The 169,177-nt window shown below is 49.5% G+C and carries 159 protein-coding genes and 1 pseudogene; 62 read left to right on the forward strand and 98 right to left on the reverse strand.

Annotation, left to right across the window (positions count from 1 at the left end):
- Positions 1 to 475 precede the first annotated feature (475 nt).
- A complete protein-coding gene (locus DFR47_RS16030; RefSeq protein WP_113945432.1) occupies positions 476 to 1,135 on the reverse strand; it encodes an ArsR/SmtB family transcription factor in 660 nt (219 codons plus the stop codon).
- 81 nt (positions 1,136 to 1,216) lie between these two features.
- Here DFR47_RS16030 and DFR47_RS16035 point away from each other — a divergent pair, with 81 nt between their 5' ends.
- Positions 1,217 to 2,416 carry an MFS transporter gene (locus DFR47_RS16035; RefSeq protein WP_113945433.1) on the forward strand — a complete coding sequence of 400 codons (1,200 nt, stop codon included), beginning with the start codon at positions 1,217 to 1,219 and terminating at the stop codon, positions 2,414 to 2,416.
- 54 nt (positions 2,417 to 2,470) lie between these two features.
- Here the strand turns inward: DFR47_RS16035 and DFR47_RS16040 are convergent, their stop codons facing one another.
- The 6 genes from DFR47_RS16040 to DFR47_RS16065 are packed head-to-tail and all read right to left on the reverse strand — an operon-like array spanning position 2,471 to position 9,863.
- A complete protein-coding gene (locus DFR47_RS16040) occupies positions 2,471 to 4,345 on the reverse strand; it encodes a CocE/NonD family hydrolase (protein ID WP_245416602.1) in 1,875 nt (624 codons plus the stop codon).
- Positions 4,342 to 5,925, reverse strand: coding sequence for an ABC transporter substrate-binding protein (locus tag DFR47_RS16045; RefSeq protein ID WP_113945434.1), 1,584 nt, complete (start codon positions 5,923 to 5,925; stop codon positions 4,342 to 4,344). The genes DFR47_RS16040 and DFR47_RS16045 overlap by 4 nt, the downstream gene beginning before the upstream one ends.
- Complete coding sequence (locus tag DFR47_RS16050; RefSeq protein ID WP_113945435.1) at positions 5,922 to 6,968, reverse strand: ABC transporter ATP-binding protein; 1,047 nt, start codon at positions 6,966 to 6,968, stop codon at positions 5,922 to 5,924. Before DFR47_RS16050 ends, DFR47_RS16045 begins: the two co-directional genes overlap by 4 nt.
- Entirely contained in the window at positions 6,968 to 7,999 is a 1,032-nt protein-coding gene (locus DFR47_RS16055; RefSeq protein ID WP_113945436.1) for an ABC transporter ATP-binding protein, read from the reverse strand. Before DFR47_RS16055 ends, DFR47_RS16050 begins: the two co-directional genes overlap by 1 nt.
- Positions 7,996 to 8,895 carry an ABC transporter permease gene (locus DFR47_RS16060; protein WP_113945437.1) on the reverse strand — a complete coding sequence of 300 codons (900 nt, stop codon included), beginning with the start codon at positions 8,893 to 8,895 and terminating at the stop codon, positions 7,996 to 7,998. The genes DFR47_RS16055 and DFR47_RS16060 overlap by 4 nt, the downstream gene beginning before the upstream one ends.
- Positions 8,895 to 9,863, reverse strand: a complete 969-nt coding sequence (locus DFR47_RS16065) for an ABC transporter permease (protein WP_113945438.1) — start codon at positions 9,861 to 9,863, stop codon at positions 8,895 to 8,897. The genes DFR47_RS16060 and DFR47_RS16065 overlap by 1 nt, the downstream gene beginning before the upstream one ends.
- A 200-nt stretch (positions 9,864 to 10,063) precedes the next feature.
- On the opposite strand from DFR47_RS16065, the gene DFR47_RS16070 reads away from it, so the two are divergent.
- On the forward strand, positions 10,064 to 10,972 hold the full coding sequence (locus DFR47_RS16070; protein WP_113945439.1) for a LysR family transcriptional regulator: 909 nt from the start codon (positions 10,064 to 10,066) through the stop codon (positions 10,970 to 10,972).
- A 200-nt stretch (positions 10,973 to 11,172) separates the two neighbouring features.
- Positions 11,173 to 12,342 (forward strand): porin, encoded by a 1,170-nt coding sequence (locus DFR47_RS16075; protein ID WP_113945440.1) that lies wholly within the window; start codon positions 11,173 to 11,175, stop codon positions 12,340 to 12,342.
- A gap of 160 nt (positions 12,343 to 12,502) precedes the next feature.
- On the opposite strand, the gene hutC is transcribed toward DFR47_RS16075, so the two are convergent.
- Both hutC and DFR47_RS16085 read right to left on the reverse strand, forming a co-directional pair.
- Positions 12,503 to 13,243 (reverse strand): histidine utilization transcriptional repressor HutC, encoded by a 741-nt coding sequence (gene hutC, locus DFR47_RS16080; RefSeq protein ID WP_113945441.1) that lies wholly within the window; start codon positions 13,241 to 13,243, stop codon positions 12,503 to 12,505.
- 33 nt (positions 13,244 to 13,276) lie between these two features.
- Positions 13,277 to 14,650 (reverse strand): formimidoylglutamate deiminase, encoded by a 1,374-nt coding sequence (locus DFR47_RS16085; protein WP_245416603.1) that lies wholly within the window; start codon positions 14,648 to 14,650, stop codon positions 13,277 to 13,279.
- Between the two features lie 98 nt (positions 14,651 to 14,748).
- Between DFR47_RS16085 and hutI the strand changes: the two genes are divergently transcribed.
- The 6 genes from hutI (at position 14,749) to DFR47_RS16115 (ending at position 22,193) form a co-directional block, all read left to right on the forward strand.
- A complete protein-coding gene (hutI, locus tag DFR47_RS16090) occupies positions 14,749 to 15,975 on the forward strand; it encodes an imidazolonepropionase (protein WP_113945443.1) in 1,227 nt (408 codons plus the stop codon).
- Positions 15,976 to 16,030: 55 nt separating this feature from the next.
- The gene (gene hutH / locus DFR47_RS16095; RefSeq protein ID WP_113945444.1) at positions 16,031 to 17,569 is read left to right on the forward strand and encodes a histidine ammonia-lyase; all 1,539 of its coding nucleotides are present in this window, start codon (positions 16,031 to 16,033) and stop codon (positions 17,567 to 17,569) included.
- Positions 17,570 to 17,667: 98 nt separating this feature from the next.
- The gene (hutG, locus tag DFR47_RS16100) at positions 17,668 to 18,468 is read left to right on the forward strand and encodes an N-formylglutamate deformylase (protein ID WP_113945445.1); all 801 of its coding nucleotides are present in this window, start codon (positions 17,668 to 17,670) and stop codon (positions 18,466 to 18,468) included.
- 11 nt (positions 18,469 to 18,479) lie between these two features.
- On the forward strand, positions 18,480 to 20,153 hold the full coding sequence (gene hutU, locus DFR47_RS16105) for a urocanate hydratase (protein ID WP_113945446.1): 1,674 nt from the start codon (positions 18,480 to 18,482) through the stop codon (positions 20,151 to 20,153).
- 147 nt (positions 20,154 to 20,300) lie between these two features.
- On the forward strand, positions 20,301 to 21,629 hold the full coding sequence (locus DFR47_RS16110; protein ID WP_113945447.1) for a YjiH family protein: 1,329 nt from the start codon (positions 20,301 to 20,303) through the stop codon (positions 21,627 to 21,629).
- Positions 21,630 to 22,193 (forward strand): HutD/Ves family protein, encoded by a 564-nt coding sequence (locus DFR47_RS16115; RefSeq protein ID WP_245416604.1) that lies wholly within the window; start codon positions 21,630 to 21,632, stop codon positions 22,191 to 22,193.
- On the opposite strand, the gene DFR47_RS16120 is transcribed toward DFR47_RS16115, so the two are convergent.
- From DFR47_RS16120 to DFR47_RS16140, 5 genes are all read right to left on the reverse strand, one after another.
- Positions 22,142 to 22,678, reverse strand: coding sequence for a gluconokinase (locus DFR47_RS16120; RefSeq protein WP_245416605.1), 537 nt, complete (start codon positions 22,676 to 22,678; stop codon positions 22,142 to 22,144). The genes DFR47_RS16115 and DFR47_RS16120 overlap by 52 nt on opposite strands.
- A gap of 30 nt (positions 22,679 to 22,708) precedes the next feature.
- Positions 22,709 to 23,725: an ABC transporter substrate-binding protein gene (locus DFR47_RS16125; protein WP_113945449.1), complete on the reverse strand. Its 1,017-nt coding sequence runs from the start codon at positions 23,723 to 23,725 to the stop codon at positions 22,709 to 22,711.
- A gap of 10 nt (positions 23,726 to 23,735) precedes the next feature.
- Complete coding sequence (locus DFR47_RS16130) at positions 23,736 to 24,485, reverse strand: ABC transporter ATP-binding protein (protein WP_113945450.1); 750 nt, start codon at positions 24,483 to 24,485, stop codon at positions 23,736 to 23,738.
- The gene (locus DFR47_RS16135; RefSeq protein WP_113945451.1) at positions 24,485 to 25,303 is read right to left on the reverse strand and encodes an ABC transporter permease; all 819 of its coding nucleotides are present in this window, start codon (positions 25,301 to 25,303) and stop codon (positions 24,485 to 24,487) included. The genes DFR47_RS16130 and DFR47_RS16135 overlap by 1 nt, the downstream gene beginning before the upstream one ends.
- A gap of 322 nt (positions 25,304 to 25,625) precedes the next feature.
- Positions 25,626 to 26,996 carry an aspartate aminotransferase family protein gene (locus DFR47_RS16140; RefSeq protein WP_113945452.1) on the reverse strand — a complete coding sequence of 457 codons (1,371 nt, stop codon included), beginning with the start codon at positions 26,994 to 26,996 and terminating at the stop codon, positions 25,626 to 25,628.
- A gap of 400 nt (positions 26,997 to 27,396) precedes the next feature.
- Here DFR47_RS16140 and DFR47_RS16150 point away from each other — a divergent pair, with 400 nt between their 5' ends.
- The 6 genes from DFR47_RS16150 to DFR47_RS16170 all read left to right on the forward strand — a co-directional run bounded on the left by DFR47_RS16150 (position 27,397) and on the right by DFR47_RS16170 (position 33,897).
- A complete protein-coding gene (locus tag DFR47_RS16150; RefSeq protein ID WP_170137530.1) occupies positions 27,397 to 28,065 on the forward strand; it encodes a GntR family transcriptional regulator in 669 nt (222 codons plus the stop codon).
- Between the two features lie 199 nt (positions 28,066 to 28,264).
- Complete coding sequence (locus tag DFR47_RS16155; protein ID WP_113945577.1) at positions 28,265 to 29,728, forward strand: efflux transporter outer membrane subunit; 1,464 nt, start codon at positions 28,265 to 28,267, stop codon at positions 29,726 to 29,728.
- A 124-nt stretch (positions 29,729 to 29,852) separates the two neighbouring features.
- On the forward strand, positions 29,853 to 31,082 hold the full coding sequence (locus DFR47_RS16160) for an efflux RND transporter periplasmic adaptor subunit (RefSeq protein WP_113945455.1): 1,230 nt from the start codon (positions 29,853 to 29,855) through the stop codon (positions 31,080 to 31,082).
- Positions 31,083 to 31,084: 2 nt separating this feature from the next.
- Entirely contained in the window at positions 31,085 to 33,061 is a 1,977-nt protein-coding gene (locus DFR47_RS16165) for a MacB family efflux pump subunit (protein ID WP_210207331.1), read from the forward strand.
- A 161-nt stretch (positions 33,062 to 33,222) separates the two neighbouring features.
- On the forward strand, positions 33,223 to 33,378 hold the full coding sequence (locus tag DFR47_RS21820) for a hypothetical protein (protein WP_170137521.1): 156 nt from the start codon (positions 33,223 to 33,225) through the stop codon (positions 33,376 to 33,378).
- A gap of 18 nt (positions 33,379 to 33,396) precedes the next feature.
- Positions 33,397 to 33,897, forward strand: a complete 501-nt coding sequence (locus DFR47_RS16170) for a hypothetical protein (protein ID WP_113945457.1) — start codon at positions 33,397 to 33,399, stop codon at positions 33,895 to 33,897.
- Between the two features lie 79 nt (positions 33,898 to 33,976).
- On the opposite strand, the gene DFR47_RS16175 is transcribed toward DFR47_RS16170, so the two are convergent.
- The 3 genes from DFR47_RS16175 to chrA form a co-directional block, all read right to left on the reverse strand.
- On the reverse strand, positions 33,977 to 34,342 hold the full coding sequence (locus DFR47_RS16175) for a hypothetical protein (protein WP_113945458.1): 366 nt from the start codon (positions 34,340 to 34,342) through the stop codon (positions 33,977 to 33,979).
- Positions 34,343 to 34,400: 58 nt separating this feature from the next.
- On the reverse strand, positions 34,401 to 34,802 hold the full coding sequence (locus tag DFR47_RS16180) for a hypothetical protein (RefSeq protein ID WP_245416606.1): 402 nt from the start codon (positions 34,800 to 34,802) through the stop codon (positions 34,401 to 34,403).
- Between the two features lie 174 nt (positions 34,803 to 34,976).
- Positions 34,977 to 36,203 carry a chromate efflux transporter gene (chrA, locus tag DFR47_RS16185; protein WP_113945459.1) on the reverse strand — a complete coding sequence of 409 codons (1,227 nt, stop codon included), beginning with the start codon at positions 36,201 to 36,203 and terminating at the stop codon, positions 34,977 to 34,979.
- A gap of 305 nt (positions 36,204 to 36,508) precedes the next feature.
- Here chrA and DFR47_RS16190 point away from each other — a divergent pair, with 305 nt between their 5' ends.
- Both DFR47_RS16190 and DFR47_RS16195 read left to right on the forward strand, forming a co-directional pair.
- Positions 36,509 to 37,234 (forward strand): GNAT family N-acetyltransferase, encoded by a 726-nt coding sequence (locus DFR47_RS16190; RefSeq protein ID WP_113945460.1) that lies wholly within the window; start codon positions 36,509 to 36,511, stop codon positions 37,232 to 37,234.
- Positions 37,234 to 38,046 (forward strand): APH(3') family aminoglycoside O-phosphotransferase, encoded by an 813-nt coding sequence (locus tag DFR47_RS16195; protein WP_245416607.1) that lies wholly within the window; start codon positions 37,234 to 37,236, stop codon positions 38,044 to 38,046. Before DFR47_RS16190 ends, DFR47_RS16195 begins: the two co-directional genes overlap by 1 nt.
- A gap of 62 nt (positions 38,047 to 38,108) precedes the next feature.
- Here DFR47_RS16195 and DFR47_RS16200 read toward each other — a convergent pair whose 3' ends face one another.
- Positions 38,109 to 38,963: a GntR family transcriptional regulator gene (locus DFR47_RS16200; protein ID WP_147245586.1), complete on the reverse strand. Its 855-nt coding sequence runs from the start codon at positions 38,961 to 38,963 to the stop codon at positions 38,109 to 38,111.
- Between the two features lie 326 nt (positions 38,964 to 39,289).
- Between DFR47_RS16200 and DFR47_RS16205 the strand changes: the two genes are divergently transcribed.
- Positions 39,290 to 40,147, forward strand: coding sequence for an EamA family transporter (locus tag DFR47_RS16205; protein WP_113945462.1), 858 nt, complete (start codon positions 39,290 to 39,292; stop codon positions 40,145 to 40,147).
- A 457-nt stretch (positions 40,148 to 40,604) separates the two neighbouring features.
- Positions 40,605 to 41,198: a hypothetical protein gene (locus tag DFR47_RS16210; protein WP_147245588.1), complete on the forward strand. Its 594-nt coding sequence runs from the start codon at positions 40,605 to 40,607 to the stop codon at positions 41,196 to 41,198.
- A gap of 105 nt (positions 41,199 to 41,303) precedes the next feature.
- Here the strand turns inward: DFR47_RS16210 and DFR47_RS16215 are convergent, their stop codons facing one another.
- The 12 genes from DFR47_RS16215 to DFR47_RS16270 all read right to left on the reverse strand — a co-directional run bounded on the left by DFR47_RS16215 (position 41,304) and on the right by DFR47_RS16270 (position 55,421).
- Positions 41,304 to 41,825, reverse strand: a complete 522-nt coding sequence (locus DFR47_RS16215) for a GNAT family N-acetyltransferase (protein WP_113945464.1) — start codon at positions 41,823 to 41,825, stop codon at positions 41,304 to 41,306.
- A gap of 68 nt (positions 41,826 to 41,893) precedes the next feature.
- On the reverse strand, positions 41,894 to 42,724 hold the full coding sequence (locus DFR47_RS16220; protein WP_113945465.1) for a PhzF family phenazine biosynthesis protein: 831 nt from the start codon (positions 42,722 to 42,724) through the stop codon (positions 41,894 to 41,896).
- Between the two features lie 114 nt (positions 42,725 to 42,838).
- Positions 42,839 to 43,456, reverse strand: coding sequence for a GrpB family protein (locus DFR47_RS16225; protein WP_113945466.1), 618 nt, complete (start codon positions 43,454 to 43,456; stop codon positions 42,839 to 42,841).
- On the reverse strand, positions 43,453 to 44,208 hold the full coding sequence (locus tag DFR47_RS16230; RefSeq protein ID WP_113945467.1) for a class I SAM-dependent methyltransferase: 756 nt from the start codon (positions 44,206 to 44,208) through the stop codon (positions 43,453 to 43,455). Before DFR47_RS16230 ends, DFR47_RS16225 begins: the two co-directional genes overlap by 4 nt.
- An 18-nt stretch (positions 44,209 to 44,226) precedes the next feature.
- Positions 44,227 to 47,337 (reverse strand): efflux RND transporter permease subunit, encoded by a 3,111-nt coding sequence (locus tag DFR47_RS16235; RefSeq protein ID WP_113945468.1) that lies wholly within the window; start codon positions 47,335 to 47,337, stop codon positions 44,227 to 44,229.
- 10 nt (positions 47,338 to 47,347) lie between these two features.
- A complete protein-coding gene (locus DFR47_RS16240; RefSeq protein WP_113945469.1) occupies positions 47,348 to 48,460 on the reverse strand; it encodes an efflux RND transporter periplasmic adaptor subunit in 1,113 nt (370 codons plus the stop codon).
- 186 nt (positions 48,461 to 48,646) lie between these two features.
- Positions 48,647 to 49,405 (reverse strand): SURF1 family protein, encoded by a 759-nt coding sequence (locus DFR47_RS16245; RefSeq protein WP_113945470.1) that lies wholly within the window; start codon positions 49,403 to 49,405, stop codon positions 48,647 to 48,649.
- A 116-nt stretch (positions 49,406 to 49,521) separates the two neighbouring features.
- The gene (repC, locus tag DFR47_RS16250; RefSeq protein ID WP_113945471.1) at positions 49,522 to 50,760 is read right to left on the reverse strand and encodes a plasmid replication protein RepC; all 1,239 of its coding nucleotides are present in this window, start codon (positions 50,758 to 50,760) and stop codon (positions 49,522 to 49,524) included.
- A 316-nt stretch (positions 50,761 to 51,076) separates the two neighbouring features.
- Positions 51,077 to 52,162, reverse strand: coding sequence for a plasmid partitioning protein RepB (repB, locus tag DFR47_RS16255; protein WP_113945472.1), 1,086 nt, complete (start codon positions 52,160 to 52,162; stop codon positions 51,077 to 51,079).
- Positions 52,159 to 53,394, reverse strand: a complete 1,236-nt coding sequence (repA, locus tag DFR47_RS16260; protein ID WP_113945580.1) for a plasmid partitioning protein RepA — start codon at positions 53,392 to 53,394, stop codon at positions 52,159 to 52,161. The genes repB and repA overlap by 4 nt, the downstream gene beginning before the upstream one ends.
- A 616-nt stretch (positions 53,395 to 54,010) precedes the next feature.
- A complete protein-coding gene (locus tag DFR47_RS16265) occupies positions 54,011 to 54,613 on the reverse strand; it encodes an IMPACT family protein (RefSeq protein WP_113945473.1) in 603 nt (200 codons plus the stop codon).
- A gap of 172 nt (positions 54,614 to 54,785) precedes the next feature.
- The gene (locus DFR47_RS16270; RefSeq protein ID WP_113945474.1) at positions 54,786 to 55,421 is read right to left on the reverse strand and encodes a TetR/AcrR family transcriptional regulator; all 636 of its coding nucleotides are present in this window, start codon (positions 55,419 to 55,421) and stop codon (positions 54,786 to 54,788) included.
- A gap of 156 nt (positions 55,422 to 55,577) precedes the next feature.
- Between DFR47_RS16270 and DFR47_RS16275 the strand changes: the two genes are divergently transcribed.
- Positions 55,578 to 57,614, forward strand: coding sequence for an NADH:flavin oxidoreductase (locus tag DFR47_RS16275; RefSeq protein WP_113945475.1), 2,037 nt, complete (start codon positions 55,578 to 55,580; stop codon positions 57,612 to 57,614).
- 201 nt (positions 57,615 to 57,815) lie between these two features.
- Here the strand turns inward: DFR47_RS16275 and DFR47_RS16280 are convergent, their stop codons facing one another.
- The 6 genes from DFR47_RS16280 to DFR47_RS16305 form a co-directional block, all read right to left on the reverse strand.
- Entirely contained in the window at positions 57,816 to 59,504 is a 1,689-nt protein-coding gene (locus DFR47_RS16280) for a thiamine pyrophosphate-binding protein (protein WP_113945476.1), read from the reverse strand.
- Between the two features lie 271 nt (positions 59,505 to 59,775).
- Entirely contained in the window at positions 59,776 to 61,023 is a 1,248-nt protein-coding gene (locus tag DFR47_RS16285; RefSeq protein WP_113945477.1) for an O-antigen ligase family protein, read from the reverse strand.
- Between the two features lie 210 nt (positions 61,024 to 61,233).
- Positions 61,234 to 61,722, reverse strand: a complete 489-nt coding sequence (locus DFR47_RS16290; RefSeq protein ID WP_113945478.1) for a hypothetical protein — start codon at positions 61,720 to 61,722, stop codon at positions 61,234 to 61,236.
- Positions 61,723 to 61,767: 45 nt separating this feature from the next.
- Positions 61,768 to 62,508, reverse strand: a complete 741-nt coding sequence (locus DFR47_RS16295) for a hypothetical protein (RefSeq protein WP_113945479.1) — start codon at positions 62,506 to 62,508, stop codon at positions 61,768 to 61,770.
- A 151-nt stretch (positions 62,509 to 62,659) separates the two neighbouring features.
- The gene (locus tag DFR47_RS16300; protein ID WP_113945480.1) at positions 62,660 to 63,985 is read right to left on the reverse strand and encodes an ATP-binding protein; all 1,326 of its coding nucleotides are present in this window, start codon (positions 63,983 to 63,985) and stop codon (positions 62,660 to 62,662) included.
- Entirely contained in the window at positions 63,985 to 64,644 is a 660-nt protein-coding gene (locus DFR47_RS16305; RefSeq protein ID WP_113945481.1) for a response regulator, read from the reverse strand. The genes DFR47_RS16300 and DFR47_RS16305 overlap by 1 nt, the downstream gene beginning before the upstream one ends.
- A 242-nt stretch (positions 64,645 to 64,886) precedes the next feature.
- Here DFR47_RS16305 and dsbD point away from each other — a divergent pair, with 242 nt between their 5' ends.
- From dsbD to DFR47_RS16320, 3 genes are all read left to right on the forward strand, one after another.
- Entirely contained in the window at positions 64,887 to 66,809 is a 1,923-nt protein-coding gene (dsbD, locus tag DFR47_RS16310; RefSeq protein ID WP_113945482.1) for a protein-disulfide reductase DsbD, read from the forward strand.
- Positions 66,810 to 66,946: 137 nt separating this feature from the next.
- Positions 66,947 to 67,579 (forward strand): DsbA family protein, encoded by a 633-nt coding sequence (locus DFR47_RS16315; protein ID WP_113945483.1) that lies wholly within the window; start codon positions 66,947 to 66,949, stop codon positions 67,577 to 67,579.
- A 124-nt stretch (positions 67,580 to 67,703) separates the two neighbouring features.
- Positions 67,704 to 68,138 (forward strand): DsrE family protein, encoded by a 435-nt coding sequence (locus DFR47_RS16320; RefSeq protein WP_113945484.1) that lies wholly within the window; start codon positions 67,704 to 67,706, stop codon positions 68,136 to 68,138.
- Positions 68,139 to 68,316: 178 nt separating this feature from the next.
- Here the strand turns inward: DFR47_RS16320 and DFR47_RS16325 are convergent, their stop codons facing one another.
- Entirely contained in the window at positions 68,317 to 68,463 is a 147-nt protein-coding gene (locus tag DFR47_RS16325; RefSeq protein WP_075656864.1) for a DUF1127 domain-containing protein, read from the reverse strand.
- Between the two features lie 642 nt (positions 68,464 to 69,105).
- A complete protein-coding gene (locus tag DFR47_RS16330; protein WP_113945485.1) occupies positions 69,106 to 69,531 on the reverse strand; it encodes a Ros/MucR family transcriptional regulator in 426 nt (141 codons plus the stop codon).
- 793 nt (positions 69,532 to 70,324) lie between these two features.
- On the opposite strand from DFR47_RS16330, the gene DFR47_RS16335 reads away from it, so the two are divergent.
- A complete protein-coding gene (locus DFR47_RS16335; RefSeq protein WP_113945486.1) occupies positions 70,325 to 71,056 on the forward strand; it encodes a GntR family transcriptional regulator in 732 nt (243 codons plus the stop codon).
- Between the two features lie 62 nt (positions 71,057 to 71,118).
- On the opposite strand, the gene DFR47_RS16340 is transcribed toward DFR47_RS16335, so the two are convergent.
- From DFR47_RS16340 to paaN, 7 genes are all read right to left on the reverse strand, one after another.
- Entirely contained in the window at positions 71,119 to 73,056 is a 1,938-nt protein-coding gene (locus tag DFR47_RS16340) for a 3-hydroxyacyl-CoA dehydrogenase NAD-binding domain-containing protein (RefSeq protein WP_113945487.1), read from the reverse strand.
- A gap of 1 nt (position 73,057) precedes the next feature.
- Positions 73,058 to 73,759: an ABC transporter ATP-binding protein gene (locus DFR47_RS16345; protein ID WP_113945488.1), complete on the reverse strand. Its 702-nt coding sequence runs from the start codon at positions 73,757 to 73,759 to the stop codon at positions 73,058 to 73,060.
- Complete coding sequence (locus DFR47_RS16350; RefSeq protein ID WP_113945489.1) at positions 73,746 to 74,534, reverse strand: ABC transporter ATP-binding protein; 789 nt, start codon at positions 74,532 to 74,534, stop codon at positions 73,746 to 73,748. Before DFR47_RS16350 ends, DFR47_RS16345 begins: the two co-directional genes overlap by 14 nt.
- Entirely contained in the window at positions 74,531 to 75,490 is a 960-nt protein-coding gene (locus DFR47_RS16355) for a branched-chain amino acid ABC transporter permease (protein ID WP_113945490.1), read from the reverse strand. Before DFR47_RS16355 ends, DFR47_RS16350 begins: the two co-directional genes overlap by 4 nt.
- Complete coding sequence (locus DFR47_RS16360) at positions 75,490 to 76,362, reverse strand: branched-chain amino acid ABC transporter permease (protein WP_113945491.1); 873 nt, start codon at positions 76,360 to 76,362, stop codon at positions 75,490 to 75,492. The genes DFR47_RS16355 and DFR47_RS16360 overlap by 1 nt, the downstream gene beginning before the upstream one ends.
- Before the next feature lie 182 nt (positions 76,363 to 76,544).
- A complete protein-coding gene (locus tag DFR47_RS16365) occupies positions 76,545 to 77,696 on the reverse strand; it encodes an ABC transporter substrate-binding protein (protein ID WP_374788418.1) in 1,152 nt (383 codons plus the stop codon).
- 26 nt (positions 77,697 to 77,722) lie between these two features.
- Positions 77,723 to 79,366 carry a phenylacetic acid degradation protein PaaN gene (gene paaN / locus DFR47_RS16370; protein WP_245416608.1) on the reverse strand — a complete coding sequence of 548 codons (1,644 nt, stop codon included), beginning with the start codon at positions 79,364 to 79,366 and terminating at the stop codon, positions 77,723 to 77,725.
- 109 nt (positions 79,367 to 79,475) lie between these two features.
- Between paaN and paaG the strand changes: the two genes are divergently transcribed.
- The 4 genes from paaG (at position 79,476) to DFR47_RS16390 (ending at position 82,758) form a co-directional block, all read left to right on the forward strand.
- Positions 79,476 to 80,264 (forward strand): 2-(1,2-epoxy-1,2-dihydrophenyl)acetyl-CoA isomerase PaaG, encoded by a 789-nt coding sequence (gene paaG / locus DFR47_RS16375; RefSeq protein ID WP_113945494.1) that lies wholly within the window; start codon positions 79,476 to 79,478, stop codon positions 80,262 to 80,264.
- On the forward strand, positions 80,261 to 80,704 hold the full coding sequence (paaI, locus tag DFR47_RS16380; protein WP_113945495.1) for a hydroxyphenylacetyl-CoA thioesterase PaaI: 444 nt from the start codon (positions 80,261 to 80,263) through the stop codon (positions 80,702 to 80,704). Before paaG ends, paaI begins: the two co-directional genes overlap by 4 nt.
- A gap of 30 nt (positions 80,705 to 80,734) precedes the next feature.
- Complete coding sequence (paaK, locus tag DFR47_RS16385; RefSeq protein WP_113945496.1) at positions 80,735 to 82,045, forward strand: phenylacetate--CoA ligase PaaK; 1,311 nt, start codon at positions 80,735 to 80,737, stop codon at positions 82,043 to 82,045.
- A gap of 113 nt (positions 82,046 to 82,158) precedes the next feature.
- The gene (locus DFR47_RS16390) at positions 82,159 to 82,758 is read left to right on the forward strand and encodes a TetR/AcrR family transcriptional regulator (protein WP_113945497.1); all 600 of its coding nucleotides are present in this window, start codon (positions 82,159 to 82,161) and stop codon (positions 82,756 to 82,758) included.
- A gap of 187 nt (positions 82,759 to 82,945) precedes the next feature.
- Here DFR47_RS16390 and paaZ read toward each other — a convergent pair whose 3' ends face one another.
- The 11 genes from paaZ to DFR47_RS16445 form a co-directional block, all read right to left on the reverse strand.
- Positions 82,946 to 85,018, reverse strand: a complete 2,073-nt coding sequence (gene paaZ / locus DFR47_RS16395) for a phenylacetic acid degradation bifunctional protein PaaZ (RefSeq protein WP_113945498.1) — start codon at positions 85,016 to 85,018, stop codon at positions 82,946 to 82,948.
- A 49-nt stretch (positions 85,019 to 85,067) separates the two neighbouring features.
- Positions 85,068 to 85,820 (reverse strand): Phenylacetic acid catabolic protein, encoded by a 753-nt coding sequence (locus DFR47_RS16400; RefSeq protein ID WP_113945499.1) that lies wholly within the window; start codon positions 85,818 to 85,820, stop codon positions 85,068 to 85,070.
- A gap of 11 nt (positions 85,821 to 85,831) precedes the next feature.
- Complete coding sequence (locus DFR47_RS16405; protein WP_113945500.1) at positions 85,832 to 86,908, reverse strand: 2Fe-2S iron-sulfur cluster-binding protein; 1,077 nt, start codon at positions 86,906 to 86,908, stop codon at positions 85,832 to 85,834.
- Positions 86,909 to 87,052: 144 nt separating this feature from the next.
- On the reverse strand, positions 87,053 to 87,574 hold the full coding sequence (gene paaD, locus DFR47_RS16410; protein WP_113945501.1) for a 1,2-phenylacetyl-CoA epoxidase subunit PaaD: 522 nt from the start codon (positions 87,572 to 87,574) through the stop codon (positions 87,053 to 87,055).
- Between the two features lie 5 nt (positions 87,575 to 87,579).
- Positions 87,580 to 88,428 (reverse strand): 1,2-phenylacetyl-CoA epoxidase subunit PaaC, encoded by an 849-nt coding sequence (gene paaC / locus DFR47_RS16415; RefSeq protein ID WP_113945502.1) that lies wholly within the window; start codon positions 88,426 to 88,428, stop codon positions 87,580 to 87,582.
- Positions 88,428 to 88,712 (reverse strand): 1,2-phenylacetyl-CoA epoxidase subunit PaaB, encoded by a 285-nt coding sequence (gene paaB, locus DFR47_RS16420; RefSeq protein WP_113945503.1) that lies wholly within the window; start codon positions 88,710 to 88,712, stop codon positions 88,428 to 88,430. The genes paaC and paaB overlap by 1 nt, the downstream gene beginning before the upstream one ends.
- A 26-nt stretch (positions 88,713 to 88,738) precedes the next feature.
- Positions 88,739 to 89,731 (reverse strand): 1,2-phenylacetyl-CoA epoxidase subunit PaaA, encoded by a 993-nt coding sequence (gene paaA, locus DFR47_RS16425; RefSeq protein ID WP_113945504.1) that lies wholly within the window; start codon positions 89,729 to 89,731, stop codon positions 88,739 to 88,741.
- Positions 89,732 to 89,750: 19 nt separating this feature from the next.
- Positions 89,751 to 90,956, reverse strand: a complete 1,206-nt coding sequence (gene pcaF / locus DFR47_RS16430) for a 3-oxoadipyl-CoA thiolase (RefSeq protein ID WP_113945505.1) — start codon at positions 90,954 to 90,956, stop codon at positions 89,751 to 89,753.
- A 138-nt stretch (positions 90,957 to 91,094) separates the two neighbouring features.
- Entirely contained in the window at positions 91,095 to 91,937 is an 843-nt protein-coding gene (locus DFR47_RS16435) for a PaaX family transcriptional regulator C-terminal domain-containing protein (protein WP_113945506.1), read from the reverse strand.
- Between the two features lie 126 nt (positions 91,938 to 92,063).
- A complete protein-coding gene (locus DFR47_RS16440) occupies positions 92,064 to 92,900 on the reverse strand; it encodes an alpha/beta fold hydrolase (protein ID WP_113945507.1) in 837 nt (278 codons plus the stop codon).
- 598 nt (positions 92,901 to 93,498) lie between these two features.
- Positions 93,499 to 93,921, reverse strand: a complete 423-nt coding sequence (locus DFR47_RS16445) for a group III truncated hemoglobin (RefSeq protein WP_113945508.1) — start codon at positions 93,919 to 93,921, stop codon at positions 93,499 to 93,501.
- A gap of 361 nt (positions 93,922 to 94,282) precedes the next feature.
- Between DFR47_RS16445 and DFR47_RS16455 the strand changes: the two genes are divergently transcribed.
- Both DFR47_RS16455 and DFR47_RS16460 read left to right on the forward strand, forming a co-directional pair.
- Positions 94,283 to 94,789, forward strand: a complete 507-nt coding sequence (locus tag DFR47_RS16455; protein ID WP_113945510.1) for a 2-thiouracil desulfurase family protein — start codon at positions 94,283 to 94,285, stop codon at positions 94,787 to 94,789.
- 114 nt (positions 94,790 to 94,903) lie between these two features.
- Positions 94,904 to 95,227: an SH3 domain-containing protein gene (locus DFR47_RS16460; protein ID WP_147245590.1), complete on the forward strand. Its 324-nt coding sequence runs from the start codon at positions 94,904 to 94,906 to the stop codon at positions 95,225 to 95,227.
- A 57-nt stretch (positions 95,228 to 95,284) separates the two neighbouring features.
- On the opposite strand, the gene DFR47_RS16465 is transcribed toward DFR47_RS16460, so the two are convergent.
- A complete protein-coding gene (locus tag DFR47_RS16465) occupies positions 95,285 to 95,632 on the reverse strand; it encodes a hypothetical protein (protein WP_113945512.1) in 348 nt (115 codons plus the stop codon).
- A gap of 536 nt (positions 95,633 to 96,168) precedes the next feature.
- Between DFR47_RS16465 and DFR47_RS16470 the strand changes: the two genes are divergently transcribed.
- Positions 96,169 to 96,861 (forward strand): nucleotidyltransferase domain-containing protein, encoded by a 693-nt coding sequence (locus DFR47_RS16470; RefSeq protein WP_113945513.1) that lies wholly within the window; start codon positions 96,169 to 96,171, stop codon positions 96,859 to 96,861.
- Between the two features lie 79 nt (positions 96,862 to 96,940).
- Here DFR47_RS16470 and DFR47_RS16475 read toward each other — a convergent pair whose 3' ends face one another.
- Positions 96,941 to 97,285, reverse strand: coding sequence for a cupin domain-containing protein (locus DFR47_RS16475; RefSeq protein ID WP_113945514.1), 345 nt, complete (start codon positions 97,283 to 97,285; stop codon positions 96,941 to 96,943).
- Positions 97,286 to 97,447: 162 nt separating this feature from the next.
- On the opposite strand from DFR47_RS16475, the gene DFR47_RS16480 reads away from it, so the two are divergent.
- Complete coding sequence (locus tag DFR47_RS16480) at positions 97,448 to 97,933, forward strand: nucleoside deaminase (protein WP_113945515.1); 486 nt, start codon at positions 97,448 to 97,450, stop codon at positions 97,931 to 97,933.
- 63 nt (positions 97,934 to 97,996) lie between these two features.
- On the opposite strand, the gene DFR47_RS16485 is transcribed toward DFR47_RS16480, so the two are convergent.
- Entirely contained in the window at positions 97,997 to 98,491 is a 495-nt protein-coding gene (locus DFR47_RS16485) for a DUF2165 family protein (RefSeq protein WP_113945516.1), read from the reverse strand.
- Positions 98,492 to 99,637: 1,146 nt separating this feature from the next.
- Here DFR47_RS16485 and DFR47_RS16490 point away from each other — a divergent pair.
- Positions 99,638 to 100,639 carry an AraC-like ligand-binding domain-containing protein gene (locus tag DFR47_RS16490; protein WP_210207328.1) on the forward strand — a complete coding sequence of 334 codons (1,002 nt, stop codon included), beginning with the start codon at positions 99,638 to 99,640 and terminating at the stop codon, positions 100,637 to 100,639.
- Positions 100,640 to 100,994: 355 nt separating this feature from the next.
- Here the strand turns inward: DFR47_RS16490 and DFR47_RS21995 are convergent, their stop codons facing one another.
- The 3 genes from DFR47_RS21995 to DFR47_RS16505 form a co-directional block, all read right to left on the reverse strand.
- Positions 100,995 to 101,162, reverse strand: a complete 168-nt coding sequence (locus DFR47_RS21995) for a hypothetical protein (protein ID WP_342633979.1) — start codon at positions 101,160 to 101,162, stop codon at positions 100,995 to 100,997.
- Between the two features lie 256 nt (positions 101,163 to 101,418).
- A complete protein-coding gene (locus DFR47_RS16500; protein ID WP_113945519.1) occupies positions 101,419 to 104,565 on the reverse strand; it encodes an efflux RND transporter permease subunit in 3,147 nt (1,048 codons plus the stop codon).
- A gap of 9 nt (positions 104,566 to 104,574) precedes the next feature.
- Entirely contained in the window at positions 104,575 to 105,768 is a 1,194-nt protein-coding gene (locus DFR47_RS16505) for an efflux RND transporter periplasmic adaptor subunit (RefSeq protein ID WP_170137524.1), read from the reverse strand.
- A gap of 480 nt (positions 105,769 to 106,248) precedes the next feature.
- Here DFR47_RS16505 and DFR47_RS16510 point away from each other — a divergent pair, with 480 nt between their 5' ends.
- The 6 genes from DFR47_RS16510 to DFR47_RS16535 all read left to right on the forward strand — a co-directional run bounded on the left by DFR47_RS16510 (position 106,249) and on the right by DFR47_RS16535 (position 115,365).
- Positions 106,249 to 106,743, forward strand: coding sequence for an RNA polymerase sigma factor (locus DFR47_RS16510; protein WP_162994542.1), 495 nt, complete (start codon positions 106,249 to 106,251; stop codon positions 106,741 to 106,743).
- A 61-nt stretch (positions 106,744 to 106,804) separates the two neighbouring features.
- The gene (locus tag DFR47_RS16515) at positions 106,805 to 107,785 is read left to right on the forward strand and encodes a FecR family protein (RefSeq protein WP_170137525.1); all 981 of its coding nucleotides are present in this window, start codon (positions 106,805 to 106,807) and stop codon (positions 107,783 to 107,785) included.
- Positions 107,786 to 107,869: 84 nt separating this feature from the next.
- Positions 107,870 to 110,785, forward strand: coding sequence for a TonB-dependent receptor (locus DFR47_RS16520; protein WP_210207329.1), 2,916 nt, complete (start codon positions 107,870 to 107,872; stop codon positions 110,783 to 110,785).
- A 192-nt stretch (positions 110,786 to 110,977) separates the two neighbouring features.
- The gene (locus DFR47_RS16525) at positions 110,978 to 111,481 is read left to right on the forward strand and encodes an RNA polymerase sigma factor (protein ID WP_113945523.1); all 504 of its coding nucleotides are present in this window, start codon (positions 110,978 to 110,980) and stop codon (positions 111,479 to 111,481) included.
- 72 nt (positions 111,482 to 111,553) lie between these two features.
- Positions 111,554 to 112,516: a FecR family protein gene (locus tag DFR47_RS16530; RefSeq protein ID WP_113945524.1), complete on the forward strand. Its 963-nt coding sequence runs from the start codon at positions 111,554 to 111,556 to the stop codon at positions 112,514 to 112,516.
- A gap of 131 nt (positions 112,517 to 112,647) precedes the next feature.
- Positions 112,648 to 115,365 (forward strand): TonB-dependent receptor, encoded by a 2,718-nt coding sequence (locus DFR47_RS16535; protein ID WP_113945525.1) that lies wholly within the window; start codon positions 112,648 to 112,650, stop codon positions 115,363 to 115,365.
- A 57-nt stretch (positions 115,366 to 115,422) separates the two neighbouring features.
- Here the strand turns inward: DFR47_RS16535 and DFR47_RS16540 are convergent, their stop codons facing one another.
- The 4 genes from DFR47_RS16540 to DFR47_RS16555 all read right to left on the reverse strand — a co-directional run bounded on the left by DFR47_RS16540 (position 115,423) and on the right by DFR47_RS16555 (position 119,769).
- Positions 115,423 to 117,102 (reverse strand): dipeptide ABC transporter ATP-binding protein, encoded by a 1,680-nt coding sequence (locus DFR47_RS16540; RefSeq protein ID WP_113945526.1) that lies wholly within the window; start codon positions 117,100 to 117,102, stop codon positions 115,423 to 115,425.
- The gene (locus DFR47_RS16545) at positions 117,099 to 117,980 is read right to left on the reverse strand and encodes an ABC transporter permease (protein WP_113945527.1); all 882 of its coding nucleotides are present in this window, start codon (positions 117,978 to 117,980) and stop codon (positions 117,099 to 117,101) included. Before DFR47_RS16545 ends, DFR47_RS16540 begins: the two co-directional genes overlap by 4 nt.
- On the reverse strand, positions 117,980 to 118,954 hold the full coding sequence (locus DFR47_RS16550; RefSeq protein WP_022711035.1) for an ABC transporter permease: 975 nt from the start codon (positions 118,952 to 118,954) through the stop codon (positions 117,980 to 117,982). Before DFR47_RS16550 ends, DFR47_RS16545 begins: the two co-directional genes overlap by 1 nt.
- 107 nt (positions 118,955 to 119,061) lie before the next feature.
- Complete coding sequence (locus tag DFR47_RS16555; protein ID WP_113945528.1) at positions 119,062 to 119,769, reverse strand: creatininase family protein; 708 nt, start codon at positions 119,767 to 119,769, stop codon at positions 119,062 to 119,064.
- Between the two features lie 185 nt (positions 119,770 to 119,954).
- Here DFR47_RS16555 and DFR47_RS16560 point away from each other — a divergent pair, with 185 nt between their 5' ends.
- A complete protein-coding gene (locus tag DFR47_RS16560) occupies positions 119,955 to 120,539 on the forward strand; it encodes a MarR family winged helix-turn-helix transcriptional regulator (protein ID WP_113945529.1) in 585 nt (194 codons plus the stop codon).
- Between the two features lie 22 nt (positions 120,540 to 120,561).
- The gene (locus tag DFR47_RS16565) at positions 120,562 to 122,139 is read left to right on the forward strand and encodes an ABC transporter substrate-binding protein (protein ID WP_113945530.1); all 1,578 of its coding nucleotides are present in this window, start codon (positions 120,562 to 120,564) and stop codon (positions 122,137 to 122,139) included.
- Between the two features lie 42 nt (positions 122,140 to 122,181).
- Here DFR47_RS16565 and DFR47_RS16570 read toward each other — a convergent pair whose 3' ends face one another.
- Positions 122,182 to 123,102, reverse strand: a complete 921-nt coding sequence (locus tag DFR47_RS16570; RefSeq protein ID WP_113945531.1) for a LysR family transcriptional regulator — start codon at positions 123,100 to 123,102, stop codon at positions 122,182 to 122,184.
- A 92-nt stretch (positions 123,103 to 123,194) separates the two neighbouring features.
- Here DFR47_RS16570 and DFR47_RS16575 point away from each other — a divergent pair, with 92 nt between their 5' ends.
- The 3 genes from DFR47_RS16575 to DFR47_RS16585 are packed head-to-tail and all read left to right on the forward strand — an operon-like array spanning position 123,195 to position 127,167.
- Positions 123,195 to 124,376 carry a MalY/PatB family protein gene (locus tag DFR47_RS16575; RefSeq protein WP_113945532.1) on the forward strand — a complete coding sequence of 394 codons (1,182 nt, stop codon included), beginning with the start codon at positions 123,195 to 123,197 and terminating at the stop codon, positions 124,374 to 124,376.
- A gap of 56 nt (positions 124,377 to 124,432) precedes the next feature.
- Complete coding sequence (locus DFR47_RS16580; protein WP_245416609.1) at positions 124,433 to 125,638, forward strand: amidohydrolase; 1,206 nt, start codon at positions 124,433 to 124,435, stop codon at positions 125,636 to 125,638.
- A complete protein-coding gene (locus tag DFR47_RS16585; RefSeq protein WP_113945533.1) occupies positions 125,635 to 127,167 on the forward strand; it encodes an AbgT family transporter in 1,533 nt (510 codons plus the stop codon). Before DFR47_RS16580 ends, DFR47_RS16585 begins: the two co-directional genes overlap by 4 nt.
- 477 nt (positions 127,168 to 127,644) lie before the next feature.
- Here the strand turns inward: DFR47_RS16585 and DFR47_RS16590 are convergent, their stop codons facing one another.
- The 7 genes from DFR47_RS16590 to DFR47_RS16620 all read right to left on the reverse strand — a co-directional run bounded on the left by DFR47_RS16590 (position 127,645) and on the right by DFR47_RS16620 (position 134,046).
- Entirely contained in the window at positions 127,645 to 129,138 is a 1,494-nt protein-coding gene (locus DFR47_RS16590) for an MFS transporter (protein ID WP_113945534.1), read from the reverse strand.
- A 60-nt stretch (positions 129,139 to 129,198) separates the two neighbouring features.
- A complete protein-coding gene (locus DFR47_RS16595) occupies positions 129,199 to 129,831 on the reverse strand; it encodes a hypothetical protein (protein WP_113945535.1) in 633 nt (210 codons plus the stop codon).
- A 122-nt stretch (positions 129,832 to 129,953) separates the two neighbouring features.
- Positions 129,954 to 131,003 (reverse strand): TauD/TfdA family dioxygenase, encoded by a 1,050-nt coding sequence (locus DFR47_RS16600; protein ID WP_170137526.1) that lies wholly within the window; start codon positions 131,001 to 131,003, stop codon positions 129,954 to 129,956.
- 117 nt (positions 131,004 to 131,120) lie between these two features.
- Positions 131,121 to 131,795, reverse strand: coding sequence for a hypothetical protein (locus DFR47_RS16605; protein WP_210207330.1), 675 nt, complete (start codon positions 131,793 to 131,795; stop codon positions 131,121 to 131,123).
- Between the two features lie 81 nt (positions 131,796 to 131,876).
- Complete coding sequence (locus DFR47_RS16610) at positions 131,877 to 132,401, reverse strand: DUF2165 family protein (RefSeq protein ID WP_113945537.1); 525 nt, start codon at positions 132,399 to 132,401, stop codon at positions 131,877 to 131,879.
- A gap of 224 nt (positions 132,402 to 132,625) precedes the next feature.
- Positions 132,626 to 133,300, reverse strand: coding sequence for an HAD-IB family hydrolase (locus DFR47_RS16615; protein ID WP_113945538.1), 675 nt, complete (start codon positions 133,298 to 133,300; stop codon positions 132,626 to 132,628).
- A complete protein-coding gene (locus tag DFR47_RS16620; protein WP_147245594.1) occupies positions 133,297 to 134,046 on the reverse strand; it encodes an AfsA-related hotdog domain-containing protein in 750 nt (249 codons plus the stop codon). Before DFR47_RS16620 ends, DFR47_RS16615 begins: the two co-directional genes overlap by 4 nt.
- Positions 134,047 to 134,265: 219 nt before the next feature.
- On the opposite strand from DFR47_RS16620, the gene DFR47_RS16625 reads away from it, so the two are divergent.
- On the forward strand, positions 134,266 to 134,679 hold the full coding sequence (locus tag DFR47_RS16625; RefSeq protein WP_113945540.1) for a helix-turn-helix domain-containing protein: 414 nt from the start codon (positions 134,266 to 134,268) through the stop codon (positions 134,677 to 134,679).
- A 268-nt stretch (positions 134,680 to 134,947) separates the two neighbouring features.
- Here the strand turns inward: DFR47_RS16625 and DFR47_RS16630 are convergent, their stop codons facing one another.
- The 5 genes from DFR47_RS16630 to DFR47_RS16650 all read right to left on the reverse strand — a co-directional run bounded on the left by DFR47_RS16630 (position 134,948) and on the right by DFR47_RS16650 (position 139,826).
- Positions 134,948 to 136,423 carry a M81 family metallopeptidase gene (locus DFR47_RS16630; RefSeq protein ID WP_113945541.1) on the reverse strand — a complete coding sequence of 492 codons (1,476 nt, stop codon included), beginning with the start codon at positions 136,421 to 136,423 and terminating at the stop codon, positions 134,948 to 134,950.
- 11 nt (positions 136,424 to 136,434) lie between these two features.
- A complete protein-coding gene (locus tag DFR47_RS16635; RefSeq protein WP_113945542.1) occupies positions 136,435 to 136,806 on the reverse strand; it encodes a RidA family protein in 372 nt (123 codons plus the stop codon).
- A 12-nt stretch (positions 136,807 to 136,818) separates the two neighbouring features.
- Positions 136,819 to 137,646 (reverse strand): carbohydrate ABC transporter permease, encoded by an 828-nt coding sequence (locus DFR47_RS16640; RefSeq protein WP_113945543.1) that lies wholly within the window; start codon positions 137,644 to 137,646, stop codon positions 136,819 to 136,821.
- Positions 137,643 to 138,512: a carbohydrate ABC transporter permease gene (locus tag DFR47_RS16645; RefSeq protein WP_113945544.1), complete on the reverse strand. Its 870-nt coding sequence runs from the start codon at positions 138,510 to 138,512 to the stop codon at positions 137,643 to 137,645. The genes DFR47_RS16640 and DFR47_RS16645 overlap by 4 nt, the downstream gene beginning before the upstream one ends.
- 78 nt (positions 138,513 to 138,590) lie before the next feature.
- Positions 138,591 to 139,826 carry an ABC transporter substrate-binding protein gene (locus tag DFR47_RS16650; RefSeq protein ID WP_113945545.1) on the reverse strand — a complete coding sequence of 412 codons (1,236 nt, stop codon included), beginning with the start codon at positions 139,824 to 139,826 and terminating at the stop codon, positions 138,591 to 138,593.
- A 171-nt stretch (positions 139,827 to 139,997) separates the two neighbouring features.
- On the opposite strand from DFR47_RS16650, the gene DFR47_RS16655 reads away from it, so the two are divergent.
- From DFR47_RS16655 to DFR47_RS16670, 4 genes are read left to right on the forward strand one after another with little or no spacing between them, the layout of a single operon-like run.
- On the forward strand, positions 139,998 to 140,771 hold the full coding sequence (locus tag DFR47_RS16655; protein WP_113945546.1) for an SDR family oxidoreductase: 774 nt from the start codon (positions 139,998 to 140,000) through the stop codon (positions 140,769 to 140,771).
- A 2-nt stretch (positions 140,772 to 140,773) separates the two neighbouring features.
- On the forward strand, positions 140,774 to 141,838 hold the full coding sequence (locus DFR47_RS16660) for an ABC transporter ATP-binding protein (RefSeq protein ID WP_113945584.1): 1,065 nt from the start codon (positions 140,774 to 140,776) through the stop codon (positions 141,836 to 141,838).
- Positions 141,839 to 141,859: 21 nt separating this feature from the next.
- A complete protein-coding gene (locus DFR47_RS16665; protein WP_113945547.1) occupies positions 141,860 to 142,741 on the forward strand; it encodes a MurR/RpiR family transcriptional regulator in 882 nt (293 codons plus the stop codon).
- Between the two features lie 47 nt (positions 142,742 to 142,788).
- Complete coding sequence (locus tag DFR47_RS16670) at positions 142,789 to 143,256, forward strand: hypothetical protein (protein ID WP_113945548.1); 468 nt, start codon at positions 142,789 to 142,791, stop codon at positions 143,254 to 143,256.
- A 16-nt stretch (positions 143,257 to 143,272) separates the two neighbouring features.
- Here the strand turns inward: DFR47_RS16670 and DFR47_RS16675 are convergent, their stop codons facing one another.
- A complete protein-coding gene (locus DFR47_RS16675) occupies positions 143,273 to 143,503 on the reverse strand; it encodes a tryptophan 2,3-dioxygenase family protein (RefSeq protein WP_281011658.1) in 231 nt (76 codons plus the stop codon).
- Positions 143,504 to 143,813: 310 nt separating this feature from the next.
- Positions 143,814 to 144,716 carry a LysR family transcriptional regulator gene (locus DFR47_RS16680; protein ID WP_113945549.1) on the reverse strand — a complete coding sequence of 301 codons (903 nt, stop codon included), beginning with the start codon at positions 144,714 to 144,716 and terminating at the stop codon, positions 143,814 to 143,816.
- A gap of 135 nt (positions 144,717 to 144,851) precedes the next feature.
- Here DFR47_RS16680 and DFR47_RS16685 point away from each other — a divergent pair, with 135 nt between their 5' ends.
- Positions 144,852 to 145,205, forward strand: a complete 354-nt coding sequence (locus tag DFR47_RS16685) for an antibiotic biosynthesis monooxygenase (protein WP_113945550.1) — start codon at positions 144,852 to 144,854, stop codon at positions 145,203 to 145,205.
- A 5-nt stretch (positions 145,206 to 145,210) separates the two neighbouring features.
- The gene (locus DFR47_RS16690) at positions 145,211 to 146,413 is read left to right on the forward strand and encodes an MFS transporter (protein ID WP_113945551.1); all 1,203 of its coding nucleotides are present in this window, start codon (positions 145,211 to 145,213) and stop codon (positions 146,411 to 146,413) included.
- 139 nt (positions 146,414 to 146,552) lie between these two features.
- Here the strand turns inward: DFR47_RS16690 and DFR47_RS16695 are convergent, their stop codons facing one another.
- Positions 146,553 to 146,891 carry a hypothetical protein gene (locus DFR47_RS16695; protein WP_245416610.1) on the reverse strand — a complete coding sequence of 113 codons (339 nt, stop codon included), beginning with the start codon at positions 146,889 to 146,891 and terminating at the stop codon, positions 146,553 to 146,555.
- Positions 146,892 to 146,949: 58 nt separating this feature from the next.
- On the opposite strand from DFR47_RS16695, the gene DFR47_RS16700 reads away from it, so the two are divergent.
- Positions 146,950 to 147,240 carry a hypothetical protein gene (locus DFR47_RS16700; protein WP_113945552.1) on the forward strand — a complete coding sequence of 97 codons (291 nt, stop codon included), beginning with the start codon at positions 146,950 to 146,952 and terminating at the stop codon, positions 147,238 to 147,240.
- Positions 147,241 to 147,434: 194 nt separating this feature from the next.
- Here DFR47_RS16700 and DFR47_RS16705 read toward each other — a convergent pair whose 3' ends face one another.
- The 4 genes from DFR47_RS16705 to DFR47_RS16720 are packed head-to-tail and all read right to left on the reverse strand — an operon-like array spanning position 147,435 to position 152,155.
- The gene (locus tag DFR47_RS16705) at positions 147,435 to 149,000 is read right to left on the reverse strand and encodes a TolC family protein (protein ID WP_113945553.1); all 1,566 of its coding nucleotides are present in this window, start codon (positions 148,998 to 149,000) and stop codon (positions 147,435 to 147,437) included.
- Positions 148,997 to 150,907, reverse strand: a complete 1,911-nt coding sequence (locus DFR47_RS16710) for an FUSC family protein (RefSeq protein WP_113945554.1) — start codon at positions 150,905 to 150,907, stop codon at positions 148,997 to 148,999. The genes DFR47_RS16705 and DFR47_RS16710 overlap by 4 nt, the downstream gene beginning before the upstream one ends.
- A complete protein-coding gene (gene mdtN / locus DFR47_RS16715; RefSeq protein WP_113945555.1) occupies positions 150,891 to 151,943 on the reverse strand; it encodes a multidrug transporter subunit MdtN in 1,053 nt (350 codons plus the stop codon). Before mdtN ends, DFR47_RS16710 begins: the two co-directional genes overlap by 17 nt.
- 2 nt (positions 151,944 to 151,945) lie before the next feature.
- The gene (locus tag DFR47_RS16720; RefSeq protein ID WP_245416611.1) at positions 151,946 to 152,155 is read right to left on the reverse strand and encodes a YtcA family lipoprotein; all 210 of its coding nucleotides are present in this window, start codon (positions 152,153 to 152,155) and stop codon (positions 151,946 to 151,948) included.
- A 467-nt stretch (positions 152,156 to 152,622) separates the two neighbouring features.
- On the opposite strand from DFR47_RS16720, the gene DFR47_RS16725 reads away from it, so the two are divergent.
- Complete coding sequence (locus tag DFR47_RS16725; protein ID WP_113945556.1) at positions 152,623 to 153,060, forward strand: YqaA family protein; 438 nt, start codon at positions 152,623 to 152,625, stop codon at positions 153,058 to 153,060.
- Positions 153,061 to 153,999: 939 nt separating this feature from the next.
- On the opposite strand, the gene DFR47_RS16735 is transcribed toward DFR47_RS16725, so the two are convergent.
- Genes DFR47_RS16735 through DFR47_RS16745 form a run of 3 tightly spaced genes read right to left on the reverse strand, consistent with a single transcriptional unit; the run spans position 154,000 to position 157,232 of the window.
- A complete protein-coding gene (locus DFR47_RS16735; RefSeq protein ID WP_147245598.1) occupies positions 154,000 to 155,034 on the reverse strand; it encodes an amino acid ABC transporter permease in 1,035 nt (344 codons plus the stop codon).
- Positions 155,035 to 155,039: 5 nt separating this feature from the next.
- Entirely contained in the window at positions 155,040 to 156,167 is a 1,128-nt protein-coding gene (locus DFR47_RS16740) for an amino acid ABC transporter permease (protein WP_170137527.1), read from the reverse strand.
- Positions 156,168 to 156,203: 36 nt separating this feature from the next.
- Positions 156,204 to 157,232 (reverse strand): amino acid ABC transporter substrate-binding protein, encoded by a 1,029-nt coding sequence (locus DFR47_RS16745; RefSeq protein ID WP_113945560.1) that lies wholly within the window; start codon positions 157,230 to 157,232, stop codon positions 156,204 to 156,206.
- A gap of 133 nt (positions 157,233 to 157,365) precedes the next feature.
- On the opposite strand from DFR47_RS16745, the gene DFR47_RS16750 reads away from it, so the two are divergent.
- Together DFR47_RS16750 and DFR47_RS22000 are read left to right on the forward strand one after the other, a co-directional pair.
- Positions 157,366 to 158,067 carry a GntR family transcriptional regulator gene (locus DFR47_RS16750; RefSeq protein WP_170137528.1) on the forward strand — a complete coding sequence of 234 codons (702 nt, stop codon included), beginning with the start codon at positions 157,366 to 157,368 and terminating at the stop codon, positions 158,065 to 158,067.
- Positions 158,068 to 158,761: 694 nt separating this feature from the next.
- Positions 158,762 to 158,986, forward strand: a complete 225-nt coding sequence (locus tag DFR47_RS22000; protein ID WP_245416612.1) for a hypothetical protein — start codon at positions 158,762 to 158,764, stop codon at positions 158,984 to 158,986.
- 40 nt (positions 158,987 to 159,026) lie between these two features.
- On the opposite strand, the gene DFR47_RS16760 is transcribed toward DFR47_RS22000, so the two are convergent.
- Both DFR47_RS16760 and DFR47_RS16765 read right to left on the reverse strand, forming a co-directional pair.
- Positions 159,027 to 159,230 (reverse strand): CsbD family protein, encoded by a 204-nt coding sequence (locus DFR47_RS16760; RefSeq protein WP_113945563.1) that lies wholly within the window; start codon positions 159,228 to 159,230, stop codon positions 159,027 to 159,029.
- Positions 159,231 to 159,349: 119 nt separating this feature from the next.
- The gene (locus tag DFR47_RS16765) at positions 159,350 to 160,000 is read right to left on the reverse strand and encodes an imm11 family protein (RefSeq protein ID WP_245416613.1); all 651 of its coding nucleotides are present in this window, start codon (positions 159,998 to 160,000) and stop codon (positions 159,350 to 159,352) included.
- A 470-nt stretch (positions 160,001 to 160,470) separates the two neighbouring features.
- Between DFR47_RS16765 and DFR47_RS16770 the strand changes: the two genes are divergently transcribed.
- The gene (locus DFR47_RS16770; RefSeq protein WP_245416614.1) at positions 160,471 to 160,785 is read left to right on the forward strand and encodes a GNAT family N-acetyltransferase; all 315 of its coding nucleotides are present in this window, start codon (positions 160,471 to 160,473) and stop codon (positions 160,783 to 160,785) included.
- A gap of 412 nt (positions 160,786 to 161,197) precedes the next feature.
- Here the strand turns inward: DFR47_RS16770 and DFR47_RS16775 are convergent, their stop codons facing one another.
- Complete coding sequence (locus tag DFR47_RS16775; RefSeq protein ID WP_113945565.1) at positions 161,198 to 161,776, reverse strand: invasion associated locus B family protein; 579 nt, start codon at positions 161,774 to 161,776, stop codon at positions 161,198 to 161,200.
- A 170-nt stretch (positions 161,777 to 161,946) separates the two neighbouring features.
- On the opposite strand from DFR47_RS16775, the gene DFR47_RS16785 reads away from it, so the two are divergent.
- Positions 161,947 to 162,279 carry a hypothetical protein gene (locus DFR47_RS16785; RefSeq protein WP_113945566.1) on the forward strand — a complete coding sequence of 111 codons (333 nt, stop codon included), beginning with the start codon at positions 161,947 to 161,949 and terminating at the stop codon, positions 162,277 to 162,279.
- 231 nt (positions 162,280 to 162,510) lie between these two features.
- Here the strand turns inward: DFR47_RS16785 and DFR47_RS16790 are convergent, their stop codons facing one another.
- Both DFR47_RS16790 and DFR47_RS22350 read right to left on the reverse strand, forming a co-directional pair.
- Positions 162,511 to 163,374, reverse strand: coding sequence for a glycosyltransferase family A protein (locus DFR47_RS16790; protein WP_113945567.1), 864 nt, complete (start codon positions 163,372 to 163,374; stop codon positions 162,511 to 162,513).
- Positions 163,375 to 163,560: 186 nt separating this feature from the next.
- On the reverse strand, positions 163,561 to 163,794 hold the full coding sequence (locus DFR47_RS22350; RefSeq protein WP_374788416.1) for an LbetaH domain-containing protein: 234 nt from the start codon (positions 163,792 to 163,794) through the stop codon (positions 163,561 to 163,563).
- A gap of 465 nt (positions 163,795 to 164,259) precedes the next feature.
- On the opposite strand from DFR47_RS22350, the gene DFR47_RS16800 reads away from it, so the two are divergent.
- Entirely contained in the window at positions 164,260 to 164,739 is a 480-nt protein-coding gene (locus DFR47_RS16800) for a hypothetical protein (RefSeq protein WP_147245600.1), read from the forward strand.
- Positions 164,740 to 164,752: 13 nt separating this feature from the next.
- Positions 164,753 to 165,049, forward strand: coding sequence for a hypothetical protein (locus DFR47_RS16805; RefSeq protein ID WP_113945569.1), 297 nt, complete (start codon positions 164,753 to 164,755; stop codon positions 165,047 to 165,049).
- Between the two features lie 1,134 nt (positions 165,050 to 166,183).
- On the opposite strand, the gene DFR47_RS16815 is transcribed toward DFR47_RS16805, so the two are convergent.
- From DFR47_RS16815 to DFR47_RS22360, 4 genes and pseudogenes are all read right to left on the reverse strand, one after another.
- Positions 166,184 to 166,654: an HNH endonuclease gene (locus DFR47_RS16815; protein WP_113945571.1), complete on the reverse strand. Its 471-nt coding sequence runs from the start codon at positions 166,652 to 166,654 to the stop codon at positions 166,184 to 166,186.
- Complete coding sequence (locus tag DFR47_RS16820; protein WP_113945572.1) at positions 166,651 to 166,863, reverse strand: hypothetical protein; 213 nt, start codon at positions 166,861 to 166,863, stop codon at positions 166,651 to 166,653. The genes DFR47_RS16815 and DFR47_RS16820 overlap by 4 nt, the downstream gene beginning before the upstream one ends.
- A complete protein-coding gene (locus DFR47_RS22355) occupies positions 166,860 to 167,216 on the reverse strand; it encodes a hypothetical protein (RefSeq protein ID WP_374788417.1) in 357 nt (118 codons plus the stop codon). The genes DFR47_RS16820 and DFR47_RS22355 overlap by 4 nt, the downstream gene beginning before the upstream one ends.
- 18 nt (positions 167,217 to 167,234) lie before the next feature.
- Positions 167,235 to 167,441: pseudogene (locus DFR47_RS22360) on the reverse strand (RecT family recombinase); the annotation flags it as partial.
- Positions 167,442 to 167,522: 81 nt separating this feature from the next.
- Here DFR47_RS22360 and DFR47_RS16830 point away from each other — a divergent pair.
- From DFR47_RS16830 to DFR47_RS16835, 3 genes are all read left to right on the forward strand, one after another.
- Positions 167,523 to 167,759, forward strand: a complete 237-nt coding sequence (locus DFR47_RS16830) for a hypothetical protein (protein ID WP_113945573.1) — start codon at positions 167,523 to 167,525, stop codon at positions 167,757 to 167,759.
- A complete protein-coding gene (locus DFR47_RS21595) occupies positions 167,732 to 167,971 on the forward strand; it encodes a hypothetical protein (RefSeq protein WP_147245602.1) in 240 nt (79 codons plus the stop codon). Before DFR47_RS16830 ends, DFR47_RS21595 begins: the two co-directional genes overlap by 28 nt.
- A 288-nt stretch (positions 167,972 to 168,259) precedes the next feature.
- Positions 168,260 to 168,784, forward strand: coding sequence for a hypothetical protein (locus DFR47_RS16835; protein WP_147245604.1), 525 nt, complete (start codon positions 168,260 to 168,262; stop codon positions 168,782 to 168,784).
- The last annotated feature ends 393 nt before the right edge of the window (positions 168,785 to 169,177 follow it).

Consider the following 169,177-nt stretch of genomic DNA (forward strand, 5'->3'; position numbering starts at 1 on the left):
AACCTTAAAATCTCGTAAACACTAAATCAATCTCTCAATCTTTTCAGTGCTTTAGCGATTAGCCAATCTCTCAATCAACCAATCTCAAGGGCGAAACTCTCTGCCGCTAGCAGCGCCGCCGCCCTCGTTGTTGAGCTCATATAGACCCCACCAAGCCAAACTGTCAACACGCACAAACACCTTTTATGGAATTTTTATAACAAAAAACACAAATCCACAGCCCCAGACCCGTTTTCACACCAATCACAATACATCCACACACCCAATTACAACCAAAACACCACAAAACCACCCCTCATATATCAAAAACACAACCTCAAACCGCCGTTTCGACTCGCAAAACCAGAATCGTAAAGCCGATTTCCAAGAATCGGCACTAATTTTGAATCAAACAGATACTGACAGGCACCTCTTTGAGAGTGTCCACTCAATGCTCAATCGCACCATATATATAGAGAGAGTGTGTGTGCTTCGATCAAGCTGCAGCTTCGACAGCCAATCCGGCGGCTTTCCATTCCGGAAATCCGTCCTGTAAACGACGAATGCGATAACCCTTGCTGCGCAGTACTGCCACGGCCTCAAAAGACAGAACACAATAGGCACCACGGCAATAGGCAACAATCTCTGTGTCTTTCGGTAATTCACTCAGGCGCTTTTCCAGCGCATCCAACGGAATATTGAGCGCACCCGGCAAATGCCCCAGCGCAAATTCCTCATCCGGCCGCACGTCAAGCAAAGTCACGTCGCCATCACGCATAGCGCTGATCAGTTCCTGACGGGATACCGGCTCCAGCCTGTCCAGATTATCGAAATAGTCGGAAACAACTTCACGAACTTCAGCTTTATTCCGTTCAGCAAAATAGCGCAGAGCCGAGAGCAATGGCAAAACGGGCCCGTCGCCCAGACGATATAAGACCCGCTTGCCGTCGCGGCGCGTATTTACAAAGCCACCACGACGCAATTGCTGCAAATGCGCGGATGTATTGGCAACGGACAGGCCAGTGAGCTCTGCCAGCCTTTCGACCGCACGCTCGCCCTGCGAAATATGCTCAAGCAAATCCAGACGGTGTGCATGCCCAAGCACCCGTGCCAGTTCAGCCAGTTGTTCCAGTAAATATGTTTTCGCCTTAGTCATTGACCGTCTCTCTACCATGCTTTAAACGATCAAACAAATCTTTGAATGTTTGAAGTATGCCAACATCATGAGGGGAAATTCATGGCGGCTGCAACAGTAAAAGGGCAGGTTTTTCTGCTGGCAACAGCACAGGCGCTGTTTCAGACAGCATCCGTCATGGTCATGACCATTGGCGGCCTTGCTGGCGGTCAGATTGCCTCGCGACCGGAACTGGCCACCATGCCGGTTGCCGCCATGTTTCTGGGTACGGCTATCACTATGCTGCCTGCCTCGCTGTGGATGGCACGCATTGGCCGGAAAACCGGTTTCATCGCCGGAGCCTTGCTTGGTACCAGCGGCGGCTTACTTGCAGCATTCGGACTATGGCAATCATCATTACTATTGCTGTCGTTCGGTACGTTTCTGGTCGGCTCTTATCAGGCATTTGCGCAATTCTATCGCTTTGCAGCAGGTGAGATTGCAGATGATGCCTATCGCTCCAGAGCAATTTCTCTGGTTCTGGGCGGCGGTGTTGTAGCAGCTCTCGCAGGCCCCCTCCTTGCCCAAGCCGGTGGCAAACTCATGGTTCCGCCTTATATGGCTTCGTTCCTGTTGCTTGCTTTGGTGTCGCTGATCGCTGCCGGTATACTCAGCCGCTTACACAGTCCTGCTCGATCTGCAGCGACGACCACGGTTCAAAGCGGGCGAACATGGCGTGAGATTGTAACGCAACCCGCCTATCTGGTTGCACTCTTTGCTGCGGCCACCGGTTACGGTATTATGATTTTGGCGATGACTGCCACGCCGATAGCCATGGGGCATCATCAGCATGAGCCATCCGCGTCGACAATGGTTATCCAGCTGCATGTGCTGGGTATGTTTCTGCCTTCATTCTTTACCGGTTCACTCATCGCCCGTTTTGGCGTCATGCGTATTATGATGACAGGTCTGGCGCTGTTCGGTGCTCATGTGGCACTGGCGCTGACCGGTACCGGCTTTGTCTCTTTCGCCAGTGCCTTGATCATGCTCGGTATCGGCTGGAATTTTCTGTATATCGGCGGCACAACCCTGCTGACAACAACCTATACATCCGCAGAAAAAGGACGCGCGCAGGCTACCAATGATCTGACGATTTTTATTGTCGGCCTGACCTGTTCATTCAGTGCCGGTGGTCTGTTGCAATATTTCGGCTGGCAGAAACTGAATATGCTGCTGATCCCGTGGATTATTATCGCAGTCTTTGTGTTGCTGCGTTTTTCCAGCCATTATAAAAGAACTGTAACATCTCATTCCATCAGCTAACTGCTTATAAGAATTGTCCCGCAGGGTCTGCGGGACAATTCATTTCTATCTCAATCAAACCGGAATTTTGCTCAGTTTCAGCACTGATGGCCGGTCATGTTCAACAAAGACCGTATTCACAGCGATCTGCTTACGATGACTGGTGCCTTCCGGCTCGCCGGTATTCGGATTCACATCATATTTCGGGAAATTGGACGATGAAATATCCAGCCGGATGCAATGTCCTTGTTTGAACATATTCGCGGTCGCGAAAGGTGAGATCGTAATCTTAAAGACCTCACCATCTGCAACCGGCTCCGGCTTGTCAAAGCCCTTGCGATAACGCACGCGGAAAATGCCGTCAGTTATATTCAGCGCATAACCACGCGGATAATCCGCAGAAGGCGGATAGACATCAACCAGCTTGGCAGTGAAATCCGTATCCGGTGCATCCGTGCTGACCCAAAGCTCAATTTCAACCGGCCCTGCAATTGCGGTATCCTGCTCCAGAGGTGCAGTCTCGAAACTCAAGACATCATGACGCGCCGTCAACGGCAGACCCGGACGAGTGCAGCCGTAAAACTGCTCGGCTTCGACTTGATTGAAGCCGCCGCCGGTGAAAATCGGCTCACCGGATGTGAGAGAACCGCCGATAGTCGGCACCGGATTGGCCGGATTAAAATCATAGCTGATGCTGGCCGTAGCCTGTTCCGGCAGTTTCTCACTCAAGGACATATCTTTTTGCAGATAAAGATTGAGCGGTTTAGCATCCGGCAGCGGCCAGTCGGCGCCTTCAATCCAGCGACCGCCATGATTGAGATGTCCGGCCTCGGTTTTATTGCCCTGTCCCGTTCCCATCAGGAAAATATGCACACGACCGGCCTGCTGATGCGTAAGCTCATCTTTAAGATACCGTGCGAACCATTTCTCACGATAGGCCAGCCAGTCTTCATCAACCTGCCCGTCAAAGACCGCATCAGCACCGAAATCCACATCGCCAAAGATCGTGCGGGAGCGGTTGCCATGCGTCCATGGCCCCATAATCAGGCTCAGCGGACGTTCAGCATCACCTTTCAGCGCCGTGAAATTCTCAAGTGTGGTCGTGACATAGGCATCATACCAGCTCGACATGAAAATCGTCGGTACTTTCGGAAAGGTTTCATAATATCCGGCAGCATAAATGCCGACCTTTTTCCAGAAATCATTGAAGGTGCCGCTCTGCCACTGTTCAAGCAGATAGTCTTCATATTCCGCATTCCAGCGTACCGGCGAGCGCCCTTTCGTCCACGGCATTTGCGCGAACCAATAGGCCAGATCCTCATCAGCCACGGCAGCCGCCGTGCGCTCATCCGTGCCTTCCTGCGCACGGTGATAGGCCCATGTTGCCTGTTTCAGCTCAAAAGCACCGCCCTGACGGATACCGCAGGTGAATGCATTGGAAAAACCGCCGGAATCCACGGCCATTGCGCTCAAGCCCGGAGGATTGAGGCAGGCCAACGCCATCTGGGTATGGGCATCATAAGACAGCCCCATCGTCCCGATGCGGCTGTTATTCCACGGCTGCGCTTCAACCCACACCATTGTGTCATAACCATCCTCCCCTTCGGAGAGGTATTTGGTAAAATGACCTTCGCTGTCATAGCGCCCGCGGCAATCCTGCCAGATCACAATGTAACCCTTGCGCACCAGATGAATGGCAAGCTCGGGGCGTGACATGGAAACAGGGTTCTTCAGCGACAATTCTGTGCGCGGTGTGCCTGCTTTATTATATGGAGTGCGCTCCAGAATAACCGGCAATGCCGTTTCAACCGGAACACCATCCACTGCGGGACGATAAATATCTGTCGCCAGATGGATACCGTCGCGCATGGCAATCATCACATTACGATGAACGATCACATCACCGGCTACCTCGGTCGCCGGCGTCAATTTATTGGCAATAAAATTCATTTTGCTTTCCGGACATCCTGACCGATGGTGCGTTCTGCAAGGTTTGGCGTGAAATCGATGCCGTCACGCGAAGCCCAGTAAATTTTCTGGAAATAGAGCGGAACAATCGCCTGGTCTTTCATGGCGATACGGGTGGCTTCCTGCAGTTTTTTCATGCGTTCAGCCTGATCGAATTCTTCCATCGCGGATTTAAGCGCGGTATCAAATTCCGGATTGGCATAGCGCATCCGGTTAAAACCGCCGGTGCCTGCATCTTTATTATAGCTCTGCAACAGTGAGCGCAGATTGGCTTCCGAATTTGGTGTGGACGCACCCAGCGAGAAAATAAACGCGCCGAATTCACCCTTTGTCGCAGCCGCCGCATAGACGTTATAAGGCTGGGTTTTAACACCGTTTACTTTCAGGCCGCCACGCGCCAGCATCTGCCCCATGGCCTGTGCAATATCGCCATCACCAGGGAAACGGTTGTTTGAAGAATAGAGCGTAATGCCGAAACCCTCAGGGAATCCGGCATCAGCAAGCAGTTTCTTGGCGCCTGCAACATCTGCAGGCTGCGGCTGCAAATCCTCCGCATAACCACCCAGTACCGAAGGTACGACCTGTGCTGACGGCACACCGGAACCATTGAGTATACGATCAACCATGAGTTTGCGATCAACCATCATGGAAACTGCCTGACGCACACGTGCATCACGGAAAGGGTTCGGGTTCAATGGCTTACCGGACAAATCATCCACGCCCGGCGCTGTATCATCACGCATGCTCAGAGCCAGATAGACCAGACGACCGGAATCAATCGGGAAAACCTTGAAGCCTTTTTGCCCCTCAAGACGCACGATATCCGACGGCGATACCGCATCAATCAGATCAACCGAGCCTGACAACAGTGCAGCCGTACGCGCGGCATCATTGGCGATGAAGCGATATTCCACCGTGTCATAATCCGGCTTTTCGCCCCAATAGCCTTCATAGGCTTTCAGTTTCAGAGATTCCGCCGGTTTCCATTCGACAAACTGATAAGCACCGGTGCCGATCGCCGCTTTACCGGAATTGAAATCTTCCAGCGTGGCATTTTCAGCAGCCGCTTTCGAGATAATGAAAACGCGGCCGATCTGCTCCATCAGCGCCGGATTAGGTGCTTTGGTAGTGACGCGGATTTTGTGGTCGTCGATCTTCTCAATCTTAGCAACCGAGCTCACCACATCGGTGAAAGGTGCAGGGCTGTTCGGCACCTTATCCGTACGGTTGAGGGAAAAGATCACATCTTCAGCGGTAAACGGCGTGCCATTATGGAATGTCACACCTTCACGCAGCGTAATTTCCCATGTCAGCGGATCAATATTCTTCCACTCTGTCGCCAGACTCGGATGCATCTGCAGATTGGCATCGGTCGACAGCATTGTGTCGAACATATTATCCGCAGTCATCTGATTATTGCCGGTACGCGAAAATTGCGGATCAATCGCCGACGGCTCATTCGCACGGCCAATGACGATATTATCGGCGAAAGCAGTCAAAGCTGAACTGGCCAGAAGTGCGGTAACGATTACGGCTTTGCTTAAATTTTTGACGAGTTTCATGACAATTTCTCCCCTTTGTCATCGGTATTTGCAAAATCAGGACGGTTTTCGAGATCGTTGAGGTGGCAGGCGCTTTCATGCTGACCATCCACAACGCGCAATTGCGGGCGCTCCAGCTTGCATCGCTCAAAAGCGTGCGGGCAGCGCGGATGAAAATGACAGCCGGAAGGCGGGCTCATCGGTGAAGGAATTTCGCCTTTGATCGGATTATAAGCACGATGGCGGCGATCAATACGCGGCACTTCCGAGAGCAGCGCAGCGGTATAAGGATGGTTAGGCCGGTCGAAAATCTCTGCAGCCGAGCCGCTTTCAACAATACGCCCCAGATACATAACCACAACACGATCGGCGATATGGCTGACCACACTCAGATCATGGCTGATAAACAGGTAAGTCAGATCAAGGCTTTTACGCAGATCCATGAACAGGTTGATAACCTGCGCCTGAATTGAAATATCCAGCGCTGCTATACTCTCGTCACAGATCAGAAATTCCGGTTTTACCGCCAATGCGCGTGCAATGCCGATACGCTGGCGCTGCCCACCGGAAAACTGGTGCGGATAGCGATTGGCCATCGACGGATCAAGACCAACTGTTTCCAGCAGTTTTTCAACCAGAGCCTGTTTTTCACTGCGTTTGATCAGACCATGAGCAACCGGCGCTTCGCCGATAATATCCACAACACGCTTACGCGGATTGAGGGAGGACATCGGGTCCTGAAAAATGATCTGTGTATTGAGACGCGCCTGTTTGGCAGCTTTGCCGCGTAGCTGATTGCGCGGCTGATCTTCAATCAGCACTTCGCCTTCTGTTGCAGGCAGCATTCCGGCAATCACACGACCGAGTGTGGATTTTCCGCAACCGGATTCACCGACCAGACCAACCACTTCACCCTTGCGGATTTTCAGATCAACGCCGTCAAGCGCATGCACAACACGCCGGACCGATTTAGCACCCAGCATCGAGGCGAGTTTTTCAGCAAAATCCGGCTCGGTTGAAAAGCGTTTGGAAACATTCCGTGCTTCAGCAATATATTCAGACATCAATGTCCCTCCGCGCTGATTGCAGATGCGGCGGCACCGGCAAGCGGGTTGAAACAACGCCAGCGATGACCGGCAGTACCGGACGTTTCCGCCGGTTCTTCGAGACAGCGATCCGTGGCAAAATCACAGCGCGTGCGGAATGCGCACCCTTCCGGCCGTTTCAGCGGATGCGGTGCCGCCCCACGAATTTGCGTCAGGCGTGCTCCGCGCGCATTGGCGGCTGGTGCGGAACCAATCAGACCTGCGGTATAAGGATGTTGCGGGCGATCCAGCACATCATCGACTTTGCCCTGCTCAACAATACGTCCGGCATACATCACTGCCACATTATCCGCGAGACCGGCCACAACGCCCAGATCATGACTGATCCAGATCAGCCCCATGCCCAGTTCACGGCACAGGGTCTGCACCTCCGCAAGAATCTGGCTTTGAATCGTCACATCCAGTGCGGTTGTCGGTTCATCGGCAATAATCAGATCGGGCTTGTGCAGAAGTGCAATGGCAATTGCCACGCGCTGACGCATACCGCCGGAAAACTCATGCGGATAGCTCTGAATACGCAGTTCCGGCTGTGAGATGCCCACCATGCTTAACGCTTCAATCGAACGGCGCAAGGCTTCCGCCTCACTGACATTTTCATGGGCGCGCACGGTCTCAACCATATGGGTTTTGACAGACAACACCGGATTGAGCGTCATCATCGGATCCTGAAAGATCATCGCGATGCGATTACCGCGCAGACTGCGCAAACGCTTTTCCGATGCATTGAGCAGTTCTTCACCTTTGAAAGTGATCGACCCGCCGACATTGCGCCCCGGTTTATCCACCAGACCAATGATCGAAAAACCGGTAATGGATTTACCCGAACCGGACTCGCCGACCAGACCTAAAATCTCACCGCGTTTTACCGTCAGGCTCACGCCGTCAACCGACTTGATTGTGCCTGCCGGTGTGAAGAAATGCGTTTGCAAATCGCGCACATCCAGCACGGTTTCAGGCTTATTGGTTTCAGTTTTCTGTTGTGAACTCATTTGGCCAACCTCGGATTCAGGACTTCACGCAGGCGGTCGCCGACAATATTGATCGAGAAAACCAGTGTCAGCAGCAGCAATCCCGGAAACACGCTGATCCAGTACAGCCCCGCGAGCAGCACTTGATAACCATTGGAAATCAGCAGCCCCAGCGACGGCTCGGTAATCGGCAAACCGATCCCCAGAAAGCTCAGTGTCGCTTCTGCCGCGATTGCGCTGGCAATCTGGATTGTGCCGATTACGATCAGCGGTGGCAGACAATTCGGCAGCAAATGGCCGAACAGAATACGGATACGGCTCAGACCAAGACAGCGTGCCGCTTCCACATAATCTTTATTCACCTCGACCAGCGCGGCGGCGCGGGCAGCACGGGCAAAATAAGCCCATTGCACGAAAACCAGCGCCATAATCACTTTCCATGTGCCCTGCCCCAGCACTGCCAGAATGAGCAGCGCCACCAGAATGGTCGGGAAACCCAGCATCAGATCAACAAGGCGCATCAGAAACGCATCAAGACGACCACCGCTATAGGCCGCGAGCAAGCCAAGTGCGGAACCGATAAACATGGCGAGGAAACCGGCCGTCAGACCGACACCGAGACTGGTCCGCAAACCGTAGAGCATCGCCGAGAGCATATCGCGACCCTGCGCATCGGTACCCAGCCAATAGGTCATGCCGTTCATGCTTTCCGACAAAGGCGGCAGCTTGGCATCGAACATATCGATCTGCATCAGATCATAAGGATTTTGCGGCGCAAGCAATGGTGCGAAAATTGCAGCCAGCACCAGCAAGACACAGAAAATCAGGCCGATTGTCGCTTTCGGGCTGTGTAGAATTCCGGACACAGCCGTTGAGACCATGCCTTCACCAAAGAGACGTTGTGTGAGAGTGGTCATCAGCGTTTGCTCCGGATACGTGGATCAAGAAGCGAATAGAGGACATCAACCACGAGATTGATGACGATAAACATCGAGACGACCACGAGAATATAGGCCACGACAATCGGGCGATCGAGAATATTGATACTGTCGATAATCAGCTTGCCGACACCCGGCCAGGCAAAGATCGTTTCGGTCACCACGGCAAAAGCAATCAGCGAGCCGAATTCAATGCCGATTACTGTGATGATCGGGATGAGAATATTCTTCAAAACATGCACGAAAATAACGCGCGATGGTGCCAGTCCTCTGGCGCGCGCGAATTTCACGAAATCCAGCGGCATGGTTTCCTGAACACCGGTACGAGTCAGGCGGATCACCAGCGAAATTTTAGCCAGCGACAGATTAATCGCAGGCAGGATCAGATGCTGAATACCGTTCCAGGTCGCCAGACTGGTTTCAATACCGAGAATTGTGCCGGTCTGACCGCGCCCTGTCGAAGGCAGCCAGCCAAGATAGACCGAGAAAATCATGATCAACATCATGCCCTGCCAGAAATTCGGCAGGCTGAACCCGAGGATAGAGCCGGTCATGATGGTTTCATCCGTAGCGCTTCCGGCTTTCAGACCGGAGAGCAGGCCGAGCGGAATACCAATGACAATGGCAAGAACCAGCGCACAGAAAGCCAGTTCCAGCGTGGCAGGCAGGCGCTGCAAAATAACGCTGATGGATGGCTGGTTATAGACAAAAGACGTACCCAGATCGCCTTGCAACGCATTGGCGAGAAAATGCCAGTATTGCACGATCAGCGGCTTATCCAGACCAAGAGCCTGTGTCACCTGTAAACGTTCTGCCATCGTGGCATCGGCAGGCAGCAGGATTTCCAGCGGATCACCGATCGCATAAACACCGGCAAAAACGATAACGGAAGTTACAAACAGGACAAGCAGCGCCTGAAACAACCGGCGGATAATAAACGCTGTCATCTCTTATGGACCCGAACATACATAATTTAGAACTCCTCCATCACGCTTCCCCGCGCATATGTTTATTTGGAAACATTCCAAACTTGCCATAGCAGGAAAATACTTGCAATATTATGAGATATAGTGCCAAATCTATGCGTTAAACGCATAGACAAAATCTCCTCTCAAAACCGCCTTTTCCAGCGAAAATGTGAGACAGCATGATCAAAATCATAGACTTAGAAGCCTATCGCGCGGTTATGAGTACCGGCTCGACCCAAGGGGCAGCGGAGCTTTTAGGCATCTCACAATCGGCCGTCAGCCGGCGGATAAACCAGCTTGAAGAAGAATTGGGTATCCAGCTTTTCATCCGTGAAGGCGCGAGAATCGTCCCGTCCCGCTTAAATGAACTGTTGGAAACCCATGTGGCGGATGTTCTGGAGCGCGTGCATATTCTTGACGATGCCGCGAATAAAATCCGTTCAGGCCGCTATGAAAATGCTTTGCTGCGCATTGCCGTGCCGCCGGGCATTTGCCGTAAGATCATGCCGAAGATCATTGCGGGTTTTCTCGATAAATACCCGCAGACCCGATTTGAAATCCTGCACGGCACCTATGATGTTATCAGTCGTATGCTGGATGAAAAACAGGCAGAAATCGGCTTTCTCCGCCTGCCGTTCCGTGACAGCAATTTCATGTATTCGGATGTGATTATTGCACGCTCCGTTTGCGTAATGGCCAAAGACCATCCGCTGACGAAACATAAAATTATCCGCCCTGAAAATCTCCGCGATGAACCACTGGTACTGCTTGGGCGCAGACGCTCACCGCGCCATGATCTCGATCTGGTCTTTTCATCCCACGGTGTCCGGCCGAAAATCCGGCTTGAAGCTCATTCGGTCAGTTCAGCCTGTGGGTTTTCTGCGGAAGGGATCGGCGTCTCTATCGTCAATTCCCTGCTGGTGCAGGACTGTATGGATCTGGATACGGAGGTCCGGCTGTTTCTTCCCGATGTGCCGCATCATTTTGCATTTGTTTATCCGGATAAGCCACGGCTCCCTGAGCTTGGCGCGGAATTCATCACTTATGCTACCGGATATTTGCAGGCACTGGAGCCGTTTCCGGCATAATCGTAAGTAATGCAGCTATAGCGATAAATTTTTATCACTACCCTCATGAGCCATCAGTAAAAAATTCAAAATATCCAGCAATTTCTTGCCATGATACAATTATACAACATATTGATTTTTATGAATTAAACTCCCTATTTTTGCGTTTTTATTGCGGACTGCATCGCTAACTGTCTTCAGGTGAAATTCTGGAGAAAACAATGTCACTCAAAACTATTTTAATCAGTTCCTCTGCAACTTTTCTTATTAGTTCCGGTGCGTATGCGGCCGATGCGGTTGTTTCACCCGAACCTGAAGCCGTTGAATATGTCCGCGTTTGCGATGCCTATGGTGCAGGCTATTTTTATATTCCGGGCACAGAAACCTGCCTGAAAATCGGTGGTTATGTGCGCTATGATCTGACCGGCGGCAATGATGTCTATGGCCGTGGTTTTGATGCGAGTAGTGGTAAAGCTCTTGCAAAGAGCAACAAGCGCGACACCTATGAAGGCCTCGCGCGTTTCAGCCTGAAATTCAGCACTACCTCTGAAACCGAGCTTGGTACACTGAAAACCTATTCCGACCTTCGTTTCCAATGGAAAGACGGCGCTGATGCCAAATCCACCGGCACATTGCGCGCTGGCTATATCCAACTTGGCGGTCTGAAGGTTGGTCTGGATGACTCTGCATTTATCACTTTCCCTGGTTACCTCGGCAATGTCATGAATGATGACGTGATCCTCGCCGGTAGCGGCCGCACCGGTCAGATCAGCTATACTTTCACAGGGGATAACGGTCTGTCCGCAATCCTGTCACTGGAACAGGGCGGCAAAGACGATGTTGACGACGTACCGGCTGGCTGGACAGGCAAACAATGGGGCGCGGTCATCAAAGATTACACGCCGCATGTCGTTGGTGGCCTGCGTTACGCACAGGGTTGGGGTTCTCTGACTGCCGTTGCCGCCTATGATGCCTATAACAAGGAATGGGCCGGTAAAATCCGCGGTGATCTGAATGTAACCGACAGCTTCTCCGTCTGGGCAATGGGTGGTTACAAGTCTAACAAAGACAATTACATCGACGTATTAGGCGATGATAATCAGGTTATCGGTCAGGTTCGTGCCATCAGCAGCTTCTACGGCACATGGGGCGGTGACTGGGCCGTTTGGGGTGGTGCAGCCTATAAGCTCAACCCGCAGACTGTCATAAATGCTCAGATGGCCTATGATGCTTCCAAAACCTTCGCAGCAACCGCAAATATTGCTTATGAGCTGGTGCCGGGCTTCACAATCACACCGGAAGTTTCTTACACCAAATGGAAGGATACAAAATCCATCCAGAACGGCAAAGATGCTGTTCAGGGTATGATCCGCTTCCAGCGCAGCTTCTGATAAGCAACAAATAGCCGGTCTGTTTCGAGGAGTTGCAGATCATTGATACTGATGCTTCAATGATCTGCCTTACATAACGTAGAAGGACTGCGTTATTATAAAATGACACTCTGACTTCCGGTCATTAAAAGGCAGACGGCGGGCGCAATCCCGCCGTTTTTTACCCTTGAGACGGCGCAAAACGGGCGACCAGCGCATGGCTGTCGCCGCTATAGGTCAGCCGCACATAGGTGACAGGCTGTCCGGCATTCCAAGTCTGGCGCTCAATCACCAGACAGGCTGCTCCTGCCGGAATACCCAGAATTGCCGCCACATTGTCATCCGCAGCCACCGCGCGGATTGCGTGTTGCGCATTGCTCCACGGTACGCAGGCCACCAGCCAAGGACTTGGTGATTGTTTGGAAAAATCCGTTTGAGCGGCATCCGGCACAGCCAGCAGATTGATGATGCGCTCTTCCAGTGCAAAGACCCGTTTGCCGGCATAGTGACGACAGGTCAGTTCAATCAGTGGTGTATTGCGCTCAATCTCGAGTTTCTTACCATCTGCCGCTGTACTTTTGCGGCTCACGGATTTCTGCAATTCGTAGCGATAAGGCAAGCCCAACTGCTCAACTTCATCACGGATATCATGAATTTCCAGCACCGCTGCCTGTGACTGCGGCTTGGAAACAAAACTGCCGGAACGGCGTTTACGCTCGATCATTCCGGCTTTTGCCAATTGTGTCAGCGCTTTATTGACGGTCATACGCGAGCAGGAATATTGCTCCGTCAGCTCGTGCTCAAACGGGATGCGATAACCGGGCTGCCATTCGCCGGAGAGAATCCGGCTTTCAATATCATCCAGAATCCGCTGATGCAGAGATGACGCCTGTTCGCTGTCTCCGGATGATAATGTCTGCATTACCCGCTTAAGCCCGTTCTTTAATTCAACCCGTCAGTCTTCCAAAAGTGCACCTAAAACCGCACGGAATCCTGCTTCTGCTTGTTCATGCAGGTGATGACGGCCATTTTCAACCTGTTTTATGCCTCGTACCCAGACATGTGCCGGTTTGGCGCGGTTGGCAAAAATCAAACCATCCAGCATCATATCCCCTTTGGCATGAGGAAGACGGCTCACATCCAGCGCCACAAAATCAGCCGATGCACCGGTTTTAAGCCCCTGCCCGCGCACGCCCATCGCGATATGGCCACCTTCAAGCGCACCGTCAAACAGCGCACGACCGGTTGAACCTTCCGCAACCGCCATCACATTACGGGCGCGATGTTGCAAACGCTGCGAATATTCGAGCTGGCGCAATTCATCACCCAAGCCGATCAGCACATTGGAATCTGAACCGATACCGAATTTGCCGCCTGCCTGCGTGAACACTCCGGCATTGAACGTGCCATCACCGAGATTGGCCTCAGTCACAGGGCACAGACCGGCGATTGCACCGGCTTTTGCCATGCCTGTGGTCTCGTCATCGGTCATGTGGGTGGCATGGATCAGGCACCAGCGATCACTCAGATTGGCATTGTCCAACAGCCATTCAACAGGTCGCTTGCCGGACCATGTAATGCAGTCTTCAACTTCTTTAACCTGCTCGGCCACATGAATATGCACCGGTGTTTCCGGCAGCATCTGCGTGACGATTTTCAACTCATCCGGCGTCACCGCCCGCAAGCTGTGTGGCGCAACACCCAGAACCGCGCCATCCATAGCTTTGAGCGCAGAGCTACAACCATCCAACAGGCGCTGATATTGATCTATACTATTGATAAACCGGCGCTGACCTTCATTCGGGGCAGCACCGCCAAATGTGGAGTGAGCGTAGAAAACCGGCAATAAAGTCAGGCCGATACCGCTTTTATTGGCCGCTGATGCAATACGTTTGCCCATCTCGGCCACATCCGCATAAGGCGTACCGTTACGGTCGTGATGCAAATAATGGAACTCACCTACGCGGGTGAAGCCATTTTCCAGCATGTCCACATAGAGCCGCAGAGCTACGGCTTCCGCCTGTTCCGGCGACATGGTCAGGGCAAAGCGATACATCACATCGCGCCAGCTCCAGAAACTATCTGCCGAAGGCCCGCGCTTTTCTGCCAGTCCGGCCATACCATATTGGAACGCATGGCTGTGCAGATTTGGCATCCCCGCGATGATCACCGCATGGCACTCATCACCCGATTGCGCCTGCACGCCGCTTTCAATGGTTGTGAATTTTCCGGCTTCAACCGTCAGGCGGACATTCTCAGCCCAGCCGCTTTCCAGCTCTGTATTCAATAGAGCCTGTTGCGCATGGATAACATGTTTTTGCTGAAGCACGGTTCTCTCCTCCTGAAAATATCCGGCTAAAAATTTCCTTTGCCATTTTTTAATATGTATATACATTATAGCCGGAGAGGGGAAGCGGGAAAACACTCATGACAAAAGATACACGCCACCAGAGCGGCCATATTTTCACCCATGCACGCGTTGCTACACTGCGTGAAAATACGGATGGACTCGGCCTGATTGATGATGCGGCAATCGTGGTTGAGCAGGGCAGAATTGCCTATGTCGGCCCGCAGGCTGAAATGCCTGCGCTCTATGCGGACTATCCGGCAACCAATTGCGAAAACCGTCTGATCACCCCCGGTCTGATCGACTGCCATACGCATCTGATTCACGCGGGCAACCGCGCCCATGAATTTGAGCTGCGCCTCGAAGGCGCATCCTATGAAGAAGTCGCCAAAGCTGGTGGCGGCATTGTTTCTTCCGTAAAGGCACTGCGTGCGGCCAGTGAGGATGATCTGGTACGCGAAAGCCTGCCGCGCCTCGATGCCCTGATTGCTGAAGGCGCAACGACCGTTGAGGTTAAATCCGGTTACGGTCTCGATACGGAAAATGAAATCAAATCGCTGAAAGCAGCCAGACGTCTGGCACAGGAACGTGATGTTGCAATACGCACCACTTTCCTCGGTGCTCATGCGCTGCCGCCGGAAATGAACGGCGACAAGTCAGCCTATATTGATGTGATTATCAATGAGATGCTGCCTGCAATTGCCGCTGAAAAACTCGCCGATGCCGTCGATGGTTTCTGTGAAGGGATCGCCTTCCTGCCGGATGAAATTGCCCGTGTTTTTGATGCTGCAAAGACGCATGACCTGCCGGTCAAACTCCATGCCGATCAGCTGTCTAATCTGCATGGTGCCAAATTAGCCGCCTCTTATAATGCGCTTTCCGCTGATCATGTGGAATATACTGACGCGCAAGGTGCGCAGGCGATGGCCAAATCCGGTACCGTCGCAGTGCTGTTGCCCGGAGCCTATTATTTCATCCGCGAAACCCAAAAACCGCCGGTTGAAGCCTTCCGTCAGGCGGGCACAAAAATGGCATTGGCTACCGATAATAATCCCGGTACATCCCCGCTGACCTCCCTGCTTTTGACCATGAATATGGGCGCAACCCTGTTCCGCCTCACTGTCGATGAATGCATCGCCGGTGTGACCCGTGAAGCTGCCCGTGCCCTCGGCATTCTGGCTGAAACCGGCACGATTGAAGTCGGCAAACATGCCGATCTGGCGATCTGGGATGTGCAGCGCCCTGCAGAGCTTGTCTATCGCATTGGCTTTAACCCGCTCTGGAAGCGGGTTTTCCGCGGCAACTGAAAATTTATCCGAACACTCACACGTCATTCACATACACCTGAAGAAAGTATCCTCCATGAGCATTATTCTTAAACCAGGTTCCGTCCCGCTTGCCACGCTCGAAGATATTTACCGCAACGGCACCATTGCCCGTCTTGATCCGTCTTTTCATGCGGGCATTGCCAAATCCGCCGCCCGCATTGCGGAAATCGCCGCCGGTGATGCGCCGGTCTATGGCATCAATACCGGCTTCGGCAAACTGGCTTCCATCCGTATCGCCCCTGAAGATGTGGCCACACTCCAGCGCAATCTGATCCTGTCCCATTGCTGCGGTGTAGGCGCGCCTCTGGCTGAAAACATTGTGCGCCTCGTCATGTCGCTCAAGCTGATTTCGCTTGGTCGCGGTGCATCCGGCGTACGTCCTGAGATCATTGCGCTCATCGAAGCCATGCTTGAAAAAGGTGTCATTCCGGTTATTCCGGAAAAAGGTTCCGTCGGTGCGTCCGGTGATCTGGCACCGCTGGCACATATGGCTGCGGCCATGATCGGCGAAGGTGAGGTTTTCTATCAGGGTGCACGCGTTTCCGCTGCTTCCGCATTGAGCAAAGCCGGTCTGACACCGGTTGTTCTGGCCGCCAAAGAAGGGCTCGCCCTGATCAACGGCACGCAGACCTCCACCGCACTGGCACTGGCCGGCTTGTTCCGTGCTCATACAGCCTTGCAGGCAGCTCTGATTACCGGCGCTCTGTCTACCGATGCTGCCATGGGCTCCACCGCACCGTTCCACGCAGATATTCATAGCTTGCGCGGTCATAAAGGCCAGATCGATACCGGTGCAGCTCTGCGCAAACTGCTTGAAGGCTCGATTATCCGCAACAGCCATCTGGAAGGCGACCAGCGCGTGCAGGATCCGTATTGCATCCGCTGCCAGCCACAGGTCGATGGTGCCTGTCTTGATCTGCTGCGTCAGGTCGCAGTTACGCTTGAAATTGAAGCCAATGCGGTTACCGATAATCCGCTGGTGCTTTCCGATGATACAGTGGTCTCCGGCGGTAACTTCCATGCAGAACCGGTTGCTTTTGCAGCTGACCAGATTGCGCTGGCAATTTGTGAAATCGGTGCCATTGCCCAGCGCCGCATTGCACTGCTGGTTGACCCTGCCCTCTCCTTCGGTCTGCCAGCGTTTCTGGCGAAAAAGCCGGGTCTCAATTCCGGCCTGATGATTGCCGAAGTCACTTCCGCCGCTCTGATGTCGGAAAACAAGCAGATGTCCCATCCGGCCTCGGTCGATTCAACCCCGACTTCTGCCAATCAGGAAGACCATGTTTCGATGGCCTGCCACGGCGCCCGCCGTCTGCTGCAAATGACCGACAATCTCAATGCAATTATCGGCATTGAAGCCCTGACCGGTGCCCTCGGCGTGGAACTGCGTGGCCCTCTGGAAACCAGCCCTGAGCTGAAAGCGGCAATCGCCGTGCTGCGCACCAAAGTGCCGACCCTCGAAGTTGACCGTTATATGGCTGATGATCTGGCTGCCGCTGCAGAAATCGTTGCTGACGGCTCGCTGAACGCAGCGATCACAAGCGGTATTCTCCCTGAAGTATTCCCGTCATGATGACTAATATTAGAAATACTTCAGTTTTTTTAGCCGCATTGTCCTTACGCAAAACCGGTTCCCACTTTTGCGGGAAATGCTCGGGTCTGGAGGCATAAATGGTCGTTGACGTTCATCAGGGAACCTCGCCGGTCATTCTCGGCCTGCCCCATACCGGCACGGAAGTGCCGGAGGATATTTGGGCACGCCTTAATGACAATGGCCGGATTCTTGCCGATACGGACTGGCATATTCACAAGCTCTATGACGGGCTGCTGGATAATGTGACGACAGTGCGCGCCACTTTCCACCGCTATTGCATTGATGCCAATCGTGATCCGGCGGGTGTGAGCCTCTATCCGGGGCAGAACACAACGACACTGATACCGGAAACGGATTTTGATGGTCTGGCAATCTGGAAAGACGGTGAGCAACCGGCTGAGGCTGATATTGCAGATCGCATCAGCCGGTTTCACAAGCCTTATCATGAAGCGCTGGCGGCTGAAATCGAGCGTGTGAAGGTCATTCACGGCATAGCCATTCTCTATGACTGCCACTCGATCCGCTCCCATATTCCGTTTCTGTTTGAAGGCACTCTGCCGGATTTCAACATCGGAACGGATAATGGCAAGACCTGTTCGCCCGTCATTGAAGCAGCAGTCTTCGGCGTAGCGAAACAGGCTGAAGGTTACACGTCCATCCTCAACGGCCGTTTCAAAGGCGGCTGGACAACGCGCCATTACGGCCAGCCGGAAACCGGTGTGCATGCCATTCAGATGGAACTCGCGCAATCAACGCATTTGGCAACAGAAGCCGTGCCATTTGCCTATGACGAAGCCAAGGCGGCCGGATTGCGCAGCCATCTCAAAAACATTTTGCAGCAGCTTGAAGCCGCCGCTGCCAATCTCAAATCTAAATAAGGGAACATTCAATGAATAATCCGCGTCACAATGAACGTGAAATCCGTCCTGCAACCGGCACGGAAATCACCGCCAAAAGCTGGCTCACCGAAGCGCCGATGCGCATGTTGATGAACAATCTGCATCCCGATGTTGCCGAGCGCCCGCATGAGCTGGTGGTCTATGGCGGTATCGGTCGTGCTGCCCGTACATGGGCAGATTTTGACAAGATTGTTGCCAGCCTGAAAGATCTGGAAGGCGATGAAACATTGCTGGTACAGTCCGGCAAGCCGGTCGGTATTTTCCGCACGCATAAAGATGCGCCGCGCGTTCTGATCGCCAATTCCAATCTGGTGCCACATTGGGCAAACTGGGATCATTTCAACGAACTGGATAAAAAGGGACTGGCGATGTATGGCCAGATGACCGCCGGTTCGTGGATTTATATCGGTGCACAAGGCATCGTGCAGGGTACCTATGAAACCTTTGTCGAAGCGGGTCGTCAGCATTTCGGCGGCAATCTCAAAGGCAAATGGATTCTCACCGGCGGCTTAGGCGGTATGGGCGGCGCACAGCCGCTGGCGGCTGTGATGGCCGGTGCCTGCTGTCTTGCAGTTGAGTGCGATGAAACCCGCGCGGATTTCCGCCTGCGTACCCGCTACGTCGATGAAAAAACCCACAGCCTTGATGAAGCGCTGGCACGTATTGATGCATGGACAAAAGCCGGTGAAGCCAAATCGATTGCGCTGATCGGCAATGCGGCAGACATTTTCCCTGAGCTGGTGAAGCGCGGCGTCAAGCCGGATATCGTTACCGACCAGACTTCCGCGCATGATCCGGTACACGGCTATCTGCCGATTGGCTGGAGCGTTGCTGAATGGCGTGCAAAACAGGAAAGCGACCCGAAAGGCGTTGCAAAGGCAGCGCGTGCCTCGATGAAAATTCAGGTCGCCGCGATGGTTGATTTCTTGAATATGGGCATTCCGACCCTCGATTACGGCAATAATATCCGCCAAATGGCGCTGGAAGAAGGTCTGGAAGACGCATTTGCCTTCCCGGGCTTTGTGCCTGCCTATATCCGTCCGCTGTTCTGCCGTGGTATCGGCCCGTTCCGCTGGGCAGCACTCTCCGGTGATCCTGAAGATATTTACAAGACTGATGCCAAGGTCAAGGAGCTGCTGCCGGATAATAAGCACCTGCACAACTGGCTGGATATGGCACGTGAACGCATCGAGTTTCAGGGGCTGCCTGCCCGTATTTGCTGGGTTGGCCTTGGTGACCGCCACCGTCTCGGCCTCGCCTTCAACGAAATGGTCAAAAACGGCGAGCTGAAAGCACCGGTTGTGATCGGCCGCGACCATCTGGATTCCGGTTCTGTGGCTTCGCCAAACCGTGAAACAGAAGCGATGCAGGACGGCTCTGATGCCGTATCCGACTGGCCGCTGCTCAATGCTCTGCTCAACACCGCATCCGGTGCCACATGGGTATCGCTGCATCACGGCGGCGGCGTTGGCATGGGCTTCAGCCAGCATGCAGGCATGGTGATCTGTGCTGACGGCACCGATGATGCCGCCCGTCGTCTTGAGCGCGTGTTGTGGAATGACCCTGCCACCGGTGTGATGCGTCATGCCGATGCCGGTTATGACATTGCCGTCAATTGCGCCAAGGAACAGGGGCTGCGTCTGCCGGGCATTCTCGGCAACTAATGATCTGAATACAAAGGCAGCCCGTGAGGAGGCTGCCTTTATCTTTCACATTTCCGGCTTTGGGAGAGGCCGTAACAGACAAGGGCAAAACAGCATCTGAGATTACGGAATCTCCTTCTGCATGAACAACAATAATCAGGGGTCATCATGTCAGATATAACTGTTGGCAGCAGCGGCGGTTCCCGCGGCTCAGCCGCATTCAAACTGATCTTTTTCAGTTTTCTCGGTATCTTTTTCTTCTTTGTTCCGGTCACGATCGGTGGCAAATCCACTATCCTGCTCGACCATGCAGCGACAGCCATTGCTGTGCAATTGCGCCCTGTAGCGCTCACCTTTGTCTGCCTGCTGATTGCCTATGGCGCACTCAGCCCGTTTGTCCGCGGCACATGGAACAAAAACCTGACCGAAAGCATTTTCTCCGTGCTGCGCGTGCTGGGTCTGGTACTCACCGGCATGTATCTCGCCGGTGTCGGGCCGGAACTGCTTTTCACACCGGATATGCTGCCGTTTCTCTTTGATAAGCTTGTCCTCTCCGTCGGTCTGATCGTGCCGATCGGCGCTTTGGCGCTGGCGTTCCTGATCGGTTATGGCTTATTGGAATTTACCGGTGTCATCGTACAGCCGGTAATGCGTCCGATCTGGCGTACACCAGGCTGGTCTGCCATTGATGCGGTGGCTTCTTTTGTCGGTAGCTACTCGCTGGCGCTGCTGATTACCGACCGCGTATATCGTGAAGGCAAATATACCGCACGCGAAGCAGCAATTATTGCCACCGGTTTCTCGACTGTTTCAGCAACTTTCATGATTATCGTCGCCAAAACGCTTAATCTGATGGAAGCGTGGAATCTGTATTTTTGGACCACGCTTGTTATTACTTTCATTGTCTCCGCAATTGCTGCCCGCCTTTGGCCTCTGGCACAAATGGATCATCCGGAAACTCGTGACACGCCACTGCCGGAAGGTAAATCCCGCTTGGCAACCGCGATCAATGTCGGCCTTGAACAGGCTGAAAAAGCGCCGCATATTCTGCCGATGCTGCGTGCAACCTTTATTGATGGTCTGCGCATGGCTTCCATGATCCTGCCAAGCATTATGGCCGTTGGTCTGCTGGGCCTGCTCGCCTCGAAATATACCCCCCTCTTCGACGTGCTGGGGCTGGCGCTTTATCCTTTCACATGGCTGGCACAATTGTCAGAACCAATGCTGGCAGCGAAATCCATGGCCTCGGGACTGGCTGAAATGTTCCTGCCTGCCATCCTGCTGAAAGATGCCGATGTGGCGCTCAAATTCGTGGCCGCAGTGGTTTCCGTCTCGCAGGTACTGTTTCTCTCGGCATCCATTCCTTGTGTGCTGGCAACTTCAATCCCGCTCAAATTCCGTGATTTGATTGTGATCTGGTATATCCGCACCGCGCTCAGCATTCTGCTGACAGCGCCGGTGGCGCTCTGGGCGGTTTCAAACGGCTGGTTACAATAAATGCAGCTTCTCAAAAATCATCAGCACCGCCGGATGCCGTGGAAAAACGGCGGCGGTGTTACCGTGGAAATAGCGATCTTTCCAGAAAATGCGTCAGTCGATAATTTCGACTGGCGTATCAGCACCGCCACTGTGGCCAGTGACGGGCCGTTTTCGGTTTTTACCGGCATTGACCGCACTTTATCCGTACTGGAAGGCGACGGGATTATCCTGTCCGTTGAAGGTCTGGCAGATCAGGAACTGAAAGGTGAAACATCACCCTTCTCCTTCCCTGCCGACAGCCCGACCAGTGCGAAACTGCTCGGCTCCGCAATCACAGATCTGAATGTGATGACACGGCGCGGGCGCTTTGTGCATCAGGTCAGCCGTTATGAGGTGACAGAGCCTGTCAGCCTGTCCCTGAACGGAGCAACTGTGCTGGTCTTCTGCAGCAAAGGTACTGTGCAAGCCGGAGATACACAGCTTGAGGCCAATGATTGTCTGCGGTTTGAACGGTGCAGTAATACAGAGCTTCAGCTTTCCGGCAATGGCACAGTCTTTGTGATTGTTCTCAATCCGGCCTGATCTTCCAGCCATGCTTTGCAAGCCGCAAGCATGGCGCTCACCGGTTGATCGCAGGACAATAGCAATGTTGCCGGTTCGCCTTGCGGGTTTTCAAAACTAGCCAGTTGCGAAGTGAGTAAAGATGCGGGCATGAAATGCCCGTGTCTTGCCTGCATTCTCGCAGCAATAATGTCAGGATCGCAGTTCAGACAGATGAAATATAACGGCTCGCCGGTCTGCTCACGTAACAAATCCCGATAGGATTTTTTGAGCGCTGAGCAGCTCGCCACCGCGCCCTCTGTCCTGCTTGAAAGAGCCGCTGCAATAGCTTGCAGCCAAGGCAGGCGATCAGCATCATTCAGCGGCTGACCGGCCTGCATTTTCGCAATATTGCTTTGCAGATGCAGATCATCCCCCTCAATAAAGGCCAATGTCAGAGCCTGCGCCAGAGCTGAAGCCAGTGTTGATTTGCCGGAACCGGAAACGCCCATCACTATAATCCGCACCGGTTCCGCCTCTCTGCTCAAATACTTATATTAAGGCAGGAAATCATTGGTAAAATAACTCGAAAAGTCCGGTTTTTCCTGCAACACCGCACCTTCTTTATCATAGAGAATGCCTGCCTTAAACAGGAACTCTCCCAAAGCCAGCATGGTTTCCGGCCGCAATTTACCGATTGTACCATCGCTATCGCGCAGGAAATGCCCGTCATTCAGAGCTTTCAGCGAGGCGTGAATGAGCTTGTCATCGGTCAGCACATCCTGATTGCCGCGAATGAGAATATCGGCTGCCTCATCGGCATGATCGGCTGCAAAAGCAAATCCGCGCTGGGTGGCACTCAAAAATGCCTTTGCTGTTTCCGGATTGTCTTTGAGGTATTTACCCGAAGAAACCAGCAGCGTGGTATGCTGATCCGGTATACCGTAATCCGAGTAGCGGAATGCCCGCTGCTTCACACCTTCCAGCTCGTTTTTCACCCCTTCCCATGTGGCGATTTCCAGCGTGAAATCCACGGCACCATTGGCCAGCGCCTCGTAGGCGGAAGTGCCGAGTGTCACAATTTCAAACTCGCCCTTGCCGCCATCCGCACGGATCAGGGTTTCAATCAGCTTGCGCTCCCAATTGGAGCCGAAACCGGCATAGGTTTTGCCGTCGAGGTCTTTCGGCGACTGAATATCCTGCCGGTCATCCATAAACACCAGACGACCGGTTTCGTGCTGCACCACAGCATAGGTGCCGACAAGATCAGCCCCCGCTGAACGCTGTGCAAACAGACCGGTGGAACCAACAATACCGAAATCAGCCGCACCATTAGCGACCAGCAATCCGGCTGATGTGTCGGAATAAGGCAGGATCGTCACGTCCAGTCCGGCTTCTTTGTAAAAGCCCTGATCACGGGCAATAAACATGCCGATATGGTTGGTATTCACCGTCCAGTCGAGTGCGACAGTCACTTTCGCCGGCTCTTTGGCGAAAGCAGAGAGTGGTAAAACGCTCATTGCGCCGGACAAAGCCAGTGCGGATAACAGGCGACGACGATTCAAAATTGCCATGATTGCTTCCTTATGAATTCAAGAGGAGATCTAGTATTCCGGCTTCAAGCGCTGCGGCTTTTTCCAAGGCGGTTTTGCGCATAGAGTCCCGTCTCGGACGCGGCAGATCGACAGTCACCTCATGCACAACCCTGCTCGGACGTGCTGACAGCACATAAATCCGGTCGGAAAGATAAACCGCCTCGCGCACATCATGGGTGATCAGCAAAGCCGTCCAGCGATGGCTTTGCCACATGCTCTCCAGCCAGTGCTGCATTGAAGCGCGGGTCAGGGCATCAAGCGCACCAAATGGTTCATCCAGCAGCAGCATTTTACGTTGCTGAACGACTGTGCGCAGCAAAGCCGCACGCTGGCGCATACCGCCCGATAATTCCGCCGGATAGGCCTGTTCAAAACCGGCAAGGCCGAATTCCTCAAATAACGGTTCGGCTAATTTGCGGGCATCCTTGCGGCTCATGCCCTGCACTTCCAGCCCCAGCGTGGCATTATCAATCATCCGCCGCCACGGCATCAAAGCATCGCGCTGCGGCATGAAAGCAAAAGCATTGCTTGCCTTCCCTAAGGGCGCACCATCAAACAGAATTGAGCCCTTTTGCGGCTGTTCTGCACCGGTCAGCAGATTGAAAATTGTGGTTTTTCCCGCACCTGACGGCCCCAGAACCGAGACAAACTCGCCCTCCGCCACATGCAGGGAAATATCCCGTAGCACCTCCAGCGAGCCGAAGGATTTGGCGACAGATTGCAATTGCAGACGTGTCATTATTCTGCACCCCGCTCTGTTTTCAGCCACGGGGCAACCCATTTTTGTATCAGATAAGTCAGGCCAAACAGGCTCAATGTCAGCGTCGCGCTGATAAACACTGCGGCCAGCACCAGATCAGGCCGAAAGTTGTTTTTGGCATTGAGGATATAAATGCCTAAGCCTTTGAAAGCACCGGCATATTCAGCAAAAATTGCGCCAACGACTGCATAAGTGATTGAAATGCGTAAGCCTGCGAAAAAATATGGCAAAGCTGAAGGAATGCGCGCTAACCGGAAAATCGTCCAGCGACCAGCGCCCATCGACGACAGCAAATGTTCAATCTCTTTATCCGTTGAGGCATAGCCCTGCACCAGCGCTACCAGCATCGGGAAAAAGGTAACGAGAGAGACCAGCAGAATTTTCGGTAGCAGACCAAAGCCGAACCACAGTACAATCAGCGGTGCAATAGCGATCAGCGGCAGGGTCTGGCTGATGATGAAAACCGGAAACAGCGCCCGCCGCAGCCAGATATAGCGGTCAATCAGGACGGAGAGCAAACAGGCCGTGACCACCGAACAGCTGAACCCAATCAGCGTGGCACGGATTGTCGGCACAGTATTGTCCCATAAAGCCTGACGATGCAGCACAATTTGCTGCAAAATCCGGCTCGGTGCCGGCAATACGGACGGTGCAATGCCGGACAGCGCAACATAGCTTTCCCAGAACAGAAAGACTGCACCGACAGACAGGATTGCCGGAAGAACTCTGGACAAATGAGCCGATGATTTGCGTACAGATTGCGTGCAATCTGCCTCAGCCGCTTGATAAACAGACATGTTTCAGTTCCACAGATAAGAATAAAATCAGATTTGCTGTGAAATGAATCAGGTCAGCCGGAAACACGCCGCCGAAAATGCAGTGACAAAAGAAGTGGAAATTTGTGCGCCAGAAAACATGGTCCGCCTCGCTCCGCTAGAATTACCCAGATCAGCTTTAGAGTCCGCCAGTTTGACACTAGCATCTCAGCCCCGGCACTACGGAGCCCCCCTGTGGATGCGCGAGATTAAGCACATATTGCAGCACTTTGAAAGAGCAATAAATAAAAATGGCGCATGTGATTGCTCACATGCGCCGTTTCATGAGATTTGTCAGAACAGATTATTTCTTCACTTCAGCAGCCACTGTATCCAGTGCCTTGGCAAAAGCGCCGACCATTTCATCAACCTGTTTTTCATTGATGATCAGCGGCGGGCAGAATGCAACCGTATCCAGCATGTTGCGGCAGATAACGCCGTTGTTGAGCAGTGCATTATTTGCCATCAGACCGAGATTACCGGCTTTTTCAAGCGGTTCTTTGGTCTGCTTGTCGGCAACCAGTTCAACCGCTGCGATCAGGCCTTTACCACGCACTTCACCCACCAGCGGATGATCTGCCAGTTCACGCAGACGTTTCTGCATATGCGCACCGACTTCACGGGCATTCGCAACCAGATTATTTTCTTCAATAATCTTGATGTTTTCATTGGCTACAGCAGCGGCCACCGGATGTGCACCGCCGGTATAACCATGACCGAATGTGCCGATCTTGTTGCTTTCATCAGCCAGCGGTTCAAACACCTTGTCATTCACAACCAGCGCCGAAATCGGCAGGTAGGAGGAAGACAGCTGCTTGGAGAATACCATAATATCCGGCTGCATTTTGAAGGTTTCTGTACCGAACATATTGCCGGTACGGCCGAAACCGCAGATCACTTCATCCGCAATCAGCAGAATGTCGTATTTCTTCAGAACAGCCTGGATTTTTGCCCAATAGCTGTCCGGCGGCACTACAACACCACCGGCACCCATGATCGGCTCACCGATGAATGCAGCAATGGTTTCAGGGCCTTCGGCAAGGATCATCGCTTCCAGATCAGCGGCCATACGGTCTGTGAACTGCTCTTCTGTTTCACCCGGCAGCGCTTCGCGCCAATAATGCGGGCAGGATGTGTGCAGAATATTGGCAATCGGCAGATCGAAGGACAGTTGGTTTGCCGGCAGGCCGGTGAGGCTTGCAGCAGCAATGGTCACACCGTGATAACCGCGCTTACGGCTGATGATCTTTTTACGCTGCGGCTGACCGAGCGCATTGGAACGGTACCACAGCATTTTGATTGCGGTATCATTGGCCTCGGAGCCGGAATTGGTGAAGAAGGCTTTGCTCATTGGCACCGGCGCCATCGTCACCAGCTTTTCTGCCAGATCGATCACCGGACCATGCGATTTATGGCCGAAATTGTGGTAATAAGGCAGTTTCTGCATCTGCTTGGTGGCAGCATCGACAAGACGCTGTTCCGAGAAGCCGACACCTACGCTCCACAGACCGGCCAGACCTTCAATATAGCGCTTGCCGTTATTGTCCTCGACATAGATCCCGTCACCTTTTTCAAGGATCATCGGTCCGATTTCCTGATGACGACGCGCATTCGTGTAAGAATGAAGGTGATACTGAATATCACGCGCTTCAGGTGAATTCGGCTGCTTATCCATAGTTCCCTACCTGGTTTTACTCCAGAACGGCCTGATCTCCCGAACAGGATACCGTTCATCGCTTTGCTCGGCGCAGCTTTTCACACAAAAACATTGCTGTTTCCGGCTCAAAACTACTCTGAAATTTCTCCGCTGAAGCGATGATCTGAAATAAAATCCCGCCTCCCATTTGATGCATCATGTTTTTAATATAATAGTTTGTCAAGCATAGTCATGATGCCAAATTATTGTTGCGATATGGCTGATAAACAGCGTAATCAATACATTGCCGGAAGAATATTCACGGTTATGATACTGCATATTATTCAGGATAATACGGCCGTAAAAGAGCCGGTTATAAAGTGAAACGATAAAAACAAACAGTTCACTCACTGCGGGGGAAACATCTTGCATGAATGGCATTTCAGAACTTCAGACGCTTGAACATCATAATCTCGGCGAAATCGTCTATCGCAAATTATCGCAGGCGCTGATGCGCGGGCAATTCGCACCCGATACCCGACTGACTATCCGTGAGCTTGCCGCTTCGCTCGGCACCAGTGTTACACCTGTCCGCGATGCCTTATTAAGGCTCATTCAGGATGAAGCACTGACCCAGAAAACCCCGCGTGATATTCGCGTGCCGGTGCTGGATCAGCAAAAATATGAGGAAATCCGCGCTATCCGCGTACGTCTTGAAGGGCTTGCGGCCAGACAAGCCGCCGCCCTCGCCGATAAAAAAGACATTGCCAAACTCTGGAAGCTGGTCAAAGACAATGACAAAGCCATGGAGAAACAACTCTGGGGTGACGCTTTGGCAATGAACCATATTTTCCACTCTGCTCTGGTGGAAGTGGCCGCTATGCCGGTTCTTAACTCCATTATCAACCGTCTCTGGCTGCAAATGGGACCTCTGATTGCCGATGCCTATAAGCATGGCGGACGAGCCATGATTGATGATCACTATAAAATTGTTGTAGCAATTGAGAGACGTGATGCCGATGCCGCCGAAGCGGCGATTGCCCATGATATTCTCACCGCCAGTGATTTGATTATCAGCCGCATACATTCCTACGCGCTCAGCGCGTAGGAGATAAAATCAGCAAAATCCTGACAATTCATCCGCTTTTTATGCACATTCAGGCGTTTTAAGATTACAAATCGTTAAGCTTGGTAAAAAAACGCCTTTCGTGCTTTTTTTCAGCGCCAAGCTGTGACAAGACTGCAAACACGGCATGACAGTGGTGTTTGCATTGCTGTTTTTTATTTTTCAGGGATTTTGCCATTTCATGACTGTGCTGTTTCTGCGCCTGGCAACATTATCAGCGATGCTACCGGCTCTTGCCGCCTGCGTGGCCGTCGGCCCCGATTATCAAACGCCGTCAACCGTTTTACCCTTGTCCTGGAGCGGGCAGAAAGCTGCTCCCGCCAAACCGGCGCAGCTCGCACAATGGTGGAAGCGGTTCAATGATCCGGTGCTCGATAATCTGATCGAACAGGCGGTTGCGAACAATAATGATGTGGCGAATGCCAAAGCCAAAATCCGTGAAGCCCGTGCCTCTGTTCAGCAGGCAGGCGGTGCGCTTTATCCGACATTGGACGGTAAAGGCAGCGCCCAGCGCTCCAAAGCCAGCGGTGGCGGTGAAAGCACCAGTCTCAGTACAGGTTTAAATACCAGCTGGGAGATTGATCTGTTCGGTGCCAATCACCGCGCAATCGAGGCTGCCCGTTATGGCCTTGATGCCGAGCAGGAAAATATGCATGCGATACTGGTCACAATGATCGGCGATATCGCCAGCAATTATGCTGATTTGCGCGGTTTGCAGGCACGGATTGCACTGACAGAGCGCACGGTTGCCTCGCAGCGCAAAACTGCCGAACTGACCCGCGCACGGTTTAATGCCGGTGATATTTCTGAAGTCGATCTCGCTAATGCGGAAGGCCAGACCAGCAGTACGGAAGCACAAATTCCGGAGCTGAAAACCGCCTATGCCAAGAGCCTGCATCGCCTGTCAGTCCTCACCGGACAAGCACCGACGGCTCTGACACCTCTGCTTGCCAAGACTAAAGCTGTGCCAAATGTACCGGCGATTGTAACTGCCGGCATTCCGGCAGATCTGTTGCTCAACCGGCCGGATTTGCGTGTGGCTGAGCGCGGCTATGCCCGTGCAACAGCGACAATCGGGCAAAGACAGGCAGCGCTTTATCCGAGCATCAGCCTTACCGGTAATATCAGTACCGCCGGTGCGCAAATCGGTGATCTGGGCAAAAGTTCATCAATCAGCTGGGGTATCGGCCCGAGCCTGAGCGTGCCGATCTTCAAAGGTGGTCAGCTCAACGCAGCGGTTGATATAGCAAAAGCCAGCCGTGATCAGGCCTTTATCAATTATCGCAAGACAATTCTGACCGCTTTGGAAGAAGTCGAAAACGCCAGCGTTTCGCTCAATCAGCGGCGTATTCAATATGCCAAGACGCAAAAAGCTGTGCAGTCCTTCCGTCGCGCCACCAATTTGTCGCGCGATCTCTACACAAACGGCTCCAGCAGCTTTCTTGATTTACTGACAGCTGAGCGCTCGCTTTATTCCAATGAAGGCAGCCTGATCCAGCTCAAAGTCAGCCTGATGCAGGATTATATCAACCTGCACAAAGCCCTTGGCGGCGGCTGGAACGGAACCATCAATGCGGACAAGCCTGAAATTCAGGACGGTTACACCGGCCCGCATTTGATTAAAGCATTTCCAGCAAAAGTGTGAAGCGGTTTTGTGTTGGATAATGCGGCAATAAAGAAACAGAACGGTTCTGATCATTCAATCTGAACTGAACCGCTCTGCAAAAGACAACACCCTGACACCGCAAGTGCAGGCTCACGAGGTATAGATGAACGGTCGTCCGAAAAAGAAACGCGGTTTTGCTAAAAAATGGCTCTTCTGGCTGCTTGTAATCGCAGGGCTGGCTGCTGTTCTCTATTATTTCACTGCTGATTATTTCAAAACCGAAGCGCCGCAGGTGATGACCGCAACCGTGCGCAAGGGCGATATTGAAACCACAGTGCTGGCCACAGGCATTCTGAAACCGGCACGGCTGGTAGCAGTTGGTGCACAGGCCTCCGGTCGTGTTCTGAGCCTGAGTGTAAAAGCCGGTCAGCAGGTTAAAAAAGACGACCTGATCGCCCAGATTGATGCCACCACCCAGCAGAATGAGCTGCGCAAAGCCAAGGCGGACGAAGTTCGCAATCAGGCTGACCGCACTGATAAAATTGCCAAGACGGAATTGGCAAAGCAGGATCTGACGCGTCAGCAGCAAATGATTTCGCGCAATGCGATTTCCCGTGCCGATTATGACAAGGCTGTCAGCGCCGTTAAATCTGCTGAAGCGCAGATTGCTTTAAGTGATGCACAGATTGTCGCCTCGAAAATTGCTGTTGAAACAGCCGAAGCCAATCTCGGATATACGCAAATCCGCGCTCCGATTGACGGCACCATTCTGGCAACCGTTGTGCAGGAAGGCCAGACGCTCAATGCTGTGCAATCCGCACCAACCATCGCCATTATCGGTCAGCTCGACACGATGACCGTTGAGGCTGATATTTCCGAAGCTGATGTGATCAATGTCAAAGAAGGTCAGGATCTCTACTTCACAATTCCGGGACAGAGCGACAAGCGCTATACCGCGAAATTAGAGACATTGGAGCCTGCACCGCAATCAATCGTCAGCGACAAAAGCTTTGGCACCAGCAGTTCTGCCAGCAGCAGCACGGCAACAGCTTCAGCGATCTATTACAAGGGCATTTTCGATATTGCCAATCCGGACGGCGTATTGAAAACCTATATGACCGCCGAAATTCATATCATTCTCGGCAATGCAAAAGACGTGCTTCTGGTGCCCTCGACTGCCTTGTCCGAGCCGGACAAAAAAGGCCAGATCACTGTCAGCGTGATGGATAAAAACGGCGCGATCACCCAAAAACCCGTTGAAACCGGCCTCAATGACAAGGTGATGGTGGAAATCCGCTCCGGCCTGTCTGAAGGTGAAAAAGTCGTGACCGGTGATAATGCAGGCGGCCCTGCAGTTCCGCGCAGCAATCGCGGCCGTTCCATAAGGTTCTGATGATGGGTAAGCCACTGATTACCCTTGAGCATCTCTATCGGCATTATCCGTCAGGCGATGGTTTTACCACCGTGTTGAAAGATGTGAACCTGACAATCGGCCATGGAGAAATGGTGGCGATTGTTGGTGCATCCGGCTCCGGCAAATCCACACTGATGAATATTCTGGGCTGTCTCGACCGCCCGAGCGAGGGCAAATATTTCATCTCCGGTCGCGAAACATCGGATCTTGATGCGGATGAGCTTGCACAATTACGGCGTGAGCATTTCGGCTTTATTTTTCAGCGCTATCATCTGCTCAACGAGTTGTCTGCCGTCGGCAATGTCGAGATTCCTGCGATCTATGCAGGTCACAGCCGTGAAGAGCGACAGGAACAGGCCGTCCATATCCTTGACCGCCTCGGCATGGGAGAGCGTACTCACCACCGTCCGGGGCAGCTTTCAGGCGGGCAGCAGCAGCGCGTTTCTATTGCCCGCGCTTTGATCAACAATGCCGATGTTATTCTGGCTGACGAGCCAACCGGCGCTCTGGACACCCACAGCGGCGAAGAAGTTCTGAAAATTCTTGAAGAACTGCACCGCGAAGGCAAAACCATCATCATCGTCACCCACGATCGCAATGTGGCTGCGCGCGCTGAACGTATTATTGAGATCAGCGATGGTGAAATTATATCAGACACCACCCGCGCACCAGTTGAGCCAGCGCCTGAAAAACCTGCCAGCGATATTGCCAGCGGCGGGTTGAAAACCAATGGTAATCAGTCCTCTGTCGGCACCTTGATTGACCGTTTCAGCGAAGCTTTCCTGATGGCGCTGCGGTCAATGAATGCGCATCGCCTGCGCACATTTTTGACCATGCTCGGCATTATTATCGGTATTGCTTCGGTTGTTTGTGTGGTGGCACTCGGAAAAGGCTCGCAAAAACAGGTTCTTGACCAGATCAGCAGTCTTGGCACCAATACGTTGGAAATTTTTCCCGGCCGTGGTTTCGGCGACAGAATGTCAGCCCGCATCACAACACTGACGATTGATGATGCGAACCAGCTCGCCAAGCAGCCTTATATTATGGCGGCAACGCCGACCGTTTCCACCTCGACAACAGCCCGTTTTCAGGGAATTGAGGCCAATGCGCTCGTCAATGGTGTGAGCGATCAGTATTTTGTCACCCGTGGCAGCAAATTGGCAGAAGGCCGCTTTTTCGACGAGCAAAGCATTCACGATATTGCGCTTGAAGCGGTGATTGATGCCAATACCCGCAAAACCTTGTTTGCCAATTTTGAAGGCAGTCCGGTCGGACAGATCATTATTCTAAAAAATGTGCCGGTGCGCATTGTCGGTATTATTCAGCCGGAACAAGGTGGCTTTGGTTCCAGCGAAAATCTGTCGATCTATTTGCCTTATACGTCGGTGCAAATCCGTATGACAGGCTCACGCGTGCTGCGCAGCCTGACACTGCGCATTAATGACGACACCTCGCCGGAACTGGCCGAGAAAGCCGTCACCGCGTTTCTGATCCAGCGTCATGGTGAGCAGGATTTCACCATTCTGAACACGGATGATATCCGCAAGACCATCACCAGCACCACACAAGCGCTGACACTGCTGGTCTCCGCTATTGCGCTGATTTCACTGCTGGTCGGCGGTATCGGCGTAATGAATATTATGCTGGTTTCGGTATCAGAGCGGATCAATGAAATCGGTGTGCGTATGGCTGTAGGGGCAAGACGCAGCGATATTTTGCAGCAATTTTTGATCGAGGCCGTGCTTGTCTGCCTGATCGGCGGCTTGCTAGGCATCGCACTGGCGATGAGCTTCGGTTGGATCTTCAAAATGTTCAACACACCATTTGAGCTGATCTATTCGCCGTTCTCGATAATCGCAGCCTTTATTTGCTCAAGCCTGATCGGTATTTGTTTCGGCTTCCTGCCGGCACGCAATGCCTCCAAACTCGATCCGGTGGCAGCGCTCGCACGTGATTAAATCCTGATAAAAATGAGCTGCATGATGTTTTATATTAAATCATTATGCAGCAATTTTGCTTTTGAAAAGGCTCTTTGTCTGGTAACGCTCTCAAGATCAAAGGCTTCTTTTGCAGCAGCAGAAGTCGGGATTTGACGGCTCAAAACTTCAAAGAGTACTCAATGTCACTGATCGATATCGTATTTATCGTTATACCACTCGTCATTGCTATGGTGATCGCACTCCTTGTGAGCATAAAAATGCTGCGCCGCGAATATTATTGGGCTGTCACACCTTTCGCTGCTATCGCGATGATAACACTGCTGCTTACAGCCTGATTTTCTGAGCAGCACCTGATGCTCACTTTGATTTATGCGCTCGGATTGTGGTATTTTTCACTTCCCCTTCCCCCGTCAACACCACCGGATACCTGCTATACTGAGGATGGCGATATTGCGCTGTCACAAAAGTCCATTGAAGACTGGACATTGCTGCGTGCCAAATGCTCGTGCTTCATTGCTTTGAAGGGTTCAGATCAAAGCGAATTTTCAATTGTTGTGGTCAAGGCTTATGCCAAACAGAAGCAACCGCGTTTGTCCGCGATACTTTCTGTTGAGCAATCCTTTCCGGAACATGCAGGCGAATTACCGGTTCTTATCAATGGTCAAACCATCAACGCAAAAGCCAAACCAATGGCCGGTACTTCAACGGTAGAAGTGAACAGCTCCGCAGACTGGATTGTAGCCATAGCTGAAGCCAAAACACTACAAATTGGCGACTATCAATTTACATCCGCTCAGTCTCAGATCGCAATGCAGGAGCTAAAATCCTGCTATGCGGGCCTGCAAGGCAAATAAAAAGGCAACAGACTTACATCTGCTGCCTTTGAAAACTTCTGATTAATCAACGGCCTGCAAAACACAGCACCACAGATAATTACTGCTTGGTCAGCATTTCATACTGGCTGCAATGGACAGCAACAGTAGAACCCGTTGCAACTGTAATCTCTTCCAATGATACAGTCTGCGCGCCGTCATAGCTGTTGCCTTTGACACCTTCTGCTTCAAACTTCTCACTCTCTGCAGCATCGGAGGCTGCAGGCAGCATTGCAATGATTTTCTCATAAGCAGCAACGGTTTCCGCCGGAACATGACCATTTTCCGCACAATATTTAATCAGACCCAGCTGATTGCGCGCAGAATTATAAACCTGATCACTTTCCGCATCAGCGAAAGAAACAGAGGATAAAACCGGCAGCTGGATCAGTGCCACTGCAACAACAGATAGAAATTTCATATTCATGAGAAAATCCTGTTTATAGGAAGAATAATGGAATGATCATGCGTATCAAGAACTGGTCTTACTGACCGCTTTTCTGTTTGGCGATCATGCGTCCCAAAGTCTCCTGAGATTTATACTGCTTACAGACTGCTGCCACATCAACATTATTAGCTTCTGCGAGCTCTTCAAGAGGCTGCTCATCCCCCTGCAAATAGGAAATACCGTCACGCCCCTTTTGTTCATGCAGATCAGCCTCGTCTGAATCCGGCATTTCGCCGTAAATCTCATCAATTCCGATCTGGAAAAACTCTTCGGAATCCTTATCCAGCAGGCCTTTGTCGCTGCAAAAGGCGATAATGCCTAGATCATTACGCTTTTCGAGATAAGAAGGATCGATACTGTCCTGTGCCTGTGCGGCACTGCCGGTCATGGCGGCGAATAATGAAAAAGTAAAAGCTGCAGAAAGATAGTAGCGGCGCATGATGTTCCCCGTTTCGTATGTATAATCACAAACATCGGGGAAACCTGCTATTTTCAAAGTCTCTCCCGCTACCGTTTGTATTCTCATTCCCTTCGGATAATACAATCGGATCTTGCTGCGCAATGAGCTTTCCCGTGACAAAAGTCAATGCGGTTTCACACTCTTTAGCTCACATCAGATGGCCGCGATCATGCCCGCACCGGCCAACAGCACAACAATAATCCACGGCTGGACCTTCCAGACTGTCAGCAACAAAAAGCCGGTAAGTGCCAGCGCAAAATCCTGCGCACTTAAAACCGCCCCTGTCCACACCGGATCATATAAGGCAGCGCCGAGAATACCGACAACGGCAGCGTTCGCACCCCGCATAGCAGCCTGTGCAGTCGGGCGTAATCGTAACTGATCCCAGAACGGCAACATACCGTAAACCAATAATAATCCGGGCAAAAATATTGCTGTCAGTGCAATCAGCGCGCCTGCTATTCCGTTGGGTTCCGGCTGCATGAGCGCACCGAGATAGGCTGCAAAGGTAAAAAGCGGCCCCGGTACGGCCTGTGCCAGCCCGTAACCGGCCAGAAATGTCTCACTGCTCACCCATTGCGGCACTACAACTTCGGCCTGTAACAGCGGTAAAACTACATGGCCACCGCCAAAAACCAGCGTACCGGCACGATAAAACGCATCAAAAAGTATAAAACCTTGCTGACCGGTCACTATAGCCAGCAGCGGCAGCACACCGAACAAAGCCGCGAACAACAGCAATGCTATCACAGCATGATGGCGTTTTACCGGAAACTGCAACTGACCGCTCAGCGCTGCGCCCTCATTACGGCACAACCAAAGACCCAGCAATGCTCCGCCAAGAATTGCAACCAGTTGTGCGATTGTACCGCCAACAAATACCAACACACCAATCGCCAGCAATGCAATCACCGCACGCGGCTTATCCGGCGTCAGACTACGCGCCATCCCCCAAACCGCCTGTGCAACAATCGCTACCGCTACAAGTTTCAACCCGTGCAACAATCCTTGCACAGCGGTGCCGGTCATTGAGGCAGCGCCCAAAGCCAGCAGAACAAGCACCAGTGCAGACGGTAAGGTAAAAGCTAGTGATGCTGCTAATCCGCCCAAAAGTCCGTTGCCGCGCAGCACACCCAGCGCAAATGCTACCTGACTGGATGCTGGTCCGGGTAAAAACTGACAAAGTGCCACAAGATCAGCATAACCGGCTTCACTGATCCACTTTCGGCGAACAACCAGTTCGTCTCTGTAATATCCCAAATGCGCAACAGGCCCGCCGAAGGATGTCAGACCCAGTTTAAGAAAAACACGAAACACTTCCGCGCAGGAACCCTGACTCTCCCCTGCCTCAGCACGTCTTTCATATTGTTCCTGCACCATAGTCTGCCCGTAAAGCTCCGCTCTGCTATCTGAATAATGATATTATAGTTTTCCGGCTCATAACCAGTCTCAATGTCAGCCACATCACATCTACTTCAGGCTGTAATCTTTCCATAGTCCGCAGTGAAAAAGGTCAGTCATTATTCCGGTTGGTTTACACATCATTTACACAGTCATTTCACAGAATCTGAACAAAACTATTGTTGATTGGAAGGTGGTCAGAGCTGCGAATATAAACGACATTGATAATAAAATGCGATGCAACACAATCTGCCTGCCTGCAATCAAATCAAATGAGCCGTTCAATGTTTTCCCCGATTGTTACAGAATTCTGGCGCTTGTCTTCCCTGCGAGGGTATAAGCTTTACAGCGATGCTGCGTTTTCAATTTATGCCAATCCGAAGCTGGATGAAGACGAGAGCGGTACAATTCTGACGACAGAAGATAAAACCGCTGTCAGCCTCCATCCGCAACTCGCTGACCGTCTTGATTTGCACTCTGAGCCGATCTCGGATGCAATTTTCCGGCAAAAACTCGCCGAACATAAGATCACTTTGCATGGAGCAGATTACCTGTTCTACTTTCCTGTCCATATAGCGGCCGCTCTTAATCCGGCAGAGCCATCCCGCAATGTCCGCCGGTTAACCACAGATGATGAAGCCGCTTTTGCGGCATTTTGCGCCGCCTCTTCAGAAGACGATCTGGATGCCGCCTATGTGGAACTGGATCACTGGCTGGTCTTCGGCGCGTTTGACGGAAACTGCCTCGTATGTGCTGCCAGCATGTATCCGTGGCAGGAATCCAAAATCGCGGATATGGGTGTGCTGACACTGCCCGCTTATCGGGGTAAAGGCTATGCCCGCGATACCGTCCATGCGATCAGCAAACATGCCTCATCGCTGGGTTATGAACCGCAATATCGCTGCCAGCTGGACAATCAGGCTTCTGTTTCTCTGGCAAAATCTGCCGGTCTGGTTCTGTTTGGCACATGGGATAATATGCTGCCTGCCGTGGACACTGAGAATAGCTGATGAGTGATATACGGGAAATCACCGCTGAATTTCCGGATTTACCGGAGCCGATGCAACAACAAGCGCCAGGGCGCATTGCCAAGCGCAATGTCGTCGGCATGTCCGGCGGTACAGTCTACAGACTTTGCGACACAGCCGGTAAGCCTGATCTCTATCTCAAACAGGGCGGCGGATCCGTTGCCACGGATATTACAGATGAAATGGTACGGCTGAACTGGCTGGAACAGTATATTTCTGTACCGCAAGTCATCGCTTTTACAGCGCAGTCAGATCAGGCATGGCTGCTGATGTCAGCGCTAACCGGCCGTACCGCTTATCAGCGTCTCACGGAAGAGCCGGAGGCGCGTCCGCAAATCGTCGATGCGCTTGCGGGATTTTTACGCCAAATTCACACTATTCCGGCTCAATCCTGCCCTTTTAACAGTGATCATCACTTGCGTCTTGCACGCGCGCACCAGCGCCTGCAAGCAGGCCTTGTTGATACGGATGATTTCGGTACCCTTTATGAAGGGCAGACTGCGCAGCAGGTTTGGGATGATATAACCGCTCTGTTGCCACTGGAAACCAAAACTGTAGTTACCCATGGTGATTTCTCGCTGGATAATATTTTGATGGATGGCAACACAGTCACCGGCTGCATTGATACCGGTCGCGTTGGTCTTGCAGATCCATATCAGGATCTTGCCATCCTATGGGATTGTCTCGGGGAATTCAGCCCCGCCCTTCAGGACAGGCTGTTTCCGGCCTATGGTATCACAGCGCCCGATCAGAAGAAATTGCGCTTTCACCTCGGGCTGGATGAGTTTTTTTGAACGCGGCGACAGTCTATTTATTTCACGAAGGTCACTGCTTCAATACAAATCGCGATGCCAATTTAATTGGCACCGCCTTTATTGCTTCTCTCTTTTAGCTCATGAATTTCATTATTTGCAGTTATTACGAGGTCCACCTGTTTATCAACTAATTGCGCAACCATATCAAAATCACGATTGAGTACAGCGTCCTTTAATTCTGTGTAGATTTCTATTGAATACAGAGTGCGCAGCGCCTGTGATTTTTTCACCGAATTTGCAAATTCCTGCCACTCTACAGTCGGCATTAATATTCTTAACCCGCGGCCTTGTCTGCGGATATGTTCAGTCGTCAGCGTATAAAAACGTTTCAGCCATGGTGCACGATGTGCCGCGAGAAGCGCTCCGTCAAAGGCATCATGAGACTGCGCCCAGGCAATAAAGTCATCAATCCTGCATGTTTCCTGAACCGGGGATAATTGCCGCTCAAAACAATAATGCATTGCAACGATGTCTGCTTCCCAGTTTTTATCGCCGTACAGCATCGCCTCTTTCAAAAGATGCTGTTTAACCAGCTTTCTTGCCCGATACAGTTCCGTCAGCTCATCAATGGAAACCGGCGAGACAATATAACCTTTATTGGGTTGTAAGATTACCAGATGGTCGCTCTCAAGGCGTGTTAAAGCCTCACGCAGCGGTGTTGAACCGACATTGTATTGCTTTTGTACCCAGGTCATTTTCAGGGGAGTATCAGGCGGGATTTTTACATTCAAAATATCGTTTTTTAACAATTCATAGGCGCAATCAACTTTTGATAACTTGTCGTTTTGCAAAATATTCCCCTTCATAAAATTCCATTCGTATCTAAGCATATAAAAAGTAATATTTGCTTTACATACGACACCGGATCCTGCCCGCATCGCCCCCTCTGCCGGCACTTAATCATTCCCTTAGCTTACAGTCTTATCAGCGATTTTGATGCCCCGATAAATCATTCTGTCTGCAATTATATGAAAACCAGACACAGAGACAATTATATAGCTTTGAGTCTCTGAACAGACAGAAAACCACGACAGAAGAACAATAAAAAACATGCGGCGTCCTCCCGTCACGATCTGTGCTGAAATCAAAACAAATCTGCAAGCAATCTTCACACTCTTCTGATCTCAACAACGAGTTGAAATTTATCATCGACGGACGTAAGGACAGCGTTTCCCGTCTCTGAGTGAACGCTCGCGGGAGTTTATGAAAGTGCAGGAATAAAATGGACGCGGTTCAGATCGAACGGAGCAGCGAAAGCAAACAAACACTTACAGCTGTCGGACTGACACTGGCAGCAATGATCAGCATTCAGCTTGGGGCAGCAATATCCAAGCCGATTATGCAGCAATTAGGAACATTCGGCACCACATTTGTCCGCCTTTCCTTTGCGGCAATCATTCTTCTGATCTGGATACGTCCGTCTTTCCGCAGCTATAACCGCTCGCAATGGCTTTCCGCCTTTTCATTGGGCGCCTCCATGGCCTTCATGACCATGTGTTTCTTTGCTGCCATTGAGACCATTCCGCTCGGCCTTGCTGTTGCAATTGAGTTCATGGGGCCTTTGCTGGTCGCCACACTCTATGGCAGCGGCAAATTTCGCCTCATCTGCCCGATGATTGCCGCAGCAGGGATTATCTGTCTCACCTCCGGCAGCAGCCTCTGGGGCAATGATATGACCGGTATGCTGTTTGCCTTTTGTGCGGCAATCGGCTGGGGTGCCTATATTATCCTGACCAAACGTGCAGGTGAAAAATTCCACGGGCTTGAAGGTCTGGCGGTTTCCATGATGTTTGCCGCTCTTGTGGCATTACCGGTGGGCACCGGTCAGCTCTATACCAATTTCAGCACTGAAGCCTTTATTATGGCCGGTTTGCTGGCATTGCTGACCCCGCTTATTCCCTATGCCTTTGAATTTATGGCGCTGCGCAATCTAAAACCATCGGCTTTTGGTATTCTCGTCAGCCTTGAACCGGCCATCGGTGCCACTGTCGGTTTCCTCATGCTGCATCAGGCATTGTCCATTGTGCAGATTGCCGGAATTGCTTTGGTGATTACGGCCAGTGTGATCAGCACACGCTGACAAGTTGATCTCTTCCTTTGACGCATTGGCCTGACAAAAAATGCAGGCCAATGTTTCACGGGAATCATTTTGCATCACGCAACTTCCCTTCAGACATCAGCCGTATAGTACACTTCCGATATTATTTTCTCCTGAAAGATTTTTACCTCAATTCAGGTGTTTTCATCTTTATACTTTTTAAGAAATGTTCTTCACAATGCAAATATTTGAATTTAAATATGATTATATTAAAAATAATTATTAAAATTAAACATCTAGTCATTTTGTATTATTGACGTATTGCAGCGATTGAAAAACATAAATTAAACTGTATTTCTGCAACTCATTAAATTCATCATTAAAAATATTATTACATTTTCTTAAGAGATGAGTTTAACCGCATTTTCTTCAGAAAATGCGGAAGCATAAATCAGCATTCAATCAATATTATCAATTATGATATTTCGAAGGGGGAAGTATGCGTTCGCCATACTTTATGCTATCTGCACCTGTGCTGGCTTTGTTGCTTGTCGGTTGTCAGTCAACAAAACCGATTGCCATGTCTGTTAATGCCACGCCGACTGCATCCGGTATCAAAAACGGCGATATGCTTGCCCCGCAGCGTGCATCCGGACAGGATATTCCGCAGCTGCGCGGACAGGAAATGGTTACCATCCGCACTTATGAGAATATTAAAAAGCCTGATGTGCAATTCGCCACGCTCACCGAAATAGAGGGCGTTACCTGCGAGATTGAAAGCGATGGCTATAAAGCCACCGTTAAAACACCGGCAGAAGTACGGGTACCGAACTACGGCTACGCATCAAGGCTGATTTCTGCCCGCTGCAATGCGCCCGGTTATAAACCCGGTTTTGAGAGCGTCAAAGCCTATAACAAAACCGGTGAGCAGCGCATGAACAGTGCCAGCGGCGGCGGTCTGGCCGGCGTTGTCCTTGTTGCTATGATCCATGCTGCAACAGACGAAAAGAAGCATGAATTCGCCTATCCGCCGCTGAAAGTGACGATGACAAAGCCTGTCGTAGCCTCTGCAAAACAGGTTGCCCGCAAATAACACGAAAGCAGTGTACAGCGCTCACTCTGTTAATTGTAAAGCTGCCCGCTTTCTCACCTGACAAAAACCTCGGGTGAGAAAGCAAAGCCCGGCAGTCAATAGTGTTTACAAATAGCGCTCCAGCAACTGTCCGGGCCAGCCTTCAACATCAAAGGTTGAAAGCCGCGTATAGCCGCAGCGCTCATAAAAACGGACTAAAGAGCCGTCACCGCCGCCATAGCAGTCAACGCGCATATAGTTCAGCTCAGCTGCACGTGTTTGCTCATCAGCAAAACCCATTAACCGCCGCCCGATCCCGCGAACACGCGGATCACGCGAAGCAATCAGCAATAATACATAATTTTCCGGTCGCGTTGCTGCCGCCACATAAGGCATGGCATCACCCAGCACGATCGACCCGCAAATACCCAGTTCCGCATCTTCAGCAACCCATGCGCCGGGCAAAGAGCAGGCATCGGTAATGCGCTGTACCCGCTCTGGTGAAACAGACCATGGTTCATTGCCCCACTGCCCTTCATTGCCGATGCTGACAAACCAGGCGATCACTTCATCAAAAATACGCAAAACCGCAGGTGCATCAGCAGCACTCGCGCGTCTGATCGTCAGCTCATCTGTTATTAAATGCATATCCCGAAACTCTCCCATTCACCGGTCTCTCCTCTGAACCGGCTGTAAACTTCATCATCGTGTGATGCTCAGGACATCACCCTTGCTGTTCCGGACACGCGGATAGAACCGCCCTGCGGTGTGAGAATATCCGCATGCAGTCTGGAAAGCATGCCCATATCTTCGCCCTGTATAATGTCGATTGCGCCATGATGCGACCAGTTCAGATCGCGTAGATAGCCTGCAAGTGCTGCGGTTGCTGCACCTGTTGCAGGGTCTTCATAAACACCGCCCGCTGCAAAAATATTGCGTGTATGGAACAATTGCGGGGTCTGCGCATAGCTCAGCACAATGGTGACCCAGCCGTTTTTCAGCATCAAGGCACGGCCGCTGTCAAAATCATAGTGCATGGCACTCAAAGTCTCGCGTGCATTCAGCGTCAGCGAAAGATGGTCAGCACCACCATGGATCAAAGCAGGCGGCAGATCCGGATTAAGATCACGCTCAGTCAGCCCAAGCAAATCCAGCGCCTCTGTCATCTGCGCCGGAGGCGCCACTTTGCTGAAAGTCGGCGGGGATTGCAGAGCAGCCTTCAGGACATCGCCTTGACTGCTCCCCTCCACCGTAATCCGGCTTTGATTGAGAATGAGCGGGAAAATGCCGTCGCCCTCGCGCATTGCCAGCGCAGCGCCAAGGGCAATCGTGGCATGGCCGCAGAACGGAACTTCAAATGCCGGTGCAAAATAGCGGGTACGCCAGCCATCTTCTGTGCGTGCCGCAAAAACAGTTTCAGAAAAGCCGACTTCTGCCGCCACCTGCTGCATAATCTGCGCTTCCGGCAATGTTTCAGCAATCACCACACCGGCAGGATTGCCACCGCTGTTGCCTTCTGAAAATGCTGCGATCCGTAAAATATTCAATTGCTTGCTCCCCCTACCCTTCCCGCGATCAGGAAGCCTGAATTGCTACCTAAATTCAGCTTCTTCACCAAGACAAATAAACTCTTCTTGAAAAGAAGAGACCGCACTGAAACCTTATGCTTCTGTCAGCCAGCCGTGACTGCGAAAAATATCCTGATAAATCGCGCGCACAACATTTTGCTTACGGGCATTATAATCCGTTGCATTGGTCACGCCGTCTTTTGCCAGCAATTTGGCTTGTGCATAGCGTTGCCTGTCAGCGGGATGGTCGCGCAACCAGTCTCTGAACAGAATATGCCGGATATGCTCCGGACAGGCCGGTCCGAAAACATGCAAATTCACCCGCGGGTTCTCGTGGCGCAACATACGATGCTGATACCATGAGCGCTCTCTGATCTGCAGCCGGTAGCCAAGCGCTTCGAGTGCGGGAACATAGCTATCCTCATTCTCCGGATCAGTCACGATCAGATCAATATCAATCACAGGCTTTGCCGCGAGATCCGGTACAGCTGTGGAGCCGACATGCTCAATATGCAAAGCCCTTTGTGCCAAAACCTGTTCAATCTCAGCTTTTTTGGCAGCAAATATCTCAACCCATTGCGGTTTACAGGTCTCCACCTGAATATCCTCAGATGTTGGCTTGCCAGCGACCCATGGGTTTTCATGCGGGTCGCCATCTTCAAAGTGCATAATCCCTGCACGCTCTGGCCAGCCTGATGAATACTGCGTCATAGCTCTGCCTTCAAAGAACCAAACGGGATAATTTCAACGGCATCCTCATGATAAGGATTGCCCTGCCAGTCGCCGAACCAATGATTCACGTGAAGCTTTGTCTGTGCGACCAGCGCCGCGATCTGTTCCTGCGACGGAAATGCAATGCGGGATTTCGAGGAATATACCCGACCGTCCGCGATCACCTCATAATAAGTGCCATATTCGACAACCATTGCCTGCGGGTCAAAACTATAATCATTCCATGAGTTTATGGTTCCGAACTCCGGATGCTCAATCGTCCGTCCGGACTCCTGCGGGTTCCATTCCTGCCATTCTTTGATTTTAGGATTGCGGCTGTCGAAAATGAACTGACCACCCACTTCCAGATGCCTTTCGATAGTTTTGAGCAAAGCGAGCTGCGCTTCCGCAGTCAAAAACACCTGAAAAGCATGACCGCTCAGCACAATAAGATCAAATTTTTCGTTCAGATTGAGAGTTGCCGCATCACTTAGCACCCATGTGACCTGATCGCCGCCCTCACGTTGTTTTGCAATATCCAGCATTGGCTGTGCCGGATCAGCACCGACAACACGCTTCGTACCGTCCATAGCAATGCGTGCCGCCAGCAATCCGGTGCCGCAACCGATATCCAGCACCGAACGGGCATTGTCAGCCAGCTTCAGCAAAAACGCACAAGCCGGACTCCACTCATTTTCAAGATCATAAAACTGTGCCAGTTCCGGATCATTATACAGCTTGTCTGTCTTCATAGAATTTTACTCTTATCCTCATTCCGCTTTGCTGTTCAGCGCGGCATGATCCTGCATACTGAGCATTGCCTCTCCCTGCAAACGATCATCATCGGTCACAGAGGTCAATTTGCCCAAGCGCTTGCCCAGCCAGAGCTTCAGATCATCCATAGCGGTAAACATAACCGGCACAAAAACCAGACTGAGGACTGTAGAGGTCATCAGTCCGCCGATCACCGCAATTGCCATTGGCGCACGAAAGCCCGCATCACCGCCAATTCCGATTGCGGCCGGAACCATTCCCGCCACCATAGCAATCGTCGTCATGATAATCGGGCGTGCACGCGTCATACCGGCTTTGACCAGTGCATCATGGCGGTTCAGCCCCTGATGCCGGCATTCAATCGCATAATCCACCAGCAGAATAGAGTTTTTACAAACAATACCCATCAGCATCAGAATGCCGATAACCGACGGTAAATCCAGTGATGCGCCATAGAGCAGCAAGCCAAGCGCTGCCCCACCGATGGAAAGCGGCAAAGCAATCAGGATTGTCACAGGTTGCAAAAAATCCTTAAACAACAAGACCAGCACGGCTGCCACCATCAAAATTCCGGTCAGCAGCGCCACGCCGAAATTATTGAACATTTCTTCCATATATTCGGCATCACCATATTCAATCTGGCTCACACCGTCCGGCAGGTTTTTATAGGCATCAAGCTGAGCAATCGCTTCCAAAGCTGTGCCCAATGTCGCACCATTATTGAGATTGGCCTCCACTTCGATCAGTCTTTTACGATCAAGACGCTCCACACGACTTTCCGCTGCTCCGAAAGTGATATCCGCCACTGCCGACAATGGCACCGGAACACCTGCAGCAGTACTCACCTTGAGTTGACGCAGCAGATCCAGATCGCTGCGGGCAGAGCTTTCCATCAAAACACGGATCGGGATTTGCCGGTCACCGAGATTGAACTGCGCTGAATTGGAATCCGTTTCTCCCAGCGTTGCAATACGCACGACCAGACCAATGGATGCCGGAGAAACGCCAAGATGTGCTGCCTCATCGAGACGCGGTTTGACATGCAATTCCGGCGCAGGCAGCGGTTCGGAGGAGACAACGCTGGCCAGCTCCGGCAATGTCCGCATTTGCGCCTCCAGCGCCCGTGCGGCACGAATAAGAGCCTCTCCGTCATTGCCGACCAGCGCAACGGAGACTTCCTTGCCGCTATCATTGGTAAAAGTGAACTGAATATCCGGTATAGCTGCGATAACCGGACGTATTGATGCCTCAAATTCTTTCTGGCTCATGCCCCGTTCATCACGTGGTTTCAGATTAATCAGCAAAGAAAAATCACTGACACTGTCCGAAGCTGTGGCCAGCACATCCTTGACCCCGGGGCGTTTCAGCAGTTGAGCTGTAATCATATCGGCAATACGGGTTGTTTCTTCCAGTCTGGTGCCAGGTGTCAGCGTGACTTTAACCTGCGAGACATCCGTATCACTTTGCGGCATATAACCGGATGGTAGCAAGGACAGCAGATAAACCGAGCCGGCAAAAATCATTGCCACAAATGCAAAAGTTGTCTTGCGATGATGCAGTGTCCAATTCAGCAGCTTCAGATAGAACAGGTTCAAACCTGCAGGTTCTGTCTCTTTATGGGCAGCTTTATGCGGTTGCAGCAGATAGGCTGCCATCAGCGGTGTCAGTAAACGGGCAACTGCAAGCGAAATCAGCACGGCAATCGCCACAGTTAGTCCGAACTGGCGGAAATACTGGCCGATTGCGCCACCGATAAAGCTGACCGGCGCAAAAATAGCGACAATGGTCAGTGTGGTGGCCACAACGGCCAACCCGATAGCATCGGATGCCTCAAGAGCGGCAATATAAGGCCGTCGCCCCATTTGCACATGCCGTTCGATATTCTCGATCTCAACAATCGCATCATCAACGAGAATACCGATGACCAGTGTCAATGCCAGCAGGCTGATACTGTTGAGTGTGAAATCGAGCCAGTACATTGCAGCAAAGGTCGGTAGAATAGACAGGGGCATGGCCACAGCCGCAATGAATGTTGCCCGCCAGTTCCGCAAAAACAGGAACACCACAACAATGGTCAGCAATGCGCCTTCGACCAGAGCCGAAATTGCATTATTATAGCTCTGCAATGTATAGCCGACGGTTGAGCTGATCTCTTTGATCTCTGTGCCCGGATATTGCTGCCGCAGCACTTCCAGATGCGCCTTAACCCGTTCTGCAACAACAGTATCGCTGTGCCCCTTGGCACGTGATACGGAGAAACCAACCACGGGTTTACCATCCAGACGCGAAAAACTGCGCGCTTCAGAGGCCGTATCTTTCAGCTCCGCAATCTCACGCAGCGGTATCCAGCGATTGCCCGGCAGAGCAATTGTCAAACGTGACAATTCCTCAATTGTTTTAGCGCTCGCAAGGGTGCGCAAAGATTGTTCTCTGTCACCGATATTGCCGCGCCCGCTCGGAACATTGACATTAAGCTCGCGTAAAACGCTGTTTACCTGATCGGCAGAAACACCCAGCGCCAATAACCGCTGCGGTTTCAGTGCAATGCGGATCTCGCGGCTAACACCGCCCAGCCTTTGCACTTTCTGCACGCCGGTCACAGTCAGCAATTCACGGCTGATCGTGTCATCCACAAACCACGACATATCCATATCGGATTTTTGCGGCGCAGAGATCATATAATACAGGATTGCGCCGCCCTCGACATCAATACGGGTGACCACTGGCTCCTGTATCGTTTGCGGCAAGTCTGAGCGGATTTGTGCGACCGCTTCACGCACATCATTGGTTGCGCGATCCGGATCAATGCCGATGCGGAACTCAATTACCGTATTTGATGTACCGTCAGCAAGTGTGGAGCGGATATGCTTGACGCCGGCAATACCGGACACAGCCCCCTCAATACGACGAGTAATCTGCGTTTCCATCTCCGAAGGGGCGGCGCTGGCCTGCGTGACCGTGACATTGACCACCGGAAAAGACACATTCGGATTGGCATTGATCGGTAATTTGCTGAATGCCATCCAGCCGGTCAGTGTCATAACGATAAAAAGCACAAGAACCGGCACCGGCTTGCGGATTGCCCAAGCAGAAATATTACTGGTCATCGGATATCTTTCACAGGGTCAGGTCGGGTGCAGCACTGACGGTTTCGCCATCGCGCAGCAACGGCCCTGCTCTTTCAATAATCTGATCTCCCGCCTGCAAACCGGAGCGGATTTCAACCTCCCCGTTTTTATGCCGCCCCAGTTCGACTTTGCGTTTTACCGCCTTACCATTGCTGATAATGAAAACCGTCGTCTCTCCGGCGAGGTTTGTGTCACGTAAAACGGCAGAATCCCTGACCAGAATGGCGTGATTTTGCGCAAACACGACTTCCGCTTTGCCAAATGCACCAGAGAGCAGCGTCGGTTGCTTGTCGCTCAACGTAATAAAAACCGTACCTAAACGGGTCTGACGATCAATTTTCGGAGAAACCAGTCGGACATGTCCCCCGACTTCCTTACCATCCGGCAAATGCAGGTGTACCCTTTGTCCGGCCTTCAGAAAGCGCAATTCGCTTTCCGGTACTTCTGCTGCAAATTCGATCTCGCTGTCACGGATCAGGTTCACAAGCGGCGTGTTACCGGCCAGAGCACCGGCACGGGCATAGCGTTCTGAAACAAGCCCGCTCACCGGAGCAATGAGTATTGCCCGTTCGCGCTCGCTTTTGGCATCAGCCAGTTGCGCTTCAGCCTGTGCCAGCTCGGCCTTGGCTACATCAATACTTTGTTCAGCAAGATGTAATGCCGCTAATTTATCATCATAGGATTGCTCGCTGACAGCGCCGTTGCCACGTAAACGCTTTGTGCGGTTCAGATTGGATTGTGCCTGTTCGCGGCTTACTTCTTGTTGCACGAGGGCTGCGCGCGCACGGGCAACCCGCCCCTCATTCTCGCGCAAACGAATATCCAGTTTCAGCGTATCAAGCCGCACCAGCACCTGCCCTGCACGGACATAATCACCGACCTCAATTTCTACTGCCGCAATCCGCTGATCTTGTAAGCTTGTACCAACAGCAATTTCTTCACGCGGGACAAACAGCCCGTTAAAAGCCAGTTTCCACTCAACTGCTTTTTGCTGAGCGATGATGGTTGAAACAGTGCGCACAGGCGCGAGTGCTTCAGCACAGGCTCCCGCAGGTAACAGCAGAATTGGTGTGGCAAATGCGAGGTGAGGAAGAAACCTCATTCATCGATATCCTTTATGCTGGACACGGGACAAAAATCGTTCCGGAGCACAACACAAACAATATGATTGTTAAGGATCAGCAGAGAGAATACGTACAGATCGCGCAAAAAATCTGTAGTTTTAATCTTTTGATGCAGAGGAGAATTATTGTTTTATGAACAAAATATACCTTTTAATATATTGATTTTATTCAGTAATTTTATTTTTCCGTGCGAGTTCATAGCGGATCAAAAATATGGCTGCGCCAAGAACCATCAGAGCCAGAGTAAACCAGGTCAGCGCATAAGCTAAATGATTATCCGGAAATTTGATCACAGTCAGCCCGCCTTCCGGACGATCCGCACGGTTTTGATCAGCATTTGCATCAATAAAATAGGCCGGTACATTGGTGAGATCTGCCCGCTTGGCAAAAACCTCAATATCGCGGGCATGCCAGATATTTTTTTCCGGATTATTCTGGCGCAAGAAGAAGCCTTTAGGCTCGGTCAATCTCAAAAGGCCGGTCACCGATGTTTCACCCTCGATCTGCCCGCTGGCACGGCTTTCCGGCGTACGTTTTGCTGAAGTGACATAGCCGCGGTTGATGTAAATTGTCTCTCCGCTGTCACGCTGAAACGGCGTTACAATCCAGTAGCCGGAGCCTCTTTCTGTCAAAGCCGCAACGGCAACTTCTTTATCATTGAGATAATGACCGCTAACGCTGACAGCGCGATATTCTAATGCTTTGTTATCAGCCTGTTGCCAGCTGTTCAGATCGGGTGCTGCAATAGGGGCAGCATGAATGTTTTGCTCGACCCGTGTAATCAGATCATGTTTCCAGCCAAGACGCTGAACCTGCCAGCTGCCCAGAGCGGTTAATCCACTGATGAGCAGGCCGGCGATCACAGCGACCAGCACAATTCTGCCGCGTCTTGTTTTCACAGATGGTGCCTGATTATCAGTCATAATTATGTTTATCTCCATTGATCTGAAAGCGTGTCTTTAGCCTCCAAACTTCTTTTATCCAACAATTATCTGTCTAGCACACAGCCATTTGAATAGGTGTCGATCATCAGCATATTTCAATGCTTTGTCTGTGAGAGTGCCCTTAGAACGGGTTGCACAGAATATTGGCCAATTTCTGCCTTTTGGCTGAGTTTTCGCAAATACCCGCCAGCCGAGTGAATTGTATCGGATCGCTCAAGCAGCGCCGCAACAGTCACAGCAGCATTGATTTCTCCCATGCTTTCACATGCTTGCTGCCAGGCAGACAGAGTTATTCCAAGCATTGAGCGTATATGCCCTGCCGTAGTCACTAAATCTTTCCAGTTTTGAATACCATGAACCGCATAGTTTTCAATTTGCGGACAATAGTTCAAAATTTCATTGAGATGAGGCGTTTTGATCTGAGTTTTGGCTGTTGTTTGTTTGTCCGCAATTTGAATTTCTGATTTTTCCGTTTTTACGGGTTTTGTTTTATCAAAAGATTCTATGTTTGAATTCTGAATGTGGTGCTCATTTTCACGCTCATTGCCGCTCATTTGTGGCTCTGAAACATTTGAAAGATAAAGATTTTCCACCTGACGGCGTAAATTGCTCAGTGCTTGTTCACGGATCGTCAGATTTGTCAGTGTTCCGTTGCGCTCTACGCGGCCGGAGAGTGCTTGTAACTGGTCATAAAGCGCTTCCCAGTCCCCTTCCCTGTTTTCATTGAGTGCAGAGAGAATGGTTTTGGAAATATCACGTAGATGAATGGTAATGTTGAAACGCAATTGTTGCCGGATACGGTTCTCTTCGCGGATTTTTTCAGCCTGCGTTTCAATCTCTGCTGCTCTGAATGTCAGCGGAGCAAGATCAAAGCCAAAGGCCATTGCGATTTCACCATTGCTATCACGGCGAACGAAACGCTTTCCGTTCGGGCTATCACGACGGAGAATGAATCCGATCTCGACCAGCGTGGCAATGTGACGGCGAATAGTTGGCGCAGACATACCACGCAAACGCATTGATAATTCATGATTGGATGGAAACACAATCAGCGGAACATTGCCGTCGAGCATCTTATCTGGATAAAAGCTCAACAAGGCTTCAAGCACGGCAATGCTACGCGACGATAGCTGATAAGCTTCACGGGCTTCTGTTAAAGCACGCAAGAGTTTCCAGCGATCGACGGAGACAGTTGTCTGTTCTGAAGTATTTTCAGTTTGTAGAGAGTTCTGCCGCAAATTTTGTTTTTGTTGACGAAGTTTTTCGTAACTCAAAAAATGCGCAGCATTCATCATTCGTCCGCCAAATGGGGACGTCGCAAAATGCTCAGTCATTTGTTACCTCATAGAGGCAAGCAAAAACACTGCCGGAACTATGCCGACTCTTGACTTTTGGTCTCGAAAGTGATTCTCTCTAATTGCTACATCGAAAGAGGGCTTCCGGTTCGGTAACGTTCAGGGGGCCTTTTTTCTTGCCGTTTTTTCCTATCTGTTAAAACTGGTTCTGTTGTTTTGGGCTCTCAATCATTGAAATGCCCGTATCTCTGGTTCTTCCTTTAGTTCTGTAATCATGGTTCAAAGCGTTTCTGTTGAAACACCTGAATACTCTTGGATACGCATACTAAACGTGGGGCAAAAGACGGGGATAGATTTATCCGTTTTTCTCTTGCCGGTATTTTTCATAAAGCTCTGCCATCTCACGAGCGAGATATTCAGCGAAATCTTCCGCATCATGACGTTGCAAATCAAATTGCGCCCTGCCCTGCTGCAGACGTAAGAGCCCGAGGCTTTCTCCATTTGCAGTTTGTAACTTCTGCTCAGCAGGCTTTGATGCTTCTGCTTTTTCGACATGGGTTAATTTCTGCAACAAATGCTGAAAACGTAAATCAGTTTCTGCATCGGTAAACTCATGCTCGGTAATAATCCGTTGTGCTTGCTTCAACAGCACTTTATCGCGAAGTGTATCTGCCAGTTGCATCCAACGAGGACGGCCGACTTTAGGCGCAGGACCAATGGCCCGGATAATCTGCTCCGGAATGGCTGCTGCGACTTGGAGGAACCGTGTCATTTCAGCTTTATGTAAAGACAGCGCATCCTGTACTACAGAGCGTTCAAAGCCGCGTTCAATCAAAGCTTGCGCAAATAATGCGCGTTCAATGAAAGAAAGATCACGGCGCTCGCTGTTTTCTTTACCTTGCGCAAGAACGAGTTCTGCATCGCTTAACGGCTTGATAAGCGCTTTGACCGGCATACCAAGGCGGGCTGCTGCACGCATACGACGGTGGCCATAGGCTGCCTGAAACCGCCCGGCTTTATCCGGATGTGGACGTACCAGAATAGGGACTTGCTGACCATGCTGATGGAGGCTCTGGATGAGCGTCAGAAACTCTGGATCATCTGTTTCCTGACGGGTCAGACGATCTTCGACAAAAGATCCGTCAATCAGCGAGGCATCAAGTTCAACAACCTGATCACCCTTTGCTAGACTATCAGATAGCTGTTTGGCAGATTCCAGCTCACGGGACATATCGGCAAGCGACAGTCCCATAGCTTTAACGGCGCCGGAGCGGCTGGCCGCTGTACGCATCGGATTATCGGCGGGTCTTTCAACAGCCGGTGTTACTGTCTCGGTTGACTGCACCGGCGCTGGTGTCTCATTGCTTGTGACTTCCGGCGTAACCGGCAAAGGTGCACCGAATAGTGCTTTCAGTTGATTTTTACGGCTTGAGCTGTTCATACTTTAGCTCCCTTCCCCGTACGGTTCCATGCGGAGTGGATCAAAGCTTCAATTTCACCGTTGACAGCTGTCAACGATTCCATGGCCCGGTCATAAGTGACACGGCTGAAGTTTTCCCGCCCGACTTCATAAAGTGTTTGCTTGGTCAAACCCGCATCAGAAACAGCGGTGGATTTTACCATAGGCGCTGTAAGGACGCGATCGCCGAACTGGGCACGCAGGAAGCCTGCAATCTGTGCCTGAGGACCGTCATTCGGTTCATAGCGGGTAATGAGATAGCGCAGGAAGTCGAAATTGAGTGTGCCGCCGGCTTCACGTACAACCGAAAGCAAATCCGATGTCATGAAAAGAAACTGGCTCATTGAGGCAACGTCGAGCATCTGCGGATGTACGGTAACGATCACCGATGTTGCCGCGCAAAGTGCAGACAAGGTCAAAAAGCCGAGTTGCGGCGGACAATCGATAACCACTACATCATAATCATCCGCTACAGATTGCAGGGCAGCCTGTACACGGGTGAAGAACATGTCTGTTGCAGGGCCGCGACGCTCGGCAAGAACGCGTGGTGTGGTATGCTCGAATTCCTGCAATTCCAGATTGCCTGGCACGAGGTCCAGACCATCAAAATAGGTTTTGCGGATAATGTCACGCAACCGGCGTTGCGCTTCATCATAACGGATCGCACCATAAAGCGTGTCATTGCCGGTGAGGTCGAGTTCCGGCTGGTAACCGAACAAGGCAGACATCGATGCCTGCGGATCGAGATCAACGGCAAGAACGCGCAGACCTGACAAAGCGAGATGCTGTGCCAGATGGGTTGTTGTTGTTGTTTTGCCCGAGCCGCCTTTGAAATTCGTTACGGCAAGGATTTGCAAATGCTCACCACGTTGCGCATCGCGCCAAGGCAGGTAATTGCGGTTCTTGGCATTTTGCTCAGTCAGTAAATGACGCAGAGCATTAATGTCTTCGAGTGTATAGAGACGACGACCGGCCGTGCCGGTTTCAGGCTGCGGGCCTTCGCCGGCAATAGAGAGCTGGCGTAGATAGCTGTCTGAAACGCCGATCAGCTTTGCAGCTTCACTGCTGCTGAATTTACGAAGAACCTTGTTGGAGGCGGGCGCAAACAAACGTTCACGCATTGCCTGCAACTGGGCAGACAAAAGCTCAGCATCAGCAGCGATCGCCCGATCGGCTGCCAATGGCGCTTCATTCACTGTATTTGTCACTGCCATATGCTGCTGAGCATCAGCAACGATATCTGCCCAATTTGTCGTCAATTTCTCTAGCCCTTATATGCAGCGGTTACGGTCTTACGCATTCCGTCGCTTATTCTGCGCCTAACATGCTACGATTCGGAGAAAATTACTAATCTGTTAACGCAAGTGTTTAAATCAACACTGGAAAACGCAAATAACAGCAGTAAGGCCGAGTAACGGAAATGCGAAGATTATGCGTAAATTGTCGTTACAGGATCAGGATTCTTGTGCTGAAAGTCAAACGATTTATGGTTAACAAAACTTAACCTTTATGTAACCGGTTTGTTATTGCCGAAATAAACTTGTCCGAAAGCTCGGTCGTCTTCGGCTGTCAAGTTTCACAGCTGTTTCTGGTTCGAAACAATCTGCAGATTATAACGGTCCTATAAAGTTGCGACAGGGTAATGAATCGCTCTCTTGTCTGTCTGAGTGCTGTCATCAAGCAGAGGGGTTCGTCAGTGCCTGCCGTTGCCGCTTTTTAATATTCTGTGCCCGTTGCCTTCGATGAAGGCGAAGGGTTCTGGTCAGGGTAAATTCAAGGGAGGGCGAAGGCAGGTCACTCAGGTTGACAGCTGTCAACGATAGGAAAATTTCAGAAACTTAAATCTTCGGCTTTGTCCGCAATCTGCACGCGTCCGGCAGTGACGTCCGTGAGCATTCGCAATACATTCTCTTTGTGTGCAACCGGAATTTCGAGGCGAAGATCTGCACCGGTATTATGAAATGCTTCAGAGCTGATGGTGAGATGTTCAGTCGCTGCAAGTCGGGCTTTGATCAAAGCCAATTCAGAGAAATGCGTACGGATATAAATTGTTTCTGTCGGGATAAGCTCAATCAGTTTCGCTGCACGCAGGCAGAGAGCAGCAGTTCCGCCATAGGCGCGGATCAGTCCGCCGCTGCCAAGCAATGTACCACCGAACCAGCGCGTGACGAGCACTACGACATTGTCGAGTTCCAGACCGTCGATCGCTTGCAGGATTGGTTTACCGGCAGTGCCGCTTGGTTCGCCGTCATCATTGAAACGGTAGTTCTGTCCGATGCGCCACGCCCAGCAATTGTGATTGGCATCACTGTAAGATTCACGGGAGATAAATTCTTTAGCAGCATCTTCATCCGCAACAGGAAGGGCAATGGCCAGAAAGCGGCTCCTTTTAATTTCCTGCTCAAATACCTCTCTCTGGCTTAGGGTAAACATGGCGTCTCATTTTCTGCGGATGACTACTGCTGGAATATGGCAGTATTTTATAACTGCCTGAGGTTATGTTCATTCTGATAGCAGATAAAGCAGGCAGAGCAAAATGTGCCACAGTAATGTCTCTGCCAAAGGTTTCTCATCGCAAATTTGCAGGGCTTTGACGCGGTTGGTTTTATTGCTGACTGGCGGGATGGCGTTGCTGAAAATTCTCAAGTTCTTGTTGAGAGGGCAGGGCACCGGAAAAGATCGCCACATAGGAAGGAACGCGAAGCAATCGCGTTGCAGTATCTTCCTGTGTATTCATGCTGATGTAACCGATCTGGGTCAGATAGAGCGCACGGGAGCGAACATCGGCGACCAGTGGTTCACTGCCGTGGCGGACAAACATCAGCTTAATTGCTTCCATACGGAGCATGTCGGCTTCTTTGAGAGCTTGTGCAACAGCGGGAGATTGCACACCCCAACTGCGGATAGCGTGTTCGAGTATGCTATCGAAGAGCTTGTTATCAAGCCAGCAGTCAAAAAGATTGAGCGTTGCATCTGCAAGACTGGCAGCCGGTGCCTGAGCCTGACGAAGCAGAGAGCTGGTGTTTTTCTCCTGCCACAACAGAAGAAGCGCATCGAGCAAAGCTTCGCGATCTTTAAAGAACCAATAGAAGCTGGTGCGGGAAAGTTTCAGCATTTTGGCCAGAGAAAGAATACGGACATTGTCGATTCCACCTTCAATAAGTAATTGATAGGCAGCCTCAAGCCAGAGCTCTTTGGAGCCGCGCCAACCACTTTCTTGTTCTCCGGTCACTGCAATCATGCACTTATCTTTCAAATATAGTATTATTAATCAATAGCTTGTAATCTATCGGCACATTAAGAATATCGTACCTGCGATAAAATGTACACTGCTGTATATAAAATTGACAGTACTGTACATTTTGCATAGGCTTTCTCAAAAATAAGGGGAACGACTATGCAGAATGATCCGCTTTTGCAGCCTTACCAGCTGAAACATTTAACCTTGCGTAACCGGATTATCACGACATCCCATGAGCCTGCCTATCCGGAAGACGGCATGCCGAAAGATGCGTATCGGGCTTATCATGTCGAACGCGCCAAAGCTGGCGTGGCACTGACTATGACGGCAGGCTCGGCAACTGTGTCCCGAGACAGTCCGCCGGTGTTTAATAATGTGCTCGCTTATAAAGATGAAGTTGTGCCGTGGATGAAGGCCTTGGCTGAAGAATGTCATGAACATGGCGCTGCTGTGATGATCCAGTTGACCCATCTCGGGCGCCGTACGCGCTGGGATAAAGGGGACTGGTTGACAGCTGTCACCTCGTCACATGAGCGGGAAAGAGCCCATCGGGCATTCCCGAAACGACTTGAAGACTGGGACATTGAGCGGATTATCAAAGACTTCGGTGATGCGGCTGAACGCATGCAGGCCGCTGGTCTCGATGGTATTGAGCTGCAGGCCTATGGCCATTTGTTACAGCAATTCTGGTCACCGGCAACCAATGATCTGACCAATGCCTATGGTGGCTCTCTGGATAACCGGTTGCGCTTTACCTTTGATGTTCTGAGTGAAATCCGCAAACGCGTCGGACAGGAATTTATTGTCGGGATACGTTATACCGGCGATGAAATGATGGAAGACGGCCACGGAGTGGAGGAGGGAATTGAAATCTCCCGCCGTCTCAAAGACTGCGGTATGATTGATTTTCTCAATGTGGTACGCGGTCATATTGATACCGATCCGGCGATGACCGACCTTATCCCAATTCAGGGCATGGCAGGGTCGCCGCATCTGGATTTTGCCGGAGAAATCCGCGCCGCAACGAACTTTCCGACATTCCATGCCGCCAAAATTCCGGATGTGGCAACGGCACGTCATGCAATTGCTTCGGGCAAACTGGACATGGTGGGGATGACCCGCGCCCATATGACTGATCCGCATATTGTGCGCAAAATCATCGAGGGCAGAGAAGATGATATCCGTCCATGCGTAGGCGCAAACTATTGTCTCGATCGGATTTATCAGGGCGGTGCGGCCTATTGCATTCATAATCCGGCGACCGGCCGTGAACTGACTATGCCGCATATGATCAGTAAAACACAGGATAAGAAGAAAATTGTCATTGTCGGCGCAGGGCCTGCGGGGATGGAAGCGGCACGCGTTGCCGGAGAACGTGGCCATCAGGTCGTGGTTTTTGAAGCAGCGGATAGTGCAGGCGGGCAAATTCGTCTGACTGCGCAATCACCGCGCCGGCGTGAAATGATCAGTATTATCGACTGGCGTATGGCGCAATGTGAGAGGCTGGGTGTCGAATTCCGCTTCAATACATGGGCAGAGCAGGCCGATATTGACGTAGAAAATCCGGATGTGGTGATTATCGCCACCGGTGGGTTTCCACATACGGAAATTTTAAACGAAGGTAATGATCTGGTTGTTTCTGCCTGGGATATTCTGTCGGGAGACGCCAAAGCAGGGCAAAATGTGCTGATTTATGATGATGCAGGCGATCATTCAGCCTTGCAGGCAGCGGAGATGCTGGTCAAAGCCGGTGCCAAGGTCGAAATTATGACGCCGGATCGCAGTTTTTCGCCGGAAATCATGGCAATGAACCTTGTACCCTATATGCGTTCGTTACAAAAAGACGGGGTCACTTTTACGGTGACTTATCGTCTGGATAAGGTTACGCGCAATGGCAATCGCCTGACAGCGCATATTGGCAGTGATTATGGCGGTGTAGATAAGCAGCAGGATCACGATCAGATTGTGGTCAATCACGGCACAAGGCCACTGGATGATCTCTATTTTGAGCTGAAGCCACAGTCGAAAAATCTTGGCGCGGTGGATTATGATGATCTAATTGCCGGGCGTGTGCAACAACTCGCTACCAACGGGCAGGGGAAGTATCAGCTCTTTCGTATTGGTGATGCCGTCGCGGCACGCAATACCCACGCTGCGATCTATGATGCTCTGCGCCTTGTAAAGGATCTTTGATATTAAAAACCCCCTGCCCTTCTCAGAGGAGGGCAGGGGGGTATAGCATTTCCAGCAAAAGCGGGAATCGCCTCCGCAGGGAAATCAGTTCGCTGGACTGATTTCTTTTCCTGCTGCGATGCGTCGGATAATGCGTAAAAACAAATAGTTACAGCGGTTCCAACGAGGCAGTCTTAACTGGAACCGCTGTAAGTTGAGTGATTAGCTCTTTTGTGCTGCTAAAGCCTGCTCGCGCATCGCGCTGAGACTCATTTTCGGCGTAATCGCTTCCTGATCAATACGGATTTCAATCAGCGCCGGTTTGCCGGATGCAACAGAACGTTCGAAAGCTGGAAAAAATTCATCTGTGTTTTCAACGACTTCACCATGTAAGCCATAGGCTTGTGCCAAAGCTGCAAAATCAGGATTGGCAAGCGCAGTACCGGAAACACGACCCGGATAGGTGCGTTCCTGATGCATACGAATGGTTCCATACATGCCGTTATTCACGACGATGAAGACCACACGGGCATCATATTGCATGGCAGTTGCCAGTTCCTGACCATTCATCATGAAGCAACCGTCACCGGCAAAAGCAATGACAGTACGGTCACGATCAGTCAGTTTAGCTGCAATGGCTGCCGGTACACCATAGCCCATAGAGCCGTTGGTGGCGCCGAGCTGCGTGCGGAAGGTTTTATACTGATAGAAACGATGCGGCCATGCAGTGTAATTACCGGCACCGGTGGTCATGATTGTGTTCTCAGGCAGATTTGCCCGCATCCACTGCATGATTTCGCCCATCTGCACATTGCCCGGAATTGGCGCATGTTGCAGATTATCATTGTAATTCTTATTCAGCTCTGCCGTCCAAGAGGCCCATTTATCAGAGCCGATTTTGCCAAGTGCCCGTAATTGTTTGGCAAAAGCTGCCATTGTCGCATTGATTGGCAGTGTCGGATAATAAACGCGGCCAAGCTCTTCAGCACCGCTATGGACATGGATCAGTTTCTGATCCGGCACAGGAATATTGACCATTGTATAACCGGCGCTGGTCATTTCACCAATGCGTGCACCGATCACCAGTAACAGGTCGCTGTCTTTAATGCTCTGGATGAGTTTCGGATTAGCCGAAGTCCCCAACTCACCGGCATAATTGCTCAAGGCATTGTTAAAGAGGTCCTGACAGCGGAAAGAAGTGGCGACAGGCAGATTATTGGCTGTACAGAAGGCCTCCATATCGGCGACCGCCTGTTTATCCCAACCACTGCCACCGAGCATGACAACAGGGCGTTCTGCCTGTTTCACCAGCTCAGTCAGTTCCTGTAATTGTTCTGCACCGGCTGAAATTTCGATCTTTTTATGCGCTGGTACATCAGAGACACTGGCATGATCTGTCAGCATATCTTCCGGCAGAGCAACGACAACAGGGCCCGGACGGCCATTCACCGCACGGTGGAATGCCTGTGAAACCAGTTCCGGAATACGGGCAACATCATCAATTTGTACAACCCATTTGGCCATCTGGCCAAACATCCGGCGGTAATCGACTTCCTGAAAAGCTTCGCGCTCAACCTGATCGCTGGCAACCTGTCCGATGAACAGGATCATCGGTGTCGAATCCTGAAACGCAGTGTGAATGCCGACAGAGGCATTGGTGGCACCCGGGCCACGGGTTACAAAGGCGATCCCTGGCTTGCCGGTTAGTTTGGCATAGGCCTCAGCCATATAAGTTGCGCCGCCCTCCTGACGGCAGACAATCAGCTCAATATCTTCTTTTGCATCATGCAATGCATCGAGAGCTGCCAAATAGCTTTCACCTGGCACACAGAACGCTCTTTCCACGCCATTGATGCGCAAAGCATCAATCAGGATCTCTCCGCCCGTCCGGTGATTGTTTTTATGATTCATAGCCGACATTTCCTCAATAATGTTCGCCTGCAGTGACTGTAACCGCACAGATGTCGCCCCGGCCCCTCCCGGATCATCTTATTTGCAGCTAACTGCTGTCTTAACCCGTCTCCCAACGGATATAAGATCACAGAAATACAGTTTGAAAATTGAGCTTAGTCAACAAGCAGCAGAATGATTTGTGATGAATACTGATCACATTGTGCTGTCAGAGCATCATACGCAGCAAAAGCCGGAACAGAACGGCTGATTTATCGGTTGTTCTCTGTGATTAACGGATTTTGACACGTGCATGCAGGCGCAATGCCAGAACGGCGGCAAGCAACGAGAACCAGACCTGACCACGGGGAGCAAAGAATGGTGATTCCAGATTGGCATAGAGCATCATGAACACCCAGATGCGCAGATACATGGTTGCAAGCGCCGGATCGTTGCCGTTCTTCTGTGAGCGGTTATAATCCAGCAATGGTGAAAACAGCATCCAGATTGCAAACAGAATAACACCGATTGCCCCTGATGAGAGCGCCAGATTGATATAGCCGTTATGGGCATGGCCGGCTCTGGCTGCCCATGTCTCAATATCGTAGCCGCCATTCACCAGATTTGACATATTCCAGAATGTATCAAATCCGAAGCCAATCCACGGATGTGCACACAATTGCTCAAACGCAAATTTCCAGATATCCGTTCGTCCGGTAAAACTCGGGTCGGAAATCGCGCTGTTGACAAAATCATAGAGCGAGGGGTTGAGAACTGTTCCGACCGTCAGGGCAGCCATAAGAACGATGGGAATGAAAAACGCTAATAATTGCAGCGGTAAAATACGGACAGTGCGAATAAGCTGCGCCACCAGCAATGCGATCAATACCAGTCCGATTGAGGTTTTATTATTGGAATAGATCAGAAAGATGGTTGCCAGAATGATATTAATCGCGGGTATCAGAAAATCCTCTTTGCGTAGCAGATAGAGGTTATAAATAATCAGCACGATCATGGCGGGACCGGCGATGTTTTTATGAGCAAAATGCCCGCGCCACGAGCCTGCATTCACCAGTTCCAGCACTTCTGCCATATTATGAATGGATATTTCCGGCATGAAAATCACGCCGAAATAGGAAAAAAGCAGCACAAACAGGCTGAGATATTTGATCATTTTCTGAAAATGCTGCGTGTTTTCAGGCAAAATGACCCAGGCCATTGCAGTAACAATGGCTGTTATGCTGAAAATATAGCGGCGAAACGCAATGGCAGAATAATCAGAGGTAAAGACCGTAACGAATTGCCAGCCGAGCAACAGGATGAGCAGAGGAGAGAGCATTTTCAGCGCGATCTGCCAATTTTTAAGCAAATACAGCCCTGAAGCAGCAAATAATGACAGTGAAACCAGCTGCTGCAGAATATTGCCTTGTTCCTCAGCCAGCAGGACTGAGGGATCACGTAAGTCGGTGAATGGTCTCACTGTGACCCAAAACAATAGAAAAATCAGAATAAACAGGAGAGAACGGCCTGTCCGGTTCACTGATTTTCCTTTCAGAGTGCTAAGTGATGCACTCAAAGCTTATTTTTGAAGCAGATGTTATTTGTTATGATTATAAATAGAATTCTTTAAAATTTTATAATTGGAAAATCGGGTTTGGTTTAATTGCACTGACGCTGTTTTCAGACCTAATTCTTTTATGCAGGAAGCAATCCTTTAGTTCGCTTCCTGCCGGATTTAATAGCCGCAGAGTTAATTAATGGAATTAAGAAAGCTTTCCCAGCTTTCTGACCAATGTTGTCGGCTTTTTTCATCCGTTGAGCGGATATTGCAGGTTTGAAGGTCACTTTCCGGTACGTCTTTTTTAGTAGCTTCACAGGTCCAGACGTCATCTTTCTCCGGCGTGAAAGGAGAAACAAAGCTTACAATTTTATCGTCCTTAATGCCGAGCAGAATATCAAAGTCGGATTCTTCATTGTTTAAAGCCCACGAGCATAGCTTGTCGAAATCCGGATGATTTTCGATAGGTGCATCGCAGGCCGCGATCCCTTCATGATTCAGCTTTTCCAGAAAAACTTTACCGGCTGCCGAGGTGACCACAAGGTCTGCATCCGACAAGGCGCTGATTGTTTTTACAGCCCATTCCGGTGATGCCGGTTCTTCAGCAGCGGCAACTCCAGCCGCCATGACGCCCGTTGCCAGAATGACAGAGCGGAGAATTTGCGTTGATTTTTCAAACATTTATTTGCCTTTTAGCAATATTGTGACTGAAAATGAGTGCTGAATTCAGCATTCAGGGACGCGGCTTTTGCCTTCGAGCTGGAAACGCCCGTCAGCACCGCGTTTGTACATCGCTTGAAAGCTCTCCGAGCCGCTGTAAGAAACGGTGATGCTCTGGCCTTTGTCTGCGGCAATAATCTCACCGTCAAAACTGACGGCTTTATCTTCACTGCTGGCATCGGACATATGCAGCGGAATACGGGCGATTTCGACAGGTTCTTTGGCAGTGAGTTCTGTCAGGATTGCAAATGTACAGGAGCGCCCCTGCCAGGTTCCGCCCGCTTCCGTGTAGAGAACCGGAGCGTCTGCAATCTCTTTGCTCCAGCCCCAGCGACTTGCGGGATTGCCCATCACACCACTCATACCGACATCGAGCCACTCGCCTTTCAGCGTATACGGATATTGCGGTTCTCCGGCGGAATGCTCCAGATAATGAACACTGTTCGTGCCTGAACATGCCTGACTGGTGCAGTCGCTGGCACCGGTGCTGACCAGCGCAACCTGCGTATCGGAGAGGGGGATGAATGCTAAAGGAACAAAGCTGAAGGTATTTTCGCCGATTTTACGCTTTGCTTCGCTGAACTGGGCATTTGGGAAAGCAACCTCAAACGCGGCCGGTGTGCCGGCCGGTACAACATCGCGATTTACATCATCCGCATTGAACAGAGATTTCTCTGAGGCCGCCAAGGCGGGCATTGCGGCAAGCAGGGAAAGGCTGCAGGCAAGCGCGATATTGTGATATTTCATTAATGTCAGCTCCAAAATTGTTTGGTTTTGATCGTAATTTTATAAACTTCGGATGGAATAAACAGGGTTCACCGCCTAAGCGCAATAAAAACATGTATCGTAAGTTTTGCTTTTAACTGTCAGCCGTCTTTCTTTGTGCCTTAAGCGGCGCTCAAGTCCAGCGTAATTCTGCTTCCATGCCTCGTCTGTCAGTGCGGTTGCGTAAGGTGAAGCTGATGCCCAGCCTTTTGGCCGCTGTTTCTACAATTGTCAGGCCAAGACCGGTGCCGGTCTGGCTTTTATTGCTGCCACGATAGAAACGGGTGGTCAGAAGCGGAATTTCCTCTTCTGCAACACCATTGCCGCAATCGCGCACCACAATACCGCTACCATTTTTCAGGCTTTCCCAACGGATAGTTTCTTCCGCAGGCGAATAATGCGTAGCATTTTCATAGATATTACGCAGGATCAGGGTCAGACTGTGGCGATCGGTCTGTAAATTATGTTCATACAGAGACGGATCAATGTGATTATTGATTTTGCGACCGGCGACAGTGTTCTGCGCGATAATTTCCTCAACCAGTTGCCCGAGATTGACCTTTTCCGGTGTAACCGGTGAGGCATCAGCATCCAGCTTCGCAAGCGCTAGCAGTTGGCGTACCAGACGTGTGGTACGGTCAACGGAAAGCAGAATTTGCTGCAAAGCACCTTCTTGTATCGCCGGATCGGTCGTGGCCAGCGCAATTTGTGCCTGTGTTTTCAGACCTGCAAGGGGTGTGCGCAATTCATGGGCGGCAAAAGCAGTCACCTCGCGCTCATGGCGGCGGGCGGCTTCCACTTTAATAAACAACCCGTTCAGAGCATCCGCAAGCGGTTTGACCTCAGATGGAATATTCTCGGCCTCTAACGGGCGCATATCATCGGCATCTTTTTGACGGACTTTATCGGCCAGCTCATGCAGCGGCCGCAACCCGCGACCAAGGCTGATCCAGATCAGCAGGCCGAGCAAAGGCAGAATTAAAATAATTGGTGCAACCAGACCTTTTACCAGATCGCCGACAAGGCGATCGCGCAAGGCCAGACGGTCAGCGACAAGAATCCGCACGCCTTTGGCCGGATCGACAATCGTATAGACCCGCCATAATTCGCCCTGAACGATTTCATCAGAAAAACCGGTACTATTGCCCGTGATTTTGATATCGGGTGCGCCGGTTGAACTGCCGACCAGTTCTCCGTCCAGCGACCAGATCTGGCACGATAAATAGCGCTCATAATTGCCGTGTTCATGGGGCAGGCTGATGGCTTTGGTGGTATTCATACCGGTGGAAGCATTGCCGAGCAGGGAATGCACCATGCGTGCGGCTTCCTGCAGGCGGGTGTCCAGTACATGTTCAAGCTGGTTGCGGCTGTTGAAATAAGTCCAGGCAACAGCGCTTGCCCAGATAATGCCTGTGGCGGCAACCAGAATGATAAATAGTCTTTTATGCAGCGAAGTCATTATGTTACCCGCATCCGGTAGCCGAGGCCGCGCACGGTCTCAATGGCATCCCGGCCGACTTTATTGCGCAGATTATGAATATGCACTTCAACAGTATTGCTCTCGACTTCTTCCTGCCAGCCATAGAGCCTTTCTTCAATATCGCTCTTGGAGCGGATAATGCCCGGTCGCTCCATCAAAGCAGAAAGCACAGCAAATTCCCTGCGTGATAAAGGTACGCGCTCACCTTTGACCTTGGCATTGAGGCTTGACGGATCAAGTTCAACATCACCGGCAACCATAATGGCGCGCGCACGTCCCGCACCACGCCGCGCAATTGCCCTGACCCTTGCAGCCAGTTCATCGAGATCAAACGGCTTGCCCATATAATCATCAGCACCGCTGTCGAGGCCGGTAATGCGGTCGGAGGTCTCATCAAGTGCTGTCAGCAGAAGTACAGGCGTGGAATCCTTGTCAGTTCGCATTTTCCTGAGAACATCAAGACCGGAACCGTCCGGTAACATCAAATCAAGCACAATCGCGTCAAAAGTAGATGAAGCCAGTGCAGCCAGCGCATCAGCGCAAGTTGAGACCTGATCAACAGTCGCACCGGCCAAACCTAAACCGACTTTAAGACCGTTAGACAGAACCGGATCATCTTCAACGACCAGAACGCGCATAATTTTCTCCTGAACCATCGACCATAGTTGCGATTGCCTCAACAGGGAGATGGTTTTAACCATGACTGCGATATTACAGCAATCTTGTTGCTCAACGCTGTCAGATTTGCCGTTTCTGCCTTAAGGCTGACTTAAGGTCATAAGATAGTATGGACATTATCACAGATCACTGCCTATCTGATTGAACTGGCATGATCTTACACTATTAAATCGCATGAAAATTATCAGACCCGTAGGATAATATGATCCGGCATTATTCCCGACAGCTTTTCAGCCTGCTTTTTTTGAGTCTTGTATTAACGGTTGTTGTCGCACCGCATTTCCCCGCTCAGGCGCAATCGGTGCGCAGCGTTGATGAGGTGATGCAACTGACTGTTGCGCGCGATGAAAACAATGCGCTGCAATTGCAATGGAATATCGCACCTAAGATTTATATGTATCGCGATAAAATCCAGCTCGAAAAGCCGGATGGCACGCTGGTGCCAGTGGATATTAATGAAGGTGTTGTCAAAGACGATATGAATTTCGGCCGCACCGAGGTTCTGTATAACCATGCTTTTGCACAAGTCCCGCAAAAGGATCTACCGCAAGACGGAAAATTGCTGATCCGCTGGCAGGGCTGTGAAGAAGACAGTATCTGCTATCCGCCGGTTACCAAATCGCTTGATCTGCAAACACTTGAAGTGACAAAAGTTGCATTGGGCTTTGGCGGTTTGTCGCAGAGCAACGGCACTGCAGGTCAGTCGCTTGCACAATTGCCGACAATAGATTTGTCAGCGACGGAAGATGCTGCAACAGATAATACCGCCACTTCAACCAGTGCGGAACCGGCTGAAACCGGTTTCTGGGCCAGCCTTACGGATGCGAGTGCAGAAGATGTCAACGCATGGCTCGGCTCGAATTTTACGTTGATGCTTGCCGGTTTCTTTGGTTTTGGCCTGCTTTTAGCGCTCACACCTTGTGTATTTCCGATGATCCCGATCTTGTCAGGAATGCTGGCAAAATCCGGTGAAAAATTATCGTCCGGTCGTGGTTTCGTTTTGTCTACGGCTTATGTGGTGGCAATGGCAGCCGCCTATGCCTTGCTCGGCTTCGCCGCTTCGTGGTCCGGTTATAATTTGCAGGCTGCATTGCAGACACCTTATGCGCTGGGTTTTATGGCGCTGGTTTTTGTCGTGCTCGCATTCTCAATGTTCGGTTATTATGAGCTGCAATTACCTCAGGGCTGGACAAATTTCTTCAGCCGCAAAACTGCAGGTAAAGGCGGGGCAATCAGTGGTGCGCTGGTGCTCGGTTTTGGTTCCGCGCTGATTGTCGGCCCTTGTGTCACACCGCCCCTTGCTGCGGCGTTGCTTTATGTTGCGCAAACCGGTGATGCCGTGCGCGGTGCCTCCGCTCTGTTCGCACTCGGTCTGGGTATGGGCGTACCGCTGATCATTTTCGGTACTTTTGGCGCAAAATTCCTGCCGAAATCCGGCCCTTGGCTCAATACAATCAAGCAGATTTTCGGCGTCGTCTTTCTCGGGCTTGCGCTTTATATGATCCTGCGCTTGTTGTCGGATGAAAATGCGATGCTGCTGCTGGCACTGACAGCTCTGGCGTGCGGTGTATTCCTTGGTGTGTTTGATCGTTTGAGCGCTGAAAGCACAGTTATGATGCGGTTGGAAAAAACCACCGGCATTGCCGCTTTGATTTACGGCACTTTGCTGATGGTTGGTTTTGCAGGCGGTTCGGGTGATCCGTGGCAGCCGCTGGCATTTTTGCAAGGGAATGGAACACAGGTTGCGCAGAGTGCGGTTGCACCATCAGTTAAAATTGTCAAAACCACAGCTGAATATGATCAGGCACTGAGTGAAGCCGTAGCGACTGGCAAACCGGTTATGGTGGATTTCACTGCGGACTGGTGTGTGACCTGTAAAAGCAATGAAAAAGTGATGAAACAGCCGGAATATGCGGCAAGGCTTGGGCATCTGACGCTGATCAAGGCGGATATCACCGAATATTCCGATGCAAACCGCGATCTGATGCAGCGTTTTAATGTTGTCGGGCCGCCAACTCTGATGTTTTTGGAAGCCCAAACGGCTGCCGAGCAGAAACAAAACCGTATCATTGGAGAGCTGACACCGGATAAACTGAATAGCCGGTTGCAGGCTCTCGGTCTCTGATCGTTCATCAATACACATCCTGAAAAGCACTCAATGCTTTTCAGGATGTTCACTATATCAATTAAGCAGAGCATTTCTCACGGTCGTATTAAACCGGAAATGGTCTGGATCGACAGATTGCATTACAGGAGAACCTCATGCAACGCCGCCAGTTTCTTCAATTCTCATCCGGTATCGCGTTGAGTGCTTCTTTTTTGCTCGCTGGTCAGCAGGCTGCATTGGCACAGGAGGTTGATGTCAACGGCATTCTCTACGATCCGGAAGCGCCGGTGGGCGGTAATCCGAAAGGCGATCTGACGATTGTGGTTTTTACGGATTATAATTGTATTTATTGCAAGAAATCCGGTGTTGATCTCGCAAAGGTCGTTAAAGAGGACGGCAACATTCGTCTGGTCTATAAAGAATGGCCGATCCTGACGGAATCCTCTGTTTATGGCTCGCAACTGGCATTGGCCGCCCATTTTCAAGGTAAATATGAGCAGGTTCATAAAGCTCTGATGGCTATTCCGGGCGGTAAAGTCTCGAAAAAGGCAATGCTCGATGCGGTAAAAGCCTCCGGTATTGATATGCAGCGTCTGCAGGCTGATCTGAACAAGAATAATGGTAAAATTACCTCGCAGTTACAGCGGGTTATGTCTCAGGCTGAGTCAATCGGCGTTGAGGGCACGCCAACCCATCTGATCGGCCCGTTCCGTGCTATGGCACTGGATTATGCCGGTTTCAAAATGGCGGTTGCGGATGCCCGCGCGCGTGAAAAAGCGACCAAATAACAAGACAGAGCGGTTTGCTTGATGTTTTGCGGCTGCATCTCGCTGCTGAAACAGGACGTGATTGACTTTTACACCCGCATTTTAAACGGCCACGAAAGTGGCTGCCCTTTAACCGGAGCATGAAATGAATGACCCGCTGACACAGAATCGCTATCAGACAATTGAGCAGCGGGTCGTTTATCATAATAACGGAGCTTCGGTGCTGGCCTCTCCGGCCGAGACAAAAGCCTATATGGCGGCTTTGCTCACATCACTGACCAATCATGTGAATGCTTTATGTGCCGGATTTACTGAAAAACCGGCTTTTACGATTCATGTTGTCTGCCATGGTGCAGGGCTGGATTTGTTTAGCATTGTGCAGGAAGACGATGTTCTCAAACAGCGCTTTGACGATTTATGTGTGCAGGGTGTGCGTTTTCTGGCCTGCGCTAATACGCTTCGCGGACGTAATCTGAAACCTGCAGATCTTTATGGCGTGACTGATCAGGATGTGGTGCCAAGTGGTGTTGCTGAGCTTGGCTATCTGCAAATGCAGGGTTTTGCCTATATTCATCTGTGATGAACCGGCCGCCGCAGTCATTTTATCTTTATTCAGGGCACAAAAAGTAAACGCCCGACGCTGGGAGGAGCATCGGGCGTTACAATGAATGACCGGTTGGGAGGAGGGAGACCGGTCTTCGATCAAACCTGAGTTGGGAGGAGGAGGGAGGCTCAGGTTTGATATCTCGGGAATTCTATTAGCGCTGAGCTGCCTTGCGAGCTACGAACGGAATTTCTGCAGGCAGGATGCCGAGATCGTTCAGTTCGCGTGTTGAGAGGCGGTTCAGTTCGTTTACTGTGCTGCGGTAACGGCGCCAGTTGTTGTAAGAGCGGATCAGGTTCATGTTTCTCACCTAGAAAATTTTATGTCGTTGTTTGTTGAGTTGTATATAGCCCTATTGATCCGAAATGAGCAGAGACAAATTTGCATAGCTGCGTTGCTTATTCATGCGTGTAAAAGAAGGCCGTCAGGCATCAAATTGTCATAATCATCGTTTTAAGTAGAAAACTTGCCGAAAAAGCTCTGTATGTAGCCCTGAAGCGGTCACAATTGCCTTCAGTTTGTTGTGATATCTGCATTTTGCGCAAAATATGCGTTGAGCTATGCAATCCTTCTCAGAACTAGCCCTGTTTTAACTGCGAATTTTGCATGAAGTGCAGTTGTTCGCGATCAAACGCATGGAGCTATGCGCAAACGTTGTTTAAGCGCACAGAGGGTTTCCGTTTTTTATTGAATGATTGGAAAATGCTGGGCCAGAGCATTTCACGGTCAGGTTGGATCAACTTGACTTCGGGATAATGCGACAAGCTAAAAAATCCAGAGTGAGCACTGCGATCTAACATGAACGTAAAACGCTCAGCTAAACTGTCGGGCAGAATACGTCACATATCTGCGCTTTATAAACAGGTACAATATATCTGTATAAATCAGCCACTCAGACTTATGATAAGTAACTGAGCGGCTGAGAAATCGTATCAGAAATTAATTATGATAATTTGGTGCCAGGCTTGCGGCCAAGACCAATGGTTTTGGCAAGCGCTGAGCGTGTTGCGGCATATTCAGGCGCAACCATCGGGTAATCTGCGGGCAGGTTCCATTTCTCACGATATTGCTCAGGTGTAAGCTCATGAGAAGACATGATGTGACGCTTCAGCGACTTATATTTGGAGCCGCATTCAAGGCAAGTAATCTCATGATCTGCCAGCGATTTTTTAACCGGAACGGCAGGAGCCTTCTTTTCTTCGATGACTTCTACAGCCTGAAACTGTTTTACAGTCAGATTTTGTAAGGACTGATAGACGTCACCAATCAAGTTCGGGATATCGCCCGCAGAGATTGAGTTGTTTGCAACATAGGCGCAGACAACATCGGCGGTCAGTGATTTAAGATCGAAAGAGCCATCGTGAGTCATCGAATGAACCTTAATTAGTCATATAGCATGTTTGGAGCAGGACTTATGTGTTATATGACGTTATATAGCAAGCTGTCGAAATGATAGATATGTAGCTGCGAAATGTCTATTTAGGCCGTCATTATTGTAAATTCCAGTAATTAATTTTCGCTAAATGCCGTTTTTAGATAAAAAAATTGATAATATTCAATGTGTTAACATAAGTATAGATGGAAATATAAACGTACACCCCAATGGGAATAATTATTTTATTAATCTGTGCCTTGGATCACATATGATAAAATTTTGTAATATTTTATACCGATTGATTGTGAGTTTACAATTGATCTGGTCTATATCGACGGGGCTTAAGCTGGCAAAAATAAGAATGTATACAATGTCTGTCTGACAACTAGAATTGTATTTATTTTCAATAGCTTACAGGACTTTCAGTTGAACTGGTATGTTCGTCGGAAGAGCGGCGGTATGATCGTGTTGCATTGTTTGTAGCACTTGATTGACATCTATTTTATCCCACTTTTTGAGAGTTAATCTGATATTTCAGACTTGCCTCAAAGCAAAAATATGTCATTCTGATTTTTATATATAATTTGAAATATCTGTGCTGCTATTGTCACCTGGTGCTCTATGTCGCATAGAGATCCGTTACTTTTTTAACCTCAGATTATACCTGTAATTGTGCTTCTCCAGAGGATACTGATTTTACAGCGAAATCTCATCCGACAATAAAAAACACACTTCATCTCACTATAAGCCATGGGCTGAAGTCATAAGAAAATGGGGAACAACATTCGTGAGCACCAAATCTGAAGATGCCTATAATAGTTTACGGCGGGATATTCTTGAGGCCCGGTTAGCACCTTCTACACCGCTCAAATTGCATAAAATTCAGGAAATGTACGGGTTAGGCTGGACACCGCTACGTGAGGCACTTTCGCAGCTTGAAGCAGAGCATCTGGTTATTTCTATACCGAACAAAGGTTATGTTGTTACTCCGATTTCATTTGCTGAACTTGAAGACCTGACGAAAACAAAAAAGATCCTTGAATTACCATTGTTACAGGAAGCTATGGAATTTGGAGATACAAGCTGGGAAGCAGGAATTGTCGCTGCACATTACCGTTTGTCAAAAGAGGCCAGCCCGCTGGATGGTCATATTGATGTTGAAAATTATATCGGCTGGGCGCAGGCGCATAATGAGTTCCATAGTACACTCCTCTCAGCCAGTAAGTCTGCCTGGCAGCAGCGGTTTCATTTGCAGGTAACGGATCATATGCGCCGTCATGGACGGGTCTTGTGCGCATCCTTATCTCATAGACAGCCTGAAAATTATTTGTTGGCTGTAGAAGCTTCTCCTGCATTACGAGAGGCTTATTGTCTTGAGACGCATACGGCGCTGATGGATGCCGTGCTTAATCGGGAGGTTGAAAAAGCTTGCGAGATGACAGCGCGTCAGATTGAGCTGATAATATTATCTTATAATGAGTTGAGAGCAGCAGGAATGACCGAGATCATTCCAGATTAAGACGCTGCGCAAAAGCGTATAGCTTGGTTTGAAGCGCCCCGATAAACGGGGCGCTTGTTGTCTCAGGCGCGGCCACTGGCAAACATTGGTCCGCCGCGCCAGCGCGGAAAGCCATAGCCGTGGATTTTTACCAGATCAATATCTACGGCATCCGTGGCAATGCCTTCATCAAGAATAGCTTGTCCCTCAGCTGCTATCTCGCCCACAAGGGCTTCGGCAATTTCTGTAGCTGACATCGGGGAGCCGTTTGTGACATGGGGTTTTAAAAGCGCTGTGACCGCAGCGGAAGGCTGTCCTTTGCGGTTGCCGTCGGCATAGTCATACCAGCCGCCAGCGGTTTTTTGCCCTTTGCGACCTGCCTCAACCAGAATGTCACCCAATGTTTGCGGTATCACCTGTCCGGTGGCACGGGCGCCCTCGCGTTGCAGATAGGCGATGTCCAGACCACCCAGATCCTGCGCTTCAAACGGCCCCATTGCCAGTCCGTAGCTACGCATCGCGGCATCAATATCGGCAATATTATTGCCTTTGCGCAGCAAATCTTCTGCCGCAGCGCGGTAGCGTTTCAGAATGCGGTTGCCGATGAAACCTTCACAAATACCGGCACGTACCGGCATTTTCTTCAATTTAGCAGCGAGGCTGAAACCGGTGGCCAAAACTGCGTCTGATGTTTCCGGAACCGGCACAATTTCCAGTAGTTTCATAATATGTGCGGGGCTGAAGAAATGCAGACCGATGAAACGCTCAGGATGTGGCAGCCCCTCGGCGATGGCACGCGGGTCAATATAAGATGTGTTGGTTGCCAGAATTGCATCCGGACGGCAAACCTGTCCGAGCTTTTCGAACACAGCACGTTTCACGCTGATTTCTTCAAAAACCGCTTCAATCACCAGATCTGCATCGGCGAGGTCAGCATAATTGCAAGTACCTGTGACCCCAGCAAAACGCTCCTGAGCCTGAGCTTCACTCTGGCGGCCACGTTTGACACTGTCGTCGAAAATTTTGCGGATATTGGCAAGACCGCGCTCCACTGCGGTTTCATCCTGCTCGGTGAGGATAACCGGATAACCCGCCTCGCGCAAAGCAGCAGCAATGCCCGCACCCATGGTGCCGCCGCCGATAACGCCAATGGTTTTGAGGGTTACCGGAGTAACATCCTGTAGAGTCGCTGGTCTGGTCGCACCGCGCTCTGCAAAGAAAATCCGGCGCAGGGCTGCAGCTTCACGGGAGTCGCGGCGTTCAAGAAAAGTTTGGCGTTCAAAAGCCATAGCCTCATCAAACGGCAGGATTGTGCTGTGACGAACAGACTCCAAAGCCATGAGAGGCGCGCTGGCACCGCGCGCTGCTTTGCGTACACTTTCCTGTTGTGCCTGCCAGAATGTTTCATCGGCTTGTGGCGCAGGGCGGAAGGAAATTGGCTGTGGCAGCGGTTGTTGCAAGGCATTGCGGGCAAAGGCCAGTGTGCCGTCTTTCAGATCACCTTCGATCACAGCATCAACCAACCCGTCTGTGAGCGCCTGTTTTGCACGAACCGGCTTACCGGATGTGATCATGGCAATCGCTTTTTCGAGGCCGATCAGACGTGGCGTCCGCACAGTTCCGGAAGCACCGGGAATAACACCTAATGTGACTTCCGGCAGGCCGAGCGATGCGTTTTCAACGGCAACGCGGAAACGGCAACCCAGTGCTACTTCGAGCCCGCCACCAAGCGCAGAACCATGAATTGCAGCCACCCACGGTTTCTGTGCCGCTTCGATTTTTGTTACCAGATCAGGCAAATGCGGCGGCTGAGGTGTCTGGCCGAATTCGCGTACATCTGCGCCCGCAATAAAGGTACGCCCTGCGCAAATCAGCACGACAGCTTTGACCTTATCGTCGGCATCAAGGGTGGAGACAGCATCCCACAATCCCTGACGCAGTGCCTGACCAAGGGCATTCACAGGCGGATTATCAACTGTAACGAGGGCGATTTCACCTTCACGGGTGATGGTAACTGACATATCAAATTCCCAGATAGGCTTCACGGATTTTAGGATCTGCAATCAGTTCCTCAGCGGAACCTTGCATTGTGATGTTACCGGTTTCCATCACATAACCTCTGTCGGCAACTTTCAGAGCGCCATAGGCATTCTGCTCGACGAGAAGAATTGTAACACCTAAGGATTTGAGGCTGCTGACAACATCAAAAATTTGCTGAACAATAATCGGCGCCAGCCCCATCGAGGGTTCATCCAGCAATAAGCAGGCCGGGCGCCCCATCAGAGCGCGTGCCATTGCCAGCATTTGTTGCTGTCCGCCCGAAAGGCCACCGGCGGGCAGATTACGTTTTTCTTTCAGAATCGGGAACATGGAAAAAGCATCTTCCATATCCTTTTCAACGCGGCTGTCGCGAAACAGAAACGCGCCGAGACGTAAGTTTTCCTCGACTGTCAGGTTCGTGAAAATCTGACGCCCTTCCGGCGACTGGGTTAGTCCGCGCGACGGACGGCGATAGGCTGAAAGTGTGGTGATCACCTCACCACGAAAATTAATGCTGCCGCCGGAGACCGGCTGCAAGCCGGAAAGACAACGCAGCAGAGTGGTTTTGCCTGCGCCATTGGCGCCGACAACCGTAACGATTTCACCGGAATCGACCGTCAGATCGATACCATGCAATACTTCAATACGCCCGTAACGCGAGCGCAGTCCCTCAACTGTCAGCATGCGCGTTCTCCTCGCTGTAGTCTGCACCCAGATAAGCGGCAATCACTGCCGGATTTTGGCTGACCTCGGCGGGCAGGCCTTCCGTCAGCTTTTGTCCGTGATCGAGAACGACAATATGATTGGAGATGCGCATCACCATTTTCATGTCATGCTCAACCAGCAAAATCGCTACGCCCGAGGCTGCAACTTCGGCAATCAGCCGGTCAATTTCATCGGTTTCCACGGCATTACAACCGGCTGCGGGCTCATCCAGCAGCAGCACTGCAGGTTGCAAAGCCAGAGCGCGGGCAATTTCCAGCCGTTTCAGCGAACCATAGGACAGGCTTCCGGCTTCACGCTCGGCCGCGCGTTCAAGACCGACTTTTTCCAGAAGCTGCATGGCATTATCACGGGCTTTGGCTGCTCTGCGGCGCGATCCTGGCAGGCATAACAAGTCACTGATAACCGAGCCGCGCTCGCTTAAGTGAAAACCTGCAATAGCGTTTTCAATCACCGACATATTCTGGAAGATTTGCAGGTTTTGGAATGTGCGTGACATACCGCGGCGCGCCAGCAGATCGGGGCGCATACCGGTAATATCTTCACCTTTCAGCATCACACGCCCCTGTGATGGCTGATAGACACCGGAGATCATATTGAACAGGGTCGTTTTACCGGCACCGTTGGGGCCAATGACGGATGTAATTTCACCCTGTTTAACCTGAAAGCTGACATTATCAACGGCTTTCAGACCACCAAAGCTGATGCCTAAATTCTCAATAGAGAGCAGGGTCATTCGCCGGTCCCCCTGAATTTGCGCAGTATGGAAGGCAGCAGGCCTTCACGTAAGAAGATCATCACCAGCATCATGACGAGGCCGAGGATAAGCTGTTCATATTCGGCAAAAACCGTCAGTACCTGCGGCAGAATTGTCAGAATGGCCGCACCCAGAATTGCACCGAGGACAGAGGCTGCACCACCAAGAACGGCCATTGTCACCATTTCAATAGAATGCATGAAACCGGCAATGTCAGGGGTAATGAATTTGTTTTGCAAAGCGATCAGCGAGCCTGCAACGGATGCAAAGACTGCGGAGATGACGAAAGCCATCAGTTTATAGCGTGCAATATCAATACCGACAGTTCGGGCTGCAATTTCTGATCCGTGGAGTGCGCGTAAAGCACGCCCCATCGGGCTGTTGTGCAGGTTCAATACAACCCATGCACCGATCAGCAGCACAATACCGCAGAAATAGTACCAGAACTCGCCATTGCTCAAGCTCAAACCCATGGTTTTCAGCCAGCCACGTAGGCCCAGTTCCGGCACTGACATACCATCCGGCCCGCCGGTGAGGTCGCGTTCATTGCTCAGTACCATTGAGACAAGAATACCAAAGCCCAGCGTTGCAACGCCGAGATAATAGCCTTTCAGGCGCAGGATCGGACGGCCTACCAGATAGGCCAGTATGGCGGAAACAATTGCACCCAAAACCACCGCCAGCCCCGGATGGATACCCAGGTGCACAGGTGCGAGCGCACAGGCATAGCCACCGATGCCGGCAAAGCCCGCATGACCGAGACTGATTTGTCCGGCATAGCCTGTGAGAATGACAAGACCCAGAACAGCCAGTCCGTTGACGAAAACCAGAGCGCCGATGCGGAAATAGAAGCCTGACGGGAAGAACAGCGGCGACAAAGCGATGATCGCAGCCAAAACCAGCAGGGTCAATAATTTAGCGGAAATACGGGGCATCAGACACGCTCCGTCGTTTTGTTGCCAAACAGGCCTTGCGGCATGAAGAACAACACCAGAAGAATAACGATGAAAGCGGCTGCTTCTTTATAGGTTGAAGACAGATAGCCTGCGGTCATGGCTTCAATCAGGCCGATCAGGAAGCCGCCGACCAGCGCACCTTTCGGGTTGCCCATGCCGCCGAGCATTGCACCGGCAAAGCCTTTCAGCGCAAAACCAATGCCGACATTATAGGCGACCAGAGTGATCGGCGTTGCCAGCACACCGGCCAATGCGCCGATACCGGCTGACAGTGCGAAAGATAGCGTCATGATAAAGGTCGTATTGATACCGACCAGCTGTGCCGCCTGACGATTATTGGATGTGGCTAGCACCGCACGGCCAAGCAGCGTGCGGGTGAAAAACAGCCACAGACCGATAAAGACCACCAAAGCGCCGCCGATGACCCACAGGCTCTGTGTCTGGATGGTTGCACCGAGGATATTCAGCGGTGTGTCATCGGAAAAGGCCGGAAAACTATGGATTTGCTTATCAAAAATGATTTGCGCACCGCCCTGAATAAACACCGAAGCACCGATGGTGATGATGATCAGGGACACAACCGGCGCACCACGTGCCGGTTCAATGGCGAATTTATTGATCGCAACACCGAGAGCTGCAGTCAGAATAATGGCAATCAGCGCAGCCAGCGGTAAAGGTAAACCGGCGGCATAGGCTGCCCATGTGATCATACCGCCCAGCATGACAAATTCGCCTTGTGCGAAATTCACCACGTCTGAAGCATTATAGATGATCGTGAAACCAAGGGCGACCAGCGCATAAACTGCGCCGACAGTTACCCCTGAAGAAAGGAATTGCATAAATTCGGACATAAGCTCTCCGGCGTCTGTCGGGGATGGCGGATATCAGAGCATTTCCGGCAAAAGTTTGAAACGGTTTTGCGTCGGATAATGCGACAAACAAAGACTGAGAGCGGTTCTCCGATTCCGTGTTCATCAGAACCGCTCCGGGCTATTTCCCGCCTGTGATTGACAGGCGGGAGCAGGGGCAAAGCTTATTCAGCCAGTGTCCAGCCGCCGTCCTTAATTTCCAGCATACGGAAAGCTGACAGGTCGAGACCCAGATGATCTTCCGGCGAGAAGGTGTAGATACCTGTGGCACCGGCAAGACCGCTGGTCTTTTCAATGGCATCACGAATGGCTTGCGGCTCGGCGGAACCGGCACGGGTCACAGCATCGGTGATGATGAGTAGCGCATCATGTGCATAGCCGCCAAATGTGCCGACCGGCATTTTATAGCGCTCTTCAAACTTGGTTTTATAGGCAGTTACCAGTGGCTGCTGAGGATCGTCTTTGCTGAGAAGATCTGCAACCAGCAAAGCAGTACCCGGCAGGCGTACGCCATCCGCAGCCTGCTTGCCGGCCAGTTCAATAAAGCCGGAAGAGGCAACGCCATGCGACTGATACAGCGGCAGCTCAATGCCGAGCTGATGATAGTTGCGGGTTACAATCGACGGTCCCTGACCAAAGCCCGGATTAAGCACTGCCTGAATGCCGCCGGTATTACGGATTTTTGTCAGCTGCGCTGTCATATCCGCATCTTTCGGATCATAGGTCTCATCAACAATGATCTCGATTTTATAGTCTTTGGCAACGTCCTTACACTGCGCTTCCATTGAGGCGCCAAAGCCGTCAGTACCGGAAATCAGACCGATTTTGGTGATGCCGCGCTTGCCCATATCTTCATAGATTTTCTGGCAGGCCATGCGGTCAGTATGCGGGGTTTTGAATGTATAAGCGCGTACCGGCTTGATAATTTCAATCGCACCGGCAAGGGCGATGAATGGAATTTCAGCATCTTCGGCCACGGACAGGATCGACATGGCTGTACCGGTGGTGGTGCCGCCGATAATCGCCACAACCTCATCATCTTCAATCAGACGGGTTGCGAAAGTGCGTGCTTTATTGGCATCGCCGCCGTCATCATACATGACCAGTTTGATCTGCTCGCCATTGATGCCGCCTTTTTCATTTAACTCGGCAACCAGCATTTCCAGCGTTTTGGCTTCCGGATCACCCAGAAATGCAGCAGGGCCGGTTGCTGAAATGGAAGCACCAAGGCGGATTTCCGCTTGAGCAGCCGACCAGCCGCCTGCAAGACCGAGTGCCAGAATGGTTGCAGGAACCGTTGTCTTTAAAAACTTAATCACGTTAGTCTCCTCCCAGAGTGATATTAATTTGTGACAGGTCTGCGCCACATTGCTCGGCGGAAACGGCTGGCCACAAAAGCGGTATCAGTCAGACAAGCATTGCCCGCAGGATTTGCACCGGTAACGTGGAAATCACTGAAAGCGGCTGATTGGTTGACGAAAATATTTCCTGTCAGATTGACGGACAGATTCACACCACCACGCGCAAAGGCGATGGCAGCTTGCTGAATACGGGTTTCATCCGTGTCATAGAGTGCTGCGGTGATCGCACCTTTACGACGAGCCAGAGCGGATGCGGTTGTAATCGCGCTGGTGACATCCTTTGCGGAAATGACGAAAATGACCGGACCGAACCACTCATCCTCGGTCACCTTGTCGCTCTCCTGCATGGCAAGGATCAAAGGTGTGGCACTGCGCGCTGCGGGCAAGGACGCAGAATCGCGAATGATGCGGCCAAGTTTGCGAGCAGTCTGCACACGCTCGAGCGTTGCCGGATTGGCAATCGCACCGCAAATTCCTGCTGCACGGTCAGGGTCGGCGAGCAGGCGATCAATCGCATCGCTCAGTCCCTGTGCCACTTGCTCAAAGCTTTTGTGACCTTCATCAGTTTCGATACCGTCTGCGGGAATGTAAACATTCTGCGGTGAGGTGCACATCTGGCCGGAATAGAGCGCAAAGGAAAAAGCCAGATTATCGGTCATGGCTTTGAAATTATCGGTTGCGGCAATGGTAACCGTATTTACACCCGCTTCTTCGGTAAAGAGCTGTGCCTGACGGGCATGATCGCGCAACCAGCCGCCAAAGGCGCTGGAACCGGTATAATCGATGAGGCGGATATCATTATGAACTGCGAGTTTATCGGCAATCGGTGTCTCTGCACTGTCAACGGCCAGCAAAATTGCATTTACCGGCAGATCAGCTTCCGCAAAAACCTCACGGAGGACTCTGACCGCAATGGCTAAGGGCAGGACAGCTGCGGGATGCGGTTTGACAATGACCGGATTACCCGTGGCAAGACTGGCAAAAATCCCCGGAAATGAATTCCATGTCGGGAAAGTATTGCAGCCGATAGCCAGTGCAATACCTTCCGGTACCAGAGTCCAGTGTTTTTCGATCCGTAATGCCGGATTTTTGCCCTGTGGTTTTTCCCACAATGCATCGGCCGGAAACCGGTTCATCTCTTCCCATGCCATCGCTACCGCTTCCAAGGCGCGATCCTGCGCATGAGGACCACCGGCCTGAAAAGCCATGGCAAAAGCCTGACCTGTGGTATGCATGACAGCATTGCCCATCAGGAAACTGTCGCGGTTGAGGCGCGCTAAGGCTTCAAGCAAAGCACCGATACGGGCTTTTGCATCAGTTTGGGCAAATGCATCGGCAGCAGCATTGGCTGCATCCATCAGCTGTTCAACAGTTGCGGCGGGATAAGTGATTCCCAAAGCTGTGCCATAAGGGGAAATCTCAGCGCCGGAACGTGTACTTTCAGGATGATCTGCAAGTAAAAATGGTTTGTTCAGCAGGCTTTCATAGGCGTTGAGCCCGTCTTGTTTCGCGGTCTCGCCATAGATTTTGCCTGAAGGGATTTCAGGATAGGGCGTCCAGAATTCACGCTTATGCAGCGCTGCCAGAGCAGCCTCAAGCACTGGAAAATGGCGGTCCCAAAACATCGTGATCTCATCCCTCGTTATTGCTGGATATTATTATTGACCGTCCGGTCGGTTTATGCAACAAAAAAAGAGAGAGCTCCGAAAATATGCCGGAGCAGGGAGTGAAAATATGTCGGATACGGTTCTGGTGGATCTGGCTGATGGCGTTCTGTCTTTGACATTGAACCGCCCTGAAAAGCTGAATTCATTTAACGAGGAAATGCATATTGCTTTGCGTGCAGCCATTCAGCGCGCGCATGATGATAATGCTGTACGGGCGGTGTTTTTAACGGGGAGTGGCCGCGGTTTTTGCGCTGGTCAGGATCTTGGTGACCGTGATCCGCGCAAGGGTGGCGCGGCACCTGACCTGGGAAAAACCCTAGAGACTTTTTATAATCCGACTCTGCGTCTGATCCGCTCATTGGATAAGCCGGTTATTTGCGCGGTCAATGGTGTTGCAGCCGGTGCGGGTGCGAATATTGCTATCGCATGCGATATTGTTTTTGCAGCAAAATCGGCCCGTTTTATTCAGGCATTTTCAAAAATCGGATTGATTCCCGATGCCGGTGGTACATTCAATCTGAGCCGTATTCTGGGTGAGCCGCGTGCCAAGGCACTGACCATGCTGGCGGAACCTTTATCCGCGCAGGATGCGATGGATTGGGGACTGATCTGGAAGGCTGTCGATGACGAGGTTTTGCAGGCTGAGGCAATGGCAGCAGCACGTAAACTGGCATCAGGTGCAACATTCGGACTTGGTCTGACCAAGCGCCTTATTCAGGAAGCGGCAACCAATACACTTGATCAGCAGCTTGATGCGGAGCGGGATGCACAGCAACAAGCAGGCAAGAGCGCTGATTATGCGGAGGGCGTGACCGCTTTTCTTGAAAAGCGTCAGGCGGAGTTTAAAGGCCGATGAAAAGTGCTGCAGAGATGACGCCGCAGGAGCTGGCTGAAGCTTCTGCCAAGGCGATGTGGGACGGAGATCATGCCAGTCAGAAGCTTGGCATGAAGCTGGAGCATGTCGCGCCCGGCGAAGCTAGATTGTCGATGACGATTGCGGATTTTATGGCCAACGGACATGGCAATTGCCACGGTGGCTATATTTTCACACTGGTGGACAGTGCGTTTGCTTTTGCTTGCAACAGCTACAATCAGCTGACTGTCGCACAGCAATGCTCGGTGAGTTATATCAATCCGGGCAAGATCGGTGACCGGTTGACGGCACATGCCCGTGAGGTGTCCCGCCGCGGGCGCTCCGGTATTTACGATATTCGTGTCGTCAATCAGGACAATGACCATATTGCAGAATTTCGCGGCCTGTCGCGCAGCGTCAAGGGAACGCATGTGCCGGACTGATTTGCCGTAAATAAGACCAGGGAGGTTCCTATGAAAGCGCTGCCACCGGATCCAAAGATCCTCGATCCGATTGAAACTGCCTCGCGCGATGAAATTGAAGCGCTGCAGTTCCATCGCATGAAGCGTTCGTTAAAGCATTGCTACGAAAACTCACCTTTTTATCGCAAACGCTTTATTGAAGCGGATGTTCATCCTGAAGAGCTGAAAACACTGGCGGATATCGCTAAGTTCCCTTTCACCTATAAACAGGATCTGCGCGATACCTATCCGTTCGGTATGTTTGCCGTGCCGCAGAATAAGGTCGTGCGTATTCACGGTTCTTCCGGTACTACCGGCAAACCCACTGTTGTCGGCTATTCCCAGTCTGATATTGATAACTGGGCCAATCTAATCGCGCGCTCGATCCGTGCTGCGGGCGGCCGCTCCGGTGATATGCTGCACAATGCCTATGGCTACGGGCTGTTCACAGGTGGTATTGGTGCGCATTACGGTGCCGAACGTCTGGGCTGTACGGTTATTCCGATGTCCGGCGGTCAGACGGAACGTCAGGTGACGCTGATTAATGACTTCCGCCCGCGCATTATCACGGTAACACCGAGCTATATGCTTTCCATTCTTGATGAGTTCCGCAGGCAGGGTCTTGATCCGCGTAAAAGCTCATTGGAGATCGGTATTTTCGGCGCGGAACCATGGACAAATTCCATGCGCGAAGAGATTGAAGATGCCTTTGATATGCATGCTGTTGATATTTACGGCCTGTCTGAAGTGATGGGGCCGGGTGTGGCGATGGAATGTGTTGAGACCAAAGACGGTCTGCATGTATGGGAAGATCATTTTTATCCGGAAATCATTGATCCGGTGACTTGTGAAGTGCTGCCGGACGGTCAGATGGGTGAGCTGGTCTTCACCACCCTGACCAAAGAAGCGCTGCCGATGGTACGTTATCGTACGCGCGATCTGACCCGCATCCTCCCGGGCACTGCGCGTTCCATGCGTCGTATTGAGAAAATTACCGGCCGCAGTGATGATATGATTATCCTGCGCGGGGTTAATGTTTTTCCGACGCAGATTGAAGAGCAGGTTCTGAAATGCGCTGGTCTTGCACCGCACTTCCAGATTCAGCTAACCCGCACCGGCCGTATGGATTGTATGACTGTGCATGTTGAATGTACACCGGACATGACAGATGATGCTGCACGCGCGAAATCTTCCCGCGAGTTGTCGCATCATATTAAGAGCATTGTCGGCGTTTCGGCTCAGGTTGTCATCAAAGATCCGAATTCGATGGTGCGTTCTGAAGGAAAAGCCAAGAGGGTTGTCGACGACCGCCCTGTTGAGTAAGTGTTGTGTACACTGTGACACTATTTAAAAAGTGATTTTCATATCAGGGGGCTTTAACTGCCCCCTGATCTTTTGCCGGTGGGGCATGATTTATACGATAATAAGGGGGCACTATGTCTCGAACCAGAGCCACTGATTTTGAAGAGAAACAACGCGGTTTGCTGATCAGCGCTGCAGAAGTTTTTGCCGATTTGGGTATGGAAAAAGCATCAATGTCATTGATAGCCAATCATGCTAAAGTGTCGAAATCCCTGCTTTATCATTATTATCCGAGCAAAGATGAGTTGATTTTCGCGATTATCACCACGCATCTGGAAGACCTGGTTGCGGCGATTGAAGAAGCAGATGATGAGGCGCTTGATCCGCGCAAACGTCTGCGCCAGTTGGTTGGTACCGTGCTTGAATGTTATAAAGGTGCTGATAACCAGCATAAGGTTCAGCTGAATGCCGCATGGGCACTGCCTGAAGAGCAGCGCAATCAGATTTATGCGATTGAAAGACGGATTGTGAAGCGGTTTTCGCGGGTGCTGCGCGAGATTAATCCGGAGCTGGATAATGCGGAGCGGCCGCTGCTGACCCCTGTGACCATGTCACTGTTTGGCATGATCAACTGGGTCTATATGTGGTTTAAAGACGGTGGCAAAATTACCCGTGAAGATTATGCCGATGTGGCCACGACGTTGATCCTCGAAGGGATCAAAGCTGTTCGTTAAAGCTGTTTCGCTCCGGCGGAAGCGGCCGATATTTTATAATAAATACTGAAATCACCGCGCAGAGCACATACGGGTCCGACATAGGCTGCCGGGCCGCTATGAACATCCCCGATCACAACTGCCTCCGCATGAACGAAGGCAGCAGGATCAATCACGAAGATAATACCGTCTCAGGCGTAAACGTGGCTCATTGAGCCGCTTCAGGCAGCGGCCATGATTTTGCAACCATGGTCAGCACATCATATTGTGCAACTACGTCACCGCGCTGGTTGGTGACACAGCAATCCCAACGCACTTCACCATGCTGTGCATTGAGGCGCGGATTAATTTCCTTACAGGTCAGGCGCACCTGCAATGTATCGCCGAAATAGACCGGCACGAGGAAACGCAGATTATCCACGCCGTAATTGGCCAGAACCGGCCCTGCATCCGGATGAACAAAGAGACCTGCCGCAAAACTTGCAATCAGATAGCCATGAGCTACACGATCATCAAAGAACGGATTGGCTTTAGCAGCTTCACTGTCCATATGGGCGTAGAAGGTATCGCCGGTGAAATGGGCAAAATGCTCTACATCTTCCAGAGTGATGGTGCGCTTGTCAGTAATCAGCTGATCACCGATTTTAAGTTCTGCCAGCGATTTACGGAACGGATGCTCGTCCTGTTTTGCCGGTGCACCTTCAATCCAGCGGCCGGTGACAGCGGAAAGCAGGGTCGGCGAACCCTGAACGGCTGTACGTTGCATGAAATGTTTGACGCCACGAATACCGCCCATTTCCTCGCCGCCGCCTGCGCGACCCGGGCCGCCATGGATCAGACCGGCCAGAGGGGAGCCGTGGCCGGTTGAGGTCTTGGCGGTCTCACGGTTGCCGATCAGCACACGGCCATGCCATGGCGCAACGCCCAGCACAGTTTTCTCAGCGGTTGCCGGATCATTGGTAAAGACCGAGGAGACCAGCGAACCTTTGCCTTTGCGGGCAAGTGCAATGGCCTCATCCAGATCATCATAGGCCATAACAGTTGATACAGGGCCGAAAGCCTCTACATCATGAATGGCTTCGGCCTCAAAAGGCTTGTCTGCATAAAGCAGAACCGGATTGAGGAATGCACCTTTTTCCGCATCGCCGGAGGCAATATTGATCACATCCGGATCACCGGCAACGATTTCAGCACCTTTCTGCAAGGTGCGGATACGGTCGCGGACTTCCACGCGCTGATCAAGGCTCGCCAAAGCGCCCATACGGACAGCCTCATCCTGAGGCAAACCGACGGCAGTTTTACCCAGACGTTCGCGCAGGGCAGCGATCAGGGCATCCGTTTGGGAGCGGGGAGCAATCACACGGCGGATGGCTGTGCATTTCTGACCCGCCTTGGAGGTCATTTCGCGGCAGACTTCTTTGACAAACAGGTCAAATTCTTCGGTGCCTGCTTTGGCATCAGGGCCAAGGATCGCCGCATTGAGACTATCTGCTTCCATTGTGAAGCGAACTGAATTGGCAACAATAGCAGAATGGTTTTTCAACATGCGGCCGGTGCTGGCTGAGCCGGTGAAAGTTACCACGTCCTGCTCTGTGACATGGTCAAGCAGATCGCCGACCGAGCCGCAGATCAGCTGTAATGCACCTTCGGGCAGAATACCGGTTTCGATGATACGGCGTACCATCAGTTCAGTAAGATAAGCGGTCTGGCTGGCAGGTTTGACAAGGCAAGGCACACCGGCAATCAGTGTCGGTGCGATTTTTTCCAGCATACCCCAGATCGGAAAGTTGTAGGCATTGATATGCACTGCAACGCCTTCCATAGGGGTGAGGATATGCTGACCGATAAAGCTGCCGTCACGGGAGAGCTGCTCAATGTCACCCTCAGCCAGAACGCGGGCGTTTGGCAATTCACGCCGTCCTTTGGACGAATAAGCGAGCATAGTGCCGATGCCGCCTTCAATATCGACCCAGCCGTCACTGCGGGTGGCGCCGGTACGCAGGCTTTCCGTGTAGAATTCTTCTTTCTGTGCCATCAGCGCCAGACCCAGCTCTTTTAAAAGTTGGGCACGCTCATGAAAGGTCATATTCCGCAGTTTCGGACCAGCAACTTTGCGGCCATAATCCAGCGTATCAGCGAAATTCACGCCTGTTGAATCAATAAGCGCTACCGGTTCACCGGTGGCTGCATCCAAAAGTGTCTGTCCTTGTTTGGTGCCGGTGACCCAGCTTCCGTAGACATAGCTTTCAAGGCGGCGTGGTTGAACAGCCGTATGGCTCATTGCATATCCTTCCAAATTCTTTATCGGGGGCGCTGTCTGAGCGCTGCTGTCAAAGACCGAGCGGGGTCAAAATTGCGCTGCATTCACTCCGCCAGCGGCTGAGCAGGGCGCTATTGGGGCTATGGCGCAATCCAAAACGCGCCAGAATTTCAAAACGACCGGATTGCGGATCGCCAAAACCGGCGGCAACACGCGGGCGCCAATAAGCGATACTGGCTGCGGCTTCTTCCCGGTCTGCATCGGTGCGGACAATGCTTGTCAGACCTTCTAGCCCAAGCTGCATATGGCGGGTTTCGCGCGGTGCAATCTCACGGAAGACCTCGGCCAGCGGGGCGTAGGAAATGCGGGTAAACTCGGTCATCAAAACGCCGGTTGCCAAACCCTGCAGGACATTCATCACCACGGCATCTGTCCAGCTGATAATCGGGTAGTGAAACACCGAAACCCGCATATCACCCTCTTTACGGGTGGTGCCGAGATCGCTGTCGCGCGGTACACGGGCTGCCCAGTCATATTGGGTCTGATAGCGGCGTTTATCGGTGCCGAAATCACCCATGATATTGAGAACACGCTCGGCATGATCCGCTTTTTCCAGCGTGATACGGCTGGCGGCAATGCGCTCTTTAATAGCGGGCGCAAAATTGATCGAGGATGCAAAACCTGCAGAAGCTGCCAGTTCGCTGTCGACAAAGCTCGACATCATCCGCATCAGTTCGCCGCGATAGCGCGCAGGCACATTGTTCGGAGCGGAGAGAACGCCGCCTTTTGCCAGATAGTCTTCAATATTCATTGTATCAGACATGGCAGTTCCTCTTATTCATCATAGCTGACGACAACGCGGTCGCTCAGCACAGACGCCTGACAGGACAGAACATAACCGGCGCGGACTTCGTAATCTTCCAGCGCGTGGTTGATGGCCATTTCGACTTCGCCTTCAAGCACTTTACAGCGGCAGGTCGAGCAGACACCGGCTTTACAGGAGTAGGGTGCGTCAAGATTGTTGGCGAGCGCCGCTTCCAGAATTGTCTGGCCGTTGCGCTCCATTGCAAAGCTGCGGGTCGTACCATCCAGAGTAATCATCGCCTGCACACCGGCACCGGTAGTCGCCGCCTGTTTGGAAACAGGGCGCTGTTTGGCACGTCCTTGCTGGCCGGAGGCGAAGAGTTCGAATTTGATCTGCTCGTCTTTTAAACCGTGTTCACGAAGGCTTGCGGCAATGCTCAGCATCATCGGCTCGGGGCCGCAGATGAAGGCAGTGTCAATTGATGTCGGATCGATCCAGATACGGAACATATCTTTCAGCTTGGCTTCATCAATACGGCCGGTAAAAAGATCAATTTCCTGACCTTCCTGCTGCAACACGTGAATGACAGAAAAACGGCCGAGATAGGTGTTTTTCAGGTCTTCCAGCACTTCGCGGAACATGATCGAGCTGATCTGGCGATTGGCGTAAATCAATGTGAAGCGGGATTTAGGCTCACGTGCCAATGTGGTTTTGATGATCGAGAGCAACGGAGTGATGCCGGAACCGCCCGCAAAACCCAGATATTGTTTTTCACTGTCCGCGGTAATCGGCGTAAAGAAACGCCCCATCGGCGACATGGCCTCAACTTCATCACCAAGGCAAAGATTTTCATTCGCCCATGTACTGAAGGCACCGCCATCAACGCGCTTGATACCAACCTGCAAAACACCGTCATCCAGCCCGGCGCAGATGGAATAGCTGCGGCGCAGTTCTTCGCCGTCAAAAGCGCGGCGAAAGGTCAGATATTGACCCTGCGTGAAGTTAAACAGTTCGCGGTCTTCATCACGCGGTGTCAGTGTCAGAACGACAGCATCGCGGGTATCGCGATGGATATCGGTGACTTTAAGGGTATGAAAGCGTGCCATTGGGTATCTTTCTTAAAACCGGCCTAGAGCATTTCACAGTCAAGTTGGATCAACTTGACGTCGGGATAATGCGACAAACAAAAGAATCTAGAGCGAGCACTGCGATTCAACATGAACGTAAACCGCTCTAGAACTTGCGCATCCTCAGATGCATTTGAAATAGTCAAAAGGCTCCAGACAATCTTTGCAGCGATAGCTGGCCTTACAGGGTGTCGATCCGAACTGGCTGATCTTTTCCGTATGCGTGGACGAACATCGTGGGCAGGCGATGGTTATATTGCCGCCTGAAAGACTGCGGGCACGGTCAAGCAGCACACCATTTGCGGCAGTACCGTCAACAGGCGGGGTAATGCCGTAGGCACGCAGCTTTTCGCGGCCTTCTTCGCTCAGCCAGTCGGTTGTCCATGCGGGAGAGATCCTGCGTTCCAGACGGAGTTGTTCAATCCCTTTGGACCGCAGTGCCGTTTCAATATCGAGATTGATGATGTTCGTAGCCGGACAACCACTATAGGTCGGCGTAACCGTAACAACGAGCTCATCTTCCTGCCATGCAACATCACGGATGATGCCGAGATCTGTCAGGCTGATAACCGGGATTTCCGGATCGGGAACCTCGGCAAGCCAGCCCCAGATTTGATCGAGAGAGGGACGGGCAGTGTTCTCCATGGCGGTTACCAGCTCGCACCAGGGTAGGCGCGCTGCAACCATTGCATCTGTGTCAGCATATGCCCCAGATGTTCGGTATGCATGCCCTGACGGCCGCCTTTATGGGCAAAGGTGCTGTCGGGAATATGCAGCGTTGCCTCATGAAGAACCGCACGAATTGTGCTTTCCCAGATCGGGCGCAACTCTGCCGGATCGGGTGCAATACCCTGTTTGGCTGCTGCTTCGTCGATCTCGTCTGAGAGGAACATCTCGCCTGTATATGGCCACAACGCATCCAGAGCCTTCTGCATACGGCGATGACTTTCGTCAGTACCGTCACCCAGACGGATGACCAGATCGGAGGAGCGTTCCAGATGATAAGCAACTTCCTTAGCGGATTTCTCTGCAATATCCGCAATGCGCTGATCAGACGATTTTTTCAGCGCTTTCAAGAGTTCCAGATGAAAGGCATCAAACAGGAACTGACGCATCAGCGTATAGCCGAAATCATCATTCGGGCGCTCGGTGATCAGGAGATTTTTGAAGTCCCATGCGTCACGCAGGAAAGCCAGATCATCAGCTGAGCGGCCCTTGCCTTCCACTTCACCGGCAAGACCGAGCCAAAGCTGCGTCTGACCGATCAGGTCGAGGGACACATTGGCCAGCGCGATATCTTCTTCCAGTGCAGGGGAATGCCCGCACCATTCTGAAATGCGATGACCGAGGATCAGAGTATTATCGCCAATACGGAGCAGGGTTTCAAAAGTCACATTACGTGCGCTCTTGTCTTCCACAGGAGGGCGCACATTGCGTACGATTTCTTCCTGCCTTGCACGATCCAGTACCGGCGCTGTTTTACCGTGGGCAGCGCTCATTACATGCTCCCTACTTCTTCAGGAATCTCGAAGAATGTCGGATGGCGATAGACTTTGCTGTTGGAAGGCTCGAAAAGCGGGCCTTTTTCCGACGGGCTGGAGGCGACGATATCATCCGAGCGCACCGCCCAGATGGAAACACCTTCATTGCGGCGGGTATAGACATCACGCGCATTATTGATCGCCATTGCAGCATCCGGTGCGTGCAGGCTGCCAACATGACGATGGTTCAGCCCGTGCTGACCACGGATAAAGATCTCCCAGAGCGGCCATTCTTTGGACATGCTATTCTTCCTTATCTTGAGGGCTGTTATTCGGCTGCAACGCGTGCAGAACGGCTGGCAGCTTTGTCAGCATGCGCAACCAGTGCTTCGCGGAACCAGGCACCATCGTCCCATGCTTTGACACGGGCGCCGAGGCGGTCCGTATTACAAGGGCCGTTACCGCTGATGACATCGAAGAATTCAGTCCAGTCCGGCTCGGTAAAGTCGTAACCGCCTTTTTCTTCATTCCATTTCAGATCAGGATCGGGAACTGTCAGGCCAAGATATTCAGCCTGCGGAACTGTCTGATCGACAAATTTCTGACGCAGTTCGTCATTGGTATTCATCTTGATCTTCCAGGCCATAGACTGGACGGAGTGCACGGAATCTTTGTCGGACGGGCCGAACATCATCAATGACGGATACCACATGCGGTTCAGCGCATCCTGAGCCATGCGTTTTTGTGCAGGTGTGCCGGAAGCCATTTTCATCATCACGGCATAACCCTGACGCTGATGGAAGGATTCCTCTTTACAGATGCGGATCATCGCACGGCTGTAAGGGCCGTAGGATGTACGCTGCAACGGCACCTGATTCATAATTGCCGCGCCGTCAACCAGCCAGCCAACCGCGCCCATATCGGCCCATGTCAGTGTCGGATAGTTGAAGATGGAGGAATATTTCATCCGGCCTTCATGCAGGCGCTCAAGCAGATCATCGCGTGAGACGCCCAGAGTTTCAGCGGCAGAATAGAGGTAGAGACCGTGACCGGCTTCATCCTGCACCTTGGCAAGCAGGATCGCTTTGCGCTCCAGTGTCGGCGCGCGGGTGATCCAGTTGCCCTCAGGCAGCTGTCCGACAATTTCACTATGGGCATGCTGGCCAATCTGGCGGATCAGCGTCTTACGATAGCCGTCCGGCATCCATTCTTTCGGCTCGATCTTTTCACCGCGGTCGATACGCTCCTGAAAAGCGATTTCCTGCGGGCTCATCTCGGCGCGGTTTTTTGCACCTTCAGACGTTACAAGCTGTGCATACATAGCTGGCTGTCCTTTCCGGTCAGACGCGTTCGATAATCATGGCGATACCCTGACCGACACCGATGCACATTGTGCACAAGGCATAGCGGCCGCCGGTGCGATGCAACTGATACATCGCTGTTGAAACCAGACGCGCACCGGACATGCCCAAAGGATGACCGATTGCGATGGCTCCGCCATTCGGGTTTACATGCTCAGCATCATCCGGCAGACCCAGATCACGCAGTGTGGCCAATGCCTGACTGGCAAAAGCTTCATTCAGTTCAATCACATCCATCTGCTCGATGGTCAGGCCAGCGCGTGCCAGAACTTTTTTGGCTGCTGGCGATGGGCCGATACCCATAATGCGCGGCTCAACACCGGCTGCGACCATGGCAACAATCCGTGCCTTTGGTGTCAGTCCCTGTGCTTTCGCAGCCTGACCGGAAAGAATGGTCAGGGCTGCCGCACCGTCATTGACGCCGGAGGCATTCCCTGCGGTTACAGTCAGATCAACGCCGTTAATGGCTTTGAGTTTGGAGAGGGCATCTGCGGTCGTGCTTGGGCGGGGATGTTCGTCTTCTGCAAAAATCACCGGATCGCCACGGCGTGGTGTAATTGTAACCGGCGCGATTTCATCTTTGAAAAGGCCCGAAGCCTGTGCTTTTGCCCAGCGTGCCTGACTGCGTGCAGCAAAAGCATCCTGATCTTCACGGGAGATATGAAAGTCAGCAGCCACGTTGTCAGCGGTTTCCGGCATTGTATCGACGCCGAACTTTGCTTTCATCGCCGGATTAACAAAGCGCCAGCCGATGGTGGTGTCATAAACCGCATTGTTGCGGGAAAAGGCGCTGTCAGCCTTCGGCATCACAAAGGGCGCGCGTGTCATGCTCTCAACGCCGCCTGCGATAACGAAATCGCAGTCACCGGAGCGGATGGCGCGTGCAGCCATACCAATGGCATCCATACCGGAACCGCAAAGACGATTGACGGTGGTGCCCGGAACGCTGATCGGCAGGCCTGCAAGCAAAACAGCCATGCGGCCGACATTGCGGTTGTCCTCACCGGCCTGATTGGCGCAACCATAGATTAGGTCATCAACGGCAGACCAGTCTACGTTTGGATTTCTTTCAACGAGAGCTTTGAGCGGCAATGCTGCAAGGTCATCTGCACGTACCGAGGCAAGCGCCCCGCCATAGCGACCAATTGGAGTACGCACTGCATCGCAGATAAAGGCATCTTGCATTGCCTTGTCCTTTCCTACCCTGAAAAGCCGGTGAATCTCCTCATTCATCGACCGATTGGTCAGGATTATATGATCATCAAACATTACAACGCAAGAAGTTTTTTAGAATTCTTGTAATGTTTTGGAGCAAAACAAATTTTACCCTTGTTCTGACAAGGAAAGTCCGTGTTGGCGGGCGGCAGTTTGCGGGGTTGTTGCGGGCAGAAGACCGTCCACACCTTCGCATTGTGAAGCAATCCAAACTTCTGATTTTGGCGACAGTGCCAGATACAGGCTGCGAAACAGATCGCGGGCATTATGTCCCTGCCAGTCAGCAGGCAGAGCCGCTGCAGGCAGTCGCGGGTCGCGTAATAAAACACCGCGATAGGCATGCACCAGTAAGAGCCGTACCATCATGGCTTCTTCGGCAGAAAGTTGAGCGATCTTGTTATGCAGGGGCTCAAACCGTGTCAGCAGATCGCAATAACGCTGATGCAGGGCGGACAAGTCCCAGAACTGTGTCAGCCAGTTCATATCCTCTGGATCTGCGGCGCGCAGAACCTGAGCACCCTCCGGCAAAGCCTGTCCGCGATCCGGCCGGATAAAAACGCAAGCTCCCATGCGCCCCATGCGCAGACGCGACGCTTCAGCATCAGACAAGTCAGGCGCAAAGATAATTTGCCAGCCATTGATAACTGTATCGGGTTGATAAAGCAGTTTTGCGGCCTGATCGAACTCCTGTTGGGCAGAAGCATCAAGATTATAATAGCTGCGCCGCCCGTTGCGTTCACCTTTCAGGCGTTGGGCAGTGACAAGGCGTGAAACAGCGGTTCTGACGACGGATTCACTCAAACCTGCACGATTGCAAATTTCAATCAGTGAGCCTGTCCAGAGAATACCGCCTCTGGGCAGAACAATATCGCCATAGACCGTGACAATGAAGCCGGCAGCCCGCAATTCCTGTCCGTTCAGTAGCTCTGTGATAACAGTTTGTGCAACCATAGACAGGCTACCTTTCAATCATTGAGGGCTGGTCTGAACGGAATATAGTTCTGCAGAAGGCGGAGTTGGCTTGATAGTTCATAGACCAGCTGCATCAGGATAGCAAAACAGCCTTGTTTGTATCTTTCAGACTAATTTGCTTAAAATTTCATTGGCTTTGGTCCATAAAATGGCGCTGCCGTCATCTTCAAAGTGATGCAATTGCGCATTTTTAATCCGCTTTGAAAGTGACACGCCAAAGTCCGGAGAATGCACGGGGCTTGTATCTTTTAGTCCGTACCAGAGATAAACAGGGCAGGTGATGTCTTCCAGTTTGAATGGCCATGGCGCCATCGCCAGAATTGTATCGCGTGCATAGCCTGCAGCGCCCTGTTGAAAGCCTGCATTCAATGCCGCTCTGTAAGCAGGAGCAAAATCTTCGCTGGCATAGATCAGGCGATCCTGTTCACCGCTCATGGTTTCAATCATGTGCCATAGCCAGTCTGCGGTAGCGAATTCCGTCATCTCAGCTTCCAGCTTTTCCGGATCACTTTGTGCCCGCTGAACCATGGCTGCGAGAGGCTCCGGCAACAAAGAGAAGATGGCAGGATGGCGCAGTTCATCCTGACCGGAAACAACAGAGACAGTGCGTGCAAGATTGCTCGCGCCAAGCGCGAGCGCAAAAGGTGCGCCTTGTGAGAAACCGATGACATCGGCAGTTTCAGCGCCAATATAGGCAAGGATGGTCCGGATATCATCACACCAGCTGGCAAAACTTTTGGCTGTATCCGGCGCAGAAGTGCCAAGGCCTGCACGATCAACAGAGATCATACGTAAGTCTGACTGACGAGCATGATCTTCACCGAACGGCAGGGCGCCCGCCATTCCGGCACCAGGACAAATAATGACCGGACGGCCTTGCGGCGCACCCCATTCATGCCAGCTGATTGGACGGTTTTGTGCTGTGTGTATTGTTTTCATCATGCAATAATCTTAATTCATATTCGCGCAAGCTGCTTAAATAACAGATCACAATAGAGCAATAAAGCAGAACTATTTAAATGAGCGGAATGATGAATTGATGCATACAGGCAGGATCTGCCAATATGAAGTGAAAAATAGTAGAGTGATTATAAAAAATCGAGAAGCTTAATGCTTCCCGATAAGTTGGTTCTGGAGTTCATCTGCAAGAGAGCAGCATAATGAACCGGCTACCTGATGCAGGTAACTTCGAATTATTAGGGGCTAAATTAGTTAACAATAAATTGTTATTATGTGCAAATTTAAGATTTATACGAAGTAAAGGTAAGGTCTGTAAAATAATAGAGATTTATATAAAATAGTGAAAATACGGATGAGTGCTAAATGTGTTTGCCGCGAGAATTTGTTACCAGAATATAGAAGCAAATGCGGCCTCAACAACATTGTTGCTAATAATGAGACCTATAGTTGTGATCACTAAAAAAGCAATTAAATCACTCATATAGCTCTCCTCTTCAAGCGAAGCCTGAATTGAGTATACAACTTTAGTATTATAAAGTTAAGCCTGTTCGCTTAAGCCTTAACTTGTTAGCCGTGTTGTTCAGGATAATGAACGACGTGAGTGACGTGGTTGGGATATTGTTCCGGAATGCGTAGCAATTGCCATTTCAAAACTGTCGGCAATACGACGCGCGCGATCGATAAACAAAAAAGCTGCATCTTCGGGAAAAATCTCTCTTGCTGTCTGAGCAAACAGGTCGAGCCAGCGGTCAAAATGTTCCGCTTTCAGATCCAGCTTCAGATGCGGTGGCAACGGGCGCCCGCCATAGGTGCCGGTTTTAAGAATGATTGCTGCCCAAAATTCTGCAATCTGGGCAATATGATGATCCCAGTCATGTACGGCTGTCGCAAAAATCGGGCCAATGAGCTCATCTTCACGGGCGCGCCCGTAAAACTGTGCCACCAATTTTTCAATAGATGTTTTATCAATAGAGGGGTGCGGTTGTTGAATAAGGATGTTCATGATCTCGTGCCAGACTACCTATGCATTTTGAATTAATCATAGTCCCTTCGCATGGTGTGATCCAGAACTGTTTCTTAAGGGAAGTATGGCGCTATGCAAATTACCAGCCGAGCGGTGATATGAAAAAAACGCATGAACCGTCTGTGCGGGACGCCAAAGCCAATATTCGTGTAAAATCGTTGATTTTTATTCGAGCATTTACGGAAGTGAAATCAACAGGTGCACTGTTACAGACCAGTGTAAAGAACTGCAATATGGTAAACTGAGCTGTAATTTATATGTGTCAGCTGGTTGCAATTTGGTGGACTGACGAGGGCTTGCCCGTTATTTGAATAGTATTCAATTTTGCACGGCTGGCACCATGACTGCTAAAATTCTTGTAAGCGCCTGTCTCTTAGGTAAGCCTGTACGCTATAATGGTTCGGATAAGAAATCCGGGCATCCTGCTCTGGAGCAATGGATTCGTGAGGAGAGAGTTATCTCTGTGTGTCCTGAATTGACAGCAGGATTTAGCATTCCCCGCCCGCCTGCTGAAATCGCAAACGGGTTTTCCGGTAATGATGTGTTGTCAGAAAATGCACGGGTGGTTGAGATAACCGGCAGGGATGTGACGGAGCTTTATGTAGAGGGCGCACGTGCTACATTGGCAGTGGCACTTGAAAATGACTGCAAATATGCACTTTTAACGGATGGAAGCCCGTCTTGTGGCAGTGCGTTTATTTATGATGGTGCATTTGCAGGTAATAAGCATAATGCTGCCGGTGTGACATCTGCTCTTTTGCTTCAACATGGCATTGAAGTGTTTAGTGAAGCACAAATCCCGGCGCTGCAGGAAAGACTTTCGGCTGAACAAGTAGGTATGAAATAATATTTGGTGTGCGTAAAATTTATGAATTTTATTGCTTTGACTAAATTTGTTCATTTCAGGTACATCGGATAAATAATATAAGAACTGATGATTATCAATTGCGGAAAATCAGACATGAAATCAAAAACTATAATGATCGCGTTGGCTCTGGCCGTGCTTCCTGTAGCTGCTCATGCAACAACGGGTCCCGGTTGTCTTCGTATCGTCAATGTTGCTGCCAATGATGTCTTGAATGTTCGCGCAGAACCATCAGCTAGAAGCCGTATTGTTATTTCTATTCCTGCAAATAATTATGGTGTGCTGGCCCTTAAAGGGGAGTGCACTCCAAAGAATATTGCGTGGGGACAGCGCTGGTGTCCGATCAGCTATTCTTACGAAGATGGCACATTGCGTGGCTATGTAAAGGCTCGTTTTGTGCGCGATCAGGAATGCCCGTAAGCAGAATACTGGATAGAGCCGGTTATAACCCCGTCATTTATGGCGGGGTTTTTGGTTTTATGAGCCGGCTATAAGGGATGCGGCGGCTTCGGATAACAGGCATCCTTTGTTATGCAGCATACGAATTGCGTTTTTCGTGACGTTACGGTTTCCGGTATTGCCGATAAATGTACTGACACTATCGCTGAATTCGATCACGATGTTTTCTGTCCGCCATGCAGACCGGTAGTCGATTTTTGCGATTGCAGTATAGGGCTTCCGACGCAGTCTGAACAAACGAAACTCAACTGCATCACTGTGCAATATCAGCTTGGGCTTCATGTTGTTGGAACCCCAGGCAAACCAAGGCGCAAATTTCCAGCCACCAAAAGAGGCTTTAAGAGGAATGTTTACCGGAGCAGTCATGGTGCTGATTATTTGAATTTCTGTCTAAAGATTTATGAGTGTTTTTGAGACGGAACGGTGGCTTCGACATGCGTTGATTTCATTTTGGCAGAGCGGAATGATTTCATCTGCGTTCCCGCTGCAAAACCTGCAACAGCCAGCACCAGGCAACTGATGATAATCAGTCTTTTCTGAAAGGCCTCTTGAAACATAGCTGGCTACCTTATGCTCTCGTCAGGAAATTATTGCGCAAAACAATAATACCCAAACATGAGCGGAATGGAAGGTATTCCCTTTATTTTTACACATGCCAGCATCTGACCGGGATATTTTGTAAGTATAAACATATAAAAAGAACCAAATTCATGCAAAGTTGTATTTATTAATTACGGTGCATCAAGTGGCGATTTTTGTAACATCGTTCTGCTGGAATTGATCTTCAGGTTGATCGGCGGCTGCGCTCTTATTAAGCTGGTGCCGGATATATGGGAATAATTTCCAATAAAACATATGAGATGTGACTGCTTGTTCCGACAAGATAATGACCGGAAGGTTTTATGAATATTGATGCTGATGGCTTGATATGTGTGCCTGAAAATGTAGCGTATCAGGCAGAATTTCTTCCGCTGCTGTCGGCAGTTTGGGCGCGTTTCGAGCAGTACACTGCCGATCTGGTTCATAGTGTTTATGTCTATGGCAGTGTATCAAGAGGCACAGCTGTACCTAAACATTCCGATCTCAATCTGACAGTGCTGTTAACCAATGTTCCCCAGCTGGAAGATTATTCAAGGCTGGAGCAGATACGGCAACAACTTGAGGTAGATTACCCTATTGTTATTAAAGTGGATTTTGATGTTGGCTCTCTGAAGCAGATGATGTCACCCGAAGTTGATATAGCGTGGCGTTATTGGTTGAAACATCATTGCCGTTGTCTTTATGGCCCGGATCTGACCATCGACATTTTGCCATTCAGACCATCTGAAATGCTCGCGCTTGCTGTGAATGGTGACTATCATCAGGTGCTCGTTAATTATGCGGAAAAGATAGAGGCATGTGAAGCGCGAGCATTGTCAAAAAAATGCGGCGCGAAGCTGCCCGCAAGGCTATTCGTTCGACAAAGATATTGCGCACGGAAACGGATGCAAGCTGGCCATCGAGTCTGGATGAGCATGCTGAACGCTTTCAGGCTCTCTTTCCTGAAAAGGCAGATGAGATGCAATACTTCCTTATGCATGCCCAAGGGGCAATAGCTGAAGCAAACGATTTTGTTGGGCGGCTCACACAGTTTGCCGATTGGCTGGATCAGATAAGACATGTGAACAGAGTGCCTTAAACCTCAGCGCTTAATCTGTCTCCGCGACTGGTTGGTGAGGAAATGACAAGGAACATAACATCCTGATCACTGTCATTTCTGGCCTGATGGGGAAGGTTTGGCTGAATTTCAATACTGTTTCGCGCTGTAATCCGGTGTAACATATTGTCAAGCTCCATGGTTAATGTACCGGAGAGAACATAAAAGACCTGTTTGGATTTTGTATGGTAGTGCCGTTGTTCTGCTGTCTGAGGAGGCATACGTTCTTCTATGACGAGGAGATCGCTGCCATCCGATAATATCCAGCCGTCACAATTATTACCCCATCTATAATGTTCTGCATTGTTTGTATTTTTGATCATGTGTTTTGTCCGGATGTGGTGCTGATTTTGCGAGCTGGTTAATAAGAAGAGATCTTGTGTAGCAAAGAAAAACAGCGGTTATAAAGGCTTGCCGATATTGTACTTCCTGCCTGAGTGGTTCAGACTGTATCCGGGAAGACCGGATGAGTAAAACGGGAGAGCATGGTGATTACAGAGACAGACCGTATACATCTGCAGCGCTGCATTGAACTGGCAGCAACTGCTGTTGAAAAAGGGGATGAGCCTTTCGGATCGGTTTTGGTAACTGCTGAGGCAGAGGTGGTCTTTGAAGACCATAATCATGTTGCCGGCGGAGATCATACGCAGCACCCGGAATTTGCTATCGCCAGATGGGCAGCTGAGAATATGAGCTCTGAGGAGCGCGCTAAGGCAACGGTTTATACATCCGGCGAACATTGTTCGATGTGTGCTGCCGCGCATGGTTGGGTCGGCTTGGGGCGCATTGTTTATGCCAGTTCGTCAGACCAACTGCAGGACTGGCTCTACGGGCTAGGCGTGCCTTTGTCCCGCGTCCGGCCATTGCCGATTGATGCAATTATTACGGATACGATTGTCGAAGGACCGGTTGAGGACTTGGCAGAGCAGGTTCGGCTATTACATGTAAAATTTCATGGCGGGCAGCCGTAAAATAATAATTTAAAAGAAAATACCCCTGTTATGCATTTTAGTATGACAGGGGCATTTTGGGTTTTATTCTTCGTCTCTTTCCGGCTGAACGAGATAGATCAGAACCAGAATGATGGTTACAAAAAAGCGGAATGCATCAGGCACACCGTTCCACTGTTTGGACATCCACATACCAAACCATTCACCGCCAACGGACATAAAGGCAACCTGCCATGTCAGAAAGCCCAATGTCAGGCCGGCAACGGCGAGATTTTTGCTTTTGTTGAAAACCTTTGCACTTTCATTGCGCGCGACCAGCAGTTTAAAGCCCGCAATCCAGCAAATAATAGCAGTTAAGGTTTCGAGCGTGATAATGCCGATATAACCAACATGGTGCAGCCACTCGGTTTCAATAGCTCTGTACTTGATGGTCGCATCAGGGAAGATGGTATCCATGAGGAATACATGGTGTACAAATGCAAAATTAGAACCGTAATCGGTAATGTTACCGAAGGCGACTAAAGACGCAAAAAATGCGATTGCCATCACCATAAAGATTTTTGACAGCCGGATGATCATATCATTACTTTCTATGTTAGGGGGAGCAAGCTTGTTCAATAATAAGAAACGTGATGCTGACGAACTGGTTATGAATTTTTCATCCTGAAAACAATGTTTTTCTGTTCGTATATTCTTAAGATGAAGAATATTCACTGTTTAATCAAGCTTCAGGCGTGTTGCTGGCCTGATAGTGCTCAGGTGCATATAGTCAGCGTCAGGATATCCGGTTCGGCGGCTGCTCTTTGATAATGATATTATCGATTTATTGAATGCTGATCGCAAAATGTAGGATTAATAGCCGTCTCTGAAATATACGGCGATCACTCCGTTGATCGCAAGTATTACAATTATGCATATCCAGAAGCTTGTCATTGTGCTCTCCTCTTATTGAAGAATGACAAAGCGAATAGCGGATGCCGAGCTATAATTTTCTGTTGTTGGGGGAGGGGCTGGAAATATGTGCCAAAACTATAAGTTGTCGCACCTTACAAAAAAGAACAGCCAGATTTGCTGTAACGCTACAATCCGGTAAAAGTGCCTGTCTTCGATGCAGGTGTGCTCCATTTATGGTTGCTTATGGAGAAGAGTGTGCGCTAATTTAAATATTAATAATTACTGAAAACTATAATATATTATTATAATTTTCAGTAATATTTTCTACTATAGTTGAATATTCTCTTGTATAAATTTTATAAAAGGTTTTATGTAATAGTCGGCAGCAGTGGGTAATGCCTGCCCCCGTAGGCCATAGAGCGTTTTGAAACGTCCTATGTTACTTCACTGCCGCCGGTGACGAAGAATGTCGATTGTACCGCCCCATTTATCGGTTTCCAAACAAAGCTGGAAACAATAATTGTTCCGTTGACATTCTCCGTCAAACTGAAATGGATCTTGTCTGTAATAAGTGTGACATGGTGGTTGTTGCCACGCCTGCTGCTTTTCATATTGCTTGGTAACAAGTTACCATAAGGGTTGTGGGGGCTCTATTGCGTAAAGTCTCATTTTTTTTGACCTGCTGATGAAAAATCTAATGTTTTTAGCAGCTGACAGTCAAAATATCTCATTAGCCTCAGCGGTCTCAAATAATCTGCCTATATTTTAGTCTGCCGTATGGTTTTATTATTAGGGGGGAAGGTGCAAAGTCTCATTCAGGTTTCAACGGATATGGTCGATCTGCAAGACCGTACAGAATTCTGGCGTGAAGTGACACGACCTATATTCGATAGCAGGTCATATGAAAATAGCCCGACAAAGAACCTGGAGGGCGCATACGGGACAAAGTTGATCGGAACACTTCTGACCGGTTATGCAGAATTTTGCCCGCAACGATTTGTACGTGACTGGAAGACTATCAGTCGTAGCGGACTTGAAGATTATTATATGTTGCAGCTTTTTATAGGCGGAACGGCCGTTTCTGATCGTGACGGGTTAAGTTTGTCAGTTGCCGACGGTGATGTTTATCTGTTTGATATGGGAAGAACAATTTCTATTTGCTGCAGTAAAGCAGCAACATGTTCACTTCTTTTACCGCGGGAGCGTATTGAAAAGGCCTGTGGCGGCAGTAAACTTCATGGTCTTTTATTCAAGGCGGGGCAACCGCAAACGAAATTGCTCGCGGATGTTGTCGCTGATATCGTAAAGTTGCCAGCGGTCAATGATGAGGCATTTGCCTGGGCTGCGGAAGAAGCTGTTATATCTCTTCTTGCTCTGGCCTTGCGCTGGAATGTTTTGGATATGGGTGCTCAAGATGCCGTCCCGACGCCGATTTTACGTGCGCGCGTGCTATGTTTCATTGATGAGCATCTGACCAACCCTGGTTTGGATATTAATATGATAATGAAGGAATTCAGAGTCTCGAGGGCGCATTTGTTTCGTATGTTTGACGATGAAAGGGGCGTCATGCGGGCAATTCGGGAACGCCGTGTTGAGGCCGCATATAAGCACTTGATGACCAGGCCGAAAGTATCAGCGGAAGGATTGGCTCACTTAACGGGATTTACGGGAGCCGCACAGCTTTTGCGTGTATTTCGCAATCGTTATGGTCTGACATTAAATGATTTTAAGCAGGAACGCTTGAATTCCTTTGTAAAAAATCGTGAATTGTCTGTAATTCCCGATTATTTAGCGCATTATTCTAATAATAAAAATAGCGTACCATATTATTAGAATGGGAGAATTTTATATAAGCTTGATTTTTAGTTTAATATTTTTGAGAAATTATTGCGGTATATTCTATTTAACCGATCAACCATATGATCTGTTTCAATTATATTGAGACCGATTACATCTTTTCCGTTATGTCTGGCTATGCCGCCGGTAATAATATCAAAAACACACCAGTGTCCGTTGGGAAGCTTTTTCATATCGTAACGGATGCGCATAAAAACAAATCTTTTAAAATAGATCATGGATTTGAGAATGCGGATTAAATACATCAAATAATTTGATATTCAATTTCATAAATAGGATGGAATTATGCAAAAACAGAATAATTATCTGTATAAAGGCAGTTGTTTTTAAATTATTTATTTTCAGATAATTTATATTTTCCGCGAGCAACACGTACAAATAAAGCTTCTGCATCAGGTCTGTTTTCTGTGCAATTGTAAGCCATATAGGAAAAATAACGACAATAGGACCATCCGCCGGCAATACGGCGCACATCTTTTGCTGTGAACGGTTCCTTCAAAGTGCCATGCACCCTCACAGCATTTATAATGAGTGGGTATATGCTCTCTTTGTCCATGCCGGAATAATAAAATATCAGTATAAACCTGAATATTCCCCCAAACAGGGGGGGCTTGTGTGGAAAGTCAAATTGAGCTGATTATGGACAAAGAGAAATTTTTACAGCTTACTATGCGAGATCTTTATCCCGTGGGTATTGGGGGAATATAAATTAAGACCGCACCTTCAGGTGCGGTCTTTGTGACTGTGAGATAAGATCAGGCGACCGGAGTGTTTTCCTGCAATATCTCACCATGTATTTCCCGCGTTTCTGTCTTGCGGGAGAACAGTCTGGACACCACGACAAAGAAAGTGGGAACCAGCAGAACGGCGAGCACGGTTGCCGAGATCATACCGCCAAGTACACCGGTGCCGATTGCCCGCTGGCTGGCAGAACTGGCACCTGTTGCAAAAGCGAGCGGCACCACACCGAGAATAAAGGCAAAAGACGTCATCACAATCGGGCGGAAACGCAGCTTTGCAGCCTCGATTGTTGCCTCCAGTAGCGGGCGTCCTTCATTTCTGAGTTCACGGGCAAATTCGATAATAAGGATCGCGTTTTTAGCGGAAAGACCAATGATCGTGATAAGCCCTACCGTAAAATAAATATCATTCGGAAGGCCGCGGAGCATCACGGCCAGTACCGCGCCGATTGCGCCCAACGGGACAACCAGCATAACCGCAATCGGGATCGACCAGCTCTCATATAATGCTGCCAGACAGAGGAAGACAAACACCATCGAAAGACCAAGCAGGAACGGTGCGGCATTACCGGATGCTTTTTCCTGATAGGATTGTCCGGTCCACTCATAACCAAAACCTGCAGGCAATTGCCCCGCAAGCCTTTCCATCTCGGCCATAGCATCACCGCTTGTATATCCGGGTGCCGCACTGCCGCTGATTTTTACCGCCTGCAAACCGTTGTAACCAACCACCTGTGTCGGCCCTAAAGCCCAGCGGGCTGTCGCGAAAGACGACAACGGCACCATCTCGCCTTTATTATTACGCGCATTCAGTTCAAGAATATCGGCAACATCCATGCGTTCATGGGCATCAGCCTGCACAATAACCCGCTGCATACGACCGGCATTCGGGAAATCCGCGACGTAACTCGATCCGATGGATGTCGAGAGCACTGTGTTGATCTCATCAAATGTAATGCCGAAGGCATTGGCCTTACGGCGGTCGATATCAAGCAGGATCTGTGCTGCAGGAGGCAGGCCTTCAATATACGGATATTGAATCACAGGACTGCTCCATGCACTGGCAAGCAGCTGGTTAGCTGCGGCAACCAATGCCGCGTTCCCCATATTGCCGCGATCCTGCAAGCGGAGGCTGAAACCGCTGGCATTGCCGAGTGCTGCAATAGGCGGCGGGGTCAGAGTGAAAACCGAACCTTCAGGACGGTCTGCCAATGCGGCAAGTGCCGAGCCGACAATCGCATCGGAGGAATCCTCGGGGCCGCGTTGTGACCAGTCTTTATACATGGCAAACGAGATGCCTGCATTCTGCCCGTTCCCGTTAAAGCCATAGCCAAGGATGGTCGCGATTTTTTCAACACCGGAGCGGTTTACAAAGAAATCGTCGACATCCTTCAAAAGCGCAGCTGTCCGCTCTGCTGTCGCTCCGGCAGGAAGCTGGGTTGTGGCAATCGCATATCCCTGATCTTCCAGCGGCAGAAAACCGGTCGGCAACCGCATATAAGTATAACCCAAGGCTGCCACGATAGCGGCATAGATCGTCATCATCCGCAGGCCGCGTTTAACCGTGCCGCTGATGAGCCTGCCATAACCGCCTGTGGTCGCATGAATAATCCGGTCAAAGCCGCGAAAGAAGCGGTTCTTTTGATGGGCGTGACCCGCCGGTATCGGCTTGAGCATCGTCACACAAAGTGCCGGTGTCAGTGTCAGAGCCATCAGTGCGGAAAAGACCATCGACACAACGATTGTCAGCGAGAACTGCTTGTAAATAATACCGATTGCTCCGGGGAAGAAAGCCATCGGCACAAATACGGCGATCAGAACCACCGTAATACCTATGACTGCACCGGTAATCTGCTTCATTGCTTTGATGGTTGCCTGCTTAGGCGGCAGGCCTTCCTCATGCATGATGCGCTCGACATTTTCGACCACAACAATGGCATCGTCGACCAGAATACCAATGGCCAGCACCATAGCGAACATGGTCAGCACATTGATGGAAAAGCCGAATACTTGCAGAGCTGCACAGGTGCCAAGCAGTGCGACCGGAACCACTAGTGTCGGGATCAGCGTATAGCGCAGGTTCTGCAAAAACAGGAACATGATGATGAAGACCAGCCCCACGGCCTCTGCCAGTGTATGCAGCACTTTCTCAATCGAAATCGAGACAAACGGGGACGTATCATACGGAATGTCGAATTCCACGCCTGCAGGGAATGACAATGCAAGCTCTGCCATACGTGCTTTAACTGCTTCAGCGGTAATAAGCGCATTACCGGCGGCGTTCAGCTGAATACCGATCATGGCTGCTGGTTGTCCGTTAATATTCGATGCGATGGTGTAGCTTTGTCCGCCAAATTCAACACGTGCGACATCGGCAAGGCGCACAACGGAACCATCGGCATTTGCCCGCAATACGATCTCAGAAAATTCTTCGGCTGTGGAAAGCTGGCCGGTAGCAGAAACGGTTGCCGTGATCTGCTGGCCGTTCACATTCGGCTGCGCGCCGATACTGCCGGAGGAAACCTGCGCATTCTGCGCTGCAATAGCATCTGTGACATCTTTCGCTGTCAGGTTGAAGCCAACCAGCTTTTTGGCATCGATCCAGACGCGCATCGCACGCTCAGTCGCAAATAAATGTGCCTTACCGACCCCCGGTAAACGGCGTAATTCATCAACAACATTCCGCGTGGCAAATTCACCCAGATCAATCGCGTTGAGGCGGTGGTCGGTGGAGATCAGGCCGACAAACAAGAGAAAGGCATTGCTGGTTTCTTCAACCCGCACACCTTGCTGGCGTACGGATTGCGGCAGGCGGGCTTCCACGCGACTGATGCGGTTTTGTACATCAACAGTTGCCGTTTGCGGATCGGTGCCGGCCTCGAAGGTAATGTTGATCGTTACGCTGCCCTGATTGTCGGAGACAGAGTCATAATACAACATGCCGGTTGCACCATTCATCTCCTGTTCGATCAGTTTTGTAACGCTATTATAGAGGTTTTCCGGTGTTGCACCCGGATAGCTGGTCGTGACCGCAATCGTTGTCGGTGCCACATTCGGATATTGTGAAATCGGCAAAAACGGAATGGCAATTATACCGGCTAAAGCAATAGCAAGCGCTATAACCCAGGCAAAAACCGGGCGTTCAATAAAATACTGAGGCATGTCGGTTCCTTAGAATTTAGCCTTTTGCTCACAAGCCGTGACACAGGTCTCGTCTGATTGTGCGCTCTTGCTGTCTTCCGTGATTGCTTTCGCGGTCACCGGTGATCCGGGCATTGTCTTTTCTACACCGTCAACAATGACTTCATCACCGGCTTTCAGCCCCTCGCTTATCAGCCAGCGGGTTCCGACAGATTGCGAGATACGAACAGGCTGAGGAACGGCTTTGCCGTCCTGAACGGTCATGACCTGCGCCTGACCAAGCGTATCCCATTGCACAGCCCGTTGTGGGATCAGCAAAGCGCTCTGGCTGCCTTCCTGCGCCATACGCACACGGACATAGGTGCCGGGAAGCAGGGCATGTCCCGGATTGTTAAACTCAGCACGCAATGACACCTGACCGGTGGTTTCATTCACCACGGCTGAAGAAAAGAGCAAAGCGCCGGTTTGGTTGAAAACTGTGCCGTCATTGGTAACAAGCTCGATTTTGCTGCCGCTATTGGACTTGGAAGAAGCCTCAGCTGCATTTCCTTGTTTGTTTGGGCGCAGTTCAGAAAGCGGCGCTGTGAAATCCACATAAACGGAACTGAGATCGCGAATAATCGCCATCTGGGTACCATCTTCCTGACGAACGAAAGCACCTTCCGTTACAAGCGCAGCACCGATACGGCCGTCAATAGGAGAACGTACGGAAGCGTAGCTGAGATCCAGCTCGGCATCATCAAGATTGGCTTTTGCAACAGCAACCTCAGCCTGTGCCTGCTGGCGGCTGGCTATTGCAACATCATATTGCTCTTTACTGCCGACATTTCTTTGCAGCAGTTTTTCAGAGCGGGTTTCCTGCTGGGCAGCCAGTGCGAGCGAAGCTTCAGCGCGGGCAAGCTGGGCTTTGGCACTATCGACGGCAGCTTTAAATCTCGCGGGCTCAATCTGGAACAGGATATCACCTGCCTTAACATCCGAGCCTTCGGCAAAACTGCGCTTCAGAACAATGCCGCTGACACGGGCACGCACTTCCGCAAGGCGAACGGGCAGCAGGCGGCCCGGATATTCTTTCTGTAGCTGAATATCTTCCGTTTGCAGAGCTATCGTTCTGACTGTGGGCGGCGGATAGGTAGCTTGTGTTGCATCTGCGGAATTATCACAGGCAGATAAAAATACAGGTATGAGCAGGGGGAAAAGGGTCGTCGATAATTTTAAAGACATGTCGTCATCCGGCTTGAATGAGCCTGCTGCCGGGAGGGAAATCAGCATGGCTCACAGATAAGGTTCGGATGGCTTCATAAAACCTCAAGTCCAGTTGAGGTCAATACAACTCTTTGTTATGAATTCTTCTTGAATGCAGCGTATTTCCGGTATTCCTCCTCATGAGAAATATTAATAATAATTCTTTTTAATCAATGGCTTAAAATACGGTATGCAGGATTTTCTCATGCATAGAGTTCCACAGTATATTCTTATAGGTAAGGCGTGGTTGGTGTCTTAATTGGCAGGTTTGGATAATAGGTTTCTGCCTGTATGAATGTCGGTGACGCAGAGCAGTATGCATCCGTATCAGACTGCCCGCTTTTCCTGCGATATAATTATTTCGGCATCTTGCTATTCACTTTAAAGATGAGTAAATAACTCCAGTTATTTTTGCATTGCGATTGCACGCATTATTTTTGCAGGTTTTTTATGCCCCCCATGAACGCTGTTTTTGAACGGATTTATGTCAGGGAGCGTTTGCGCCTGAAGCGGCTTGCAGCCCGTATTCTCGGCAATGCACAGGATGCGGAAGATATTCTACATGATACTTATGTCAAATTATCCAAACGATCTTTAACGGAAAATGACGGCGGGCTGGTCGTGCGCACTGTCACGACACTGGCGCTGGATCAGTTGCGCAGCCGTAAAGTGCAGCCGGATAAAGCTGCATATGACAAGCAAAGCTGTGAAATGTCCGACTTCATTCAGCCTGAACGGATCATCGAAGCGCGTCATGACCTCTTTGCTCTGCTGGATGCGATCCATGCTTTGCCGGAACGCCGTGCGCAGATTTTTCTGCTGGCCAGAGTTGACGGTATGACCTATCAGCAGATTGCGCATCATTTACAGCTTTCATTGAGTACGGTTGAAAAAGAAATGGCGGCAGCAATTGCTTACTGCCATAAGTGGCAGCAGATGCGTGACCGGAAATGATTATGTTTGTCTGTCACCAATTTGCAGGCAACTGCGTGCTTCATGGAAAATGCTTCATCTCATGCTGAAAACCGACGGTTCTGAAAAACTGACAGATGCTGCCATTGAGGAAGCCGCACAATGGTTTGTGCGGATGGGCAGTCAGCCGGTCAGCACAGATATACAGCAGGCTTTTCAGGCATGGCTTGAGCAAAGCCCGATGCATCAACAAGCCTATCAGCAAACCGCACAGCTCTGGACAGATCTGAAAACGCCCGCCCGTGAAGCGGCCAGAAGCGGCTGGCATCGCAAACGGCAACGGCAGTCTTTTTCTCCCGGATATTTTGCCAAATGGGGCAGTGTTGCAGCGGCGGCGGTTGTTGTCATGACATCAACGGCGCTCTGGCGTGATGCAGGGCTGATACAACGTGCTTTTGCTGAATATGCTGTGGCACCCGGCACCTATAGCGAATTAACCCTGAGTGACGGGTCACGAGTCTATCTGGATGGCGACAGCGCTATCAATACAAATTTCGGTGATGCGGAACGCAATGTCGAGCTGGTTCGCGGCCGCGCATGGTTTGACGTGACGCGGAATGAAAACCGGCCGTTTCATGTGACGGGCGGCACTGCCTCAGTGCACGTGCTTGGTACAGCCTTTGCTGTCGAGCTGGAACCAGAGGTGACTAAAGTCACCGTCGAGCGCGGGCTGGTTGCGGTGCATTCCAAAGGCAAGACGGACACGGTCCGGCTGGAGGCCGGAGACAGTGCGGCAGTAACACCGGACAGGATCGAACAAATCCGTGACGGTAATGCGGAAGCCCGTCTCGCATGGCGGCGCGGTTTGATCATGATGAACCAGACGCCGCTTAAATCTGTACTGCATGAGCTCGGAAAATATACTGCGGGTCGTATTATTCTCAGTGATAAAGAGCTGGAAAATCTGCCGGTATCAGGCGTGTTTCAGGCGCAAGATCCTGATGCGGTTTTTGATGCTCTGCGCAGCACGCTCAATCTGACTGTGGTGCGGGTGCCGGGCTTGATGACAATTATCTACCGGTAAAATTATTTTTACGGGTTTTACTCGGGCAAACCGTTCTTTGATTAAGGGCCTGACGTCCTTGAATTTGAACAGGAAACGTCCAGAATGAAGACCATCAGAACTGCGTTCACCGCCAGCGGTGTTTCGCTCATTGCGCTTATGTCGGCTTATCCGGCTGGTGCTTTGGCGCAATCCGCCACAACGGCGCAGGATCGCACCAGCTATAATTTTAATATTCCTGCGAAACCGCTGCTCACAGCATTGGCTGATTTTACGGCAACCACCGGCATACAGGTTGTGCGCCAGAATGGCGGAACAATTTCCGGACAATCCGCAGCCGTGATCGGCCGTCAGTCACCGGAAGCAGCACTCCAACGCGTTCTTGGTCCTTCTAAACTGCATTATCGTTTTGTCGACAGCCGCACAGTCAGCCTCTATGCACCTGATGAGACAGCCGTAAATTCCGGCGGTGTGAACGCTGATGGTGCAACTCAGCTGAACATGATCACGATTACAGCGCCTGCCGGTGCTGTCGACGGGGCGTCTGCCGTTTATTCCGCACCTAAGTCCACGGTTTATCTCTCGGAAGAGCAGATCAACCGTTATGGTTCGGTATCGTCGGCAGATATGCTCAAAGGTTTGCCTGGCGTGCAGGTTGCAGACAGCCGTAACGGCGGCGGTCTTGATGTGAACATTCGTGGTGTTCAGGGGCAAAGCCGTGTGGCTGTGACCGTGGATGGTTCACAACAGTCGCTTAATGTTTATCGTGGTTATGCCGGAACACAGCAGCGCAGCTATATTGACCCCGATCTGATCAGCGACGTGGTGATCAGTAAGGGCCCCGATCTTACACCCGCCGCAGCCGGTGCCATCGGCGGGGCGGTCAGAATGACCACGCTGCGTATTCAGGATATTCTTAAGCCCGGTCAGACTTTCGGTGTTCGTCTGAAAGGCGAATTATGGGACAATGGTGTAAAGCAGCCGTATCGTCCGGATCAGGTCAGTTCTGTATCCGAGCTTAACGCAGATGTACGCAGCGGTCGTCCGGATATTTTTGGCTCGGCAGCGAAATCCGGCAGTATTGCTGCAGCTTATACCAGTGATTTTGTGGATGTGGTTGCCGCCTATGCACGGCGCAATCAGGGCAATTATTTTGCCGGTAAACATGGTCGAGATAAATATCGCCAATTCTCTAAATCCGGCTATGAAGAAAACACGGTTGCAAAATCCTACAAGGCCGGAGAAGAAGTTTTAAATTCCTCTTCACAAACGGAATCCGTGTTGTTGAAGGCGACAATCAAACCAACGGATGAACAGCAGCTTGAGCTGAGCTACCGTTATTATAACGGGCGTTTTGGTGAGGTCATGCCATCGGATATTTTCCGTTTTGGTACCGCCGGACTTTATCAGTATCCGACCGGCAGCATGATTATCAATTCGGGTTCAGCACGCTATCAGTATAAGCCAGCCGATAATGATCTGATTGATTTTAAGGCCAATCTCTGGATTACAGACGCTAAAAGCGATCAGATCAACGCGACCAACGGGCCTAAATCCCAACAGGTTTATGGCAGCCCTGACCGCACATGGGTACGTATGGATGATGTGCGCGTGGGTGGCGATCTTTCCAATCGTTCTGAATTTACTACGGAAGCCGGTGCCTTTGCTTTCGACCTTGGCGGTTCGTTCCAGTATGAAAATATCCGTCCGCAAAAAGACGTTGTGATCTCTGAACACGATATCAACCAGAACCGTAATTTGCGTGACGGGTATCGTTCAGAAATCAGCCTGACCGGTAAGCTCGAATATGAGCCACGTGAGAATTTACAGTTCTGGGCTGGCGGGCGTTATGGCCGTTACAGTTCTCACGACCGCAATGCGCCATCCGTTGCACGCCGCGAAAAGGTGTTAGGCAAATGGATTTCTCTCTCCAGAGGTCCGGGCACATGGGACAGCATGTATTGGCGTGCGGATGAAAACGGGCAGTTTACCGATGCCACGGATCCGCGTCTGAACAATGGTATTGCGGCTGCGGATACCAACAATCCTTTCGACGGGACGCCTTTTGATGAATATGGTACGCCGACCTATATGGCGGTGGGTAAAGCAGGGTATAATGAAATTGTCACCGGCTTTGACCGCGGCGAGAAAATGTCGAACAAAGGCAGCGGTTTTACACCGGCCTTTGGTGTGAATTATGAGATTATTCCGCAGACTTTCCTCTATGCCAGCTACACACAAGGCTACCGTCTGCCGTCATTGTTTGAAACCACGCTTGGCACTTTGCAGGTTGACCCTGCGACTGGTCTGAAGCCTGAGCGTTCCCGTGCCATTGAGTTTGGTGCCAGCACGACACGCGATGACCTGTTCATGCAGGGTGATACGGCATCTTTCAAGCTCGCTTATTTTGATAATAATATCAAAAACTACATCAGCCGTTATTATGACCCGACGTCGAATGGCCTGATGACGTTCAGTAATGCTGACAGCTATAAAGCGAACGGTCTTGAGTTCCAGTCGAGCTATGATAACGGCCGGATTTTTGCTGATCTTTCCGCGACTTATTATTTTAAAACGGAAACTTGTGATGCGAGTTTCGCGGCGCGTTTGCGGGCAAGTGCCAACAAGTATCAGCCGACTGAAAACACGCCGGATTGCACGCCCGGCAGCTATATGGGCTCTTTTACCAATACCCAGAACCCGCCGAATTATGCAGCAAATCTGACACTTGGCAGCCGTTTCTTTGAAGAAAAACTGACCGTGGGTGGACGTATGACCTATACATCAGGGCCGACCGAGACAATCGACAAGCCGTGGCAAACAGGCGCAACCACGCCGCAGATTATCTATAAGCCGGTTACGCTGTTTGATGCTTTTGTCAGCTATAAATTGCGCGAAGATGCCGTGTTGAATGCCTCGGTTCAGAATATCGGGAACCGCTATTATCTGGATCCGCTGGCACAAAGTTTTATGCCAGCACCAGGGCGAACCTATCGCGCCGGTTTCTCAGTTAAATTTTAAGGCTTCAAATCTGCGCTCCTGTAAATGGGGCGCAGATTTTTTATAAGCTCAAAAAATGCAAGAAGTTGATCGTCACACAAATATGATTGATTTTATCATATTATAAGTGTAGTGAAATCGAACGGATATGGTGCCTGTGAATTTGCAGCATTTTATTGGTCTGTCGGTATAAAAACAGAAAGCTAAGCTCCATTGGGCTGGGATATTCAAAACCTGTTTCGGAGTCACGCATGGGGTATTGCCAATTCCCTGCATCGCCGTGGTTTGAATAATGAAACTGCTGCAGATCTTACACAGGACACATTCGTGCGTGTTCTGACAACACCACCGCCTGCTGCCAGCGGAAACTTTAATCCGAAAGCCTATCTGTATAAAATCTCACGCAATCTCGGCACCAATTATCAAAAGCGTGAAGCGCTGATAACGACGGTTGCAATTGACGATGCAAGTGTGCCGGAGATCGCCGATCAAAAGCCATCGCCGGAAGATATTGTGCATTCACGGCAATGCTTGCTGCAAACCTATAATGCGCTCGCTGAATTGCCGGAGCGTACACGGCAGGCGTTTGAAATGCACCGTCTGGGCGAAAGAACGATTGCTGAAATCGGTGAAGAGCTTGGCATATCCACCTCAAGAGCATGGGCACTCATTCGTGATGCCTATAAACATATCCTGTCCCGTGTAGACGCGTTCTGAAACACGTCATAAACAGGATGCACTGAAAAATCGTGCCCTGCCTTCAAAAACATTGATACGAAAAGGACCGGAATGAGCGAGCCGCATACAGATCAGAACCAGCTGCTTGATGAGGCGATTGATCTGGTTATCCGGCTTCAGAATGATCCGGATAATACAGTGTCCGGCGACATGATCCGTGCATGGCGGGCAAGAAGCCCGCTCCATGAGAAAATCTGGCTCCGTATTGATAAGGCCCATGGCGCATCGGGTGCAATTTTGTCTCATCAACGCCGTGAAGAACGCCGGAAAAATATCGGTCTGTCACGCCGTCAGTTTATGATCGGCGGTCCGGCTTTGCTGGCGGCAGGCGGATTGTCTTATTCCTTTGGGAAAGAGTTGTTGTTGCGCGCGCAGGCCGATTATATCACTGCGAAAGGTGAAATGGCGCAGATCACACTTCCGGACGGCAGTCTTGTGACATTAGGGCCGGACAGCGCTCTTCAGCTTGTCTATGGCTCTGAGCGCCGCGACATTAATTTATTGCGCGGAATGGGCTTTTTTGAGGTCGTACCGGATAAAAGCAAGCCATTTTCAGTTTTGTCAGACACTGTTCGTGTGACGGCACTCGGCACCGCTTTTGACGTCTCGAATGATGCGGGCGTTATCGCAGTCTCTGTTGATCATGGCGTTGTTGAAATGCAATCACCCGATGCTGCTCTGGGGGCAGGCAAGCGCCTTGAACAAGGCCAATGGATTAATTTTGATCAAACGACGCAAACCATCGATCAGGGCGCGCGTGAGGCCGAACAAATCGCGGCATGGCGGGACAAGCTGATCATTGCCGAGAGAGAAACGGTTTCGGCGCTGGTTGCCCGTATCGGTCGCTGGATGCCCGGACGCATTATCATGGCTAGCCCGAGTACCGGCGCGCAACGGGTCAGCGGTGTATATGACCTGACCGATCCGCTTCGTGCATTGGAAGCCGTGGTGCATCCGACCGGCGCACAGGTGCGACAACTATCGTCTTTTGTCACTATTATTACCCCACTTTAAAAATATGAGTAAAAAAGTAAAAATATTACAGCCCCGATTGTATTACATTCAGGGTCGCATTTCTTCATCGACAGAAAGCACGATCCTTCAGGAAATTTGCCAAGAAATTTGCATTGACGGAGAGTGCACCGATGGGGCTCGGAACTTACAAAAACAGTTTTAAAAATTGCACACGCAGAATGCTGTCTACGACATTCATACTGACTGCGGGTGTCAGCTTAGCAGGCATCAGCCCGAGCGCATTTGCACAAACACAGGCACAAACCAGTTTCTCTGTGCCTGCCGGTTCACTTACACAAGCTCTGAACGTTTTCGGCAGGCAGTCCGGCTTGCAGATCACGTATCTGGCTTCGGTCGCTGCGGGTAAGACATCCAAAGGTGTTTCCGGAAATGTCAGCCGTGAACAGGCTTTATCCAGTATTTTGCAAGGCTCCGGCCTGACCTATTCTTTCCCAAATGCGACCACCGTTGCAATCACTCAGCCAAATGAAGCCAGTAGTGGAGCAACTGCCGCAGATGGCTCGCTGGTGCTCAACACAATCACCATCAGCAGCGGTGGTGTTATCGGCAGTCATGATGATACCTATACCACCGCGGGTTCGGTCAGTTACGTTTCAGCGCAAGAAATAGAGCAGCGACGCGGCACATCGGCAGGCGACTTTATTGCAGGTATACCAGGCGTTCTGAGCGGTGATACCCGCAACTCCGGCGCTATTGATGTGAATATTCGCGGCTTGCAGGGGCAAGGCCGCGTTCCGGTGGTTATAGATGGCGCCACACAAGAGCAGACCGTCTATCGCGGTTATAATGGTGCACGCTCCGGCAGTTATGTTGATCCGGACTTCATTGGTGAAGTTTCCGTAGAAAAAGGCCCGAGTGCCGCCGCAGATGGTTCCGGTGCGATTGGTGGTGTTGTGCGTATGCGCACTCTGAACGCCGGCGATATTCTGCTACCTGATCGCCAGTTCGGTGTCCGTATACGCGGTGGCTTCAATACAAACAGCACCACACCACCGGATGTGCTGACACCAGGCGGCATGGCTGGTGGTTCCTATCAGGCCGGAAAACAACCGACCACCCGCGATGGCGGCAATATGGATCGCCCGGGTTTTTTTGATCCGACCGGCGGCAATGGCAGTATCGCTGCGGCTTTCACGACAGACTATATTGATGTTGTGGGTGCCTATGCAAAGCGCAAAAACGGCAACTATTTTGCAGGTAAAAAAGGTGGCGGACAGCCTTATTTTGTTGACCGTACCACAGATCCGGATTTCCCGAATATTGGCTATGAAGGACTTTCGCCTTGGAAGGGCGGAGAAGAAGTTCTCAATACGTCGATGGAAAATGAGTCTGTTCTTCTGAAAAGCAATATCCGGTTTGGCGATGATCACGCGCTTGAGCTCAGCTATATGAGCTATAGCAGCGAGTTCGGTGAAATTATGCCAACCCGGTTGGGCACACATACCAGTGCTATTGGCGGATTTCAGTCAGAGCCGGATACACTTGATCTTAAAACCTATAATGCCCGTTATAAATGGACACCGGATAACGATTTCATCAATCTGAAAATTAACGCATTTCGTACGGATATGGATCACCGTGCCACAAATCTGCTGACAATGTTTGGTACAACCACGACATCCGTGCATTATGCACAGACAATTCGTGATGGTATTACCGTATCGAATGAAAGCAAAATTGACTTTATTCCCGGTGAGTTCCGCCTGGAATATGGTGGTGGCTGGCAGCGTGAAACTGTGGGGCTGCCCAAGAATCTGGATGACCAGAAGTGGGTGATTGATCATTTAGAGTTTCCGCCACGTTCCGGTAAACGGACGGAGAAAAATCTGTTCGTTAACGGAACATGGGAAATTACACCACAATGGACCGCAACTGCGGGTCTGCGCTATTCGGATTTCCGCACCTCGGATGATAATTACAGCCTTCGCGCGAAGGGCAACTGGCCGAATTTCTCCTATGATCTGATACCGGGGCAAGTAAGCCATGTGACGGGTAATGGCTGGTCAAAAAATGCTTCATTGAGCTGGGAGCCGATCACAGATCTGCAACTTTATGGCCGTTATTCCGATACGATGCGTATGCCGAGTATTTTTGAAACACTTTCGGGGTTCTCGACGGCCTATTTGCCATTGGACATCAAACCGGAACAGGCACGCACTTTCGAGCTAGGTGCCAATAAAACATTCGAAGACATCACCGGCAATGATGATCGTTTGAGATTGCACATAGCCTATTACAATAATCACATTGATGATTATCTGACCCGCTCCAACATCATTTATAAAAATCCGGTTTTCGGTAATATTTGGGGTCTGGGAATGACCAATCTGGATTATGCCAAGATGACCGGTTTTGAGCTGAGTGCCGATTATCAGATCGGAAACCTCACCGCAAAACTGGGCTGGAACCATGCTATAACATCGCTGTTTTGCGCACATCCGGGCTCATTGTGGAAACAGGATGATCTTTGCAGCGAGGGCGGCTTTACCAATAGCTACGCTCTTCAGCATGTGCCGCCTAAAGATACGGTCTCGGCAGAGTTCGCTTATAAAATGCTGGAAGACCGCCTGACTTTGGGTACCCGTATTTCCTATTACTCCCATCGTTTTGCCGAAAGCAAAGCTGAAACCACATCGGAAATCCAGCCGGGCAAATGGCGTCCGTATACGCTGGTGGATGTCTATGGCAGCTATGCATTCAATGAGGCGACAAGGCTTGATTTTGCGATCGATAACCTGACTGACCAATATTATATGGATGCTCTGAATGCCTCGCTGATGCCGGCACCCGGCCGCACCTTCCGTATGAATATGACTGCTAAATTTTAATATATAAACGGGGCGGTTTAACCGCCCCGTTATCAGTTTTCATATGTTCTGAACTTGCTAAGCAAGCTTCGGAATAGCATCGAGCAGCATTTTTGTATAAGGCTGCTGCGGGGCTTCGAAAATTGTCTCAGCCATGCCTTCTTCAACAATCTTGCCGTGATGCATAACAATGATGCGATCACAGAGGTGGCGCACAACGGACAGATCATGACTGATAAACAGCAATGTCAGGTTCAGTTCTTTGCGCAGCCGCAGGAGCAGATTGAGAATTTGCGCCTGAATGGACACATCAAGCGACGCCACCGGTTCATCGCACACAATCACTTCCGGTTTCATCGCCAAAGCACGGGCAATAGCAATGCGCTGCCGCTGACCGCCGGAAAACTGGTGCGGATAGCGGTCTGCAAAGGCCGGATCAAGGCTCACCGCTTTCAGCCACTGTGCCACATAGGCACGAGCTTCGCTTTTAGTCGTCAGGCCATGGGCAATGGGACCTTCAGCAATGGACTGGCCGATGGTGCGGCGTGGGTCAAGCGACGCAAACGGATCCTGAAAAATCATCTGGATTTTGGTCGTCAGTTTGCGTCCGTGTACATGGTCAGACATGACAGGCTGGCCGGATAGCCGGATTTCCCCCTCCGTTGGCTGATAAATCCCGCAGACCATGCGGCCGAGCGTTGATTTACCAGATCCGGATTCTCCGACCAGCCCCAGCGCCTCCCCTCGGGCGATGGTAAGATTGACATGATTGACGGCAATGACAGGTTTGCGTGGTTTGAACAGGCCGATTTTCTGGCCAAGTCTGCCCCAGAAATCACTTTTCCATTCGAAGCGTTTGACCGCGTTGCGCACGGTTACAAAGTCCGGCTTGGCTTCCGTTACCGGTGCGGCGGTTTTAAAAGATGTTTCTTCTTCATCCGTCGGTTTTCCCAGCATTTGCCCCGGTTTGGAGCGGGATGGCAGGGCATCGAGCAGACCTTGTGTATAAGGATGGCTGGGTGCTTTCAGTACTTCGGAAGCGGGGCCGGTCTCGACAATTTTGCCCGATTTCATCACGGCAATACGTTTTGAAATTGAGGCAACAGTTGCCAGATCATGACTGATCCAGATCATCGAAATGCCAAGCTCGGCAACCAGTGCTTTTACTTCCGTTAGAATTTCCGCCTGTACGGATACGTCAAGCGCAGTAGTCGGCTCATCCGCAATCACGACCTTTGGATTGTGCAGCAAAGCAATAGCAATCGCCACGCGCTGGCGCATGCCGCCGGAAAACTGATGCGGATAGAAATCAACCTTATGTTCCGGATCGACAATGCGTACACGGCGCAAGGCTTCCACACATCGTGTGCGCGCATCGCTGTCCGAAATAGTTTCATGGGCGCGCAGTGCCAGTGTCATCTGGTCGAGAACGGTCAGCACCGGATTGAGTGTCATCATCGGGTCCTGAAAGACCATCGAGATTTCACGGCCGCGTAACTTGCGTAGTTCGTTTTCGCTCAGGCCGACAAGTTCACGTCCTTCCAGTTTGACGGAGCCTTGCGTAATGCGCCCCGGTTTGTCGATCAGCCCGATCAGTGAAAAACCGGTGATGGATTTACCCGAACCGGATTCACCCACCAGTCCCAGAATTTCCCCGCGGTCGAGATAGAAGGAAACACCATCGACAGACTTGACCGTAGCGGCACGGGTTTCGAAATGCGTATGCAGATCAGTGACTTCAAGAAGATGCGCTGTCATTTGTTCAACCTCGGATTAAGCTGGTCGCGGATCTGATCGCCAACGAGATTGATCGCCATGATAAGAATGATCAGTGCAATGCCCGGATAGATCGAAATCCAGTAGCGGCCGGACAGCAGATATTGGAAACCGTTGGAAATGAGCATGCCGAGGGATGGTTCTGTCGGCGGCAGGCCAACCCCCAAAAAGGACAGGGTTGCTTCCAGCGAAATTGCCGAGGCGACCTGTACTGTTGCCACAACAATCAGCGGCGGCATGGCATTGGGCAGAATATGACGGGTCACAATGAACCAGCCACTCATTGGCACGGAAAGTGCGGCCTCCACATAGTCTTTATGGCGTTCAGCAGAGGCTGCACCATGAGCCGTACGCACAAAATAGGCATATTGCGAAAAGACCAGAGCGATAATCAGCTGGCTTTTGCCTTGTCCGAGAAGTGCTGCCACTACAAAGGCCAGCAGAATAGCCGGAAAGGAGAGCTGCAGGTCGATAACGCGCATGATGAAGGCTTCAAAGCGACCACCGACATAGGCTGCCGTCGAGCCGACCAATGCACCAATGGCAAAGGCAATCGCACCGGCGAGCAGGCCCATTTCCAGTGAAATGCGCAAGCCGTAGAGGATGGCGGAGAAGAGATCGCGCCCCTGTCCGTCGGTTCCCAGAATATGGGTATAGCCGCTCTGACCGATATAGCCGGGTGCACGGCGTCCGTCTCGCAGCACAAGGCTGGAAAGATCATAAGGATCCTGCGGTGCAATCAGTGGTGCGAAGACGGCCAGCAAAATGATGAGCAGCACTATAAAAGCGGCAACCATCGGCACCGGATGGCGTTTGAATTCCGACCAGAATTGTAATGATCTGCTGTTGAGTAATGACATTATTTGCCACCTCCCTGACGCATGCGCGGATCAAGAACGGCATAGGACAGATCCACAATCAGATTAATCGTGATGAACAGCAGGGAAACCAGCATCAGATAGGCCACCATCACCGGACGGTCGAGTGAGGTGATACTGTCAATGATCAGCTTACCAAGACCCGGCCATGAATAAATTGTTTCGGTAACAACGGCAAAAGCAACGGTTGAGCCAAGCTCTAGACCAAAGACGGTCACAAGCGGAATGGAGATCAGGCGCAGCACATGGCGGCGCAGAATTGTGCGCTCGTTAATACCGGCGGCACGGGCAAATTTAATCGTGTCGGTCAGCATGATTTCACGCGTACCGGACGCAGCCAGACGGATCATCAGTGATAGTTTGAATAGCGACAGATTAATGGCGGGCAATGCCAGATGATGAAGACCATCAAGCGTGAGGAAGCTGACAGGAACACCGAGCACGGAAATTGTGGCACCGCGTCCGCCCGCAGGCATAATGCCAAGCTGCACAGCAAAGACCATAATCAGCATCAGTCCGATCCAGAACGTCGGAACGGAAAAGCCGAGAATAGACAGCGCCATAATGATTTTGGACGCCCAGCTGTCCGGTTTGTAACCGGCATAGATACCAAGCGGAATACCGATGAGGCTGGCCATGAACACAGCGGTCAGAGCCAGTTCGGCGGTTGCAGGCAAGCGCGATGCAATCAGCTCGGAGACGGGCATATTATAGACGAAGGATCGTCCCAAATCGCCATGAAGCAGATTGCTCATGAATTGCAGATATTGCTGCCATACCGGCAGGTCCAGCCCGTATTGGGCGATAACCCTGTCACGGATTTCCTGTGTCGCATCCGGTGAGATCAGCACATCGACAGGATTGCCGATGACAAAGACCCCCATAAACACCAATAGCGACATGACAAGCATCACCAATGCTGCCTGCCATAAGCGTCTGACAATAAATGCAATCATCAGCTATGCTCCCCCAAAAGCGGATAGTGGACAGTTTCCTCCCGCCGTATCCGCTTAATTATTTCTAATGCCGGACGGGATTTCTCCTGTCCGGAAATTTATGATTATCAGTGCCAGCCGTTTTCGAGTTCAAAGCGGGTTTCACGCACAGCAACATCCCAGATCGCGAGCATATCGGCATCCGGACGTTCAAAAAGACCGTGATAATTGCCTTCGCAGCTCTCTAACAGCGCACGTTTGCGACCGGCGTCAACGCGTGCCATGGCGCCGAAATCAATGCGCTCTACCGCGTGTTCCGGCTGCTGAACGTCTGCAAGACGTGTCCACGGAAAGTTCTCCATCCACGAGGCGTGCGAGGCGCGACTGTCAATTTCCAGTACCTTGCCCATGGTTTGTGGTGCGCGCCACCAATCGTGCATTTTGACGCTGGCATCGCGGTTGCGGTTCAGCCACTCAGACACAACAGTACCGGCAGGTGCATTGCCGCCATGACCGTTGACGATCAGGATACGGCGGAAACCGGCGCGGTAGATGCTGTCGAGAATATCTTCAATCACGCCGATATAGGTGCGCAGGCTCAGGGATACTGTGCCCGGAAAATCGGCAAAGCTGGATGCAAGACCATAAGGGAGCACAGGAAATACCGGCACGCCCAGCGGCTCTGCGGCATCCAGCGATACTTTTTCAGCCAAAATCATATCGGTGCCAAGGCTGATGCGGGCATGTTGCTCAACGCTGCCGATCGGCAGGATGCAGCGGTCGTCCTGTTTGACGCGCTCTTCAACCTGTGCCCAGTGCATAGCGTTAATATGCATGTGAAATTCCTCTCATTTCAAATGTGTTCCCGAGTCTGCGCTCATGGGTTTCTGAAACTATTATCCATGAAAATATTTTACAAACAAGTTCCAATTGGAACAAAAATTACGTTTGACATCCTTAAAACAAGCTATATCTTGTTCCAAATAGAACTTAATCACTGAAATACCACAGGGGAGGGGTGATGGAGGAACGTGTAGCAACCGCCCTTTTGGAAGGGCGCGCGGGGCGCAGTGAGGCGGCGGACAGCCGCATCAGCGAAAGCGATATTCTGCATACAAAATTATGGGAAAATCCATGCTGGTTGTCGTTTAGGATCAACTATCTGGCTCTGCATTACAACAATCCGATCTACGGGCTGATCGGTGCGGATCATGATCTGCTGCGGCCGGAATTTGTGGTGCTGTATTCGCTGTTTCTGCGCGACCGCACGACATTGTCCGAAGTGGTTGCCGGTTCCGGCTTTCCAAAAAACACACTGAGCCGCGCCACTAAAAAACTGACGCGCCTGAAACTGGTGCAACGCGAAGGTGACAGCGACGACCTGCGCCGTGTTGTGCTGTGTCTGACTGATACTGGTCGCGCCATTGTCGAAGCGAAAATGACGCCGATGCTTGAGCGTGAACGCCTGATGCTGGAAACGCTTAGCCCTGCTGAGCGCATGATGCTTTCGGAACTGCTGACCAAACTGGTGATCGCCTCGCGGGAGTGGCCGGAAACAATTGCCTCCGATCTGCCGGAGCGTGATGAAGAGTTTGAACAAGACTAATAATGGGGACTGGACTATTCACATGAAAAAAACACTGCATGCTTTAATGCTTGGCACAACATTGCTTTTTAGCGCCGGACAGGTTTTTGCTGCCGATCTGGTTATGGCAATTAAAGCCGGCCCTGCCTCGATGGACCCGCATTTTACGGCAACCGCCGCCAATGCCGAGGCAACAAAACATATTTTCGATACGCTGATCCGTTCCGGTAATAATCTGGAGCTTGAGCCGTCTCTGGCTGTCAGCTGGCAGGCGCTCAATGATACAACATGGGAATTTAAACTGCGCGAAGGCGTGAAATTCCATGACGGTTCGGATTTTACCGCGGAAGATGTGAAATTCTCCATTGAGCGTATTCCGCATGTGACAGGGCCAAATCCGGCAACGATTTTTGTGCGCCGTGTTAAATCGGTCGAAGTTGTTGATCCGCTGACTGTGCGCGTGACAACAAATTCTGCTGCACCGACATTGCCGAATGATTTTATCCGTCTGTTTATCACTTCGCATAAAGCGGCTGCCGCCTATTCAACGCAGGAAACCGCTGCGGAAGGTTTCAATACCGGTAAAGCGACCATCGGCACCGGCCCTTATAAATTCGTTTCATGGGCACCGACACAGGATCTGGTTGTTGAGCGCTTTGACGGTTACTGGGGCGGTGCACAGCCGTGGGATCGCGTTATCCGCAAGGAAATTCCGAACGATGCTGCCCGTGTTGCCCAGCTGAAGGCCGGTCAGGTTGATGTTATTTCCAAAGTGCCAGCCTCGGATGTGCCTGTACTTGAACAGGATTCATCGCTGACAGTTGTGAAAAACGAGAGCATCTATATCAGCTATCTCGAATTTGATTTCCGCGAAAAAAGCCCGATGGTATTCGCCAAGGATGGCAGCAAGCTGGATAAAAACCCGTTGCTTGATCCGCGTGTACGAGAAGCTTTTGATCTGGCAATTGACCGCGAGACCATTGTCGAATTTGCTCTGGAAGGCATGGCAGCCGTACCGACACAATTGGTGACCTCCAATATTTTCGGCTATGACAAGTCGCTGCAGGCACCGGAATTCAACGTAAAGCGTGCAAAAGAATTACTGGCAGAAGCCGGTTATCCGGATGGTTTCAAAATCACATTGAGCTATTCAAATGACCGTATGCCGAATGAGCTGGGACCTACAGTCGCCCAGATGCTGGCCGCAATTGGCATTACGGCGGATGTAAACGGCGTTCCGGCGGCGGTGTTCAACCCTGCGAAAACGCGCGGCGAATATTCGCTCTATATGGCGAGCTGGGGCACATTGACCGGTGAGGCTAACTATATGCTGTCATCGCTGATGCACTCGAATGAACCGGCAAAATCGCTGGGTGCATTTAACGTGCGTGGCTATGCCAATCCGGAAATGGATAAGCTGATTGAAGATGCAGCGGCAGCGATGGATGCAGATGAGCGCCGCACATTGCTTGAAAAGGCGAATAATCTGGTGGCAACGGATCGTCCTGATTTGCCGCTGGCGATCCAGCTCAGTGCATGGGCTGTGAAGAAGGACAAGGTGGAGCTGACACCACGTGCTGATGAAGATACGCTGGCGATGAACATCAAGCCAGTGAAATAAGAGACAAATGGCCCGGTTCATCCGGGCCATTTTTTGACTGTCCTACAGGCGTCCCCAGTCGCAGTTTTTCAGATCATCCCTGATAAAATCGACAAAGGTTCTGATCAGAGGATTTTTATAACGGCTTTGGAAATACATTGCATAAAGCGTGTGCAGGCTGGCCGCCTGATAATCGGGAAACAGAACTTCAATTTCGCCATTCTTGATATGTTTATCAGCCACATAAGTCGGCAGACAGGCAATGCCCTGATGAGCAAGCGTGAAATTCAATAAGGCCAGACTACTGTTACATTCCAGACTGGCATTAATTTTTATCTGCTCCACAGTGCCTTTATGCCAGTAGGTCCACGCACCGCCGTTTGTCATAGCCGGATAGACCAGCAATTGGTGGTTTTGCGGTTTGAGATCTTGTGGCTTTTGCGGGCGTCCGTGTTGCTCAAGATATTGCGGTGTCGCACAATAAACCCAGCGGATTTGGGTGAGCATTCTGGCTGCATAGGGGCCGTCAGTTGCATCCGTTATGCGCAAGGCAATATCAATATTTTCCTCGCCAAGATTAACCAGCCGGTCATCCAGAGAAATGTGAATATTCACATCAGGATAGCGCTCTTTATAGCGGCTGATAATGCCAACGAGCTGTGAGCAGCCAAATGCAATCGAACAAGAGATATGGAGATCGCCTTTCGTCTGGCTGCGCAAATCTCCGACTTCATCCAGCGCATCCTCAACATCAGCAAGAATACGGGAGACACGCTGGAAAAACATTTTGCCGTGTGTTGTCAGCGTAACCGCGCGTGTTGTGCGCCGAACCAGCAAAACACCGAGTTGTTCTTCGAGCAGGGACAGGCTTTTGCTGACAGCAGAGGGTGTCATGCCCAGCTCGCGCGCTGCCGATGACAGACCGCCGGTTTCTGCAATTTTTGCCAGAACAATGAACTGGTTGAGCGAGGAAGTGAGTTTCATTTGTGAAAATTTATCATAATAGCTTTGAAAAATGAACTATTCTTCATAACTCTTTCTTGTTCTATCTTTGTCGTATGTGAGAGGGAACAGATGTGACTACAGATTTCGATTGCGTAATTGACCGCCGCCAGAGCAGTTCAATCAAATGGGCTGCAGCGGATACAAATCTTTTGCCGGATGAGGCAGCCGCCGATCCGTTGCCGATGTGGGTGGCGGATATGGATTTTCGCTCTCCGCCTGTTGTGATTGAGGCTTTGGAAAAGGCAGCACGCGATGGTGTGTTTGGTTATCCGTTCCGCACGCAGAGCTATGATGAGGCTGTGTGCGGCTGGCAAAAACATCGTTTTGGCTGGGATGCAAAGCCTGAGTGGCTGGTGCAGACTCCGGGCGTTGTAACCGCATTGAACATGCTGATCCAGACTTTCAGCCGTCCGGGCGATGCTGTTCTGATCCAGCCGCCGGTTTATGGTCATTTCTTCAACGATGTGATTGAAAACGGCCGTCGGGTGATTGAAGCGCCGTTACAGCGCAATGATACATCCTACAGTTTTGATGCTGAGGTCTTTGAAGCAGCGATTACACCGGACACCAAAATCTTTATCCTCTGTAATCCGCATAATCCGACCGGTAATGTCTGGTCAAAAGCAGATCTGCGGCAAATGGGGGAAATCTGTCTGCGGCACAATATTCTGGTGATTTCTGATGAAATTCACGAGGATCTGATCTTAAACCCGCATGTCAGTCATGTGCCGTTTGCCTCGCTGGGTGAGGAATTTGCGCAGAATTCGGTTGTATGCACTGCACCAAGCAAGACATTTAATATTGCTGGTCTGCAATGCTCAAATCTGTTCATTGCCAACAAGAAGATCCGTGATGAATTCCGCCGTGTTCTGGTGCGCAGCGGACTTAATTTTGTGAATACATTAGGCGCGGTTGCCTGCGAGGCGGCTTATAAACATGGTGAGAGCTGGCTGGAGGACTTGCTGGCTTATATTCGCGGTAATCAGCAATATTTTGCGTCTTCTGTGCATCAGCTTTTCCCGCAATTGCAGGTTTTCGACAGCGATGCGCTTTACCTCGCATGGATGGATTGTCGTGGCCTTGATATGGCGGCGCCTGAGCTGGAAAAATTCATGCTGACACAGGCACGGGTCTGGTTTGATCGTGGCTCCAAATTTGGCACGCAGGGACATGGTTTTATGCGGGTTAATCTCGGCTGTCCGCGTTCGACGATTGATGAGGCGCTCGGGAGACTGAAAAACGCTCTAGAATAAGGACTAAGACCCTGCCAGCTGGGGAGCTGAGCAGGGAAGCATAAAGGGGAGGAATTATGCTGGCATCTTATAAAACATCTGCCATTGCTATTGCATTGGCGGAACAGGACTATATGCGCGCTATCCGGCGGGAGTTACATAGCCTGCCGGAACTATCGCTGCATGAGCGCAGAACATCACAACGTATTGCAGAGGAGCTGGATGCCATCGGCGTGCCTTATGTGCGGGTTGGTGAGTTCGGTATTGTTGCGACTATTGAAGGTACAAGCAGAGACCGTGTGGTGGCTTTGCGTGCGGATATGGATGCTTTGCCGATTCAGGAAGATAATCCGCATCTGGAATATTGCTCAAAAACAGAAGGTGTGATGCATGCCTGCGGTCATGACGGACATGTGGCGATGTTGCTGGGTGCTGCCCGTATTCTGCAACAGCTTAAAGCGCAATTAAACGGCACAGTGAAACTCTGTTTCCAGCAGGCGGAAGAAGTCGGCAAAGGAACACAGGAAATTCTGGCGGAGCTTGCCAAGTTTCCGGTGGAAAGTGTTTTCGGTATTCATCTCTGGTCAGAGATTGAAACCGGCAAAATTTCAGTTGAAGCGGGGCCGCGCATGGCTGCCGGTAAAGCGATCAATATTGCGGTTCATGGTACCGGTACACATGGTGCTTACCCGAACCGTGGTATCGATCCGGTGCTCGCATCAGCCGCTATCTTATTAAATTGCTCGGCGTTGATCAGTCGTGAGATTGATGCAGTTGAGCCTGCGGTGCTGACATTCGGGCAAATCCACGCCGGTGAAGCGGGAAATGTTATTCCGGATATTGTGCGGATTGCCGGTACGTTGCGGACCACATCTGTTGCAACAGAGGCGTTTCTTATTGAGGCCGTAGAACGTGTGGTAAAAAACACGGCAGCATCTTACCGCGCAACGGCCGAGGTGAGCTGGCCCGGTGGCGTGCCTGTAGTTGCCAATGATCCTGCGTGCAGCGCGGTTGCATTCACGGCTGTGCATAATCTGGGGCTTGCTGATCAGCTGATCGATTTTAAAACCATGATGGCCTCCGAAAACTATGCTGACTTTCTGGCCGTTTATCCCGGTGTATTTGCGCTGATCGGCGTTCGCAATGAAGCATTGGGCGCCTGCTATCCGCATCATCATCCGAAATTCAATATTGATGAGGAGCCGCTGTCCACCGGTGCTGCTTTGCATGCGCAATATGCGATTGATTATTTCAACAAGATGCAGGCGGGAGCAGGACAATGACAGACGCTGTTATGAAAAAGGGCAGCGGCTTTCTCGCTGCTGTGGAACGTATCGGCAATAAAATGCCGCATCCGATTGCCCTGTTTTTAGGAATTATTCTTATAGTTCTGTGTCTGTCTTTGCTGCTGTCGCTGGCAGGGGTGTCTGCTGTTCATCCGCAAACACAGGAAACACTCTATGTTAAAAACCTGCTCAATGTGCGGGAACTGATTGAGTGGGGCAGCAATCTTTCTAAAAACCTGCAAAACTTTCCGGTATTGGCCAGTGTGCTTATTCTGGCAGCGGCAACAGGGCTGTGTGAGCAAACGGGTTTTTTTGCTTCCGCAATCAAGTCGTCTTTGAAAAATGCGACCGGATCAGGCGTGGTTTTTGTGATCGCGCTGGTCGGAGCTTGCGGGAATATTGCCGGTGACGTTGCTTTCCTGATCGTTCCGACAATTGCGGCCAGCGTATTTCTCGGTACCGGACGGCATCCGCTGGTAGGGCTCTTCTTGGGCTATGCGGCTGTTGGCGGCGGTTACGGTACCAATTTTATTCCGGGTGGCTGGGACGTAATTCTGACACCGATCACAATCCAGTCGGCAAAGTTGCTGGATCCGGCATTCGATATGAATCTGGTCAGCGGTTATTATATGATGGCTGTTGGCACGGTGCTGATTGCTTTGACCGCAACATTTGTCACGGTTAAATTTATCGAGCCGAAATTCGGTAAATATGAGGGCAGCTATGCGGCGACCGAAGAGAATGAAGGCGCTTTGACTGAGGTGCAGCAGCGTGCATTGCGAAAGGCTTTGCTTGGTGTCGGACTGTTTTTGGCCGCCATTATTATTGCAGCCATTCCGTCGAACAGTTTTCTGCGTTCAGACACAGGGTCGCTGACAATCAATGCACCTTTAATGAAACTGCTCTATGCATTTCTGGTGATTGCGTTTTTGCTGGCAGGTATCATTTATGGTGCTGCAACCGGAAAAATCCGTAATATCAAAGAACTGGCAGACATGCTGACCAAGTCTATCAGCAATGTTGCACCATTTGTTGTCATCGCGATTATTGTTTCCCAATTTCTCTACCTGTTTGCACAGTCTAATCTCGGAACAGTGATTGCAATTAACGGTGGTCATTTGCTCAGTGAACTGTCTGTACCGGTCGTGGTGGTGCTGATCATGTTCTTCATTTTTGAAGGCATTGCCGATATGTTCATTGTGAGCGGAAGTGCGCGTTATCTGATCTTTGGTCCGGTATTTGTGCCAATGCTTATGCATCTGGGTGTGCATCCGGCATTTACGCAGATGATCCACCGCACCGGCGGCAGTATGGCGAACCATCTGACACCGCTGAATTCTTTCTTTCCTGTGTTGATTGGTCTGGCGCAGAAATATGACAAGAATATCGGTATCGGCACGATTTTCTCGACCATGATCCCCTACACGATTGCCTATAGCATCGTTTATATCGCGATGATTATTGTGTGGTACGTGTTTGCACTGCCTCTAGGCTTTGATACGCCTTCTCATATCGTCTTGCAGTAATGATCTATCCCTGACGATACTTCGATGCCCCGCGTTTGCTTAAATTGCCCGCGGGGCATTGTTTTTATTTGGGCAGTGTAACTCTAGCCTACCAACGAGCATAATTGCGTTTATAGTATTGTTTTTAGTGGATTCCATAAGTACGATTTCGCGGCCAACATCTGCAGCAATGTGGCATTGATACATCGGATCGGTGAACTGTACTTCGAATATCTGTTCGCGGAAAGCCGAATGCTGATGGGGTATTGACCGGTATCTGATCTTCAACAACAGCCGGCGATCTTATTTATCGCGTGACCGGCAAGCACCGGATCAGACTTATTTCAACGCGCTGAAACCAATGATGGTGGCAGCATAATCGCGGTGAAAATCCATTTAAAGAAACGACCGAAACTGTTCGGACAAGCCAAGTCACTGTAATGATCAGGTAACGCTACAATGGCCAGATTTTTACCAGTTGCAGATAATTATATTCAACTAATGTAAATTGCTGTCCGTGCTGACTGAAAAAGCCACTAGACATCCGACAAACGCAAATAATCCTGCTACTAACATTGCGTACCCCATTGCCTCAGCATAACCAACCGATAGCGCCTGTCGTACCAATAATCCGGCTACTCTTGGCAGATGGTTCAGAATTTCCGGTTGTTTAATCAATATATCCTGGGCTTCTTGAATGGCTTTTCCCGATAATTCCGGATGGGCTTTAACCACTATGGCGGTATTCAAACGGTCAAAATGATTGAGAACAGCGCCAATTACCCCAATAGCTAACGCAGCTCCTAATTGCCGCATAGTATTTAATATGCCCGCAGCTTCTCCTTGTTGACTGCTTGGGGCGCTGATTAAAACAGATTTAATTGCTGGTGAAATGGTTAATGGTGCCCCGAACGCATATAAAGTCATTGCAATAGCAACAAGATAGTAATTCTGAAAATGTGAGGTAATTGCAAATGTTAGCATTGAGACCATGAGTGTTATCGTTCCCGCTTGAATCGGAGCGCGGGGGCCGGATCGATCAGCCCAGATGCCAGCAATGCGTCCCATTAGTAAGATCGGAACTCCAGCCGGAAGTAGTGCAAGTCCGGCCATAATTGGCGTCATTCCCAGTGCGATCTGTGTCCATAATGCCCAGAATGCTACGCACATAACCGATATCTGAGAAGTCAGAAGGACAAAATTTGCTGCAGCGAATGCAGGAATACGAAATAATGAAAGGTCAATCATGCGCGTGGAAGTTCGTTGTAAGATGAAGAAATATGCAAGCGCAAAAGCTGCAACCACTAAACAAAGCTCTGTACGCCAACTAGTCCATCCCCAATCTGTTGCCTGCATCAAGGCTACAATCAATGCTGAAAATCCAACTGAGAAGGTGACAACGCTACCCACTTTCAACCGGGGAGCTTGCATAGCTTCCGGATCACGGGGCACACTTTTAATGATCATGTAAGCTACGATGATGCCAACCGGGACATTTATCAGGTAAATCCAGCGCCAATCAATCGTTTCTGCAATAAAGCCGCCTATGAAAGGGCCTGTCGCCAAAAAGAAAGCACCAATTGATGCGGATGTCCCTAAGGCAGCTCCCTGCTCATTTGGCGGGTACACGCGTGCTATTAAAAGTGTGTAGGTTGAAAGCATCATAGCGGCGCCAACACCTTGAATAAAGCGTGCGCCAATCAATATGTTACCAGATGCAGCTATTGTGCAGCCAATAGAAGCTGTTACAAAAATCATCATGCCGATTAGAAATACCCGTCGATAACCTACGCGGTCGGCTGCATGACCAGCTGGCAATACACAAATAGCAAGAGACAAGAAAAAAGCATTAAGTACCCATTGAAGCCCCACAGCAGAAAGGCCAAACTCTGCCTGCACTGATGGGAGGGTAATGGCAACCCCCGTTTCGTCGATAAAAGTTAAAGCCAGAAATATGGCCATAGCGGCGAGCAAAATGTTTTTTGATGACATGAGATCATTCTTTCCCGAGCGGTAGCGTGCTACTGTAGCAACACGCTTTCCATCAACGTGTCAGTTGCTGAAGTTATGCAGCAAGCGCTCAACCCAAGGATCATAGAGCCACTGTTCTGTCATGCGTCGCTTCCGAACTCCATCCCAGCTGATATCTCGTTCGAAGGCGATGGGTGTTCCGTCTGAGGCGATAATGATCCATGCCCAGGTTTTTGTTTCCGGATCAAACATTTTAAATCTTTTGCCTATGACGAACATGATCTTACCGCTTATGGCATCGGTGAACTCGAACGGTGCATCATGAGGCGGTTCTTGTGGTACTCTGCGCATAGGCTTAATCCACCGTTCTTCAACACGATCGAGAAGATCCGGAGCTGCAATCGTAAGAAATTGACGCCCAGATGCTCTGACCTGCTCATCATCAATGTCAATATCAACGGTGAAGCGATGATCAATAAAGAGCAGTCCTTCCAACCTGTTTTCATCAATATTGACAAGCGTAGAAAAATGCTCCCCGCCATTGAAATTATTACGTCCGTCGGATCGTTGAAACCGTAGGAGTGCCAGCGGGCGCGCATCCTGAATAACCTGACGCATACCCACGAACTCGTAACCCTCGGGAACACAACATTTATTTTCTATCACCTTGAGAGCAGCACCAAGTTGACTGAGTTGGGTGTTCTGAATGGACATAATGTCTCCGTTTTATTTGCGCATCCCAAGAAAAGAACAATACTTCTCGGTCGCGATGCGCTTTGAATTAAAAATTTTGAAACGCTGACACGGGTTAAACGGATCAAGCGCACTCAAAGGCTTTAAATGATCTGTATAGTTTCGGCAGGAAGTGCGCCGCCGCGAATGACGCCGGGTTCTGTACGGCCGTAAATGGCCTCAAATCCGTCCGGTAAAGGGCGCGATAACGGACTGGCCAACCATAACCGATAAAGGAAACGCCCCTTATCTTCCTTATCTGCATTTTCATCTTCGTAGGCCGCACGCCCGTGAAAGGCGACAAAGTTGTTGAGCCATTGGATATCGCCTGGCTCAAATGGCATACGAACCAAGCATTCTTCGCTCATGCAAAGCCGGTCGACCATATCGAGTGCTTCAATCTGCTGATCTGTCAATCGCGGAACACTCGGTAATTCTTGCGCCACGCGAATAAAATGGCGCAGATATCGCACAGCGAATTTGCCCTCACGCTCTCCAAATATAGGCAGGGGGTAAGCTGTATCTGGGCCGCCAGCTTCCCATGCAGTACGACGATGCCAGAATGGTTGGCATAAGACTTCCAGTAAGTCCGGACGATCCCTTAGGATGATATTATAAACCTGAGTAGCGCTGACAACGTAACTCTCACCACCTTTTGTTGCCTCACGTACGCACAAAAGTCCGATTAGGTCACTACGGTCTGTATGAAACGGTAATTGGTCACTGGTTTTCGTGCCGCGTGCACCGGATGCGAGTTTATTGCCGCTGTCAGCAACAACGCCGATTTTTTCACCTGCCTTACTTTGCGGTAGAAGCACGCCCAGATGTACACCTAATCCAGCAAATAATAATTCCAGTTCATTCTTTTGATAATCGTTGACTGGAATGCCACGCATCAAGGCGATTCCAAGTCCATCTTCGAGAAGCTGGCCAAGAGCAGCCATTCTTTTACCTAGTGTAGGCAACAAGAAGCTGTCTTTGGTCATAGTCCCAACAGTTAAGCCGTTTTTTTTTGCTGTTTCAACGGCCTGTCTTAATTCAGCAAGTTCAGCCAATGTAAAATGACTTTCCCATTGGGACTTTAATTCCGCGAGTGATGCTGCTGTCCATGTTGCGGTTTCAGTACGAAGTTGTCTTTGAACTATCTTATTCATTGTATGGTCCTTTTTAGATAAGCATTCTGCGCAGGGGGAAGAGCAAGAAAACAGGCATGTCTTTGCGACGCCATTAACCTGCTGGTTTGGGCTAGTGATTGTTTTCATGTCAGGGGATCAACTAAATCTGATACACTTGTCACTATTGGCATTTAGCCAGGTGTCATGCAGCCACCTTTCCGTTTTGCGACGGCCGGGAAAGGTGATCCAGTGAATATCTCGTTCAAAAGTCACGATATTCTCGCCACAACCGACAATGACCCAGAAATAAAGGCCAGTGGCTTGATCCAATGCTTTGATTTTAATTCCACTAACAATATGTTTTTGTTGTATATTTTTCTCATCTGAAATGGAGACTGTTTCATCGTGACGAGCAATCCATAGGATACTCATATGCGCCAAAAGTTCAGGTGCGGTTTTTGTCAGAAAATCCAAGGCGATTGATTGTGCTGTCGCTTTGTCAGGCAAATTTTCGGCAACACCATAATCAGCAACCATGCGTGTAAACCCTTTAAGAACACCATTGCTTCCGATGATGAATGAAGCGTGTTCGCCGCCAAGGCTGGGGTGCTGATCGATGGGAGCGTAGCGTAGCAAAATTGCCAAATTTTTATCTACAATAACCTGATGGGCTGAGACTTCACGGAAGCCTTCAGGTATACCGTTTCGATCTGCTATGGTTCTAGCAATATTGAGTTGATCAATTGATAACATAGATGAGTTATTTATATTTATATTATTAAAAAAATTGCTTTTATTGTAATTCGCAAATCTCATTTTATTGTTATACATATTGTTGATTTTATATATTAAACAATTAAATAGTAATGATATTTAATTTTTATATTTAAAGTTTTTAATTTTATCTTTAGGCTACTTTTTAACTGCAATTGTTTGGGGAGGCATTATGTTTGCAATTGCGGTTTCATTGACAAAAATTAAGGCGGCGATAGAAATCAGGAGCAGAGAAAAGTGTACGCTTTGTATCTGTCCTTGTTTGATCCAGTATCCGAACCAGAGGCCGCCACAGAGGAAGAAAAACCAGATGGCAGTGAAAGCCGATAAAGCGATATTGGCTATGTCTGTGGCAACCAGACAGGATACTGAACCTGCCATAGCTAATATGAAGCTGATGGATGCAACCAGCAACATAGTAGCAACAATAGCCTGAATGACAGCAATGCAATAAAGAATAATGGCTGCAGTATTCTTAGTCCATGCACGCTGTGCTAGTCCTTGCTCCGCAGTCGGATCTTCAATCAGCAGAGACATTGTAAGTGTCGCTTCTAGATTTTTAACATTTGTTGATGAATCGACAATATTGTTGATCATTGCAATACCAAGCCAAATGGCTAAGCCAGCAAGTATAATTACTTTTGGAATTATAATTGTTTCCATATCTTTTCTTTAAAATTTAATGCAAAACACTCTAAAGATTTGCTAATATATTTGAATAAAGAAATTTCATTTGAAGTATAATTCAATTGTAAGATTAAAATGTATCTACAAAACTACTGCCAATTGTGGGGAACGATGCTATGGTGCTGCCTATATCGAGGTCGGGTCACGGTGCTAACACTAGGCGTCAATCTCAACCATTCAGTTTGCGATATTCTTCTATATTATAATATTGGCCATCCTCGCTCTCGGGCGATTTGTTCTAATGCGGAATTTCCTGCCACAACTGAGGGGAAGCCCACACAATTCAGAAATTCTATGTCGCTTGGATGATCACCATAAGCATAGCAAAATGAAGCATTAGCACGCTGCTTAGCAATAAACTGGTTGACGGCATGTCGTTTGCCTGATCCGATCATGACCTCTCCGTCAATGACACCGGTATACTTGCCATTCAAATCGCAAAAAAGGCGAGTTGCCAACAGGTGGTGAACATCAAGATATCGTGCTAACGGTTGGAGAAAATCAATCGAAGAACCGGATACGAATACAGGTTCAATGCCGTGTGCAGCATGCCAACGTAAACAATCAACAGCAGGCTTAATAAAAAAATCTATACTATTCTTAAGTTGTGTTAAAAAATATTCCTCCGCAAGCTTCTGTACCTGTTTTTGTAATAACCCTGCGAAACTTTCGTAAAAGGCTTTGTTGATTGTGGTGCGATCCGCACCACAATCACGTAGGTCATCTAGCCGCTTCAATACGTTCTTTTTGCGAAAGGTTGTATTAGTTCTTTCGATTGCTTTCAAAATACTAAACATGCTCTTGTCGCGAATGATGGTTTCATCAACATCAAAAAAAGCAAAACTGGTGGTAGCTAATACCGGAAATAACGTCATGCTGCATTCACAGTCGTTACGCCACTTGGCGTAGCGGTCTTGGCGCGCAGAAACGTTTGCGCGCAACGTTTCGCCTTCAGCGCCTCCTTTGTTGCAAGTACAACAGCATCGAGTGCTAGGTACTCGACTTCTGTTACTGCGCAACAGTTTCCATTTTGCTCGATTTCGACCCGCGCTTTAAAAGCAATGCGGTCTTTGTGGGTTGTTTCTGCTGTTAAAGTTGTATGACGAATAATTGTCGGAATAGGAAAAACAAAATTTTCAAATGAAATATCAATTTTTTGAATAACGACCGCAGGGTTGGAAAATTTTACTTTTGTTGCTTCATGTAGTTGCGCCGCAGCGACAAACATCTGACGCACTGCTTCTATGAGTACCATTCCTTGAACATGACACCCGGTGAGATGATCAGACATAATCTCATTTTTGTCATCAATAAGAATATCCGCTTCCAGAACGTTGTCTGCAACGTATACCGGCATTGAAATCAGGCTGTTAGCAGGTATATGTTTGTGTGTTATAGCGCGATCTGCGCGATTGTGGCCGCGTGTGAGTGGCATGACCTGTAAACCGTTAGCTTCTGATAGCAGAGTCAGCAATTTCAAATCATCATCTGAAAGCCCCTGTCCCATCGCGACTGACGTTATGAGATCTTGTGAAAACAATGCCTGTACCGCATCAAAGCGCGTTAGTGCGCCTGTAGTCTTGGCAAAAGATGCGAATTTATCTCCAACGATGAGCTGCACTTTGTTCTCCTTGGTTGTTCTAAAATTAGTCTCATGAATTTATAAATCAACGTTACGTCAATTTTATGCTTTTGAAAATTACAACTATTTGGAGAATGAAATTTGCTAATTGCCCTTAAACATGTTAATTTATCGAGATAATAACTCGACAAACAAAACATAAATATGACTATAGGTTGATTTATCAAATTATTGTGATCGGTTGGGAGGTGCGGTCAAATGACGACAAAATCAAATGACATCCTTTACACCAGTGGCGACTTAGCTCGTCACTGTGAAGTAACCCTCCGGACGATTGACTTCTATCAAAAGCGTGGTTTGATAGTGCCTATAAAACGGCAAGGGGAGGGATATCGATACTATAATAAAGAAACAATTGAGCGTGTTCAAAAAATAAAAATTCTGCAGACAATTGGTCTCAGTCTGGGCGATATAAGAGAGGTTATTGACCTTTATTTTGACGATGATGGTGGCGTTGCTGCTAAACAGGTTGTCCTTACAATTTTAAAAGGTCATCTTGTAGATGCTGACCGTCAAATTGCAGAGCTGCAGAAATTCAGAGAGGGCGTATTTCGGTCTATTGTTCGTATAGAAACAATACTAAAGGAAATTGAAAGAAAAACGCCTTATTAAGTGCTCAATTGCAAAGATTTTTGTGATGTTTGATCGTCCTGTGTGGCTGCTTTCGGTAGGACATTGCAGCGCTTCATCCAGCTATAAAGTGACTGTGTGCTTACGCCAAGGTGACACGAACTATCCGCTGCCGAATAGTCGCGCTGAGTAATTTATTTAATAGCCTCAATTTGAATTCGTTGGTGAAACTATTCTTGCCATCATGAGCGCCTTGCTTTTTTAAGTCACAAGGTGTCTGGTGAACTATGGGTTATTCGGATGTCGTATTTCAGATCCACGGGTTTTCGACACGCGGCCAGATTGGCCGGATAAGTTTGCAATAATTCGTAAGGCGCGGGTTGCTCGGATAAGAACTCGGTGCATCAACATAAATAATCTTAGCAGCAACGGGTGCAAATCCTGCATAAAAATGATTGGTTGATTTGACCACAAGGATGGCTTTCTCCGGCGGATGAATGCCTAAATTGGTGAAAATATCCGGTTCAAATGTCTGCGTTCGGTTGGTGTTGAGGATGATATCAATTTCAGTATCCTGAATGCGCACGACCGCCGCTGCACCGAGCGGTACACGACTGGGGCCAAAACTCTGCCATCCTTTGTCAACGATTTTAACAACCGTCACGCAGGCATCAACAGGTTCGCCGCCAAGAGGGCCTGACTTGCCACCAATACGCAGGTTAATAACCGCACCTTCACCTGCCGCATGGCAGAACGTCACCGCAACCGGATCCCATATTGTCGCGAAGCCGACATTATTGATTTTCTGTTTAATCAAATGGCGCAGAATAAATGTCCCGTCACCGGCAACGCCACCACCAGGATTATCCCAGACATCAGCGATAACCACGGGTTTGTCGGGATGCATTGCACGAACAGCAAGTGCATGTTGAATGCCCTGATTGGTATCAAGCATTTTCATCAGCGTTTGCTCACGCAGCGCAATCAGCTCATGGCCGAGACTTGTCGCGAGCGCATCACCATGATCAGCATCATTGTCGGTGACAACGACAATCCGCGTTCCCATCTCTGGTACATCCGCAGCCATAAAACCATGGATGACAGAAATTGAAAGAACACCATTTTTCCCGTGCATTGCTTTGATACGGTCAACAAAAGAACGCATAGGCTCTTCGCTCGTCGGCAAAACCGTAATCATGCGACAGTCGAAGGTAGAAATAACGGGTTTGATCCGGCCTTTCAGCGCATCCAGTGCCAGTGCAACAACATGCTCACCGCGCTCATAAAAATCGGTATGCGGGAACTCAAGAAATGCAGCGAGAATGTCAAGATTAGCCACTCGCTTTGGTGTGAGATGACTGTGCGGGTCAAATTCACTGGCAATTAAAACATCCGGCCCGACAATGCCCCGTATCCGCTCCAGCAGATCACCTTCGCAATCATCATAGCCTTGAGCAACCATTGCACCATGCAAACCCAGTATTACCGCATCAACCGGCAATGCTGCTTTAAGCTGATCCAGAATTTCGTCGCGCAGGCTTTCAAATGCCTGTCGCTGTAATAATCCGCCGGGTTCTGCCCATGTGGCTGTCCCCTGTATGATAGTCAGTCCGGCTTCTTCTTCTGCCCTTTTTCTGAGTGCCACAATTGGTGATGAACAGAGCGTCGGGGTTGCCGGATGCTCTCCGGGAGCAGCATAAAATGCGGTCTCAAAAGATATGCGATCCGTTGGCACAGGAGAGAAAGTATTGGTTTCGGTTGCAAAAGAAGCCGTGAAAATGCGCATACGTGCTCCGGTTATGGTTGAGGTAGATAAGCGATGGCTTCGATTTCAATTTTAATGTCGATCATCAATCGCGATTCAACGGTGGTGCGGGCAGGTGGTTCTTTTGGGAAATAGGTTGCATAGACCGCATTCATGCGGCCAAAATCCCGTGCATCCTCAAGCCAGACCGTTGTTTTTACAAGATCTTCCAAAGTGGCTCCGGCAAGCGCCAGCGCGGCTTTAATATTCTCCAAAACTTGCCGTGTCTGGGTTTCGATATTGCCTTCAATAATTTTACCATCCGCACCGGCTGGCACTTGCCCCGAGATATAAATCATATCTCCTGAGCGCACTGCAGGTGATAGCGGTACATGTGCAGTTCCAAAAACTTGTTTCATTGTCATGATTATCTCCGGTTATTTGACTGCGCCCAACGCCAGACCTTTGATCAGATAGCGTTGTAGCCAGACAAAGAGGATCGCGACCGGCAGTGTCGCAACAAGCGTCGCGGCCATCACATAATGCCACTCGACTGTGTAACGTCCGGCAACAAGTGAAAAGACTTGTATAGGCAATGTATAGCTGTCCTGACTACGCAGCATTGTCAGCGCGACAACAAACTCGTTCCACGCATTGATAAAGGTAAAAATGGCAGTCACAGCAATTGCGGGTAAGCAAAGCGGCAGAAATACTCTTATGAGTGTTTTCCAGCGTCCTGCACCCTCCATCCACGATGCTTCTTCAAGGTCGCGGGGTATGGTGTCGAAATAGCTTTGCAACATCCAGACGGTAAACGCGATATTGAACGCCATATAGACGCCGCCAACCGCTGAAACGCTCTCGATAAGACCATAGGCAGCCAATAGCCGAAACAGGCCGAGCACCAGAACAATCGGTGATATCATCTGCGATACCAGCAAAAATTGCCGGAATGCCCCATGGCCGGTGAAGCGGAAGCGAGACATTGCATAAGCTGCCGGAATAGAAATAAGAATTGCGCCGAGCGATGCGATGACAGAAACATAAAGGGAATTAAGCAGAGCGTTCCCGAATTTGGTCTGCACCCACATTTCACTAAAATTTTGCCAGCGGAATGTGCTTGGCCACCAATGCGGCGACAGTACCTCTTGCGAGGGTTTAACAGCCGTCAGAAACATCACCGCAAACGGAAATAGGGTGAGTACAACGAGTGGTGAAAGAACTGCCCATGCCACAAATGTCCGCTTTATCTTGGGTGCGATCATGTTGGTTCACTCCGCATTGCAAGCCGGATATAGATGCCGGTGAAAATCAGCAAAATTGCCAGCATGATCAGTGAAACAGCGGAAGCCTCGCCAAGTTTTCCAAGCCTGAAGGCCAGCTTGTAGAGATGGGTCACCAGAATATCCGTCGTGTTTGCGGGCCCGCCCTGCGTCATCACCCAGATAATCGGGAAAGAGTTAAACACATAGATTGTGTTGAGAACGATCGCGATGTTTATAAATGGCTTGAGCAAGGGAAAGGTTATTTCCCGAAACTGTTGCCAGAGGCTCGCCCCTTCAAGTGATGAAGCCTCATAAAGATCTTCAGGAATAGAGGATAAGCCACCAAGAAATATAGTCGTGGTGAACGGTACTGTGACCAATATGCCAACAAGAATTTGCATGGGAAATGCAGTGGCAGCACTGGCCAGCCATTGAATATTGGTGTCAATCAGTCCCAAGCCGCGCAACGCTGAGTTGAGAATGCCGCTTTCACCATTAAGCGCCCAGCGCCAGACTATCGCAGTCATCGTGAGTGATACAGCCCAAGGCAGCATGATGAGAACACGGGCTATGGAACGTCCGTAAAAATCCATATTGAGGATAATCGCGACCGGAATAGAAACGATCAGTGCGCCGCCCACAACAGAAACCGTCCAGAATGCTGTGCGCCAGAGCGCATTCATAAAATCGGGCGTGGCAAAGAGTGCAGAGAAGTTTGCTCCGTCATTGAATTCGCGCAATTGCCCGAAGCGATTGACATCGTGGGTGGCAATCTCAAACAAATGAACCACAGGCCAGAAGATGACAACTGCCGCCAGCAGGAGGCTCGGTAAGATCAGCAAGTAAGGTACAGACCGGTTTTGCATCAGGATATACTTGCTCCATCAGGTCGGAGAGGATACCGGCAGGGCTGCCGCCGCTGCCGGTTAAGCATCACACATGGTTTATTTTTTGAGAATGGCGTCCGCTTTTGCCGCTGCATCTTTCAGCACTGTCTCCGGTTCGCCTTTACCCAGATAAATGCTTTGCATCGCATTGGATGTGATATCCGCGATTTCTTCCCAACCCGGAATAATCGGAGCAAAGCGGGCATCGGGCAGTAGTGCGGTGAAAGCAGCAAGATCGGCATTATTCACGTAATAATCCATCTTTGCTTCCTCCTTATTTACCGGAAGAAATCCTTCGCCTTGCGTGAATTTTGCACGCCACTCTTTCTGAAACAGAAAGTCGAGCAGCTTCCATGCTTCCTCTTTGTTTTTTGAGTTCTCAAACATCACTACAGAATCTGTCACGCCATAGGTGCCGCGCGCGCCGGTTTCTCCTGCAGGGATAGCTGCGACGCCATATTTTAAATTTGGTGCTTCTTCCTTGATTTGATTGGATAAAAACGGGGCAGTAATCATCATGCCGACTTTGCCCTGCTTGAATAAGTTCTGTACATCCTCACGGGCATAGGAGGTTACACCCGGTTGTGTCAGGCCTTCATCAATCAGAGATTTATAGAGTTTTGCCGCTTCCAGAGCGCCCGTTGTGCCAAGGCCGGATGTGCCGTCCTTGTTCAGAATTTCGGTACCGTAAGACCACATGGCATAGTAATAATAGACATCTGTCTCGATCTCTTTGCCTTGTAAACCGAAGCCGTAATTCTCGCCGCCAAGTGCTTTGATCTTCGCAGCATCGGCTTTGAGTTCATCCCAGTTTTCAGGCGGATTATCTATGCCTGCTTTGGCAAAAATATCTTTATTATAATACATCGCGCGGGCAGAGGCTGCGATGGGCAGACCATAGGTTTTGCCATCCAGAATTGACGGTGAAAGGAATGTTTCAATGAAACGATCCTTAAACGCGCTGTCCATGTAACCATCGAGCGGCGCGGCAATACCCTGCTGTACAAAATCGATCAGCCATCGTGTACCGATAATCGAAAGATCGGCATTGGTACCGGCAGAAATATCTGTGGTTAGTTTCTGCAGTAAAACATCCCACGGAACGACTTCAAACTCCACGGTAATGCCCGGATTGTCAGCCTCAAAAGCTTTTTTAACATCTTCAAAATACGGGCCTGTTTTGGAACTATATTCCGCAACTGTCATGCGCACTACACCAGCATTCGCAACCGATCCAAGTGCCAGAATACTCAATCCGGCCAGAAGGCCAGCCTTCCACTTTGCCTGTGACATGTTTCGTTCCCTCGTTATTCGGTGTTTTACCGATTTATAATTTTTGTTGTATTATTACATTATCGCGAATTTTGCAGCTTTCAAGTGCAATTTTGTGTTGTAAAATTACATTTACACTTTTACCCTGTAGGCATAACCTGACGCATCAAAGTCAGATCAAGGGGAACTGTCGTGAGATATCCGTTTGAATTTGAGAATAAGACGGTTTTGATTACCGGAGCAGGCGGCGGCGTTGGCAACGCTTTGACTGCACTCTTTGCTTCGCGCGGAGCAAAAGTGATCGGCTGCGATATAGTGCTTGAAAATATGACGCACTCTGATCTTCACGCCCGTTATGTTTTTGATCTTCTGGACAGGGCAGGATTAGACACAGCTGTTCAGACAATTCTCAAAGAGAGCGGTGTACCGGATATCGTTATCAATAATGCCGGCTGGACACGCGCCGAAACATTGAGTGGTCTTACGCAAGGTAAAATCGAAACTGAAATTGATCTCAATCTCACGGCTGTCGCCGGTTTTTCTAACCTGTTAATGCAAGCTATGGTTGAACGCGGATATGGATGCTTTGTATTTATTTCTTCCGTCAATGCGCTGCTGCATTTCGGCAATCCGGCCTATGCGGCTGCCAAGGCCGGTATCAATGCATTCGCGCGCGCCATAGCCGTTGAATATGGTCATAAAGGTGTGCGTGCCAATGTGGTCTGCCCGGGTTCAATCCGCACCCCTGCCTGGGATCATCGTATTCAACAAGACCCGCAAGTGCTTGAAAAACTGAAGCGGCTTTATCCGCTCGGGCGCATAGTGAATGTTGAAGAGGTTGCGGAAGCTGTTGCTTTTCTCGCTTCAGACAGGGCGTCCGGCATAACCGGCACTATTTTGCCTGTTGATGCGGGGCTGACCGCAGGTTGTCGTCCTTTTATTGAGGATATTCTCGGAGAGAATTGATGATGCAGGATGTTTCTTTACGCGGTATTTCAAAGTCTTTTGGCAATCTTTCTATTATCCGTAATCTTGATCTTGATATTAAGGACGGCGAGTTTGTCGTTCTCGTAGGGCCGTCAGGTTGTGGTAAATCCACATTGTTACGCATGATTGCGGGATTGGAGCCGATTTCCGGCGGTGATCTGATGATTGGCGGGCAGCGCGCGAATGAACTTCCGCCGCAAAAGCGTAATATCGCTATGGTGTTTCAGTCATATGCACTGTTTCCGCATATGACTGCACGGGAAAATATCAGCTTCGGCCCGCGTATCCGCGGTGAAAAAGCGGCAGCAACAGCGAGGAAAGTTGAGAAGGCGGCAGCTATTCTCAATCTTCATTCTTATCTCGATCGCTATCCGCGCGAACTTTCCGGAGGACAGCGCCAGCGTGTGGCTATGGGACGGGCAATTGTCCGCGATCCTTCGGTTTTTCTGTTTGACGAGCCGCTGTCAAATCTTGATGCCCAACTGCGCGTTCAGATGCGTACAGAGATAAAAGCGCTCCATCAGCGCTTGAAGTCAACCGTGATTTACGTGACACATGATCAGATCGAGGCTATGACCATGGCTGACCGGATCGTGGTCATGAGTGAGGGGAAAATCTTGCAAGTGGGGACGCCGTTAGACCTCTATGACCGGCCTGCAAATAAATTTGTGGCCGGTTTTCTTGGTTCGCCATCGATGAGTTTTATTTCAGGACAGATCATTACGGACGCCGCAGGCAATCATTTTCGCACGCATGATGGTGAAGGTATTAGACTGGGTGATCATATCGCGGTAGCAGGTGAGGCCGAGGCCGGCATCCGGCCCGAAAACTTTGTGATCACGGAGGCAGGGCAAGGGGTGACGCTGACTGTGGAAGTTGTTGAGACGACAGGACCGGAAACGCATGTCTACGGGCGTATTGCCGGTGAGCCGGTTCGGGTTGTTTTTCGTGAGCGCGTCCGCCTGCAATCGGGCGACAGAATATCCGTGGCGGCTACGCCGAACCATATTCATCTCTTTGATAAATCAAGCGGTCTTCCGATCTGAAATATGCCACATGAGACATAAATGAATAGTGTTGCAGATATTATAACCCGGCTGCATACGGTGGCTCAGGAAGGATCAAAGTCAGACCGGCGTTTGGCTGCTCTGGTTCTGGCCGATCCTGATTATGCTTCTAAAGCTGCAATTGCAGAGATTGCATTACGTGCCGGTGTCAGTGAACCAACGGTGACACGGTTTTGCCGTACAGTCGGTTGTGACGGAATACGGGAATTTAAATTTTTTCTCGCGCAGGCACTGGCCTTCGGCGGGCAATATCTCAGTGCTGAAATGCCCGTCCGCGATGCAGGTGAAAGTCGCATTGTTACAGCCGTTACCACAGCAGCAATCGCTGCAATACAACGGGCAAGCGACGGGCTGGACACATCTGTTTTGATGCAAGTGGCGGAAAAACTCGCAAATTCGAAGCATGTTTTATGCCTTGGTTCGGGTGGCACTTCATCTATGCTGGCAACAGAAATGCAGAACCGCTTGTTCAGGCTCGGTCTTTGCGTGAATGCGCATGTTGATGGTCAGTTGCAGCGTATGTATGCAGCTGTTGCAACCCGTGATACGATTGTGATTGCGTTTTCTGTGTCAGGATATGCACGCTCTGTGGTTGAAGCCTTGAATGTGGCACGGCAATATGGTGCCGAGACCATAGCGGTTACCGCACCGCATTCTGAGCTGGCTAAAGCTGCGGATATATTAATCCCCTATCAGGTGAATGAAGACGGCAATATTTATAAGCCTTCATCATCCCGATATGCTTTGCTGACGCTTCTCGATATTATCGCGACCGCTACAGCTGAGGCGAGGGGCACACAAGTTCTGGAGAGCTTGCGTCGTATCAAGCATAGTCTGAATACGCTTAAAATTGATGATCCGAACCTGCCATTAGGGGACTGATTGCCTGTTGCGGGATGAATACTGAAAATAATAAACGGAGCCTAAATATGGAAAATGCCGTTAATCCGTTCAATGGGGATAATGATCGGGCACAAATCTGGGAGATGCTCGTTAGGCGCGATATCGAAGCATTTGTCGCGCAGGATTGGTCACTCGTGGCGGATGATTTTGATGAAATGCGCTTTCTTGGCATTCATGCTCACGGGGAACATAATCCTGATAAATGGGATGCAGCTTTTCCGGCTCTATCGGTCTATCGGGATGAATGGTTGCGACAAGCCGCTGTAAGCGCAGCAACAGATTATGCTGAACCTCTAGGCGAGGGGATATTTCGTGCTACCGATCTAAGCACAATTGATATTACGGGCAATATTGCGGTGGCACGGAAGAAGTTTGACGGCACAATTGCGAAGCTGGACGGCTCCGCAGATCGCCTGTTGTGGCAGACACTTTATTTTTGCCGCCATGACGGTGAACGCTGGAAGATTACCGGATTTATCGGCTATATGGCGTGAATATTCTGGCGAGGCTTTATAGCTCCGTGCCTACTTTCCAAAGCTCCGGAAATAGCACAACCTCCAGCATTTTGCGCAGATAAGAAACGCCGCGCGTGCCGCGTTTCAGGCCGATGATGCGCTCAACTGTTGTCGCGTGGTCGAAACGCCAGCACCGGAAATTATCTTCAAAATCAACCAGTTCATAAAGCGACCAGTATTTTTCTGGTGCAAATATTTTACTGCTGTAAGTGTATATCAAAGTCAGTGGATTTAATTGAGTAAGGTAGAAGTGGATATCCTATCAGTCTATGTGCGCGACTCTGTCTCCTATCCTAATCTTGAGAAGTCCTGGCTGAATATGGTCTAAGTGTTGATTATGCAGTTCTGAATCGATGGGGTGTTTGCTATTCGCACCACATGCTGGCGGTGATAACACGCGGTTATGCGTTTTGGCTTGACAAGAGTTCACGGATAAATCGCTTGATAGGCTTGATGTTGCAACGTTTCTGCACAAGAACCTACAGCATAAAACCATCCTTATTAAATCCGCGCCTCCTTTAAAACATGTAGAATTATTACTGCGCAGATGGTTGATCCGCGAAGAGTTTCGTTGCCATGAAATCAACGAAAACGCGGATTTTTGGTGCAAGATAACGGCTCGTCGGCCATAGAACTCTGAAAGCACCAGTACCAGTTAAGTGATCATCCAACAATGATACGAGTTTGCCCTGCGCAAGTTCATTCGTTACTGCAAAAGGCGGGAGACAAGTGATGCCAAATGATCGTTCTGCAAGGTAAATCAACGGCTCAAGTGTACTTGCTATGGTTGTGACAGGCAAATCTAGTCTCAGCGGATTTCCATCACGAACCAGTGGCCAGGGTTCCAGTTTTCCTGAGTTGGCATAGCGATGATGGAGACAGCGATGATGCAACAGATCTTCCGGTTTTGCTGGCCGTCCATAGGTGTTCAGATAGTCTGGGGCGGCAACAATCACATGCCTGAAATTGCCAAGTTTACGGCTCATCAAACGGCTGTCACGCACTTCGCCGGTTCTGATCACAGCGTCAAAACCTTCCTCAATAACGTCCACCAACCGGTCGTTGAAATCGAGCTCTAAATTGATTTCAGGATAGGCTTTCATGAATTCTGAAATGGTTGGCATGAGTAGCATGCCTGCCATAGGAAGGCTCACGCGAAGTTGCCCGCGCGGGGTGTTTTGTGATTTTGATAATTGCGTGCGGGCATTCTCAAACTCTGTTTGAATCCGGCGACAGGTTTCGAGAAAAAGGCTGCCTTCTTGTGTCAGCGCCATGCTGCGTGTGGAGCGATGGAAAAGCCGCACACCCATTTCATCCTCAAGTCGTGCCACAGCTTTACCGACTGCTGAACCCGACAGACCAAGGCGGTTGCCTGCCGCGGCAAAGCTGCCAGCTTCTGCAGCATTTACAAAAATATTGATGCTTCCGAGCTTATCCATATTGCACCTATTGCGGAATTTATTTCCGCATTGTGAGGAATATGAGCGTATTTATTCAATATTCTGATGAAGATATCCAGAGGCATCAGCGGTCTTGTCGACCACAATTTCTCTAACTCCCTCAGGAAACCTCACATGGATAAGAAAATTATCGCCGGTTTTTCAGCGTCACCTGCCACCACTTTTATCGTCAATGTCATACATGCTCATGAGGGCAAACAGGATGAAGCCTTCGCTATTATCCAAGACGTTGTTCACTACGTCTCCGAGCGCAAAGCAGGATTTCTCTGGAGTACGCTTTCAAAAAGCACGGACGGACTGACCGTTGTGAATATCGAAGCGATACAGGGCGCGGGAAATGTGGATGAGTTTTTCTCCGATCCGCTTTTTGTCGAGAAATTCAGAAAGCTCGATACTGTCTCGACGAGCGAATTTCACACTTATTCTGTTGATGATCTCGTGCTGCCTAAGTTTGGGCAGGCGGAGTAAGCGGGATGTCAGACATATATGTTGCTGATCGCGCTGTTGATGCGCGCAACACCGGCGAAAAGAGCTTTCCTTTCATGTCCTTGTTGGCGCTTGCTGCTGTCGGTTTCATCACGATTTTGACGGAGGTGCTGCCCGCAGGACTTCTCACGCAAATTGCGGATGATCTCTCGGTTTCCGAAGCTTATGTCGGGCAGATGGTCAGTATTTATGCGCTGGGCTCGCTGATAGCTGCCATTCCCCTCACGAAAATGACCCAAGCGATCAGGCGCAGACCGCTTTTGATTTCCGCAGTTTTTGGTTTTCTAATCGCCAATTTGCTTACAGCCGTCTCACCATATTACTGGCTTATCATGATAGGGCGATTTATTGCCGGTGTTTCCGCAGGATTAAGCTGGGCGCTGCTTGCAGGCTATGCAGCGCGTATGGTGCCGGAAGAGCAAAAAGGGAGAGCCATCACAATCGCCATGGTTGGCACGCCAATCGCTCTGTCGATCGGCGTTCCGGCGACAACATTCCTCGGTACGCTTATCGGATGGAGGTTGTGTTTCGCCCTGTTAAGTCTGCTCGCTATATTGCTGATAGTCTGGATCGCTACCAAAGTTCCGGATTTTCCCGGGCAGGAAGCATCCAGGCAACAATCGCTGCACTCAGTCATCACAATGCCGGGTATTCGCTCAATTCTGTTTGTAACACTGACATTCGTTCTGGCACATAATATTCTCTATACTTATGTTGTGCCGCTTCTTGCCAATGCAGGACTGGAAGAGCGAACCGATGTTATGCTGATGTTGTTTGGCATGGCGTCACTGGTCAGTATTTGGATCACCGGTGTGTATATTGACGGCAAGCTTCGCCAACTTTCCTTATTGTCCAGTTTGCTCTTTATCTGTGTTGCCGTTGCCATAGGGTTCTTTCCGCAACAAACCTTGGTCATATGTGCAGCAGTTGTCGTATGGGGCTTTGCATTTGGCGGGATAGCAACCCTGTTTCAAACTGCTCTTGCCCGTGCAGCGGGTGATGCAACTGATGTTGCCCAATCCATGCTTGTAACAATTTGGAACACGGCCATTGCCGGTGGCGGAGTGCTTGGAGGATTACTGTTGGAGGAAATTGGGATCAATGCCTTTTCACCAGCATTGCTTGGATTGCTGATCCCGGCATTTGTGGCAACTTGGATAGCGCAGCGTCACGGGTTTTGTAATCACTAAAAACGGGCTGCACGCTGTCGTTTCACGAAAGGCGTGCAGCCCATTCTTGGTTGATGGTTTGGTCGCTTCCTTTCCCAAACGGGAAATCTATCGTCAGATGCGAAGGCTTCATGCATCGTGCCTATATGTGGAAGAGCGCTTACTCATAAATATAATTTGCTAATGTATCATCGGAATATTCCGATCTCAGCAGCCTAACCTCACTCAAACGCGGCATCAGTTCATCCGATGCCAGATCCATTGAACCGGAAGAGCCGCCGGGTGCGGTAATAAAGCCGTCAATTGCACCAGTCTCCTGCCAATGCCCTGCGCTGATCACTTCCGGTCTGTGAAGTAAGTCGTGCAGAACAGGTTCTTCGCGTTCAATCAGCCTGCGCAGAAGACCGGCATGGGTTTTGCTGCGTAATATGGCCGAGACAATTGGTAAGTTTGCAGGCTCTGTTGAGGGCAGGGATATAGGCAATGCGTTGGGTGTCAATATTCTGCTAATATGGATTATAGCCTGTTGTGCGGCGATTTTAGTCTTTGTGTTGTCAATGAAAAAGAGTTCTAAGGGTGGATGCAGGCTGACCCTGACCGGTACCGGTGTGAGTGCTATCCTTTCCGGTATCAATACTGCTTTATTGGTCGTGGGTGATATTGATCATGCAGCAAGGCAACTGGGTATTGCGACAGAGAAAATCCGTCTGATGATGGTTATGACGGCCGTTGGATTAACGCCAATCGCAACGGCTGCGGCATTGGTATGCCGATTGACACGTTCGCCTAATGTACCAATTAGTCTTACCACAGACTTACGGGTGGCATTTATCTTTTGTAGCTATTAAGTCGTGAGAGCGAGATATAAAGGCGTTTTGGTTGAGCAGGTTTTGCTCTTTCGCACGGTTCAGACCAGGAAGCAGATAAGAGTGTTATATACCTCAAGTCTATAACGACAATATTATCGTCTAAAAGGCATTGGGATATGTTATTGCTGTTCGGTCAGTGTGAAATCTTTGCCCAGATATTATTTTTGAAGCTTTTATTGCGTGGAAGGTGAATTCGTCCTTGTAATGATGGGCTGATCCGCAAGATTGCTTGCCTGATCGGATGAGGTGAGTGCACCTGCAAAGAAAGCCAGATTGGCGGCAGCTATGAATGCCGCGGCTTTTGCGTCTGCTTGCGCAAGCCTTGCATCCAGCAGGGCATTATTGGTTTCATTGACAATAGTGATCGTGCCAAGGCCATTTTTATAAGCCTCTAATGAAGCGTCAAATGCAATGTTTGAGGTCTGCACCAAAGTATTGGCCGCATTATTGGCGGCAAGTGCTGTTTTCAACGCATTGGAAGCCAGCACTATTTCAGCCACTGCATCAAGCTGCATCTTGCGGAATGTTTCGGATGCAACATTGGCGACGGATTGTGCATTTTTAAGCTGGGCTGCACGCAAACCACCGTCGAAAATCGGTATTGATGCCCCGACAATCATCCCTTTTTGCGATGACTGGCTGTTTAAATCCGGTAGTGCGCCGATATTAAAATCACCGGAGGGTGCTGATAAAGTTGCAGCAATAAAGACCTTAGGCATAAATTCGGCTTTGGCTACTTTAATACCTGCCTGACTGGCCTGCATAGCCGCATAACCTGCCTGAATATCAGGTCGGCGTGAAAGGGCCGCTTCGATGACTTCTTGCGTCACACCGTCGAAACGGTTTGGAATTTTACGGTCGAGTGCGCCTTTAATGTTAAGATCAAGTGTTGCGTTTACCCCCATGCCGGCCAGCAGCATCTGATAAGTGTTTTGCTCCTGGCCATTGGCGCGCACAATGCGCAATTCTGCCTGTGCCACTTGCTGGCGGGCAAGTGCTAATTCAACTGTAGTAGCTCGCCCCTCATTGAGTTTCGCTTGCACGGCTGCGAGCACAGCTTTGGAATTACGCAAGGTTTGTTGTGCGATTTGATGACCTGTCACTGCGGCTGAATGCTCGTAATAACGACGTGTCACATCAAAAATAACCTTTTGATGCATGGCATTAAAAGTGACATTAGCGGCAAAGGAAACCTCACGAGCGGCTTCACGCAAGGCCGCACGCTGCCCAAAGTCAAACACCAGCCATTTCAATGCGAGCGCCGGAACGACACCTTTCACGGTGGTATTGATATCTTTTTCACCGATAATCGGTACATCGACAGGGCGTTTTGACCGCTGATAACCGCCGATGACATTGGCAGAAATCATTGGCAGGGAAACGGCTTCAGTCATACCGACAGCAAGGGCTGCCTGTTTTGCACGCTCCCACGCATTGCGGGTGCTCGGGTTGCTGCGCTGTGCCAGATCAATCAGTGCCGGAAGATCATAAGAACGACGATTATCCACTTCAACCGGTGTGCTGATCAGTGCCAGTTCAGGCTTGGATGCGACGCCGAAATCAGCAGCTCCGGTTGTCGTCGTCGCGTCTGTTGTTGACGCTTTACCTTTTTCACCGGTGACCCAGGGTTTATCCGGTGCGCTTGGTGCCAATTCGAGTGCATCGGTTGCACAACCGCTCAGCATCAATAAAGCGCAAACCGGCCATAATGGGAAAGTTGAACAACGTCTGCCGGTCATAAACTACTGCCTGTTAATAAGATTTCTAACTCGGCGAGTTGTGCCGCTACATGCTGGTTCGGATAATGACCGACAGTTTCTGCCGGAGGTGTCGGCTTTGTATTTTTCAAATTATAGGTCTCAAGATGATTTGCCAACCGTCTCAAGCGGCCAGCTACTTCCGGCATTGGCGTATTACCGAAATAAATCGCCTGACCAATGTCGGATAATGTCTTGGTATATTGCTTTCCAGCTTTGGTCATTTGCGGTGAGGGACGCAGATGATGCGGTTCAAAGGGCAGCAAATAATAGCAATAACGCACATCTGCCAAGAGACGTTCGATTTCTGCAATTTGTGCAACATTTTGCGAGCGCTCATTGACTGGCACAAGCGCCAGATCCGCTAGTTTACGTGTTGTTTTGATCAGAGTGTCGCGTGCTGTTTGGCTCACGGGCTTTGGCCATAAGAAAACCGAAACCAGATAAACCGCTACATTGCCAATGAGAATACCGATCGCGCGGTCGCGGGCTGTGTCCAGATCAGTGGTCGGGCCAAAACCTTGCAAGACACTGAGTGTATAAGCCAGCCCGATTTGCACACCGGCATAAGAAATTTTGCGGCTACCGGCAGCCACCCAGCCAGCTATCCATGTGGCAGCGAAAACCAGCAGCATCAAACCGCCGACGGTTTCCAGATGCGGCAGCAGATAGACTATGGAAATCACACCCATCAATGCGCCGATCAGACAGCCGGTAATACGCAGTGCCAGTTTGTGCACCGTGTCACCGGCAGTGCCGAGCGAAGCCACATAACAAGTGACCATTGCGGTATGGATACCGTCCCAATTAAGCGCGGCATAAAACATGTAGCACAAAATTGCGGCGAGCGTGGTTTTGAGCGCAAACTGCTGGTAAATCGGATTGCTAAAAGCGTCAGGTTTGAAAAAACCGTCATTGCCGCTTTTGCTATAGTCGGGCTTTACCGCACCGCTGATGGCATTGATGGCTTGGCTAATACTCAAGCTTTGCGAGCTTTGTGCCTCAACTTTATCGATGGGTAAATTCTCTGAGAGAGGCGTGCCTTTATCCAGTGTATCAATCATCAGGGCGATTGTTGCAGCATGTTGCTGACGCTCATGGGGTTCGCCTTCGCGCGCGAGAGCCGCAGAAGCATAAACCAACTGATAAGAGGCCGGAATATCGACGCCAATCTGAGCGATTTTGGTTTTTGATGTCTGATGCAAAATTTGCGTCAGCTTCAGTTTCTTTTCAGCTGCTTCATTGCCTTCGCTTAAGAATACATCGAGCTTTTCATTCGTTTCGGCATTTGGGCTGTTTAATAATTGATAGGCGAGATGGAGACGGCCGCGCAATTGCTTCCGCAATAAACCTACACTCCATTGTCCGAAAAACAGGCTGAAAATGGCAATGCAAAACATTGGCAAAATAGCCATTTCCCAAGCATAACGCAGTGCCAAGGAAATAACGCCATTGATCGGAACCATACTGATCAGCGTCAACAAAAATGCGATAATCAGCGCAATAATGCTGCCACCTTCGCCCAGTTTGCTGGCGGCGCCAATAAAAATGAAAATAAAAGAAGCGATAATCATCACCAGAATACGCACAAAAGCGGATTCAACGGTTGATTGTAAAAGCGGTATCATCAACACGACAAGCAGGGTGATGGCGATAACGGCGACTGAGGCAACAAGAGTGTTTTCAGCGCCGTCCGGCTTCATCAGAAAAATAACGAGATAGACACTGATCGCTGCTTCGGGAATATGAAACAGCATGGCGATGCCGCTGACAAGCGCACAGACAAAAGCCACTCGCCATGTGGCCGCAGCACGGCCGGGAAAGGGTGCGAGGTCCGCTAATGTCTGTCTGATCGCTGTTGACAGCGAGGCTTCAGCACGGGTTGCCATTATGCACTGTCACAACAGCGGAGGCACCGGCGCGTGTCAATTCGGCAGGCGGATCAATCAGTTTAATCCGTACCGGAAAACGCTGCGCAATGCGCACCCAATTCAAGTTTTTAGGAATAAATGGCAGGTTACGCGGGATATTGATCATATCTTCGGAGCTGACACCCCAGCCAATACTGTCGACTTTACCTTTCACTACCATATTGTTATTGGCGAGAATACGCACACTGGCACAATCACCAATGCGGATATTATCCAGCTCCGTTTCAGGGAAGGTCGCAGACGCAAACCATTCGGATGTGTCAATCAGCGTGAAAACAGACTGGCCTGAAATGATGATCTGGCCGCTGGAATTGAGAAGACCGACCACCAGACCGTCATGCGGGGCATAGGTTTTGCTATTATCAAGATTGTGCTGAGCAAGGGCAAGTGCTGCCTGCCGCGCGCGCACCAATGCTTCGCTGCTATCCAGTGTTCCGACAAGCGCATTGGCGGCATCGGCTTGCTGCACGGCTTGGGTCAGACTAATGCGCGCATCATTGCGTAAAGTTCTGGCATCATCCACCTGCTGCTTGGTGACATAACCTTTCGGGCTGAGCGCTTCCAAGCGTTTCAGAGTGCTTTCGGCTAGATCCAGATTGGTGCGTGCCCGCACAACCTGATTATCGGCAATCAGTGCATTTTGGGTTTCTGCCTTCAAGGCACGACGTTGCGCTTCCATTGTGGCTTCTGCCATTTGCAGATCAGCGGCAGTTTGCTCAACGATGAGATTTAAAGGTTTCGGATCAATCGAAAATAACAGGTCGCCTTTTTTCACACGGTCATTTTCGCGCACATTAATCTCGGTAATACGTCCTGGCACAGTGGAAGAAACATTGACGAGATTAGCGCCGATCACCGCATCTTCTGAATAAGGATTTTCATGCGCCTGACGCATATAGATCCATGTCATGAAAACGGCGGTTGCCACTGCCAGCACAAAGATAATCAGGCCCACGGCATTGATTGGTTTTTTAGCGTAAGTGTTTGTTTCCATCTTCAACGACCATAAATCAGAAGGGCAAGCGCAAAAGCAATCGCCACAACCATGGCGGTGTAAGTCATCAGACGAAATGTGAGCAGATCATCAAGACCGGTGCGGATAAAAATCAAGCGTAAAATCAGCACGAACACAATCGCTCCGGCCAGACACACCATCCAGGAGGGAAAAAATGCACCTACCATATAGAATGTCGGGCCTTGCACCATTATGCTCGCTTTCAGCAATCATTTAGATTTATCGTGCAGGAATAATCTTTGCATCGATAATCCCTGTATGTAATATTTTTGAAAATTATTCATACATTAAGGTATTTTAATTGAAAGCCCGCAAGCATTAGATATTGCAATTATTCTTATTTAAATTTGATCGCCATTTAGTTAATATTCTCGACAGATCTTCTGCACTAATTATTATTCAGTTTGATGGCAATTTTTTAGATTATAAATATTGCAAATGCTATATACAAAAAATGTAGCTTTCTCATATCCAGAATAGCTCGCGTATTTTGACTGATATAATGCTGTTAGCAACATATGATAACTATTCCGAGCCTGCTCAGGGAAATGATTATTGGAACAATTTTTTCTTGTTGTTGATCAGAAATCAGATGCGCGCTGCGCTAGGTAATTTCGAGTGATTGAATAAGCCTTTGAAATAGAAACGATATCGATTGATGATTGACATAACTGCGTATGCGGGACTTTTTTTCAGTGCTTTGATAGCAGCAACGCTTTTACCAATGCAATCTGAGGCAGTTCTCGTCGGGCTTATTTTAGCCAGCAAACAATCTCCAGTATTATTGATTGTTGTAGCAAGTCTCGGTAATATACTTGGTGCGGTTATCAACTGGCTGATGGGTAGAGGAATAGAGCGGTTTAAAGATCGTACTTGGTTTCCAGCAAAAGGAGCGGTTCTGGAACGGGCTCAAAATTGGTATTCACGCTATGGAAAATGGTCGCTATTATTAAGCTGGCTGCCGATTATCGGCGACCCGCTTACGGTTATTGCAGGTGTCATGCGTGAACCATTACGGACATTTATTGTACTCGTTGCGATCGGTAAAATTACACGTTACATCTTTATTGCTGCTGTAACGCTTAAAGCTATGTAAAACGCCGATAACTAATTGATTTTAATCTCAAGTTGATAATTGCGCTGCTCTTCCCATCATATAATGTACCTACTCTATCAGTATGAGTGCGGCTATAGAACTTGCCGCGCCTTATTTACCTAATTTGGTCGGCATTGAGAATGTTGCTAACAAGTCCGAAGCGCAGAAGATGCGTACGGAATCATTGCGGGTGCACGGGGGTGACTGCGAATAGTGATATGCTGGATGCAAAAATGGTGACGCAGTTGTCGATCATATTTGATAAACTAGAAGTTTGCCTTGGCCTTTGAGCAATTTAATGAAAGCGCAATGCTAAATCATGGGGCGGTCTTTCGTTATGTGATACTCGCTATTGAAGCTGCACTTGAACCAGGTATGATTTGACCACCAGTTATGAGGACATTCTGACTGTCTTATCAGGATGAGACTATCGGTGGCATTTCGCTGAATGCGGTCGTAATGATGCCCGGATCAGATATCAAATTGAATAAGATGGCAACAAATATGCATTGTATGAGTGAAGATGCATAGCAAGGAATTATCTGGAAGCATTGATGAACTCCGGACCTGAAGCGAATTTGTCTTTCGCGACAGCCATTATGAAATCTCTTCTGGAGTTTAATCTCGCATCATTCGTTGAAAAGTCTGCACACATTTCAACGATACGCTGGGTGACTGCTTTTATAAGGACTATTTCTCTCATTTGCTCTGCTGTCACATGTTGATTGATATTCAATTCTGCAGTGAATGCAGGAAATGAAGAAAGAGAGAAAAAGTACGCAAAAAATGGAACCTTACGCAATTGAGGCCTTGATTGTGGGCACTGTTTTTCTTGTGCGGGATATCTCATGCATCTGTTTGTGTGCTGACTTAATATTAGGTATCTGATGGTGGACTAACGCTACAATTCATACAACGCTTCCTTGTAGCCGTAATTACTTATTTATACTTATACAATCTGTTTTCTAAAGCGCGGCTGTAGCGCGAAATAGAAAAGCAAATTGAACCGTAAGCTATTGATATAAAAAGATAAGCCTCTAGTGAATAAGCTCGCCATGATGGGTCAATCAGAGCTTGTTTTGCAGCAAGCAGTAAGTCTGTCAGGCCTATAATTCCGACTAGTGATGTATTTTTAAAAATATTCAAAAAAAGATTAGTGATAGCAGGCAGGGTATGGCGCAATGCTTGCGGCAGGATGATAAGCATTTGGGTTTGAATTGTACTGAGACCCAGTGCCAGTGCCGCTTCTTTCTGACATGGAGGAATGGCTTGTAAACCTCCGCGTATGGTTTCGGCGAGGTAGGCTGCACTAAATAAAGTGATTGCTGCAAGTGCTCGTATCAAAACATCTATTTGGAGGCGTGGCGATAGAAATAGCGGCAGCATAAAAGATGCCAGAAAAAGCAGGCTGACTAAAGGAATGCCACGGATACATTCAATATATGAGCGACTGATGGCACGTATAACCGGCAATCTTGATTGACGGCCAAATGCGAGGGCGATGGAAAGGGGGAAAGCAAGCGCTAAACTCCCCAAAGCTAGAAAGATTGTTAAAGGTAAACCACCCCACAGATCAGTACGTATATAGCTGAGACCTAAAATTCCGCCTCGCATCAATATTATGACTGCAATAATACCTATTGCCCATAATGGAGCCAGTAACCGCCAACTGTAGCGAAGCGAGCATGTCAGCAATAATATAATGATAGTGAAACCAACGGCTAGCAAAGGGCGCCACTGCTCGTCGAACGGGTATCTGCCGAACAGAATAAATCGATATTTTTCATGAATAAATGCCCAGCAGGCAGCTTGTACATCACGGCATGCTGTCACATCGCCCGAAAACCAGACGGCATCAATGATCAGCCATTGTAAAAGAGCCGGTGCAAGCCAGACAACACCTCCGAATACGATAAAAGTGAGTATTGTATTCGGAATTGTACCGAAAAAGCGATTGAGTATCGTGCTGTTCACAGTGCTCAACGCCCCATGTTTTGCAATATTTTCTTATTGCGGTGATTTAAAAACGTTGTGATGAGCAGGCTAAGGGCAAAATAAATCCCCATAGTCAGCGCGATAATTTCAACTGCCTGTCCGGTTTGATTGATAATCGTATTTGCAATGGACATAAGGTCAGGGTAACCAATAGCCATCGCTAAGGATGTATTCTTCACAATATTTAAGTATTGGTTGGATAATGGCGGTCTGATTAAAATCATTGCTTGAGGAATTACGATTTTAAGGATCACTATATTGTAGGAGAGCCCCAGTGCAGAGCCTGCTTCTCGTTGCCCTGCAGGTACGGAAAGTACACCGGCACGGAAGATCTCTGCAATAAAAGCTGCATTATAAATTGTTAGACCGAGTAGCATTGCAAGAAATTCGGGAAGCAGTACGCCTCCACCCTTAAACCCAAAGTTGGTAAGTTTTGGTGGATTGAAGGAGGAGCTGTAAATTGTCCAAGAAATAAATGTAAAAGACGCTGTCAGTAATAATACGGATTGAATACTGATAGGTCTTTTATTTTCATGTCTTTTCTGAGTGAAACGGTAGATATATATTGCGATAATGCCAATCAGAATGCTGATAAAACCGGTGCTATGCATATTCTGAATGACAGGAAAATGCAGGCCGGTACTGTCTAAATACACATGAGGCAAAAGTTTGTGGGCTTGTTGGTAGGACGGCATCATTTGAGTGAAAACTGCATACCAGACATAGAGCTGTACCAATAAGGGGATATTGCGTACCCACTCAATATACGTACGCGCAAAGATACAGACTGACGGATTCCGCGATAATGCAGCAATACCTATCAATGCTCCAAATAACGTAGCAAGAACTATTGCTATAATTGCGACAATTATTGTGTTGAACAGACCTGATAACAGGGCTGCTGCATAACTGTCCTTTGGTGAAAAAGGGATTAATGTTTGGCTGATTTCAAATCCGGCGGAATGCCAGAGAAAGCCAAACCCAGAGCGGATAGAACGCTCTTCAAGATTGTCTGCAAGGTTAATAGCTAGCAGAACTAAACACGCTGCAATAATGCAAATCACGACCAACTGCATTACCAAGTCACTATACGCAGATGTATTTCTTTTCATGCTAAATGCAGATTGTAATGTTTGCATCAGGCTGATTTAGCGGATCGGGAGTGCATACATTAAGCCGCCATTTGCAGCCAGTGCATTTTGACCACGCTCAAGCATGAGTGGTGTATTAACGCCAACATTTCTTTCGTAAATTTCACCATAATTTCCAACGCGTTTAATGATGTTGTATGCCCATGAATTGTCTAAGCCGAGTTTGCTTCCTATGTCGCCGGATGTTCCCAAAAACCGTTGAACCGTCGGAGACTTAGATTTCAGCAGTTCATCAATATTTTCTGATGTAATATTCATCTCTTCTGCAGCAACGAGAGCTGTCAGTGTCCATTTGTTTATGGTGAACCAGTCAAGATCAGTACGAGATACTACCGGCCCCAAAGGTTCCTTAGAAACCTTGAAATCGAGCACTTCCCAGTCGGCCGGATTACTGGTGTCCGATGCACGAACAGATGAGAGGTAGCTGATATCTGCGGTCAGGATTTGACAGCGGCCATTTAAAAAAGCCGTTTTGGCTTCCTGAGCAGATTCATAAACAACAGCCTTAAAATCGATGTTTTTAGAACGCATAAAATCGGCAAGATTGAGTTCGCTTGTGGTGCCGCCTGCAGTGCAAATTGTTGCCCCGTTTAAATCTTCCGGTTTGGCCAGATTGAGATTAGTATTGGCAAGAAATCCCTGCCCGTCATAAAAATATACGCCTGCAAATAATAATCCTAAGGATGCATCGCGTGTTAGTGTCCAGCTGACACCAGACGACAGCAGGTCAACTTCGCCGGATTGCAACGCGGTAAAACGTTGAGTGGCTTGGAGCGGAATGAAGCGTTCCCGGGCATTTTGACCTAACACTGCGGATGAAACGGCGCGGCAAAAATCTGCAGTAAGACCAATCCATTTTCCGCTGCTGTCAGGCATAGAAAAACCGGCAACACCTGTGCCGACGCCGCAATTTACTTCTCCGTTTGTTCTAATTTTATCTAAGACGGTACCAGCGAAAACGGGCGGTGTGCTTAGAAGTATACTAGCGAGACCGAGGCTTGCTAGTAATGTTTTTAGCTTTTTCATAATAGCTCCGGCAATTTTATATTCATTACTAAAATGAAGGGAATAATACAACAACCCAGATGATTAATTAAATTATGCATTTAATTTTTCCCATTATTGTGCGAGGTAAATTATATAAGTGGGGCAAATTACAGTGAATAAAGCAGAAGAAATTTATCAAATTTTGCGGCAAGATATTGTGGAGGTGCGGCTGTTGCCGAATACCCCACTCAGATTATCTGCGATTTGTGAAAGGTATCAAGTTGGTTCGACGCCACTGCGTGAGGCTTTGACCCGTCTTGAAATGGAGCATCTGGTGGGATCTGCAGCAAATAAAGGTTTTTTTGTTGCGCCTGTTTCTGTTGATGAATTGGCTGATCTGACCAAAACGAAAGGATTTTTTGAGATACAGCTCCTGCGTGAATCTATGAGTTTTGGTAATCGGGAGTGGGAAGCTAATATAGTTGCTGCTCATTATAGCTTGGCAAATGAAGTATCGCCTCTTGATCCGGAAACAAATGAAGAGAATTTTAAAAGCTGGGCACGTCTGCACACTGCTTTTCACGTTTCTCTGATTTCAGCAAACCGAGCCCCATGGTTAGAACGGTTTTATAATGAGGTGGCAGATCATATGCGTCGTCATGGGCGAGCATTGCGGCAGATGAGTAATGCGCACACTGAATCCGCGCAAGCTGCGTTGCAAGCGTCACCGGCCATGCAAAAGGCATCTTCACTTGAACCGCACACTGAATTGATGGATGCCGTGATTAAGCGCCAGGCTGATAAAGTTGAAATGTTAATCGTCGAGCACAATAAACTCACTATGCTCGCTTATGAGGAACTTGGTGTTATTTAATACCGCTGGGTAGCTAAAGACTATAGGTTGTCACTCTGCTTTGGCGAGCGAATTGGTGTTTGTTATGTTCCGTGCACTCAGGGTTTCAGATGACCCGAGAGTATGGGTGCTGAATTTTTTCATCAATCAGGGCAAAGGGGTTGGTGGTTGGACGCTAATAACCTGTTGGAGAAAGTCACACGCGATTGCATTGAGTAACCCTTAGGTTTGTAAATACCTTGTGCCCTAAAAAGAGGTAAGGAGCTTATAATTGGTAAGGGTGATTTCACTGACGATTTCAAACTTGATGCGATTAAACAGAACACTGAACGCGGCTATTCAAAACGCGTTGATCATGATGCTGAGATGAAACAGCTAAGAGATGCCGTGAAAGAAGTGCGCGACAAATTCAGAGAAGGTATATGGGAGACCAATAAACAGCTCGACCAAGTACTTGCCGCTTTGGTGCAAAATAAAAAGTAAAAGCCGCCTAGAGAGCAGACGGTCGCGATTACCTCAATTCCGTGATTTAGAATTTGTATGCAATTCCGAAGCCGCATTAGCCGCAGAGATACTCGATAAAGGCTACGCTGAATGTGTTGATCTCGTTTTAGTGGGAAGTTTTATTGCCAGGCAGTCTAGCTGGGTGTGGCAACAATCCGTGTAAGCTATTGTTATTTTATGACTGAAATATCCGCCACACCGTTTCGAGGAATTGCCAAAGGAAACGCAAGAGTTTCTTTCTCTGCTCTGTGGCGATGATATCGAAACGCTGAAAGATGGTCTTCGTTGGGTCTTTGCAACGCGTACAGTTAGTGGGTTTGTGAAGTGGATGATTGTTGCATTTTGGGGAATTATTGTTGGGGCTTTGGTGCTTTATGAAAATATAATCAAAATAGTTTCGTGGGTTGGACAAGGAAAGCAGCTACTTAAATTGTGAATGAATATAAAAAAGCCCCCATTGAGTGAGGGCTTGAAACTTACCAGGACTGGCGGGTGTACCAGTCGTCAATGTCTTTTTTGACACGATCTTTTTCGATGCCGTAGCGTTTCTGAATTTTACCTTCAAGCTGTTCTCTGCGGCCATTTACTTCATCCAGATCATCATCGGTGAGTTTACCCCACTGCTCTTTAATTTTGCCTTTGATCTGCTTCCAATTACCCTCAACTCTGTTCCAATCCATGAGGATTCTCCTTCGTTTAATGGTGTGTTGCTACATGGTTGTAACGGTGCAAATCGGCAATGGTTCAAAAAACCTGATAAAATTTACAAGTTTAGCAATGTCTGCCAATGCTCCCCCTCTTATATATCGGCTACATCGCGCAGCCGTAGGCCGGAGAAGTTGGCCGCACTCAATGCATCAAACATCGCACGGTCGCAGACGGGAGGGGCTCCCATGCGCTCCTGGTGAAAGATATGGGCTTCTCCCACAACATCCTGTTTGAACACCAAGCTGGCTCCGCCGACGAGGCTATAAAGTTTCTCGTCCTGGCCGGTCTGATAATTGTGGTCGAGTGTTATCTTCACGCGTGAGGCGGTTTCATCCAGGGCATCGATTCTGCGCAGCACATTGCCTAGGTAGTACTGAGGGCCGGGGCTCCCGTCAGCAAGACTGAAGTCGCATGCCACAAATGCAAACGCCTCGGCGTCCATCTGTTCAAACACTTGCTTCAAAGGCTCCGATAGAATCCATATGCCAGCAAGTTCTTCCAGATCGCGTGGCATTCCGCCCTTATCCGGTACGTGAAGCAGATGGGGACGCTCCGGATACTGATCTGGTATTCCGTTAGGACTTGAGACGACATTCATCCCCGGATGGATCAGTTTCTCTTCGTTGGCGATTTCTATGCCAGAAACCCTGCCGCTGCCCAGGTAGCTGGCATCGACTAGGAAAAATTTGCCCTTATGAGGTGCGGCTTGGACTGAAGTTTCAATGGCGGTCTGTTCGGTCACAGTGGCTTCCATCATAGTTGCAGGGGCAGAGCGGGAAAACAATTGAGCTGAAGCTAGCCGGACTTTGGTGCTGCCACAAGTTAGGATAGAGTAAAGGACGTTTAAAAACCGGTCACAAGGTACTGTCCTTAAAAGGGGGCTGCCTGTGATGTTTGAAATACGAATGATTTTAATGGGCAGAAAAACTAATTCTCGAGTCCGAGAAGGTAGACATATCGGGGAATTCATATTTAAAATATGAAGAATACGCATTTTACGGTGTGATCGGCTTATAAACATCCTTACAGCCTGCCGTATTGTGCCCATCCTCTTTATGTTCATAACGGAACCATTCAGTTCCATATCGCCCTTGAAGCCAAAGGCTCTCTATTTTTCCATCCTGCATGCCATGCATTAATGGATTTACTATGCCTCTTGTAATGTAATCGTTTAAAAAAAGGGTGGGACTTTTCTAATCGTCGGGGAACATGATGCTGGAAGACACAGATATTGAAGTTAGGCGCATCACAGAACTTCCAGCTGATTTATCTGACTTAATCAACGATGCTGTACTCGATGGTTTTGATGGCATGAGCCTTCTTCAAGCTCAATGGAACTCTGGTGTTAACCAATTTACACGGCCAGGTGAAATATTGGCGCTCGCAACCATTAATGGTGAGTTGGCTGGTATAGGAGGTATCACTCAAGACTTTGTTGACAGCTCCTGGCTACGTATGAGGCGGTTTTATGTGCGTCCTGCTTATCGTAGACGTGGCGTTGGGCAGGCAATTGCAAAGTTATGCTAAACTACTAAATCGTCAAATCGTATTATATGCAGCTGGTAAAGCTGCAGAGCTTTTCTGGCCAACCTTGGGTTTTGTGCCAATAGATCGTGAGAACACAACACATATACTTGATAGAGGCCACACAGAGGCGGTGAAATAAAATCGAGTTTGCGAGGAAATGTTAGCTTAGTCCATAATTGAGAGCATCGGGCCTGACCTCCGACAAAGCCCGACATTTCCTCTAATCGCACCATACCTATGCGACCTCTGTAGCCTTGCGCTTTACATCGGGCACGGTTTTCAATTTCGTGGCGATGATATCGAAGCGCCGAAAGACGGACTTCGCCTGATGAGTGTCAGGTATACGGTCGGCAGGTTGATGAAATGGATGAGCGTTGCTGTGGCGGGATCTATGTTTGAAGAAGGGATGGGGCTATTTAATTCCGGCTAATCCGGATTTTAGTCCTTTGAGCGGAGCAACTATCTCAAGTGACTGTCCTGACACTTCAGTGAAGGCAAACGTTACATCGTTGCCCTTGTTTATATGTTCGCGTGTTATAGGACCAACTGGCATCATAGCAATGCAAACAGTTTCATTACATCCTTTGTACGTGACGTCTATTGCGGTGTCTCTGCCTGAAAATTTTACCTTAAGCGGTATCTTTTGATCAGTATTCCCTAGCACCCTTAGTATCATAAAAGGATCGCTGTTTGCGGTTGCTGCTAAAGACCAGCAAAAAACCTGATTGCCAGAGGCATCAGAGATGATCTGGCTGAGATTGCAAACTTTTTCTTTTTTCTTTAGGTTCTCATCACAAATAAGCGTCCAGTTTTCAAATGGTTGGATGGTTCGTTTATATTGCCCCCATCCGACGCCATCAGGTAATTGAACCTCAGAGCTTTTAATGAAGTATTTGGGTGCTAAATCCTGTGCAAATGCAGTGTTCAACGTAAAGAAGCTGCTCACTGCAATTGCTAGTATAAAGGTTGAATGAATGCAGGTTTTTTTCATTATTAGTTTAGCGTGAAGCTCAATCCTGCACCGACACCCCAATGTCCGCCTGATGTTGTTGCTGAGACATTTGCCCGTATATCACTGTCTTCATTGGTGTAGCCCCCGCAATTGTTGCATACCGCGCATCTGCCCCATACAGTCCATTAACGCCATTCATTACGCAACGTTTGGTTGACAATAATCCTGAAATCCTGCCATACACACCACCACCAGAGCCAACGCCGGAAGAACTGTGGGCGCAGATGCTGGATAAAATTCCGTGTGAATTTCGTGATATTCTCACGGATATGGGATTATTTCCACAAATGGTGGCTGCAAAAATCAATGAAATTCCGTTTGATATCGAGCGTCAAAAAGCACTCAACGTTTGGAAAGTTTCCAGCTATATCAGTCGCGCCGATCCGCATGTCAATATGATCGGCGCTATGTTTGATAAAGCGCCTATTAAAATTGATGCCATTTGGATAATTGGATTTTGTAATGCTGAATTTCATGTTTAAGAAATGTAAGGTCAGACTGAGGCGATTCAATATGTATCGGTTCTTTTTTCTTTATTTTTACTAGAGCTATATTTACGAAATGTAAACTGTAATGAGGTTTCATCTTTTGATGCCATTGGAAGTCATTCACTAATGGCATCTATAGGTGATTATTTTTGACGAGAGCCAGACTGTCCCTCTCTTTAATATTCCATGAGTGAGGCAGGCTTAATGTCACAGTGCATGAAAATATTACTTGTATCTTTGCGGTACTCTCAACCCGAGTTTTTTCTTGGCTCTATAGTATTTATCCTCTGTTACCATAGCCTTTAGGATGTTTTTCGGTGTGAAGGATTTCATAAAATCAAAATAGTATGCAGGAACTTTAGGGGCTGCCAATATATGCCGGAACAAGACAGATATAGTATCTCTTGATTTGTAGAGGGAGCTATTAGATAGTCCTTCGGCTTGGTATTCAATAGCTTTGACGGCATCAGGAACAATGTAAATGTCGCTTGAGAGTTGCTCCAGAAAAATGTGCTCATAGCCATTTTTAAAATGAGGAGAAGGAAACCTTACTTCACCGATTGAGGTTAATTTAAATACATGGTGTTTGTCGCCCATGTAATTTGTTTTAAATTCTTTATAAGAAATACTCATTCTCTGGCTGTAGTTCTTGTGAGACGGGAACGGCTTTGAACACAATGTACAGTTGAAGCATAACCAGTTTTTATGTGGGTTCGTAATGATTTCATTCGCTATAACCTCTAGAGAGTTATCTATCAAATAATCATCGTCATCAAGTATGAAAAAGTATGAATTTTTGTTTTTGTTTTCAATTTTGGCGTAATCTATCATTGTATTTTTTGATTTATTTGAGCCAACATTATTTTTAATTTTTATATATTTAATTATTTTTTGTTGATCAGCAATTTCCTCGAGTTTTGAATAGTTTTGATTGGAGCCGTCGTTAAATATTATAAACTTATAGTTTTTGTAATTTTGTTTCAAAACAGAGGCAACAGCTCTTAAGACAAGCTCCGGTCTGTTGTATGTCGACATTATTATGTAAAAAAATGGCGGCTCGACTATGCTGGGCAGGAGGTTGTCATGCATTGGTTTGTCTCGTTGGCTGATAATTTATATATTAGAGGGCGTTATATTATAGTGAGTGTCGCTCTATAAAATCGTCAATTGGAAGAAAGAAATCATCTAGATATTTTTTAATTTTTTCGTCAGGCCAGTTCCACCAAGCAATGTTTTGTAAGTTGTGGATGGCTTCTTCATTGAACCTATAGCGTATCAGTCTTGCAGGATTTCCTGCAACCACCGCATAGGGGGGACATCCTTAGTGATGACCGCTCCCGCTCTAACTACTGCGCTGTTCCCAATTTCTACTTTTGGTAAGATTATAGCGCGTCGACCAACCCAGACATCGTGCCCAATATGGATGCCGCCCTCATTAAGCAGGTTTACGCTGTCAGCCATATTCGGATCGAGTGTCTCCCTGAGTGGAAAAGTGGATGCTGTGCTCATTGGGTGGTTCGCACGGGCAAGTAAAATTTTTTCGAATGCAAACGAATAAAATTCGCCTATAATAATTGGGCTCAGCTCACTACATACATATATTGTTTTTGGTTGAATTACGTAGGTATGCCGATCAATTTACGCGTGTGCTGGTAGGAGACATTATTTTCTGAAATCTAATTTTGTTATTAGGTTTCTGAATGATAAAATGAAGAAAATATACCTTAATTCAAAACAAGATATGAACTCTATGAATTGTATTCCATAATCCTTCTCTATTTATTTAGAAAGCATCTCACATGTTTTACCAATGATATGATTTTTGCATGTCTTTATGAGGCAGAGTGTAATCTGTATTACAAATTGCAAAGCAGTCATTTGCATAAATGGTTGCCTACAAACAATATTTTTATTTTTACGGCTTAGTAAAAAATTGGAAACTACAAATGTTGTCTTACTTATCTCAAGTGTTTCATGAAAGAAGATGAGACTTGTAAATTGAGGTGTGTGAAGACAACGGTGAATATGGTTTGGATCGGGGATACTCTTGGCCTGATTCATGCGGCGTGTTTGTGTTCTCTTATAAGGCTTGGACACGATGTTGTGCCTCATGCTTACGGTAGGCCGCATGATACCCCTGATGGCGTCCGGCTTTTTGATGCTGGTAAGTTGATGAGAGAGGCCGAAGTTGAGGTCTTTAAACGACATAATTTGCTAGCGTATGCATTCGACATATATCGTTATCGTAGCCAGCGAGAGGGAATGGGACTTTACGTCGATTGTGACGTCTTTTGCTTGGAGTCCTTTGCAGATGAGGAGTATGTTTTCACATGGGAAAGCGGCCATCTTATTGCTAACGGTATTTTAAAAAATCCGCATGATAGTGAGCTTTTGAGGCGTATCCTGAAGGATTCTGAAAACCCGCATTTCATTCCCCCCTTGGTTGCCATTTAAAAAGCAACGTAAAATGAGACTCAAAAAAATAATTGGTCGGGGAAAACATGTTGCCGATCAGGAATGGGGTGTTATTGGGCCAACCTTGCTTACACATCATGTACAAAGGTTAGGCCTTGAGAGTTTGGCAGTGCCGACGGACAGTTATTCTCCAATGTACGGTCTGTTGAGCAATCTACTGTTTGAAGAGGGGTTATCAGTCAGCGATCTCGTTACCTCTCGCACTATTGGTCTGCATCTTTACAATTCAGGACTTAAAGGAAAAGAAATTAAGCCTAATACTCCTTTATACGAAATCATTAATTCCTAGAATAAGCCGCCATAAGGCGGTTTATTTCTGTTCTATGCACCGCAGCTGAGACGATGATCTTATCTCCAGAGGTGATTAAGCCAGCTTTAATCTTGATTAATCAATTTAATGATAACTATATAATAATGCTGCTAAAATAATTCTTGAAGCGGCCAAAAACTGACAAATAGTTGTGAACGACAGGCTCAAATTTCACACTACCCTTGATTGGAACTCAAGCGCTTATCATATTACAATTAAGCATAGTCTATACATGGCCAGTTTTAGGTTGAATAATCGGTATATTAGCCGTGATATCCAATTTGAGAAAATTTTATTTCATAAAATAAAGTTTGAACCGTGTTCAGCGCGTTAATCTTTTCTTGAAGACTTAAAATGCAAAAACCTGCATCGCTTTTTAAGCTAGCATGCACTTTAGTGTTTCTCATTTTGTTCCAAGTATTTATGCGATTAGGTTGAATCTTTCCTATAGTTTCAAGCCATCGCATTTTTACGATTGCACGTTCACTGTTAATTCCACCAAGCATGTTATTAATACGATTTTTATTCTTTTTATAGGACTGTGTTTTATCTAGTTTATTTAATATAAATTGTTTTAAGTTTAAATTATTTCTTTGCTCCTTTTGAAATTCTTTGAGTTCCTTTTCCTTTGTATTTCTATGAGGTTCGCAACTCCCTCTACTGCAACAGATAAACCTATCGCATATGATTCAAATGATTTAGAGCTGGCTTCGTGTGCACTATGGGTAAATGCTGATAAGTTATGCCAGTTCGCCGTATCTTCCCCATTGGATATATAATTGAAATAACATATAAATAACTTCCGGCAATCGGTCAGATTGCGTGCTACTGGTCTTCCTAGTTTGAATGATAGTGATGTTTCGTGGGTCGACTTGAAGTAATATATCCCATTTTTATACACAATTTTGGGGTGTGGGGTACGCTACAGTAATCTCTACATTTAAAACATGCGTGACAAAGGTGTGATTTATGTGCAAGTTTCTCATTCCGCTGCTGCTGCTCTGTGCCGTGATTACGGCTTGCCAGAAAACGACATCCCCAAATGTGTGCTCAGGGTAAAACACCTTCTTTGCCCCGCGTTTTTCATAGTGGTTATGTTTTTTGATCGCTCGACTAGGTATTTGCGCGATACGCCAAGTAATGTCGCCGCTCCGGCCATGCCCACCGGTGTAAGATTTGTTGCCTAACTCGGTAGATCACCAATTCTCCACCTCCTTGCGCCAAGGCTTCGTGGCTTGCGGGTACAAACATTGCGCGAGGTGGCAGTGTTTTCGTAGGTGCAGGCTTTGGTTGCTTCCGGCCTGCCAGAGCAGACTTTGCTTGTACAGCGCCGCTGGCCTTGTCGCGCTGTCGGTCGAATTTTCTGACACGCCGAATATCGTCAGCCGTCTTTTTAACTTGGCAGACACGGCAGAGCAGGCGGCCATTGGGAACCGTTGTCTCGCCACCGAGTGCGCAGGGTAGAATATGATCGACTTCGCCTTCACCGGTTTTGAGCATGACAGAACATTTTTTACACTTGCCGTTTGCACGGGTGATGATTTGCGCTTTGATCTTGCGGGAGAACTCCATGCGCTTGCTCATGAATGAACCTCATTGAAGTTGAGGGCAGACAAAGCTGCAGCCAGTTCATCAGCCAGAATATCGGCGATCCGGTCGTTCAGGCGCTTTTGACGGTTGGCCAATACTTCCTGTGCGTTTCTCAATTCAGTTGTTGAGCGGATATGAGCAAGTGCCAGTTTCTTATTACGGCGAAACGCATAAGGAGCGGTTAGGGGAACTGTCTGCATCATGCTGCGGCTCCTGTATCGATTGTGGCAAGGCAGCGCTCTTTGATTTTAAGGACGACACCCTGCGCATAATCATCACCTTCGAGAACTGACAGCGGATCGTGTGACGACCAGATATCCTCGAGTGTTTCGATGTCACCGGCCATAGCCGGTGCTTCCTTGAGCTCTGTGAGGAAAGCAGTGCTATCGAATGGATTTGTTGATGTTTCATGTTCGGCTGGCATGATTAGCGGCGGAGCCATAACTACAGCGTGAGTGATGACTTCAGGTGAACGTTCAGCTTCATCCGGATCAATGATCCCTGCAAAGCCGATAGCGTAGCGAGTACACTGAATTGCAGCTTTGTGACGAAGCATAAGCTTTGGCCATTTTTGTCATGGCTCGGTTGGTCGCTTACATTCGTCCATATATTCGGTGACGACTGTCGGACGATTGCGGTCTTTGCGGTAGATGGAGCATTTAACCGCGATCAGATTACGCTTGTCGTCAAACTCATCCTCAAAATCGATACCGTCACACTGTGGGTGCGAGTTGATCAGATTGAACCAGCCATCCACGCCAACGATTGGCTGAACACCGCCACCCTTCTTCGGGAAGCCAACGGGCGCAAATCATGCCGGAAAACAACTATAGCTCTACGGCTTGTCGAAACTGAGAAAGAGATGAAATCTGTGGCTGCAGCAAACCGCATGAAGATGGGATTGTCTGCGAAAGTAGCCGGCACTCAGGAAGCAGGATCTGTGCTGGGGCGGCTGCATCTGCTTAATCCGGATGAAATCACCAGTGCACAGTTCGAGGCCGGTATGCGAATGGCTGAGGGCTATGCCCGTTCTATGCTTTGGCAGGTATTCCGTTCCCGAGTGTCAAAGCAATGGATATCGCTCATGTACATGGATTAGGCAACATAGACAGGCTTGATGCTGCACGAATTGCAATAAATCGCATCATGAAGATTGAGACGGTCTTAGGGCTGGTGGATCTCGCCGGAAAACCGGTGACATCAAAGGTCTGTGTGCTGGACGAGGGCGAAGGAATGCAGATGCCTCATATGATAGGTTATCTCAAGTGTGGTCTGCTTGCCTTGGTTGAGCATTATGAAATATGCACATGAACATAAAGTGATTTACTCATGAACTTGACGAGAACATGAATAAATGTCACGTTTATGACATTGGGATAATCCGATTTGGAAGGCAGCTTAAAGGCTGTCTTTTTTATATTCTTTATTAAGCGGCTTGTTATTTGCTAAGATTCCCGCTTGGGCTTTTTTGTTCTCTTGGTGAGTGAGTTCAAAGAACATACGATGAAATAATTGGCGGTTTGAATAATTGTGTAGCTCTATAATTTAAAATTTCAATATAATTAAATATTGTTGATTTTGATTCTAGGTGAGTTTTTGATGCTGAGATTTATACTTTGTTTTTTAATGATATTATTTTCTAATTCTGCTTTTGCTCTGAGTGATAATGATAGGGCAATTATCAGGGCGACATTCGATCAGGTGATGTTGGATATTAAGAATAATAATATGCAGGGGATGGTAGCAGCGTCGCCTCCCGAATTTACCCGTACAATACACGAAATTTTTGGATTAGACGATAAAACCGCTGTGAAGGAGTACGAAGATCGTCTGAAAAATGGAGATGATAGCTATAGAATTTTGGAAGTTAGTTATGACTTAGATAAGATTGTGAGTGTAAAAACAAAAAGCAACCTTGAATACGCTTTGATACCCACGCAAGATATAGTTCAAATAACGAGGTGGCGGGTTAAAGGCAAAGGCACTACGATAGCTCTTAAAGATGGCTCTAAGTGGTATCTAGTAAGGATAGACACGCGAGTAGTTTTCAAAACTCTCCAGTTACTTTATCCAGATTTAGCTGATTTGGATATGCCTCCTAACTCGACGGAAATTTTGGAATAGCTAGGTGGTGATCAGTATTTGTAGGCCTCGTAAGGTTGCTGCTGCTTAATGGGGGAAGTCAATTGTTATTTGACTTGAATAGAGGAGCTAAGTTCGGGCTTAAATCCTTTGTAAATGTATCAATTTCTTTTATCTCGTGGCAAACTACCTCTTTACCATGTGATATTTCCTGCCGACTTTCTGCCAAGAGTTTAATAAAAAGCGGTTCGTCGAGTGGTACTATACCTGTAGCGCTTATATAGCCGTGGTAATACTGATAATTATCTTCGAATTTTTCACAGCTTTCGTGTGCAGCAACTGACCTGGGCCCCAATGCTCCTCCATTTTTCAGGAGAGTCTTAGGTTATACTATTGGCCTTAAGCGGCCCGTTTTTCTAGAGCCATTTTTATTGC

The organism is Pseudochrobactrum asaccharolyticum (assembly GCF_003314995.1).
GTDB classification, from domain to species: Bacteria; Pseudomonadota; Alphaproteobacteria; order Rhizobiales; family Rhizobiaceae; genus Pseudochrobactrum; species Pseudochrobactrum asaccharolyticum.

What these genes read in the sequence shown, in the direction of transcription:
- DFR47_RS16610 (WP_113945537.1), bottom strand. Translation starts at nt 132,401, where the DNA reads ATGGAAACAATTATAATTCCAAAAGTAATTATACTTGCTGGCTTAGCC.
- DFR47_RS16060 (WP_113945437.1), bottom strand. Translation starts at nt 8,895, where the DNA reads ATGACCACTCTCACACAACGTCTCTTTGGTGAAGGCATGGTCTCAACG.
- chrA (WP_113945459.1), bottom strand. Translation starts at nt 36,203, where the DNA reads ATGGTGCAGGAACAATATGAAAGACGTGCTGAGGCAGGGGAGAGTCAG.
- DFR47_RS16625 (WP_113945540.1), top strand. Translation starts at nt 134,266, where the DNA reads ATGACGACAAAATCAAATGACATCCTTTACACCAGTGGCGACTTAGCT.
- DFR47_RS16245 (WP_113945470.1), bottom strand. Translation starts at nt 49,405, where the DNA reads ATGACTGATAATCAGGCACCATCTGTGAAAACAAGACGCGGCAGAATT.
- DFR47_RS16740 (WP_170137527.1), bottom strand. Translation starts at nt 156,167, where the DNA reads ATGAAAAGAAATACATCTGCGTATAGTGACTTGGTAATGCAGTTGGTC.
- DFR47_RS16710 (WP_113945554.1), bottom strand. Translation starts at nt 150,907, where the DNA reads ATGGCAACCCGTGCTGAAGCCTCGCTGTCAACAGCGATCAGACAGACA.
- DFR47_RS16175 (WP_113945458.1), bottom strand. Translation starts at nt 34,342, where the DNA reads ATGAATATGAAATTTCTATCTGTTGTTGCAGTGGCACTGATCCAGCTG.
- DFR47_RS16640 (WP_113945543.1), bottom strand. Translation starts at nt 137,646, where the DNA reads ATGATCGCACCCAAGATAAAGCGGACATTTGTGGCATGGGCAGTTCTT.
- DFR47_RS16470 (WP_113945513.1), top strand. Translation starts at nt 96,169, where the DNA reads ATGAATATTGATGCTGATGGCTTGATATGTGTGCCTGAAAATGTAGCG.
- DFR47_RS16030 (WP_113945432.1), bottom strand. Translation starts at nt 1,135, where the DNA reads ATGACTAAGGCGAAAACATATTTACTGGAACAACTGGCTGAACTGGCA.
- DFR47_RS16405 (WP_113945500.1), bottom strand. Translation starts at nt 86,908, where the DNA reads ATGGCACGCTTTCATACCCTTAAAGTCACCGATATCCATCGCGATACC.
- DFR47_RS16705 (WP_113945553.1), bottom strand. Translation starts at nt 149,000, where the DNA reads ATGACCGGCAGACGTTGTTCAACTTTCCCATTATGGCCGGTTTGCGCT.
- DFR47_RS16560 (WP_113945529.1), top strand. Translation starts at nt 119,955, where the DNA reads ATGGAGGAACGTGTAGCAACCGCCCTTTTGGAAGGGCGCGCGGGGCGC.
- DFR47_RS16485 (WP_113945516.1), bottom strand. Translation starts at nt 98,491, where the DNA reads ATGATCATCCGGCTGTCAAAAATCTTTATGGTGATGGCAATCGCATTT.
- DFR47_RS16435 (WP_113945506.1), bottom strand. Translation starts at nt 91,937, where the DNA reads ATGGTTGCACAAACTGTTATCACAGAGCTACTGAACGGACAGGAATTG.
- DFR47_RS16205 (WP_113945462.1), top strand. Translation starts at nt 39,290, where the DNA reads ATGGACGCGGTTCAGATCGAACGGAGCAGCGAAAGCAAACAAACACTT.
- DFR47_RS16190 (WP_113945460.1), top strand. Translation starts at nt 36,509, where the DNA reads ATGTTTTCCCCGATTGTTACAGAATTCTGGCGCTTGTCTTCCCTGCGA.
- DFR47_RS16490 (WP_210207328.1), top strand. Translation starts at nt 99,638, where the DNA reads ATGGTCGATCTGCAAGACCGTACAGAATTCTGGCGTGAAGTGACACGA.
- DFR47_RS16305 (WP_113945481.1), bottom strand. Translation starts at nt 64,644, where the DNA reads ATGCGCGTTCTGGTCGTTGAAGATGATCCGGTTCTGTCTAACGGTCTT.
- DFR47_RS16195 (WP_245416607.1), top strand. Translation starts at nt 37,234, where the DNA reads ATGAGTGATATACGGGAAATCACCGCTGAATTTCCGGATTTACCGGAG.
- DFR47_RS16295 (WP_113945479.1), bottom strand. Translation starts at nt 62,508, where the DNA reads ATGAAATATCACAATATCGCGCTTGCCTGCAGCCTTTCCCTGCTTGCC.
- DFR47_RS16790 (WP_113945567.1), bottom strand. Translation starts at nt 163,374, where the DNA reads ATGCATGACAACCTCCTGCCCAGCATAGTCGAGCCGCCATTTTTTTAC.
- repA (WP_113945580.1), bottom strand. Translation starts at nt 53,394, where the DNA reads ATGGCAGTGACAAATACAGTGAATGAAGCGCCATTGGCAGCCGATCGG.
- DFR47_RS16300 (WP_113945480.1), bottom strand. Translation starts at nt 63,985, where the DNA reads ATGACTTCGCTGCATAAAAGACTATTTATCATTCTGGTTGCCGCCACA.
- DFR47_RS16330 (WP_113945485.1), bottom strand. Translation starts at nt 69,531, where the DNA reads ATGACTCACGATGGCTCTTTCGATCTTAAATCACTGACCGCCGATGTT.
- hutI (WP_113945443.1), top strand. Translation starts at nt 14,749, where the DNA reads ATGACAAAAGATACACGCCACCAGAGCGGCCATATTTTCACCCATGCA.
- DFR47_RS16685 (WP_113945550.1), top strand. Translation starts at nt 144,852, where the DNA reads ATGGATAAGAAAATTATCGCCGGTTTTTCAGCGTCACCTGCCACCACT.
- DFR47_RS16275 (WP_113945475.1), top strand. Translation starts at nt 55,578, where the DNA reads ATGCAGAATGATCCGCTTTTGCAGCCTTACCAGCTGAAACATTTAACC.
- DFR47_RS16480 (WP_113945515.1), top strand. Translation starts at nt 97,448, where the DNA reads ATGGTGATTACAGAGACAGACCGTATACATCTGCAGCGCTGCATTGAA.
- DFR47_RS16270 (WP_113945474.1), bottom strand. Translation starts at nt 55,421, where the DNA reads ATGATTGCAGTGACCGGAGAACAAGAAAGTGGTTGGCGCGGCTCCAAA.
- paaN (WP_245416608.1), bottom strand. Translation starts at nt 79,366, where the DNA reads ATGTTTTGGGACCGCCATTTTCCAGTGCTTGAGGCTGCTCTGGCAGCG.
- DFR47_RS16125 (WP_113945449.1), bottom strand. Translation starts at nt 23,725, where the DNA reads ATGGCAATTTTGAATCGTCGTCGCCTGTTATCCGCACTGGCTTTGTCC.
- DFR47_RS16500 (WP_113945519.1), bottom strand. Translation starts at nt 104,565, where the DNA reads ATGCCTCAGTATTTTATTGAACGCCCGGTTTTTGCCTGGGTTATAGCG.
- DFR47_RS16055 (WP_113945436.1), bottom strand. Translation starts at nt 7,999, where the DNA reads ATGAGTTCACAACAGAAAACTGAAACCAATAAGCCTGAAACCGTGCTG.
- DFR47_RS16340 (WP_113945487.1), bottom strand. Translation starts at nt 73,056, where the DNA reads ATGTCAGTTACCATCACCCGTGAAGGTGAAATCGCCCTCGTTACAGTT.
- DFR47_RS16130 (WP_113945450.1), bottom strand. Translation starts at nt 24,485, where the DNA reads ATGACACGTCTGCAATTGCAATCTGTCGCCAAATCCTTCGGCTCGCTG.
- DFR47_RS16230 (WP_113945467.1), bottom strand. Translation starts at nt 44,208, where the DNA reads ATGAAGACAGACAAGCTGTATAATGATCCGGAACTGGCACAGTTTTAT.
- hutH (WP_113945444.1), top strand. Translation starts at nt 16,031, where the DNA reads ATGAGCATTATTCTTAAACCAGGTTCCGTCCCGCTTGCCACGCTCGAA.
- DFR47_RS16160 (WP_113945455.1), top strand. Translation starts at nt 29,853, where the DNA reads ATGAACGGTCGTCCGAAAAAGAAACGCGGTTTTGCTAAAAAATGGCTC.
- DFR47_RS16390 (WP_113945497.1), top strand. Translation starts at nt 82,159, where the DNA reads ATGTCTCGAACCAGAGCCACTGATTTTGAAGAGAAACAACGCGGTTTG.
- hutC (WP_113945441.1), bottom strand. Translation starts at nt 13,243, where the DNA reads ATGCAGACATTATCATCCGGAGACAGCGAACAGGCGTCATCTCTGCAT.
- repB (WP_113945472.1), bottom strand. Translation starts at nt 52,162, where the DNA reads ATGAACAGCTCAAGCCGTAAAAATCAACTGAAAGCACTATTCGGTGCA.
- DFR47_RS16670 (WP_113945548.1), top strand. Translation starts at nt 142,789, where the DNA reads ATGGAAAATGCCGTTAATCCGTTCAATGGGGATAATGATCGGGCACAA.
- DFR47_RS16170 (WP_113945457.1), top strand. Translation starts at nt 33,397, where the DNA reads ATGCTCACTTTGATTTATGCGCTCGGATTGTGGTATTTTTCACTTCCC.
- DFR47_RS16760 (WP_113945563.1), bottom strand. Translation starts at nt 159,230, where the DNA reads ATGGATTGGAACAGAGTTGAGGGTAATTGGAAGCAGATCAAAGGCAAA.
- DFR47_RS16565 (WP_113945530.1), top strand. Translation starts at nt 120,562, where the DNA reads ATGAAAAAAACACTGCATGCTTTAATGCTTGGCACAACATTGCTTTTT.
- DFR47_RS16650 (WP_113945545.1), bottom strand. Translation starts at nt 139,826, where the DNA reads ATGTCACAGGCAAAGTGGAAGGCTGGCCTTCTGGCCGGATTGAGTATT.
- paaK (WP_113945496.1), top strand. Translation starts at nt 80,735, where the DNA reads ATGAAAGCGCTGCCACCGGATCCAAAGATCCTCGATCCGATTGAAACT.
- DFR47_RS16515 (WP_170137525.1), top strand. Translation starts at nt 106,805, where the DNA reads ATGCTGAAAACCGACGGTTCTGAAAAACTGACAGATGCTGCCATTGAG.
- DFR47_RS16265 (WP_113945473.1), bottom strand. Translation starts at nt 54,613, where the DNA reads ATGTTTACCCTAAGCCAGAGAGAGGTATTTGAGCAGGAAATTAAAAGG.
- repC (WP_113945471.1), bottom strand. Translation starts at nt 50,760, where the DNA reads ATGACTGAGCATTTTGCGACGTCCCCATTTGGCGGACGAATGATGAAT.
- DFR47_RS16835 (WP_147245604.1), top strand. Translation starts at nt 168,260, where the DNA reads ATGCTGAGATTTATACTTTGTTTTTTAATGATATTATTTTCTAATTCT.
- DFR47_RS16800 (WP_147245600.1), top strand. Translation starts at nt 164,260, where the DNA reads ATGAAAGAAGATGAGACTTGTAAATTGAGGTGTGTGAAGACAACGGTG.
- DFR47_RS21820 (WP_170137521.1), top strand. Translation starts at nt 33,223, where the DNA reads ATGTCACTGATCGATATCGTATTTATCGTTATACCACTCGTCATTGCT.
- DFR47_RS16645 (WP_113945544.1), bottom strand. Translation starts at nt 138,512, where the DNA reads ATGCAAAACCGGTCTGTACCTTACTTGCTGATCTTACCGAGCCTCCTG.
- DFR47_RS16355 (WP_113945490.1), bottom strand. Translation starts at nt 75,490, where the DNA reads ATGCCCCGTATTTCCGCTAAATTATTGACCCTGCTGGTTTTGGCTGCG.
- DFR47_RS16815 (WP_113945571.1), bottom strand. Translation starts at nt 166,654, where the DNA reads ATGAGCAAGCGCATGGAGTTCTCCCGCAAGATCAAAGCGCAAATCATC.
- DFR47_RS16465 (WP_113945512.1), bottom strand. Translation starts at nt 95,632, where the DNA reads ATGACTGCTCCGGTAAACATTCCTCTTAAAGCCTCTTTTGGTGGCTGG.
- DFR47_RS16400 (WP_113945499.1), bottom strand. Translation starts at nt 85,820, where the DNA reads ATGTCTGATACAATGAATATTGAAGACTATCTGGCAAAAGGCGGCGTT.
- DFR47_RS16540 (WP_113945526.1), bottom strand. Translation starts at nt 117,102, where the DNA reads ATGACAGCGCATCTTCTTGAAGTCACTGATCTGCATACGCATTTCGAA.
- DFR47_RS16550 (WP_022711035.1), bottom strand. Translation starts at nt 118,954, where the DNA reads ATGATTGCATTTATTGTCAGACGCTTATGGCAGGCAGCATTGGTGATG.
- DFR47_RS16210 (WP_147245588.1), top strand. Translation starts at nt 40,605, where the DNA reads ATGCGTTCGCCATACTTTATGCTATCTGCACCTGTGCTGGCTTTGTTG.
- DFR47_RS16555 (WP_113945528.1), bottom strand. Translation starts at nt 119,769, where the DNA reads ATGCATATTAACGCTATGCACTGGGCACAGGTTGAAGAGCGCGTCAAA.
- DFR47_RS16595 (WP_113945535.1), bottom strand. Translation starts at nt 129,831, where the DNA reads ATGTCCATTCAGAACACCCAACTCAGTCAACTTGGTGCTGCTCTCAAG.
- DFR47_RS16360 (WP_113945491.1), bottom strand. Translation starts at nt 76,362, where the DNA reads ATGTCCGAATTTATGCAATTCCTTTCTTCAGGGGTAACTGTCGGCGCA.
- DFR47_RS16635 (WP_113945542.1), bottom strand. Translation starts at nt 136,806, where the DNA reads ATGACAATGAAACAAGTTTTTGGAACTGCACATGTACCGCTATCACCT.
- DFR47_RS16460 (WP_147245590.1), top strand. Translation starts at nt 94,904, where the DNA reads ATGAAATCAAAAACTATAATGATCGCGTTGGCTCTGGCCGTGCTTCCT.
- DFR47_RS16505 (WP_170137524.1), bottom strand. Translation starts at nt 105,768, where the DNA reads ATGTCTTTAAAATTATCGACGACCCTTTTCCCCCTGCTCATACCTGTA.
- paaC (WP_113945502.1), bottom strand. Translation starts at nt 88,428, where the DNA reads ATGAGCGCTGCCCACGGTAAAACAGCGCCGGTACTGGATCGTGCAAGG.
- DFR47_RS16770 (WP_245416614.1), top strand. Translation starts at nt 160,471, where the DNA reads ATGCTGGAAGACACAGATATTGAAGTTAGGCGCATCACAGAACTTCCA.
- DFR47_RS16235 (WP_113945468.1), bottom strand. Translation starts at nt 47,337, where the DNA reads ATGACCAGTAATATTTCTGCTTGGGCAATCCGCAAGCCGGTGCCGGTT.
- DFR47_RS16725 (WP_113945556.1), top strand. Translation starts at nt 152,623, where the DNA reads ATGATTGACATAACTGCGTATGCGGGACTTTTTTTCAGTGCTTTGATA.
- DFR47_RS16110 (WP_113945447.1), top strand. Translation starts at nt 20,301, where the DNA reads ATGTCAGATATAACTGTTGGCAGCAGCGGCGGTTCCCGCGGCTCAGCC.
- DFR47_RS22355 (WP_374788417.1), bottom strand. Translation starts at nt 167,216, where the DNA reads ATGCTTCGTCACAAAGCTGCAATTCAGTGTACTCGCTACGCTATCGGC.
- DFR47_RS16590 (WP_113945534.1), bottom strand. Translation starts at nt 129,138, where the DNA reads ATGTCATCAAAAAACATTTTGCTCGCCGCTATGGCCATATTTCTGGCT.
- DFR47_RS16070 (WP_113945439.1), top strand. Translation starts at nt 10,064, where the DNA reads ATGATCAAAATCATAGACTTAGAAGCCTATCGCGCGGTTATGAGTACC.
- DFR47_RS16165 (WP_210207331.1), top strand. Translation starts at nt 31,085, where the DNA reads ATGGGTAAGCCACTGATTACCCTTGAGCATCTCTATCGGCATTATCCG.
- pcaF (WP_113945505.1), bottom strand. Translation starts at nt 90,956, where the DNA reads ATGCAAGATGCCTTTATCTGCGATGCAGTGCGTACTCCAATTGGTCGC.
- DFR47_RS16700 (WP_113945552.1), top strand. Translation starts at nt 146,950, where the DNA reads ATGAAAAAGAGTTCTAAGGGTGGATGCAGGCTGACCCTGACCGGTACC.
- paaI (WP_113945495.1), top strand. Translation starts at nt 80,261, where the DNA reads ATGAAAAGTGCTGCAGAGATGACGCCGCAGGAGCTGGCTGAAGCTTCT.
- DFR47_RS16240 (WP_113945469.1), bottom strand. Translation starts at nt 48,460, where the DNA reads ATGAGGTTTCTTCCTCACCTCGCATTTGCCACACCAATTCTGCTGTTA.
- DFR47_RS16720 (WP_245416611.1), bottom strand. Translation starts at nt 152,155, where the DNA reads ATGGTGCAAGGCCCGACATTCTATATGGTAGGTGCATTTTTTCCCTCC.
- DFR47_RS16545 (WP_113945527.1), bottom strand. Translation starts at nt 117,980, where the DNA reads ATGTCATTACTCAACAGCAGATCATTACAATTCTGGTCGGAATTCAAA.
- DFR47_RS16350 (WP_113945489.1), bottom strand. Translation starts at nt 74,534, where the DNA reads ATGACCCTGCTCTCTATTGAGAATTTAGGCATCAGCTTTGGTGGTCTG.
- DFR47_RS16665 (WP_113945547.1), top strand. Translation starts at nt 141,860, where the DNA reads ATGAATAGTGTTGCAGATATTATAACCCGGCTGCATACGGTGGCTCAG.
- DFR47_RS16605 (WP_210207330.1), bottom strand. Translation starts at nt 131,795, where the DNA reads ATGTATAACAATAAAATGAGATTTGCGAATTACAATAAAAGCAATTTT.
- dsbD (WP_113945482.1), top strand. Translation starts at nt 64,887, where the DNA reads ATGATCCGGCATTATTCCCGACAGCTTTTCAGCCTGCTTTTTTTGAGT.
- DFR47_RS16690 (WP_113945551.1), top strand. Translation starts at nt 145,211, where the DNA reads ATGTCAGACATATATGTTGCTGATCGCGCTGTTGATGCGCGCAACACC.
- DFR47_RS16600 (WP_170137526.1), bottom strand. Translation starts at nt 131,003, where the DNA reads ATGAATAAGATAGTTCAAAGACAACTTCGTACTGAAACCGCAACATGG.
- DFR47_RS16075 (WP_113945440.1), top strand. Translation starts at nt 11,173, where the DNA reads ATGTCACTCAAAACTATTTTAATCAGTTCCTCTGCAACTTTTCTTATT.
- DFR47_RS16745 (WP_113945560.1), bottom strand. Translation starts at nt 157,232, where the DNA reads ATGAAAAAGCTAAAAACATTACTAGCAAGCCTCGGTCTCGCTAGTATA.
- DFR47_RS16535 (WP_113945525.1), top strand. Translation starts at nt 112,648, where the DNA reads ATGGGGCTCGGAACTTACAAAAACAGTTTTAAAAATTGCACACGCAGA.
- DFR47_RS16115 (WP_245416604.1), top strand. Translation starts at nt 21,630, where the DNA reads ATGCAGCTTCTCAAAAATCATCAGCACCGCCGGATGCCGTGGAAAAAC.
- paaB (WP_113945503.1), bottom strand. Translation starts at nt 88,712, where the DNA reads ATGTCCAAAGAATGGCCGCTCTGGGAGATCTTTATCCGTGGTCAGCAC.
- DFR47_RS16805 (WP_113945569.1), top strand. Translation starts at nt 164,753, where the DNA reads ATGAGACTCAAAAAAATAATTGGTCGGGGAAAACATGTTGCCGATCAG.
- DFR47_RS21595 (WP_147245602.1), top strand. Translation starts at nt 167,732, where the DNA reads ATGGATATCGCTCATGTACATGGATTAGGCAACATAGACAGGCTTGAT.
- DFR47_RS16040 (WP_245416602.1), bottom strand. Translation starts at nt 4,345, where the DNA reads ATGAATTTTATTGCCAATAAATTGACGCCGGCGACCGAGGTAGCCGGT.
- DFR47_RS16580 (WP_245416609.1), top strand. Translation starts at nt 124,433, where the DNA reads ATGCTGGCATCTTATAAAACATCTGCCATTGCTATTGCATTGGCGGAA.
- DFR47_RS16180 (WP_245416606.1), bottom strand. Translation starts at nt 34,802, where the DNA reads ATGCGCCGCTACTATCTTTCTGCAGCTTTTACTTTTTCATTATTCGCC.
- DFR47_RS16455 (WP_113945510.1), top strand. Translation starts at nt 94,283, where the DNA reads ATGACTGCTAAAATTCTTGTAAGCGCCTGTCTCTTAGGTAAGCCTGTA.
- DFR47_RS16680 (WP_113945549.1), bottom strand. Translation starts at nt 144,716, where the DNA reads ATGGATAAGCTCGGAAGCATCAATATTTTTGTAAATGCTGCAGAAGCT.
- DFR47_RS16035 (WP_113945433.1), top strand. Translation starts at nt 1,217, where the DNA reads ATGGCGGCTGCAACAGTAAAAGGGCAGGTTTTTCTGCTGGCAACAGCA.
- DFR47_RS16660 (WP_113945584.1), top strand. Translation starts at nt 140,774, where the DNA reads ATGCAGGATGTTTCTTTACGCGGTATTTCAAAGTCTTTTGGCAATCTT.
- DFR47_RS16050 (WP_113945435.1), bottom strand. Translation starts at nt 6,968, where the DNA reads ATGTCTGAATATATTGCTGAAGCACGGAATGTTTCCAAACGCTTTTCA.
- DFR47_RS16155 (WP_113945577.1), top strand. Translation starts at nt 28,265, where the DNA reads ATGACTGTGCTGTTTCTGCGCCTGGCAACATTATCAGCGATGCTACCG.
- DFR47_RS16215 (WP_113945464.1), bottom strand. Translation starts at nt 41,825, where the DNA reads ATGCATTTAATAACAGATGAGCTGACGATCAGACGCGCGAGTGCTGCT.
- DFR47_RS16820 (WP_113945572.1), bottom strand. Translation starts at nt 166,863, where the DNA reads ATGATGCAGACAGTTCCCCTAACCGCTCCTTATGCGTTTCGCCGTAAT.
- DFR47_RS16775 (WP_113945565.1), bottom strand. Translation starts at nt 161,776, where the DNA reads ATGAAAAAAACCTGCATTCATTCAACCTTTATACTAGCAATTGCAGTG.
- DFR47_RS22350 (WP_374788416.1), bottom strand. Translation starts at nt 163,794, where the DNA reads ATGAGCACAGCATCCACTTTTCCACTCAGGGAGACACTCGATCCGAAT.
- DFR47_RS16045 (WP_113945434.1), bottom strand. Translation starts at nt 5,925, where the DNA reads ATGAAACTCGTCAAAAATTTAAGCAAAGCCGTAATCGTTACCGCACTT.
- mdtN (WP_113945555.1), bottom strand. Translation starts at nt 151,943, where the DNA reads ATGGAAACAAACACTTACGCTAAAAAACCAATCAATGCCGTGGGCCTG.
- DFR47_RS16280 (WP_113945476.1), bottom strand. Translation starts at nt 59,504, where the DNA reads ATGAATCATAAAAACAATCACCGGACGGGCGGAGAGATCCTGATTGAT.
- DFR47_RS16570 (WP_113945531.1), bottom strand. Translation starts at nt 123,102, where the DNA reads ATGAAACTCACTTCCTCGCTCAACCAGTTCATTGTTCTGGCAAAAATT.
- DFR47_RS16530 (WP_113945524.1), top strand. Translation starts at nt 111,554, where the DNA reads ATGAGCGAGCCGCATACAGATCAGAACCAGCTGCTTGATGAGGCGATT.
- DFR47_RS16830 (WP_113945573.1), top strand. Translation starts at nt 167,523, where the DNA reads ATGAAATCTGTGGCTGCAGCAAACCGCATGAAGATGGGATTGTCTGCG.
- DFR47_RS16630 (WP_113945541.1), bottom strand. Translation starts at nt 136,423, where the DNA reads ATGCGCATTTTCACGGCTTCTTTTGCAACCGAAACCAATACTTTCTCT.
- paaG (WP_113945494.1), top strand. Translation starts at nt 79,476, where the DNA reads ATGTCGGATACGGTTCTGGTGGATCTGGCTGATGGCGTTCTGTCTTTG.
- DFR47_RS16325 (WP_075656864.1), bottom strand. Translation starts at nt 68,463, where the DNA reads ATGAACCTGATCCGCTCTTACAACAACTGGCGCCGTTACCGCAGCACA.
- DFR47_RS16225 (WP_113945466.1), bottom strand. Translation starts at nt 43,456, where the DNA reads ATGACGCAGTATTCATCAGGCTGGCCAGAGCGTGCAGGGATTATGCAC.
- DFR47_RS16135 (WP_113945451.1), bottom strand. Translation starts at nt 25,303, where the DNA reads ATGTCTGTTTATCAAGCGGCTGAGGCAGATTGCACGCAATCTGTACGC.
- DFR47_RS16320 (WP_113945484.1), top strand. Translation starts at nt 67,704, where the DNA reads ATGAATGACCCGCTGACACAGAATCGCTATCAGACAATTGAGCAGCGG.
- DFR47_RS16345 (WP_113945488.1), bottom strand. Translation starts at nt 73,759, where the DNA reads ATGCTGACAGTTGAGGGACTGCGCTCGCGTTACGGGCGTATTGAAGTA.
- DFR47_RS16475 (WP_113945514.1), bottom strand. Translation starts at nt 97,285, where the DNA reads ATGATCAAAAATACAAACAATGCAGAACATTATAGATGGGGTAATAAT.
- DFR47_RS16315 (WP_113945483.1), top strand. Translation starts at nt 66,947, where the DNA reads ATGCAACGCCGCCAGTTTCTTCAATTCTCATCCGGTATCGCGTTGAGT.
- DFR47_RS16140 (WP_113945452.1), bottom strand. Translation starts at nt 26,996, where the DNA reads ATGGATAAGCAGCCGAATTCACCTGAAGCGCGTGATATTCAGTATCAC.
- paaA (WP_113945504.1), bottom strand. Translation starts at nt 89,731, where the DNA reads ATGTATGCACAGCTTGTAACGTCTGAAGGTGCAAAAAACCGCGCCGAG.
- DFR47_RS16520 (WP_210207329.1), top strand. Translation starts at nt 107,870, where the DNA reads ATGAAGACCATCAGAACTGCGTTCACCGCCAGCGGTGTTTCGCTCATT.
- paaD (WP_113945501.1), bottom strand. Translation starts at nt 87,574, where the DNA reads ATGGAGAACACTGCCCGTCCCTCTCTCGATCAAATCTGGGGCTGGCTT.
- paaZ (WP_113945498.1), bottom strand. Translation starts at nt 85,018, where the DNA reads ATGAGCCATACGGCTGTTCAACCACGCCGCCTTGAAAGCTATGTCTAC.
- DFR47_RS16445 (WP_113945508.1), bottom strand. Translation starts at nt 93,921, where the DNA reads ATGAACATCCTTATTCAACAACCGCACCCCTCTATTGATAAAACATCT.
- DFR47_RS16065 (WP_113945438.1), bottom strand. Translation starts at nt 9,863, where the DNA reads ATGACAGCGTTTATTATCCGCCGGTTGTTTCAGGCGCTGCTTGTCCTG.
- DFR47_RS16440 (WP_113945507.1), bottom strand. Translation starts at nt 92,900, where the DNA reads ATGATGAAAACAATACACACAGCACAAAACCGTCCAATCAGCTGGCAT.
- DFR47_RS16290 (WP_113945478.1), bottom strand. Translation starts at nt 61,722, where the DNA reads ATGTTTGAAAAATCAACGCAAATTCTCCGCTCTGTCATTCTGGCAACG.
- DFR47_RS16510 (WP_162994542.1), top strand. Translation starts at nt 106,249, where the DNA reads ATGAACGCTGTTTTTGAACGGATTTATGTCAGGGAGCGTTTGCGCCTG.
- hutU (WP_113945446.1), top strand. Translation starts at nt 18,480, where the DNA reads ATGAATAATCCGCGTCACAATGAACGTGAAATCCGTCCTGCAACCGGC.
- hutG (WP_113945445.1), top strand. Translation starts at nt 17,668, where the DNA reads ATGGTCGTTGACGTTCATCAGGGAACCTCGCCGGTCATTCTCGGCCTG.
- DFR47_RS16615 (WP_113945538.1), bottom strand. Translation starts at nt 133,300, where the DNA reads ATGACGTTATTTCCGGTATTAGCTACCACCAGTTTTGCTTTTTTTGAT.
- DFR47_RS16585 (WP_113945533.1), top strand. Translation starts at nt 125,635, where the DNA reads ATGACAGACGCTGTTATGAAAAAGGGCAGCGGCTTTCTCGCTGCTGTG.